The following is a 222,583-nucleotide window of genomic DNA, read 5'->3' on the forward strand; positions in this document are numbered from 1 at the left end:
GCCCCCCCCAAAAGCAAAACCCCAGTGAGGGATGCTCACTGGGGTTTTGGGGGATAAGAGCCTGACGATGACCTACTTTCACACACGGATGTGCACTATCATCGGCGCGAAGGCGTTTCACTGTCCTGTTCGGGATGGGAAGGAGTGGGACCACCTTGCTATGGTCGTCAGGCGTAGCGGGTTGGGCGCAGGCCTGTGGCCGGCGCCCCAATTCGGAAGAAGCACATCGCGCCCGGGATGGGGCGAGGGTTATGAAGTTTGTTTGAACGGCACTTGAATGCTACGCGCTCATACCAGGTCTATAAAACCCGCAGAGTTATAGGATCAAGCCGCACGGGCAATTAGTATCGGTTAGCTCAACGCATTACTGCGCTTCCACACCCGACCTATCAACGTTCTGGTCTCGAACGACCCTTCAGGGGGGTCAAGCCCCCGGGATACCTAATCTTCAGACGAGTTTCCCGCTTAGATGCCTTCAGCGGTTATCTCTTCCGTACTTAGCTACCCGGCAATGCCATTGGCATGACAACCGGTACACCAGAGGTACGTCCACTCCGGTCCTCTCGTACTAGGAGCAGGCTCCGTCAAGTATCCAACGCCCACGGCAGATAGGGACCAAACTGTCTCACGACGTTTTAAACCCAGCTCACGTACCTCTTTAAATGGCGAACAGCCATACCCTTGGGACCGGCTACAGCCCCAGGATGAGATGAGCCGACATCGAGGTGCCAAACACCGCCGTCGATATGAACTCTTGGGCGGTATCAGCCTGTTATCCCCAGAGTACCTTTTATCCGTTGAGCGATGGCCCTTCCATTCAGAACCACCGGATCACTATGTCCTGCTTTCGCACCTGTTCGACTTGTCAGTCTCACAGTCAAGCACGCTTATGCCATTGCACTATCAGCACGATTTCCGACCGTACCTAGCGTACCTTCGAACTCCTCCGTTACGCTTTGGGAGGAGACCGCCCCAGTCAAACTGCCTACCATGCACTGTCCCCGATCCGGATAACGGACCAAGGTTAGAACCGCAAACAAACCAGGGTGGTATTTCAAGGACGGCTCCACCGAATCTGGCGACTCGGTTTCTGCGCCTCCCACCTATCCTACACAGGCCGGTTCACAGTCCAATGCAAAGCTACAGTAAAGGTTCATGGGGTCTTTCCGTCTAGCCGCGGGTAGATTGCATCATCACAAACACTTCAACTTCGCTGAGTCTCAGGAGGAGACAGTGTGGCCATCGTTACGCCATTCGTGCAGGTCGGAACTTACCCGACAAGGAATTTCGCTACCTTAGGACCGTTATAGTTACGGCCGCCGTTTACCGGGGCTTCGATCAAGAGCTTGCACCCCATCACTTAACCTTCCGGCACCGGGCAGGCGTCACACCCTATACGTCGACTTTCGTCTTGGCAGAGTGCTGTGTTTTTAATAAACAGTCGCAGCCACCGATTCTCTGCGACCCCATCGAGCTTGGCGCGCAGGCGCCTCACCCTACCGGGGTATACCTTCTCCCGAAGTTACGGTATCAATTTGCCGAGTTCCTTCTCCTGAGTTCTCTCAAGCGCCTTGGAATATTCATCCCGTCCACCTGTGTCGGTTTGCGGTACGGTCTCGTACAGCTGAAGCTTAGAGGCTTTTCTTGGAACCACTTCCAATCACTTCGATCCACATGGGATCTCGTGCCACACCCTTGAATTACGCGCCCGGATTTGCCTAAAGCGCCTTCTCCAATGCAGCAACAGGGACATCCAACACCCTGATGACCTTCCGCGATCCGTCCCCCCATCGCACTGTACGACGGTGCGGGAATATTAACCCGCTTCCCATCAGCTACGCATCTCTGCCTCGCCTTAGGGGCCGACTCACCCTGCGCCGATGAACGTTGCGCAGGAAACCTTGGACTTACGGCGAGGGGGCTTTTCACCCCCTTTATCGCTACTCATGTCAGCATTCGCACTTCTGATACCTCCAGCAGCCTTTACAAGCCACCTTCGCAGGCTTACAGAACGCTCTCCTACCGCGTGTACAAAGTACACACCCGCAGCTTCGGTTTATCGCTTGAGCCCCGTTACATCTTCCGCGCAGGACGACTCGATCAGTGAGCTATTACGCTTTCTTTAAAGGATGGCTGCTTCTAAGCCAACCTCCTGACTGTCTATGCCTTCCCACTTCGTTTCCCACTTAGCGATAATTTGGGACCTTAGCTGGCGGTCTGGGTTGTTTCCCTCTTGAGTCCGGACGTTAGCACCCGGTGCTCTGTCTCCCAAGCTGGACTTGCGGGTATTCGGAGTTTGCCATGGTTTGGTAAGTCGCCATGACCCCCTAGCCATAACAGTGCTCTACCCCCCGCAGTCATACTTGAGGCACTACCTAAATAGTTTTCGGAGAGAACCAGCTATTTCCAGATTTGTTTAGCCTTTCACCCCTATCCACAGCTCATCCCCTAGTTTTTCAACACTAGTGGGTTCGGTCCTCCAGCACGTGTTACCGTGCCTTCAACCTGGCCATGGGTAGATCATCTGGTTTCGGGTCTACACCCAGCGACTGATTCGCCCTGTTCGGACTCGCTTTCGCTACGCCTTCCCTATCCGGTTAAGCTCGCCACTGAATGTAAGTCGCTGACCCATTATACAAAAGGTACGCCGTCACCCCATTAAGAGGCTCCGACTGTTTGTATGCATACGGTTTCAGGATCTATTTCACTCCCCTTCCGGGGTTCTTTTCGCCTTTCCCTCACGGTACTGGTTCACTATCGGTCGATCACGAGTATTTAGCCTTGGAGGATGGTCCCCCCATCTTCAGACAGGATTTCACGTGTCCCGCCCTACTTCTCTTACGCCTAGTTCCACCAGCCAGATTTCGTCTACAGGGCTATCACCTGCTACGGCCGGGCTTTCCATCCCGTTCGACTATCTGATTGGCTAAATCGTAAAGGCTACTCCGATTTCGCTCGCCACTACTTTCGGAATCTCGGTTGATGTCTGTTCCTCGAGCTACTGAGATGTTTCAGTTCACCCGGTTCGCCTCCACTGGCCTATGTATTCAGCCAGGGATACCGCTTGCGCGGTGGGTTTCCCCATTCGGACATCTGCGGATCAAAGCTTGTTTGCCAGCTCCCCGCAGCTTTTCGCAGGCTACCACGTCCTTCTTCGCCTGTGATCGCCAAGGCATCCACCATATGCACTTAGTCGCTTGATCCTATAACACTACCGTCTTATAGGACGCTGATATGTTTCGCGTTTGTGCCGTTCATAAGTTTCAAAGCTATCCCGATCCAACTGCGACCGGAATCTTGAGACTTGGAACTAAATCTATGCAATCACAACCCGTGCTCATTTTCATCGGCTCGCGCCAACTACTACATGAACACACTTTCGTTGTGCTTCTTCCTAATTGTTAAAGAACGATGTATAGCTTGCATTGGGCAAAACCCAACGCACAGGGCCGACTCGCAACCCTGGGCGTTGAACTCTAGCGCGTGGTGGAGGTGAACGGGATCGAACCGATGACATCCTGCTTGCAAAGCAGGCGCTCTCCCAGCTGAGCTACACCCCCGTATCCCCTCATCCGCGACCACTACCGGCCGCCGCCACAGGAAATACCTGGTGGGTCTGGTTGGATTCGAACCAACGACCCCCGCCTTATCAAGACGGTGCTCTAACCGACTGAGCTACAGACCCAAAAACCCTCTTCGGATCAGCAGTCAGGGTCGCGGCCCAGGGAGGACTCCCCCTCACCCAACGCCCGCAACCGATCCCGGCTACACATGTCAACAACCGATAAGCGTGGACGCTTAATAGTCCGCACTTCAAGCTCTTAAAGGAGGTGATCCAGCCGCACCTTCCGATACGGCTACCTTGTTACGACTTCACCCCAGTCATGAATCCTACCGTGGTAATCGCCCCCCTTGCGGTTAGGCTAACTACTTCTGGTAAAACCCACTCCCATGGTGTGACGGGCGGTGTGTACAAGACCCGGGAACGTATTCACCGCGACATGCTGATCCGCGATTACTAGCGATTCCGACTTCACGCAGTCGAGTTGCAGACTGCGATCCGGACTACGATCGGGTTTCTGGGATTGGCTCCCCCTCGCGGGTTGGCTGCCCTCTGTCCCGACCATTGTATGACGTGTGAAGCCCTACCCATAAGGGCCATGAGGACTTGACGTCATCCCCACCTTCCTCCGGTTTGTCACCGGCAGTCTCATTAGAGTGCCCTTTCGTAGCAACTAATGACAAGGGTTGCGCTCGTTGCGGGACTTAACCCAACATCTCACGACACGAGCTGACGACAGCCATGCAGCACCTGTGTTCCGGTTCTCTTGCGAGCACTGCCAAATCTCTTCGGCATTCCAGACATGTCAAGGGTAGGTAAGGTTTTTCGCGTTGCATCGAATTAATCCACATCATCCACCGCTTGTGCGGGTCCCCGTCAATTCCTTTGAGTTTTAATCTTGCGACCGTACTCCCCAGGCGGTCAACTTCACGCGTTAGCTGCGCTACCAAGGGCCGAAGCCCCCAACAGCTAGTTGACATCGTTTAGGGCGTGGACTACCAGGGTATCTAATCCTGTTTGCTCCCCACGCTTTCGTGCATGAGCGTCAGTGTTATCCCAGGAGGCTGCCTTCGCCATCGGTGTTCCTCCGCATCTCTACGCATTTCACTGCTACACGCGGAATTCCACCTCCCTCTGACACACTCTAGCCCGGTAGTTAAAAATGCAGTTCCAAGGTTAAGCCCTGGGATTTCACATCTTTCTTTCCGAACCGCCTGCGCACGCTTTACGCCCAGTAATTCCGATTAACGCTTGCACCCTACGTATTACCGCGGCTGCTGGCACGTAGTTAGCCGGTGCTTATTCTGCAGGTACCGTCAGTTGCCCCAGGTATTAGCCAGGGCCGTTTCTTTCCTGCCAAAAGTGCTTTACAACCCGAAGGCCTTCATCGCACACGCGGGATGGCTGGATCAGGGTTGCCCCCATTGTCCAAAATTCCCCACTGCTGCCTCCCGTAGGAGTCTGGGCCGTGTCTCAGTCCCAGTGTGGCTGGTCGTCCTCTCAAACCAGCTACGGATCGTCGCCTTGGTAGGCCTTTACCCCACCAACTAGCTAATCCGATATCGGCCGCTCCAATAGTGCGAGGCCCGAAGGTCCCCCGCTTTCCCCCATGGGGCGTATGCGGTATTAGCTACGCTTTCGCGTAGTTATCCCCCGCTACTGGGCACGTTCCGATACATTACTCACCCGTTCGCCACTCGCCGCCAGACCGAAGTCCGCGCTGCCGTTCGACTTGCATGTGTAAAGCATCCCGCTAGCGTTCAATCTGAGCCAGGATCAAACTCTTCAGTTCAATCTCTGTAGTTCGCGCACCGCTACCGAAGCAGCGGCACTTTGCTCAAAGGAAGTGAGGTTCGATGAATATCTTTGACATATTCAAGGTTCTTCACTTCGATGTGAGCACTTGGTTCTCTTTGGCCTGGCAAGCCCGGCTTACGCCAGACTCGCCTCGCGCGGCCCACCAAGCGCCCACACTTATCGGTTGTTTCGTTGTTAAAGAACAGGTACCGCTCACTGCCCGCCAGCTGCTTCGCAACCGGCTTGCTGTCTCAGCAGCACAGAAATGAGATTATGAGGCCTTTTTTAAAACCTGTCAAATCGATCGATGCCTGATTTGCCGCTTCCCGCTGCCCCGCCGAAACCGCCGGCGGCCGAACCGCGAAAAGGCGAGACTATACACGAATTCTTGCGGCTGTTCCAGAAGGGCAAGGAGCGTGCCGCCGATCAGGTCCGCAGCCAGTGGGACTGGCGCTGCAGCTCCAGTTCGCGCCGCACCGCGGTCTCGAGCAGCAGCCAGTCCGGCGCGCCGATATCCCGCAGCACGTGCTCGTCCAGTTCATGCAAAGCCGTGGCGGTGCGCTGGCCGGCGCGGCGGGCCTGGGCGGCCTGCCGCCAGGCCGTCCAGGCGGCGCGCCAGGGCGACGCGTGCAGGGGGTTGGCGGCGCCGCCCGAGACGGGATCGAGTGTCCATTGCGATTCCATGATGGCTCTCCAAGAGGTGTTCGTCCTATTGGTTAGCGTACGAGCCCAAGACGGTGCTGTGAATCGCATTGTTCTACACGAATTGGTCGGCTAAGCTTACCAGCATGAGCCGCCTGCCCCTGAACACCCTGCCCGCTTTCCGGGCCGTCGCCGAACTGCAGAACCTGCGCGCCGCGGCGGACCGCCTGCACCTGACGCACAGCGCCGTCAGCCAGCAGATCCGCGGCCTGGAGGAACAGCTGGGTTTCGCGCTGTTCGACCGGCGCGGCCGCCGCGTGGTGCTGAATCCGGCCGGCGAGGCCCTGCTGTGCAGCGTGCAGTGCGCGCTGGGGGAACTGGACAATGGCGTGCGGCAGGCCGCGTCGCTGGCCCGTGGCGCCAGCCAGCGCCTGCGCGTGTCGGTGCTGCCCTCGTTCGCGCAACGCTGGCTGCTGCCACGCATGGCCCGCTGGCGCGAGCGGCACCCCGACCTGACGCTGGAAATAGAAACCTCGCAGCAGTTGGCCGACCTGCAGCGCGATGGCCTGCACGCGGCCCTGCGTTCCGGCCGCGGGCCCTGGCCCGGCGTCGTGTCAGATCCGCTGTTCGACCTTCCCATGCCGCTGATCGTGCTGGCTTCGCCGGCCACCGCGCGCAAGCTGCCCGACAATACGCCGCAGACGCTGGCGCGCCAGCCGCTGGTCGGCGATAAGGAGCTCTGGCGCCAGTGGTTCGCCGCCGCCGGCCTGGCGGTCGATGTGACGCCGGTGGCCACTTTCAATGACGCGGGCCTGATGCTGCAGGCCGTCGAACAAGACCTGGGCCTGGCGCTGGGCCGCGAGTTGCTGGCCGCCGATGCCCTGTGCGAAGGCCGGCTGGTGAAGATTTCCCCGCTCAGCGTGACTTTCGAGCCGGCCGATACTTATCATCTGGTGTATCCGCCGGGCCTGCGCGACTGGCCGCCGCTGCTGGCGCTGCGTCAATGGATCCGCGACGAGCTCGAGCGCTCGCGCGACAACCTGACATCCCGCGACGCGGCGCCGGCCGACGAAACTGAATCCAAACGTTGAGCGCGTAAACGCGTATGTCCCTGGGGCTTGCCGCACAGGTTTTGTTGCATCCGGGGCACGGCAGGCTTGCTATGCTGCGCCGTCGGAAAGAGGAGCGCGAGGTTCTCCCATCATGATGCTGCTCCAGCGTGTACCACGCATCCACTGGCCCCGCCTGCTGGCGGGCCTGATGCTCTTTTGCCTGCTGGCGAGCGCGGCCGCGCTGGCCGCCAACCAGGCCGAGCGCCCGCCCGATGCGGCGGAAGCCGAGACCGCCTTGGCCGACGCCCGCAAGCAGATCGACGAGATCCGCGCGCGCCTGGAGGACGGCGGCGAAGATGCGCAACTGGTGCGCTGGCGCGCCGACGTGCTGGACATCCAATCGCGCGCCGATGCCCTGGCCGAAGCGCTGGCACCCCAGCTGGCCAGCGTGACGGCGCGGCTGACCGAGCTGGGCCAGCCGCAGCCCGGCACGCGCGAAGCGCCCGATGTGGCGGCCCAGCGCGCCCAGCTCGAAAAAGACAGCCGCGCGCTCGATTCGCAAACCAAGCTGGCGCGGCTGCTGTCGGTCGAGGCGGCGCAGACCGCCGAACAGATCTCCACCCTGCGCCGCAACCAGTTCCAGGCGCGCCTGGGCGAGCGGCGCGACTCCTTCCTGGGCACGCCATTCTGGTCGGAGTTGCGCGGCGACCTGCCGCGCGACCTGCGGCGCCTGAGCGACCAGGCCGCGGAGCTGCGCGAGGCCGCCGGCGCCACTCCGGCCGGCATCTGGATCCTGCTGGCGCTGGCGATCGCCGGCGTGCTGCTGCTGCGCGCGGCCTGCAGCCGCCTGTTGGTCAAGCTGACCGCCACGCGCGTGCCGCCCGGCCGCCTGCGCCGTTCGTTCCTGGCGGTGACGGTGGTGTTCCTGGCGGTCGCCACGCCGGGCCTGATTGCCGAATTGGCGCACATCGGGCTGATGTGGAACGGCATCCCGTCGGACGACACCGCGGACCTGCTGGGCAGCCTGGTGGCCGTGGTCTGCTTCGGCGGCTATGTGGCCGGCCTGGGCCATGCGCTGCTGTCGCCGGACCGCTCGACCTGGCGGCTGCCCGCCATCCACGACGATGTCGCGCAGGGCCTGCGCCGCCTGCCGCTGGCCCTGGGCCTGCTGGTGGTGCTGATCTGGCTGGGAGACCAATTGCCGGTGCTGCTCAATGCCAGCCTCACCACCACGATCACCGTCACGACGCTGGCCGCGCTGCTGCTGGCCGCCACGCTGGCGTGGGGGCTGAAGCGCTGTACCCGCCTGCAGCAACAGGTGCGCCAGGCCGACGAGGATGGCCGCGTGCCGCCCCGCCCCTTCTGGCTGTCGGTGCTGGTGGCCGCCACCTGGGCGGTGCTGATCATCAGCGTGATCAGCCTGCTGGCCGGCTATGTGGCGTTCGGCAGCTTCATCGTCAAGCAACTGCTGTGGACGCTGGCCATCCTGTGCACCGCCTACCTGCTCTCGGTGCTGATCGAGGACGGCTTCAGCACCCTGCTGGCCCCCTCGCAGGGCGACGAAGACAATGCCCGCAACCGGCTGCGCGCCCAGGCCGCGGTGCTGCTGTCGGGCGCCGGTCGCGTCACCGTGGTGCTGCTCGCCGCCACGCTGTTGCTGGCGCCCTTCGGGGAAGGGCCGTCCGACCTGATGCACCGCATGAACCAGTTGCACAGCGGACTGCAGATCGGCGAGGTGCATGTGCGGCCCGGCTCGGTGGTGCAGGCGCTGCTGGTGCTGGCCCTGTGCCTGCTGGGCGTGCGCCTGCTCAAGCGCTGGCTCGCCACCCGCTACCTGCCGACCACCGAACTCGACCCGGGCATGCAGATCTCGGCGGCCACGCTGTTCGGCTACGCCGGTTTCGTCATGGCGGTGGCGCTGGCGCTTTCGGCGCTGGGCATCGGCCTGGAGCGCGTGGCCTGGATCGCCAGCGCGCTGTCGGTGGGCATCGGCTTCGGCCTGCAGGAGGTGGTGCGCAACTTCGTCTCGGGCCTGATCCTGCTGGCCGAGCGGCCGGTCAAGGTGGGCGACTGGGTATCGTTGAGCGGGGTGGAAGGCGACATCCGGCGCATCAACGTGCGCGCCACGGAAATCCAGATGGCCGACCGCTCGACCGTGATCGTGCCGAACTCCGAATTCGTCACCAAGACGGTGCGCAACGTCACCCACGCCAACCCGCTCGGGCTGGTGCAGGTCAAGGTCCCCATGCCGCTGGATACCGAGCCGCGGCGGGCGCGCGAACTGATGCTGGCGGCCTTCGCCGCCCACGAGGGCATCCTGGAAACGCCGGCGCCCGATGTATTCCTGGAAGGCGTGGAGAACAATCACCTGATGTTCAACGCGCGCGGCTATGTCAGTTCGCCGCGCAACGCCTATGAAGTGCGCAGCGCCCTGTGGTTCGACATCCTGCAGCGCATGGCCGACGCCGGGCTGGCGCTGGCCTCGCCCTCGACCCTGGTGCTGGCCCGCCAGCAGGCGCGGCACGGCAGGCCGGACACCGGCGGGGTCGAACCCGCGCCGCCCGCCCCTAGCGCCCCAGGCGACGCTTCATGAACGCCAGGAAGCGCGCGTCGGTTGCATAGGCGATATTGACGCGCAAGGCCGAGGTGGTCTGCCCCCGCTCGGGCATGAAGATGGCCCCCGGGGCCAGGAAGATGCTGGCGTCCGAGGCCTCGCTGGCCAGCGCCAGTTCGTCCTGCCCCGGCTTGAGCCGCGCCCATAGATAGAAGCCGCCGCCCGGCGCATAGGGCAAGGCCAGCCCCACGCCCTTCAGCGCGGCGACGGCCTCGCGCGTGGCGCGCTCGACATGGGCCTTGAGCCGCCGCTGGTGCTTGAGGTACTGGCCGCTGGCGATCAGGTTGAACACCACGCGCTCGACGTAGTCGGACGTGCTGACCAGCGTCAGCATCTTCAGGTCGCACAAGGCATTGGCCAGCGCATTGTTGGCCGCCAGGTAGCCGACCCGCAGGCTGGCCGACAGTGTCTTGGAGAACGTCCCCACGTAGATGACGCGCTCGAGCTGGTCGAGCGTGGCCAGGCGCGGGCTGGCGGCGGGCAGGATGTCGGCGAACGGATCGTCCTCGACGAGGTAGAAACCGTACTGCGCGGCCGCCTGCAATACGCGATGCGCTACCGGCAGGGTCAGCGAACCGCCGGTCGGGTTGTGCGCCAGCGATTGCGTGAAGAACACCTTGGGCTTGAATGCGGCGGCCTTCTGCGCCAGGTCGTCCAGGTCGGGGCCGTCGGCGCGGCGCCGCACGCCGACCAGTTTCACGTTGGAAAACCGCAGCTTGCCGAACAATGGGTAATAGCCGGGACTGTCGACCAGCGCCACGTCGCCCGGCTCGAGCAACTGGCGCGCCACCAGGTCCAGCGCATGATTGGCGCCGTGGGTGAGCAGGACCTGCTCGGCCCCGGCCTGGATGCCGCGCTCCGCCAGCGCCAGGGCGATGCGCTCGCGCAGCGGCTTGTAGCCCCACGGATTGCCGTAGCCATGGCCAATGTCCGTGTCGCGCAGGGCCTTGGCGTTGCCGCCGGAGCGCGCCAGGTCGAAGCGTTCCATCCAGGACGGCGGCGGCCGGCCGTCGCCGACACGCACTTCATAGTGCTGGACCAGTTGCTCGCGCAACAGCGAGACCGTATCGATGGCCTGGGCGACATGACGCGAACGCTGCGCCGAGGACAGCGGCCGGGTGGCCGCCACGTAATAGCCTGACCCGGGACGCGCCTGCAAGTGGCCCATGGCGACCAGGCGGTCGTAGGCGTCGGCCATGGTGTTCTTGGAGACGCCTTGCTCCAGCGCGCCGGCGCGCACCGATGGCAGGCGCTGGCCTGGCTTGAGCGCGCCGCGCGAGATGGCCGCGGCGATTTGTTCGACGATGGCGCCGACACGGCTCATGATTGCTTCCGCATGCGCATGGATCGTACCTATTTTGTGTCTGGGACAGTTTTCTATGCAGCCCGGGAACTGTACCTTGTATTGTCCCGGTTTAGCGCCGATTATCCCATCTGCCCCGCCCCGGGCCAATCCGGGCCGGTACGGCCAGCGCCGCGCATCCAGCCGGCCCCAGAACACAGAACGCATAAGGAGGAGCACATGAAGACCATCGATCGCCGCTCGGCCATCAAGACCCTGGGCCTGGGCGCGCTGGGCGCCGCGGGCCTGTCCGCGGCCCGGCCCGCCCGCGCCCAGGAAACAGTGAACTGGCGCATGCAGGCCCTGTGGGACGGCGGCACCACGCCGCAGAAATTCGAGGAGCACTTCGTCAAGCGCGTGGCGGAGCTGACCGACGGCAAGTTCAAGATCGAATTGTTCTCGGCCGGGCAACTGGTGCCCGCCAACCAGGCTTTCGACGCGGTGCGCGGCGGCGCCTTCCAGATGATGAAGACCTTCGACGGCTACGAAGCCGGCAAGATCCCGGGCCTGGCCTTCACCAGCACCGTGCCGTTCGGCTTTCCGGAGCCCGACCAGTACGAAGCCTGGTTCTACGAGCTGGGCGGGCTGGAGCTCGCCCGCGAGGCCTATGCGCCGGCCGGGCTGTTCTATGTCGCCCCCACTGTCTACGGCCCCGAGCCGATCCATTCCAAGGTGCCGATCAAGTCGATCGCCGACCTGCAGGGCAAGAAAGGCCGTTTCGTGGGACTGGCCTCGACCGTGATGGGCAGCCTGGGGGTGGCGGTGACCCCGCTGCCGACCAGCGAAGTCTATTCCGCGCTGGACAAGGGCGTGATCGACCTGGCCGACCGAGGCGACCTGACCGCCAACCTGGAGGCGGGGCTGGCCGAGGTCGCCAAGTACATCGTCATGCCCGGCCCGCACCAGCCCACCACGGCGACCAGCTACGTCGCCAATCGCGCCGCGTACGAGCGCCTGCCGGCGCCATACAAGGCGGCCCTGGCGGCGGCTGCGCGCGAGACCTCGGCCGCGCTGCGCCAGCATATCCTGGTGGCCGACGGCAAGGCGCTGGAGGCCTTCAAGGCCAAGGGCGTCACGGTGACCGCGCTCGATCCGGGCGAACTGGCGCAGGTGCGCGCGCAAGTCGTCGAGACCTGGAAAAAAGCGGCCGGCAATAACGCCAATGCGGTGAAGATCCTCGACAGCCAGGTGGCATTCCTCAAGCGCCTCGGCCTGCTCGGCTGAGCGCCGCGCTTCCGCCGCCCCGCCCGCGCCGCGGGGCCGTCACTTTCCCATCGAGGTGCTCATGCCACTAGCGATACGCTGGTACGTCACGCTGGTCACCGGCATCAACCGCGCGCTGTTCCTGGCGGCGACCGGCCTGATGCTGATCGTGGTCCCCGTCATGCTGTATGAAGTCGTGTCGCGCTATGTGTTCGGCGCTCCCACCGTGTGGGGGATGGAACTGGCGACGATGCTGTTCGGCCCCTACTTCCTGCTGGGCGGCCCCTATCTGCTGCACCTGCGCGGCCACGTCAACCTGGACCTGGTGCGGCGCCGCCTGGACCCGCGGCGCATACGCCTGCTCGACCTGTTCAACCACCTGGTCATCATGGCGTTCTGCGCGATCCTGGCCAGCTATTCGCTGCCGCTGGCGGTGCAGTCGCTGGCCTTCGGCGAGACCTCGTTCTCGGCCTGGAACCCGCCGGTCTGGCCGGTGAAATTCACGGTGCCGCTGGCGGTGATCCTGCTGGGCGCGCAGAGCCTGGCCGAGTTCCTGCGGCTGCTGCTGCGCGATCCGGGCGCGCTGGAGGGCCAGGCATGAGCCCCAACACCATACTGGCCATCATGTTCGGCGGCCTGACGCTGCTGATGCTGACCGGCCTGCCGATCGCCTTCGTGCTGGGCGGGCTGTCGCTGCTGCTGACCGTGACGCTGTGGAATGCCGACGCGGTCGTGCTGATGGTGCTGCAGATCTTCGACACGATGCGTTCGGAAGCGCTGCTGGGCATCCCGCTGTACATCCTGATGGCCGGCATCCTGCAGCGCTCCGGCGTGATCGAGGACCTGTACCGCGCCATGGAGCTGTGGTTCGGCCGGCTGCGCGGCGGGCTGGCGATCGGCACGGTGGTCATCTGCGTCATCATGGCCGCCATGACCGGCGTGGTGGGCGCGGCGGTGACCGCAATGGCCCTGCTGGCCATGCCCGAGATGCTGCGGCGCGGCTACGACCCCCGGCTGGTCACCGGCACCATCTGCGCCTCGGGCACGCTGGGCATCCTGATCCCGCCGTCGGTGCTGACCATCGTGTACGCCGTGACGGCGCAGGTCTCGATCGGCAAGATGCTGATCGCCGGCATCATGCCGGGGTTGATCCTGGCGCTGCTGTATATCGGCTACATCCTGTTCGTGGCGTATTTCCGTCCGGGCCAGGTGCCGCCGCCGTCGGGCGAACCGGTGCCGCTGCGCGCCAAGCTGCGCAGCCTGCGGGCGGTGATCCTGCCGATGCTGCTGATCGTGATGATCCTGGGCTCGATCTTCTTCGGCATCGCCACGCCGACCGAGGCGGCCGCCGTGGGCGTGCTGGGCGCGCTGCTGGCCAGCGCGGCGCGGCGCCGGCTGAACCGGCGCGGCCTGCAGGAAGCCGCCGTCGAAACACTCAAGGCGACGGCGATGATCCTGTGGATCACCATCGGGGCCAAGGCGTACGTGGCCATTTTCACCGGGCTGGGCGGAGCCAACACGCTGATGGAGTTCATCCGCCACCTGGACGTGCCGCCCTACGCCGTGCTGGCCGCCATGATGCTGATCCTGATCTTCCTCGGCACCGCGCTGGACGAGATCGGCATCATCCTGCTGACCGTGCCGGTGTTCCTGCCCATCGTGCGCCTGCTCGGCTTCGACGAGATCTGGTTCGGGGTGCTGTACGCCATCACGATCCAGACCGGCTACATCAGCCCGCCTTTCGGCTACACGCTGTTCTACATCAAGGGCCCGCTGCCGCCCCACCTCGGCATGGGCACCGTGTACCGCGGCGTTACCCCCTTCATGCTGCTGCAGATAGTGGCGCTGCTGATCTGCGCGGCCTTCCCCGGCCTGGTCACCTGGCTGCCCCGGCTCATGGCCAACTGACTTCCCTTCACGCTGACGACTGGACAATATCGTGAATTCCCCTGCCAAGAACTCCCGCATCCCCGGCTTCCACAAGGACGACATTGCCACCCGCCTGGCGCGCGTGGCGCAATTCGCCGACCTGGACGAAGCGACCACGCGCCACCTGGCCGACATGGGCAACCTCGATCCGCACCTGGCCGACCACCTGATCGAGAACGTGATCGCCACGTTGAACGTGCCGATCGGCATCGCGACCAACATGAAGGTCGACGGCGCAGACGTGCTGGTCCCGATGGCCACGGAAGAGTCGTCGGTGGTGGCGGCGGTATGCAACGCGGCGCGCCAGTGCTATGACCAGGGCGGCTTCACCACCTCGATGTCCGGCTCGCTGATGATCGCGCAGGTGCAATTGGTGGGCGTGCCCGACGCGGCGCACAGCCGCATGCGCATCCTCGAGCACAAGGCCGATATCAAGGCCCTGTGCGACGACTGCGATCCCTTGCTGGTCAAGCTGGGCGGCGGTCTGCAGGATGTGGAGGTGCGCGTGGTGCAATCGGCGGGCGGCCCGATGGTGGTGACCCACCTGATCGTCGACACGCGCGACGCCATGGGCGCGAACGCCGTCAACAGCATGGCCGAGAAGCTGGCGCCGCACATCGAATCGTGGACCGGCGGGCGCGTGTACCTGCGCATTCTGTCGAACCTGGCCGACCGCCGCCTGGCGCGCGCCCGCGCCGTCTGGACCTGCGAGGCGATCGGCGGCGCGGCGGTGCGCGACGGCATCATCAGCGCCTACCAGTTCGCGGCGGCCGACCCTTATCGCGCCGCCACGCACAACAAGGGCATCATGAACGGCGTTTCGGCGGTCGTGCTGGCCACCGGCAACGACACGCGCGCGGTGGAAGCCGGCGCGCATGCCTATGCGGCGCGCAAGGGCTGGTATTCGAGCCTGACGGACTGGGAGGTGACGGCCGAGGGCCACCTGGCCGGCACGCTGGAAATGCCGATGGCGGTGGGCCTGGTGGGCGGCGCCACCAAGCTGCATCCCACCGCGCGGGCCTGCCTGAAGATCCTGGGCGCCACCTCGGCCGACCGGCTGGCGCGCCTGATCGCCGCCGTGGGGCTGGCGCAGAATTTCTCGGCCTTGAAGGCCCTGGCCACCACCGGCATCCAGAAAGGCCACATGTCGCTGCATTCGCAGAACATCGCCATGATGGCCGGCGCGGTGGGCGACGAGATCGACCAGGTGGCCCGCGCGCTGGTGGCGCAGGGCGCCGTGCGGGTCGACGTGGCCGAGCGCGAACTGGCGAAATTGCGTGGCAAGGCCGGTGTCTGACACCGCGAGGGTGTCAGACGCCTCAATGGCGGGAGATGTCAGACACCTCAATGGCGGGGGATATCGGACACTGCGGTGCCATATCACGCGAGCAAGGCGCGCGTCGCCGGGATCAGCAGCCCCAGCCCGGCCAGAAGCAGCAGCACGAACACCATCCGCCTGACCGTGTGCACCGACCCCGCCGATGCGTAGCGGCGCACCAGCCAGGTCAGCCCCAGCACGACCGGCAAGGCCTCCAGGCCGAGCCACAGCGCGGTAGGGCCCAGGCTGCCATGCCCCGCCACCAGCGACAGGCGCACTACGGCATTGGCCGAGAACAGCACCAGCAGGCTGTTGCGCACCAGCGGCAGCGGCAGGGGCTGGCGGTACAGGTGGTAGACCATCGGCGGCCCGGCGCTGGAGAACAGGCCGCCCAGCACCCCCGACAAGCCGCCGTACAGGATGAAGGACAAGCGCGACGAGACGCGGGCCAGCGGCCGCGTGCGCGCCACCAGCAGGAGCGCGCACGCCAGGATGGTCAGGCCCAGCAGCCAGCGCAGCAACATGGCGGTGCTGCCGCTGATCCACTCCAGCGCCGCCACGCCGACGGCCACCCCCACCAGGCTGGAGGCCAGCGGCGGGCGGATGAGGGACCAGCTGAGATGCGAGCGCGCCCGGCCGAGCGCCACCAGTGCGTTGGCCAGCGTGAGCATGCTCACCACATTGGAGACTTCCGGCAGGGGCGCCAGCGAGAACAGGCCAGTCAGACCGAGCAGCACCAGCCCGAATGCGAACCCCGTCATGGTCTGGGCATAGGTGGCCAGCGCCACGCAACCCAGGAACAACATATGATCGACCCACGTCATGCTACGACTACGACAACCGCCACGGGCGCGCGCCGGCGCGCCGCATACTGCTACCGCCTGCCTCCCCTGCGACTCGCATACACATTCAGCGACAGGCCGGCCAGCACCAGGCCCGCCGCACCGAGCTTCCAGAACGGCAGCGGCTCGGCCAGCAGCACCGCCGAAGCCAGGATGCCGAACACCGGCACCAGCAAGGCCAGCGGCGTGACCGTCACGGCTGGATGGCGCGCCAGCAGCCAGCCCCACACGCCGAACGCGAACACCGTGTTGCCTAGCGCCTGCCAGGCCACCGCCAGCCACGCCGCCATGCTGGCATGCGCGACGGCATGCGCCGCGCGCGCCGGCCCCTCGACCGCCAGGCTGATCAATGCCAGCGGCACGATGGCGAACAGGCTGCTCCAGGCGGTGAAGGCCACCATGTTCACCCGCCCCACGCCGCGCATCACCATATTGGCGCAGGCCCACGAGAAACCGGCGGCGAGCACCAGGGCCAGGCCGAACAGCGTCACGGCGGCACCCGGGTCGGTCGCGCTGTGCCATGCCACCACGCCATAGCCCGCCGTGGCCAGCGCCAGCGCCGCAGCCTGCAGCGGCCGCATGCGCTCGCCGCTCAGGATCATGGACATGAGGATGGTGAAGAACACCTGCGACTGGACCACCAGCGAGGCCACACCCGGCGAGATGTCCTGGCGCATGGCCCAGTACAGCAGGCCGAATTGCCCGACGCCCAGCAGGACGCCGACGCGCGCCATGGCGCTCCAGGGCACCGCCGGGCGACGGAACAGGAATACCCACGGCAGCGCCGACAGCACGAAGCGCAGCGTGGCGAACAGGAAAGGCGGAAGCTCCGCCAGGCCCCACTTGATGACGACGAAATTCGTGCCCCAGATGAAGACAACGGACAACGCCAGCAATAGGTGGGACAGCGGCATGAAGGTGGGGCCGGGAGCGGAAGCAAGGCCGCATCATACCTCCGCCCCGCCGCGGCGGCGAACCGCCGGCGGCCGGGCCGGGTCAGGCCGGCACGGGATGTTCGGCCTGGCCGCCCACCACGGTAGTCCATTGGCGCACGCGCCACTGCGTGACCAGGCCCGCGCGCACATAGGGGTCGGCCTCGGCGAAAGCCGCCGCCACCGCCGGCGAGTCGGCCTTGAACAACAGCACCGCCTGGTCGGCCGGATCGGCCAGGGCGCCGCCCAGCACCAGTTCGCCGCGCGCCGCGGCCGCGCGCGCCAGCGCCAGGTGCGCGTCGCGGAATTCGCCGCGGCGCTCGAGGTAGTCGGGGACCAGGTCGTAGAACATCAGATAATGCATGGCGGCTCCTGCGCTAAATTCACGACGACGGCTCGATCATACTTGCCGTCCTGCCAACTCATCCACCAAAGGAATCCCGATGATCCAGGAAATCGCCAGCATTCTCGTGACGGCCGGCCATGAATCCGAATTCGAGGCGGGCGTGGCCCAGGCCAAGCCGCTGTTCCTGCGCGCCCGCGGCTGCCACGGCATCGCGCTGCACCGCTCTATAGAGAACCCGCGGCAATACACGCTGGTGGTCGACTGGGAAACCGTCGATAACCACATGGTGGATTTCCGCGAATCGGCCGATTTCCAGGAATGGCGCAAGCTGGTGGGGCCGCATTTCGCCGAGCCGCCCAAGGTTCACCACGAAGCGCGGGTGCTGTAGGCGCCGCCGCGGCGCTCAGCGCCGCGACCAGCCCTCGTACACCAGGCGCAGGCCGAACGCGGCCAGCCCGGCGCCGGCCAGGCTCTCCAGCAGGCGCCGGCTGCGGGCATAGCCGCGCCGCATGGCGGCGTGCGAGAACAGCTGGCACAGCAGCACGCGCCACAACAGCGACGCGGCCACCAGGCCGAGCCAGGCCGCCGCCTTGGCCCAGGCCGGCGTGTCGGGCCGCAGCGTCACGGAAAAGATACTGGCGAAGAACAGCACCGTCTGCGGATTGGCGAGATCGGTGACCAGGCCGCGCCGGAAATGCCGCCAGGCATCGGCGCGCCCGGTCGCGGACGCCGCTTTCAGGTCCGGCGGGCGGCTGGCGCGCAGCAGCTTCAGGCCATACCACACCAGGTATGCCCCGCCCAGGACCTGGATGATCGAGAACAGCAGGCCGCCGGCGGTGATCAAGGTGGCCATGCCGAACAGCCCCAGGCCGGAATAAATGGCATCGCCCGTGGCCACGCCCAGCCCCGCCATGGCGCCGGCGCCGCGGCCCGACGCCAGGCTGGTCTGCACCACCACCAGCAGGTTCGGCCCCGGGCTCAGGAACGTGAAGGCGAACAGGCCGACGGTCAGCAATACGGTATGCAGGGGATCCATGGGGTTCCTGGCGGTGCAGCGGCGCGGGCGCGCCCAGGCCCCCATTGTGCCAGCCCGCGGCCGCGCGCGGCGCGACGGCCCGCCGCCGTCAGGCAGCCTGGGCGCCGGCCAGTTCCACGGCGAGCCGGATGGCGGCGGCCAAAAAGGGCGAGCGGTCGTCCTTGCGATAGCTGAGGATGACCGGCGAGACGAACGATTCGGCGTCGATGGCGACATGGGCGACATCCTGGCGATGCAGGCGCTGCACCGAGGCGGGCACCACCGTCACGCCCAGGCCGGCCGCCACCAGCCCGATGGCCGTCTGCAGTTCGTTGGCCTCCTGGACCACGCGCGGCGCGTGCCCGGCGGCGCGGAACAGGCCCAGTACGTGGTCGGCATAGTTGGGCCGCGGCCGCGCCGGATACAGCACGAAGGGCTGCGCGGCCAGCTGCGCGATGCCGATGCGGCGCCGCCGCGCCAACGGGTGTCGCAGCGGCAGCGCCGCCACCAGCGGCTCGGCCATCAGTACCCGGCGCTCGATGGCGGGATCGTCGAACAGGATGCGGCCGATGCCCATGTCGATGCGGCCGGCCTTGAGCGCTTCGAGTTGCGGCAGGGTGGTCATTTCGGCCAGGCCGACTTCGACGCGCGGGTCGGCCTCGCGCAGGCGCCGGATCAGCTCGGGCACGAAGCCGTACAGCGACGACGGCACGAAGCCGATGCCGAACCAGCCGCGCTCGGTGTGGCCGAGGCGCCGAGTGCCCTGCACCACTTCGTCCAGGCGGGCGGTCAGTTGCAGCGACTGTTCGAGCAGAAAACGCCCGGCCTCGGTCAGCTTCAGCGAACGCGCGCCACGCTCGAGCAGCGTGACGCCCAGTTCGTCTTCCAGTTGGCGGATCTGCCGGCTGAGCGGCGGCTGGGCAATGTGCAGGCGCGCGGCGGCGCGCGTGAAGCTGCCCTCCTGCGCGACCGCCTGGAAATAACGCAAATGCCGCAGCTCCATGGCAACACCCATACCTGTTAGGTATTGAAAGCAACCAATATAGTCTTGGACCCCAGAAAAATCGAGCGGCATACTAAGGCCCGTTTTGCCTATCATCTATTCAAGGTATGGAAGCCCGCATCGAAACCATCGAGGCCATCCTGGTCGACCTGCCCACCATCCGCGCGCACCAGCTCGCCATGGCCGTCATGCAGCGCCAGACGCTGGTGATCGTGCGGCTGCGCTGCAGCGACGGCATTGAAGGGCTAGGCGAAGCCACCACGATCGGCGGCCTGGCATATGGCGAGGAAAGCCCGGAAGGCATCAAGCTGGCCATCGACACCTACCTGGCGCCCGCGCTGGCGGGGCAAGATGCCACCAATGTGCGCGCCGCGCTGGCACGGCTGGACCAGGTGGCGCGCGGCAACCGGTTCGCCAAGTCGGCCCTGGAAACCGCCCTGCTCGACGCGCAGGGCAAGCGATTGGGCGTGCCGGTCGCCACCCTGGTGGGCGGCGCGGTGCGCACCCGCTTGCCGGTGCTGTGGACGCTCGCCAGCGGCGACACGGCGCGCGACATCGAGGAAGCCGAGGCCCTGCTGCAGGCGCGCCGCCACAACACTTTCAAACTGAAGATCGGCCGCCGCGAAATCGCCGCCGACGTGGCCCACGTGGCCCGCATCAAGCAGGCGCTGGGCGAGCGCGCGCGCGTCACCGTGGACGTCAACCAGGCCTGGAGCGAGGCCGACGCCGCGGGCGCCATCGCGCGCCTGGAAGCGGCGGGCGTCGACTTGATCGAACAGCCGATCCCGCGCGCCAACCTGGCGGGGATGGCGCGCCTGGCGGCGCGCTTCGTGGTGCCCATCATGGCCGACGAGTCGGTATGCACGCCCGAGGATGCGCTGGACATCGCGCGCCAGGGCGCGGCCGATGTGCTGGCGCTGAAAATCGCCAAATCCGGCGGCATCCTGGCAATGGCCCGCACGGCGGCCGTCGGCGACGCGGCCGGCATGGCGCTGTACGGCGGCACCATGCTGGAAGGCTCGATCGGCTCGATCGCGTCGGCGCACGGCTTCGCCGCCCTGCCGCGGCTGGGCTGGGGCACCGAGCTGTTCGGCCCGCTGCTGCTGAAGGACGACATCGTCGCCAACCCGCCGCGCTATGACGACTTCGCCCTGGAACTGCCCGCCGGCCCCGGCCTGGGGCTGGCGCTGGACGAGGACAAACTCCAGTTCTACCGGCGCGACAACGCGCCGGGCGCGCGCTGACGGCGCCCGCCCGGCCGAATCCACACAAGACACACACAGGAGACCCGAACATGCACAAGTCTTTATGCAAACCGCTGGCGGCGATGTGCGCCGCCGCTGCCCTGCTGGGTGCCGCCCCGGCAGCCCTGGCCGGCTATCCGGAACGCCCCGTCACCTGGGTGGTGCCGTTCCCGCCCGGCGGCGCCATGGACAACATCGCCCGCACCCTCGGCGAAGCCATGGGCCGGCAGCTCGACACCTCGTTCGTGGTGGAAAACCGCGCCGGCGCCGGCGGCAACATCGGCGCGGCCATGGTGGCGCGCGCCAAGCCCGACGGCTACACGATCCTGATCGTGGCCAACGGCATGGCCGTCAATCCCGCCCTGTATCCCAGCCTGAACTACGACCCGCAGGCGGATTTCGCGCCGATCTCGCTGCTGGCGGTGGTGCCCAACGTGCTGGTCACCAACCCGCAGCGCACCGGCGCCACCAGCGTCGCCGACGTCATCGCCAAGGCGCGCGCCAAGCCGGGCGCGTACACCTACGCTTCGGCGGGAGTGGGCACGTCGATCCACCTGGCGGGCGAGCTGTTCGTCTCGATGGCGGGCATCGATATGCTGCACGTGCCATACAAGGGCAGCGGCCCGGCCGTCTCCGACCTGCTCGGCGGACAGGTCGATTACATGTTCGACAGCATCACGTCGGCCAAGCCGCATATCCAGTCCGGCAAGCTGACGGCGCTGGCGGTGACCACGGCCAAGCGCTCGGCCGCCCTGCCCGACGTGCCCACGGTGGCCGAGGCCGGCCTGCCCGGTTACGAGCTGACGCCCTGGTTCGCGGCCTTTGCCCCGGCCGGCACGCCGCCCGAGATCATCGCCAAGCTGAATGCGGCGATGCGCCAGGCGCTGGCCGACCCCAAGGTCAAGGACACGCTCGACGCCATTGGCGCCGAACCCATCGGCGGCTCGCCCGAAGAGTTGAAGGCCTACCTGGCCAAGGAAACCGAGCAGGGACGCAAGCTGGTCGAGGAACGCAACATCAAGCTGCAATAAGGCCGCGTGCCGCGCCTGGCTCAGGCCGCGCGGCGTTCCAGCAGGCGCGGCGCGGCGCGCCGCGCCGATGCGGCGGCATTCATGTGGGTGATGTCTTCGGTGATGTCGCCCAGCGTATTCGACTGCGCCAGCGAGACGTCCACCACCTCGGCCATGATGTCGGTGACGCGGCGCGACGAGGCGACGATGTCGCCCATGGTCGTTCCGGCCGACTGCACCAGCTCGGCGCCGCTGCGGATCTGCTCGACCGACGCCGTGATCAGGTCCTTGATTTCCTTGGCGGCTGCCGCGCTGTTCTGCGCCAGGCTGCGCACCTCGGCGGCCACCACGGCGAAACCCTTGCCATGGCTGCCCGCGCGGGCGGCCTCGACCGCCGCGTTGAGCGCCAGGATGTTGGTCTGGAAGGCGATGCCGTCCATCACGCCGATGATCTCGGAAATGCGGCGCGAGCTGGCGGTAATGGCATTCATGGTGCGCACCACGTCCTGCACCGTCTGCCCGCCCTGTTCGGCCACCTGGCAGGCCGCGCGCGCCAGGTCGTTGGCCTGCGCGGCCCGTTCGGCATTCTCCGTCAGCCCCTGGACCGCGGTGCGCAGGGTTTGCGCGGCGGTAAACCGGCGCGTGATGTCGGTGGCGTATTTCACCACCTTGAACGGCCGGCCCTCGGCATCGAGAATGGGGTTGTAGCTGGCCTCGATCCATACCGGGCGCCCGTTCTTGCCCAGGCGCAGATACTGGCCGGTATCGTGCTCGCCGCGGGCCAGCTTGGTCCAGAACTCGGCATAGGCCGCGCTGCCTCGCTCGGCGGGCTGCACGAACATGCTGTGATGGCGCCCGACTATTTCCTCGGCGCTATAGCCCAGCGTATCCAGGAACAGGTCATTGGCGCGGATGATGGTGCCGTCGAGCTCGAACTCGATCACCGCCTGCACCTTGGAGATGGCCTCCAGTTGTCCGGCCACGTCGGCGTTGCGGCGCTCCTGCTCGGTGACATCGGTGGCGTACTTGACGATTTTCAGCGGCCGGCCGTGGCCGTCGAGAATGGGGTTGTAGCTGGCCTGCAGCCACACTTCGCGCCCGCCCTTGGCCAGGCGCCGATAACAGCCGGCGGCGTACTGGCCGGCGCCCAGCTTGCGCCAGAAATCGCGATAGGCGTCCGACTGGCGCTCGTCCGCATCGATGAACAGTGAATGATGACGGCCGTCGATTTCATCCCATCGGTAGCCCATGGCGTCCAGGAAATTCTGGTTGGCCGCCAGCACCCGGCCCTGCAGGTCGAATTCGGCCACCGCCTGGGATTTGTGGATAGCGGCCACCTGGCCCCATAGGTCGACATTGCGCCGCTTGCGATTGCCTGGAAACAGACGGTCCAGTCCCAGCCATGCCATATGCGTCCCCTTTCGACAGCTCGCGAATAGCGATAACAAATGATTCGAATCGAAATTTAATGTATCACTTTACGACGCATTTAAGCCAAGTTTTACAAATGTCTCAATACACGGCCGTCCGCCGGGGCCAATATGTGGAAAATTCTCCACAATCGCCAACTCGACGAGCGCCAGGAGCAGGCTGGCGCGGCGCGGCTCAGTCGCCGTCCAGTTCGGGGTAATAGCGGAAGATGCCGTCGCCGAACGGCAGCCGCCGGCCGCTGGAAAAGTACGGCTGCAACGCGGGCAGGCCGGCCACCCGGGCATGCAGGGCCATGACGCGGGGGAAGCGGCGCGATACCGTCGCCATGCGCTGCGGAAACGCATACAACAAGCCGTCGACCAGATGAAACAGCGACAGGTCGGCATACGACCAGCGCCGTCCGCCCGCCAGCCAGTCGCCGCGCGCCTGCAGCACCTGCTCGAAATAGCCCAGGAACTTCGGGATGCGCTCGTTGCGGAAGCTGGCCGCGCGGCGGATCGCCTCGTCGCGCTGGTCCTCGTAGTATTCGCTGGCGGCGATGGGGTGGTGCGTGTCGTGGGCTTCGGCCACCATGTCGGCAATGGTCAATTGCAGTTGGTTGGTCCAGTAGCGGCCTTCCACCGTCGCTGGCGCCAGGCCGTGCTTGTCGCCCAGATAGAGCAGGATGTTGGCCGTCTGGGCCAGGGTAAGCCGGCCGGCCACCAGGTACGGCGGCGCGAACGGCGGATGCTTGCGCGGCGACTGCATGTCGTCGACCAGCGTGCGCTCGGTGGCGCCTGGCTGCCGGGCGCATTCGCGATAGGCAATGCCGCCTGCTTCCAGGGCCAGGCGGACGAACTCGCCACGGCCCGGAATGCCGTCCCAATACCACAGGTCATAGGTCATGGGTGCTCCTCGGGATGGGCGGGCGCGCCGGCTACGCGCCGCGCCCGGCCTTTCACCTTACCACCCCGCAGGCCTAGCCGCCGGCCAGCCGGCGGCGCGCCGCCAGCGCCACGGCGACCGTGCTGCGCACGTCGGCCAGGGCCCGGTGGGTCGGGTCGGCCGCGCCCACGTGGCGAGCCAGGATCTGCAGCTTGTGCGACGGCAGCTCGGGCCAGGCCTGGCGGGCGAGCTGCAGCGTGCAGTGCGTCGGATTGGCGAACGGCAGCCCGGTATGCGTGGCCGCGGCGTCGAGGAAGCGCCGGTCGAACGAGGCGTTGTGGAAGAACACCGGCGTATCGGCCAGGAATGACCGGAAAGCCGCGAATGCCTCGGCCACCGGGATGCCGTGGTGGTCGACCTCGGCCTGGGTAATGCCTGTCAGCCGCGTAATGAACGGCGGCACCGGCCCGCGCGTGCGCACCACTTGCGAGAACTCGCGCTCGATGGCGCCATCGGGCGCCACGTGGACCGCGGCGAATTCAAGGATTTCGCACGTGGCGGTCGACAGGCCGGTGGTTTCCAGGTCGGCCACCGCGAACGCCCCATCCAGCGCCAGCAGCGCCGCGCGGTGCCGGGACGCACGCGATGGCGCCGCCTGGGCGGGCCGGGGCGGCGCGAAGGGATCGTGGTCCAGATACGGATTGGGCGTCGAGTAGCGGCGGCGGAAATAATGCATGGCGGTGTCGGGCTGTGCGCGCATTGTATGCCCGCGTCCGGCGGGCGGCCTCATGCGCCGCGCGTGCCGCCGCCCGCCGGGCGCGCCATGAAGGCCAGTACGGCGTCGTGGAATTCCGTCATGAGCGGGGACCAGGTGGCCGTGCGACGGGTAATGAAGGCAATGCGGCGCGACAGCGGCCCGGCCAAGGCCACCGGCAGTTCGACCAGCCCGGCGGAGCGCGCACCGGCCAGCGCCGAGCGGGGCATGAGCGCGAGCAGGCCGGCGCGCCCCACCAATTCGAGCATGCCGGGCGAAAAGTGCTCGACTTCCAGCGCCGCGTGGGGCCGCTCCAAGCCCGCTTCAGCGTAATAGGTATCGAATGCCCGGCGCGCCATCGAGGTGGGCCGCGGCAGTACCCAGCGGCAATCCGCCAGATCGCCCAAGGCCAGCCGCTTCCTTGTCGCCAGCCGGTGGCGCCGGCCCGCCGCGATGCACAGCGCGTCGTCCTGCAGCCACTCCTGGCGCAAGGCCGGCGGCAAGTCGGCATAGACAGGCGCCACCAGGATGTCCAGGCCGCCGTTGGCGACGCGCTCGCCCAGTTCGTCGGACAAACCCGCATACAGTTCGACGCGCAACGCGGGACGGCGCGGCAGCAGCGTGGCCAGCACCGGCATGACCACCGCATCCATGGTGGCGCCGGTGGCGCCGACGCGCAGCAGGCCGGCCTGCCCCGCGCGCAGCTCTACCGCATGGCGCACCGCGTCGCGGTATTCGGCCCGCAGTTTCCGTGCATGCTGCAGGAATACCAGCCCGGCCGAGGTCAGCCGGATACTACGGCCGGAACGATCCAGCAGGGCCAGCCCGGACTCAGCCTCCAGGCGCTGCAACGATTTGGACAGCGCGGGCTGGGTGACCGAGCAGGCCGCCGCGGCCCGGCCCAGGTGCCCGTGCTCGACTACCTCGAGGAAATACTCGATATCGCGCAGCGACAAATTCATGAATTTAATTTATATCAAAGATGATGTTTAGGAATGTTATCGCAGGCCTGGGCACCTAGAATTTTTTCGTATAGGGCCGTGGCCCTCCCCTCTTTGATTACTGCCCTATGCCTGCACAACCGAACATCATCCTGATCGTCGCCGACAATCTCGGCTGGGGCGAACTGGGCTGCTACGGCGGCGGCGCCCTGCGCGGCGCCCCCACGCCACATATCGACCAACTGGCCAGCGAAGGCCTGCTGCTGCAGAACTTCAACGTGGAAAGCGACTGCGTGCCCACCCGTTCGGCCCTGATGACGGGGCGCCACCCCATCCGCACCGGCTGCCTGCAATCGGTGCCGCCGGGCCTGCCCCAGGGATTGCGGCGCGACGAGATCACGCTGGCGCAGCAATTGTCGGAACAGGGCTATGCAACGGCCCATTTCGGCAAATGGCACCTTGGCGACATCCCGGGGCGCTATCCGTCCGACCGCGGCTTCGACCTCTGGTACGGCATTCCGCGCACCACCGACGAAAGCCAATTCACCGCGTCGGTGGGCTTCGATCCCACGGTGGCCGAGATCCCGCACATCATGCAGGGCGGGCGCGGCGGGCCCTCCACGCCCGTACAGGTCTACGACCTGGAGGCGCGCCGCGGCATCGACGCCGAGCTGGTGCGGCGTTCGCAGGACTTCATGCGCGCGCGCACCGAGGCCGGCCAGCCGTTCTTCCTGTACCTGCCGCTGGTACACATGCATTTCCCGACCCTGCCGCACCCGGACTTCGCCGGCCGCACCGGGGTGGGCGACTTTGCCGATTCACTGGTCGAGATGGACCACCGGGTCGGCCAGATCATGCAGACCGTCGACGAACTGGGCCTGCGCGAGGACACGGTTTTCGTGTTCTGCAGCGACAACGGCCCGGAATTCCGCAAGCCCTATCGCGGCACGGCCGGCCCCTGGACGGGCACCTACCACACGGCCATGGAAGGCAGCCTGCGGGTGCCCTTCATCATTCGCTGGCCCCGCCGGATCGCCGCCGGACAGGTTTCCAACGAAATGGTCCATGTCACCGATCTGTTCACCACGCTGTCGCGCATCGGCGGCGCGGCCATTCCGGCCGACCGGCCGATCGACGGCCAGGACCAGCTCGATTTCTTCACCGGCGCGCGGGCGACGTCGCCGCGCGAGGGCTTCCTGTTCTACATCAAGAACGACCTGCGGGCCGTCAAGTGGCGCCACTGGAAACTGCATTTCTACTGGGAGCCCGAGGTCAACGAAGGCAAGGGCAAGCTGGAATCGCCCTATCTGTTCAACCTGCAGCAGGACCCCAAGGAAGAAAGCGACGTCCTGATCTTCAATACCTGGGTACTGGGCCCGGTGCTGAAGATGGTGCAGGCCTTCAACCAATCGTGCGCCGCGCATCCCAATACGCCGCCGGGCGCGCCCGACCCGGCGTGACCCGGCCGCGCCGGCGCGCCGTACAACGACAAGGGGAATATCGATGAAACTCGCATCCTGCCTGGCGGCCACTCTGCTGTGCGCCGCCATGCCGGCGGCGGCGCGCGCCGCCGCGCCACTGGACTGGCCCACCGGCACGATCCACTGGATCGTCGGCTTCGTGCCGGGCGGCACCGCGGACACCCTGACGCGCATCGCGGCCCAGGAACTGGCGCGCCAGACGGGCAAGACCGTCGTAGTGGAAAACCGTTCGGGCGCCTCGGGCGCCATCGCGCTGCAATACGTGGCGCGCAGCCAGGCGTCCGACGGCCTGCTGATCACCGTGCCGGGGCCGTTGGTCTACCCCAGCCCGCAGCCGCGCATCGGCCATGAGCTGGCGCCCGTGGCCCTGATGGCCGAAGGCCCGATGGTGATCGTCGGCCCGGCCGGCGGCGCCCAGGACTCGCTGCAGGACGTCGTCGAGGCCGCCCGCCAGCAACCCGAAGCCTGGAGCTACGGCAGTTCCGGTACCGGCACCTCCCAGCACCTGGCGGGCGAACTGCTGAACCGGCAGGCCGGCACGCACATGACGCATATCCCCTACAAGGGTGGCGGGCAGGCGGTGTCCGATGTGGCCGGCGGGCAGATCCCGCTGGCGATCCTGGGCGCCACGCCGGTCATGTCGCAGATCAAGTCCGGCACCCTGAAAGCCTACGCGGTGACCACGGCCTACCGTATCCCCAGCCTGCCCGAGGTGCCGACCATGCGCGAGGCGGGCTTTCGCGACTACGAGGCCAGCCAATGGTTCGCCGTGGCGGCGGTGCGGTCGATGCCCGCCAGTCAGCTGGATACCCTGAACGGCCTGCTGCGGCAGGCGTTCAAGAGCGCCGCCTTCCAGAAGGCGCTGGAGACGGCGGGCATGGTGGCCGGCGACGGCAGCCGCGCCGAACTGCTGGCCTTCCTGCGCGGGGATCAGCGGAAATGGGATGCGCTACTGCAGGGCGGGACGCTGCAGCTGGCGCCCTGAGGCCACCCGCGCGCAGCGGCGAGACACTCCGCCGGCCGGCAAGGGCGGCCGCAAGTCTTATATAAGATATAAGACACTTGCCCCCAGCCCCCTCCTCCCTCTACAATTCCGGCCGACAACCCTTCTCGCAACCCGACTTTACGCAGGCCTGCCATGCTGGAAACGTATCGCCAACACGTCGCCGAGCGCGCCGCGCTGGGTATCCCCCCGCTGCCCCTCTCGGCCCAACAAACCGCCGATCTGATCGAACTGCTGAAAAGCCCGCCCGAGGGCGAGGCGCAGTACCTGCTGGACCTGCTCACCCACCGCGTGCCCGCCGGCGTGGACGACGCCGCCAAGGTCAAGGCCTCGTACCTGGCGGCCGTGGCGCTGGGCAAGGAATCGTGTGCGCTGATCAGCCGGGCCAAGGCGACCGAACTGCTGGGCACCATGCTCGGCGGCTATAACATCGGCCCGCTGATCGAACTGCTGGACGACGCCGATGTCGGCACCATCGCCGCCGACGGCCTGAAGAAAACCCTGCTGATGTTCGACGCCTTCCACGACGTGAAGGACAAGGCCGACAAGGGCAACGCCAATGCGCGCGCCGTGATGCAGAGCTGGGCCGACGCCGAATGGTTCACCAGCCGCCCCGAGCTGCCCGAGAGCCTGACCATCACCGTGTTCAAGGTGCCGGGCGAAACCAACACCGACGACCTCTCGCCCGCGCCCGACGCCACCACGCGCCCCGACATCCCCATGCACGCGCTGGCCATGCTGAAGAACAAGCGCGAAGGCGCGGCGTTCCAGCCGGAAGAAGACGGCAAGCGCGGCCCGGTGAAGTTCATCGAATCGCTCAAGGAAAAAGGCCACCTGGTCGCCTATGTGGGCGACGTGGTCGGCACGGGCTCGTCGCGCAAGTCGGCCACCAATTCGGTGCTGTGGTTCACGGGCGAGGACATCCCCTTCGTACCCAACAAGCGCTACGGCGGCGTCTGCCTGGGCGGCAAGATCGCCCCCATCTTCTACAACACCATGGAAGACGCGGGCGCCCTGCCCATCGAGCTGGACGTCTCCAAGATGGAAATGGGCGACGTGGTCGAGCTGCGTCCGTATGAAGGCCGTGCACTGAAGGACGGCGAAGTCATTTCCGAATTCCAGGTCAAGTCCGACGTGCTGTTCGACGAAGTGCGCGCCGGCGGCCGCATTCCGCTGATCATCGGCCGCGGCCTGACCGCCAAGGCGCGCGAGGCCCTGGGCCTGCCGCCTTCGACGCTGTTCCGCCTGCCCAAGAACCCGGCCGATTCGGGCCGCGGCTACTCGCTGGCGCAGAAGATGGTCGGCCGCGCCTGCGGCCTGCCGGAGGGCCAGGGCGTGCGTCCGGGCACCTATTGCGAACCGCGCATGACCTCCGTGGGCAGCCAGGACACCACCGGCCCCATGACCCGCGACGAGCTGAAGGACCTGGCCTGCCTGGGCTTCTCGGCCGACCTGGTCATGCAGTCGTTCTGCCACACCGCGGCCTACCCCAAGCCGGTGGACGTCAAGACCCACCACACCTTGCCGCAATTCATCAGCACGCGCGGCGGCATCTCGCTGCGCCCGGGCGACGGCGTGATCCACTCGTGGCTGAACCGCATGCTGCTGCCCGACACGGTGGGCACCGGCGGCGACTCGCACACCCGCTTCCCCATCGGCATCTCGTTCCCGGCCGGCTCGGGCCTGGTGGCATTCGCCGCCGCCACCGGCGTGATGCCGCTGGACATGCCTGAATCGGTGCTGGTGCGCTTCAAGGGCAAGATGCAGCCGGGCGTCACGCTGCGCGACCTGGTCAACGCCATTCCGCTGTACGCCATCAAGCAGGGCCTGCTGACCGTCGCCAAGCAGGGCAAGAAGAACGTCTTCTCGGGCCGCATCCTGGAAATCGAGGGCCTGCCCGACCTGAAGGTGGAACAGGCGTTCGAACTGTCCGACGCCTCGGCCGAGCGTTCGGCCGCCGGCTGCACGGTGCGCCTGGACAAGGAACCGATCATCGAGTACATCAACAGCAACATCGTGATGCTGAAGTGGATGATCGCCAACGGCTACGAAGACGAACGCTCGCTGGGCCGCCGCATCAAGGCCATGGAAGCCTGGCTGGCCGACCCCAAGCTGCTGGAGCCCGACGCCGACGCCGAATACGCCGCCGTGATCGAGATCGACCTGGCCGACATCCACGAGCCCATCGTGGCCTGCCCCAACGACCCGGATGACGTCAAGACGCTGTCCGACGTGGCCGGCGCCAAGATCGACGAAGTGTTCATCGGCAGCTGCATGACCAACATCGGCCACTTCCGCGCGGCTTCCAAGCTGCTGGAAGGCAAGCGCGACATCCCGGTCAAGCTGTGGGTGGCGCCGCCCACCAAGATGGACGCGCAGCAACTGACCGAGGAAGGCCACTATGGCGTGTTCGGCACCGCCGGCGCGCGCACCGAAATGCCGGGCTGCTCGCTGTGCATGGGCAACCAGGCCCAGGTGCGCGAAGGGGCCACGGTGATGTCGACCAGCACCCGCAACTTCCCCAACCGCCTGGGCAAGAACACCAACGTGTACCTGGGTTCGGCCGAGCTGGCCGCCATCTGCTCGCGCCTGGGCCGCATCCCGACCAAGGACGAGTACATGGCCGACATGGGCGTCATCAACAAGAGCGGCGACCAGATCTACCAGTACCTGAACTTCGACAAGATCGCCGACTACAAGGACGTAGCCGACGTGATCGAGGTGTAAACGCCGCTGGCATGGCATTGCGGCGGCCGTGGCCCGCCGCAAGACAGAACGGCCCTGGACATGTCCAGGGCCGTTCTGTTTTTTTTGCCGCCAGGCCGCCTCGAGGGCGCGGCATCGACCCGTCAGTCGCGCACCGCCAACGCATCCAGCTGCGCATCGTCCAGGGCCAGCGCCAGGTCGCCCATGGCGCAGGTCACCGCCAGGGCGCGGCGCAGTTCGCTTGCGCGGATGATGTCCGGCGTATCCTCCGCGGACAGGATGCGGTTGACGCGCGAATCGGGCCGGTCGAAACCCGCCACCAGGCGCAGCGCGGGGATGCCGTGGCGGGCGAAATTGGCGTGGTCGGAGTTCGGCATCAGCGGCAGCCAGCTGGCGACCGGCACGCCGGCTGCCTGCGCGGCCCGCGCGACATAGCCGGCCAGCGCCGGGAAGTCGCTGATCAGCGCGGCCAGCGTATCGTCGCCGGCCACGGTGTCCAGGTTGATGTTCAGCTTGAGGCTGGCCCGCTCCGCGGCGGGCAGGTCCGCCAGGTAGCGGGCGGAGCCGGTCAGGGCCCATTCCTCGGCGCAGAACAGGCACACGCGCAAGCCGGCCGTGTGCGCCGACACCCTGGGCGCGAGTGCGCGCGCGGCCGCCAGGGCCACCGCCACGCCGGTGGCGTTGTCGAGCGCGCTCTGGCCCAGGTCATGGCCGTCCAGGTGGGCGCTGATGACGATGCGCGCGGCCCGGCCGCCCGGGATGTCCAGCACCGCCACGCCGGCGCGTGCGTCGGGCACCTCCTCGCCCTGGATCACCAGCCGGACCGGCCCGGCGGCATCGGCGAGCAGCCGCGCGCCGGCCGCGTCGATGTAGGCGGCCGGGATGCCGGCCGCATCGCGCGGGCGGCCCGAAGAGCCCGACAACAGGCCGCCGCCAGGCCGCGGGTTGGCGATCAGGAAGCCGGCGGCGCCCGCCTGCACCGCCATGTCGTACTTGCGGCGGCGATGCACGTGCTGCGGCGTGAACGGATACTCGTGGCGCACCAGCACCAGCTTGCCGCGCACCTGATCGCCGGCGCGCGCGAAATCGTCGGCGCGCCCCGGCCCCAGGTCCAGCACCGGCGCCACCAGGCCTTCCGGCGCGGTCGATGCCGAGCGCAGCAACGGCTTGCATTCCAAGGCGCGTGCCCCGCCCGCGTCGTCGAGCAGCTCCAGGCTGCCCTGCAGGCAGCGCCAGCCATCGTACGACACCTCCAGGCGCCGGACCTGCCCGCCCGTCGCCCGCATGTGCTCCAGCGCCCAGTCCATCGCGCGCGCATCCTGGCCGCTGCCGGACAGGCGGCCGCCGAAGCCGCACAACGCGTGAAAATCCTCCATCAGCTGCGTATCGCGCGCAGCCGCCTGCAACCACTCAGTCATGGGTTTCCTTCCAGGTCATGGCGCGCCCGGCCGGGCGCGCGCCTTTATTCCAGCTTGATGCCGGCCCGCCCGACCACGTCCTGCCAGCGGTCGAAGTCGGCCGACAGCAGGGACTGCAGGGCTTGCGCATCGGTTTGCGCGGGCACGTTGGCGCCGATGCCGGCATAGCGCTGCGCAATGGCGGGCGCCTGCATCACCTTGCCCATCGCCGCGCCGAGCCGGTCCAGCACGGCCTGCGGCGTGCCGGCCGGCGCCATCAGGCCCCACCAGCTTTGCACGGTCAGGTTGGGCAGCCCGCTCTCCTGGAACGTGGGCACGTCAGGCGTGGCGGGCTGGCGCTGCGGCGACGACACCGCCAGCGGCCGCACCTTGCCGGCCTGGAACAGCGCCGCGGCGCTGGGCATGCTGCTGAAGCTGATGTCGATCTGCCCGCCGGCCAGGTCGCTGACCGAGGCCGCGGCGCTCTTGTAGGGCACGTGCACCAGCCGGGTCTGGGTGTTGAGCATGAACAGCTCGGCCAGCAGATGGGTCAGCGAGCCATTGCCGCCCGAGCCGATCGAAACCACGCCGGGACGGGCGCGGGCATCGGCCACCAGTTCGGTAACGCCCTTGCCTGCGTAGCCGGGCCCGGCGAACAGGTACATCGGCGACAGGCCCACCAGGGCGATCGGCGCGAAGGCGCGGCGCGCGTCGTACTTGACGCGGTCGCCGTAAAGCGCCGGCACGATGGTGAACGGCACATCGGCCAGCAACAGGGTATAGCCGTCGGGCGCCTCCGTCGATACGTAGGCCGTGCCTATCATCGAGCCCGCGCCGGCGCGGTTCTCGACCACGACCGGCTGGCCCAGTTCGGCGCCCAGCTGCTCGCCGATCGCCCGGGCGATCAGGTCGGAGCTGCCGCCGGCCGAATACGGCACGACGATCTTGACGGGTTTGTCGGGATACGCGCCCGCGGCCAGCGCGGGCAAGGCGACCAGGGCGGCGGCCGCGATGCCGCGCCAGGCTTTTTTCCACTTGATCATGTTGTTGCGAGAAGCTGTTCTTGTTGGACGGAAAGGCATTCTGGGCCGGCCGCTTCCGCGCCGGCAAGGGACATATGCGCATGCGCCATTCCGTTGCGGAATAGCGGCTCAGCGCCCCAGGTAGTCGCGCACCGCCTGGTTCAGGGCGCCGGCCCGCTCCTGGACCCAGGCGCAGAAGGCCTCGGTATAGGGGCCGCCCACATCCGGCCGCGGCTGCATCAGGTAGTAGCCGAAGCGGCCTTCCACCACTTCGCCCAGCGGCCGGCACAACGCGCCCTCGCGCAACGGCTGCAAGACCGTGCACAGCGGCACGATGGCCGCTCCCAGCCCGTGCAGCACCGCCGGCAGCAGCACCGAGAAGCCCTCGTATTCGGGCGCGGTGGCGGACGGCCCGGGCCACAGCGGGGCCACCTCGGCGCGCCACTCGTCCCAGCCGTAGCCGCGCTGGGCGCGCTTGAGCAGCGGCAGGCCGTCCAGGTCCTCGACCCGGCGCACCGGATGGCGCCGCAGCAAGGCCGGCGCCACCACCAGGGTCATCTCGCGCCCGCACAGATAGCGCGCCGACATGCCGGACACATAGCCCGCATGCAGCTGGATCTCGGCGCCGAAGCGCTCCGCCTCGCCGCGCCCGTACAGCAGGCGCGGCCTGACGTTGACCCGGATGCCGGGATGGCGCTCGAAGAATTCGGCCAGGCCGGGCAGCAGGCAGAACTGCGCGAACGACGGCGACACCGCCACGTTCAGGGCCACCCGCGACCCCGGCTGCGCCACCAGTGCGTCGGCCTCGTCGATCAACCGCAGCGCGGCGCCGATGCGCTCGAAATACAGCGCGCCCGCGTAAGTCAGGCGCAAGCCGGTGGGCAGGCGCTGGAACAGCGCCACGCCCAGGCGCGCCTCGAGCGCGCTGATGTGCTTGCTGACCGCGCTCTGGGTCAGGCTCAGCTCTTCGGCGCTGCGGCTGAAATTCAGGCTGCGCGCGGCGGCCAGGAAAATGCGCAGCGAGGTGACGGAATTGCGTGAACCTTTCATCATGGACCAGGAGCCGGGCGCCCCGGGGGCGCCGAGGCAGGACATTATCCGGCGCGCGCCGCGCGGCGCAATGCGGCACATCCCTAGGCGCCGGCGCGCCGCCTGGCCGGGGTTTTCTTTTACGATGCTGTCATCATCGATTTCCCGCCCGACGGCCTGGTGCATGAACACGGAATATCTGGAGAGTTTCGCGAAGGTGGTGGAATGCCGCTCGCTGGCCGAGGCGGCGCGCCGCCTGCATTTGACGCCGGGCGCGGTGGCGGCGCGCATCCGCATCCTGGAAGGCGAGCTGGCCACCGCCCTGGTGCAGCGCTCGGGCCATACCATCACGCCCACCGAGGCCGGCATGCGCATCTACGACCGCGCCCGGGAACTGATCCAGTCGGCCCGCGACCTGCAGGCCATCGCCGGCTCGGGCTCGGTGGAGGGCGAGCTGCGGCTGGGCGTGTTCCCTTCCGCGCTGACCACGCACCTGCCGGTGCTGATGGAAGGCTTTTGCGCCAAGCACCCCGAATTGTCGACCTACATCGCCTACGCCCCCTCGGCGGAACTGTGCCGCAGCGTGCACATGGGCCAGCTCGACATCGCCATCGCGATCGAGCCGGCCTTCGCCATCCACAAGAACTGCGGCTGGCAGACCTTGCAGGAAGAACCCCTGATCGTGATCGCGCCCTCCCAGATGGCCGGGCGCGACGCGCACGACCTGCTGGTGCGCGAACCCTTCATCCGCTACGACCGGCTGGCGCACAGCGGCAAGCTGGTCGACCGCTACCTGAAAGACCACGCCATCGTGCCGCGCCAGCGCATCGAGGTGGACAGCCTGCTGACCATCGTCTCGCTGGTCGAGCGCGGGGTCGGCGTGTCGCTGGTGCCGGACTCGTTCTCCATCTGGTACAAGGCCGACGGCCTGGTGAAGATCGCCCTGCCGCAGCGCACGCCGATCCGCCGCATCGGCATGATCTGGGCCCGCCACGGCCCGCGCGCCAGCATCGCGCAGGCGCTGCTGGAGCATGCCCGGCAGACCTTCTGAACGGCGGCGCGCCGCCGCCGCCCCAGGCGCGGCACAAATCCTTTGCGTTGAAAACACAAAAAATTTGCGAATCCGGCCCGCGCCGGCCTCGTAGACTCTGGGTCCATCGACCAGGACCATTCAAAGGAGACACGAGGATGATCGGATTCCGCATTGCCGAGCTGCAGCGCCGCGTCGCGGCGCACTGGGTGGAGAAATTCCGCGCCATCCCGGTGGCCAATATCAGCGACGTCATGGCGCGCATGTCGGCCGGCGGAGCGGCGCTGCGCCCGATGCACGCCGGCGGCGCGCTGGCCGGGCCGGCGTTCACGGTCAAGACGCGCCCCGGCGACAACCTGATGGTGCACAAGGCCATCGCCATGGCGCAGCCCGGCGATGTCATCGTGGTGGATGCGGGCGGCGACCTGACCAACGCCATCATCGGCGAAATCATGACCACCACCGCCAAGCGGCGCGGCATCGCCGGCTTCGTCATCAATGGCGCCATCCGCGACCTAGGCACCATCTCGAAAGACAGCTTCCCCGTGTACGCGGCCGGCGTCACCCATCGCGGGCCGTACAAGGATGGCCCGGGCGAGATCAACGCGCCGGTCAGCCTGGGTGGCATGGTCGTGGCGCCGGGCGACCTGGTGCTGGGCGACGAGGACGGGCTGCTGAGCATCCCTTACGCCGAGGTGGAGGCCGTGCATGCGGCCGCCCAGGCCAAGAACGAACTGGAGGCGCGCATGCTGGCCGATATCGCCAATGGCGTGCTGGACACCGCGTGGATCGACCAGGCGCTGGCGCGCCTGCAGTGCGAATTCGTGAAATAGCCTCGGGACCGCCTGCATCATGACGCCTACCCCGAAGAAAGTCGTGCGGTTGAACCTGTGGACCGACCCCAGCTTCGACCGCATCCTGCGCGCCGATCCGAACATCGCGCTGACCGTGCTGGACCTGGCCGACCCGGAACAAGCCCTCTGGGAACAGCTGGGCCAGGCGGACGTCTACCACGTCTCGGCGGCCAAGGATGAAGTGCCGCCCCAATGGCAGGTAACGCGCGCGCTGCTCGAACGCTGCCCGCGCCTGCTGTGCGCCTCGACCTCCGGCGCGGGCTACGACACCGTGGATGTGCAGGCCTGCACCGAGCGCGGCGTGCTGGTGGTCAACCAGGCCGGCGGCAACGCGGCATCCGTGGCCGAGCACGCTTTCGGCCTGATGCTGGCGGTCGCGCGCCGCATCGTCGAATCCGACCAGCGCCTGAAGGCCGGCGGCCGATTCTCGCGCGAGGACCTGATGGGCCACGAACTCAACGGCCAGACGCTGGGCCTGGTCGGCATCGGCCACATCGGCCGGCGCGCGGCGCGGCTGGGACAGGCGTTCGGCATGCGCGTGCTGGCCCACGACCCATACCTGGACGACGCCGAGGTGCGCGCGCGCGGGGCGGAACCGGTGCCGCTGGACGAATTGCTGGCCAGCAGCGACGTCGTGTCGCTGCACTGCCCGCGCACCGCCCAGACCGAGGGCCTGTTCGACGCCGCGGCGTTCCGCGCCATGAAGCGCGGCGCCCTGTTCATTTCCACCGCGCGCGGCGGCATCCACGACGAGGCCGCGCTGCATGACGCACTGGCGGCGGGCCATCTGGGCGGCGCGGGGCTGGACGTCTGGAAGGTCGAGCCGCCGCCGCCCTCGCACCCGCTGCTGGGCCTGTGGAACGTGGTGTCGACCTTCCACACCGGCGGGGTGACGCACGAAGGCCGCCGCAATGTGGCCACCATGGCGGCCGAGCAGATCCGCGCCCTGTGCGCCGGCGACCGGCCCGGCCGCATTGTCAATGACGCCGCCTGGCCCGCGTTCACGGCCCGGCTGCGCGTCTGATTTCCACACACAACAAAGGAGACAAGACCATGCAACTGCAGCACGAATTCAAGCGCAAGCTCGCCGCCCTGGCGGCCGCCGGCGCGGCGCTCGCGACCATGCTGGCCGCCCCCGCGCGGGCGGAGTATCCCGAGCACCCGATCAACCTGATCGTGTCCTACGGCCCGGGCGGCGGCACCGACCTGACGGCCCGCGCGCTGGCGCCGTTCATCGAGAAATACCTGGGCAACGGCGCGCGCATCGTGGTCCTGAACCGGCCCGGCGCGGGCGGCGCCATCGGCTTCGCCGAGATCGCGCGCGCCAAGCCCGACGGCTACACCATCGGCTTCCTGAACACCCCCAACCTGATCACCATCCCGATCGAGCGCAAGGCCCAGTACCACTGGACCGACTTCGACCTGATCGGCAACCTGATCGACGACCCCGACAGCTTCGCCGTCAATACCAGCAGCAACATCAAGACCCTGGCGGACCTGGCCGCCTATGCCAAGGCCAATCCCGGCAAGGTCACGGTGGGCACCACCGGCATCGGCTCGGACGACCACCTGGCCATGCTGCTGTTCGAGAAATCCACCGGCACCAAGATGACCCACGTGCCCTACAAGGGCGCGGGCGAAGTGCGCAGCGCCATCTCCAGCGGCGAGATCTTCATGGCGGCGATGAACATCGGCGAAGCCTGGGCCTACATCCAGGCCGGCTCGCCGATGCGCGACCTGGGCGTCATGAGCCAGGAGCGTTCGGACATCGCCCCCGACCTGCCCACCTTCAAGGAACAGGGGCACGACATCACCATGGCTTCGCTGCGCGGCATCGGCGCGCCCAAGGGCTTGCCGCCGGAAATCAAGGACAAGCTGGTCAAGGCCGTGCGGCAGGCGGTGGAAGACCCCGAATTCCGCGCCAAGGCCAAATCCATGTACGCGCCGCTGCGCTACCTGGCGCCCGCGGAATACCAGGCTGAGCTGCAGGCCAACGAAACCCTGTTCCGCGACTTCTGGAAGGCGACGCCCTGGGCCGAACACTGAGCGTACGGCGGCGGCCGGCGCGGAAAAAGATTGCGTCCCCTGGTCGCGGCCGGGATAATACGACAAATTCTTATTTCCAATCTGTTTCCCTGCCCTCCATGCCTGCCGCCCCGTCTCTCCTGTCCGCTCCCCGCCCCGCCCACCTCACCCCCCTGGCCCTGGCGCTGCATGCCGCCCTGTCGGCCGCGGCGCTGGCCGCCGCGCCGGCCTGGTCGCAGACCGTGCAGGGAGCGGTCACCACCCTGGAAGCCACCACGGTCACCGGCGAGGCCAGCGTCTCCAACCCCACCCCCGTCGAGTACGCGGGCGGACAAGTGGCGCGCGGCGGGCAGTTGGGCGTGCTGGGCAACATCGACAACATGGACGCGCCCTTCGTGGTGACCAGCTACACGTCCAAGCTGATCGAGGACCAGCAGGCCCGCACCCTGGGCGACGTGGTAAAGAACGACGCTTCGGTGCAGGTGGGCAATGGCTTCGGCAACTCGGCCGAAACGTTCTCGATCCGCGGTTTCGCCATGAACAACGACGATCTGTCGTTCAACGGCTTGTACGGCATCCTGCCGCGCCAGGTGCTGCCCACGCAGATGATCGAGCGGGTCGAGATCCTGAAGGGCGCCAATGCCTTCCTGAACGGCGCGGCGCCGGGCGGCTCCGGCCTGGGCGGCGCCATCAACATCCAGCCCAAGCGCGCCGGCGCCGATCCGCTGACTCGCGCCACGGTCGACTACACCAGTGATTCACAGGTGGGCGGCAGCGTCGACATCGGGCGCCGCTGGGGCGACGCGCAGCAGTTCGGCATCCGCGTCAACGCGGCGCATCGCGACGGCGACACGGTAGTGGACGACGCCGGCCAGCGCATGACCGTGGGCACCGTCGGGCTGGACTACCTGGGCGAGCAACTGCGCGTCTCCCTGGACGCGGGCTACCAGAAGTACCGCTACTCGCAGCCGCGCCCCACCATCGTGCCGACTGGCGACGGCGTGCCGTCGCCGCCGTCGAACGACGTCAACTACGGACAACCCTGGACCTACAGCGAGCTGGAAAGCACCTTCGGGGTGCTGCGCGCCGAGTACGATTTTTCGAGCAGCTGGATGGGCTATGCCGCCATCGGCACCAGCCACGACCGCGAGAACGGCGACTATGGCCAGCCCCGGGTCGGCGACGACGGCATCGGCGAAGTGGGGCGCCTGACCGTGCCCTATACCCGCGACTCGGTCAGCGGCGAAATCGGCATGCGCGGGCGCTTCCAGACCGGCGCGGTCGGCCATCTCGTCAATGTCGGCGTATCGCGGCTGCAAACCCGCGTCAGGCAGGCCTGGGAAACCAGCGCGCGCAGCCCGATCGACATCTACGACCCGGTGTACTTCGACCGCCCGGAAACCAACTTCGTGGGCGGCGACCTGGACGACCCGCATGTCAGCAGCCGCACGCACCTGACCAGTGTCGCGCTGTCGGACCAGTTGTCGTTCCTCGACGACCGCGTGCTGCTGACCCTCGGCGCGCGCCACCAGACCATCAAGGACAAGCTCTACACCACCGCGGGCGTGCACGACACCACTTACGACAAATCGGTGTGGACCCCGGCCTACGGCCTGGTGGTGCGGCCATGGGAACAGGTGTCGTTCTACGTCAACCACATCGAGGGCCTCAGCAAGGGCGACACGGCGCCGCAGCAGGCCAGCAACTTCGGCGAGAGCCTGGCGCCCTACCGCACCAAGCAGACCGAGGCCGGCGTCAAGCTGGATTTCGGCAATATCGGCGGCAACATCGGCGTCTTCCAGATCGAAAAGCCCGAAGCCCACGTCAATGCCGCCGGCGTATTCGAGGAAGCCGGCTCGCAGCGCAACCGCGGCCTGGAAGTGAACATCTACGGCGAGCCGGTGCGCGGCGTGCGCCTGCTGGGCGGCGTCACCTTCATGGACCCGGAACTGCGCGGCACCGCGGGCGGCGCGCAGGACGGCAACGACGCCATCGGCGTGCCGCGCTACCAGGCCGTGCTGGGCGCCGAATGGGACGTGCCGGCGTTGACGGGCCTGACGCTGCAGGCCTACGTGCAGCGGCGCGGCTCGCAGTATGTCAATATCGACAACACCGCCAAGATCCCGGCCTGGACCCGCATCGACCTGGGCGCGCGCTATGCCACCAAGATCGACGGCCGCAACGTGGTGTGGCGCGCCGGCGTCGACAACGTGACCGACAAGAAATACTGGGCCACGGCGGGCAACGACTTCGGCCAGGTCACGCAGGGCATGGGCCGCGTGTACAAGCTGTCGATGTCGGTCGATTTCTGATCCACGGCGGCGCGGGCCGGCGGGCCGGCCCGCGCGGTCACACCGCCGGTCAGAACGCCACCTGGTCGCCGCCCTTGAGCTGCAGGATGCGGCGCGCGTCTTCCGGCGTGGCGACCTGCATGCCCAGCCCCTCGATCATCTGGCGCACCGAGCGCACCTGCTCGGCATTGGACTGCGCCAGCCGGCCCTTGCCGGCCCACAGGCTGTCCTCCAGGCCGACCCGCACGTTGCCGCCCATGGCCACCGACTGCGCGGCGATGCGGAACTGGCTGGCGCCGGCGCCCAGCACCGACCAGCGGTAGTCCGCGCCGAACAGCCGGTCGGCGGTGCGGCGCATGTGGATTACATCCTCCGGATGAGTGCCGATGCCGCCCAGCAGCCCGAATACCGACTGCACGAAGAACGGCGCCTTGACCAGGCCGCGGTCGGCGAAGTGCGCCAGGTTGTACAAGTGGGCGATGTCGTAGCACTCGAATTCAAAGCGCGTGCCATTGTCGTAGCAGGTCGACAGGATGTATTCGATGTCCTTGAAGCTGTTGCGGAACACCAGGTCGCGCGTGGCCTCCAGGTGCTCGCGTTCCCAGTCGAACTGGAATTCCTTGTACTTGTTCAGCAGGTGGTACAGCCCGAAGTTGATCGACCCCATGTTCAGCGAAGCCACCTCGGGCTTGAATTGGGCCGCCGGCTTGACGCGTTCCTCGACCCGCATATAGGGGCTGCCGCCGGTGGTGATGTTGATCACCGCGCCGGTGCGGCGCTTGACCTCCGGCAGGAAGCGCGCAAACGCCTCGGGCGTCTGGTCGGGCTTGCCGTTCTGCGGGTCGCGCGCGTGCAGGTGCAGGATGGCGGCGCCCGCCTCCGCCGCCGCTACCGCCTCGCGCGCGATGTGCTCGGGCGTGATGGGCAGGTGCGGCGACATGGACGGCGTGTGGATCGCGCCGGTAATGGCGCAGGTGATGATGACTTTATCCTGGGACATGCTGGGCTCCGTGGTGATGGGCGCGCCGGCCGGCGCGCTCAGGGGGTGTCGTCGTCGCGGCCGGCCTGCTTGTGCGCGGCCAGCGCCATCAACTGGCGGTCGCGCCATAGCTGGCGCGCCGGCAAGCCGGCGGCGGGCAGGCGGGCGCGGCGCTCGGCCTCGACGCGGTCCATGGTCTCGCCGCTCCACGGCACGCGCCGCTGCATCTGCTCGAACAAGTCCGCGTACATGCCTTCGTAGCGCCCGGCGTAATCCCGCACGCCGCCCGGTGCATTCAGGTCGATGGTCTCGAACGGCCCCATGAACGACCAGCGCAGCGCCAGGCCTTCGCGGATGCCGACATCCACGTCCTCGACGCCCGCATAGCCGTCGGCCACCAGCCGGAAGGCCTCCTGCAGCAGCGCGCCCTGCAGGCGGTTCATGACGAAGCCGTCGATCTCGCGGCGCATCATGATGGGCACTTGCCCGGCGTCGGCCAGTATCTGGCGGGCGCGCTCCATGGCCCGCGGCGCGGTCCAGGGCGCGGGCACCAGTTCCACCGCCGGCACCAGGTAGGGCGGATTGATCGGATGCGCGACCAGGCAGCGCTCGCGGCCCGGCAGGTGGTCGGTAAAGCGCGACGGCAGCAGCGCCGATGTCGAACTGGCCAGGATGGCGCCGGCCGGCGCCAGCTGGTCGAGCTCGGCGTACACCGCGCGCTTGCCATCGAGCACTTCGGGCGTGTTCTCCTGCACGTAGTCCGCCTGCGCCAGGGCCGCGCCGAGCTCGGTTTCCACGCGCAGCCGGGCCTGCACGTCGGCCGGCCGCTGGCCGCGCAGCAGGCCGTGCCGGTCCAGGTCCGGCAATACGGTGGCGGCGAACTCCAGCGCGCGCTCGGCCTGGCCGGGCTGCTTGTCCCAAAGCGCGACGCGATGGCCGCCGCGCGCGAACACAACGGCCCAGGCGCGGCCGATCAGGCCGGCGCCGACGATGGCGATACGTAGCATGGCGGTCTCCCTCAGAGTGTCTCGACGTTGCCGTCCACGCTCAGCGACTGGCCGGAAATATTGCGTCCACCTTCCGACAGCAGGAACGCCACCGCCAGCGCAATGTCGTGCTGCGTGACCATGCGGCGCAGCGAAACGCGTTCCAGGTAGGTGGCTTCCATGCGCTCATAAGACACGCCCACCTGTTCGGCGCGCGCGCGGATCACGCCCTCCATGCGCGGGCCCTCGACGATGCCCGGCAGGACCGCGTTGACGCGGATGCCGGCCGGCCCGAGTTCCTTGGCCAGGCTCTGGGTAAAGCCGATGACGCCGAACTTGGCCGAGGAATATGGCGTGCGGAAGGCATAGCCGTGGCGGCCCGCCGCCGATGACATGTTGACGATGGCGCCGCCGCCTGCGGCCTTGAGCAGCGGCACCGCCAGGCGGGTGCAGAGGAACTGGCCGGTCAGGCAGATATCCACGCAACGGCGCCATTCCTGCGGGTCGAGGTCCTCCACTGCGCCGGTGGGCCCCGCGATGCCGGCATTGTTGATGAGCGCGTCGAGCCCGCCCAGTTGTCGCCCGGCTGCCTCGAACAGGCGCGCCACGTCCGCCTCGCTGGAAACGTCGGCGCGGATCGCCCCGACCTCGGGATGGCTTTGCGCCAGTTGCGCCAGCGCGGGCTCCGCGACATCGCAGGTGAACACCCGCGCGCCGCAGGCGGCCAGATGCCGCACGATGGCCAGGCCGATGCCGCCCGCCCCGGCCGTGACCACCACCCGCAACCCTTCCAGGCCGTCCGCTTGTCTGCTCATATGCTCCTCCTGCGGCATGCGCCGCGCGTGATTCGATTGGCCGCCGCGACCCGTCGTGCCCGCTGCGGCCGGATTCGGCTTATAATTTGTATCTGTGATCACAGATCATGATGAAATAGTACGATGGGAATCCCCGTGACGCAACCACCTGCCCTGCCCGCCGCCGACCCGGCGGACCGCCTGCCGCCCACCACCGAACTGGAAGGCAAGATGGAAAAAATTGTCCGGCACACGCTGTCGGACCGGGTCTACGCCGATTTGAAGGAGCTGCTGCAATCGGGCGAGATGGAGCCGGGCCAGCGCTTCACGCTGCGCGGCCTGGCCGCCACCGTGGGCACCAGCGCCATGCCGGTGCGCGAGGCGGTCGGCCGCCTGTCGGCCGAACAGGCGCTCGAAGTCCTGCCCAACCGCGCCATCCGCGTGCCCATCATGACGCGCGAACGGTTCCTGGAATTGCGCACCCTGCGCATCCAGCTCGAGGGCCTCGCCATCGAACAGGCGGCGCAGCACCGCAGCGCCGCCGAGCTGGCCGACATCCGCCGCCATGAACAGGAATTCCGCCAGGCGCGCGAACTGCCCGAGCCCGACGGGCGCCAGGCGGTGCGCGCCAACAAGAACCTGCATTTCGCCATCTATCGCGCCGCGCGCATGCCGGTGCTGCTGCAGATCGTCGAGAGCCTGTGGCTGCAGGTCGGCCCGGTGCTGAACTATGACCTCGCCAGCAGTCCGCGCCGCCTGACGCACGGCGAGGCGCACCAGCATCATGCCGACATGGTGGCGGCCATCGCGCGCCAGGATCCCGCGGCGGCCCGCGCGGCCCTGGTGGCCGACTTGATGAGCGCCAGCGAATTCATCCTGGCGCGCGACGTGCTGCCCTGATGGCCGGCGCGGGTCGGGCAGCCCCTATCGTGACACGCGGAACCGCTTAGAATTGCCGCCATCCCCCGCACAAGGAATCCGGCAATGAGACGTGGGCCGCTGCTGCTGACCCTGCTGACGCTCTTGACGGGCTGCGCCACCACGCCGCCCTCCAACCCCGAGGATCTCTGCGCCATCTTCCGCGAGAAGCCGGACTGGCATGACGCCGCGCTCGACGTGCAGAAAAAATGGGGCGTGCCGGTGCAAGTGCCGTTCGCGATGATGTACCAGGAATCCAGCTTCCGTCACGACGCGCTGCCGCCGCGCTACTACTTCCTGGGCTTCATTCCCTGGGGCCGGGTCAGTTCGGCCTACGGCTATGCCCAGGCCAAGGACGAGACCTGGGCCGACTACAAGCGCGAGGCGGGCAGCTGGACGGCCAGCCGCGACGACCTGGCCGACGCGCTGGACTTCATGGGCTGGTACATGACCAAGACGCAGCGCCTGAATGGCGTATCCAAGTGGGACGCCTACGGCCAGTACCTGAACTACCACGAAGGCTGGACCGGCTATCGCAACCGCAGCTATGACGGCAAGGCGTGGCTCAAGCGCGTGGCCCAGCAGGTGCAGGCGCGCGCCGAACGGTTCGGCGCGCAGTACCGCTCGTGCGAAAAGGACTTGAATCGCGGCGGCCTGTTCGGCCTGTTCTGACACCCTCCCGGCTGCGCTATCCTGTCGGCTACAGGAGAGGGGCAACATGTATTTCGACTCGACACTCTGGGCGATGACGCGCGGCGTGCGGCTGCGCATGCTGGGCTGCGCCCTGCTCGGGCTGCTGGGCCTGGCGGCCGGCATCGCCCGCTTCGTGCTGCTGGGCCAGTTCCTGGCACGGCTGTTCGCCGGCGTGGGCGGCGCCGCGCTATGGTGGCCGCTGGCCGGCGCGGCCCTCGCCATCCTGCTGCGCGGCGCCTGCGAGCATGCGCTGAACCTGGTGGCCAACCGCAACGCGGCGCGCATCCAGGACAACCTGCGCGCGCAGCTCTACGACAAGATCGTCGAGCTGGGCCCGGCCTGGTTCGGCGGCCAGCGCACCGGCGGCGTGATGCTGGCGGTGATCGACGGCGTCGAACAGCTGCAGAGCTTCTTCGGCCGCTATCTGCCGCAACTGTTCATTGCCGCCTGCGCCCCGGTGGTGATCTTCGCTTTCATTGCCTGGTGGGACTGGCCGGTGGCCCTGGTGCTGCTCGCGGCGGCGCTGATCACGCTGATCCTGCCGCTGGCGGCGCACGGCAGCCATCGCGATGCCTCGCGCCGGCGCGCCCAGGCGTTCAAGGCCTTCGGCGAGGAATTCCTGGACGCCATGCAAGGGCTGCCCACCCTCAAGGCGTTCGGCCAGAGCCGCGCCTGGGGCGACCGGCTGGCGGCGCGTGCGCGGGCGCTGTCGGACAACACCTTCAAGGTGCTGGGGCGCGAGGTCTCGGCGCGCTTCGCCACCGACATCGGCATCACCGTCGGCGCGGCCGCCGCGCTGGCGCTGGGCGCCTGGCGCGTGGCCCAGGGCGAGATGACACTGGCCGCGCTGCTGGTGGTGCTGATGGCCGGCACGGAGATCTTCCGCCCCCTGCGCGACATGCGCGCCGTCCTGCACCAGGGCCTGATGGGGCAATCGGCCGCCGCCAGCGTGCGCACCCTGCTGGAAGCCACCAGCTCCGCGCCGTCGGGCGGCGCCGCGACGCTGCCCGACGGCGGCCGCGGTGGCCTGGCGATCGCCTTCCGCGATGTGGCTTTCTCTTATCCGGGCGGACGCAGCATCACGCACCAGGGCATGACGTTCGACGTGCGGCCCGGAGAGCGCGTGGGCATCGTCGGCCCGAGCGGCTCGGGCAAATCCACCCTGGTGCGCCTGCTGCTGCGCCTGCACGATCCCCAGGCGGGCGCCATCGAGCTGGGCGGCCAGGACCTGCGCAGCCTCGATCCCGAAGCCGTGCGCGCGCGCATCTCGCTGGTCGCCCAGGACAGCACGCTGTTCCACGGCAGCGTGGAAGAAAACCTGCTGCTGGCGCGGCCCGACGCCACGCCGGAACAATTGCGCGCCGCCGCCATGGCCGCCAACGCGCACACGTTCATCATGGCGCTGCCGCAGGGCTACCAGACTTTGCTGGGCGAGCGCGGCACCCAGCTTTCCGGCGGCCAGCGCCAGCGCCTGGCGATCGCCCGCGCCCTGTTGCGCGACACGCCGGTGCTGGTCCTGGACGAGGCGCTATCGTCCGTGGATGCCGAGAACGAGGCCGAGATCCAGCAGGCGCTGGACCGGCTCAGCCGCGGCCGCACCACCCTGGTGCTGGCGCACCGGCTGTCCAGCGTGATCAATGCCGACCGCATCCTGGTGCTGGACGGCGGACGCATCGTCGAGACCGGCACGCACGCCACGCTGATGGCCGGCGACACGCTGTACCGGCGCCTGATGGGCGCGCAGCAGGGGCCGGCCGAGACGCTCGACCTGCCGGCCGCGGGCGCGGCCGGCACGCCGGACGCCGACGGCCACGCCGCCGACCGCCCCGCCCCGCTGCCGCTCGAAGACGAGGCGCGCCACATCGGCACGCGCCAAGTGCTGGGCACCCTGCTGGACATCATCCGCCCCTGGAAGCGGCAGTTCGCCATCACCGTGGCCAGCGGCGTCGGGCGGGTGGCGGCCTTCATCGGCGTGTCGGTGCTGGGCGCGCTGGTGATCGCCCGGCTCAAGAACGGCGAGCCATTCGACGGCCTGCTGGCCGCGCTGTTCGTGGCGGCGGTGGCGGCGGCCGCGCTGCACTGGATCGAGTCGTGGCTGGCGCATGCCATCGCCTACCAGTTGCTGGCCGAAATGCGCATCGCGCTGTATCGCAAGCTGGAGGCGCTGGCGCCAGCCTACCTGCTGCGGCGCCGCGCCGGCGACCTGGTCGGCCTGGCCACGCAGGACGTCGAAACGGTCGAATACTTCTTCGCGCACACCGTGGCGCCGGCCTTCGTGGCGGTGCTGGTGCCGGCCTTGGTGGTGGCGATTCTCGGCGCCACCGCCTGGCCGCTGATGGTGGCGCTGCTGCCGTTCCTGCTGTGGGCCGGCGCGTCCCCCTGGCTGAGCCGCGCCCGCGTGGACGCCGAGGGCAGCCGCGCCCGGCAGGCGCTGGGCCTGCTCAGCGCGCACCTGGCCGAGAGTATCCAGGGCCTGTCGGACCTGGTGGCCTTCTCGGCCACCGGGCGGCGCCGCGCCGCCTTCCTGGCCATCGCCCGCGACTACCAGACAGTCCGGCTGGCGCTGCTGGCCGACCTGTCGCGCCAGGGCGCCCTGCTCGAGATCGCCACCGGGCTGGGTGGGCTGGCGGTCGCCGCCACCGGCGCCTGGTGGGTGGCGCAGGGCGGGCTGGCCGCCGGGCTGCTGCCGCTGCTGATCCTGCTATCAGTGTCGGCTTTCCTGCCGGTCTCGGAGATCGCCCAGGTCAGCCGGCAACTGGCCGATACGCTGGCCTCGACCCGCCGCCTGCGCGCCATCCACGATGAGCCGGTGCACATCGCCGACGGGCCGCTCGACCCGCCCATGGCCGTGGCCGGCCTGCCGCTGGCCTTCGAGGACGTGACATTCACCTATCCCGGCCGCGCCCGGCCCGCGCTGAGCGGCGTCTCGCTGGACTTGCCGGCCGGCGCCACGCTGGCGCTGGTGGGCCCGTCCGGGGCGGGCAAGAGCACGCTGGCCAGCCTGCTGCTGCGCTTCTGGGATCCGCAGCGGGGCACCGTGCGCATCGGCGGCGTCGGCCTGCCCGAATTGACGCTGGACGCGCTGTACCGCCGCATCGCGCTGGTGGCCCAGGACACCTGGCTGCTCAACGGCACGCTGGAAGACAACATCCGCCTGGCGCGGCCCGATGCCGGCGCGGCCGAGCTGGCCCTGGCCATCGAGCGCGCGGCCCTGGCGGACTTCGTGGCGGGGCTGCCCGACGGGCTGAACACGCGGGTGGGCGAGCGCGGCGTCGCGCTGTCCGGCGGACAGCGCCAGCGCATCGCCATCGCGCGCGCCTTCCTGCGCGACGCGCCGGTGCTGATCCTGGACGAGGCCACGTCGCACCTGGATGCGATCAGCGAGGCCCAGGTGCACCGGGCGCTGGCCGAGTTGATGCGCCACCGCACCACCCTGATCATCGCGCACCGGCTGTCGACCATCCGGCAGGCCGATACCATCGCGGTGGTGGACGGCGGCCGCATCGTCGAGGCGGGCACGCACGACGCCCTGCTACGGCGCGGGGGCGCCTACGCGCACCTGGTGAACCGGCAGATGACGGCGGCGCGCCAGGTGGCGTGACGCCGCGCCGGCGCCGGGCGGCGCCGGCCGCCGGCTACCATTGGCCGAAGAATATGCCCGCGCGCTTGTGGGCGTTGGTGGACTGCTCGACCGCGCCATCGGACATGGTGGTGCGCCGCTTCGCGCGCAGCGACCATTCCAGCAGCCGCTGGCGCATCTCGGCGCGCACCCCGGCATGCGTGGCGCTGGCGCCCAGGTCTTCGAACTCGTCCGGATCGGCCTGCAGGTCGTACAGCTGCTCGGGTTCGTCCAGCCAGTACACATAGCGCCAGCGCTCGGTGCGCACCGACCAGGCGCGCGCCTGCTGCGGTGTCTTGCCCAGCGCCACGCGCGCCTGCCGGAAGCTGTAGTCGAGTTCCGACACCGCGGCGTCGCGCCATGCCAGGCCGTCATCCGCGCCGTGCAACAGCGGCTGCAGCCCGCGGCCTTCCAGCCGGTGCCCGGGCAGCGGCGCGCCGAGCGCGTTCAGAATGGTCGGCACGATGTCCACGCTTTCCACCAGCCGGCGCTCGACGCGCCCGCGCGTGGCGTCGGCCGCGGCGCCCGGGTCCATCACGATCAGCGGCACGCGCTGCACGGTGTCGTAGAACAGTTCCTTTTCGCCCAGCCAATGGTCGCCCAGGAAATCGCCATGGTCCGAGGTGAAGACGATCAGCGTGTTGCGCATCAGGCCGGCCCCTTCCATGTAGTCGAACAGGCGGCCCAGGTGCGTGTCGAGCTGGCTGACCAGGCCCTGGTAGGCCGGCCGCACGGTGCGCACGCATTCGTCGCGCGCGAAGCTGCGGCTTTCCTCGTGCTGCCGGTACGCCTGCAGCACCGGGTGCGCGCCCGCCAGCTCGCGCTGGTTGCGCACCACCGGCAGGCATTGGTCGCTGCTGTACATGCGGTGATAGGGATCGGGCGCCATGTAAGGCCAGTGCGGCTTGACATAGCTCAGGTGCAGGGCCCAGGGCTGCGCGCCGCGCTGGCGCATGAATTGCAGCGCGCAGTCGGTCGTGTAGGCCGTTTCGGAATGCGCCTCGCGCACGCGCGAGGGCAAGTGGGTATTGCGCATGTGCCAGCCGCTGACGACCTGCCCGTCGCCGTCCACCGCCGCGATGACGTAGTCCGTCCAGGGGTCGGCCGAGTCATAACCATGACGACGCAGGAAGGCGGGATAGCCGCTCTCCTCGCCCGGCTCGTGGTGGCCGTCGTAGCGGTCGGCCTCGCGGAAACTGCCGCGCGCCAGCAAGGCGCCCAGCTCCGAGCCGCCGTCGATGGCCAGGCGCTCCATGCCGGCGCGATCCGGGATGACGTGGCTCTTGCCGATCAGCACCAGGTCGCGCTCGCGGCCGGCCAGGTATTCGCCCAGCGTCACTTCGCCCACCGACAGCGGCACGCGGTTCCACGTAGCGCCGTGGCTGGACGGATAGCGGCCGGTGTAATAGCTCATGCGCGACGGGCCGCACACGCCGGCGTTGACGAACGCCCGCTCGAAACGCACGCCGCGCGCCGCCAGCGCGTCCAGGTTGGGGGTGCGCAGATACGGATGCCCATAGCAGCCCAGGTGATCGGCGCGCAACTGGTCGGCCATGATGAACAGCACATTCTGGATATCGCTCATGAAATGCCACCCTTGCGCTATTGCGTAGCCTTGAAGCCGGAGCGGCGCACGACCGGCTCCCATTGCTGCCGGTAGGCGGCCAGCGCCCGCGCCGTCTGTTGCGCGTCGGCCGATACCGGCACCAGGTTGGCCGCCCGCACCGCCTGCTGCATGGCCGGCTCGCGCATTACGGCCGCGATCTCGCGCGCCAGGCGCTCGGCCTTTTCCTGCGGCATCGCGGCCGGCGCGAAGAAGGCGTTCCAGCCGTCGGCGGCCAGGTCGACCCCTGTCTCGCGGAAGGTGGGAACGTCCGGCAGGGCCGGATCGCGCTGGGCGCCGGAGGTCGCCAGGATGCGCACGCGGCCGCCCTGGTGCTGCGGCAGCAGCGTATCGAGCGTGTCGATGGCCTGCGGCAGGATGCCGCCGATCAGTTCGCTGATCAGCGGCCCGGAACCGCGGTATCCCACCACTTCGGCCGCCAGGCCGATTTCGTCGCCCAGCATCAGCGCGAAGAAATGCGGCAGGCTGCCGGTCGCCGGCACGCCCACGGTGAAGCGCTCGGGGTTGGCCTTGAGCCACTGCCGCAGCGACGGCAGGTCGCGCATGGGGGAATCGGCCGATACCGCCAGCGCGAACTGGTAGCTGCTGACCAGCGACACTGGCCGGAAATCGCGCTGCGCGTCATAGCCCGGATCTTCGTAGACCAGCGGCGCCACCACCATCACCGCCGGGTTGCCGAGCAGCAGCACGTTCTGGCCGGCGCCGGCGCTGCGCAGCGTTTGCGCCGCAATGCGGCCGCCCGCGCCGGTCTTGTTCTCGACGATGACGGCGACGCCGACGCGGTCCTTCAGCCGCTCGGCCACCAGCCGGGCGATGCGGTCGGAACTGCCGCCCGGCGGGTATCCGACCACGATGGTCAAGGGCCCGTCCAGCGGCGCCGCCGCCCAGGCCGGCACGGCCAGCGCACAGGCCGCGAGCGCGGCCAGTATCCGTTTGAACATGTCTTCCTCCTGTGTTTTTGTGTGCGCAAAGACTGTAGCAACGGAGGCTTTTCTTGATCTAATCCAATATCGGCATAACTACAAAACCGCCCCAGGAGAGCCCCCGCATGCCCAGCGCGCCACCGCCGCCCGACCACCTGGCGGACATGCCCATGTATTGCCTGTACCAGGCCTGGTCGCAGGCCAGCCCGGTGTTCGTGCGCCTGTGCGAAGGGCGCTTCGGCATCACCCGCCGCGAATGGCGGCTGCTGGCCGCGACCGTCGAATACGGTCCCCTGACCTCGGCGGAACTGGCGGCCACCGCCCGCCTGGACCTGGTGCGCACCTCGCGGGCACTGGGCTCGCTCAGCGAGAAAGGCTGGGTCGCGCGCGTGCGCGATGCGCGCGACCGGCGCGTCGCCAACGTCATGGCCACCCCGGACGGCGAGGCGCTGTATCGCGCCATGCTGCCGGAAGTCGCCCGCTTGAATGAGCTGCTGATGGCCGACCTGTCGGCCGACGAAGCGCGCCAGTTGCTGCGCCTGCTGCAGATAGTGGCCGAGCGCGGGGCGCGCATGGCTACCGACAACGTGGTGGCCGACAAGGCCAGCCGCCGCCAGGGCGGCACGCGCCGCGCCGCGGCCCGGCGCGCCGGCCCCGCCGAGGACTAGGGCCCGCCCGCGCCGGGAGGGGGGCGGCACAGGCCTGTTGCCTTTGCGCGGCACCCGGCGAGCTTTGCGCAACGCCCGGGATCCTGCCTATAATCCCGTTCGGAATAGAAATCGTTATTATTCCAAGACAAGATACTTCTTCGATTGGGGATCCCCTTTGACAGTCCATACGCGAGCCCGCGTCGCCCGCCAGACGCCCGTATTCGCCCTGACCATGCTGGCCGCCTGCCTGGCCGCGTCCGCCGCCCGGGCCCAGCAGGCCGAGGCCGGCGACGCCGCCACCCTGCCGGCCGTGCAAGTGACCGGCAGCCAGGAAACCGCCACCGGCCCGGTGATCGGCTATGCCGCCCGGCGCAGCGCCACCGGCACCAAGACCGACACCTCGTTGCGCGAAACCCCGCAGGCCATTACGGTGATTCCGCGCGACCAGATCGTCGACCAGGGCGCCCAGAACGTGCAGGACGCCTTGAATTATGCGGCCGGCGTGCGTCCCAACGCCTATGGCGTGGACAACCGCGCCGACTACGTGCGCGTGCGCGGGGTCGAGCCGGTGCAGTACCTGGACGGCCTGCGCCAGTTCTTCAGCTATAACAATCCGCGCACCGACGTCTACGCACTGGAACGCATCGAGCTGCTGCGCGGCCCGTCGTCCATGCTGTATGGCCAGGGCAGCACGGGTGGCGTGCTGAACCTGGTCAGCAAGCGCCCGCAGCCCGAGGCACAGCGCGAAATCGGCGTGGTGCTGGGCAACCACAACCGCAAGGAAGTGCAGGCCGACCTGACCGGCCCGCTGACCGAAGACGGCGAATGGCTGTACCGCGTGGTGGCCGTGGCGCGCGACAGCGACACCCAGGTGCAGCACGCCAACGACGACCGCCTGATGCTGGCGCCGTCGTTGACCTGGCAGCCCAGCGCCGCCACCACGCTGACCCTGCAGGGCTATTTCCAGAAGGACAAGGCGGGCACCACCCAATCGTTCCTGCCGTGGAAAGGCACGGTGCTGGACAACCCCAACGGCCGCATCCCGACCCGTCGCTTCGTCAGCGAGCCGGGTTTCGACGCCTACGATACCGAGCAGTTCAGCGTGGGCTGGCTGTTCGAGCACAAGTTCAACGACCGCTGGACGGTGCGCCAGAACTTCCGCAATACCATCAGCAAGGTCGACTACAAATCGCTGTATCCGGATGTCTACTCGAACCCGGACAACCCGTTCATCGACCCCGAGCAAAGCACGCTGAACCGGATCTTCTACGTCACCAAGCCGCGCATGCGCACGCTGCTGGCCGACCAGCACCTGGAAGGCAAGCTGGACTGGGGCGCCACCGAGCACACCGTGCTGTTCGGCTTCGACTACAGCCGCTACCGCGAAACCGGGCAGACCGCCGGGGGCATGGGCAGCCCGCTGAACGTGTACAACCCCGTCTACGGCAACATCCCCGAATACGAGCTGACCGACACGCCCAAGACCAAGCAGCAGCAAATGGGCTTCTACGCGCAGGACCAGGTCCGCTATGGCAACTGGATCTTCGTGGCGGGTTTGCGCCACGACCGCGCCCGCAGCGACGTGGAAGGCAGCGACCGCGAAACCGACAACGCCACCACCAAGCGTTTCGGCCTGCTGTATGCCTTCGACAACGGCGTGTCGCCTTACCTGAGCTACAGCGAGTCGTTCACGCCCGTGGCCGGCACCGATTTCTACAACAATCGCTACAAGCCGATGCGCGGCAAACAGTGGGAAGCCGGCCTGAAGTACATGCCGCCCGAGCAGGACCTGCAAGTCACCGCGGCGGTGTACGACCTGCGCGAAAAGAATCGCCAGGTGCCGGACCCCGCCAACCCCAACAACCAGATCCAGGCCGGCAAGACCAAGACGCGCGGCGTGGAGCTGGAGTTCCGCGGCCGCGTGACCAAGCAGATGGATGTGATCGCCAACTACATCTACACCGACATCGACCCGGCCCTGGAAGGCGTGCCCAAGCACATGGCGTCGCTCTGGGGCAAGTACCGCTTCGCGGTGGCGGGCGTGTCCGGCTTCTCGGCCGGGGCCGGCGTGCGCTACCTGGGCGCCTTCACCACCGGCAGCGCGCCGGAAACGCCATCGGTGACGCTGTTCGACGCCATGCTGGCCTACGACAGCGGCTCCTGGCGCTACGCGCTGAACGTGAACAACATCGCCGACAAGAGCTATGAAGTCACCTGCCTGGAACGGGGCGACTGCTTCTATGGCCAGCGCCGCACCGTGACGCTGAGCGCGGCGTACCGGTTCTGAAGCGCAGTTCCTGGTGAAGGTGTCAGACACGCAAGGCGTCTGACACCGCCCTCCCCCTCGAACAGGTGTCAGACACCTTGCGTGTCTGACACCTCTCGCTCATTGATCAACGTCCCGCCGCCGCGCCCGGGCTGCCCACCATCCCCGCCGCGTCGTTCGCGGCGTCTTCCGGCGCGGCGTCCTCGATCTCGTTCAGGTCGAGGCCCTTGGTCTCGGGCAGCAGCAAGGCGGCCAGGATCACCATGCCGTAGCCAACGCCGGCCACGACCGCGATCGCCAGGCCGAGCCCCAGGCGGCCGGAGCTGAGCCAGCCGACCGTGAGCGGAAAGAACGAGCCGATCACGCGGCCGACGTTGTACGACACGCCGTAGCCGGTCGCGCGCACGCTGCTGGGATAGGACTCCGAGATCGTCGCGCCGATGCCCGAGAACATGCCCTGCATCAGGATGCCGAGCGGAAAGCCGAGGAACAGCATCGAGGTGTTGGAAATCGGGATCATCATGTAGCACAGCGCCATCGCCAGCGCGCCGACGGCGAACAGCACATAAGTGGCGCGCCGGCCCAGCCGGTCGGTGGCGTAGGCGCCCGCCACGTAGCCGAGGAAGGACCCCAGGATCATCACCACCAGGTAGGAACTGGTGCCGAACACTGACAGCCCGCGCTCGGTCTTCAGGTAGGTGGGCAGCCACGTCGCGATGGCATAGTAGCCGCCCAGCATGCCGCCCGACAGCAGGCTGCACAGCACGGTCTTGCCCAGCAGGGGCATCTTGAACACGCGCGCGAGGTTCTGCTTCGGCGGCACCGCCTGCGCCGTGGCGCGCGCCTTCACGTAGACTTCCGGTTCGACCAGGTTGCGGCGCAGGTAGATGACCACGAACGCCGGCAGCACGCCCAGGAAGAAGCAGGCGCGCCACGCGTATTCGGGCGGCAACACCGAGAACATCAGCGCGTACGCCAGCGCCGCCGCGCCCCAGCCGAACGAATAGCTGCTGGCGGTGAAGCCCGAATACTTGCCGCGATGCGCCGGGTTGCGGATCATCTCGGTCACCAGCACCATGCACAGCGACGATTCGCCGCCGAAACCGAGGCCCTGGATGATCCGGAACACCATCAACTGCTCGGGGCTGGTGGCCAGGCCGCACAGGAAGCAGGCGAACGCGAACACCACGATGGTCCAGCGCAGCACCCGCACGCGGCCGTAGCGGTCGGCCAGCATGCCGGCCACGATGGCGCCCACCAGCGACGACACCAGCGTATACGTGACGATGGCGCCAGCCTCGGACTTGCTCATGTCCCACTGCGCCAGCAGCGTGGAAATCAGGAACGAATAGATCATGAAGTCGAAGACGTCGACTGCATGCCCCAGGAAAGCGCCGTAGAACCCCTTGCGCTCCATGTGCGTCAGGTCTTTGAACCAGCTGAACATCGGTATTCCCCCTCAGTTTCTTGCGGCATGGACAATCGTGCGGGGCGGCCGGCCCCGCGGCGGTTCAAGCGACGCGCGCCGCGGCGGGCGGACGGTAGGCGTAGCCCCGCGCCTCCAGCCATTGCGCCACGCGCAGGGACGTCAGGTCATGCGCCCGGCTGGCGACGATCTGCACGCCCACCGGCAGGCCGGCGGGGTCGCGGCCGGCCGGCGCCACGGTGGAGGGCAGGCCGCACAGGCCGGAGTACCCGGCCCAGAACAACTGGGTGGTCATGGGCTGCGGCTGGCCGTTCACCGTCAACGTCCGCTGCCAGGGTTCGCCCGTCTCGTCGAGCGGGAAAGCGGCGGTGGCGGCGGCCGGGCACAGCAGCACGTCGTGGCGCTCGAAGAAGGCCTCCCAGGCGCGCGCGAAGCGTCGGCGCGCCCGGGCCAGTTGCAGCCAGGCGCGATGATCCAGGGCGGCGCCGCGGTACTGCAGCGCGGCGTAGCTGTCGTCGCGCGGGTCGACGGCCCTTGCGCGGGCCCGCAGGGCGGCATAGGCGGTGTCGTCCGCGTAGAGCGAGGTGGCGGCGCGCAGCATCAGCACGTAGGTGCGCCACAGTTCGGCCGCATCGATGTCCGGCACGGCATTCCAGGCCACCGAGGCGCCGGCGCGCTCCAGGTCGCGGCCCAGCGCCTCGAGGACGCCGGCCACGTCGCCATCGGCCGGGGCGAATGGATGGGTCGGCAGCACCGCGACGCGGCAATCGGCCAGGTGCGCCGGCCGCGGCGCGGGCAGTTGCGCCGCATCGTCGGCCAGCACGCGCAGGATGATTTCCAGGTCGCGCGCCGAGCGCGCCAGCGGGCCGGCCACGTTGATGTCGGGCGCGGGGTCGTCGCCGGCGATGCCATGGCCGGCGAGCGACACCAGGCCGTGCGTGCTCTTGTGCGAAAAAATGCCGCAATAGTGCGCGGGATTGCGCAGCGACGAGCCGATGTCCGACCCCACGTCGAACACGCTCATGCCAGTGCAGACCGCCGCCGCGCTGCCGCCCGAGGAGCCGCCCGGCGTGCGCGACAGGTCGTGGGGGTTGCGGGTGGTGCCGTGCAAGGCGTTATAGCTCTGCCAGTCGCGCAGGTGGCACGGCACGTTGGACTTGCCCACCAGGATGGCGCCGGCCCGCCGCAGGCGGGCCGTCACGGCCGCGTCGCGCGCCGCGATATTGCCGGCGTGCGCGGGGTCGCCGCAGGTGGTGGGCCAGCCCGCCACGTCGAACGACTCCTTGATCGAGAACGGAATGCCATGCAGCACGCCGGACTCGCGCCCGGCGCGGCGCTCGGCGTCCGACCGGCGGGCGGCCTGCCGCGCGGCATCGTAGTCGTGCAGCGGCAGCGCGTTGACCGCGGCATGGTCGCGCCGGAACGCGGCCTCGCAATGATCAACCAGGTCCAGCGCGCAGATCTCGCCGGCCCGCAGCGCCTCGCTCAGGCGCCACAGCGGCCAGTGGCAACACGACAAGCCATCCGGAGCCGCCTGCTCGGCGGCGTCGGCCAGGTATTCGACAGCCACGGGTTCCCTCCCTTGTTTTGTATACTATATACATAAAAACAAGGGAAATATACGGCTAAGAATGCCGGATTCGGGTAAATCCGTATACCAAATAGGGAGTGTGTACAGGCCATGGCCAAGCATGGCCCACGGCGGCGGCGCAGTCTTCGCGGCACCTCGGCATGCCAGGCGGCATGGCCGGCACGCGGCGGGCGGGCAAGGAGGCGCGCAGGCAAAGAAAAGGGCCTGCATATATGCATATGCAGGCCCTTCTTGAATATGGCGCGCCCGGCAGGATTCGAACCCACGACCCCTTGGTTCGTAGCCAAGTACTCTATCCAACTGAGCTACGGGCGCTGGTAAAGAGGCGAAATTATAACGGAGATTTCCTATTTGTCCAGCCTGGTTGCGGCGCCGCCCATTTGCGGGCTCAACGCCAGCCCGGCGGCCTTGGCCTTGCCGCGCTCGATATCCGGCAGCAGGAAGGCGACCAGGCCCAGCAGCGGCAGGTAGGCGCACACCTCGTACACATAGGCGATGCTGGTCATGTCGGCCAGCTTGCCCAGCGCCGCGGCGCCCAGCCCGCCCATGCCGAAGGCGAAGCCGAAGAACAGGCCGGCGATCATGCCCACCTTGCCCGGCACCAGCTCCTGCGCATATACCACGATGGCCGAAAAGGCCGAGGCCAGCACCACGCCGATCACCACCACCAGCACCCCGGTCCAGAACAGGTTGGCATGCGGCAGCATCAGGGTGAACGGCGCCACGCCCAGGATGGACACCCAGATCACGATCTTGCGCCCGATCCGGTCGCCCACCGGGCCGCCGGCCACCGTGCCGAAGGCCACCGCCGCCAGGAACAGGAACAGGTACAGCTGCGCCGAACGCACCGACAGGTCGAACTTGTCGATCAGGTAGAAAGTGAAATAGCTGTTCAGGCTGGCCAGGTAGAAGTACTTGGAGAAAATCAGCACGCCCAGGATCGCCAGCGCCCACAGCACCTTGCCGCGGCCCAGCACGTCGGCGTCGCCGGCCGCGCGGGCGCGCGGCTTGAGCAGCGCGCGGTTGGCGCCGTACCAGCGGCCGATGCCCACCAGGACGACCATGCCGAACAGCGCCGCCAGCGAGAACCAGGCCACGCTGGCCTGCCCGTGCGGGATGATGAACAGGGCCGCCAGCAAGGGGCCGAGGGCCGAGCCCACATTGCCGCCCACCTGGAACAGCGACTGCGCCAGGCCGTGCCGCCCGCCGGAGGCCATGCGCGCCACCCGCGACGATTCCGGGTGGAACACCGACGAGCCGGTCCCGACCAGCGCGGCCGCCACCAGCAGGTAGGGCAACGACGGCGCGAACGCCAGCAGCAGCAGCCCGACCAAAGTGAAGCCCATGCCCACCGGCAGCGAATACGTGGTGGGCCGCTTGTCGGTATAGAGGCCGATGCACGGCTGCAGCAGCGACGCGGCGATCTGGTAGGTGAGCGTGATCAGGCCGATCTGGGCGAAGCTGAGGTTGAACGAATCCTTCAGCATGGGATAGATGGCCAACAGGATCGACTGGATCATGTCGTTCATCATGTGCGCCACGCTGATGGCGCCCAATACCTTGAAGGCGGTCGACGGGGCAGGTGCCGGCGCGGACCCGGCGGCTGGCGGGGGTGTCATGGCTCTCCAGGATGCAAAAACGGCGGCGCCGCAAAAGGCGACGCGGCCGCGAACAAACAGTGTATAAAGTCCCGAATGCGCGGAAGTGCCAACTTTTGTCGCACAAATGACAACCCCATCCTCCGCCATGCCCCGCCGCCTCGCTCCGCCCCTGGACCCTACGCGCAGCCGCGTCGCCGACGACTACCAGCACGTGCCGCGCCTGGTCACGGCCATGGCCAAGGATTTCGTGCCCAGTGCCACCACTGGGCCGCACACCCACCCGCGCGGCCAGCTGATCTACGCCATCGAGGGCGTCATGCGCGTCAGCACGCCCGGCGGCTTCTGGACGCTGCCGCCGCTGCGCGCGCTGTGGGTGCCGCCGGATACCCTGCACGGCGTCCAGATGGTCGACAAGGTGCTGATGCGCACGCTCTACGTGCACGCCGAGGCGGCGCGTTTGCTATGGGACCGCTGCCAGGTAGTGGAGGTATCGCCGCTGCTGCGCGAGCTGGTGCTGGCGCTGGCGGCCGAGCCCATCGAATACGACCTCGACGGCCGCGGCGGCCAGATCGCCGCGCTGCTGCTGACCGAGCTGCGCGCCGCGCCGGTCATCCCCATCCAGATCCCCTGGCCGCAGGATCGCCGCCTGCAGACGGTCTGCCGGGCGATCCTGGCACAGCCCAGCCTGACGCGCACCGTGCACGACTGGGGCGACGAAGTGGGCGCCAGCGGCCGCACGCTGATCCGGCTGTTCCAGGCCGAGCTGGGCCTGAACTACCGGCAATGGGTGCAGCAGGTGCGGCTGGCCGACGCGCTGCGCCGCCTGGCGCTGGGCCAGCCGGTGGCGCGGGTGGCAGCCGAGCTGGGCTACCGCAGCTCGAGCGCGTTCAGCGCCATGTTCCGCCGCGCTCTGGGTGCGCCGCCGCAGCACTACCTGCGCAACGAATGACGCGGCATTCCCGCGCCTTGCCCGGGCCCGGGGGCCGGGCGCCGCCGCCTGTGCATATCTATATATTTGAATATCTAGATTTATAGATCTATAATTCGAAGAAACCCGATATAAACCCAGGCTCGCACATGGACCTCGATCTCATCATCAAGGCGCTCGCCAACCCGGTGCGCCGCGACATCCTGCAATGGCTCAAGGAACCCGAACGGCATTTCGCCGACCAGGAACACCCGCTCGAACTCGGCGTGTGCGCCGGGCAATTCGAGCGCTGCGGCCTGTCGCAGTCCACCATGTCGACGCACCTGGCCACCTTGCAGCGCGCCGGACTGGTCACGACGCGCCGCGTCGGCCAATGGATCTTCTACAAGCGCAACGAGGACACCATCGCGGCGTTCCTGCGCGCGCTCGACCAGGAACTCTGAGGTCCGGTCCCGCCCTCCTTCACTTTCACCTGAACCGACATCACCATGCCCACCCTCTTCGATCCCATCGCCGCCGGCGACCTGCAATTGGCCAACCGCGTCGTCATGGCGCCGCTGACCCGCAACCGCGCACCCGGCGCCGTGCCCACCGAAATGATGGCCACCTACTACGCGCAACGCGCCAGCGCCGGCCTGATCATCACGGAAGCCACCGCCATCTCGCACCAGGGCCAGGGCTACGCCCAGGTGCCCGGCCTTTATTCGGCCGAGCAACTGGCCGGCTGGAAGCGCGTGGTCGACGCCGTGCACGCGGCGGGCGGCAAGATCGTCGTGCAGTTGTGGCACGTCGGCCGCATTTCGCACACGACGCTGCAGCCGGGCAATGGCGCGCCGGTCGCGCCTTCGGCCATCCGCGCCAACGCCAAGACCTACCTGGTGCACGACGACGGCACCGGCGAGTTCGTCGCCACCTCCGAACCGCGCGCGCTGCGCCTGGACGAACTGCCCGGCATCGTCGAAGACTACCGCCGGGCCGCCCGCGCCGCCATCGAGATCGGTTTCGACGGCGTCGAAGTGCATGCCGCCAACGGTTATCTGCTCGACCAGTTCCTGCGCTCGGGCAGCAACCAGCGCACCGACGCGTACGGCGGCGGCATCGAGAACCGCGCGCGCCTGCTGCTGGAAGTGATGGACGCCATCACCGGCGAAATCGGCGCGGGCCGCACCGGCATCCGCCTTTCGCCCGTCACGCCGGCCAACGACGCCAGCGACCCCCGGCCGCAGCCGCTGTTCGACTATGTCGTGCGCAAGCTGGGCGCCTATGGGCTGGCCTATGTGCATGTCATCGAGGGCGCCACCGGCGGCCCGCGCGATTTCCAGCAGGGCGAACAGCCGTTCGATTACGCCGCGCTGCGCCAGGCGTATGAGGCGGCAGGCGGCAAGGGCGCATGGATGGCCAACAACGACTACGATCCGCAACTGGCCGAAAGCGCCGTCGAATCGGGCCGCGCCGATCTGGTCGCCTTCGGCAAGCCGTTCATCGCCAATCCGGACCTGGTGCGGCGGCTGCGCGAGCGGGCGCCGCTGAACACGCCCGACAAGGCCACCTTCTACGGCGGCGGCGCGCAAGGCTATATCGACTATCCGGCGCTGGCCTGAGCCAGCCGGGCGACGGCCGCCTCGGGCGCCGGCGCGCGCCGTCCGCGGCGCGGCCACGGCCTGGCCATATAGTTGCTAAAATCAACGATATCGGCAAGAATGGCGGCCTGTCTTTTCATCCGGCCCGACGCCATGCTCCAGACCCGCCTGACCCGCCTGCTCGGCATCCGCTACCCCATCATCCAGGGCGGCATGAGCTGGGCTTCTTCCAACGCCGCGCTGGCGCTGGCCGTATCGCGCGCCGGCGGCCTGGGCACCATCGCCGCGGGGCCCATGTACCCGCACGACCTGCTGGCGGCCATCCAGGCGGTGCGGGCCGGCACGGAGGCGCCCTTCGCGGTCAACATCCCGCTGTACAACAAACGCGCGCAAGAGCACATGGACATCGCCGTGTCCGAGCGCGTGCCGGTCATTATTGCTTCGCAGGGCGGGCCGCAAAAACACCTGAGGCGCGCGCGCGAGGCCGGCATCAAGTGGCTGCAGGTGGCCGCCAGCCCGGCCCACGCGCACAAGGCGCAGGCGGCCGGCGTGGACGCGGTGATCGCGGTGGGGCTGGAGGCCGGCGGCCACCCCGGCCCCGATGAAATCGGCACGCTGGTGCTGGCGCGCGCCGTGGCCCGCGCCGTCGAGATCCCATTCGCGGTGGCCGGCGGCATCGCCGACGGCGCCGGCATCGCGGCGGCGCTCTGCCTGGGCGCCGACGGCGCGCAACTGGGCACGCGCTTCCTGCTCACGCCCGAGTCGGGCCTGCATGCGGCCTACAAACAGGCGGTGCTGGCCGCCGGGGTGGCCGACACCGCCCTGGTGGGGCGCGGCCGCTCGCCGGTGCGCATGCTGCGCAACGCCTTCGCGCGCGAGTATGCGGCGGCCGAACGCGGCGGCGCGTCCGACGCCGAACTCGATGCCTTGTTCGGCGGCAGCACGCTGAAGCAATCGGCCAAAGATGGCGACGTGGACGGCGGCAAGGTCGAAGCCGGCCAGAGCGCCGGACTGATCGACGCGCTGTGCCCGGCAGGCGAGGTGATGGCGGCGCTGGTGCGCGAAACCCGCCAGGCGCTGGCGCGCGGCGGCGAGCTGCTGGCGGCCTGAGCGCGGCGGGCCGGCGCACCGCCGGCCCGTGGGCGCGCCGCCCTGCCCTGCTACTGCTTGACCAGGCCGGCGCCGCGCACCAGGCCGGCCAGCACCTGCTGGTCGCGGCGCACGAAGGCAGTCGTCTCGGCGGGTGTCATGCTCCACAGCTCCACGCCTTGCGAGCCCATCAGCTTGCGATAGTCCGCGTCCTGGTTCACCGCGTTCACCGCCTGGTTGAGCCGCTCGACGACGGCGTCGGGCGTGCCGCCTGGCGCGGCCAGGCTGTACCAGGAAGCCGACTCGGCGTCGCGGATGCCGGCCTCGGCCAGCGTCGGCACGTCGGGCAGCAGGGGCGACCGTTCCTTGGCGGCATAGGCCAGCGCCACCAGCCGGCCGTCCTTGATGAACGGCAGGCTGGCGGCCAGGTTCAACACCGCCATGTCGACTTGCCCGCCCACCAGGTCGTTGATGGCGGGCGCCGCGCCCTTGTAGGGAATGTGCATCAGCTCGATGCCGGCCTGTTGGCGGAACAATTCGGCTCCCAGGTGCGGCGAACTGCCGGGCCCGGCCGATCCATAGTTGAGCTGGCCCGGCTCCTTGCGCGCCAGCGCGATCAACTCGCCCACCGACTTCACCCCCAGCTTGGGATGCACCACCAGCATATTGGGCTGGTTGCCCACGATGCCGATGAAGCGGAAATCCTTGACCCCGTCATACGGCGTGTGCTGCATCAACGGCGTGACGATATGGGCGGCGGCCGTGCCCAGCAGCAGCGTATAGCCGTCCGGCGCGGCGCGCGCCACCGCGCTGGCGCCGATCGACGCGCCGCCGCCGCCCTTGTTCTCGACCACCACGGGCTGGCCCAGCTGCTTTTCCAGCTCGCGCGCCAGCGCACGGCCGAGGGTATCGGCCGGGCCGCCGGCGGCATAGGGGTTGACCAGCGTGATGGGCTTGGCCGGATACGGCTGCGCGGCCGCGGCGGCGGCGCACACGGCGGCGCCGAGCGCGCCGGCGATGAGGTTCCTGATGAGTCGCATGGCATTGTCTCCTGGTGATGGCTTGTTTTCTGCTTGCCGCTAGATGGCGCCCTGCTCGCGCAGGGCGGCGATGGCCTGGTCGTCCAGCCCGAGGCGCTCGGCCAGCACCTGCCGCGTGTGCTCGCCCAGCAGTGGCGGACGCCCGAGGCCGGGATCGTCGTAGCCGTCGAACTTGAAAGGCACCGGCACCGCGCCGAAGCGCCCCAGTTGCGGGTGCTCGTATTCGCGCACCATGCCGCGCGCCCGCACATGCGGGTCGGCCATGATCTCGTCGACCGACAGGATCGGGCCGGCGGGCACCCCGGCGGCATCGCAGCGTGCGCACAACTCGTCGCGGTCCAGCGTGGCGATGGCGGCGGCCAGGCCACGCATGACCTCGTCGCGCCGCGCCACGCGCTCGGCGTTGCGCGCCAGCGCCGCATCGTCGCGCCAGGCCGAAAGGCCCAGCAGCTCGCACAGCGGCTTCCAATGCTGGTCGCTGCCGGTGATCTGCACCCACTTGCCGTCACGGCATGCGAAGGCCGCCGAGGGCACGCGGCCGGGGTGCTCGGTGCCCAGGCGCGGCGGCACCTCGCCCAAGGCGAAGTAGCGGGCGGCGGCCAGCGACAGCAGGCCGACCTGGCCGTCCAGCATGGAAAAATCCAGGTGGCAGCCCCGCCCGCTGCGTTCGCGCCCGGTCAGCGCCGCCAGGATGCCGATCGCCACCCACAGCCCGGATGTCAGGTCGGCCACCGGCAGGCCCGGCTTGACCGGCCCGCCGCCGCGCTCGCCGGTCAGGCTCATGATGCCGCCCATCGCCTGGAAGACCGTGTCGTAGCCCTTGCGGCCCGCATAGGGGCCGGTCATGCCGAAGCCCGTGCACGAGCAGTACACCAGGTCCGGGTTGCCGGGCGCGATGTGGTCGCGGTCCAGGCCGTACTTGGCCAGCGTGCCGACCGGGAAATTCTCCACCACCACGTCGGCCTGCTCCGCCAGCCGGCGGACCAGGGCCTGGCCCTCGGGGTGGCGGAAGTTCACCGTGATCGACTGCTTGCTGCGGTTGAACGCCAGGTAATAGGCCGACTCGGCGCCGCCCGGTCCCTGCACGCGCGGTTCGAAGCTGCGCGTCTCGTCGCCGCCGTCGGGCTGCTCGACCTTGATCACGGTCGCGCCCAGCTCGGCCAGGATCATCGAGGCGAACGGGCACGCCAGCACGCGCGAGAGGTCCAGGATGGTGATGCCGTCGAGCGGTCTCATTGCCCGCCCCCGCCGCCGAAACTGCGCATGATGGTGTTGGCGTCGCGCCCCACCGCCAACGCTTCGGCCAGCGCCAGATCGGCGGCGCGGTGGAAGGAGCGCTTGGTCAGCTTCATGGCGGCCGGCTCCCAGCCGGCCATGCGGCGCGCCAGTTCGAGCGCCGCGTCCAGCACCTGGCCGGCCGGCGCCACGCGGTTGGCCAGCCCGAGCGCCAGGGCGCGCGCGCCGTCGATCGGCTCGGCCAGCGCCACCAGCTCGAAGGCCTGCTTGCGCCCGAGCTGGCGGACCAGGTTGGCCATGACCACGGCGGCCACGATGCCGTGCCGCAGTTCCGGGTAGCCGAAGCGCACGTCGTCGGCCATCACCGCCAGGTCGCAGGCCAGCGCCAGCCCGGCGCCGCCGCCCAGCGCATTGCCGTGCACCGCCGACACCACCGGCTTGCCGATGCGCGAGAACGCCAGGTGCAGCTCGGTGGTCAGCTCGGCGCGCCGGGCGACGGCGTCGGCATGTTCGGCGGTCAGGCCGGCGAACTCTTTCGTGTCGGCCCCCGCGCAGAACGATCTGCCGTTGCCGGCCAGCACCACCGCGCGTACGCCGGCGCTGCGGTCGGCCTCGTACAGGCCGTCCAGCAGGGCCTGGGTCAGCGCCGAATTCAAGGCATTGTGCTTGTCCGGGCGGTTCATGCGCAGGATGCGCACGCTGTCACGGTCTTCGATCAACAGTTCGTCCATGTCGGTTCCTCGTCGTGGCGCCCGCGACCGGGCGCAAATAATTGTGTAAATCAACTATATGGCCGCGCCGGCGCCCGGCCGGCGCGCATGGTCTAGCGTGGGCCGGCGCTACGGCCGCGCCGTGTCGGGATCTCGGCCCGTGCGTCGTGGAACATTTCCAGCGCGCGCGCGGTGAGCTTGTCCAGGGCGCGCTCCAGCACGTCGCGCTCGGTCGCGGTCAGCACCTGCAACAGCGACTCATTGCGCTCGACCGCCGCCGGGAACATTTCCTGGTACAGGCGCCGGCCGGCGGCGGTCAGGTCCAGGCTGATGCCGCGCCCGTCTTCCGCATCGGCGCTGCGGCGTATCAGTTTCTTGTCGATCAGCTCGGCCACGGTGCGGCTGGCCTGGCTCTTGTCGATGTTGGACTCGCGCGCCAGCGCGTTCAGCGACATGGGCGCCGCCGCGCCCAGCAAGGCCACGATGCGCCATTCGCGCGGGCCCACGCCGTAGCGGCTTTCGTTGAGCCCCGCGGCAATGCGGCTGGAGACATGCGCCAGGCGGTTCAGCCGGTAGGAGAACAGGTCTTTCAGCACGGCCGGCGCGGCGCGCGCGGCGGTAGCGGTCTTGCGTACGGTACGAGTGGCCATGGTGTCAGGATCCGGGCAGGAAAGGCGCGCGCCCCGCGGGCCGCGCGCAAACGGGCACATGATAAACAACCACGGCGGGCCGGCTCATGCGGCGCCCGCGCCAGCCGCCGCGGATGCGCCGATCAGCGGGTTCAACCCGCTGGCGGCGACGCGGCTGTGCAGCGGACGTCCCAGCGTGTCCTCGCACAGCCGCGACACCGCCGGCAGCGCCGCCAGGTCCAGCCCGGTGCGCACGCCCATGGATTCGAACAGGCTGACCAGGTCTTCGGTGGCGACGTTGCCGGTATGGCCGCCGCCGTACTTGACCTTGTCCGGGTGCCCGCCGACGCCGCCGAAGGCGCAGTCGAAATAGCGCACGCCCGCCTCCAGTGCGGCAACATAATTGGCCAGCCCGGTGCCGCGCGTATCGTGGAAATGCGCCACCAGAACCAGGTCCGGGAATTCCTGCCGCAGCCGTCGGTACAGCGCGCGCACGGCCGGCGGCGCGGCCATGCCGGTCGTGTCGCCCAGCGTCACGGCGTCCACGCCCAGCTCGGCGAAACGCCGCGCGTCATCCAGCACCCGGGCGGCATCGACCGCGCCTTCGAATGGGCAGCCGAACGCCACCGAAATCGTGCCCACCAGGCGGAAGCGCCGCGCCGCGCAGCTGGCCATCGCGGCGATGTTGTCCCACTGGTCCTGGCGGGATCGCTTGAGATTGCGCAGCGAATGCGACTCGCTGGCCGACACCAGCAGGCTGATCTCGTTGGCGCCCTGCCCGGCGTCGAGGTCGCGCAGGGCCCGCTCCACCGCCCGCACATTGGCGCAGGTGGCCTTGTACCAGACGCCCGCGCGCCGCTGCAGCGTGGCCAGCACGTCGCTGGCATCGGCGAATTGCGGCACGACGCGGGGATTGGAATACGAGGTGGCCTCGACCCGCTCGAAACCGAGCGCGGCGAAGCGCTCGATGAGGTCGACTTTCACCGGAGTGGCGATGAACCGGGATTCGTGCTGCAGGCCGTCGCGCGCGAAGCACTCGCACAGGATCACGTCGCGCGTCATGACTGCCGCTCCAGGCCGAAGCGCTGCAGCGCGTAGTCGCGCAGCTTGTTCTTCTGCACCTTCGAACTGCCCGTCATGCCGATGTGCTCGAAAGATTCCACCACGTCCAGGTAGCGCGGCACCTTGTAGTTGGCGCAACGCTGCCGGCACCAGTCGATCAGCGCCTCGGGCGGCGCGGCGCGCCCCTCCTTGAGCAGCACGAAGGCGGCCGGCACCTCGCCGAGGCGCGCGTCGGGCACGCCGACCACCTGCGCCAGGCGCACCGCCGGATGCGCGTGCAGCACTTCCTCGACCTCGAGCGGCGCGACGTTCTCGCCGCCCACGCGGAACATGTCCTTCAGGCGGCCGACCATGCGCAGCCGGCCCTCGGCGTCCATCTCGCCCAGGTCGCCGGTGCTGAGCCAGCCGTCCGGGCCGAGCGCCCGCGCGGTCGCTTCCGGCATGTTGTAGTAGCCCTTCATGACGCTCCAGCCCCTGACCTGGATCTCGCCGCGCGCGCCGGCCGGCAGCGGCGCGCCGCCGGCATCGACCACCCGCACCTGCATGCCCGGATGCGGCCGGGCCCACCCCATGGCCCGCAGCGCGAAATCGTCGTCGTGGGCCGACATGATGACGTTGGGCGAGGCCTCCGACTGGCCATAGGCATTGCAGATGGAGGGCACGCCCATCACGTCGCGGATCTTCTGCATGACCTCGGGGCCGGCGGCCGCCCAGCCGCCGCGCAGGTGCAGGCGCCGCGGGTCGAAATCGGGGTGGCCCATCAGCATGAGGAAGATGGTGTCGTTGCCCGAAGTCAGCGTGCAACGCTCCTCGTCGAGGATGCGCAGCGCCTGCGCCACGTCGAAGCGCGGCAGGGTCAGCAGGCAGCAGCCGGTGACCAGGCTCACCAGTATCGATAGCGTGGTGCCGGCCACATGGAAATACGGCCGGATGCTGAAATAGCGATCCTGCGCCGTGACGCCCATGCGCTGCGCGGCGGCCCAGGCATTGGTCAGCATGTTGGCGTGGGTCAGCATCACGCCCTTGGGAAACGAGGTGGTGCCCGAGGTGTACTGGATCAGCAGCACGTCGTCGGGCGCCGTCGCCTCGGCGCGCCGGTCCAGCTCGGACGCCGCCACCGCCGTGCCGGCCTGGAGGAACGCCTGGTAGCCGGTCGTGCCGGCCGGCACGTCGGCGCCGACCACCACCACCTGGCGCAGCAGCGGCAGTTCCCGGCCCGGCAGCGCGCTGTCCACGGCCGGCTCGACCTGGCGCAGCAGGTCGATGAAATCGATGCCCAGGAACTGATCGGCCATGACCAGCAGGCGGATGTCCGCCTGTTTCAGGCAGAAGCGCAGCTCTTCGCTCTTGAAGCGGGTATTGACCGGCACCGTCACCGCCCCCAGGCTGGCGCAGGCGTAGAAGACCTGGATCCACAGGGCGCTGTTGCCCAGCATGACGCCGACATGGTCGCCATGGCACACGCCGCCGGCATGCAGGGCCGCCGCGATGGCGCGCGCGCCGTCGGCCAGCTCCCGCCAGCGATAGCGGCCGTCCGGCCCCACGAAGGCTTCCTGAGCGCCGCGCTCGGCCACGGTGAGCGCCAGGCGGCGTGCCAGCGTCGTCGGTTCAGCGAGCATCGGCCGCCTCCTGGGCGCCGAAGCCGGCCAGCGCGCCCTGCCAATCGGTGCCGCGCAGATTCTCGTCGATGGCCAGCAATTCGACCGCCATGGCCCCTTCGCGGGTGGTGGCCAGGCCCTGGTCGACGCTGCACTTGGTCAGCCGCACCGTCAGGGGCGTGGCGCGCGCGATCGCCGCGGCCATCTCGGCGGCGCGGCCGGGCAGGTCGGCGGCCGGATAGACATGGTTGACCAGGCCGATCTCGCGCGCCTCGCCCGCATCGAACTTGCGGCCGGTGAACAGCAGTTCCTTGGCCATGCGCCGGCCCACCGCCCGGGGCAGGCGCTGGGTCGCGCCGACGGTGCCCCAGCCGACCTCGGGATAGCAGAACTGCGTGCCTTCGGCGGCCAGGATGAAGTCGCAGGCGGCGGCGATTTCGCAGCCCGAGCCGAAGGCGGCGCCATGCACCGCGGCGATGGCCGGCTGCGGCAGCCGCTCGATGGCGGCATAGGCGGCGAAGCCCGCCACGCGGCGCGCCGTCATGTCCTGGTCGGTCATGGTCTTGCGTTCCTTCAGGTCGGCGCCGGCGCAGAACACCGGGCCGGCGCCGCGCACCACCACCGCGCGCACGCGCTCGTCGCCGGCCAGGGCCGCGCACGCGGCCACCAGTTCGTGGCACATGCGCAAGCTCAGCGCATTGCGGCTGTCGGGCCGGTTCAGGGTCAAGGTCGCGACATGCGCGGCGATGTCCAGCGTGAGAGTTTCATACGTGGCGCTCATTCAGGCTCCTGCATAGATGGGATCGCTGGCTGGAACTATACGGCAATTAGTTGATTAAATCTACTATATTGGCATGGCCGCGCGGCGCCAACATGTTGTATAAATCAACTTATATAGTTGCTTATATCAATTAAATAAGCCTGCCCGACCGCCACCGCCGGAGACGCCATGAGACTGCTGCGCCGAATTGCCCTCGCCTTCTGCATCCAGGCCGCCACCGCGCCCCTAGCGGCGGCGCAGGCCTATCCGGACCGGCCGGTGCGGCTGGTGGTGGGTTTCTCGCCCGGCGGCGGCAGCGACCTGGTGGCGCGCATCCTGGCCAAGGCGCTGGGCAAGGCGCTGGGGCAAGCGGTCGTCGTGGAAAACCGCCCGGGCGCGGGCGGCATGATCGCCACCCGCGCCGTGGCCGCGGAAAAGCCGGACGGCTACACCCTGCTGCTGGGCAGCGCGGCGGCCTTCGTCATCAATCCGTACCTGCGCGACGATGTCGGCTACGACCCGGTCCGCGATTTCACGCCGGTCGGCGCGGTATCGCGCTTCGATTATGTCCTGCTGGGGCGCCCGGGCCTGCCCGCCGCCACGCTGGCGGACCTGATCGCCCATGCCCGGGCGCGCCCCGGCGCGCTGACCATCGGTTCGGCCGGCGTGGGCTCCAACACGCACCTGGTGGCGCTGGCGTTCCTGGCGCGCAGCGGCATCGAACTGCGCCATGTGCCGTACAAGGGCACCGCCGGGGCGCTGAATGACCTGCTGGGCGGCAATATCGACCTGCTGTTCGATTCGGTGCCCACCGTCATGCAGCAGGTCAAGGCGCGCGCGGCCGTCAGCTTCGGCACGACGGGCGCCGCGCGCGAAGCGACGCTGCCGGCCGTGCCCACCTTCGCCGAGGCCGGCATGGCCGGGTTCGAGGCCAGCAACTGGTTCGCCGTGTTCGGCCCGCGCGGCCTCGACCCTGCCGTCGTCGAGCGGCTGAACGCCGGCATGGCGCGCGCGCTGCGCGATCCGGAACTGCTGGCCAGCTTCGAGCAAAGCGGCAATATCGCCCTGGGCGGCTCGCCAGCCGACCTGGCGGCCCTGGTCGCCCGGGAAACCCGGCAATACAAGACCCTGATCGACGCCACCGGCGTCCGTCTCGACTGACGCACCCCATGCATACCGCCACCGACCCGGCCGCCGGCCTGCCGCTCGCCGGCTGCCGCATCCTCGACCTGACCTCGGCCGTCGTCGGCCCGTACGCCACGCAGGTGCTGGCCGACTACGGCGCCGAAGTCATCAAGCTGGAACAGCCCTCCGGCGACATCATCCGCTGGATCTCGGGCCGCTCGCCCACGCCCGGCATGTCGGGCAAGTTCATGCACATGAACCGCAACAAGCGCAGCATCGCGCTCGACCTGAAGACCGACGCGGGGCGCCAGGCGGCGCTGCGGCTGGCGGGCAGCTGCGACGTGTTCGTGCACAACATGCGCTCCGCGGCCATCGGCAAGCTCGGCCTGGCCTTCGGCGAGCTGCGCGCCGCCAGGCCGGACATCGTCTATTGCAACATCGTCGGTTTCGGTTCCGCCGGCCCGTATGCCGACCGCCCGGCCTACGACTCCATCCTGCAAGGCGGCACCGGCCTGGCCAGCCTGTTCGCGGCCACGCACGGCGAGCCGCGCTATGTGCCGTATGTCGTGGTGGACCGCAGCGCCGCGCTGATGGTCGCCAATGCCATCCTGGTCGCCCTGCTGGCCCAGGGGCGGGCGCGCCAGGCGCGCGAGATCGAAGTGCCCATGTTCGAAAGCTACGCGGCCCTGTTGCTCAGCGAGCACCTGTACGGCGCGACCTTCGAGCCGCCCATCGGCGGCAGCGGCGACCGGCGCCTGCTCGACCCCAACGCCCGGCCGGTCAAGACCCGCGACGGCCATATCTGCATCACCACCAACACCGATGCCCAGGTGATGGCCTTGTTCGACGCCATGGGCCGTCCGGACCTGAAGGCCGACCCGCGCTTCCGCACCGCCGTCGAGCGCATCGACCACATCGCCGAGTTCTTCCAGATCCGCGCCGACGCGATCGGCCGGCGCGACACCGCGCACTGGCAGCGGGTGCTGGCCGAGCACGACATCCCGGCCATGCCCTGCCACACCATCGACAGCCTGCTCGACGATCCGCACATCGGCGCCGTGGGACTGGTCGAGCGCGTCCACCACCCCACCCAGGGCATGGTGAAGAACCTGCGGGTGCCGGTGGCGATGACCGGCTACGCGCCCTCGCTGCGCCACCATGCCCCGCTGATCGGCGAGCAGACCCGCGAGATCCTGCGCGAAATCGGCTATGACGACGGGCGCATCCAGGCCATGCTGGAGCGCGGCGAGGCGTGCCAGCCGGCCGGCTGACCCGCCACTATGCCGCGGCGCGCCGCAACGTTATAGTGGCCTGGACAGTCGCGCCAGCCGCCATCGCGGCCGGGCGGCCGCTCATGATCACACCACGCGGGAGGTGTCACCATGTCTCATCGATTCCTGGCTGGCGGCCTGCTGGCCGCCGCCAGCCTGCTCATGCCCGGCGCCTGGGCGCATCACGGCTGGTCGTGGGCCGATGCCGAGCAGATCCAGTTGCAAGGCACCGTGAAGAAAGTGCAGATCGCGCCGCCCCACCCCTGGCTGGACGTGCAGACCGACGACGGCCTGTGGCGGGTCGAGCTGGGCAACCCGGCGCAAACCCGGCGCTCCGGCTTCGCCGAAGGCTCGGCCAAGGAAGGCGACAACATCGTCGCCACCGGCAACCGGGCCCAGGATCACGCCGAGAAGCGCATGAAGGCAGTCCAGATCACCGTGGGCGGCAAGACCTACGACATCTACCCCGACCGCATCAAGAAGTAGGCAGCCATGGCGCTGGAATGGCTGTCCGCCCTGCCCCACGCCACCCTGCTGCGCCAGTCGGACACCGCCTACCTGCTGGTCAATGCGGCGCATATCGGCGCCATCGGCCTGCTGTTCGGCGCCATCGCGGCGCTGGACCTGCGCCTGCTCGGCGCGGCGCGGGCCGTGCCGCTAGCCGCCGCCGGCCCGTACCTGGCGCGCCTGGCGGCGGGCGGGCTGTTGCTGGCGCTACTGAGCGGCCTGTGGCTGTTCTCGGTGCAGCCCGGCGAATATCTCGGCAACCGCGCCTTCCTTGCCAAGCTGGGGCTGGTGGCCCTGGGCGTCGCGAATGCCGCATGGCTGCATGCCGGCCCCTACTGGCGCCGGACGCTGGCGGGCGGCCCGGTGCCGGGCGGCGCGCGGCTGCATGCCGCGCTATCGCTGGGCCTATGGACCGGCGCCATCGTGGCGGGCCGCTGGATCGGGTTCCTGTAGCGCCGTCACGCCAGCGCGCCCAGGGCGTCCCGCAACGCGCGCGCGCCCGGCGCCGGCAGGGCGGCCTCGAGTTCGGCGTGCGTGGCGCGCCAGATCGGCAACGCCGCCACCAGCACTGCGTGGCCGCGCGCCGTCAACGCCAGGCGGCGGCCGCGCCGGTCGTCCGGATCGACGGCGACCTGCACCAGGCCGTCGCGCTCGAGCGGCTTGAGCGCCGCCGTCAGGGTCGTGCGGTCCATGGCCAGCAGGCGCGCCACCGGCGCCAGCGCCGGCGGGCGCGGCTGGTTCAGGGCCATCAACAGCGAGAACTGGCCGTTGGTCAGCCCCACCGGCCGCAGCGCGTCGTCGAAGCGCCGCGCCAGCGCGCGCGCGGCGCGCTGCACATGCAGGCACAGGCAGGTATCGCGCACTTCGAGCGTGGTTTCGAGCGGAATTTTCTTTGACATGCCGGCATTATTATGTTGATATCAACTCTAGTCAAACCGGCTGCACCACTCAGGCGGCGGCCCGCCGTCCCAACCCTCCAGGGAGATCGCGATGATGAAGTACGTAGAAGGTTTTGTCGCGGCCGTGCCGGCCGCCAACAAAGAGGCCTATATCAAGCACGCCACCGAAGCGGCGCCGTTGTTCAAGGAGTTCGGCGTGACCCGCATGGTCGAATGCTGGGGCGACGACGTGCCGGACGGCAAGGTCACGGACTTCCGCGGCGCGGTCAAGGCCAAGGACGACGAGGTCGTGGTGTTCTCGTGGTTCGAGTATCCGTCCAAGGAAACGCGCGACGCGGCCATCGAGAAAATGATGACCGATCCGCGCATGAAAGCCATGGGCGAAAGCATGCCGTTCGACGGCAAGCGCATGATCTTCGGCGGCTTCGTGCCCGTCGTCGACGTCTGATGCGCGCGCCGCCCATGGAGCAGGTCGAATCCCCCCTCGAAGGCGGCTGCGCCTGCGGACACGTGCGCTACCGGCTGACCGCCGCTCCCGTCGCGGTACACGCCTGCCATTGCCGCTATTGCCAGCGCATGGGCGGGTCGGGCTACGGCTGGAACGCCATGCTGGAAACCCGCCATGTCGAATCCATCGGCAGCGCCCGGCCTATCGCCGTGCACACGCCCTCGACCCGGCCCGAGGGGCAGGTAGTCATGCGCTGCCCGGATTGCCTGGTGGCCCTGTGGACTCACCACCCGCTGCTGGGCCCCAACATGGCGATGGTGCTGGTGGGCACGCTGGACCAGCCCGAACGCCTGCCGCCCACTGTGCACTGCTTCACCGCCACCCGGCAATCGTGGGTGCGCATCGCCGACGACGTGCCCGCCTACGAGGGCGACTACGATCCGGATGTGGTGTGGGGCCCGCACGGCCAGGCGCGCGTCGCGGCGGCCCTGGCCGGCTGAGCGTCCTGGCGCGACCACCGGGCGCGGCGACGCGGCCGGCGGCGCGCCCGGTGGCCGTGTGCGGGAAATCTCTTATTGCCGCCCGCCGCAGCGCATCCCTATCATGCGGCAACGGTCGACTTTGACCGCCCCGCCGACGGCGAGCCATCCAGGCCCCCGGCGCCCGCAGCAATGATTGCTGCTTGAAAACTCCTTTCTGGCTATGAAAGCCCCCGATATGCGCGCATCGCGCGGTCGGGGGCTTTTTGTTTTTTCACTGGCGCGTTCCGGTATCGAGGAGATCGCATGCAACACCCCGCCCCGCCCCTTCCGCCCGCCGCCGAAATGCGGGTGGCCTGCGTGCAGATGGCCCCGCTGATGGGCGACGTCGCCGCCAACGTGGCCCGATCCGTCGCCCTGGCCGAACAGGCTGCCGCCCGGGGCGCGCGGCTGGTGGTGCTGCCGGAGCTGGCCAACACGGGCTACATGTTCGGCAGCCGGGAAGAAGCCTTTGCGCTGGCCGAGCCGGTGCCCGCGGGGCCGACCTCGTGCGCCTGGATCGCGCTGGCGCGGCGCCTGGGCATCTACCTGGTTGCCGGCATCGCCGAACGCGACGGCAACCGGCTCTACAACTCGGCACTGGTGGCGGGCCCGCAAGGTTATGTCGGCACGTACCGCAAGCTGCACCTGTGGGGCGACGAGAACCTGTACTTCGAGCCGGGCGACCTGGGCCTGCCCGTCTTCCATACCGAGCTGGGCCGCGTCGGCGTGGCGATCTGCTACGACGGCTGGTTTCCCGAAGTCTACCGGCTGCTGGCGATGCGCGGCGCGGACATCGTGGCCGTGCCCACGAACTGGGTGCCCATGCCGGGCCAGACGCCCGAGGGGCCCGCCATGGCGCATGCGCTGGCCATTGCCGGCGCGCACAGCAATGGCCTGACCGTGGCCTGCGCCGACCGCGTGGGCACCGAGCGCGGACAGCCCTTCGTCGGCCGCAGCCTGATCGTCGGCGCGCAGGGCTGGACAGTCGCGGGGCCGGCCAGCGCGGATCAAGAGGAAATCCTGATCGCCGCCGTCGACCTGAAGGCGACGCGCCGCGCGCGCCAGCTCAACACTTTCAACCACGTGCTGCGCGACCGCCGGCACGACGTCTACGACGAAATGCTGGGCGCCGGACAGGCGACGCACTGAACGGCCAGCCATTGCGACCCCCAAGGAGAAAACCATGAAAATCCGGTATCGCAGCCTCTTCCTTCGCCTGTCGGCGCTGGCCATGCTGGGCATGGCAGCAAGCGGCCAGGCCGCAGAACCCGTGCGCATCGGCGTGGCGGTGGGCCTGTCCGGCGCCAATAGCGTGGTGGCGCCGGCCGTGGTGCAGTCATCGCAGCTGGCCATCGAGCAGATCAATGCCGCCGGCGGCATACTCGGCCGCCAGGTAGTGCTGGAGATCGCCGACGACGCCTCTTCGGCGGTGGGCGCGCAGAAAGCCTATGACACGCTGGTATTCCAGAAGAAGGTCGACGCCATCATCGCCATGGAGACCAGCGCGGCGCGCAACGCGGCGTTGCCCATCATCAATCGCGGCAAAGTGCCGTACATCTATACCTCCTTCTATGAAGGCCGCTCGTGCAACCGCTGGATGCACGTCAACGGCTGGGTGCCGGAACAGCAGGTGGCGCCCATCGTCGACCATTTCACGCAGGAGCGCGGCGCCAAGACATTCTTCCTGGTGGGCAGCGACTATGCCTTCGGCCGCGGCATGCTGAAATTCACCCGCGAGTACATCGAGAAACAGGGCGGCAAGGTCGTGGGCGAGGAGTACCTGCCGATCGACGGCACCGACTGGACGCCGATCGTCTCCAAGATCCGCTCCGCGCAGCCCGATGCGCTGATCAGTTCCACCGCGGGCGGCAGCCCCAACGTGGGCCTGGCCAAGCAGATCCGCGCCGCGGGCCTGTCCATGCTGTACGGCAATCTGGCCATTGACGAAGGCACCGCCAAGACCATGGGCGATACCGCGGTAGGCATGTACATGTCGGCTTCCTACCTGACCGGTATCGACAACGAGCAGAACCGCAAATTCCTGGCTGCCCTGAAGACAAAGTTCGGCGACCAGGCCAAGACCGCCAACGACCTGTCGGAGCCCCAGTACGAGGCATTCTTCCTGTACAAGGCGGCGGTCGAGCAAGCCGGCGGCACTGACCCCCAGAAGGTGGTGGCGGCGCTCGGCCAAGTGTCGTTCGACGGGCCGCGCGGCGTGGTGAAAATGGACCGCCAACGCCACGCGGCCCTGACCATGCGGCTGGGCCAGGTACAGCCGGACCATTCGATCAAGATCCTGCAGACCTTCGACAACGTGGATCCGGGCCAGCAGTGCCCCAACCTGAAGTAGGCATGCGCCGGCCGCCCGCGCGCCGGGCGGCCGCCGGAGAAAACGATGGGATTGCTACTGGACATCCTGAGTACCGCGGCCATGCTGTTCATCGTGACCGCCGGGCTGATGATCATCTTCGGCGTCATGAAGATCGTGAATTTCGCCCACGGCGCGATCATCACGCTGGGCTGCTACGCCAGCCTGGTGGTGACCCAGTTGGGACTCAACCCGTGGCTGGCGCTGCCCGCCGCGCTGGCGGCCGGCACGGCGACGGGCATGGTGGTCGAGCGGCTGATCGTGCAGCCGCTGTACCGGCGGCCGCTGGACGCCATCCTCGCCACCTGGGGCCTGGGCATCGTGATCGGCCAGCTGATCACCATGGCCTTCGGCCGCGAAGTGCAGTTCGTGGATTCGCCGCTGCAGGGCGCGGCCGACATCCTGGGAACGGAGTATTCCGCCTATCGCCTGTTCCTCATCCCGGCGGCATTGCTGCTCTATGCCGCGCTGAGCGCGCTGCTGAACCGCACCCGCTTCGGCGTGCGCACGCGCGCCGTCATCATGAACGAGAACCTGGCGCGCGGCCTGGGAATCCGCGCCGAGCGCATCCGCTTCGTGACCTTCGGCCTGGGCGCGGGGCTGGGCGCGCTGGCCGGCGCGCTCATTACGCCGCTCTCCAGCGTCGACCCCAACATGGGCCTGCCCTGGCTGGTCAGCGCGTTCATGCTGGTCATGGTGGCCGGCCATTCGATCGGCGCGCTGCTGCTGACCTGCGTGCTCTATGGCGCGTGCCAGGTGCTGGTCAGCGTCTACGTCAGCCCGATTCTGGGCGGCGTCACCATCGCGGTGCTGGCGGCCCTGACGCTGCGCCTGCGTCCCCGAGGATTCGCCCATGACTGAGACTCTGCTCGCCCGGCGGGCGGCGGCCGCGGCGCCCGCCGACACTGCGCGCCGCGGCCGCCACGGCCGCGACCTGGCCTGGCTGGCGGCGCTGTGCCTGGCGCTGACCGTGGCCGGCCCGTGGCTGTTCGACACCTATCTGCTGAACGTGCTGATCAAGGCGCTGTTCTTCGCCATCGCGGCGGTCACGGTAGATGTACTCTGGGGCTACACCGGCTACCTGACCTTCGGCCAGTCGGCTTTCTTCGGCGTGGGCGCTTACGCAGCCGGACTGGCATTCACGCACTTCGGCTTTTCCCCCGCAGTGGCGGCGCTGGCGGTGCTGGCCGCGGCGGGCGGCGCGGGGCTGCTGGCGCTCGCGGCGGGCTGGCTGTCGTTCTATCGCGGCGCCTCGCCGTTCTTCGCCACGGTCATCTCGCTGGTGCTGCCGATCGTGCTGACGCAGGTCGCGCTGGCCGGCGGCACCTACACCGGGTCGTCCTCCGGGCTGACCGGCTTCGAAACGTTCGACCTGTCGCTCGAGGCCTGGTACGTGGTCGCCGCGGCGTCGCTGTCCGCCGTGGCCCTGCTGGCCTGGACCATCACGCACAGCGACGCCGGCCGCATCCTGGCCGCGCTGCGCGACAACGAAACGCGCTGCGGCTATCTGGGCCTGCATACCGCACGCTGGCGCATTGCCCTGCTGGTGGTGTGCGCCGTCGTGGCCGGCCTGGCGGGCTTCGGCTATGGCGCCTTCAGCGGCGTGGTGGCGCCGGAACTGGGCGGCTTCGTCTTCGGCACCGAGCTGATCATCTGGGTCGCGCTGGGCGGGCGCGGCACCATCTGGGGGCCAGTCCTGGGAGCCGTATTGATCAACGTGGCCGCCTCGTACCTCAGCGGCTACATGCCTTTCGTATGGCAGTTGCTGCTGGGCGTGACGTTCATCGTGGTCATCCTGCTGCTGCCGCGCGGGCTGCTGCCGCTGGTGACCGCTCGGCGCCGCGCCACGACCCCGCCCGCGCCGCGCCTGGTCGCCCGCTCGGCCGCCGGCGCACCGGCGGCCGGCCAGCCGGCGCTGCGTCTGGCCGGCGTGGCCAAGCGCTTCGGCAGCCTGCAGGTGCTGGAAGGCATCGACCTGCGGGCCGACGACGGCGAGCTGCTCGGCCTGATCGGCCCCAATGGCGCCGGCAAGACCACGCTGATGCGCTGCATCGCCGACGGCGCCGAGCGCTCGGCCGGCGAGGTGGCGCTATGCGGCCGGCCAATACACCGGCAAGGACCGGCGCATTGCGTGCGCGCCGGGCTGGGACGCAAGTTCCAGAATGCCAACATCTTCGACAGCATGACGGTGGCTGAAAGCCTGCGCATCGCCACGGCGCTGCGCGAACGTCCTGCGTGGCTGGGCCGCGCGCGGGAGCTGGCGCTGCCACCCTACGCGCTGGAAGTGCTGCGTATGACCGGACTGGACCAATGCCTGGAGCAATCCGTGCGCGACCTCTCTCACGGCCAGCAACAGGCCCTGGAACTGGCCATGGTGCTGGCGCTGGAGCCGCGCGTGGTGCTGCTGGACGAACCCACCGCCGGCCTCAGCAAGACCGAGCGCGCCCGCATCGGCGCAGTGCTGTCGTCGCTGGCGCATACTTATGGCCTGTGCTGCCTGCTGGTCGAGCACGACCTCGACTTCGTGGCCGAGGTGGCCACCCGCATCGTGGTGCTGCACCAGGGGCGCATCGTCATGGACGGCAGTTTCCGGGAAGTGACGGAATCCGAACTGGTGCGCACCATCTATGCGGGCAGCGCGCAGGCCGTGACCGGGGAGACGCGGCCATGAGCGCGACGATGGGCCCGGCGGCGCAGGCGGCGCCCGCCCTGGCCATGGAAGGAGTGTCCAGCGGCTACCAGTCCGCCCTGGTGCTGCGCGAGGTGTCACTGGCCGTCGCGCCGGGCGCCTGCGTGGCGCTGCTGGGCAAGAACGGCATGGGCAAGTCCACTTTGCTCAAGACGGTCATGGGTTACCTGCCCAAGGCGCGCGGCCGGGTGCGGCTGGCCGGCACGGACGCCACCCGCATGCGGCCGCAGGATATCGCCCGGTGCGGCGTGGCCTACGCGGCGCAGGAACAGGCGCTGTTTCCCGACCTGAATATTCGCGACAACCTGCGCCTCGGCCTGCCGTCCGACCGCCTGTTCGACGCGCGCTTCGCCGAAATCGCCGACCTGTTCCCGGTGTTCGCCAGCCGGCTGCGCCAGCATGCCGGCACGCTGTCGGGCGGCGAGCAGAAAATGCTGCTGGTGGCGCGCGCGCTGATGCAGAGGCCGGCCCTGCTGCTGCTGGACGAGATCACCGAGGGCCTGCAGCCGTCGGTGATCGGGCGGCTGGCCCGCGCGCTGGCCTGGGAGCGCCGACAGCGCGGCACCAGCATGTTCATCGTCGAGCAGAATGTGGCATTTGCCCTGGAGGTGGCTGACCGCTACCTGATCCTCAAGCATGGCGCGATCGTGGACCAGGGCGAGACTGGCGCGGCGGCCGCCGCGAGCCATATCATTGACCACCTGAAGGTATGAAGCAGGATCCCACGCCATGACGCAGACTCCCGCCGGCGACGCCGCGGCTCCCTCAACCGCAACCCCGCCGGCCGCCACGCAGGGCCAGGCCGGCTGGCGCATCGGCGTGCTGTATTCGCGCAGCGGCGTGACGGCCACCACCGAGTCCCAGCATTTCTTCGGCACAGTGCTGGCGGTGGAAGAAATCAATGCCCTGGGCGGCGTGCTGGGACGACCGCTGGAACCGGTGGTGTACGACCCGCGCAGCGACAGCGAAGAATACCGCCGGCTGGCCGCGCGGCTGCTGCTGGACGACGAGGTCGGCGTGATCTTCGGCGGCTGCACCTCGCATTGCCGCAAGGCCATGCTGCCCGTGGTGGAACGCAGCAATTCGCTGCTGTGGTATGCCTCCGTCTACGAGGGTTTCGAGTATTCGCCCAACGTCATCTACACGGGCGCCGCGCCCAACCAGGGCAGCATGCAGCTGGCGGCCTACCTGATCCAGCACTGCGGCTCGCGCATCTTCCTGGTGGGCGCCGACTACATCTACCCGCGCGAAACCAACCGCATCATGCGCGAGACGGTCGAACAACGCGGCGGCGAGATCCTGGATGAAACCTACCTGCGCCTGGGCTGCGACCAGGCCGAGATCGCCGACGTGGTGGACGACATCCGGCGCATCCAGCCGGACGTGGTTTTCTCGACCCTGATCGGCTCGGACGCCGAACGCTTCTACCGCTGCTACCACGATGCCGGCCTCTCGGCGGAACGCATTCCCATCGCCAGCCTCACCCTGACCGAGGCCGAGGTAGCGCAGATCGGCCCGGCGCTATGCGCGGGCCACATCACGGCGGCCACCTATTTCAATTCCGTCGACACGCCGGCCAATGGCCCGTTCCTGGAGCGCTGGCGCGCGCGCTTCGGCGCGCGGCCGGCCAGCGTATATTCCGAGGCGTCCTACAGCCAGATGCACTTGTTCGCACGCGCGTTGCAGCGCGTGGGGGGAATGGACACGCGCAGGCTGGTGCAGGCCGTGCACCAAGTGGCGTTCGACGCGCCCGGCGGCCAGCTGGCGGTGCTGTCCGAGAACAATCATTGCGTACTCACGCCGCGCATCGGCGTCTGCCGTGACGATGGCGCCTTCGACGTGGTCTGGCAAAGCCCCGAGGCGATCAGGCCGGACCCGTACCTGACGGCGCTGGGTCTGGACGCGCTCTGGCTGGGCTGAGGACGGCCATGGACCACAGCCTCCGCCGCCTCTACGAAGACTTGCGCAGCGTGGCCGTGGCGGTGGTCTACCCGCCCGGCGAAGACCGCGACCTGCTGGTCGAGCAGCTCAAGCGCATCGGCTGCCGCATCCACCTGCACTGGCCGTTCCCGGACCGCCCGCCGGGCGGCGCCGACGTGATCTTTTTCCAGGCATCGCAATGCGGCCAGAACATCGCCGCCTGGTCCGCCAGCGAAGTCGAGGCCGCCTTGATCGCGCTGTCGGAATACGAGACGCCCACCACGCTGAAACAGCTGCTCAAGATCAACGCGCACGGCGTACTGACCGGGCCATTTCGCTCGGCCGGCATTCTCAGCACGCTGGTGCTGGCGCGCTCGGCCAAGCTGTACCAGAACCGCCTGCAGAACAAGATCGACAAGCTCGAAGGCACCATCAAGTCGCGCCGCGTCATTGAGAAAGCGATCCGGGCCCTGATGGACAACCAGCACGTGGACGAGCGCGAAGCGTACGAACACATGCGTTCGCGCGCCACCCGGTTGCGGGTCAGCGTGGCCGAAGTGGCCGCCATGATCGTCGAGGCCAGCGAGGCCATGGAAAAACTGGGCCTGGGTGCCGCGCACGGGCGGCGGCAATGAGCGCCGGGCAGGAAAAAGGGCTTGCCGCATAAGCGGCAAGCCCTTGATTTTCCAACACATTCTGGCGCGCCCGGCAGGATTCGAACCCACGACCCCTTGGTTCGTAGCCAAGTACTCTATCCAACTGAGCTACGGGCGCTGTAAAGACAGAAACTATAGCACCTTTTCCTGGCTTTCAGCAAATCGCGACGCTATGCCCGCCTGGCGCCCGGCCATCGCCATGTAGTCCACCGCCAGGTTCGACAGCGCCCGCACGCCGTTCACCAGGCCGGACTCGTCCACGTAGAAGCGCGGCGAATGGTTGGGCGCGGCCTGCTGCGGGTCGGTGCCCTTGGGCGTGACGCCCAGGTAGAAGAACAGGCCCGGCACTTTCTCCTGGTAGAAGGAAAAGTCCTCCGAGGCGGTGGCTTTGGGCTGCAGGCCGTAGTTGCCCTCGCCCGCCACGCGGCGCAGGGTCGGCGCCATCTGCTCGGTCAGGGCCGGCGGATTGACGGTGGCGTTGTACAGCTCGACGATCTTGACGTCGGCCCGCGCGCCGGCGCTTTGCGCGATCGAGGTCGCGGTGCGCTCCAGCCGCTGGTGGATGTCCTTCTTCATGCCCTCGTCGTAAGTGCGGATGGTGCCGGTCATGTGGACCTTCTCGGGCACGATGTTCATGCGGTTGCCGCCGTTGAACACCCCCACCGTCACCACGGCCGGCTCCAGCATGCTGTTGATCTGGCGGCTGGGAATCGTCTGGATTCCCATCACGATCTGCGACCCTACCACGATCGGGTCGATGCCCGACCACGGGCGCGCGCCATGGGTCTGCTTGCCGGTGACGTCGATCCAGAACTGGTCCGCGGCAGCCATGGCGGGGCCGCTGCGCCAGGCCAGCCAGCCGGCCGGATAGCTGCTCGATACGTGCAGCCCGAAAATCGCGTCTACCTTCGGGTTGTCCAGCACCCCTTCCTGCACCATCATCTTGGCGCCCCAGGTCTTGACGCCGTCCGGCTCGAAATCGGCCGGGCTTTCCTCAGCGGGCTGGAAGATGAATTTCACGCTGCCGGGCAACTGCTCTTTCATGCCGGCCAGCACTTCGGCGGTGGCCATCAGGATGGCCGTATGCGTATCGTGCCCGCAGGCGTGCATGACATCGACCTCCTTGCCCAGGAAGGTGCCCTTGGCCTTGGAGGCGAACGGCACATCCACCGCTTCCTTGACCGGCAAGGCGTCCATGTCGGCCCGCAAGGCCACCACCGGGCCCGGCTTGCCGCCGCGCAGCACCGCCACCACGCCGGTGCCGGCCACCCCGGTCTGCACGTCCATGCCGAGCGCGCGCAGGTGATCGGCGACCAGCTTGGCGGTGCGGGTTTCCTGGTTGCCCAGTTCCGGATGCTGGTGGATGTCGCGGCGCCAGGCGATCAGCTTGTCCTCGATCTTGCGCGCCGCCTCGTCGATCTGCGTCGCCAATTGCGGCGCGGGCGCAGCCGGCGCGGCGCCGGCGGGCGACTGTGCCGCGGCGGGCGCGCCCAGCGCCAGTTGCACGGCGAGCGCCGCCGCGGTCAGAGAGATGGCGCCCGGCAAGCGGGTAACGCGGTAATGCGGGAATGTCATGCGTGTCTCCATCAGGTGAGTCTGGCCCTGTCCGGCTGAGCCGACGGCTCGACGCGCATGAGAGCCGGCCAGGCCACGCATGATGGTACGCCGTCCCGCGCCGCGACGGCAGGGCCGCCTCAGGCCGTCGCGTCGGCGCGGCCGCCGAGCGCCCCGCGCAGCCAGCCGACGAAGGCCCGCACCTGCGGATCCGCGGCCCTGCCCGGCGCCGGCAGGGCCATCAGGCCGGCGGGAAATTGCACGAAGCCATGCGGCGCCGCCAGGGTCCCGTCGTCCAGTTCCTTGCGCACCAGGCGCTGCTCGACCAGCGCCACCCCCAGGCCCGAGGCCGCCGCCTCGATGCACAGGTGGGTGTGGGGGAAAGTGATCTCCGGCCCCAGCCCCAGCTCGATGCCGGACAAGGCCTGCCATTGGGTCCAGGCGCTGGTGGTGAAGTCATGGGCGATGCGCGCCGGCCTGGCCCCCGCGCGCGGATAGCCGGGAGCGGCCACCGGGCCGAATGCGACCGGGGCGAGTTCGATCGCCGCCGCGCGATCGGCCTGCGGATAGGTGCCCAGGTCCCAGGCGATCAGCAGGTCGGCGCCTTCGCCGCGCAACTCGCGCGCCGAGGTCATCGACAGGCGGATGCGGATGTCGGGGCGTTTGCGATAGAAGTCGCCCAGGTGCGGCACCAGCCAGCGCATGGCAAAGGTGGCGCTGCATGCGACATGCAGGCCGGGATGGCGGGCGCGCCGCACAATGCCCGCGTAGCCGGACTCCAGCCGGTCGAACAGCGGCTGCACCAGCGCGTACAGCGCCGCGCCATGGTCGTTGAGCCGCAAGCCATTGCCCTGCCTGTCGAACAGGGGGATGCCGGCGTGCTCCTGCAACAGCTGCAGCTGCCGGCTGACCGCGCCGTGCGTGCGGTGCAGCTCTTGCGCCGCCGCGGTCACCGAACCAGTGCGGGCGATCGCCTCGAAGACTTTCAGCGCGGACAGCGGCGGTAGCGAGCGCATGCGAACCCATTGTGAAAAAAACTGGCGTAGTCGCCAGATTAACTCGATATCCGGAAACGCGGCGGCTGCGTACCATCGATGCCATCATCAACTCTTCTTTGACCAGGCACGCCATGGACCAGAACCAGTGGAACACCGTAGATGACTACTTCGAGACTGCCCTGCACCTGAGCGATCCGGTGCTGGAACAGGCGCTGGCGCACGCCCGCGCGGCCGGCCTGCCGCCTCACGAGGTGGCGCCCAACCAGGGCCGGCTGCTGCAGATTTTTGCACAGATGGCGCGGGCCCGGCGGATCCTCGAAATCGGCACCCTGGGCGGCTATAGCACCATCTGGCTGGCGCGCGCCCTGCCGCCCGGCGGACGGCTGGTCACGCTGGAACGCGATCCCGCGCGCGCCCGCACCGCGCGCGAGAACCTGACTGCCGCCGGCCTGGCGGCCTGCGTCGAACTCATCGAGGGCGATGCGCGCGATACCTTGCGGCGCATGGTGGCGGAAGGCGCGCCGCCGTTCGACCTGATCTTCCTCGATGCCGACAAGGCCGACAATCCGGCCTACCTGGCCTCGTCGCTGGCCCTGGCGCGCGACGGCACGGTCATCGTCGGCGACAACATCATCCGCGGCGGACGCATCGCCGATCCGGCCGCCACGGGCCAGCCGGATGTGCGCGGCGCGCGGCGCTTCCTGGAAGAGCTGGGCCGCGACCTGCGGCTGACCGCCACGGCCATCCAGACAGTCGGCGGCAAGGGCTGGGACGGCTTCGCGCTGGCCGTGGTGTCGCGCTGAGGCGCGGGCCGCGGCGCCGCCCGCCTGGCGATCAAGCGTCCCGCGCAGGCAAGGCCGGGGCAACGGCAATGAGCGGCGCCACCGGCTTGCTCATGATCACGCTGCGGTAGTTTGCATGCCGCCAGTTGACGTGCTCGATGAACCGGTAGCCGCGGCGGGCATACCACTGCACCAGGTGGGTAGCGGGCTCGGCGGTATCCAGCGCGATCTCGGCCGCCCCGGTCTGCGCCGCGCGCCGCTCGACCAGGTCCATCAGGCGCGTGCCCAGGCCGGCCGATTGCCATGCCGGGTCGACGCCGAACTGCGCCAGCATGGCGACGTCCGGACGGTCGAGCCACGCCGACCCGGCCGCCCGCTCTTTCGGCTTGAAGACAATGGTGCCCACCAGCGCCCCCGCGTGCACCGCCACATAGCATTCGCCCTGCGCGATGCGCTGGCGCGTGACGTCTTCGGATTGATAGGTCGCCTTGTACCGCAGCCCCATGTCCGCCAGCCGGGCATAGGCCCGGTGCAGCAAGCCGGTCAACTCGGCAATCGAATCGTGTTCCGCGACCGGCCGCAGCTCGACGTCGGCCGGGTTGCGGTGCGCGTGCATGGTCATGTCCTGTGGCTCCCGGGATGTGGCGGCGCGCATCGCACTGCCCGCGCCGGGCCTGGGCCCGCCGCCGCCCTGAAAGGCGGCAGCCCGCTCATGCTGGAGCGGCAAGCATAACGCAGTCGGCGGGCCGCGCGCCCGTCAGCCCTGGCCGGCCGGCAAGCCCATGGCCGGATCGCTCACCGTGTGCCTGCCGGTTTCGACCCGGCCAGCGAAGCGGCGATAGTAGGCAGGGTCGCTGTCGCAGGTCACGGCGAAGTCGTACCATTGCCCGCTGTCCTGCAAGGACCAGTGCAGGCTGGCCTGCGCGCCGGGCTCCACGCGCGCCGGCCATGGGCCGTCGGTCCGGTAGGCCAGCGCCGTGACGGTGAACGTGCACGGCTGCCTGCCGCCGTTCATCAGCTCGACGTAGACGTCGCCGTTGGCGATGTCGTAGCACACGCGGATCTCCGGCAGCGCCTGGGCATCGCCAATGCGGCCGGTGTCGCCCTGGAAATGGCGATGGTAGCCGTTCGGCCCCAGCACCCACAGGTCGTAGCGGCCCTGGTTGTCCTGGAACGCATTCCAGCCATCGGCCAGTTGCTTGCCGGGCTGCACCATGTAGCGACGCGGCAGCCGGTCCAGCTTGAGCCGGTCGTAGACATGGAAAACCGCGGCCTGCGCGCCGGTGTTGGCGAACACGAGCTCCACCTGGCCGTCGGCGCCACAGCGCGCGCTGGTGTGCAGCTCGTACGGCAGCGCGCGCGACGGGCGCGTGCCGCTTGCCTGCAGCGGCAGTTGCATGTCGGCGGGCAGCGGCACCGCGGGCAGCCCCTCCTGCGCGTCGCGCAGCCCGTCGGCCGCGTCGCGCGTGGTGCGGCCGGCCAGCGTGGGCAGCGCCTCGGTATTGGGCGTGGCGAAATTGAAGGCGCTGGTCAGGTCGCCGCAGACCGCGCGGCGGAACGGGCTGATGTGCGGCTCCTGCACGCCGAACCGCGCTTCCAGGAAGCGCAATACCGAGGTGTGGTCGAATACCTCCGAATTGACCCAGCCGCCGCGGCTCCAGGGCGAGATCACGTACATCGGCACGCGCGGGCCGGGACCGTACACGCGGCCATCGGCGGCCGGCTGGCTGGTGCTGCCGTCCGGCGCCGGCTGGGTGAAGTACTCGGCCTGCAGTTCCGCCTCGGACAGCGTCGTCTTGCCGGCGGGCGTGCCGTCCGGGTTCAGCGACGGCGCCGAAGGCGACGGCACGTGATCGAAGTAGCCGTCGTTCTCGTCGAAATTGACCAGCAGCACGGTCTTGCTCCAGACCTCCGGCACGGCAGTCAGCGCGTCCAGCACCTCCTGCAGGAACCAGGCGCCCTGCACCGGGCTGGACGGCCCGGGATGCTCGCAGTAGATCGACGGCGCGCTCATCCACGCCACCTGCGGCAGCCGCCCTTCGCGGATGTCGCGCCGGAAGGCGTCCAGGTACTGGTCCGGCCGCGTGCCCGGCAGCGTGTTGGCCACGCCCTTGTACAGCGGGTTGCCGGCGTTGTCGGTGGCGGCGTCATAGGCATGATAGGGCAGCGGCTGCCCGGTATCGGCATACGGCGCATTGGGCGCGCCACCGCTCGAGACCGGATAGCCGGAGGCGATGTTGGCGCGGCGGAACTGCCGGAACGCGCCCAGCATGTTGTCGCCCCACTCGTCCGGCATGTTCTGGTAGCAGATCCAGCTCACGCCGGCCTCTTCCAGGCGTTCGGCGTAAGTCTTCCAGGTATAGCCGGTATTCACCGATTCCGGCCGGCCGTCGATCCAGTCCCATTCGTTGTTCACGAAGGCCACGCCCTGCGCGGTCGGGCCGTTGGTGCCGGTCAGGTGGAAGGCGCGGTTGGCGTCCGTGCCGGTATGCATGGAACAGTGGTACGCGTCGCACAGCGTGAAGGCATTGGCCAGCGCGAACTGGAACGGGATCTCCTGCTCCTTGAAGTATCCCATCGAGGTATCGGTCTTGTGCGCCGCCCAGTGCGCCATGCGGCCGCCGTCCCAGGCGTCCTGGCTGTCGGCCCAGGAATGCGGCGTGCCATCGGCGCGCTGCGCATTGTTGGCGGTGCCGTCCAGGTGATAAGGCGTCAATATGCCGCCGTTGGCGCGCTGCTGCTGCCACACGCTGCGCCCGTTCGGCAGCGGGATCGTGAGACGGTCGCCGAAGCCGCGCACGCCCTTGAGCGTGCCGAAATAATGGTTGAAAGAACGGTTCTCCTGCATCAGGATCACCACGTGCTCCACGTCCTTGATGGTGCCGGTGGCATTATTCGCGGGTATGGCCAGGGCGCGGCGGATGCTGGGCGGAAACGCGGCCAGCGCGGCGGCGGCGAAGCCGGCGCCGGCCGTCGTCTGCAGGAATCTGCGGCGAGTCGTCATGTCGTGCGGCATGTCCCAAAGAGAAAGCGGCCATGCCTTGCTCCGGCGGCCGCGGCGCAGCGAGTCTATAAAGACCAGGTGACATGGCCGTGACTGGGCTGGTCCGCGCCGGGACAGGCCCGCGCCGGCCGGGGCTCGGGCGGCGGGCTACAACGCCAGCGGCTCGCCGCGCAGCCGGATCTCGGCGACCGTCCGGTCGCCGCGCTGGCTCAGGGAAAACGCGTGCCGCTCGGGGTAGCGCAACGCCAGGCGGCGGCACAGGTTGCCCAGCCCGCCGCCGCCCTGCGCCAGGTCGTAGGGGGCCTGCAGTTCACCCGGGTTGTCCACTTCGACGATCAGCTCGTCGCCGTGGCGGCGCGTGCGGATGCTGATCATGAAATTGCCCTGGTCGGCCCGCATGCCGTGCTTGATGGCGTTTTCCACCAGGCCTTGCAGGGTCATGTGCGGCATGTTCATGTCCAGCGTGGCCGGGTCGATCTCGCACTGGTACTGGAACTGCGTGTCGAAGCGCAGCGCCTGGATGCGCATATAGGTCTCGGCCGCCTCGATCTCCTCTTCCAGCGTGCACATGCCGAGCCCGCGCCGGTCAAGCGAATAGCGCAGGTAGTTCGCCAGGCGGCGCGTCATTTCCTCGGCCACGGCCGGGCGCTCGGCGATTTCAGCCATGATGGTGTTGAGCGCGTTGAACAGGAAATGCGGCTCGATCTGCTGCTGCAGGTGTTCGAGCTCGAGCCGCAGCGCGCGGGTCTCGGCCCGCATCTTCGACATGCGCTCGGTGCGCGCCGCCAGTTCGGCGCCGACGCCGAAATAAACCAGCGTCCAGATCGACAAGATGCCCATGTAATACAGGAAGCCGAGCCGGTACTGGTTGCCCGGCAGTATCCGGATCGATTCGGACGGAAACAGCTGGTGGATGCCATAGGCAATGGACGCCAGCAGCGCCGACGCCGCCACGCACAGCAGCACCGCGCAGGCGATCACCAGGATGGGCGCCGTGCGGCGGTTCGCGCGGCGTCCGTGGAACACGGCGGCGGCGCTGGTCAGCGCGAAAGCCAGCGGCTCCAGGCCCAGCGTCAGCCAGAATGCCGCCGAGGCATTGCCGAACACCGCCAGCCGGATGCCGAAGCCTATGATCGCCAGGAAAACCCAGCCCACCACCTGGGCGCGCCAGAACGCCTGGGACGAATCGTCGCGGCCAAGCTCCTGACTGATGGGCGAGAAGATCGTGAACATGTCGCGGTCAATAAAAAATGAGGCGCGGCGCATGGGCCGCCAATGGACGGTACGCTACGCCAATTGCGGCGGCCATGCGGGGGTTTTTCGACGAACACGCCCGTATCTTCGACGAAACCGCTATTTGGGACCGGCGCGGCGCGCGGCAGGCCTGGCCGCCCGCCGCCGGGACGATGCTAGCCGGCCTGGCCGGCCGCCTCGTCGAGCAGGCGCGCGAGCATGTCCGGGCACGGCGCCTCGCTGGAAAACAGCAGCCGGTACATCATCGGCGCGACCACGCGCTCGATGATGCGGTCCGCCGCCAGCGGCGCCTCGCCCCGCGCCACGGCGCGGGCGCGGATAGCCTCGATCTGCTGGCCGGTGAACGCCGCGCACTTGCCCGCGTTCTCGTGCCCCGGGGTGCCCAGCACGTCGCCCAGCATGGCGCGGCCCGGGGTCGACGACATTTCCTCGAAATACTGCTCCAGCCAGGCCAGCAGGTCGCCGCGGAACGAGCCGGTATCGCGCGGCGGCTCGTCCGGCCGCATCTGCTCGACCGCCACGTCGGACAGCAATTGCGCCAGGTCGCCCCAGCGGCGGTAGATGGTCGAGGGCGTCACGCCGGCGCGCGCCGCCACGGCCGGCACGGTGAGTTCGTCGCGGCCCTGTTCCTGCTGCAGCTCCCGCACTGCCCGGTGCACCGCTGCCTGCACGCGGGCGCTGCGGCCGCCCGGGCGTAGTCCTGGCGTGTTGGTCATGTCCTGTTCCTGTTGCCGCCATGGTAGCCGCCCCCACGGAATAAGCTTCCAGCCTGGCGGCATTAACGCAAATTATTTGCTTTAACGCGCAAAGCGGCGTAGCATCGTTAAAGCTGAATATTTGCTTTTATTGTACGAGATTCCCGCATGACCGCCCTCGATCCCGCCCTGGCGCCGCCGGCGCGTTGCCTCGCGCCGCGCCGCGGCGCCCTGGCCATCCATACCGCGATCCTGGTGGCCTTCCTGGCCGCCTCCAGCACGCCCACGCCCCTGTACCGGCTCTACCAGCAGGCCTGGGGCTTCAGCTCCACCATCTTGACGATCATCTTCGCCGCCTATGCGCTGGCGCTGCTGTGCACGCTGCTGCTGGCCGGCTCGCTGTCGGACTACATCGGCCGGCGGCCGGTGATCGCCCTGGCCCTGCTGCTGGAAATGACGGCCATGGCCATTTTCCTGCTGGCCGGCAGCCCCGCCTGGCTGATCGCCGCGCGCATCGTCCAGGGCATCGCCACCGGCCTGGCCGCGGCAGCGGTCGGCGCCGCGCTGCTCGACCTGAACCGCGAGCGCGGCCCCCTGGTCAACAGCATCGCGCCCATGGTCGGCATGGCCATCGGCGCGCTGGGCAGCACCGGCGTGCTGGTCCATGCCGCCGCGCCGCTACGCACCAGTTATCTCATCCTGCTGGTGGTTTTCGCGGCGGCGCTGGCTGCCCTGCGGCTGACGCCCGAGACCGCCGCGCGGCAGCCCGGCGCCTGGGCCAGCCTGAAGCCCAGCATGCACGTGCCACGCCAAGCGCGCGGCGCGTTCTGGTCGGTCACGCCGGTCAATGTGTCGGTGTGGATGCTGGGCGGGCTCTATCTGTCGCAGATGCCCTCGCTGATCGCCCAGACCACGCATTCCACCTCGCCCTGGCTAGGCGGCCTGGCGGTGGCGGCGCTGACGCTCAGCGGCGCGGTGGCGGTGCTGGCCGCGCAGCGCGCGGCGGCCTTCTCGACCCTGGTGGGCGGCGCGGCCGCGCTCACGCTCGGGCTGCTGCTGATCCTGGTCGGCGCGAACAGCGGGTCGGGCATGTGGCTGCTGGGCGGCTCCCTGGTGGCGGGCGCGGGTTTCGGCTCGGCGTTCCTGGGCGCGGTGCGCACGGTGCTGCCGCTGGCGGGCCCGTCGCAGCGCGCCAGCCTGATGGCGACCTTCTACGTGGAGAGCTACCTGGCCCACAGCGTGCCGGCGATCGCCGCGGGCTATTTCGCGCAGCGCCACGGCCTGCTGGCCACCGCCAATTTCTATGGCCTCGCCGTGGCGCTATTGGCGCTGGCCGCCATCGCGCTGGCCCTGGCGCGCAGCCGCGGGCAACGGCGCGCGGCCTGAGGACGCGCGTCGCGCGCCCAACAAAAAACCCCGCAGGCGCTTGCGCTACGGGGTTCTTGCCGGCCCGGGGATGCCCGCGGGGCCTACTTGGCGGAGACGGTGGGATTCGAACCCACGATGCAGTTTTTGGCCACATACTCCCTTAGCAGGGGAGCCCCTTCAGCCTCTCGGGCACGTCTCCGCAGAACTTGCGATTCTAGCATGATTTTCCCGGCCTGCGCTCGCCGCGCCTGCCGGGAAAGGCTGGCGTCAGGCCTTCTCGCCGGGCGCCTGGTCCAGGCCGAACGCCTTGTGCAGGGCGCGCACGGCCAGTTCCATGTACTTGTCGTCGATGATCACCGAGGTCTTGATCTCGCTGGTGCTGATCATCTGGATGTTGATGCCTTCCTGCGACAGGGTCTGGAACATCAGGCTGGCCACGCCCACGTGCGAACGCATGCCGATGCCGACGATCGACACCTTGGCGACCTTGTCGTCGGTGACCAGCTCGCGCGCCTGCACGGCCGGCACGACCTCGCGCTTGAGCAGCTCGATGGTGCGCTGGAATTCGTTGCGGTTGACCGTGAAGGAGAAGTCGGTGGTGCCGGCCACGGACTGGTTCTGCACGATCATGTCGACGTCGATATTGGCGGCGGCGACCGGCCCCAGGATCGACGAGGCGATGCCGGGTTTGTCGGGCACGGCCAGCAAGGTGATCTTGGCTTCGTCGCGGCTGAAGGCGATGCCGGAGACAACGGCGGCTTCCATTTTTTCGTCTTCCTCAAAAGTGATCAGCGTGCCCGAAGTCATTTCTTCTTCGAGCGGAATGAGCGGGTCGGTCAGCGACGACAGCACGCGCACGGGAACCCGGTACTTGCCGGCGAACTCGACCGAGCGGATCTGCAGCACCTTGGAGCCCAGCGAGGCCATTTCGAGCATTTCCTCGAACGACACCACCGCCATGCGGCGCGCCTCGGGCACCACGCGCGGGTCGGTGGTGTAGACGCCGTCGACGTCGGTGTAGATCAGGCATTCGTGGGCGCCCAGCGCGGCCGCCACGGCCACCGCGGAGGTGTCCGAGCCGCCGCGGCCCAGCGTGGTGATGTGGCCGTCCGGGTCGATGCCCTGGAAGCCGGTGACGATGACCACGCGGCCGGCGTCCAAGTCGGCGCGGATGCGGGCGTCGTCGATGGACGAGATGCGCGCCTTGGTGAAGGCGGAGTCGGTGCGCACCGGCACCTGCCAGCCCGCGTAGCTGCGCGCGGCCACGCCCTCGGCTTGCAGCGCCACGGCCAGCAGGCCGCTGCTGGCCTGCTCGCCGGTGGCGGCGATCATGTCGAGCTCGCGCGGATCGGGCTGGGGGGAAATTTCGCGGGCCAGGCCCAGCAGGCGATTGGTTTCGCCCGCCATGGCCGAAGGCACCACCACGACCTGGTGGCCGGCGGCGTGCCACTTGGCGACGCGGCGCGCCACGTTGCGGATGCGCTCGACCGAGCCCATCGAAGTACCGCCATATTTGTGAACGATCAGGGACATCTCGTGCTCTGGCTGGAAACCCGCCTGCGGGGCGGGCAAAGCTCAGCATTGTAACGCGTGGTGAAACTTTGCGCAGGCGGCGCGGCCTCGCGGCGCCCGGCGCAGCCGGTTCAAGCCCGGTCGCGCGGCTCCAGCCACACCCTGCCCCGCTCGCAGCGCACCACGTGGTCCGCGTGGACCACGCGCATCTGGCGGTCGTGGCCCAGGCTGTGCAATTGCCGCAGCTGGCGCAGCAGGTCCGCCAGGCGGGCCTCGGTGGGCATGCGCGCGCCCTGGCCGCGCAGCCAGTGGCGCAGCACGTGCGCCTGCCGGGCCGGCGGCAGCGCGCGCCAGGGGGCCAGCGCAAAACTGCGCAGGTCGGCGGACGGCTCCAGCGCGGCCAGGTCGGCGCGCGCCACCTCGTCCAGGATGCTGGCGGCTTCGCTCATGTGGCGCGCATGGCCGGCCAGCCGCGCGCGCCAGCCCGGCCAGCGCGCGTCCAGCACGGGCGCCAGCAATTCGCGCACGGCGGCGCGCGTGTAGCGCGGATCGGCGTTGGTGGGGTCCTGCACCGGCCGCCAGTCGTGCCGGGCGGCGAATGCCGCGGCGGCGGCCAGGATGGCGGCGCGCTCCTGCGCCAGCCAGGGACGCAGGTAGACGATGCCGTCGCGCGGCATGCGCGGGGCCATGGCGGCCATGCCTTCCAGCCCGGTGCCGCGCAGCAGGCGCAGCAGCACGGTCTCGGCCTGGTCGCCCTGGTGGTGGGCCAGCAGGATGCAGCCGACGCCATGCCGGGCGGCCAGCTCCGCCAGCGCCGCGTAGCGGGCCTCGCGGGCGGCAGCCTCGATGCCCAGCCCGCTGGCGGTCTCGACCCGCGCCTGCGCGGTATGCACGGGCACGCCCAGGATGCGGCCCAGCGCCTGCACGTGGCCGGCCCAGCCGTCGGCGGCGGCTTGCAGGCCGTGGTGCACATGGAACAGCAGCAGTTCGATGCCGAGCTCGCGCGCCAGCGGCGCGGCGTGGGCGGCCAGCATGGCCGAATCGGCGCCCCCGCTGACCGCCACCGCCACCCGGGCGCCGGCGTCCCCGGCCAGGGCGGCGCGCAAGGCGGCGGACAGTGCGGCCGAGGGAAACTCGCCGGGCGGCCGAGCGCCCGCCGCGACGGCGGAAGACGGAGGCGGTTCGGCGCGGGTCATGGCGGACGCAAGCGGACGCGGCGCCGCGGAGCCGGGCACGCGGCCCGGCTCCGCGTCAGGCGCGCACTTCCTGGAATTTGCCGTAGGACAGCAGGCGCTGCATGCGCTGCTCGACGAGCTGGTCCGGGGTCATGCCGCGGAACTGGCGCAGCGCGTCGCCCAGGGCGCGGCGCAGCAGGCGCGCCATGACGCGCGGGTCGCGGTGCGCGCCGCCCACCGGCTCGTTGACGACGCGGTCGATCAGGCCCAGGTCTTTCAGGCGCGGCGCGGTGATGGCCAGCGCCTCGGCCGCGTCGGCGGCCTTGTCGGCGCTGCGCCAGAGGATCGACGCGCAGCCTTCGGGCGAGATCACCGAATACGTGGCGTACTGCAGCATCAGCACGGCGTTGCCCACGGCGATGGCCAATGCCCCGCCCGAGCCGCCCTCGCCGATGACGGTGGCGATGATGGGCACCTTGAGCTCGGCCATGGCGTAGAGATTGTGGCCGATGGCTTCCGATTGGCCGCGTTCCTCGGCGCCGACGCCGGGATAGGCGCCCGGGGTGTCGACGAAGGTGAAGACCGGCAGGTTGAATTTCTCGGCCAGGCGCATCAGGCGCAGGGCCTTGCGGTAGCCTTCGGGGCGCGGCATGCCGAAGTTGCGGGCGGCGCGCTCCTTGGTGTCGCGCCCCTTCTGGTGGCCGATGACCATGCACGACGCGCCGTTGAAGCGCGCCAGGCCGCCCACGATGGACTGGTCGTCGGCGTACATGCGGTCGCCGTGCAGCTCGTGGAAGTCGGTGAACATCTCGCGCACGTAGTCGAGCGTGTAGGGCCGCTGCGGATGGCGCGCCACCAGGGCGGTCTGCCAGGGGGTGAGCTTGCCGTAGATTTCCTTGGCCAGCGTCTGGCTCTTCTGCTGCAGGCGGCTGATCTCGTCGGAGATGTCCACCGCAGAGTCGGCCTGTACATAGCGCAGCTGCTCGATCTTGTTTTCAAGCTCGGCGAGCGGTTGTTCGAATTCCAGGAATGTATTGCGCATGAAGGTTGGTTCCGTTGTTGGGCGCCCGGCGATCAGTTCAGAACCGGCTTGGATTCCAGACTGCGCCACAAATACCAGGTCGCCACGGTACGCCAGGGCTGCCATGCCGACGAGACCTCGCGGGCCTCGAAGCGCGAGACAGGCTCTCCGCTGAAGTAGTGTAACGAGATTGCCTTGAGCAACCCCAGGTCGTCCAGCGGCAGGACGTCCGGCCGCTGCAGATTGAATATCAGGAACATCTCGGCCGTCCAGCGGCCGATGCCGCGGATGGCCAGCAGTTCGGACACGACGCTCTCGTCGTCCATGACCGCCCATTTTTCCGGGCGCACGCGGCGTTCGCCGAAATGCAGGGCCAGGTCCTGCACGTACTCGGCCTTGCGCTGCGACAGGCCCGCCTGGCGCAGCGCGGCGGTGCCGGCTTCCAGCACGGCGGCGGGCGTGGGGCGCCGGCCGACCGTCTCGGTGAAGCGCAGCCACAACGCGTCGGCGGCCTTGGCGGAGATCTGCTGGCCGACGATGGCCTGCGCCAGGGTGACGAACGGCGTGCCGCGCGAGGTCAGCCAGGCTTCGGCGTGCAGGGGGATCAGCTTCTTGAGGATGCGGTCGCGCCGCATCAGGTGGGCGACGGCTTCTTCCCAATAGTGGGGTTTGGCGACGGCGGAGTCGACAGCGGGCATGGTCGCGGCTTCCTCAGACGCGGCGCCATTGGGTCTGGCCGCCCGGCTTGTCGTCGAGCTCGATGCCGGCCTCGCGCAGTTGGGCGCGGATGCGGTCGGCCTCGGCGTAGTCGCGCGCCTGCTTGGCGGCCGCGCGCGCGGCGATGAGGGTTTCGATCCGGGCGGTGTCGAGCGCGGGCGCCGCCGAGCCGGCCTGGGCCAGGCCGGCCGCCGAATAGCGGGTGGCGCATTGGAAATAGCGGGCCGGGTCCTGCTGCAGCAGCCCCAGCACCCCGCCCAGCGCCTTGAGCTGGCCGGCGCTGCGCGCGCTGCGCGTGCGGTTGGCCTCCGAGGCCAGTTCGAACAGCGCGGCCACCGCGCCCGAGGTGTTGAAGTCGTCGTCCATGGCGGCCTTGAAGGCCTGGGCCTGGGGTTCGGCCCAGTCGACCGCGTCGCCGTCGGCGGCGACGTTCTGCAGCGCCTGGTAGAGGCGATCGAGCGCGTTCTGGGCGTCGACCAGGTTGTCGGGCGTGTAGTTCTGCGGGCTGCGATAGTGGTTGCGCACGATGAAGAAGCGCAGCATCTCGGCTTCGCGCGGATTGACCATGTATTCGGCCTGGCCGTCGGGCGGCTCGCCCTGCGCGATGGTCTGGCGGATGGTGCGGAAATTGCCCAGCGACTTGGACATCTTGTCGGCGTCGACCATCAGCGGGCCGCAATGCATCCAGATGTTGGCCAGGTTGCCGCCGAACGCGCCCTCGGTCTGGGCGATCTCGTTTTCGTGGTGCGGGAATTTCAGGTCGGGGCCGCCGCCGTGGATATCCAGCGGCAGGCCCAGCAGCGCGCGGCTCATGGCCGAGCATTCGATGTGCCAGCCCGGCCGGCCCAGGCCGTAGGGGGATTCCCATTTGGTGTCGTCGGGCTCGTCGGCCTTGGCGGCCTTCCAGAGCACGAAATCGAGCGGGTCGCGCTTGGCCGACCCGACCGCCACGCGTTCGCCGGCCCGCAGGTCGTCGAGCGCCTTGCCCGACAGCTTGCCGTAGCCGGCGAACCCGCGCACGGCATAGTTGACGTCGCCGTCCTCGGCCCGGTAGGCCAGGCCGTTCTGCTCGAGCCGGCCGATGATGTCGAGCATGTCGCCCACGTACTGCGTGGCGCGCGGCTCGCGGTCGGGCGGCTGCACGCCCAGCGCGCGTTCGTCGGCGTGCATGGCGGCGATGTAGTATTCGGTGACCTCGCCGATGCGGCGGTTGGTCTCGACCGCGCGGCGGATGATCTTGTCGTCGATGTCGGTGATGTTGCGCACGTAGTCGACCGCCAGGCCGCTGGCGCGCAGCCAGCGCTGCACCACGTCGAACGCCACCAGCATGCGGGCATGGCCCAGGTGGCAGTAGTCGTAGACGGTCATGCCGCACACGTACATGCGCACCTGGCCGGGCCGGGCCGGCTCGAAGGGTTCTTTGGTACGCGACAACGTGTTGTAGATGTGCAGCATGGCGCTATGGCTGGCCTTGAGATGTTCCGTGAGAAAGTGCCGCAGGGCGGCCCGCGTGCCGACCTGGCGGCCGCTTCGGCGCCCGGCCCGGTCGAACGCCGCGGCCATGGAACGCAACACATGGACCGCGGCATCGTGGTTGCACCGTGCCCGCGACAACGGGCCGATGAGCCGCAGACACAACCGGGGCTAAAATGGCGGTCGTCAAGTATAGCAAGCGGCCTCGTCGCGCCGAGCGCGGCCGGCCGATTTTTTAACGGATGCCTCGCAATGATCAACCGGCTCACCCGTGTCACACTGCTGATGTTGGCGCTGGCCGCCCTGCCGGCCGGCGGCGCCATGGCCCAGTCCATGGGCGGCGGCGGCAGCCTGCCGGATACCGGCATCGACACCCGCACCAAGCTCGACCCGCCCCCGCCCGAGGGCGGCTGGAAGGCCCTGGCGAACCTGCTCGAGGCGCTCAAGCCCGGCGTCGATACCCGCCTGGACCCGACCCCGTCGCAGATCACCGACCACATCGAGCGCCTGCTCAACAACGGGCGCAACCAGGAAGCCCTGGAACTGATCGAGAAACGCCTTGCCGAAACCCAGGGGCAGCGCGGCACCGACGTGCAGTTGATGTTCCAGCACGCGCGGGCGCTCGCCGCGCTGGGCCGCACGGCCGAGGCGATCGACCGGTACACCGAGATGACCGTGCGCTTCCCCGAATTGCCCGAACCCTGGAACAACCTGGCCGCGCTGCATGCGCAGCAAGGTGACCTGGACCGGGCGCACGACGCTTTGCAGATGGCGCTGCGCGCCAACCCGGACTACCCGGCGGCACGCGCCAACATGGCCGACATCCAGCTCATGATGGCGCTGCGCACCTATCGCAAGGCTGCGAACGAGGGCGTGCCCGGCATGGATGCCAAGGCACGCGAAATCGAGAAACTGCTGAAGGAAAGCCAACATCCATGATTTCGCGCTACTCTCCGCTTCATCTGCTGCGCCTGATGGCGTGCACGTTCGCGCTGGCTGCCGCGGCGCCGGCAAGCGCCGCCGCCCAGCCGGCCGACCCATCCACCTCCACCACCTCAGAAGGCACGAAACCCATGAGCACCCAACCCCGCGTCAAACTGCAAACCAACCAGGGCGAGATCGTCATCACCCTGGATGCGGAAAAGGCGCCCAAGACCGTGGAGAACTTCCTCGGCTACGTCAAGAGCGGCTTCTATGACGGCACCATCTTTCATCGCGTGATCGACGGCTTCATGATCCAGGGCGGCGGCTTCGAGCCCGGCCTGAAGCAGAAGCCCACGCAGGCCCCGATCGAGAACGAGGCCAACAACGGCCTGAAGAACGACAAGTACACCCTGGCCATGGCCCGCACCAGCGATCCGCACTCGGCCACCGCCCAGTTCTTCATCAACGTGGCCGACAACGACTTCCTGAATTTCACCGCGCCCACGCCGAACGGCTGGGGCTATGCCGTGTTCGGCAAGGTCACCGAGGGCACCGACGTGGTCGACAAGATCAAGGGCGTCAAGACGGGCAACAGCGGGTTCCACCAGAACGTGCCGGCCGAGGACGTGGTCATCGAGAAGGCCCAGGTCCTTGAATAAGATCGCGCTGCAGGGCCCGGTCTGGCTGGCCTCGGACATGCACCTGGGGCCGGCTGCGCCGGCCACCGGCGAAGCATTCCTGGGCTTGCTGGAAGCGGCGGCCGACGAGGCCGCCGCCCTGCTTCTGCCGGGCGACATCTTCGACGCCTGGATCGGCGACGACGTGATCGGCGCCGCGCCGCCCTGGTTGGCGGCCGTGCTGCAAGGCCTGCAGCGCACGGCGGCGCGCATCCCGCTGTGGCTCGGACGCGGCAACCGCGACTTCCTCATGGGGGTCGGCCTGGCCGACGCCTTGAACGCCCGCCTGCTGCCCGAACCCGCGCTGCTGGAAACCGACTACGGCCGCGTGCTGCTGACGCACGGCGACGAATACTGCATCGACGACGCCGCCTACCAGCAGTTCCGCGCCATGGTACGCAACCCGCAATGGCAGGAGCAATTCCTGGCCAAGAGCATCCCGGAACGCCTGGCCCTGGCCCAGCAGGCGCGTGGCGAAAGCCAGGCGGCCAACCAGATGAAGTCCGCCGAGATCATGGACGTCAATGCGCAGGCGGTCGAAGACGCCTTCCGCGCGGCCGACGTCGACATCATCGTGCATGGCCATACCCACCGGCCCGGACGCCACGTGCTGCAAGTGGACGGCCGCCGGCGCGAGCGCTGGGTGCTGCCCGACTGGGACTGCGACCACGCCGACCCGCCGCGCGGCGGCTGGCTGGTCATCGACCGCGACGGGCTCGAACTGTACGACCTGGACACCGCCTGACCATCCTCGCGCGAAAAAAAACCGGGCCCCGCGGCCCGGTTTTTCTTGCGCGGCGAAGGCCAGCGCGGACGTATGCTCGGCTCATGTGACGCCATGGCGGGCGACGGCTCAATGCGTCGCCAGCCAGATGGCCACGACGATGCCCAGCGCGATGCGGTACCACGCGAAGCCCCGGTACGTGTGGTTGGCCACGAAGCGCAGCACCGCGCGCACCACCACCAGCGCGCTCAGGAAGGCCGCCACGAAGCCGACCGCGATGCCGGAGAGGTCCTGGCGGCTGAGCAGGTCGATGTTGCGGTACATGTCGTAGGTGGCGGCGCCCAGCATGGTGGGCATGGCCAGGAAGAACGAGAACTCGGTGGCGGTCTTGCGCTGGATGCCGGCGATCATGCCGCCGATGATGGTGGCGCCGGACCGCGAAGTGCCCGGGATCATGGCCACGCATTGCGCCACGCCCACGCCCAGCGCCTGCTTCCAGGTGATCTGCTCCAGCGTGTGGGCGGAAGCGCGCTCGTCGGACGCGGTGTCGTCGGCCGCGCCCGGCGCGTCGCCCGGCGTATGGTGCGTGCGGCGCTCCACCCACAGCATGATCAGCCCGCCCAGCACCAGCGTCACGGCCACCACGCCCGGGTGATAGAACACCTGCTTGATGGCCTTGATGAAGATCGCGCCGATCACCGCCGCCGGCAGGAAGGCCAGCAGCAGGTTGCGCGTGAAGGCCACCTCGGCGGGCACGCCGGTCAGCGTGCCGTGGATGAGCTGCCACAGCCGCGCGCGAAAGATCCACATCACCGCCAGGATCGAGCCGAACTGGATCACCACCTCGAACACCTTGCCCGAGCTGGAGGCGAAGTCGATCCAGTTGCCGAACAGGATGAGGTGCCCGGTGCTGGAGACCGGGATGAACTCGGTCAGGCCTTCGATAATGCCCAGGAAGAATGCTTTGATCAGGTAGATGGTGCTGTCGGTCACGGTGCGTGGCAGGTGAAAGGGTTATTGGCTGTCGTCGGCGGCGTCGCCTTCGGGCGGAGCGAGCGGCAGGCGCTCGACCCGTACCGAGGCGATACGCCGCCCGTCCAGTTCGAGCACTTCGAAGCGGAAGCGATGATGCGGCCCATCGTACTCGCAGCTGTCGCCCGGCTGGGGCAAATGCCCGAAGCGCGCCAGCAGGTAGCCCGCCAGGGTGGAGTAGTCCTGCGAGTCGTCGATCAGGCCTTCGGTTTCCAGGACCTGCTCGACGTGGTGCAGGTCGGCCGCGCCGTCGATCTTCCAGACATCGTCTTCGACCGCGGTGATGTCGGGCAGTTCGTCCTCGTCCGGGAATTCGCCGGCGATGGCCTCGAACACGTCGATGGGCGTCACCAGGCCCTCGATGGCGCCGAATTCGTCGGCCACCAGCACCAGCTGGCCGCGCGACCGCTTGAGCGTGTCCATGAGGCGCAGGATGCCGATCGACTCGTGCACGATGATGGGGTCGCGCAGCCGGTTGCGACGCACCCGGCCGTCGGTGATCAGGTCGGCCACCAGGTCCTTGGCGCGGCCGATGCCGATCACTTCGTCGAGCGAACCGCGGCACACCGGGAAAAAGCTGTGCGGGGCCTCGGTGATCTGCCGCTGGATGGTTTGCGCGTCGTCGTCGATATTGACCCACGACACCTCGGTGCGCGGCGTCATGATGGACCGGATGGAGCGCTCGGCCAGGGTCAGCACGCCGCTGACCATGTTGCGCTCTTCCACGCCGAAGGCCGGCACGGCAGGCACGGCGGCGTTGGCCACGACCGGCTCTTCGCCGTCGGGCGGACGCTTGCCCAGCATGCGCAGCACCGCGCTGGCGGTGCGCTCGCGCATGGGGCGCGAAGCATCCAGGCGCAGCAGGTTGCGGCGCGCCACCTGGTTCAGGGCCTCGATGGCGACCGAGAAGCCGATGGCGGCGTACAGGTAGCCCTTGGGTACCTTGAAACCGAAGCTCTCGGCCAGCAGCGAGAAGCCGATCATGAGCAGGAAGCCCAGGCACAGCACCACCACGGTGGGATGGGCGTTCACGAAGCGGGTGAGCGGCTTGGACGCCAGCAGCATGATGCCGATGGCGACGGTGACCGCGATCATCATGATGGCCAGGTGGTCGACCATGCCCACGGCGGTGATGACCGAGTCCAGCGAAAACACCGCGTCGAGCACCACGATCTGCGTCACGATGACCCAGAAGCTGGCGTACACGCGCGCGCCCGAGACGTGGTCGCCCGCGCTGCCCTCGAGCCGTTCGTGCAGTTCGAGCGTGCCCTTGAACAGCAGGAACAGGCCGCCCGCCAGGAGGATCAGGTCGCGGCCCGAGAACGACATGGGGCCGATGGAGAACAAGGGAGCGGTCAGGGTGACCAGCCAGGACATCACCGACAGCAAGCCCAGCCGCATCAGCAGGGCCAGGGACAGGCCCACGATACGCGCGCGGTCGCGCTGCGCGGGCGGCAGCTTGTCGGCCAGGATGGCGATGAAGATGAGGTTGTCGATCCCGAGGACGATTTCAAGGACGACCAGGGTAAGCAGGCCGACCCACGCGGCGGGGTCAAGCAGCCACTCCATCAAGTGCTCCAGAAGTTGCGGAACCGCCAATCGTACCTGGAAATCGCCTCACTTGCCGGCGAGATGGGCGCGGATGCGCCAGGAAACATGCTGTTTCGCGGCGCCCGCCCTTAAGGAAATTGCGGTGAGGCATGGGTGTCTGACACCCCATCGCGCACCCGGGGCCGGCGGCTGTTGTCGCGAGGGGTGTCAGACACCTGGGCAGACGGCTACCGGCACCCTTGCGCGGGATCAGCCCTGCTTGGGCTGCAGCGCCGCCAGCATCTGGGTGAAGATCTTGGGGCTGCCCGCCAGCACGTTGCCGGAATCCATCCAGCCCTGCTCGCCGTCGAAGTCGGCCACCAGGCCGCCGGCCTCTTGTACCAGCAGGCTGCCGGCGGCGAGGTCCCAGGCCTTGAGCTTGACGCCGCAGAAGCCGTCCAGGCGGCCGGCGGCCACGTAGGCCAGGTCCAGCACGGTGGAGCCGAGGCGGCGCACGCCGGTGCTGCCCTCGGACATCTGGCGGAAGCGGCCGCCCCCGGCGTCGATGTCGCCCGACTTGGGCCAGTGCGCCCCCAGCAGCGCCTCGCTGTAGCGGGTGCGGCCCGAGACGCGCACGCGGCGGTCGTTCAGGAAGGTGCCGCTGCCGCGGCTGGCGGTGAACAGTTCGTTGCGCGACGGGTCGTAGACCACCGCCTGCGTGACCTGGCCACGCTGCGTCAGCGCGATGGACACGGCGTAGTTGGGCAGCCCGTGGATGAAGTTGGTGGTGCCGTCGAGCGGATCGATGATCCACTGGAACTCGGCCTGTTCCGGGCCTTGCAGGCCGAATTCCTCGCCCAGGACCGCGTGGTCGGGATAGGCGGCCTGCAGGGTCTCGACGATGGACGCCTCGGAAGCGCGGTCGACTTCCGTGACATAATCGCGCGGCCCCTTGCGAGCCACGCTGAGCCGTTCCAAATCGAGGCTGGCACGATTGATGATGGTGCCGGCACGCCGGGCCGCCTTGATGGCGGTATTGAGCATCGGGTGCATAAAATTCCGTACGAATGCGGTGAGGGCTGCCACCCGGGCGGCCTTGCCGGAAAACCTCGGCAACGACCCCAAAAACCAGGAAGGCGCTGAGCCAAACTTGGCATTTTAAATGACTCAAGCATTTTCACGTGTTCAGTTCATCATGGTGCAGCCCAGCCACCCCGGAAACGTGGGTTCGGCGGCGCGCGCCATCAAGACCATGGGCTTCGCCGACCTGATCCTGGTCGAGCCGCGCCAGCCCGACATGGCGGCGCAGCCAGAGGCCCTGGCGCTGGCCAGCGGGGCCGTGGACGTGCTCGAGCGCGCCCGGGTCTGCGCCACCCTGGAGGAAGCGCTGGCGCCAGTCACCCTGGCTTTCGCCCTGACGGCCCGGGTGCGCGACCTGGGCCCTCCGCCCTGCGACATCCGCCAGGCCGCCGAACTGGCGCGGGACCACCTGTCGGCCGACGGCCAGGCCCGCGCCGCGGTGGTGCTGGGCACCGAGCGATCCGGCCTGACCAACGCGCAGATCGCCCTGTGCCACCGCATCTGCCACATCCCGGCCAACCCGCAGTACAGCTCGCTGAACGTCGCGCAGGCCCTGCAACTGGCCGCCTGGGAAATGCGCTACGCCCTGCTGGCGGGCGCGGGCGCTCCCCTGCTGCCGGCCTCGGCCGCGCACGAGGCCGATCCGGGGGCGGCGCCCGCCACCGGGCAGGCCGTGCAGGCCTTCCTGGCGCACTGGGAACAGGCGTTGGTGCATGTGCAATTCCTCGACCCGGCCCATCCCAAGAAGCTGATGCCGCGCATGCGGCACCTTTTCAGCCGCTGCGACCTGAGCCGCGACGAAGTCGATATGCTGCGCGGCGTGTGCACGGCCATGCTGCGCAAAAAATAAGGCGGGCCGTCGGCCCGCCTTGGTCGATGGCGGCGCCGGCCCGGCCGGCGCGCGCCAAAGCTCAGTCTACGCGCGCGCCCGAGGCCTTGACCACGGGAGCCCAGCTCTCGACTTCCGACTTGATGAAAGCGCCGAATTCGGCCGGCGTGGTCTTCTCGCCCACGGCGCCCAGGCCCGCGAACGCCTTCTGCACTTCGGGCTTGTCCTGCGCCTTGACCATCACGGCGTTCAGCTTCTCGATCACCTCGGGCGGCGTGCCGGCCGGCGCGATCAGGCCGAACCACGACGACACGTCGAACTTGTCGAAGCCGGACTCCTGCATGGTGGGCAGGTCCGGGGCGGTGGGCGAGCGCTTGGCGGTGGTGACGGCCAGCGCCTTCAGCTTGCCGCCCTGCACGTGCGGCCACGAGGACGGCATGTTGTCGAACATGAACTGCACCTGGCCGCCGATCAGGTCGGTGACGGCCGGGGCGCTGCCCTTGTACGGCACGTGCAGGACGTCCAGGCCGGCGCGCATCTTGAAGAGCTCGCCCGCCATGTGGATGGACGTGCCGCTGCCCGACGAAGCGAACGCCAGCTTGCCGGGGTTGGCCTTGGCGTAGTCGACCAGTTCCTGCACCGACTTGACCGGCACCTGGGGATTGACCACCAGGATGTTCGGCACCTTGGCGCCCAGCGCCACCGGGGCGAAGTCCTTGGTCAGGTCGAAGGACACGTTCTTGTAGAGCGTCTGGTTGATGGCGCTGGTGACCGCGACGAACAGCAGCGTGTAGCCGTCCGGCTTGGCACGCGCCACGTAGTCGGTGGCGATGTTGCTGCCGGCGCCCGGCTTGTTCTCGACCACGAACGACTGGCCCAGCTCCTGGGTGAGTTCCTTGGCCATGATGCGGGCGATCACGTCGGTGGTGCCGCCGGCGGAAAACCCGACCACGATATGGACGGGTTTGTCCGGGTAGGCGGCCTGGGCGCTGGCGCCGACGGCGAGGGCGCCCAGGGCGCCGGCCAGCAGCGTGACGGCATGGCGGAAGAAGCGGGGTTTCTGACCTTTGGTCATGTAGGTGTCTCCTGTGACTCGTCCGTAGAGCGGACGCTACGGACGTAGAGGGCCCGATTTTCCACTAGCCACGGCCGCTTGGGCAAGGTAGAGTCCACCCCTCGGACAGTGGGGTTTCCCTATAGTCCAAGTCCTACGCATACATGACAGGTTGTTACCAGAGGATTGCATGCCGAGTTCAGAGCATTCCGCCGGTCCGCGCACCCTGCGCCGCGGGCTGACGGTGCTGGCCACGTTGCGCGACCATGGCGCGGCCGGGCTGAGCGTGACCGACATCGCGCGGCTTACCGCCATCCAGCGCCCCACCATCTACCGCCTGCTGGCGGCCCTGCTCGATGCCGGGCTGGTGCTGCCGGTGCCGGGCACCAAGAAATACCGGGCCCAGTGGGCGACCTGCGCGGACCCCTCCACGCCCGATCCGCGCGTCAGCCAGACCCTGCCGATCCTGCGGCGGCTGGCGGAACGCACCGGCGACGCGGTCTTCCTGGTGGTGCGCGAAGGCGATGAGTCGGTCAGCCTGCACCGCGAGATCGGCGGCTATCCGGTGCAGATCCTGGCCACTTATGCCGGCAAGCGCCAGCCGCTGGGAGTAGGCTCGGGCGGCATGGCGCTGCTGGCCGCCCTGCCCGACAACGTGGCCCATGGCATCGTCGAGCGCAATTCCGGCTACCTGGACGAATACGGCGGCATGACGCCGCATGAAATGCGGCGCCTGATCGAGAACACCCGCGCGCGCGGTTATGCGGTGGTGGGCAACCACGCGGTGCGCGGCGCGCTCGGGGTGGGCTGCGCGCTGCTCGACCCGCAAGGCGCGCCGATCCTGGCGATCAGCGTCACGGCGATCATCGACCGCATGCCGGCGCCGCGCCAGCGCGAGATCGCGGGCTGGATCCACGCCGAACTGGCGCGGCTGACGCTGCGCGGCTGATCAGGCGGCCGCCGCGCCGCCGTCTTTGGGCCCCTGGATCTCGCGCACGGGGATGGGCGGCTTGAAGCCAGCCGAGCCGAGGGTCTGGCGGATCTGGTGGAACAGGTCCCAGCGCAGGTCCCAGTATTGGGCGGACGCGCACCACACCCGTACATTGACCACCGTGCCGTTGTCCTTGTATTCGCTGACCTTGATCAGCGGCGCCGGGTCCTTGTTCACCATGGGGTGATCGGCCACCAGCGCGGCCAGGCGCTCCAGCGCCACGTTCAGGTCGTCGCCGTAATGCACGGTGACGGGAATGTCGAGGCGGCGCGTCACATTGCGGCTGTAGTTGGTGATGGTGGCGTTCCACACCACGCTGTTGGGCAGCGAGACATGGATGCCGTCGACCTGCACCAGCCGGCACAGGAACAGCCCGACTTCTTCGACCGTGCCTTCGGCGCCGCTGCTCAGCCCCACGTACTCGCCGGCGCGCAGGGGCCGCAGGATCAGCAGCATGATGCCGGCCGCGATGTTCTGCAGGGTGTTCTGCAGCGCCAGCCCGACCGCCAGGCCGGCGGCGCCCAGCACCGCGATCAGGCTGGCGGTCTGCACGCCGAAGCGCGCCAGCACGGCGATCACCGTGAAAATGCGCACGGCCCAGACCACCACGCTGTAGAACATGGGCACGATGGTGGGGTCGATGCGCGGCGAGCGTTGCGCGGCGCGCCGCACCCAGCGGCCCAGCAGCGACGATATCCACCAGCCGATGATCAATATCACCAAGGCCATGGCGATGTTGACGGCGCCGTCGGCCAGGCGCGGCATCAGCGTTTCCAGGCTTGTCAGGTATTCGTTCATGCGTGCTCCCATGATGCGGCGCGCGCGAGGCGGCCGCGCGCGTGTTTGAACAGCCGGAAACTGTATCAGATGCGCATGGCGTCGCCATGCCGCCAGGCTTACAGCCTGCGGAAGTGATTGTCCCAGGAAAGGCCGGCCGAGGGCGCCAGCACCGGCTGCGGCGCCAGCTCCGGGCCGGCGCGCACCATGGCGCCCAGGCCGCTGCTGACCAGGAAGCGGTCGGGCGCCAGCGGCGCCACCCCGCAGCCATCGGACAACCGGGTCAGGCCCAGGCAGCGACCGGTGGCGGTGTCCCAGTAGACCACCTGCCCGCCGACCGGGCTGCTGGTGGCGACCACGCCGCCGCCGGGGTCGGCCGCCACCGAGCCGACGTAATTGCGAAAACCGCGCAGCACATCGTCGGGGCCCGCGTACAGCTCGGGCTGGCGGCCGCGGCGGTGGCGCCCCACCAGCGGCGGGCGCTCGCCGGCCGGGCCGGTGTGCTGGCAGCCGAACCAGACCGCGCCATCGGCCGCCAGCGCCAGGTGGCGGATCGACAGGCGATGGTACTGCGGCGGCAGCTCGACCTGCTCGAGCAGGCGTCCGTCGGCCGCGTCCAGGTAGGCCAGCGACGGCCGCATGGTGTCCAGGTTCAGCTCCAGCTTGCCGTAGTCCGGATGCGTCAGGATGCCGCCGTTGGCCACGCAGAGGGTCTTGCCGTCGGGCATCAGCACCACTTCGTGCGGGCCGATGCCGCCAGTTTCGAATTCGCCGATGCGCCGGTAGGCGCCGCCATCGGACGCGTCGTAGACGCCCAGCACGCCATGGCCGGCCTCGTAGTCGTTCTCGGTCGCCAGCATGCGCCGGCCATCGGGCAGGAAGACGCCGTGGCCGAAGAAGTGTCGGCCCTCGGCGGCCTGCAGCGCCACCGGCGGCTGCGCGCCGTCGATGCGGAACGCGACCGCGAAGAAACCCGGCTGGCGGCCGAACACCACGGCGCGGCCGCGCGCCGGGTCCAGCGCGAAACTGTGGCCGCGCGCGGGCATGGGCACCACCTGCCGGTCGCGCCCTTGCGCGTCGAGCACCACGGCCTCGTAGCGCCCGCCGGCGCGCCGCGCCGCCAGGTAGAGCGGCGCGTCGGCGGCGGCGCGCAGCGTGGCGGGCGCCAGGCCGGCGGCGGCGGCCAGGGCGAGGAAGCGGCGGCGGTCAATCTCCATCGAGGGCATTGAATCCGATCATGACGCCCAGCGCGGGCGCGAAATTCTGGTCGACGATGTCTTTGGCATTTTTCAGGATCATGCCGGCCAGCGCCAGGCGCTGCCAGGTCGCCGGCGCGGCGACCGCCTGCTCGAGCGGCGCATCGACGGCCTCGAGCGCGGCGGCGGCACGCTCCAGTTCGCCGCGCACGGCCTGGTCGATCCAGGACTCGCCATCCGGGTAGCGATAGCCGCCCGCGTCGTAGAACGCGCGCATGCCGCGCACGCTGGCCGCCAGCGCCGGCAGGCTCAGGTCGCTGCGCCACAGCGCGGCGCGCTTGAAGCGCGCGGCCTCGGCCGAGTCGCCCAGCACCGGCGCCAGCTTGACGTCGCGCGCGAACTGCAGGCCCGTGGACAGCGCCTTGACCGCCTCGGCCGCGACTTCCTGCTGGCTGCGGTACAGATCATTGGCGGGCGCCGGCGCCGTGAACTGGCGGCCGTAGTCGCCCTGCGGGCTCCAGGCCTGCTTCAGCGCGTCGGACACCGCGGCGACATTGGCCGCCACCGCCACGGCATAGCGGCAGGCATAGCCGGCATCGGCCTGGCCGCCCTGCTCCAGCAGCGCGGGTTCGCCGTACAGCACATATTCCAGCGCCGGCAGGCCTTGCAGCGCCACGCTGCGCGCGGCCAGCGCGCCCGGCGCCACGGCCCGCGGGTCGGCCTCGGCCAGCAGCGCGCGCACCTGGCGCTGCATCACGCCGCGCGTATCCGGCCAGAACGCCAGGCGTTCATAGCGATTGCCCTGCACCAGCGGGCCGAAGCGCAGGAACTCCACGCCCGACCAGGCCAGCACCGTATCGCGGAAGGCCTGCCGCACCGGCTCGGCCCGGCCCGCCTGTGGATGCTTGCACCAGGCCGCCAGCGCGTCTTCCAGGCCATGCGCGCGCTCGGCCAGCGCGGCCATGGCGGGACGCGCATAGCCGTCGGCCAGCCGCGCCCCCAGGTCGGCGGGCGCCGCCGCCATGGCCGGCGCGCCGGCCATGGCCAGGCAGGCGGCCGACAGCCACTTCTTGTACTTCAGCATGCTTTCACTCCTTGCCGCGCCGCTCACAGCGACTCCAGGAAACGGATCAGGTCGGCGCGCTCCTGCGGGGTCATCGCCACCACGCGGTCGCGGGCCGCCTGGGCCTCGCCGCCGTGCCACAGGATCGCCTCGAGCAAAGTGCGCGCCCGGCCATCGTGCAGCCAGGTGGCGTTCGGATTGACGGTGCGCGTCAGGCCAATGCCCCACAGCGGCGGCGTGCGCCATTCGCTGCCGCCGGCCTTGCCTTCGGACACCCCGTCGGCCAGCCCTTCACCCATATCGTGCAGCAGCAGGTCGGTATACGGCCAGATGAGCTGGAAGCGATGCTCCGGGCGCTCGGCGTCGCGCCGCGTCACATACTTGGGCACATGGCAGGCCACGCAATTGGCCTGGTAGAACAACTTCTTGCCCGCCAGTACGCGCGCGTCATCGACCTCGCGGCGCTGCGGCACGGCCAGGTTGACCGCATAGGTGGTGACGAAGTCCATCAGCTCGCCAGGCACTTCGTGTTCGCCCAGGCGCGGCTGCGCGCCGTGCGGCATGTCGAAGCAGGCGGCCTGCGCGGCGGTGCATTCCCCGTAGTGGCTGGGGAACATCGGCGTGGACAGGCCCATGTCATTGGAGAACGCCACCGCGCTCTGCTGTTCCACCGTGGGCTGGCTGGCCTTCCAGTTGAAGCGCCCCAGCTCCATCTTGCCGGTGCGCGCGTCGCGCACCCAGTTGGGCCGGCCGCTGATGCCGTCGCCATGGTCGGCCGCGGCGTTGGCCAGGATATCGGCCGGATGGACCGCCTCCAGCAGCCCCAGCCCGATCATCGGCGGCGCCAGCCGCGGCGAGAGCTGCAAGTCGGCGCTCGGCGGCCCGTAGCCCGGGTCCTCGATGCGGTAGGTGGGCTTCATCAGCGTGGCGGTCTCGCCGCCATTGAGCGCCACGCTGACCGGCTCGTAGTCGATCTCCAGGCGGCCCTCGGCCGGCAGGCCGGCCACCGCGAAATTCTGCAACTGCGAGCCATAGACCGGATCGGGCACGAAGTGCCATTCCCCGGAAGCCAGCTTGCGGCGCTGCTCGTCAGTGGTCGGCGGCACCGACAACCGCATCAGCAGCGCCACTGCGTCCGAGCGCTCCAGCGGGTCGAAGCCCGGCACCGTGCCGCGGCCGTCCTTCGTATGACAGGCCTGGCAGGAACGCGCGTTGAACAGCGGCCCCAGGCCGTCCGAAGCCTGGGTGGACGACGGCGCCGACACCCAGTCCTTGCGGAACAGGCCATTGCCGACCTGGAATTCCTGCCGGCCCTCGAATGTCAGGTTGGCGGACGGGTGCGAGAAAATATCCGCGTTGACCAGCTTGCGGGTGGTGGTGGCGCCGCCCGGCAGCGTCTCGAACGTCTCGGCGCGCGAGAAATCGCGGGTCGGCGCGGTGACCTCGGCCACCCGCGCGCGGTCCTTCTCGTCCAGGTCATCGCGCCCGCCGGATGCGGCCGCGGCGCCGGCTCCCGCCAGCGCCGCCAGTACTGCAACTGCGATCTTGCTCACTGGAATACGGCTTCCGGCTTGTCCAGGCTGTCGGAACCTTCCAGCGCGACGTCGCCCAGTTCCAGCACGGCGATGACGCGCTCCAGGCTGCGGGTCTGGTCGATCAGGGCGTCGATGGCCTTCTGCACCACGGCATTGCCCTCGGCATTGCCGCCGGCGATCATCTGGTCGTAGGTCTCGACCTTCTCGGCGCGGTCGCGCATGGCCTGCATGGCGGCCACCGTGGCATCCAGCTTGGCGCGCATCTCGGCGTCCAGCTTGGGATCGCGCGCCTTCACCAGGTCCGACACGCTGGCGCCGGAGACAGCCTTGCCGTCGACCCGTTCATACGCACCCAGGTACACGTTGCGGATGCCGATCTGGTTGTAGTAGTGCGAGTTGTGCGTGTTGTCCGAGAAGCAGTCGTGCTCTTCTTCCGGATCGTGCAGCATCAGGCCGAGCTTCATGCGCTCGCCGGCCAGCTCGCCGTACGACAGGCTGCCCAGCCCGGTCATCATGGCCACCAGCCCCGCCTTGGGATCCTGCCCGACCGCCTTGCGCGCCGCGCCGTCCTGCTGCCAGTTGCCGACCATCTCTTCCAGGTCGGCCACCAGCAGGTCGGTCACGGCGCGCAGGTACTCGACGCGGCGCTCGCAATGGCCGCCGGTGCACTGGGCCGGATCGAAATCGGTATGCGGACGATTGCCGGCATGGCGCTCCTGCGGCGTGCCCTGGCGATCGGCCGGCGCGGGGCCGCTGCCGTTCAGGTCCTGGCCCCACAACAGGAATTCGATGGCATGGTAGCCGGTGGCCACGTTCGCCTCGATGCCGTCGGCCTCGTGCAGCGTCTCGGACAGCAGCTCGGGCGTGATCTTGCTGGCGTCTATGGTCTTGCCGCCCACCGAGATCTTGGAATTGGCAATGATATTGACCGCATAGAATGCGTTCTGGTCGCTCTCGGTGCCGTAGGCGGCGTCGACGTAGTCGATCAGGCCTTCGTCCAGCGGCCAGGCGTTGACCCGGCCTTCCCAGTCGTCCACGATGGGGTTGCCGAAGCGGAATGCTTCGGTCTGCTGGTATGGCACGCGGGCAGCCAGCCAGGCCGCGCGCGCGGCTTGCAGGGTGGCCGCGCTGGGCTTGTCGATCAGCGCGTCGATCGCGGTGCGCAAGGCCTTGGCAGTGGCCAGGGAATCCTCGTAGCCGGCCAGCGCGATATCGGAATACGTCTGCAGTACCGCCTTGGGTTCGGCGGCCGCCTGGGCCGCGCCACCGGTCAGGGCGGCCAGCAGTACCGCGCCGTAGAGCAACTTGCGCATCGAATGATCTCCTGTGTTGGCGATGCGCGCCCCGCGTGGCCGCGCATCATTGATATCGATCACGCAAGTGTAAACAATTTTCGTTCAATGTTCAGTGAAATGTCAGTCAGGTGACTGTCAATGGCGGGTGGCAGGCTGCAGCCAACCGCGCAGCAGGCGGGTGATCAGGGGAATGCAGACGAACGACAGCACCGGCGTCATGCAGGCGGTGGTGGCCAGCACGCGCCAGAACAGCGGCATCGCGCTCAACTGCTCGTTGAGCAACGTGCTGAACAGCAGCAGCATGGGGAAGTAGGCCAGCCAGATGCTCACGGCCTGCTTCCAGCGGGGCGGCGCGCTGCGCGGCGGGCCGAACCAGCTGTCCATGCCGCTGGCCCGGTGCGTGCGGCTGGCCCGCACCAGGCCGGCGCCGCGCTCCAGCCACATGCGGCGCGGCAGCGAATTTTCCCAGCGCGCCAGGTTGGCGGGGCCATCGAAGCGCAGCACGATCTGGTATTGGTCGCCGCCCTCGGGCGGCTGCAGCACGCCTGAACCGAGAAAGCCCGGGAAACCGGCGGCGAGGATTTCGCCCTGGCGCAGCCATGCCAGGAAATCGCCATAGCGGTCGGGAGGAATCTGGCGGGTGACGAGCATCGTCACGGGCGCGGGACAACGAGCGGACATGCGGGACTCCTATGCTGCGCGGGCCGGCCCGGACGGCGCCGGCCCCTCGGTATTTACCCTAGCAAGGCCTGTGCCAATTCGCCGCCGCCCGGCCGCTCCCGCGCGCGCCGCCGGGCCGCCCCGGCGCGCCCGCCGCGGCTGCACCGCGCCAGTCACCGCGATGGGGAGCGCCCTGCCCAGGCGGCACCGCCATGGTGCGTATTGAGCGGGCCAAGTCGCGGGTCTACACTGGGCGATCCCCCAACCCGTGGAGCACGTGCATCATGAGCACCTACAAGATTGCGGTATTCGTCGGCAGCCTGCGCGCCGCGTCCTTCAATCTGCGGCTGGCCCGCGCGCTCGAAAAGCTGGCGCCCGACACGATCGAGTTCGAGTACGCCAGTCTCGGCGACGTGCCGCTGTACAACCAGGACAACGAAATGTCCATGCCGCCGCAAGCGGCCAAAGTGAAGGACCTGATCGCCCGTGCCGACGGCCTGCTGTTCGTGACGCCCGAGCACAACCGCTCCGTTCCGGCGGCGCTGAAGAACGCCATCGACTGGGGGTCGCGCCCGTGGGGCAAGAACTCCTGGACGGGCAAGACGGCCGGCATCGTGGGCACTTCGCCCAGCGCGGCGGGCACGGCCATGGCGCAACAGCACTTGCGCAACATCCTGGCTGCCGAGGGCGTCAATGTGCTGACCACGCCGGAAGTCTTCCTGCAGTACACCGAAGGCCTCATCGACGACGAATACACCATCACCAACGAAGGCACCCGCAAGTTCCTGCAGGGTTGGCTGGACCGCTACCTGGCCTGGGTGGCCAAGCTGGCCGCCTGACGCGCGCCGCCGCCGCGCCCCGCCGCGCCCCGAGCGGCGGCGCGCGGCGCGGCGGTTTATCCCCGCCGGATGTGGATAAACCCCTGAACAGGTTTCGGACAAGCACAAAAAGTGCCTGCGCCACAATGACTTGCGACGCGCGATCAAGGAATGCGCAGCGCCCGCCGGCGCCGTTTATCCACGCACGATGTGGATAAACCCTTGAACAGTTTTCGGACAATCGAAAAAAAGGCTGGCGCCGCAATGACTTGCGACGCGCGCTCAAGGAATGCGCAAGGACGCGGATACGCTATTCGAGCCGCATGCCGATCTTCAGGCCGACCTGCCAGTGGGCCACCTTGCCATCCTTGATGTGGCCACGCACCTCGGTGACTTCGAACCAGTCCAGGTTGCGCAGGGTGTCGGATGCGCGGGCGATGGCTTGCGCAATCGCGTCATCGGACGACGTGGTGGACGACCCCACCAGTTCGATCTGCTTGTAGACATGGCTGTTGGACATGGCTGTTCTCCCGCAAGAATGTGGCGACATGCCAGGGCGCAGAATCGCCAGCCCGGCGCGGCCGGGTCGAATCCATTGTGGCACGATAGCCGCCGCCTGCCTACGCGGCGCGGCGGCCCCGGCCGGCGCGCATTATCATTGGGCATCCCGACTCGCCAGCGGCGTCCCGGCGGCGCCCGGCCACGGCAAGGCACCGCTCCTCCGCGATCATGCGCTATCGACTTCCTCCCCTGAATACCCTGCGCATCTTCGAAGCCATCATGCGGCGCGGCTCGATACGCCAGGCCGCCGAGGAACTGTGCCTGACGCCCCAGGCGGTCAGCCAGCAACTCAAGCAGCTCGAGGCGCACCTGGAGCAGCCGCTGTTCCTGCGCAATATCCGCAGCCTTACGCCCACCCAGGCCGCCAACACCCTGTACGACCATGTGCGCGGCGGCCTGGACCGCTTCGCCGACGGCGTGAACGCGATCCAGACCTCGCGCGCCTCGCAACAGCTATATCTTTATGTCAGCCCGTATTTCGCCACCGAGCTGCTGGTGCCCAGGCTGGGCAATTTCACCGCCGCGCAGCCCGGCATCGACATCCGCATGGCGGTGGGCGTGGACCTGGTCGGGCTGGACGACCGGGCCATGGATGCCGCCATTCACTGGGACTACGGCGGCAACGCCGATTATGTCGAAACGCCGCTGATCGACGACCTCAAAGTGCTGGTCGCCACGCCCGGCCTGCTGCAGCGCATTCCCCTGCACAGCCCGCGCGACCTGCTCAAGCACAGCGTGGTGACTTCGCTGGTGGCGAATTCGCTGTGGGACGACGCCCTCGACCTGCTGGGCGTGCGGGAGCGGGCGCCGCAGCCCTTCATGCTGCTGCACACGCACGCCGCCATGATGGAAGCCATACTCGCCGGCCTGGGCGTGGGCTTCATTTCCTATGCCGACGCAGTGCGGGAAGTGGCGGCGGGCCGGCTGGTGGCGCCCTACGGCATGGACCTGCTGAAACAGCTGCCGGCGGAAAAAACCCCGCGCTTCAGCCTGCTGATCAAGCCCGACCGCAAGAACTCGCCGCTGCTGCGGCAATTCACCCGGTGGCTGCTCGACTACGTCTGCACCGAGGAAGTGGTCGGGTATCCGTCAAAATGCCGCCAGGCGCGCGCGCCGCAACCGGTGCCGGGCCGGCGCCGGCGCGCCGCCCTGCCGTGACGGCCGCTCAGCCCGGCCGCGGCGCGTCGCCGTTCATCGGCTGCCAGGTGCGATCGCGGCTGAACAACAGCGCCACGATGCCGACCGCCGCGCCGAACATCAGGTAATAGGCGGGCATCATCGTGTCGCCCGTACGCTGGATCAGCCAGGCATTCAGCATGGGCGCCGTGCCGGCGAACAGGGCCACCGACACGTTGTAGCTGACCGCCATGCCGGTAAAGCGCACATTGGTGGCGAACAGCGCCGGCACGGCCGAGAAAATACTGCCCAGCATGGCGGCCAGGCACAGGTTCATGACCATCAGCGCCCCGAACTTGGCCAGGTAGCCGCCCGTGGACAAGAGGGTGAAGCACGGCACCGCCAGTACCAGGATCGCCACGCTGCCGGCCAGCATGGCCGCCTTGCGCGTGATGCGGTCGGCCAGCGCGCCCATGACGGGGATCATGGCGATCAGGAACAACTGTGGTCCCACCGACAGCATGAACCCCTGCGACGGGTCCATGGTCAGGGCGCTGATCAGGTAGGTGGGAATGTAGGTCACCACGGTATAGAGCGTGATGTTGGTCACGATGATCAGCCCGCATGACTGCAGCAACGGCCCCATGTGCGTCTGGAACAAGTGCTGCCAGCTCGCGCGCGGATGGGCGTCGCGATTCTCGCGCACCGCCTCGAACGTGGGTGTCTCTTCCAGGTGGTTGCGGATATACAGGCCGATCGCGCCCAGCGGCAGGGCCAGTAGGAACGGCAGGCGCCAGGCCCATTGATGGATCTGCTCGGCAGTGAAGAAATAGGTCAGCAGCGTGGTGACGATGGCGCCGAAAGCGAAGCCGCTGATGCAGCCCACCTGGATCCAGCTGGTGATGGAACTGCGGCGCCGGTCCGGGCAGTATTCAGCCACGAAGATCGCCGCGCCGCTGCCTTCGCCGCCCGCCGAGATGCCTTGCAGCAGGCGCAGCACGACCAGCAGGATGGGCGCCGCGATGCCGATGGTGCCGTGCGACGGGATCAGGCCGATGGCGAACGTGGCGACCGCCATCATCAGGATCGTCGCCGTCAGCACCTGCTTGCGGCCGTAGCGGTCGCCGATCGGGCCGAACAGGAAGCCGCCGAACGGCCGCGCGAAGAAGGCGACCGCGAATGCCGCCAGCGAGGCGACAAGCTGCGTGCCGGGCGCGCTGGCGGGGAAAAAGACCTTGCCCAGGATGCTGGCCAGGTATCCGTAGACGGAGAACTCGAACCATTCCACGAAGCTGCCCACCACCGACGCCAGGACGACGCGGTTCAGTTCTTTCTTGCCGACCTCGCGCGGGCGGACGGCCGTGCCGGCGTCCGGCTGCTCGCGCGCCGGCGCCTGTGCCGGCAGGGCGCCCGCCGTGCGTATTGCGTTCGTGCTCATTGTTTTCCCCAGAACGTGCTTGCGTTGAATGAAGGCGGGCTGCGCCGCGCCGCTGCCGGGCCGCGCGGCATCGGGCGCCGGGCGGATGGTCGTCCGGCGGAGGCCGCGCGGCTGTCCTGCTATTCGAAGACGTGCGGATAATCGCGGCGCGCCTGCGCCTCGCTGATGTATCCGTACTGCAGGTCGCGCCTGACCAGTTCGGCCGGCCGCTGCGCCGCCTGCCCGAAGCCGCCGCCGCCCGGCAGGTCCAGGACCAGGCGCCGCCCTTCCGGAATCAGCTGGCTGCCCTTGGCGCGCAATTCGCTGCCATCGTCCAGGGCCACGCGGCCGGCCGCGCCCGCGCCGCCGCCGGCATGGCCGCGCGCCGGGTGGTCGACGCGGTCGAACATGGCGTTGAGGGTGAACTGGTAGCCCTCGTGCGCGCCGATCTCGATCCGCTGTCCCAGGCCGCCGCGCCACCGGCCGGCGCCGCCCGAATCGGGCCGCAGTTCCTTGCGCCACACCACGATCGGGCCGATGCTCTCGGTCACTTCGGCCGACATGGTATGCACGCCGCTGGGAAATGCCGTGGTGCTCAGCCCGTCGCTGGCCGGACGGGCGCCGGTGCCGCCGGTATTGAAGATCAGCATTTCGTGGCGCGAGTGGCGATTGTCGTCGCGCACGCCCTGGAAGCGCATCTGCAGGTTCCACAACGCGCTGGCGCCCTCGGCCGGGACCAGCTCGGGCAGGTAGGCTTGCAGCGCGCCCAGCACGACATCGGGCAGCAGGTGGCCCAGCACATGGCGCACCGCCACCGGCGCGGGAAACGGCGCATTGAGAATGCAGCCTTCCGGCGCGCTGATCTCGAACGGCCGCAGGGACGCCCAATTGTTGGGAATCTCGGGCGCGATGGCGCACTTCAGGGCATAGCAGGCATAAGCCTTGGTGTAGGTCAGCGGCACGTTGATGCCGTACTTGCTGGGCCCGGAGGTTCCGGCGAAATCCGCGTACATGGTGCCGTCCCGGGCATGCACGCTGACCCGCAGGTCGATGGGGCTCTCGTAGCCGTCGACCCGCATCTCGTAGGCGTGCCGGCCTGCCGGCAACGCGGCGATGTACTCGCGCGTGGCCCGCTCGCTGTGCTCGAAGATGAACGCGGCCAGCCCGGCCAGGTCGGGCAGCTCGAATTCATCCAGCATGGCTTCCAGGCGGCGGCGGCCGGTGTCATTGCAGGCCACCAGCGAATGAAAATCGCCAATCACCTGGTCGCGCTCGCGCACGTTGTGGCGCAGCAGCTCGACCAGGTCGTCGTTCAGCGCGCCGGCCTTGTAGAACTTCATCGGCGGGATGCGGATGCCCTCTTCATACACGTCGCCGGCATCCGGGCCGAAGCCCCGCCCGCCGATATCCACCACGTGCGCGGTCGAGGCGAAGAAACCGATCAGGCGCGGCCCGCCCTGGCCGCCCGGCTTGCGGTAGACCGGAGTGACCATGGTGATGTCGTGCAGGTGGCCGGTGCCCATCCAGGGGTCGTTGGTGACCAGCACGTCGCCGGGCGCCAGGCCGCCGTCGCCGAACCGGGCCACGAAATGCCCCACCGATTCGGCCATGGAATTGACGTGCCCGGGCGTGCCCGTCACTGCCTGCGCGATCATGCGGCCCTGGGCATCGAAGACGCCGGCGGACAGGTCGCCCGCCTCGCGCACGCTGGTGCAGAACGCCGTGCGGACCAGGGTGGCGGCCTGCTCCTCGACCACCGAGATGAGCCGGTTCCACATGATTTGTTCGCGGACTTTGATGCGCGTGTTCATTTCACACCTCTTCCTTCTGCAGACGCTGGATGAGCAGGCAGCCGTCCGGTTGCAGGACCACGCTGTAGCTCGGGCTGATATAGGTGGACGTTTCCTTCTCGGTCACGATCACGGGACCGTCCAGGCGCACATCGGCCGGCAGGCCGGCCCGGTCGTAGATGGCGCAATCGACGAATGCGCCGGACTTGGCATCGAACACCTCGCGGCGGTCGACGGGCGGATGCGCCTGGCGCGTGCCCGCGCGCGCGCCCATGCTCGGCCGCACGCGCTCGGGCGGCGGCGTCTCGGTGCGCAGCGACAGCGCCCAGCTCACCACTTCGATGTCCAGCCCGGCCACCTCATGGCCGAACAGCTGCGTGTAGGCGCGCACGAAATTGGCCCGCAGCGCCTCCAGGCCGGCGGCGTCGAGGGCGCCGGCCGGCGCGTCGACCGGGATCTCCCAGCCCTGCCCCGCGTAGCGCATGTAGGCGCGCAGTTCCCGCACAGCCGGGCCGCCGTGGCCGGTCTCGCGCAGGAATCCGGCCACTTCCTCGTTCATCTCTTCGATCATGCCGTTGACGGTGGCCAGGTCGAACCGGCTCAACCGCATCACGGCGCTGCGCAGCGACTCGTAGCCGAACGGCGCGCGCAGGAAGCCGATCGCCGAGCCGACCCCCGCGCCGGGCGGCACCAGCAGGCGCTCCATGCCGAGCTTCTCGCACAGGCGCGCCGCATGCAGCGGCGCGGCGCCGCCGTAGGCGATCATGGTGTATTCGCCCAGGTCGCGGCCGCTTTCCACGGCATGCATGCGCGCCGCGTTGGACATGTTCTCGTCGACCATTTCAGCCACCGCATACGCTGCCTGCACCGTCTCGCCCTGCAGCGGATCGGCCACATGACGCTGCAGCGCATCGCGCGCGGCCGCGGTGTCCAGCGTGATCGAGCCGCCGGCGAAACGCCGGGCGTCGAGCTTGGCCAGCACCAGGTCGGCGTCGGTCACGGTGGGCTGCCCGCCGCCGCGCCCGTAGCAGGCCGGGCCGGGCTCCGAGCCGGCGCTTTCCGGGCCGACGCGCACCTGCTTCAGGTCGTCCACGTGCGCGATCGAGCCGCCGCCGGCGCCGATCTCCACCATCTCGATCACCGGGATCGAAATGGGCATGCCGCTGCCCTTCTTGAAGCGGTACGTGCGCGCCACTTCGAAGGTGCGCGCGGTCTTGGGGTGCAGGTCCTCGATCAGGCAGATCTTGGCCGTGGTGCCGCCCATATCGAAGGACAGCACCCGCTCCAGGCCGTACCGGGCCGCCACGTGGCTGGCGTAGATCGCCCCGCCGGCCGGCCCGGACTCGAGCAGGCGCACCGGGAATTCCGCCGCGCTTGCCAGCGACATCAGCCCGCCGCCGGAGTGCATCATGTACAGGGGGCAGGCCATGCCCGCGCTCGCCAGCGCGCCGGCCAGGCGGTTCAGGTACGACGACATCAGCGGCTTGACGTACGCATTGGCGCACACCGTATTAAAGCGCTCGAACTCGCGGATCTGCGGCGACACTTCGCACGAGATCGAGACCGACACATCCGGCAACGCGCGCAGCAGCCGCTCGCGCACCTGCCGCTCGTGCGCGCCATTGCGGTAGCTGTGCATCAGGCCCACCGCCACGCTGGTGAATCCGCCGGCGCGGATCGCATCGATGATGCGGTCCAGCCCCGCCATGTCCAGCGGCGCCAGCTCGCGGCCGCCGGCGTCCAGGCGCCCGCCCAGCGCGTACCGGTCGCAGCGCGGGATCAGGGGCGCGGGCAGTTGTATGGTCAGGTCGTATTGCTCGAAGCGCCCTTCATTGCGCATCTCGATCACGTCGCGGAAGCCTTCGCTGGTGATGAAGGCGGTGCGGGCGCCGCGCCGCTCGATCAGCGCATTGGTGGCCAGGGTGGTGCCGTGCACGATGGCGCCGATCGCCGCCGGCGCGATGCCGGCCTCCTCGGTCGCCAGCTTGAGGCCCTGCACGATGGCGCGCTCGGGCCTGGTGTAATCGGTCAGCACCTTGGCGGCGTACAGCCGCCCCTCGTGTTCCAGCGCGACATCGGTGAAAGTGCCCCCGATGTCGACCCCCGCCCTGCAAGCCAGCCTGGTGTCGCTCATGTATTGCCCGTGTCTGGTGAATGGATCCGCGCGGCCGCCGCTTGCGGCGCCGCCCTCGTCCGACCATCATCGGGCACCGGCCGCGATTGTGACAAACAAGTAATAACGAGGTTTAGGGCAAGCCAGGCTAGGCCAGCAATTACCCTTAGACGGCCCGCCGCGGCGCCGGCCGGCCGCCCTCCGCAATGACCGCGTCATACAGGCCACGTAACCTCTGCCCGTTTTGCTGAATGGCAGCTTAACGACCGACCAAAATTCCAAGAGGTTCACATGTCCTACTTGACAGATAAATTGCGTGCTCCCCGCCGTGAAGCACAGGGAGAAGTCACGGTCCCCGGGCAGATGTTCGACGAGATCGTCGCCGCGAACCCGGCCCGCCGCACCATTTTGAGAAACAGCCTCGGCCTGTCGATTCTGTCTGTCTTTGGCGCCACGCTGGCCGGCTGCGGCAGCAGCAGCGACGACGATGACGACAGCCCCGCGCCCGGCGACGGCGATGGCGGCGACAATGGCGGCACTGATCCCACGGGCCCGGACTATTCGGTCAATTTCGAGCCGCTGGGCGACAAGATCATGGCCGACACCGTGACCGTGCCCAAGGGCTATGTCGCCGAAGTACTGTATTCGGCCGGCGACAAGTGCATGATCGGCTCGCTCGGCTATACCGGCATCCCGCAGGCCTATCCCGCCACCGAGACCCAGGCCGGCGGCCAGCACGACGGCATGCACTTCTATCCGTTGGAAGGCGTGGACCCGAACAAGGGCGGCCTGCTGGTCCTGAACCACGAGAACGTCGACGACGCCACGCTCGACCTGGCCACCGACGCCACCCGCACCAATTTGTCGAACGTGGGCGTCTCGGTAATCGAGATTGCCCGCACCGACGACGGCAAGTGGTCGGTCAACCCCAATTCGCGCTACAACAAGCGCTACACCGGCAATACCGTCTACAACGTCGGCGGCCCGGCCGCCGCGGCCGTGGGCGCCACGGTCACCGGCACGCTGAACAACTGTGCCAGCGGCCCCACGCCCTGGGGCACCTACCTGACCTGCGAAGAGACCACCGACAACTACTGGGACCCGACCCAGCCCGAGGAAGGCTACGGCTGGGTGGTCGAGATCGACCCCTACGATCCGAACTCCACCGCCGTCAAGCGCACCGCCATGGGCCGCTTCGACCACGAGAACACCGCGTACATGCTCGACGAGAACAACCGCGTCGCCTTCTACATGGGCGACGACGGCACGCCGGGCTGCATCTACAAGTTCATCCCCAGCAAGCCCTACGACCCGGCCAACCGCGTCAACAACCTCGGCCTACTGGACGAAGGCACCCTGTACGCCGCCCGCTTCAATGACGACGGCACCGGCAACTGGGTCGAGCTGACCGTCGGCAAGAACAACCTGACGGCCGGCGCCGTCGATCCGGGCAACTACACCCAGGTCCCCCCGGGCACCCTGCCGCCGACCTCGCTGATCGATTTCAACAGCCAGGCCGACGTGCTGATCAACACCAAGGCCGCCGCGCGCGTGGCCGGCGCCACCCTGATGGACCGCCCGGAATGGATCACCGTGGGCGTGGACAAGACCATCTATTGCACGCTGACCAACAACAGCCGCCGCCAGCGCACCAGCGCCGCCAACCCGCGCATCAACAACGCGCACGGCCACATCGTGCGCTGGAAGGAGCGCGGCGACTCGCCGCTGGCCACGACCTTCGAATGGGACCTGCTGCTGCTGGCCGGCCACGACCCGGCCGACGGCGCGGCGGAGAACGTCACGGGCAACATCAACGGCGACGATTTCTCCAGCCCCGACGGCATCCGCGTCGACCCGCAAGGCCGCCTGTGGGTGCAGACCGACTCGGGCGCGATCGACGAGTTCGGCCACAATGCGATGTACTACATCGACCAGAAGACCGGCGAATCGAAGCGCTTCCTGGTGGGTCCCACCGGCTGCGAAATCACCGGCATCGCCTATACGCCGGACCTCACCGCCTTCTTCATCAACATCCAGCATCCGGATGGCGCCTGGAACACGGTGCGCGCGGGCGGCGGCGACGCGCGCTCGGCCACGGTCGTGGTGCGCCGCGAGGACGGCAGGCCGGTAGGCGCCTGACCGCCTTGCGGGCCGCCAGCCGACGGCGGCGGCCCGCAGGGCGGCGCAGCCGGCCCGCCTCGCTGCCGCGCATCGGCCGGGCCGGCTGCGCGGCGCTTCAGGTATCGATGACGCGCCGCGTGAACAATTCCAGATAATCCATCAGCCGGTTGGCGCCCACCACCGCCTCGGCGGCCTTGCCGCTGGCAATGGCCTCGGCCATGGCCAGGTGCGCGGCCGCCCCCTCGGCAATCTCGCCTTCGTGCTGGTAGGCATACCAGAAGCGCCGGCATTGCACCACCAGCGGCACCACGGCCTTGACCGCCGACTGGTTGCGGCAGGCCTCGTGGTTGACGTGGTCCAGTTCCTGGTCGGCCGTCATGTAGTCGTCCAGGTTGCCGCGCTCGGCGGCGCGCGCCATCTTGCGGGCACAGGCCAGCAGCGCCTTGCGCTGGACATCGGTGGCGCGGCGCGCCGCGCTGGTCGCGATCAGCTGCTCCAGCACGCGCCGCGTGGCCAGCACGTCCAGGTGTTCCATCACGTCGATGGTGGAGACCCGCAAGCCGCGCCGCGGCTGCTGCACGATCAGCCCGATGGAAACCATGCGCATCAGCGCCTCGCGCACGGGCGTGCGCCCCAGGCCCGTCATTTCGGCCAGCTCGGCTTCGATGACGGGGCTGCCCGGCGCGATCTCGAGCTTGGAGATCAGGGTTTCGATCTTGTCGTACGCAAGGTCGGCGGCCCGCCGCTTGGGCAGGCGGGCCGCCGCGGATGCTTGAGTCTTGTTCATGGACGGTAGCGTACCGGAATGCCGCCGGGCCTGTGCGGCCCGGCGTGCGCCAGAATTTACAAGGTGGCGCCGACCTTGCGCAAATCGGCGATCTGCGGGGCCTTGGGCAGCCAGAGCTTGTCGAAGGCGGCGATGGCCGGCTGCGGGTCGTAGCCCGCGTCGCTCTTGAAGGCGATCGGGGTCTGCTTGAGTTTCTCGATCAGGCCTTGCTCGGTGGTGACGATGTTGTCGATCTGGGCGTCCAAGGCCTGGCCGACCAGGCCACGGATCAACTCCTTGTCCTTGCCGTCCAGGTCCTTCCAGACGCGGCCCGACACCAGCGGCGCGAACGGCATGAACAGCGCATTCATGGGCAGCAGGGTCTTCGAAACCTTGTCGAAGCGCTGGTTCCACGAAAACTCGATATCGGCCTCCAGGCCATCGACCTGGCCGTTGGTCATGGCGTCGAACACCGCCGGCGTGGGGATGGGCGTGGGCGCGGCGCCGAAGAATTGGTAGAAATCGCGGTAGACCGGCGTCGGGTTGATGCGCAGCTTGAGCCCCTTCAAGTCGTCCGGCGTATTGATGTCGCGCGTGGCGAACACCACCCGCATGCCGGTAATGCCCCAGCCCAGGCCGATGGTGCCGGTCTCGCGCGGCAGCGCGTCCAGCAGCTTGAGCGCCTGGGGCGTGCGCACCAGCTTGGCGACGCTGGCGGTCGAGCGCACCAGGTACGGGGCATTGATGGCGGCCACGCTATTTACACGCGAGCCCAGTTCGGCCGCCTGGATCCAGCCCATGTCCAGCGCGCCGGTCTGCAACTGCTGCATCATGGCCGGCTCGTTGCCGAGCTGGCCCGAGTGGAACACCGTGACGCTCAGGCGGCCGCCGGTCTCTTTCTTCAGCGCCTCGCCAAAGGCCAGCGCGGCGTTGTTCCACGAATGCCCGGCGGGCGTGATGACGCCCAGGCGGAACTCGCGCGCCGAAGCGGCGCGTGCCTGGCTCGTCAGGATCAAGGGGGCGGCCGTGGCGGCCAGGGCGGTCTGCATGAAGCGGCGGCGGGAACAAGTGGTCATGACGCGATCCTGTGGTCGAGTGTTATGTAGGGAACAACAGACAGCGTGAAAGGCCCCGCCTACTTGAGCAGGGCCAGCGACAGGGACGGGAAGAACGAGAGCACCACCAGCGCGACGCAGCAGACGATGAAGAATGGCAGCGTCACGATGAACATCTTGCCGGGCTTGGCGCCCGTGACCGCCGCGGCGACGAAGAAGCACAGTCCCACCGGCGGCGACATCAGGCCCAGCACCAGGTTGATCACCACGATCACGCCGAAGTGGATCGGGTCGATGCCGTAGATTCCGGTGGCCACCGGCAGCAGGATGGGCACCGTCATGATCAGGCCTGGAATACCGTCGATGACCGTGCCGATCACCAGCAGGATCAGGTTGGCGATCAGCAGGAACGCCAGCGGCGTGTCCGCCACGGTCTGGATCCAGGCGGCCACCATCTGGGGCACCTTGCCGTAGATCAGCAGCCAGGAAAACACCGCCGCGGCGGCGACCAGGAACAGCACGATCGCGGCATAGATGGCCGAGCGCAGCATGATGTCGGGCAGCATGCGCCAGCGGAACTCGCCGGTGATGTAGCGGCCCACCAGCGCGGCGGCCAGGGCGCCCACGCCGGCCGCCTCGGTCGGATTGGCCAGCCCGGAGGCGATCGAGCCGACGATGATCACCGGGATCGACAGCGTGGGGCTGGCGCGCAGCACGATGGCGGCCCGCTCGCGCAGCGTCTTGCCGGCGCTGCGCGGATACCTGTAGACCACGCCCAGCGCCGCGATGATGATGAAGAACAGCGCCGTCAACAGCAGGCCCGGCAGGATGCCGGCGATCAGCATGTCGCCCACCGCCACCTGCGCCAGCACGCTGTAGACCACGAACATCACCGACGGCGGAATGATGGAGCCCAGCATGCCGCCGTAGACGGTCAGGCCGGCGGCGAAGGTCTTGTCGTAGCCCTGGCGCTCCATCTCGGGCACCATGGTCTGCGACATCACCGCCACCTGCGCGGTGGCCGAGCCGATGATCGACGACACCAGCGCGTTCGCCAGCACGTTCACGTAGGCCAGCCCGCCCTTGACCGAGCCGATGAAGGCCATGGCCAACTCCACCAGGCGCCGCGTGATGCCGCCATTGTTCATGATCTCGCCGATCAGGATGAACAGCGGAATGGCGATCAGCCCGTAGCTGTCGACGCCGGCGAACATCTGCATGGGAAACGACTGCAGCAGCACGGTGTTGCCGGTGCCGAAGATATAGACCAGCCCGGCCAGGCACAAACACACGCCGATCGGCACGCCCACCAGCAGCACGGCCAGGAAGAAGATCGAGGTCAGCATGTCAGTTCACCATGTCCGGGCTGGCCACCGGGAAATCCTTGCGCGACTGGCGCGGCGCCCAGGCGAGGTCCTCGAACAGGTTGCTCAAGGCATGCAGCGTCAGGCACACGGCGAACAGCGGCAGCACCAGCCGCAGCACCCAGGCGGGCCAGTTCAGCGTCTGCGTGCGCTCGGTGTAGAGGAAATTGAACGAGTCGGCCGCGTAGGCATGCGCATCGAAGCCGTGCCGGGCAATGCCCGCCGGATCCATCCAGGTCCAGCACATCCACGCCAGCGCCAGGCCGAAACACAGCACGCACGCGGTGGCCACGATGCGCGCGGCCCGCCTGCCGCGCGGGCCGAGCTGGTCGGTCAGCATGCCGACCGAAAAATCGAGGCGCAGCCGCGTCATGATCGATGCGCCGATGAAGGTCAGCCACACCATGGCGTACACCGAGGCCTCGTCGATCCAGTAGATCGGCACGCCGGCATAGCGCGTGGCCACATTGACCAGCACCAGCCCCACCAGCAGCGCCATGAAACCGCTGAGCAGCCGGCGCTCGATGCGCAGCACGAATTCAGAGGCGTTGACGATCCAGCGCACCGGCGCGGCGATGGCGGCATGGGGAGAGTCGTTATCCGGGAAAGGCATCGGGCTGAACTCTGTGGTGGGGCGGCCCGCCGCTCATCTGGACAGCGGGCCGGCGATGGAAGGAGCCGTTCAGGTATCTTGAACAGATATTTGAAATATATTTAATTCTGTCGCAAGCGCCGGCCTGGCGGCATTGGTTATTTCCCTTAGTCGACGGCCCGCTCCATGCCGGTCCCGGGCGCGGGCGGCTACATGACCGAGCGATACTGTTCCGGACGCTCGGCCAGCGCGCGCTTGACCACGGCCTCGACGTAGGCGCGCTCTTCGCCCACCAGCGGCAGGCGGGGACGGCGCATATGCTCGCTGCCCACCCCCACCAGCGCGTCGATCAACTTGAGGTTCTGCACCAGCTTGGTGGACACATCCAGGTGCAGCAGCGGCGTCATCCAGCGATAGAGGGCCAGCGCCTCGGCGAACTGGCCAGCTTTCATCAAGTCGTACAGCGCCACCGTCTCGCGCGGGAAGGCGCAGCCCACGCCGGCCAGCAAGCCGTCGCAACCCAGCGCCAGGCCTTCGTAGGCCAGGTCGTCCACGCCCATGAAGATCTGGTAGCGATCGCCCAGCGCGTTGCGCAGGTCGGTCACGCGGCGCACGTCGCCGGTGCTTTCCTTGATGGCCGCGATCCACTGGCAATCGGCCAGCTCGACCATGTGCTCGGGCTTGAGGTCGACCCGATAGGCCACCGGGTTGTTGTAGACCATCACCGGTTTCTGGGCCGCCTCGGCCAGGGTGCGCACATTCTGCATGGCCTCGCGCGCATCGGCCACGTAGACCACCGAGGGCATCACCATGAACCCGGCCACGCCCAGCTTGTTGGCGCCCTCGATATACCGCAGCGCTTCGCGCGTGCTGGTCTCGGACACATTGGCCAGCACCGGGATGCGGCCGTCGGCGGCCTCCAGCGCGATGCGGGCCACTTCCAGCTTTTCTTCCAGCGTCAGGGTGCTGGCCTCGCCCAGCGAACCGCAGGTGACCAGGCCATGGATACCGTTGCGGATCTGGAAATCGATGTGCTTGATGGTGCCCGCCGCGTCGATGCGCTCGTCGGCGTGGAACTTGGTGGTGATGGCCGGGAAAATGCCGGTCCAGCGGGTGGCGTTCATGCGCGCTCCTTATGCACGGGGTTGAACCAGGCGGCTCGCCTGTTGATATCCTGTAAATATATTTAAGATATCTTAGGCTACCAGGAAATGCGCCGCGCGCGATTGAGGGTTTTCCATGAGCGGGCGGCGCGGCACGCCGCCAGGCGGCGGCAGCAGGCGCGCAAGGTACAAGGTGTCTGGCACCCCTTCGACCGCCGTGGCCAGCTCCCCGGATTGCCACGGGGTGTCAGACACCCGGACGAGGTTTTCCATGAGAAAGCCATTGCGGCCTCCCCGGTACGGCCTCGCAGCGGCCTGCCCGCCCGATACAATCCTGGCCTATGAGTTCCAAGACAGCATCCGCCCCCGCCGCCGACGCCTACGCCGGCCACACTCCCATGATGCAGCAGTACCTGCGCCTCAAAGCCGAGGCCGGGCCGCTGCTGCTGTTCTATCGCATGGGCGACTTCTATGAAATGTTCTACGAAGACGCCGAGCGCGGCGCCCGCCTGCTGGGCCTGACGCTGACCAAGCGCGGCGCTTCCAACGGCACGCCGATCCCGATGGCGGGCGTGCCGGTGCATGCCATGGAGCAATACCTGGCGCGCCTGGTCGGGCAAGGCGAGTCGGTCGCCATCTGCGAGCAGATCGGCGACCCGGCCGCCGCCAAGGGGCCGGTGGAACGCCGCATCGTGCGCATCGTCACTCCCGGCACCCTGACCGACGAGGCCCTGCTGCCCGCCAAGGCGGACCGCGCCCTGGCGGCGGTCTGCCTGGGCGGCAAGGCGCGCGACCCGCGCGCCGGCCTGGCCTGGCTGAACCTGGCCAGCGGCGAGTTCCGCGTCACCGAATGCGCGCCGGCCCAGATCGAATCCGAACTGCACCGCATCGCCCCGGCCGAGCTGGTGTGCGCCGACAGCGCCGACCTGGCGCTGGCGTTCGAGGGCGCGCGCACCCGCGTGCCCGACTGGCACTTCGAGAGCGACGGCGCGCGGGCGCACCTGCTGGCGCACTTCAGGACCGATACCCTGGCGGGCTTCGACGTCGACGACATGCCGGCCGCCATCTGCGCCGCCGGCGCGCTGCTGCGCTACGCCGCCCGCACCCAGTCGCAGGCGCTGGCGCATGTGCAGAGCATCGCGGTCGAGCGGCCCGGCCAGTATGTGCTGATGGATCCGGTCACGCGCCGCAACCTGGAACTGACCCAGACGCTCAGCGGCGAAGACGCCCCCACCCTGTTCTCGCTGCTGGACGGCTGCCGCACACCGATGGGCAGCCGCCTGTTGCGGCGCTGGCTGCATCACCCGTTGCGCGACAACGCGCCGGCGCTGGCGCGCCAGCAGGCCATCTCGGCGCTGCTGGCCGGCCGCATGGATGTGGCGCAGACCTTCGGCGCCGCCAGCCTGCTGGACAGCCTGCGCGACGCCCTCGACGCCTTCCCCGACGTGGAACGGATCGCCTCGCGCCTGGCGCTGCGCTCGGTGCGGCCGCGCGAGCTGGCCAGCCTGCGCGACGCGCTGGCCGCCCTGCCCGCCCTGCGCGCCCTGGTTGCCCCGCTGGAGTCCTCGCCGCGCCTGGCCGAACTGGCCGCCCACCTGGCGCCGGACCCGGCGGTCGCCGACCTGCTGGGCCGCGCCATTGCACAGGAGCCGGCAGTGGCGATCCGCGACGGCGGCGTGATCGCCAGCGGCTTCGATGCCGAGCTGGACGAACTGCGCGCCCTGGCGGCCGACGGCGGCGACTTCCTGGTGCAGCTCGAGGCGCGCGAGCGCGAGCGCACCGGCATCGGCAACCTGCGGGTCGAATTCAACCGCGTGCATGGCTTCTATATTGAAGTCACCAAGGGCCAGACCGACAAGGTGCCGGAAGACTACCGCCGGCGCCAGACCCTGAAGAACGCCGAGCGCTACATCACGCCCGAGCTCAAGACCTGGGAAGACAAGGTGCTGTCGGCGCAGGACCGCTCGCTGGCGCGCGAAAAATGGCTGTACGAGCAGGTGCTGGATGCGCTGGCCGAGCACGTGCGGCCGCTGTCCGTCTGCGCCGGCGCGCTCGCGGAACTGGACACCCTGGCCGCGCTGGCCGACCATGCCCGCCGCCACGACTGGACCGCGCCCGAGCTGACCGAGCAGGCCGAGATCGACATCGAGGCCGGCCGCCATCCGGTGGTGGAGCGCGCCATCGAGCGTTTCACGCCCAACGGCTGCCGCCTGGACGCCACGCGCCGCATGCTGCTGATCACCGGCCCCAACATGGGCGGTAAATCCACCTACATGCGGCAGGTCGCGCTGATCGCCCTGCTGGCGCGCACCGGCAGCTTCGTGCCGGCGCAGCGCGCCGCGGTGGGCAAGCTGGACCGCATCTTCACCCGCATCGGCGCGGCCGACGACCTGGCCGGCGGGCGCTCGACCTTCATGATGGAAATGACCGAGGCGGCCGCCATCCTGGCGGCCAGCACGCCGCACAGCCTGGTGCTGATGGACGAGATCGGCCGCGGCACCTCGACCTACGACGGCCTGGCGCTGGCCTGGGCCATCGCCCAGCGGCTGGTCACCCACAACCGCGCCCTGACGCTGTTCGCCACCCATTACTTCGAACTGACGCGGCTGCCCGCCGAACAACCCACGGCGGCCAATGTGCACCTGGCCGCGGCCGAATCGGCCGGCGGCATCGTCTTCCTGCACGAAGTGCGCGACGGCCCGGCCAGCCGCAGCTACGGCATCCAGGTCGCCCAGCGCGCCGGCGTGCCGGCCGCGGTGATCCGCCAGGCCTCGCGCGAGCTCGAGCGCCTGGAGGCGCAGGGCGCGCCCACCCCGCAACTGGGCCTGTTCGCCGCCGCCATCGAGGCCGACGCGCAGGCGGGCGCGGCCACCGACCAGTCCGACGAACTCGCCGCGCTGCACGCGCTGCGCGACGAGCTTGCGCAAGTCGACCCGGACAGCCTCACCCCGCGCGAGGCCCTGGACGCGCTGTACCGCCTGAAGGCCTGCCTACCATGAAGACCGACCAGCCCCTGGCCCTGCTGGGCGGCCACAGCCCGGCGCATTTCATGCGGCGCTACTGGCAGCGCCAGCCGCTCTTGATCCGCCAGGCCATTCCCGGCTTCAGGCCGCCGCTGACCATCGCCGCCATCAAGCAGCTGGCGCGCCGCGACGACGTCGAATCGCGCCTGATCTGGCGCGAGGGCAAGGCGTGGCACATGGAACACGGGCCGTTCGCCCGCCTGCCCAAGGCCAGCGAGCCGGGCTGGACCCTGCTGGTGCAGGGCGTCGACGTCCACAGCGACGCCGCCAGCGCTTTGATGCAGCAGTTCCGCTTCATTCCAGACGCCCGGCTCGACGACATCATGATCAGCGTGGCCTCGGACGGCGGCGGCGTCGGCCCGCACTTCGACAGCTACGACGTGTTCCTGCTGCAGGCCGCCGGGCGCCGCCGCTGGCGGTACGGGCGCCAGCACGACCTGTCGCTGCAGCCCGGCCTGCCGCTCAAGATACTCAAGCGCTTCACCCCCGAACACGATGCCGTGCTGGAGCCGGGCGACATGCTGTATCTGCCGCCGCAGGCAGCCCATGATGGCGTGGCCGACGGCGCCGACTGCATGACCATTTCCATCGGTTTTCGCGCCCCCAGCCAGGCGATGCTGGCGCGCGGCCTGCTGGAAGCCGCCGCCGACCAGGCCATGGCGCGCGCCGGCCTGGCGGGCGGCGGCCCATACGGCGAGCCCGCCCTGCCTGGCCCGCGCCTCGACGCGCTGTACCGCGACCCCGGCCAGCCGGCCGTGGCCACGCCGGCCGCCCTGCCCGACGGCCTGGTGCAAGCCACCCTCGATACCCTGGCCAGGATGCGCTTCGACGATGCCCTCGCCTCGCGCTTCCTGGGCTGCTGGCTGACCGAGCCCAACAACCTGAGCGTGTTCGACCCGCCGGCCGATCCGGACATCGACCTGGCGGCCGACTGGCCGCGGGCGGGCATGCTGCTGCTGGACCGCCGCAGCCGCATGCTGTACCGGGGCCGCCAGTTGTTCATCAACGGCGAGACAGCGCCCGTGCCGGCCGGCGCGGCGCTGCGCGCCCTGGCCGATGCGCGCCGACTGGATTGCGCCGACCCGCGCTGCCGGCGCCTCGACACGGCGGCGCGCGCCTGCCTGGCCGATTGGCTCGACGCCGGTTGGCTGCACTACCGCCCAGTGTGACGGATTCGCCACACCAGGCGGCGCGCGGCGGCCCTGGAAAAGCCGATTCTGTACGATCCGGACACCTAAACGTGTCCATCCCGCACAGAACGCTAAGGTCTCTGCCCGGGTAGAAACATATAGAAATGTCCAACACGTATAAGAAAAGATTGTTACGTCCTGGATGCTACCGCTTTAATTTCTACACGCCAGCGCCTGCATGATTCCTGTAGCCTGACTACTGGTTTCCCCTAACGGGATTCTGGTTTCCCCTAACGGGCCGCATGATCGTCACCTAACAGGAGTCTCAACATGATCAGCAAAACCTTGATTCTTGCTTCGGTAGTTGCCGTCGCGCTGACCGCTTGCGACAAGAAAGAAGACACCGCGAGCCCTGGCGGCTCCGAACCCTCTACCACGATGCCGGCGCCCTCGAGCCCCGCGCCCAGCACGCCGGCTCCCACCACCCCGGCTCCGGACAGCTCCACCACGCCCGGCGGCGGCACCGGCGGCACCAGCGGCAGCACCACGCCTTCGTCGTAATCCGGCGACCGCCGCTTTGGCCCTGACGGGCCTGGCCCGCCAAACGAAAAAGGCCGCGACAGCAATGTCGCGGCCTTTTTCGTTTTCGCGGGCGCGGGGCCCGCGGAAGGTCAGATCATCTTGTCCTTCAGGACGCTGAGCAGGCGTTGGGCGGTAGCGCTGCTGTCGCGCTGGCCGTTGCTGTCGAGCACCGTGACCTGGGTCTGCGCCCCGCTTTCCGCCAGGTGGATGCGGTACTGCGCGGCCTGGGCCCGCTTGTCGCCCGAGAACAGGCGGCTGAAGAAGCCGGGCTGGTCCTGCTGCGCGCCGGTATCGGTATCGACATAGCGGACGAAGTATTCGCCGGCCGAACGGTCGCGATCGTCGACCGCGAAGCCGCCGGAATCGAGCGCCACGCCGACCCGGCGCCAGGCGCGGTCGAAGGATTCGTCGACCACCAGCATGGCGCCATTGGCGTGCACGTCCTGTACCGCCGGCGCCTGCGGCGAGGCCTCGGCCTGCGCCACCAGCTTGCGGGCGCTGTCGACGTCGGTGCCCAGGTAGACCATCAGCCGCGCCAGCATGGCGGCGTTCAGGCCGGGATCTTCCTTGCCGTGTTCCCAGTGGACCTGGGCCTCGTCGGGACCCGAGCGCTCTTCGATCATCTGCTGGTGCGAGATGTAGATCTCGGTGTGGCCGTCGACGCGCTCCAGGCGGGTGCGGAATTTCTCGCGCTCGCCGCTATCCCAGGCGGTGTCCAGGATCGACCCGAGCGCCTGGCGCAGCCAGCTTTCGGGGATCTTGGCGCGGTTTTCCGCCCAGTCGGTTTCGATCAGGCCGGCCTGCGGGCTGTTGGTGCTGACCGTGAAGCCGGTTTCGGTCCAGAAGTCGACCACCTTGGGGAAGACTTCTTCGGGCGGACGCTGCACGACCAGCCAGCGCAGGTCGCCGTCGCGCTCGACGCGCATGTCGTCGCGCTGCGGCAGCACGTTGCTGTTCTGCGCGACGCTGGCCACTTGCTGCTGCTGGCCCTGCTGCTGGTACTGCGAATAGGTGGTGCTGCCCGACGCGGGCGCCCGGTAGCGGGGATCGCTGGAGGCCTGGGTCAGGTCGGGCGGGATACTGAGCGGATCGCCGCGCCGCGTGCTTTTGTAGTCGACCGAATCTTCGTTGCCGAGCAACTCGTTGACCTCGCTGCAGCCCGCCAGCAACGTCAGGGCCATCAATGCCGACGCCGCGGCATGACGTTGGTTCATACGCATCCTCACTATATTTAGAGCAGGCCCGTTTCCTGGAGCGCGCGGCGTACCGTGTCGTGGTGCTGCGAGCCGAGCTCCACCAGCGGCAGCCGGTAGCCCAGCGCGGTACGACCCATCTGGGCCAGCGCCCATTTCACAGGAATAGGATTGGCCTCGACGAACAAGGCCTTGTTTAGACGCGCCAGGCGCGCATTAAGTTCGCGCGCCCTGGAGACGTCGCCCGCCAACGCGGCGGCGCACAGCTCGTGCATGAGCCGGGGCGCCACGTTGGCCGTGACGGAGATGTTGCCCCGCGCGCCGAGCAGGATGAGCGCGGTGGCGGTGGGATCGTCGCCGCTGAACACCTGGAAGCCGGCCGGCGCCTCGCGCATCAGCAGCGCGCCGCGGCCGATGTCGCCGGTGGCGTCCTTGATGCCGATGATGCCCGGCACCTGGGCCAGCCGCAGCACCGTTTCGTTGGACATGTCGGCCACGGTGCGGCCCGGCACGTTGTACAGCACGGTCGGCAGGTCGACCGCCTCGGCGATGGCGCGGAAGTGCCGGTACAGGCCTTCCTGGGACGGCTTGTTGTAGTACGGCACGACCGACAGGCCGGCTTGCGCGCCAACCGCCTTGGCATGGCGCGCCAGGTGGATGGCCTCGTCGGTGGAGTTGGCGCCCACCCCGGCAATGACCGGGATGCGGCCCGCGGCGTGCTCGACGGCCACGCGGATCAGTTCGGCGTGCTCTTCCATCGAGACGGTGGGCGATTCGCCCGTGGTGCCGACCACCACCAGCGCGTCGGTGCCTTCGGCGACATGCCAGTCGATCAGCGACCGGTAGGCAGCGTAATCGAGGCTGCCATCGGGTTGCATGGGGGTGACCAGCGCCACCATGCTGCCCTGGAAAATAGGTGTTGCGGCGGAATCGGGGGATGCCATGAAAATGGGCTCCGGGCCAGGACGGGACGCCCTGGGCGATATATCTGAGTCAGTCGAATCGCCGAGTTTAACGGATATTCCGCCAACGCCTACAAGAACCAGGTAACGATGGTTGTCCCCAGTTCCATCACGGGCCGCATCAGCACCCAGAGCACGTCGGTCACCAGCAGCAGCAGCACGATCACCAGGCCATAGGGCTCGATGCGCGAGTACTGCCACGCCATGCGGTTGGGCAGCAGGCTGAAGACCACGCGCCCGCCGTCCAGCGGCGGGATGGGCAGCAGGTTCAGGGCCATCAGGACCAGGTTGACGTTGATGCCGGCCATGGCCATCTGGTACCAGTAGCCTTCGGTGATGCCGCCGGCCAGGTACAGCCGCATGGAGATGACCCACAGGATGGCCATGGCCAGGTTGGCCGCCGGCCCGGCCAGCGCCACCCACAGCATGTCCTTCTTGGGGCGGCGCAGCCGGCCGAAGTCGACCGGCACGGGCTTGGCCCAGCCGAACAGCATGCCCGGCCCGCCCATCAGCTTGGACATCAGCAGGATGGCGACCGGCACCAGCAGCGTGCCGACCGGATCGATGTGGCGCATGGGATTCAGGCTGATGCGCCCGGCCTGCTCGGCCGTGGGGTCGCCCAGCATGCGCGCCACGTAGCCGTGCGCCGCCTCGTGCAGCGTGATGGCGAAGATGACGGGGATCGCGTAGATCGCGAGGGTCTGGATGAGTTCGGACATGGCCTGCGGGATTGTACCCTTGCGGACGGGCCGGCCATGCCGGCCGGCCCGGGTGTTCAGGCCAGGCCCAGGGTCGCCGGGTCGCCCCGCCCGCGCCGCAGCACGGCCGGCTCGCCGCCCGTGAGGTCGATGACCGTGGTGGGCGACTGCGGGCATGCGCCCGCGTCGATGATGGCCGCGAGATCGTGCGTATAGCGCTCGCGGATTTCTTCCGCGTCGTTCAGGGCCGTGTCTTCGCCCTTGGGGATCAGGGTGGTCGACAGCAGCGGCGCGCCGACCTGCTCGAGCAGCGCCAGCGTGACCGCGTGCTGCGGCACGCGGATGCCGATGGTCTTGCGCGACGGATGCGAAACGCGGCGCGGCACTTCGCGCGTGGCCTCCAGGATGAAGGTCCAGGGTCCGGGCGTGGCGGCCTTGAGCAGCCGGTACTGGCGGTTGTCGACCCGCGCGAAATGGCCGATTTCGGCCAGGTCGCGGCACAACAGGGTCAGGTGATGGCGCTCGTCCAGGCCGCGCAGGCGGCGCAGCGCGTCGGCGGCGGCCTTGTCGTCCAGGTGGGCGGCGACGGCATAGCTGGAATCGGTGGGCACCGCGACCAGCCCGCCGTCATCGAGCCACTGCGCAGCCTGCTTCAGCAGCCGCGGCTGGGGATTATCGGGATGGATGGAGAAAAAGAGGGCCATGGGTTTATCCTAGCATCCTCGGCGCCAGCTCAGGAGAAACAACATGCGCATGGATGATTCGCGGGAAAGCCAGAATATCGAAGACCGCCGCTCGCGCGGCCCCCGCCTGGGCAGGCGCGGGTCGGTGGGCATCGGCACCATCGTGCTGGCGCTGGTCGCCATCTATTTCGGCGTCGATCCCTCGGTGGTCCTGCAGATGGCCGAAGGCCCCGCCCCGCTGGAACAGCAGGCCCCCGCGCAGCCGCCCGCCGACGACCCGCAGGCCCGCTTCGTGGCCAAGGTGCTGGGCGAAACCGAAGACACCTGGAGCGCCATTTTCCAGCAGAACCTGAACCGCCAGTACGTGGCGCCCAGGCTGGTGCTGTTCCGCGGGGCCACGCCCACCGCCTGCGGCACCGGCCAGGCCGCCATGGGCCCGTTCTACTGCCCCGCCGACAGCAAGGTCTACATCGACCTGAGCTTCTTCGACGAAATGGAGCGACGCCTGAACGCGCCGGGCGACTTCGCCCAGGCCTATGTCATTGCGCATGAAGTGGGCCACCATGTGCAGCACTTGCTCGGCATCGCCGAGCAAGTGGACCGCCTGCGCCAGCGCAATCCCGGCCAGGCCAACGCGCTGTCGGTGCGCATGGAACTGCAGGCCGACTGTTTCGCCGGCCTGTGGGCGCGCCAGGCCGACCAGGCGCGCAATATCCTGGAGACCGGCGACATCGAGGAAGGCCTCAACGCGGCCACCGCGATCGGCGACGATACGCTGCAGAAGCAGAGCCAGGGCTACGTGGTGCCGGACGCCTTCACGCATGGCTCGTCGGCGCAGCGCGTGCGCTGGTTCAAGCGCGGCCTGGACAGCGGCGACCTGCGCCAGTGCGACACGTTCGGCACCGACACGCTTTGATACCGCGGGCCGGCGCAAGCGCGCCGCCTTCTTGTAAGATTACGCCCCCTCGCGCCGGCCCCCTGGCCGGCGCATCGCATCATACGAGACCACATCAGCGGCCCATGGCCAATACGCAAGCTCCTCTCATCACCGCGGCGGAAGTCCGCGACATCCTGGCGGAAGCCAAGGAGACCGTCAAACCGGTGGCCTGGGCGCCCCGGCCGTCCGCCAGCCACGTCCAGTGGATGGAATTCGCCTCGGCCTGCCGGCTGCGCGGCGAGGCGCGCGACGACATCATTTTTCGCGCCGTCTACCGGCCGGCCCGCACCGCCGTGCACGGACAGGCCGTCATCGCCATGCGCGAGGCCTGTTCGGCCAGCCTGTTCATCGGGCCGCATCGCGTGCTGGGCGTGGACACCGGCGAGGCCTTCCACACCAGCCTGGCGGGCACGGGCCGCCCGCACTACCGGCAGACGCTGACCGAGCGCACTCACCGGCACCTGTGGCACGACGAGGGCGAAGGCTATGCCGAGCCGGTGGAGCCGGCGCTGCACGACATCGCCGCCCTGATCCCGTATTTCCTGCAATGCGCCAACCTGACCCTGGCCGGAGGCTTCGCGCATCCGCTCAAGGGCCGCCAGATCGAATTGCTGCTATGACCTCGTTCCTGCAAGCCGCCGGCTGGACCGTCCTGCCGGCCGGCGAACATGCCGTGCGCGCCGTGACGCCCGTGGCCATGGGCCTCGATGGCCAGCACGCCGCCTTCTTCATCGCCCAGCCCGACGAGCAGTCGTTCTACCTGACCGATGCCGGAGAGGCCGCCATGCATGCGGCCGCCTACGGCGTGGACATGAACCCCAAGCGGCTGGAACTGCTGAACCTGACGCCCGGCGTCTGCCTGGCGCGCTTTGACAAGACCGGCGCCATCGTCGCCTCCGGCCAGGCCAGCCAATTGCAGGAGGCCCTGTGGGACGCCGTCCGGCTGGTGACGGCGCTGTCGTTCCAGTGCGGCCAGTGGATGCCGAAATTCAGCCGGCTGCGCTTTCGCGCCGAGGTCGGCCGCGTGCTGGGCGAAGCGCTGGGCCGCGCGCGCCTGCTGCAGGGCGCCAAGGCGCAGGGCAGCAGCGGCACCACCGCCGATTTCGCCTATGCGGTGCGCAGCGCCAGCGGCGCCTGGCTGACCTACATCGAGCCGATTGCCCTGAAAGCCGGCAAGAAAATGGACTGGACGCAGGTCTACCAGACCCACGGCAAGATGGCCGACGTAAAGATGGCGGACGCCCGCAGCGGCCGCATGGTCATCCTGGAGGATGGCGCGTCGGCCGAGGAATACGCCAAGGCGGTGTCCATACTGGAGCAGTCCGCCGTCGTCCGGCCCCTGGGCAAGACCCGCAACTGGGGCGAGATTTTCGCCGACTGATGCGCCGCCGGAACCGGCCGGCGCTTATCGCTAGTTGACCACCCCGGTCAGGGCATCGACGATGGCGCAGCCGTGGCTGATGGCTTCGTGCACCGCTTCGCGCGGGCTGTAGACGAAGCTGCCGTCGGCAAAACTGGGTACGGTGTATTCGTCGCCGTCTTCCTGGACCGCGTCGGCCTGCACCACGAGCACCGATGCGGTAAAGACGGGGGAGCCCGACTCCGCGGCCACGTTGGCGGGGATGCCGCGGGCGACCTTGGCGGTCAGGCGGTATCCCTTGTAGATCAAGTTGTTTTGATGCACTAGAAGGCCCTCACTAGGGCCAGCATACCGCGCATTTCGTCACACGCTTGATAAGTTTTGTAACGAGCCTGCCCGCGGGCCCGCCAGAAAGTGCAAGGGCCCGCCTGGACGGGCCCTTGCAGGGGGCGGCAGGCTGGATCAGCAATTGCCTTTCTTGGCCTGGCCCGGCGGACAGAAACCACCGCCGCCGCCATGGTAGTAGCCGTCGCCATGAGGGTCGACCACCACCGAGCCGGACGGCGTGTAGACCGCGCAACCGGCCAGCATCGCAGCCAGCGCCAGGCCGGCCATCAAGATCTTCATGGGAATACCTCCTGGTTCAGTCCCGGGCGGATTCTAGAGCGGAACACCATGACCGGATGGCTCATGACGTAACAAAGTCGCGTCCGGCATGCGGATGCCGGCGGCGCCCGCCAGCGTATCCCAGGTCCATCCCCGTCCCAGCAGGACCATGCGCGTGTGCAGGTCATGCAGGACGGTTTCGGCCACTTGCGGCCCGAGGTGCGTCAGCGTCTTGCGCCGCACATCCACATAGCCGGACTCGTAATGCCGCGCCAGCGACTGCCACAGCGCGCGCGCCGCGCCCGACTGGCGCGCCCCGGTGATCAGGCATTGACCCGCCTCCAGCGCCCACCGGTACACCGCCGCCGCGAGGCCGCGGCGCTGGTAAGGCTGGTCGTATTTGGAATGCGGCGCCCGCAGGTATGGGTCGGCGCGCCGGCCGACCTCGACCAGGCGATTGAATACCGTATAGCCGGCCAGCCTGCCGCGCGCCTGATCCACCAGATAGACATAGAACTCGCCGTCCGCCTCGCGGTAGCGGAGCACCAGCCCAGGGATTTCGGTCTTGACCTCCGGCATGTCGTGAAGGCGGTCACCCGGGCGGGTGATGCGGGAATACAGGGAATCCAGTTCGTTATCCAGTTTCCAGGAACCTGGGTCAACGTCGATGCGCAGTTCCATGATGCGGGTCAGCCACCCGGGAAAAGCGCCCAGCGCCAGCGTAGGCACGGCAATCTCCTATAGCGTGTCGTCAGTCAGGGGTCGTCGAAAATGGCCGCCGGATTGAGCCGGACAGCCGGGAAAGTCGGATTCATGCGCGCACTCCGTCGTGCAGGAAAAACAAAAACACAAAAAAACGTGCGGCCCCTCGATCGAGGGGCCGCATGGTGGGGGCCGCGCGCGGCGGCAACATGCCCGTATCCTAGCTTTTTATTTTCCTTTCAACAACTTATCCCGCCCCGCGGACCGCCTCGCGAAGCAAACGGTTGCCACTCGGCGATGGCAATAACATGGATTAGAATTGATAATGGTTTTCATTCATGAATGTTGCCGGAGGTCCGGGTGCCCACTGCCACACACCACGCCGAAGCGGCTCACCGCCAGAATGTCCACAACCTGTACCGCGACCACCACGGATGGCTGGAAGGCGTGCTGCGACGCAAACTGGGCAATCGGGACGATGCCGCCGACCTGGCCCAGGATACGTTCGAACGGGTCATGAAAACCCCCGCGCGCGAGGATCTGCATGAACCCCGCAGCTACCTGAGCGCCATTGCCAACAACCTGATGCGCAACCGGTTCCGCCGCGCCGCGCTGGAACGGGCATACCTGGAGGCGCTGGCCGCCCGGCCCGAACTGACCGCCCCTTCCCCCGAAACCCAGCGACTGTTGATCGAAGCGCTGGAAGCGGTCTATGCCGTGCTGGACGGCATGCCCGCGCGCACGCGCCGCATATTCCTGATGGCCCAGCTGGAGGACATGCCGTACAAGGACATCGCCGCGCAATTGCAGGTCACCGTCAACGTGGTGCAAAAGGCAGTGATCAGCGGGCTGCAGCACTGCTACATGGCTGTCTATGCCTGAGCCGGCCGGCCCGCGGGCCCTGTTCGCGCCGCTGGGCGGCGTAGGCCGCAAACTGCCGCGGCCGGTGGTGCTGCAGGCAGCCCAGTGGGTGGCCCGGCTGCAATGCGACGACACCGCCGCCGTGCGGCTGGCCTGCGATCGATGGCGCGCGGCCGACCCGGACCACGAATGCGCCTGGCAGCGCATGAACGCTCTGGCGCGCGACCTGGCCACCACGCGCGCCTATACCGACCCGCGCATCGCCAGCACCGCCCTGGACCAGGCCGCCGCGCGCGACAGCCGGCGCAATGCCATCAAGCTGGCGCTGCTGGCCGGCGGCCTGGCCACCGTGGGCTGGCGCGCGGCGGGCACGGCGGCGCCGCCCTGGCTGGCCGCCCACCGCACCGGCACGGGCGAGCGGCTGGCGCTCACGCTGGCCGACGGGACCCGGGTCGTGCTGAACACGCGCAGCGCGATCGACGTCGACATGACCGAGACCGTGCGGCAGATCTGGTTGCGCCAGGGCGAAATCCTGGTGACGACCGCCCGCGACGAACACCGGCCGCTGTTCGTGCGCACCGCGAGCGGCAGCCTGCGGCCCATCGGCACGCAGTTCACCGCGCGCCAGTTCGACGACGAAGCAGGCAGCGTGCGCGTCGCGGTCCTGGAAGGCGCGGTCCAGGTCGCCCCCAGCGCCAGTCCTGGCATCGACGCGGTGGTCCATGCCGGGGAATCCCTGTGCTTCGACGCGCGCCAGATACAGGCTGCGCGCGCGCTGGCGGCACCGGCGGCCGAGGCGGCCTGGGACCGCGGCATGATGGTGGCCAGCCGCATGCCGCTGGCGCGCTTCGCGGCGGAACTCGAGCGCTATCGGGCCGGCCTGGTGCGCTGCGAGCCGGCGGCGGCGCGCCTGGCCGTGACCGGCGCTTTTCCCGTGGACGACACCGACGCGGCGCTGCGCATGCTGGAAGAAGTGCTGCCGGTGCGGGTGATCTATCGCACCCGCTACTGGGCCAGCATCCAGGCGGCATGACTTTCGCCAAGAAAATTGTAACGGCCGGGCAGATTCCCGGTTCTCGCGTGTCCTGTGTGTGAAGGCGCCGCGATGCGCGGCGCTCCCTTACCTTAATAAATCACACAGGAAAACAAATATGGCACCAGGCCATCGATGGCACGCGGCCGGCCGGATCCGGCCGCGCGCCCAGGAGACGACCAAGGTTCCCTTGACGCCGCGCGCGCGGCAACGCGCGGCGCTGGCGACGCTGCGGCTGCTGTGCGGCGCCGCCATGCTGGCGTGCGCCGCCCCGCAGGCCGCCGCGCAGGCCACGCAGGCGACAGCGGCACAACAACGGCAATACGCCATTCCGGCGGGCCCGCTCGACAATGCGCTGAGCGCGCTGGGCGCGACGGCGGGAGTCATGGTGGCGGCGGACCCGGCCCTGACGGCCGGGCTGCGCACGCCGGGACTGAATGGCCGCTATAGCGTGTCCGAAGGCCTGGCCCGGCTGCTGGCGGGCACGCCGCTCGAAGCGGTGCCGGCGCGCAACGGCGGCTACGTGCTGCGCCGCCGCCCGGCCGCCTCCGGCCCGGTGACCACGCTGGACGCGGTCACCGTCTCGGCCAGCGCGCAAACCGCCTTGAGCGCCGGCGACAGCCTGGTGGCCACGCGCAGCGCCGCGGGCACCAAGACCGACACGCCGTTGATCGAGACGCCGCAATCGGTCTCGGTCATCACGCGCAAGCAGCTCGACGACCAGAAGCCGCGCAGCGTGTCCGAAGCGCTGAACTACACCCCGGGCGCGTTCACTGCCCTGGTCGGCGCGACCAACCGCTATGACTACGTGGCCCTGCGCGGCTTCAATGACAATAGCGTCGACAACACCCTGCTGGACGGGCTGCGCACACTGAGCGACCAGGGCAGCTACACCGCCACGCAGGTCGACCCGTATTTCCTGGAGCGCGCCGAAGTGCTGCGCGGGCCCGCCTCCGTGCTGTATGGCCGCTCCTCGCCCGGCGGCGTGGTGGCGCTGACGAGCAAGCGGCCGCTCTACGAGCCCTACCGCCAGGTGGAAGTGAGCGCGGGCAACCGCGACCGCTACGAAGCCGGCGTGGACTTGGCCGGCCCGGTCGACGAGGACGGCAAGGTGGCCTACCGCCTGACGGCCATGGGGCGCAAGCTGGACACCCAGTTCGACCATGTGAAGGAGGAACGCTATGGCGTGGCGCCGTCGCTGCACATCAATTTCTCGGACCGCACGCGGCTGCTGTTGCAGGCCTACCTGCAGCACGATCCGGAGGGCAGCTACCACGGCGCCGTGCCGGCCGACGCCAGCGTCACCAACGACCACAACGGCCAGCGCGTGCCGCGCAGTTTCTTCGACGGCGATCCCAGCGCGAACAAGTACGAACGCACCCAGCGCATGCTGGGCTACCAGTTCGAGCATGATTTCAACGACCGGCTGACGTTCCGGCAGAACTTCCGCCACCTGTGGACCGACGTGAAACTGGAGCAGGTGTACGGCTACGGCTGGGCCGGCCCGGACAGCCTGACGCGCTACTACGCCGGGGCGCACGAACAGATGCGCGCCTACACCATCGACAACCAGTTCGAGGGACGCTTCGAGACGGGCGCGCTCAAGCACACGCTGCTGGGCGGGCTGGACTACCAGCGTCGCAAGCTCGACGGCTACTGGGAGTCCGGCGGCGCGGATCCCATCAACGTGCTCGACCCGCAATACGGGCAGCCCAACCTGGTCGGGCTGGCCAGGGACCCGGTAGACCGCCGCCTGGAACAGACCGGCGTGTACCTGCAGGACCAGATCGCCTGGGACAAGTGGCGCTTCACCCTGGGCCTGCGCCAGGACCATGCGCGCGTCACCAACGAGTACGCCGGCGCGGCGGCCAGCTGGAAGGGCTCGAAATTCACCAAGCGGGCGGGCGCGGTCTACCTGTTCGACAACGGCATCGCGCCGTACGTGAGCTACGCCGACGGCTTCAACCCGAGCATCCGTACGGACCAGCAGGGCCAGTTGCTCGAGCCAACCACCAGCGAGCAGTACGAGGCCGGCATCCGCTACCAGCCGCCCGGCAGCGAGAGCTACATCTCGGCCGCGGTGTACCAGCTGACGCAGGACAACGTGGCGTCGCGCGCGCCCACCCAGTCGTTCTACGAGCCCACCGGCAAGGTCCGCTCGCGCGGCCTGGAACTGGAGGTCCGGTCCCAGCTCACCGACAACCTGGCGCTGCTGGCCAGCTACACGCTCAACAACATGACCATCCGGGAATCGGCCGACGGCTACGAGGGCAATACGCCGTACCAGGCGCCCCGCCACATGGCCTCGGCCTGGATGGACTGGCAGTTCACCCCCGGCGTCACCCTGGGCGCCGGCGTGCGCTACGTGGGCACCACCTGGGTGGACAACGCCAATTCGCTCAAGGTCGACCCCTACACGCTGGTCGACATGATGGTGCACGTGGATCTCGGCCGCTTCGCGCCCGCCCTCAAGGGCAGCAGCCTGCGCGTCGCCGCCACCAACCTGTTCGACAAGACGTACGTTGCCTCCTGCATCAGCATGGAGAACTGCTATTGGGGCGAGGCCCGCAATGTCATGGCCACGCTCTCTTACCAGTGGTAGATGCGCGCATGCCGCGCCTGGAATCGCCGGCCGGGGGAAGGTCCTCCGACGGGCATGAGCATTTGGAGACCCGAAGTGAGAAACGAGGATGCTTACGACTTCATTGCCATCGGCCTGGGGCCATTCAATCTCAGCCTGGCCTGCCTGGCCGAGCCCATAGCGGGACTGCGCGGCGTCTTCCTGGAGCGCAACGCGTCGTTCGACTGGCACCCCGGCATGCTAATCGACAACACCACGCTGCAGAACCCGTTCCTGGCGGACCTGGTCAGCCTGGCGGACCCGCAGAGCCCCTTCAGCTTCCTGAACTATTGCAAGCAGGAAGGCAAGATCTACTCGTACTACATCCGCGAGAACTTCTACCTGACCCGCGCGGAATACAACCGCTATTGCAAATGGGCCATCGCCAGGCTCGGCAACATCCGCTTCGGCCACGAAGTGCAGGACATCAGCCACGACGCCCAGCGCGGGGAGTACGTGGTCACCGGCGTCCGGGGCCCCGGCCGGGAGCCGTTCGTCCATCGCTGCCGCAAGCTGGTGCTGGGCGTGGGATCGGTGCCCGCCTTCCCGCCGTGCTGCCGCGATGAGAACCACCGCTACCTGCATTCGGCCGACTACATCGCGCACAAGCACCTGCTGCAGCAGCGCAAATCCATCACCATCGTGGGCAGCGGCCAGAGCGCCGCGGAGATCTACTACGACCTGCTGAAATCCGGCGCCGGCCGCGACTACACGCTGACCTGGATCACCCGCTCGCCGCGCTTTTTCCAGATGGAGAACACCAAGCTCACGCTGGAGATGATCTCGCCCGATTACATCGATTACTTCTTCAACCTGCCGGACGCCACCAAGACGGAGATCATCAGCAAGCAGGACAGCCTGTACAAGGGGGTCAACGCCAGCCTGATCAACCAGATCTACGACCTGCTGGACGACCGCCGTCGCCAGGGCGACCTACGCACCCACCTCATCACCAACTGCGAAGTCCAGGCCTGCCGCTACGACGCCGGGCGCGACGGCTACGAACTGGATTTCGAGCAGATCGACTACCGCGCCCGCTACACGCACCGCACCGACACGGTGCTGTTCGCCACGGGCTACAACCAGAACATCCCGCCCTTCGTATCCGGCATCCGCGAGCGCATACGCTGGGACAGCCATGGCCGCTACCGGCTGTCGCGCAATTACGCGGCCGACCTGAACGGCAACGAGATATTCGTGCAGAACGCGGGCATGCATACCCACGGCCTGACCAACCCCGACCTGGGCATGAGCTGCTACCGCAACTCGTGCATCATCCGCGAGCTGACCGGGGTCGAGCACTACAAGATCGAGCAGCGCATCGCGCTGCAGGATTTCGCCGTGCCCGTCGACGAACAGTTCGTCCCCATCCCGGAGCACGCATGACACTGAAGGCGCACATCATCATCATGACCGCGTTCGCGGTCGTGAGCGACGCGATCCTGATCCCCTTCTACCCGCAGTTCTTCCAGCTGCGCTATGGCATGGACAGCTCGGTGCATGTCGGCGCGTACGTGGCGGCGATTTCCGTCGCGGTCATGTGCACCCTGCCGCTGTGGGCGCGCGTGGCGCGCCGCGTCGAGCCGCTGCACCTGCTGGTATGGACGCAGCTGGCCGCCGGCGCGTTCAGCGTCCTGAGCAACTGGGCGCCGGACGTGGCCTGGTACTGGACACTGTCCATGCTGATGTTCATGTGCAAGAGCAGCTACCTGCTGATGTACCCGTACCTGATGCAGCTGACGCCCAAGGAGGCCCATGCGGGGGTGGTCGGCATCCTGTCGGTGGTGGTCCATTTTGGGGCGATCTTCGGCGCGGTGGTGGGCGGCTTCGTGCTGCAGACCTGGGGGCCGACGGGCAGCATCATGGCCATGGCGGCGGGCGATTTCTTCCAGATGGCGGTATGCGCGCACCTGATCCGCAGCGGCAAGATCGTGCGGGTCAGCGGGCAGGCCGGCAGCCCCCCCGCGCCGGCCGCTCCCGCGCCGCTGCCGGCGGCGTGGCGCACGCGCCTGCCGATCCTGCGCCTGGCGATGGTCATGCTGGTGTTCGACTTCGGCTGCTTTGTCATCCGGCCGTTCTTCTCGGTGCGCTGGCAAGCCATCAGCGACCATGCCTCGGAGCTGGCCTCGGGCATGGTGTTCGCCATACCCGGCGTGCTGGCCATCATCGCGCTGCGCGTGCACGCCCGCATACGCCGGCGCTCCGGCAAGCTGCCCGACCATACCCTCGGCAACCTGGCGCTGGGGATCGTCGGCCTGCTGATGCAGGCGGCGCCGGACCCCGTCCTGGTGGTGATCGGCCGATGCCTCTATGGCTGGGCCATCTTCCAGATCATCGTCAAGCTGGAGGTCAACCTGTTCCGGCTGAGCACGCCCGACCGCTACGCGCAGGACTATGCCGTGACCAATTTCTTCCAGAACCTGGGGGTGCTGCTGTCCTCGTTCGCGGCCGGCGCCATTGTCAGCCGCTACGGCCTGCACATGCCCTTCCTGGCCGGCGCCGCGGCCTTTGTCCTGGCAGCCGTGCTGGACCGGCTGATTCTCAAGGTCCCCAGCGCCGCGCACCAGGACGACAGCGGCCGGCCGGCCTCGGCCAACAAACTGGAGGCGCCCGCCCATGCCAGTTGAACTTCCCGCATCCACCGCGCACCGCCGGGGCGACGGCAACCTGCCCTACCTGGACCAGGAAGGCTTCGTCCTGCGCATGCTGCGCATTCCTCAAGACATCGCCGTGCTGCACGACTGGTTCACGCGCGACTACGCCACGTTCTGGCTGATGCAGGACAAGACGGCGGACGAGATCCAGGCGATCTACCAGGCCCTGATGGACTCCGGACACGCCACCGCCTACCTGGGACTGCGCGACGGCCGGCCGGTCTTCATGGCCGAATGCTACGACCCTTTCCACGACCGCATCCGCCAGCACTATGCGCCGCAGCCCGGCGACCTGGGCATGCACTTCTTCGTCGGGCCGGCCGCGCGCCCGGTGGCCGGCTACACCCGCTCGGTGTTCCGCGCGCTGATGCGCTTCATGTTCCTGCACCTGGGCGCGCGCCGCATCGTGGTCGAGCCCGACGCCGACAACCGCAAGATCCATGTCCTGAACCGGGCCATGGGATTCGTCTATGACCGCAACGTGCCCTTCGAAGAGAAGATCGCCAGCCTAGCCTTCTGCACGCGCGCGCAATTCGAGCATGCCGTGCAGGCCACCCCGGAGGAAGTCCACTCATGAATTCCGCAACCCTGACCCAGATGTCGCAGCAACCCGGCCTGGCCGCCACGCACCTGACGCCCGAGCTGTGGGCCGCCAGCAACCGCCGGCTGGTGCGCAAGGCCCTGTCGGAGTATTCGCATGAACTGATCCTGGAGCCCGTGCTGCAGGGACCGGCCGGCGACGGCCTGGACCGCTACCAGGTGCGCAGCGACGACGAGCGCACCACGTACAGCTTCTCGGCCCGCGTGCTGGCCCTGCGCCACTGGCATATCGCGGCGGACTCGATCGTCCGCGAACGCGACGGCCAGGCGCTGCCCCTGGATGCCCTGCAGTTCATCATCGACGTGCGCAAGCGGCTGGCCATCAAGGAGGAGCTGCTGCCGATCTACCTGGACGAGATCAGCAGCACCCTGTACGGCGCCGCCTACAAGCTGGCCAAGCCCGATGCGCCCGACGTCGCCGAACTGGCCCGGACCGACGATTTCCAGCGCATCGAGGTCGCCATGAGCGAAGGCCATCCCGGCTTCGTGGCCAACAACGGCCGCCTGGGCTTCAATGCGGTGGACTACCAGGCCTATGCGCCGGAAGCCGGCACACCGGTGCGGGTGGTCTGGCTGGCCGTGCACAAGGACAATGCCACCTTCGCCAGCGTGCCCGGCCTGGACTACCAGCGCCTGATGCAGGAAGAACTGGGCACCGCCACGGTGGCGCGCTTCACGGCCATGGTGCGCGACCTGCAATGCGATCCGGGCGACTACTACTTCATGCCCGCGCATCCGTGGCAGTGGTACAACAAGCTGTCGATCGCGTTCGCCTCGTACGTGGCCGCGCGCAAGATCATCTGCCTGGACTACGGCCAGGATGAATACCTGGCCCAGCAATCCATTCGCACCTTCTTCAACACCAGCGACCGCGGCAAGCGCTATGTGAAGACCTCGCTGTCCATCCTCAACATGGGTTTCATGCGCGGCCTGTCGCCTTACTATATGTCCGGCACGCCGGCCATCAACCACTACATCACCGCGCTGATCGACGGCGACGACTACCTACGGGCCAACGGCTTCAGCACGCTGCAGGAAGTCGCCTCGCTGGGATTCCGTAACTATTACTACGAAGACGCGGTCGCGACGGACACGCCCTACAAGAAAATGTTCTCCGCGCTGTGGCGCGAGAACCCGCTGGCGCGCCTGCGCGCCGGCGAGAAGCTGATGACCATGGCCGCGCTGCTGCACACCGACCAGCGCGGCGCCGCGCTGCTGCCGGAGCTGATCCGGCGTTCCGGGCTGACCACGCAGGCGTGGCTGCGCCATTACCTGCAGGCCTACCTGGCGCCGCTGCTGCACTGCTTCTACCGGCACGACCTGGTCTTCATGCCGCATGGCGAGAACCTGATCCTGGTGATGGACGGCTGCGTGCCGGTGCGCGCCATCATGAAGGACATCGCGGAAGAATCGGCCGTGCTCGACATCGGCGCGCGCGAGCGCATGCCCGATATCGTCAAGCGCCTGGCGGTGGATGTGCCGGACAACGTCAAGCTGCTGGCCATCTTCATCGACGTGTTCGACGGCGTGCTGCGCTATGTCAACCAGGTCCTGGTGGAAAACCGCTGCTGCGACGAAGACACCTTCTGGCAGGCGGTCGCGGATTGCGTGTCCGACTACCAGGACGCCCACCCGGACAACGCCGCCAAGTATGCCGCGTACGACATGTTCGCGCCGGAGTTCCTGCATTCTTGCCTGAACCGCCTGCAGCTCGGCAACAACCTGCAGATGGTCAACCTGGCCGACCCGGCCGCCAACCTGAAGATGGCGGGCAACCTGCAGAACCCCATCGCCCGCTTCCGTCGGCGGCCCGCCGCCGCGGCGCGGCCGGACCGGGTCGACGCGGCCGTCGGCGAGCCGGCCTGATGCTGCAGGCCGCGCAAAGCGCTGGAATGGCGGCCACCCGGCCGGCAGCGCGCGACAGGGAAGCCCTGGAGGGCCTGCTCACGCGCGCGGACCAGGCGCTGCCCGGGCTGCGCTGCCGCCCGGCGGCGCCCGGCGAACCGGTGGTGGCGGCCGAATCGGGCCACCCCGGCCTGCCGGCCCTGCGCGATTTCTGGGCGCGCGCCCATCCGGAAGCCGGCCCGCATTACCTGTCCATGCGCTGCTGGGGGCTGGCCATCTGGCAGCCCATCTACCTGTGCGTGCTGGCCGCGCACCTGGACACCTGCGTGCCGCAGCTGGACGGCGCGCAGCAGCCCTGGTCCGCGCGGGACGGCTTCACGCATGGCGTGTGGCTGCCGCCGCATGCGCCAGCCGGCGGCGCGCTGGAACAGCGCATTGCGCGCGGAGCGGCCGAGGTCGCGCGCTTCTGCACCCGGATGCACGCCGCGATGCAGCCGGTGCTGGCCGTGCCGCGCAAAGCCGCCGACGCCACCGTGGCCGAGTGCGTGCTGGCCGCGGTATTGCTGGCGGCTCGCTGCGCGCGGGCCGACGTCGCGCCGACCCGGGCCTGGGCCGACCGCTGGCTGTCCGGCATTGGCGTGGCCGCCGGCTGCGGTCTGCTGGCCTACCAGAATGCCCGGGGCGACCCGGCCCTGATGCTGGACCGGAAGATCTGTTGCCACCACTTCCGTCGCCGCGACGGCGACAAATGCGCGAGCTGCCCCAAGCTCACCCAGGGCGAGCGCATCCGCCGCATGCAGGCCGACGCCAACTGAGCGCGCCTGCCCGCCGGCCGGCCCGTTCCGCAGGAGAGGTTCATGACCGATATCGCCAGCGCGCGGCATGTAGTGCCCGCGCAGACCCAGCTACCCGTCAGCGCCTATTTTGACGAAGCCCGCTTCGCGCGCGAGCAAGAACTCATCTTCAAGCAATCCTCTTTGTACGTCGGCCACCAGAAGCTGGTGCCCGAGGTCGGCGACTGGCGCACCCTGCCCCACGAAGACGGCGGGCGCGTGCTCGTGCGCAACCCCCACGGCGTCGAACTCATCTCCAACGTCTGCCGCCACCGCCAGGCCCTCATGCTCGGCGGCGAAACCGGCAACGTCGCCAGCCCCGCCCACGGCCACGGCAACCTCAGGGACTCCGGCGGCAACATCGTCTGCCCCCTGCACCGCTGGACCTACAACAACCGCGGCGAACTGCTCGGCGCGCCCCAGTTCGACAGCACCCCCTGCATGAACCTGCAGCGCTTTCGCCTGCGCGATTGCCACGGCCTGCTGTTCGAGGGACCGCGCGACCCCGCCGCCGACCTCGCCCCGCTGTTCGCCCGCCCCGAGTTCGACTTCGGCGACTACGTCCTCGACCACGTCGAGGTCCACCAGTGCAACTACAACTGGAAGACCTTCATCGAGGTCTACCTCGAGGACTACCACGTCGGCCCCTTCCACCCGGGCCTGGGACGCTTCGTCACCTGCGACGACCTCGCCTGGGAATTCGCCGACTGGTACAGCCTGCAGCGCGTCGGCGTGCACAAGGCCCTGGCGCAGCCCGGCTCCGACGTCTACAAGCAGTGGCACGACCGCGTGCTCGACTACCGCGCCGGCGACGCCCCTGACTTCGGCGCCGTCTGGGTCACCTACTTCCCCACCCACATGATCGAGCTCTACCCCCACGTCCTGGTGCTCTCCACACTCTACCCCAAGAGCCCCCAGGAAACCCTCAACGTGGTCGAGTTCTACTACCCCGAGGAAATCGTCGCCTTCGAGCGCGACTTCGTCCACGCCCAGCGCGCCGCCTACATGGAGACCGCCGTCGAGGACGACGAGATCGCCGAACGCATGGACGCCGGACGCAAGGCCCTCATGGCCCGCGGCGTCAACGAGGCCGGACCCTACCAGTCGCCCATGGAAGACGGCATGCAGCACTTCCACGAGTGGTACCGTCGCATCATGCAGGAACCGGCCGCGCCGCCCGACCAGGCGCTCGGCCTGCTGGCGGCGCGGCCGCACCGGGCTTGCAGCATGTAGCGCGAACGGCCGCCGCTCAGTCGATCGAAAGCTTGAGCCGGTGGATCAGGTCGCCGAAGCGCTTGATCTCGGATTGATAGAAAGCCTCGAGCTGCTGCGGCGTGCGGTACGTGCCCTCGGCGGCCTGGGCATCCAGGCTCTTCTGCACCGCGGGCAGCGCCAGGGCCGCCTTGTTGGCCAGGTTCAGCTTCTCGACCACGGGAGCGGGCGTGCCGGCCGGCGCGAACAATGCATACCATTGCGAGAACTCCAGGCCCGGGAAACCGGCCTCGGCCATGGTGGGCACGTCCGGCAAGGCGCGCGTGCGGGTCGGATGGGCCACCGCCAGGATCCTGATCTTGCCCGACACCTGCTGGGCGATGGCCGACGCGGTCCCCACGAAGGCCAGGTCCACCTGGCCGCCCATGGCATCGGTCACGGCCGGGCTGTCGCCCTTGTACGGGACATGGATCATGTCCAGCCCGGTGGCCGCCTTGAAGGCTTCGCCGGTCAGGTGGCCGGTGCCGCCGACACCACTGCTGCCGAACGACAGCCGGTGCTGCTTGCCGTACTCCAGCAGTTCCGCGACGCTGTCGACTCCTAGGCCGGCATTGACCGCCATCACGATGGGCACCGATGCCACCATGGCCACCGGCGTGAAATCCCTGGCCGCATCGTAGGGCTGCTTCTTGTACAGCGTGGGGTTGGTGCCGTGCGTGGCGCTGTTGCCCATCAACAGGGTGTAGCCGTCCGGCGCGGCCTTGGCCACCGCGGCCGCGCCGATCATGCCGTTGGCGCCGCTCTTGTTGTCGACCACGATGTTCGCCTTCATTTCCTGGCCCATGTAGCGGGCCATCAGGCGCGTCAGGTAGTCGTTGGCGCCGCCTGCGGCGTAGGGCGAAACGAACTGGACGGGCCGGTCGGGGTATTCGGCCAGGGCCGGCGCGGCCAGGGCCGCCATGGCCAGCGCCGCGGCGAGGCCGCCGGCCAGCCGGGCGCCAATGCAATGCAGGTTCAACATGGACGTGTCTCCTCAGACTGTGCGGATATTCACTGCGAGTCCAGGACACCGCCCTGGCTCGAGTTGTCCGCAGTCTAAGTGCGCCCATCGGCTAGCCAGGCCCGGCGCCAGCGCCGGCGCGCAGATTCAGGTCCACGCTATGGAATTCCTGCGCTGGGCGATCGCGTCGGGCGCGGCCTCCCTGCCGTTGCCGTCCGTATTCTGGACGTCATGGGGCAATACGCCCGCTCAGGAAACCAGCGCCAGCGTCGGCATGGCGTACGGCACGCGGTCGCGATCCACCTGGTTGCGCAACTCGGCCTCGATGGACGACACCGCGTCGCTCAAGCAGCGCACCACCATCTCGAGGCGGTTCTGCGCCAGGCGCGAAGCCAGCGTCGACACGCTCACTCCGGCGGCGGGCGTCCCGTCGGGCGAGCGGATCACCATGCCGACCGAATGCACCGGCGGCTCGTCCATCACCTTGTTGGTGGCGTATCCGCGGCGCCGCGTGCTCTCTATGCTGGCGCGCAGGGCGGCCTCGGTAAAGCGCGGGTTCTTGCGGCGCGTGCGCTCTACATTGATGCGGCAGATGCGGTCGATTTCCTCGTCGGGCAAGGCACTCATCAGGGCCAGGCCGCTGGCGCCCACGTTCAGCGGGCGATGCCGGCCGACGTCATGGACGAACATCTTGATCGGGAACGAGCCGTCGGCGCGCGCCACGCAGATCCCGTCGAACCCGGAGCGGACCGTCAGGAACACCGTGTCGCCCGTGTGCTCGGCGATGGCATCCAGGTACGGCAGGCAGATGTCGCGCAGCGCCACCTTGGGCGCGGCGGCCAGGCCCAGTTCGTACGCCAGGCTACCCAGGTAATAACGCTTGGACGCCGAATCCTGGCGGACCAGCTTTTCCGCCACCATGCCCTGCAATAGGCGATGCACCGTCGGACGTTCCAGGCCGGTGCGCCGGTACAACTCGACCAGCCGGCTGCCGCTGCGGTTGTTCACGGCAATGATGCGCAACAGCGCAATGGCGCGCTGCAGTGACTGGGTGCCGGGGGCCGCCTTGGCGGCGGCCGGGCTGGATGCGGTCATCGATGTCTCCTCCGCGGCGCGCATGAGCCAGCACGCGGCGCCTGGACGTCTGCATATTGGACGTTGGTATTGGACAGATTGTGTGCATTTCCCATGGAAAGGAAAAGCCGGAGTTCATAGTATGGACTGATTTCCGCGCCCGGCCGGCGCACGGGAGCCGTCGCGAGGGCCAAAAGCCCGCAATATACGAACCCTCGCGGCCCGCAACGGAAACGACATGCAGCAGGAATTGATCACCAGGACGGAAGCAGGCGTGCTGTGGCTCACGCTCAACCGTCCCGAACGCCGCAACGCGCTCAGCCCGGACTTGTACGCCGCGCTGCTGCGGGCCCTGGAGGCCGCCGGACGCGACGATGCGGTCGGCGCCGTCGTGCTGGCCGGCGCCGGCCCGGCGTTTTGCGCCGGCGGCGACGTGGCCCGCATGAACCGGCAGGCCGGCGAGCCGCCGGCCCCGCGGCCGGAACGGATCGCCGCCTTGCGGGCGCGCACCCGCGTCGTCGAACACTTGCATTACATGCCCAAGCCCACCATCGCGATGATCCGCGGCGCGGCGGTCGGCGCCGGGCTGTCGCTGGCGCTGGCCTGCGACCTGCGCTATGGCGACCCCACCGCGAAATTGCGCACCGGTTTCGCCAACGTGGGGGCCTCCGGCGACTTCGGCGGCCATTACTTCCTGCCCCGCATCGTCGGGCCGGCCCGGGCGCGCGAGCTCTACCTGCGCTCGCCGCTGGTACCGGCCGGCCAGGCGCTGGCGCTGGGCCTGCTGCACGAGCTGTTCAGCGCCGACCGGCTCGAAACCGAGGTGGCCGCCATCGCGCGGGCGCTCGCCAATGGTCCGCAGCCGGCGCTGGGCCATATCAAGGCGAACCTGAACGACGGCCTGGCGCTCGGCCTGGCCGAGATGCTGGAGCGCGAATGCGCCCGCCATGTCGATTGCGTCGACAGCGCCGACCACAAGGAAGCCGTGCGCGCCTTCATGGAAAAGCGCCCTCCCGTATTCCAGCGTCCGAGCGCGGCCGGCGGCCGCGGCGCGGACTGACCGCCATCCATTCTCAAGGAGACATCATGCCCAGACTATGTGAAGACCGCGTCGTCATCGTGACCGGCGCCGGGCGCGGCATCGGCCGCGAATACGCGCTGCAACTGGCCGCGCAAGGCGCTCGCGTGGTCGTCAACGACCTGAGCGTATCGCGCTCGGGCGAGGACACTGGCGAGAGCACAGCCGAGGCGGTGGCGCGCGAGATCGTCGCCGCGGGCGGCCAGGCCATCGCCAACCACGAGAACGTGGCCGACTTTGCCGGCGCCGCGCGCATGGTGCAGGCGGCGATCGAGCATTTCGGCGCCCTCCACGCGCTGGTCAACAACGCCGGCATCCTGCGCGACCGCACGCTGTGCAACATGAGCGAGCAGGAATGGGACGCCGTCATCAACGTACACCTGAAGGGCACTTTCGCCCCCAGCCGCCACGCCGCCGCCTATTGGCGCGACCTCTACAAGCAGACCGGCGAGCCGGTCAACGCCCGCATCATCAACACGTCCTCGTCATCGGGGCTGTACGGCAATATCGGCCAGGTCAACTATGGCGCGGCCAAGGCCGGCATCGCCGCCATGACCATCATCGCGGCCCGTGAACTGAAGCGCTACGGCGTCACGGTCAACGCCATCAATCCGCACGCCCAGACCCGCATGACCGAGGGCATCCGCGAACGCTCCGCCGAGGAAATCGCCGCGCGCCACCCGCGCTGGATCGCGCCCGGCGTCGTGTGGCTGGCCAGCGCCGACAGCCAGGACGTCACCGGCCGCGTCTTCGAGTTGGGCGGCGGCCACCTGGCGGCGATGGAAGGCTGGCGCCGCGGCCCGGCCGCGGACCCGATAGACGATGTGTCGCGGATCGGCCCGGTCATGCGCGACCTGGCCCACCGGGCCCGGCGCAACGTCGACATGAAAGGCCATGACCTCGACTGACTCCGGAGCCAGCCGTGATTGACAAGCGTGTAGATTCATTGGCCGAAGCGGTGGCCGGGATCAAGGATGACTCCGTCATCCTGGTCGGCGGCTTCGGTTCGTCCGGCCGTCCGGCCGACCTCATGGAGGCGCTGCTCGACGCCGGCGTCCGCGGCCTGACCGTCGTCGCCAACAATGCCACGGTGGGCGACGACATCGTCGCCGAATTGATGAGCGCCGGCCGCATCCGCAAGGTGGTGTGTTCCTTTCCGCGCGGCCTGAAAGGCCGCACGATCTTCGACGAGCTCTACGGCGCGGGCAAGATCGAGCTGGAACTGGTGCCGCAGGGCACGCTGGCCGAGCGCATCCGTGCCGGCGCGGCGGGCATCGGCGGCTTCTACACCCGCACGGCCGCCGGCACCCGTCTGGCCGAAGGCAAGGAGACCCGCGTCATCGACGGACAGGCCTACGTCCTGGAAGCGCCCATCAAGGGCGACGTCGCCCTGCTCAAGGGCCTGCGCGGGGACCGCTGGGGCAACCTGGTGTACCACCGCGGCGCCCGCATCAACAACCCCGTGATGGCCGGCGCGGCCCGGCTGGTGGTCGCGCAGGTGCGCGAGATCGTGCCGCTGGGCGCGCTCGATCCGGAACACATCATCACCCCGGGAGTATTCGTGGACCGTTTAGTGGAGGTGCCCCATGAGCGCCAAGCTTAGCCGCCAGGACATTGCCCGCGTCGCCGCGCACGACATTCCGGACGGCGCCTGCGTGAACCTCGGCATCGGCCTGCCCACGCTGATCGCTGACTACGTGCCGGCCGGCCGCGAGCTGATGCTGCACAGCGAACAAGGCCTGCTGGGCCTGGGTCCGGCGCCCGCGCCGGGCGAAGAAGACTATGACGTCATCAACGCCGGCAAATCCCCCGTCACGCTGCTGCCGGGCGCCTCGGTATTCAGCCACAGCGAATCGTTCCTGATGATCCGCGGCGGGCACATCCAGATCGCCTGCCTGGGCGCTTTCCAGGTAGCGGCCAACGGCGACCTGGCCAACTGGACCGTCGACGCGCCGGACCAGATCCCCGGCGTGGGCGGCGCCATGGACCTGGCCGCCGGCGCCGAGCAGGTGTGGGTGCTGATGGAGCACTGCACCAAGGACGGCCGGCCGCGCATCCTGGAGCAGTGCGCCTACCCCCTGACCGCGCCGGGCTGCGTCGACCGCGTCTACACCGACCTGGCCGTCATCGACGTTACCGCCGCCGGACTGGTCGTGCGGCGCATGGCCGAAGGATGGACCCTGCCGGACCTGCAGGCGGTCACCGGCGCCCCGCTGACCCTGGCCACCGACTGGTCGGTGTACCGCCCCCCCGTCCTAGGAGAATAAGTTGCAAACCGCAGTTACCCGCCTGCTCGGCATCGAGCACCCCATCGTACAGGGCGGCATGCAGTGGGTGGCCCGCGCCGAACTGGTCGCGGCCATCTCCAACGCCGGCGCCCTCGGCATCCTGACGGCGCTGACGCAGCCCAGCCCGGAGGCGCTGCGGCGCGAAATCGCCCGCGTGCGCGGCATGACAGACCGGCCGTTCGGCGTGAACCTCACGTTCCTGCCCACTCTCAAGCCGGTGCCCTATGCCGAGTACCGCGACGCCATCATCGACGCCGGCGTCAAGATCGTCGAAACCGCGGGCAACAACCCGCACGAGCACCTGCCGGCGCTGAAGGCCGCCGGCGTGCGCGTGATCCACAAATGCACCACGCCGCGCCATGCCCGCAAGGCGCAGGAGATCGGCGTCGACATCGTCTCCATCGACGGCTTCGAATGCGCGGGCCATGTCGGCGAGAACGACATTCCCGGCCTGATCCTGATTCCCGCCACCGTGGCGCAGGTGGATATTCCCGTGATCGCCTCGGGCGGCTTCGGCGACGCCCGCGGCCTCGTGGCGGCGCTGGCGCTGGGCGCCGAGGGCATCAACATGGGCACGCGCTTCATGTGCACCCAGGAATCGCCGGTGCATCCGGCCATCAAGGAGGCCATCACGCGCTCGAGCGAGACCGACACCCGGCTGATCCTGCGCAGCCTGCGCAATACCAGCCGCGTCTGGCGCAACGCCCTGTCCGGCCAGGTCGTCGAGCTGGAAGCGGCGGGCGCCGGCATCGACCGCATCGGCCCGCTGGTGGCCGGCGCCAAGGGCCGCGGCGTGTATGAAAGCGGCGACGTCGAAGGCGGCATCTGGACGGTCGGCATGATCCAGGGCCTGATCGACGACGTGCCCACTTGCGGCGAACTGGTGCGCCGCATGATCGACCAGGCGCATGCGCTGGTCGCCGGACGCCTGGCGTCCGTCCTGTAACCCGGCGCGTCCCGCGCAAGGGACGCCCTCTTCTGCAAGGCAAGCCGATGCTGACTCTCGATACCCCCTACGACCTGGAAGCCCATGTGGGCAAGATCCTGGGCCGGACCGACTGGGTGGAAATCACCCAGGAAATGATCGACGACTTCGCCCGCATCTCGGGCGACCACAACTGGATCCATGTGGACGTGGCGCGCGCGCGGCGCGAGCTGCCCGACGGCAAGACCATCGCCCACGGCATGCTGACCTTCTCGCTCATGTCCGGCATGGGCGGCGAGATCGTCCAGGTACGCGAGCGCGGCCGCGGCATCAACTACGGCTCGAACAAGGTGCGCTTCACCGCGCCGGTGCAAGTGGGCGCGCGCATCCGGCTGGAGCGCAGCCTGGTGGCGTTCGAGCGCATGGAGGGCGGCGTGCGCCTGACCTACGGCAACACCATGTACCGCGAGGGCCAGGAGCGCCCCGTGATGGTCGCCGAAACCCTCAACCTGATGTATGAAAAGGGCAAGTGATGCACGCACGACACGATGATGCCCCGGGCGGCGACGCGCCCTATGCGCGCTACGTGCGCCACCTGCGGGCCGGCCAGCTGGCCTATCAGTTCAGCCCGGCGGCCGGGCGCGCGGTGTTCTTCCCGCGCGTGCGCTGCCCCTATTCCGGCCAGGACTGCCTGGAATGGCGCATCAGCGCCGGCCTCGGCACCGTGTACAGCACGTCCGTGGTGTACCCCCGCAAGGGCGACCCCTACAACGTGGCGCTGATCGACCTGGACGAGGGCTTCCGCATGATGAGCCGCGTCGTCCTCGCCGACCCGGCGCGCGTGGCCATCGGCCAGCGCGTGCGCTTCCAGGCTGTCGCCGAGGAAGGGCTGGACGATCCGATTCCCGTGTTCACGCTGCTGGAGCCCGCGCAATGAGTGCTGATTTCAAACCCGGCCGCGCCGTCGTGGCGGGCGCCGCCGAATCCGACCTGGGCGCCGTGGGCGACGCCTGGTCCGCCATCGACCTGATGGCGCAGGGCGTCTACCGCGCCCTCGACGACTGCGGCCTGTCCATCCGCGACGTGGACGGCCTGTTCTGCGCCACCAGCCAGAGCCGCCTGGCGGGCCTGGCGCTGGCCGAATACCTGGCCCTGCCCGAGGCCTACATCGACTCGACCTCGACGGGCGGATCGTCGTTCATGGGCCACCTGGCGCGGGCCGAGGCCGCGATCGCCGCCGGCCTGTGCGAAGTCGCCGTGGTCGCCTACGGCAGCACCCAGCGCTCGCTGGGCCGCAAGAACACCAGCCGCGCCGAATGGAACCCCTACGAATCGCCGTTCAAGCCGTTCCTGCCCCCCACCGCCTACGCCCTGGCGGCCGCCCGCCACATGCACGAATTCGGCACCACCCGCGAACAGCTGGCCGAGGTCGCCGTGGCCGCGCGGCAATGGGCGCTATTGAACCCCGCTGCCTGGGAAAAGACGCCGCTGACAGTCGATGACGTGTTGGCCTCGCGCATGGTGAGCCATCCGCTGACTATCCGCGACTGCTGCCTGGTGTCCGACGGCGGCGGCGCCGTGGTGCTGACCACCCCGGCGCGCGCGCGGGCCCTCGCGCAGCCGCCGGTCTATCTGCTGGGCGCGGGCCACTGCACCACGCACCAGACCATCTCCAACATGCCGGACCTGGTCAATACCGGCGCGCGCGTATCCGGTTCGCTGGCCTACGCGCAGGCCGGCCTGACCTCGTCCGATATCGATGTGGTCGGGCTGTACGACGCCTTCACGATCAACACGATCCTGTTCCTGGAAGACCTGGGCTTTTGCGCCAAGGGGGAAGGCGGCGCCTTCGTCGGCAACGGCCGCATCGCGCCGGGCGGCGCCTTGCCGGTCAACACCAATGGCGGCGGCCTGTCGTACTGCCATCCCGGCATGTACGGCATTTTCCTGCTGATCGAGGCGGTCCGCCAACTGCGCGGCCAGTGCGGCCAGCGCCAGGTCCAGGGCGCGGAAGTCGCGCTGGCGCACGGCAATGGCGGGGTGCTGTCGTCGCAGTACACGGTGATCCTGGGCGGGCCGTCGACCATCTGAGGCGGCCGCTGCCGGCGCCGCGGTTGCCCGGGTGCTTGACCCTCACGTAACGTTACGCCTCACACTTCGGAGTGCGCAATGAACGGAGGCGCCATGCAACTGAAAGTAGGAGAACTGGCCAAGCGTAGCGGACTCACCGTCCGCACGCTGCACCACTATCATGCGATCGGCCTGCTGACACCCTCGGCGCGCGCCGGGAACGGCTATCGGCTGTATGGTCGCGACGACATCGCACGGCTCCACCGGATCCAGGCGCTGCGCCGCTTCGGGCTGTCGCTGGCCGAGATCGGCGCTTACCTGGATGGCCCGAGTCCTCCGCTGGCCGACATCGTCGCCAGGCAGATCAGCCTGCTCGATCGGCAGATCGGGCAGGCCGCGAGGCTGCGCGCGCGCCTTGCCCAGCTGCACGGCCAACTGGTCGAAGGCGCGGAACCGGACTTGGGCGACTGGCTCACCACACTGGAGTTGATGACTGTGTACGACAAGTATTTTTCCCCCGACGAGCTCACGCGCCTGCCCATGTATCGCAGCAGCCCGACGGGCGACGCCGCCTGGATGGCCCTGGCCGGCGAAGCGCGCGAGCTGATGCAGGCCGGCACCGCCCCCGAGGCCGCGCCGGCGCGCGACCTGGCGGTGCGCTGGATGACGCAACTGGTGCGCGACACCGATGGCGATCCGCGCCTGCTCGTCAAGCTGAACCAGATGCACGAGCGCGAGCCGGCCCTGCAGACGCACCTGGGCATTTCGCCGGCCATGCGCGACTATGTGCTGCAAGCCTTCTCGGAAAGCAAGCTGCGCATCTACGAGCAGTACCTGACGCCGGAGGAGTCCCGCTACATGCGCGCCCATTACGGGCAGCGAGCGGCGGAATGGCCGCAACTGATGGCCGACGTGCGCGACGCGCTCGAGGCGGGCACGGCGCCCGGCTCGCCCGAGGGCCAGGCGCTGGCGCGGCGCTGGCTGGATTTGTTCAAGAGCTATGCCGGCGCAGACCCGGCCACGCACGCGAAGTTCCGGCAAGCGCTGCTGAACGAGCCGGAGCTGATGGCGGGCACCTGGGCCAGCGACAGCCTGCTGGGTTTCGTGCGGGCGGCAATGGCCGGGCTGGCGCCGGCGCATTGAATGACGGCATGCGGCGGGCCCGCGACCATGCGGTCCGCCGCGATCGGCGCTCCCGGCGCCGGCCGTCAGGGCAGCTTGCGCGAGCCGTCGGGATAGTACTCTACCGTCGCCGCCGCGGCCGCGCCGCCATCGAAAGTCTTGCTGGAGCGCTGCACGCCGTCGGGCCCGTAGGTGACCTCGCGCGCCAGCTTGCCCGCCTCGTCGTAATACCGGTGCACCCCGACGTGACGGAACTGCCCCTGGAACACGCCCGCCGACTGCAGCACGCCCATGTCCGAAAACCGTTCCACGTAGGTGCCCGGCGTGCCGCGCGGGGCATGGATGGATTGGTCGACCCGCTTTTCCTTGACCTTGCCGTTCATGTACCACAGGGTGCCGCGCATTTCCCGGCCCGCCAGGAACTCCTGTTCGCGCACGGGTGTGCCGTCGTCCTGCCACTCGCGCTCGATGGCCTGGGTCATCTTGGTCCCGTCGCGCCGCACCTCACGCTCGATCACCTCGTAGATCAGGGTGCCATTGCGCGCGTATTCGCGCGTCTGCTGGCCGCCGTCGATCTCGCGGGTCACGCTCTGGCCGGCCAGGGCCGGATCGGACTCCGCGCGCGCCAACACCGGCAACGCGGCGATGGCGAGCGCCAGCAGGCAGGACAACATGCGCATCATGGTCAGTCTCTCCTCTATCAGGCCGGGCATGCCTGGGCAGCGGTAAATTGGAACGCCTGCGCCGCAACACGACACGGCGCCTACTTGGCGGGATGGTCGCGGCGATACAGCTCCCACTCCTCGATCCGCGTGCCGTCGGGCAGCGTGCAGATGCCCACCTGGCCGCCCGCGCGGTCCTCGATGGCCAGCTTGCCGCCGCGCTCGACACAATAGGCCGAGGCCGGGTTCGGCATGCCGATCGGCTGGGGGGAGTCCCCCGACGAATTCGCGCACCCCGTGGCCAGCAGCGCCGTGGCGGCGATAGCGATCTTGTTCATAGGCCCTCCGTATCGGTGAAGGCCCAGTTTACCCGTCCTGCCCGCACGCGTTCATGCGGCGCCCGCGCGCGGCGCGCCGGAATCGGCCAGCACATCGCGCTCGCGCACGGCGAAGACCGTGATCTCGGCCAGGAAGGTCCGGGCATGGGCCATGGTGCGCCGCCCCCGGTCGCCGCGGAACGCCGCTTCAAGCCTGGCTGCGTCTTCGAACCACAACTCGACGATGCCGTCGATCGGCAGGCCGGCATAGTCGCATGCCTGGCCCTTGACCCGTTCGCGCGCCAGCACGACGTTCTGCCGATAACCCGCCACGCCCGGCATTTCGCATACATGTTCCGCATGCGCGCGCCATTCGCGCCGGAACGCGGCTTCGTCCATGTCGTCGCGCCGGCGCAGCAGCGACATCCGCTTCAGCAGGCCGGCGCGCGCGGGCGCGGACGGCGGCGCGACCACCTCGGTCGGCTGCACGGTGAGGATATGCAGGTCGCCCAGGAAATGCCGCTCGTCGGCCGCCAGTGCGCCGGCCGGCGCACCATCGGGCAAGGCCGCCCCGCCGCCGTCGAAACGCAGCTGCGAAAAACCGTCGAAGTCCCAGGGGCCGCGCGCATAATCGATGCCGCGCTGCGCGCGCTCGGTGACCACGTTCTGCCAATAGGAACACAGGCCCGGCAAGGCGCGCGCCAGCGGCCCGTGCACGTCCCGCCAATGCCGCTCGAACGCCACCTGCGTCCAATCAGGCCGCTTGCGGATCAAGCCCATCCGGAAAACCATCGCAAATCTCCTCGTCGATGAATCACGCGCCGGTGGCCGGGGAGCGCGCCTGCGCCAGGGCCGGCGCGCGCTTGCGCAGCCAGATGCCATGGCGCAGCGGCCACAGCCGGAAATCGGGGTCCGCGCCCAGCGCGCGGGCGGCATGGCGCGGCCAGTAGGGGTCGAACAAGGCCTCGCGGCCGATCGCCACCAGATCTGCGCGGCCCCGCGCGATGATGTCCTCGGCCTGCGCGGCGTCGACGATCATGCCCACGGCCTGGGTCATGACGCCGGCCTGCGCGCGGATGTGTTCGGCGAACGGCACCTGGAACCCAAGCCCGCGCGGCACCGGCAGCGCCCGGGTTTCCTCGGTCAGGCCGCCCGACGAACAATCGATGACATCGACTCCCAGCGCGGCCAGCTCGCGCGCCAGCAGCACGGAGTCGTCCAGGCCCCACCCACCCACGCTGCCGTCCACGGCGGACAGCCGGGCGAACAGCGGCTTGCCGGCCGGCCAGGCGGCGCGCACGCGCGCGGCGATGGCCAGCGCCAGGCGCATGCGGTTCTGGATCGGCCCGCCCCAGCGGTCCGCGCGCCGGTTGGCGTGCGGCGACAGGAACGCCGCAACCAGGTAGCCATGCCCGAAATGCAGCTCGATCACATCCACGCCGGCGCGGTCGGCGCGCGCCGCGGCAGCGCCGAAAGCCTCGATGATCGCCTCGATGCCGGCTTCGTCCAGGGCGTCGGGCACGGACCAGCCCGGCCCGGCGGCGCGCGCGCTCGGCCCGAGCCGCCGCCAGGGCAGGCCGTCGCGCGCCATCTCTTGCGGGGTCAGCGCCGCGCCGCCCTCCCACAGCGGCTGGCTGCCCGCCTTGCGGCCGGCATGCGCCAATTGCACGCCGAACGCGCTGCCCTGCTCGTGCACGAACTCCACCACGGGCCGCAGCGCCTCCACCTGGCTGTCTTGCCACAAGCCCAGGTCGGCGCTGCCGATGCGCCCGCGGGGATCGACCGCGGTGCTTTCGGTCAGGATGAGTCCCGCGCCGCCCAGCGCGAACTTGCCCAGGTGCACCAGGTGCCAGGGGGTCGCGTGCCCGCCGGTGGCGGCGTGCTGGCACATCGGCGAAATGACGATGCGGTTGGGCAGTCCCAGGCCGCGGATGCGCAACGGGGAAAACAGGCGGGAAGCGGCGGTCATCGGCGCCCTCCTTCAGTGCGCGCCCAGATAGGCGGCCCGGACCTTGGGGTCGTCCAGGAGCTGGCGGCCCGAACCGGCCAGGGTGATCAGGCCGGTCTCGAGCACATAGGCGCGATCCGCCACGCCCAGCGCCTGCTTGGCCATCTGCTCCACCAGCAGGATGGTCAGGCCGCTTTCGCGCAGTTGCCTGATGGCGGCGAAGATGTCCTTGATGACCAGCGGCGCCAGGCCCAGCGACGGCTCGTCCAGCAGCAGCATGCGCGGCTCGCTCATCAGCGCCCGCGAAATGGCGAGCATCTGCTGCTCGCCGCCCGACAGCGTGCCGGCCAGCTGATCCCGCCGTTCGCGCAGGCGCGGGAAACGCGCGAACTCGCGCTCGATTGCCGCGGCCACCGCCTGCTTGCGGTCGCGCAGGCCATAGGCGCCGAGCATGAGGTTTTCCAGCACGGTCTGGTCGGCGAACACCCCCCGCCCTTCGGGCGACATGGCGATCCCCAGCGCGACGCGCTTGTGCGGCGCCAGCCGCGTGCAGTCCCGTTCCTGGAACAGCACGCGCCCGCCGGCCAGCGGCTCCAGGCCGCAGATCGCCTTCAACAGCGTGCTCTTGCCGGCGCCATTGGCGCCGATGATGGTCACCACCTCGCCCGCGCGCACTTCCAGGTCCACGCCCTTGACGGCCTCGATGGCGCCATAGCGCACCCGGACGGATTCAAGTTTCAGCATCGTCGTCTCCATCAGGCGGGCGCGCCGGCCGGCAGTGGCGCGCCGCCGGCGGGGTCGGCCTCGTCGTCCACGCCCAGATATGCCGTGACCACGCGCGGGTCCGCCTGCACCTGGGCCGGCTTGCCCTCGGCGATCTTCACGCCGTAATCCAGCACGATCACATGGTCGGACACCGACATCACGAGGTCCATGTGGTGCTCCACCATGAGGATGGTCACGCCGCAGCGGCAGATGCGCGCGAGCAGCTCGCCCAGCTCGGCGGTTTCCTGGGGGTTCAGGCCGGCCGCCGGCTCGTCCAGCAACAGCAGGTGCGGCTCGGTGGCCAGCGCGCGCGCCAGTTCCACGCGGCGTTGCAGGCCGTATGGCAGGCTGCCGGCGGGCTGCCCGGCCAGCTCCGCCAGGCCGACGAAGCGCAGCAACTGGTACGCGCGCCGGCGCGTCGCCTGCTCCTGGCGGCGGGCGTCGGGCAAGGCCGCCAGCGAGCTGAAGAAGCCATTGCGCATGCGGCTGTGGTGGCCCAGCATGACGTTGTCCAGCACCGACAGCTCGCCGAACAGCCGCAGGTTCTGGAAGGTCCGGCCCATGCCGAGCTGGCAGATGCGGTGGACCGGCAGCCCGGCCAACTCGCGCCCCATGAACTGGATGGATCCCTGGTCGGGCACCACCACGCCGCTGAGCATGTTGATCATGGTGCTCTTGCCGGCGCCGTTGGGGCCGATCAGCGCATGAATATGCCCGCGCTGCAGTTGGAAGGACACCTTGTTGGCGGGCTTGACGCCGCCATAGGCCTTGCTGACCTCCGTGACGGTGAGCAGCGGCCCGGCGCCCGGCTCGCGCAGGGGCGGCGCGGCATCGACCGGCGGCGCGCCTGCGGGGCGCGCGCGGCGGGGCCGCCAGCGCGCCGCCATGCCCACCACGCCGCCCGGCATGACATACAGGGCGAACAGCAGCAGGAAGCCATAGAGGAAGTGCTGCACCGACGGCCAGCGCGCCAGCATGGCGTCGGTCACCGTCAGGATCACCGCGCCCACCAGGGGTCCGGCCTGTGTGCCCGAGCCGCCGAACAGCACCAGCAGCAGGATGAAGATCGACAGGTGAAAGGTAATGAAGTCGGAATTGATGTACTGGTTCTGCTGCGCCACCATGGCGCCGGCGATGCCGCAGGTAACGGCCGCAATCACGAAGGCGATGACCTTGGCCCGGTACACGCGCACGCCCACCGAGGCCGCGGCGATCTCGTCGGCCTGCAGCGAGTGCAGCGCGCGCCCGAAGCGCCCGCACAGCAAGTTGCGCAGCAGCAGGTGCGTGACGGCGCACATCACGATGCCGAACCAGACCCATTGGCGCATGTCGAACGGTTCGCCGTTCCAGGTCAGCGGCTGGATGCCGTAGATGCCCTGCGCGCCCCCGAAGACGTCGGTCCATTCCGCCACCAGTTTCTCGACCACGATGCCGAAGGCGAGCGTCACCATGGCGAGATAGGGCCCCTTCACCCGCAACGACGGCAGCGCGATCAGCACGCCGCACAAGCCGGCCACCACGGCGGCCAGCGCCAGCGCCAGCCAGGGGTCGAGTTCGTACCAGGTGGTCAGCAGCGCCACGGCATACGCGCCGGCCGCGAACAGCCCCGCCTGGCCCAGCGATTTCTGTCCGGCATAGCCCACCAGCACATTCATGCCGGCCGCGCACAGGTAGTACACGCAGATCATGAAGGCGATCCGCAGGTAGTAGTCATTGGCCAGCAGCGCGGCCAGCCCGCTCAGCACGGCGGCGGCGAGCGCCACCGCGGCCAGATGGCGTCCTCGCGTCATACCTTCTCCACCAGTTTGCGGCCGAACAGGCCCGTGGGACGGAAGGCAAGCACCAGGATCACCAGCGCGAACACCGCCACTTCGCGCCATTGGGCATGCCACAGGTTCACCAGCGACTCGAACACGCCCAGCACGAAACCGCCGATTACGCAGCCGCGCGGGTTGCCCAGCCCGCCGATCATGGCGCCCGAAAAACCCTTCAGGCCCACCGCCAGCCCCATGAACAGCGAGGCCTGCGCAATCGGCGCGAGCAGGAAACCCGACAGGCCGGCCAGGGCCGAGCTGACCACGAAGGCGCCGATCATCATGGCCTGGGTATTGATGCCCATGAGGCTGGCCACGTTGCCGTTGGCCGCCACCGCGCGCATCGCCTTGCCCACCATGGTGTGGTTCATGACCCGCTCGAACAGGATCATCACCGCGATCGCCACGCCCAGCGTCAGCAGTTCCTGAGGCCGCACGCCCACGCCCAGGTAGCGGATGACCGTATCGCCCACCGGCGAGGGCACGACCACGGGCTTGGGCCCCCAGATCGCCAGCCCGATGCTCTGCAGGACCACCCCGAATCCCAGCGTGCTCATCACCCAGGCCATGCCCGGCCGGCCCGCGAATGGCCGGACCCCGACCAGGTAGAGCAGCCAGCCCAGGGCGCCCATCGCCGCCAGCACGCCCGCCAGCGCCAGCAGTTGCGCCGTGGCCGACGGCAGCGCGCCGCCGAAGCTGGTGGCCGTGACGGGGATGCCCAGCATCAGGAAGAGCGCGCTCATGCCGGCGAAGGCGCCGATCGACACGAACTCCCCGTGCGAGAAATTGAGAGTCTTGGTGGTGGTGAAGGTGATGCTGAAGCCCAGCGCCACCAGGGCGTAGGCGCCGCCCACGGCCAGGCCGCTGATGATCGCCTGCAAGAGCGCTTCTGCCATGATGATGTCTCCGCTCGCGGCGCGCGCCCCGGGGTGCGCGCCGCGTTTATCGTTCGTGCGCCGCGCCGGCCTACTGCTTGAAGTCGGCCGGGGTCAGCGATTCGGTCAGCGCGTCGCTGTAGGGCGCCAGCTTGCCGTCCTTCCAGCGTATCCAGACCAGGTCCTTGGCAGTGAGCGCCTCGTGGTTGGTCTTGCTGAACGGCTTGTCGTAGTTCTTCAGCAGCCCGTCGACCGGCTCCTCGAGGTCCTCCAGGGCCGTGCGCACGGCCGGGCCGTCGGTGCCGCCGGCCTGCCGGATGGCGGCGGCCACCAGCAGCACCGAGTCATAGCCGTGCAGCGCAAACGAGAACGAGCTGGGCGCGCGCAGCTTGGCGCCGATGCGGTCATAGAGCTTCTGCTGTTCCGCCGTGCGCTTGTCGCTCACCGTGCGCATGAATATCGGCTTCTCCGACAACTCCTTGCCGGCCGCGTCGTAGAAAGTGATGTTGTCCGAAGCCCAGGAGGTCAGCGTGAGCGGGAAATAGTTGATCTTCTCCATGCTGCGGATGAGCTGGGCGTTGGGCGTGCCCTGGGCCCACACCACCAGCGTATCCACCCCGGCGGCCTTCATCTTGTTCAGTTGCGAAGTCATGTCGGTGTCGCCCACGCCGAAATGCTCGGTCGCCGCGATCTCGATGTCTTGCAGCTTGGCGATCTCCTGCATGTCCTTCATGCCGCCCTGGCCGTAGCCGGTGGTCTCGGCCATCAGGCCGACCACTTTGGACTTCTCGCCGTTTTTCTTCACGTAGGCCATCAACGCAGCCACTTGCTCCCGGTCCACCATGGAAACGCGGAACATGTAGTTGTCGGCGTTCGGCCGCATCGGCTTGGTGATGTCGGTGCCCGACCCCACGTTGCCCATGACCGGGATTTTCTTGCGGTTGGCGATGTGCTTCCAGGCCATGGCGTTGCCCGAATTGGTCGGGCCGAATACCGCCACCACGCCCTCGTTGTCGATCAGGTCGCTCATGTTCTGGATGGACTTCGGCGGCGCCGAGACATCGTCGCGCGTGACCAGCGTGATCTTGCGGCCCAGCAGGCCGCCCGCGGCGTTGATGTCCTCGATGGCGGCCGCCATGCCCAGCACGGCGGCCTGGCCGCTCTGCGCCGAGGGCGACGCCGATAGGTCGCCGTTGTAGCCGAACTTGATGTCCTGCGCGCAGGCGCCGGCCCCGGCCAGCGCCATCGTGGCCGCGAAGGCCAGATACAGATGTTTAAGCCTCATGTTGTCTCCTGGTGATTATGGCTATGCGGGCGATTGCGGGCGGACGGCTCAGACCGCCAGGAAGCCTCCATCCACCGGCAGCGTCACGCCCGTCACATAACGCGCCATGTCGGAGGCAAGGAAAATCAACGGCCCGACCAGGTCGTCGGTCTGGCCGACCCGTCCCATCGGAATGCGCGTCATGAACGCGGCCAGCCGGTCCGGGTCTTCGCGGGTGGCCGCCGTCATGGGCGTGGCGATCACGCCCGGCGCCAGCGCATTGACCCGTACGCCCTGCGGCGCCAGCTCGGCCGCCAGCGACTGCGTGAACATCTTGATGGCGCCCTTGGAAGGCGAATAGCCCAGGCTGCCCGCCTGTCCCGCATAGGCCGCGATCGACGCCAGGTTGACGATGCAGCCGCGCGTGGCGCGCAGGGCGGGCAGCCAGGCGTGGGTCACATTGAAGGTGCCGTGCACGTTGACGTCCAGCGTCGCTTTCCAGTTCGCGCTGGCCCGGGGGCTGCTGGTGTTCTCGCGGATGATGATGCCGGCGTTGTTGACCAGCAGGTCCACCGCGCCGATCTCGGCGCCCACCCGCGCGGCGAGCGTCCGGCATGCCTCGGCCGAAGTCACGTCCAGGGGGAACGCCCAGGCCGCGCCATCCTCGGCGCGCACCTGCGCGGCGGTTTCTTCCACGGCGGCGGCATTGATATCGGTCACGATGACGCGGGCGCCGGCTTGCGCCAGCCCCAGGGCAATGGCGCGGCCATTGCCCTGGCCCGCGCCGGTCACCAGGGCCAGCCTGCCTGGCAAGAGCGGCGGCGCGATGGTGTCGGGATAATGCATGCAGTCCTCCTGGTGATGTGCGCGTCTGGCAGCGGTATTCACGCCATTGCGGCCGCGGTCGCGGCCATCGCGGGTTCGCCCTGCGCGGCGCGCGCCCGGGCGGCGGCCGCCAGCTGCATGCCGGCGATATAGCCGAAGGTCAGCGCCGGCCCCAGCGTGATGCCCGCGCCCGGATAATTGCCGCCCATCACGCTGGCGGCGTCGTTGCCCACCGCGTGCAGCCCCGGGATCGGCTGGCGCTGCGCGTCGAGCACGCGCGTGCGCGCATCCGTCACCAGGCCCGCGAAGGTGCCGATGTCGCCCACCACCAGCTTGATCGCGTAGTAAGGCCCGCGCTCCAGCGGCGCCAGGCAGGGATTGGGCGTCACGCTGGCGTCGCCCTGGTACCGGTTGTAGGCCTTGCTGCCCTTGCCGAACGCCGGGTCCTCGCCGCGCCGGGCCCCGGCGTTGAATTCCTCGATAGTCGCTTGCAGGGTGGCGGCATCTACGCCGATCTTGTCCGCCAGTTCCGCCACGCTGTCGCCGCGCTTCAGATAGCCGGACTTCAGGTGGCGGCCGATCGGCATCGGGAATGGCGCCACGCAACCGAGGCCGTAGTTGCGCAGGGCCCTGTGGTCGCACAGCAGCCAGGCCGTTACCTCCGGCTTGCCGCGGCACGCGGCGACCATCGCCTGCACGAAGTCGTGATAGGAATTGCCTTCGTTGGTAAAGCGACGGCCCTCGGTCGTCACAGCGATGACGCCGGGCTTGGCGCGGTCGATGAAATGCGGCATGACGCCCGCGCTGCCATCCGGGCGCGCGGTGACCGAGGTGGGCACCCAGGCCGCGGCATGCGGGATGGTGCCGTCCACCACGCCGCCGACCGACTCGGCCAGGCGCAAGCCGTCGCCGGTGTTGGTCGCGGGTGACGGCGAGAAGTGCTCCTGGCCGGTCGGCGCATGCGGGAACAATGTGCGGCGCCGTTCGATGTCGTAGGGAAAACCGCCGCAAGCCAGCACCACGCCGGCCGAGGCGCGCACCTGCTGCTCGCGGCCCTCGCGCCGCACGATCGCGCCGGTCACGCGGCCATCCTCGAACAGCAGGCGCGTGACCGGCGCGGACAGCCATACCGGAATATCCAGGTCCATGCCGGCCTTGGCCAGGCGGCCCGCCAGCGCATTGCCATTGGTGAGCGTCATGCCGCGGCCGTAGCACAGCACGTCCAGGAAGTGCCGCGCCAGGCGCCTGGCCACATAGCCAAACGACGTGGGCGACTTGAAGGCCCGCATGAAATGCTTGATCTCGGCCCCCGAGCCCAGCATCATGCCGAACACCGTCAGCTCCGGCAGCGCCGGCGCCAGCTGCTTGACGCGCGGCCCGAGCTCGCGCCCGTCGAACGGGCGCGTCACCATCGAGCGCCCGCCGGGCTGTCCGCCCACCGCTTCCGCGTGATAGTCGGGAAACACCGCCGGCATGTCGAATTGCACGCAGGTGTTGCGCGTGAAGAACTCGATGGCCCTGGGCCCGTTCTCCAGGAAGGCGTCGACCCGCGCCTCGTCGAAATGCGTGGTCGCCTCGTGCCGCAAATACTCCTTGGCCGCGCCGGCGGGCTCATGGATGCCCTGCTCGGTGGCCAGGTGCGTGCCGGGAATCCACAGCCAGCCGCCGGAGCGCGCCGTCGTCCCGCCGTAGCGGCTCTCCTTCTCCACCACCAGCACCTTCAGCCCCTGCGAGGCCGCGGTGACCGCCGCCGCCATGCCGGATGCGCCGGTGCCCACCACCAGCACGTCTACCGCAACGTCCTCTTGCGCCATGCCATGCCTCCGCCTTTTTTTGATGTGCCGGATCATTCTGAACCGATCATCTGATAATTGTCAATGCGTATGATAGTATCGAATCGTACGTATTAGACGAATGCATCCGTTAATGTCGTGGTTTACCCTATGCCGATGACTCTCGAAAAACAGGCTGTAGACTCGCCCATGGAAAAAAACCGGCGCGGCATCCAATCCGTAGAAATAGGCAGCGCCTTATTGCTGCAGTTGGCGCGCCATGTGCCCCCCATCGCGCTGAAAGACCTGGCTCGCGCCGCCGGCATGACGACCGGCAAGGCGCACCCCTACATGGTGAGTTTCCTGAAGGTGGGCTTCGTCACGCAGAACGATGCCGGACACTACGAGCTCGGGCCGCTCGCCCTGCAGTTGGGGTTCGCGCGCCTGCAGCGCCTGGACCCGGTCAAGGAAGCCACGCAGTTCATCGAGCCCCTGGCCGCCGAGACCCGCCAGAGCGTGGCGCTGGCCGTCTGGGGCAACCTGGGCCCCACCATCGTGCGCCTGGAAGAGCCGATCGAGCCCATGCACGTGAACCTGCGCACGGGCACCGTGATGGCATTGACGACGACGGCGACCGGCCGGCTGTTCGCGGCCTATTTGCCGCACAAGATCGTCGAGCGCGCCCTGCAGGAAGACCGCGCCTATCCCGGCGCGCGCAGCGGCGCGCGGGTGAGCATCAGTACCGAAGCCTTCGAGGCCGCCCTGGCGGAAACGCGCCGCCACGGCATGTCGCGCTCGCTGAGCCAGCCCATCCCCGGCATCGACGCCCTGTGCGCGCCGGTGTTCGACTCGGCCGGCCACTTGGCGCTGGGCATTCTCGTCATGGGACCGTCGGCAACTTTCGACAGCGACTTCGACGGCGCCGTGGCGCGGCCGCTGCGCGCCTGTGCGCTGGAAGTCTCGCGCCGGCTGGGGTATCGGGGGGAGTGAGGCGGCTATGGCCAAATTGCGTGCCCGCACTTACGACACCGCAGAACGTGCGCACGCCAGAAGCAATGGCGCTCTATCTTGATGCAAGCTGAGCCGCCGTCTACGACGCCGGATATCGCACCGGCGTGACGTGCGATTTTCGGCCAATCTCAAACCGCCAAGAAAAACGCCGCTCGAATGAGCGGCGTAAGTCTTTGATTTCGAAGCAGTTTAGTGGGGTGGCTGATGGGACTCGAACCCACGACAACCGGAATCACAATCCGGGACTCTACCAACTGAGCTACAGCCACCGTTGCTACTGCAAAGAGGCCGCATTCTAGCATATTTTTTCCGGCCTGCCGCCTCGCCGGCCAGCCGCGGAGAACCGTTCCCCAGCGGGCCGCGCCTTGCTATCCTGGCGCATCCGCCGCCGCGTGCTGGGGCGCGGCCGGCGCGACTCATACGGGCTTCTATAAATAAATATGGATCGCTTCCACGAGCTTCTGAACGAATATTGGCCGCACCTGGTCTTCGGCGTCAGCGTGGTGGCCGGCACCGGCGCGGCGGTGCATGCGGCGATGACCAAGCAGGACGTGCGCGCGGCCATCGGCTGGGTCGGGGTCGCGCTGTTCTCGCCGCTGTTCGGCGCCCTGTTCTATTTCGTGGCGGGCGTGAACCGCATCCATCACACCCGCGTATCGCAGCAGCGTGACGAGGCCATGCTGACCTACGCCGGCCATGCGCAGGCGCCGGTCGACGACGTGGTGCCCTATTCCGCCGTCCAGTTCGCCTCGCTGAAGACGTTGGGCGACCGGGTCAGCCGGTTTCCGCTGCTGGGCGGCAACATCGTGCGGCCGCTGGCCGGCGGCGACGAAACCTACCCGGCCATGATCCAGGCCATCCGCGCGGCGCGCCATTGCATCGCGATGCAGAGCTACATCTTCGACAGCGATGCGATCGGCCGCGAAGTGGCGCAGGCGCTGATCGAGGCGCACGAGCGCGGCGTCCAGGTGCGCGTGCTGATCGACGCCATCGGCAGCAAGTATTCGCGCCCCTCCATCATCCGCCGGCTGCAGCGCGGCGGCGTGCGCACCGCGCGTTTCATGACCAACCCGCTGGGCATCATGCGCATGCCGTACGCCAACCTGCGCAGCCACCGCAAGATCCTGGTGGTGGACGGCCGCATCGGTTTCACCGGCGGCATGAACGTGCGCGCGGCCTTCGTGCGCGCGCTGGCCGGCGACGACACCAATGGCGACGTCCACTTCCAGCTCGAGGGCCCGATCGTGGCGCAGCTGATGTCGGTGTTCGCGCACGACTGGAATTTCACCACGCACGAGACCCTGGACGGCGCGCTGTGGTTTCCCCCGCCGGTGCCGGCGCCCGGCACCGTCCCGATGCGCTGCGTGCCTTCCGGCCCCGACCGGGCCGTGGTCAGCACCCGCAACATGCTGCTGGGCGCGCTGGCCGTGGCGCAGCGCCACGTGCGCATCCAATCGCCCTACTTCCTGCCCGACCAGCCGCTGATCGGCGCCCTGGCGACGGCGGCGCGACGCGGCATCACGGTCGACATCGTGATCCCGGGCCGCAACAACCTGCGGCTGGTCAACTACGCCATGAACGCGCAGCTGGACCAGATCGTGCGCACCGGCTGCCGCGTGTGGCGGGCGTCCGGCCCGTTCGACCATTCCAAGCTGATGACCATCGACGGGGCCTGGTCGTACGTCGGCTCATCGAACCTGGATCCGCGCAGCCTGCGCCTGAATTTCGAGCTGGACACGGAGGTCTACGACCGCGCGCTGGCCGACTGGATCGCGGCGCGCATCGACGGCCACATCGCCAATGCGCGGCTGGTGACGCTGGAACATCTATACAGCCAGCCGTTCGCCAAGCGCCTGCGCAACAAGATCATCTGGCTGGCGTCGCCGTACCTGTAGGCGGCAGCGGCATCTACCAGCCCGGCCGCCGTCCGTCAGTTATGGCTGGCCTTCCACTGGCCCGAAGGCTGCCGGCAGAACAGGAACGACCAGTCTTCCGAGCCGGCGCCACTGCTGACCAGGGCGTCGAGCTGGCGGCATTTGCTGGCCTTCTGGGTCTCGACGGTGTGGTCGACGGTCATCTTCACGCTGACCGGCTGGCCGCGCCGCGGCGCGGAGCTGGTCCAGGTGGAGCTGGCGCCGTCGGGCTGGTTTTCCAGCACGTTGTGGACCGTGGTGCGGAAATCGGCGAGGTCCTGCTTGGGGATGCTGGTCAGGATGGTGTGATTCATGAAGGCCATGCTGGCCGCCTGCACCGAGACGGAACATGCCAGGAGCACGCCGCCAGCCAATAACGCACTTTGCTTTCTCATGGTTTTCGCCTTCTGGGTGGACCGGAATCCGCGGTGGTGGCCCGCCCTACACGATTCGAACGTGTGACCGCTCGCTTAGAAGGCGAGTGCTCTATCCAACTGAGCTAAGGGCGGGTTACGGGCCTGCGCGTATGATAACGCGCGGCAATTGTACCGTGCCGGATTGCCCGGATTGCCCTCACTCCCCGTCCAGCTCGGCGGCGGTCGACACCCACAGCACCATGGCGTCTTCCGCGCTGACGCTGATCACCCGGTGCCCCATGCGGCTATCTATATAGAAGCTCTCGCCGGCCGCCAGGCGAGCCGGCTGGTAGTACTCGGTGTGCAACTCGATCTCGCCGCTCAGCACATAGACGAATTCCTCGCCGCGGTGCCGGCTCCAGTCGTGGAACTCGCCGAACGAGCGCGCCTTGACCCGCGTGTAGAACGGCATCATGCGCTTGTGCGACAGCGCGTTGCACAGCAGCCGATGGTCGTAGTACGGCGTTTCGTAGGAACGCCCCTCGCCGCGCAGGCTGATGGAGCGGCGGCCGGTCCCCATGTGCTCGTGCGACGGCATGAACAGCTCGGCCACGTCCAGCTCCAGCCCGGCGGCGATCTTCAGCAAGTTGTCGTAGGTGGGCGACAGCAGGCCGTTCTCGATCTTGGACAGCGTCGAGGCGGCAACGCCAGTGGCCTGGGCAGCCTGCTTCAGGGTCCAGTCGCGCGCCTTGCGCAGGTCGCGCAGCCGTTGCGCCAGGACGCCTTGCTTGGTGCCTTGCATGGGCGTTCCCCTATCATGCGCGTGAACGGCGTTCGCGCAGCCAGTCGCGGGCCTGGTACGACCAGTATGTCATTTGCACCGCCGCGGTGCCGAGCGGGCCGCCGTTCCAGTCCAGCCCGAACGGTGCGAACTGGCGATAGCGCTCGCTCTCGCCGCAAATGCCTTCCGCCACCACCCGGCCGCCGATGGCCGTGGTGTTCATGCCGTGCCCGCCGAACGCGGTGCAGTACCAGACGCCGGGCTGCAGCCTGCCGATCTGCGGCATCAGGTGCCGAGCGTAGGCCATGCGGCCCGACCAGGCGACTTCGACGCGCACCCCGGCCAGTTGCGGATATACCGACAGCAGCTCGGCGCGCAGGGACTCGGCCAGGTCGGGCGGATCATCGATGCGGGTGGTGATGTGGCTGCCCCAGCTGATGCGCCCGCCCTCCACCACCCGGTAGTAGTTGCCGGCGCGGCGCGTATCGCCGATGGCCGCATCGGTGCGGATGGCGTCGCGCACCCGTTCGCCCAGCGGCTCGGTCAGCATGATGTAGGTCGCGATGGGCAGCATGGCGCGGCGCAACGCCGGGACCAGCCCGTCGGTATAGCCGCCGGTGGCCAGGACCACCGTCTGGGCTTCGAGGGTGGCCTCCGGCGTGGCCAGGCGCTTGACGGCGCCCGCCAGGTCGGCCGAGCGCACCGGGGAATCCTCGTGGATGCGCACGCCGAGGCGCGCGCATTCGCGCGCCAGCGCGCGCGCATAGTTGAGCGGATGGAAATGGAACGAAGCCGGGTCGTAGACGCCCTGGAAATAGGCCTTGGAGCGCAGCAGCTCGCGCACTTCGTCGCGCGCCAGCAGGCGCACATCGCGCCCGAACTGGCGCTGCTCGTCGCAATAGCGGCGCAGCGCATCGGTGTCGTCGTAGCGCAGCACGCGCAGCCGGCCGTCGACCTGGCGCGCGTCGCCGATGGCCAGGTCGCGGATATTGGCGCGGATGATTTCCACGCCCTCGATGGACAAGCGGTACAGCGCCTCGTAGCCGCGCTGGCCGACGCGCTTGCGGATCAGGTCGGCGCCAGCCGAAAACGCCGGCGATACGGACCCGCCGTTGCGGCCCGATGCGCCCCAGCCGACGCGACGCGCCTCGAGCAGGGTCACCTGGCGGCCGCGGCGCGCCAGCTCCAGCGCGGCCGTCAGGCCGGCCAGGCCGCCCCCCACCACGCAGACTTCGGTGTCGGCCAGCCCGGCCAGCGCGCCGTAGCGCGTATGCGCATCGCCCAGCGTGCGCCTGTAGAAGGTGTCGATGTAGTCGGAAACCATGGTGGCTCGGCGTGCGGACCGGCTTGGGATGCGGGCGGCGGGACGGGCTCAGGCCAGCGAGGCCGGGGCCAGCGATCCGGCGACCCGCTTTTCGACCCAGTTGGCCAGGCGCAGCAAGGGATAGCAGTATATGAAATAGATCAGCGCGATCAGGGCGTAGATGAACAGCGATTTGCTAGGGTAAGTGATCATGAAGACTTCGCCCTGGCGCGTCAGTTCGGTAATGCCGACCACCGACAGGATGGCGGTGCTCTTGATCAGCATGACGTATACGCCGCTCATCGGCTGCACGATCAGCCGCATGGCCTGCGGCAGCACCACCAGCCGCAGGATCTGCAGCGGCTTGAGGCCCAGCGTCATGGCGCCCTCGGTCTGCCCGCGCGGCACCGCCTGGATGGCGCCCATGACGATCTCGGCCACATAGCTGGACGTATACACCGACAGCGACACGAAGGCCGCCGTATCGGAATCCCATTCCAGCCAGGCCACGCCGCTGCTGGGCAGCACGAAATAGAACACGTACAGCTGCACCAGGAACGGCGTGCCGCGCAGCACGTGGATGTACAGGCCCAGCAACTGGTGCAGCACGCGGATCCGGTAGCTGCGCAGCACGCCGATGACAAACCCCAGCGCCGAGCCGGCGATGATGGCCACGAACGACACCTTCAGCGTTTCCAGGAAGCCCTTGAGCAGGAAGGGCATCACCGTCACGGCGGTCGACAGGTACTCTTGCAGCATGCGTTACCTCGCGTTCCAGGCGGGACCGGCCAGCCACAGGCCAACCAGCCGCGACAGCCCCAGCATGAAGGCGTAGATCAGCAGGTATCCGGCCGCGATGGTCAGGAAGCTCTCGTTGGGCACGATGCGCTCGCTGTTCATCAACACGCCGGCGGCCACCAGTTCGAACACCGCGATCAGCGACAGCAGCGAGGTGTCCTTGATGAGCACGGCGGTCTGGCCCAGCAGCGGCGGCAGGGTGTTGGCGAACGCCTGGGGCAGCACCACGTAGCGCAGGCGCTGGCCGAAACTCATGCCCACCGCCTTGGCGCCCTCGATCTGGCCGCGCGGCACCGACTGGATGCCGACGCGCACGATCTCGCTCATGTAGGCCGTATGGTGCAGGGTGAGCGCGACGATGCCGAGGATCATCTCGCTCCAGCCCTTGGCGGCTGGTATGAAAGCCGGCAGCGCGTAGTACACCAGGTAGATCTGCACCAACAGCGGGGTCGCGCGGATGAACTGGATATAGCCCGCCGCCGGACGCCAGGCCAGGCCCCGGCGCGCCATGCGCGCCAGCGCCACCGGCACGCCCAGCGCCACCGACAACACCAGGCTGGCGCCGGCCGCGATCAGCGTATTGGCCAGCCCGGCGATGAACTGGTCGGTGTACTGGCCGACGATGCGCCAGTTGTAGTAGTCGATCAGCCAGTTCATGGGCTATGACCTGCCGGCACGCAAGCGGACCATGCGCCGGGCCGCCATCAGTGCTCCTTCTTCCAGTCGGTGGAGTACCAGTACTTGACGGTCTCGGGCAGCGAGTTGTCGGCGGTGCGCAGCTCGCGCCAGTTATCCAGCCAGAATTTCAGGCGATAGGCATCGGGCGCCACCGCGAACGCCAGGGGTTCGCGCACCATGACGCCTTCCAGCACGCGCAGATTCTTGAAGTCGGCCACGAACTGGTTGGCCGTGCTCAGCGCCATCACCCCCGCATCCAGCCGGTTGCTCGACAAGGCCTGGCCCACCGGCGCGCTGCCGCCGGAGAATTCCTTGAGCTTGGCCTGCGGCAGCAGCTTGCGCGTGGCTTCCGCATACGTGCTGGCGCCCAGCGCGCCGATAGTGACGTCCGCCTTGTTGAGCTCGTTGAAGTGCTTGTAGGGCGAATCGGTCGGCACCACGGCCACCGTCTCGGCGTAGAACATCGGCGCCGAGAACAGGATCTGCGCGGCGCGCTGCGGCGTCGGCGTCATGTCGGCGGCGATCATGTCGGCCTTGCCGGCCAGCAGCGCGGGGATCAGGCCTTTCCATTCGTAGTCCTGCAGCACCAGCTTGACGCCCAGGTCGTCGGCCATGCGGCGCGCCAGCTCGACCGCCAGGCCGGTGCGCTTGCCGGATTTGTCCATGAAGCTCATCAGCGGGCCGGACGTCTGCACCGCCACGCGGAATTCGCCGCGCTTGAGGATATCGTCCAGCGCATCGGCGCGCGCCGCCGAGGCGGCGCAGGCCGCGGTCAGGGCCAGTGTCGCGATGCCCAGCCATTGTTTGATTTTCTGCATGTCAAGACCCTCTTTGGTGGTATGGGCCGCCGGGCGCGGAACACGCCGGGCGGTACTGCAGTGGTTGCCGCGCCGGCCGCGCACCCTGCGGCGGCCGGCGCGGGTGCTACAGAATCTTGTCCAGGAACGCCCGCGTGCGCGGGTGGCTGGGCGCGCGGAACAGCATCTCGGGCACGCCCTCTTCGACGATGCGGCCGCCGTCCATGAACAGCGCGCGGTCGGCCACGTCGCGGGCGAAGCCCATTTCGTGAGTGACCACGGCCATGGTCATGCCGTCGCGGGCCAGCTCGCGCATCAAGTCGAGAATGCCGCCCACGGTTTCGGGGTCGAGCGCCGAGGTCGCTTCGTCGAACAGCATCAGCTTCGGGTCCATGGCCAGCGCCCGGGCGATCGCCACCCGCTGCTGCTGCCCGCCGGACAGCTGGCTGGGATAGCGGGCGCCGAACTCGGCCATGCCGACCCGCTCCAGCAGCCCGCGCGCATAGCGCTCGGCCTCGGCGCGGCCGCGCTTGCGCACCACGCATTGCGGCAGCGCCACGTTGTCCAGGGCAGTGCGATGCTGGAACAGGTTGAAATGCTGGAACACCATGCCCACTTCGGTGCGCCAGCGGTTCAGGTCGGTGGCGGCATCCGAGATCGACACGCCGTCGATGCGGATATCGCCCGCGTCGATCGACTCCAGCCCGTTGAGCGTGCGCAGCAAGGTGCTCTTGCCGGAGCCCGACGGCCCCACCACCACCAGCACTTCGCCGCGCTCGATGCGGCAGTGGATGTCGGTGAGCGCCGCATGCGGCGGCTGTCCTTCGCGATGAAAGGTCTTGTGTACTGCTTCGACCACGACCAATGGATCCGGCACGGGCTGCCATCCCAAAAAAAGGTTTCGCATTCGACGTCAGAGTTTCGTATAGTAAATTTTTCTGCCGCGATTCCACTTAGGCATTTCCCTAACGCTGCCGCCCCAAGGAGACATGCGATGACCACGCCCCAAGAGATCCTGCGCGCCCTCGGCCTGAACGACACCGTCCTGCAAGGCGGCACGCTGGCGGCGCACAGCCCCATCGACGGCGCGCGCCTGGCGCAAGTGCAGGAGCACACCGTGGCGCAGGCCCACGCCGCCATCACGCGGGCGCGCCAGGCCAGCCAGGCCTGGCGGCTGGTGCCCGCGCCGCGCCGCGGCGAGCTGGTGCGCCTGTTCGGCGACGTGCTGCGCCGCCACAAGCGCGACCTGGGCCGGCTGGTCTCGCTGGAAGCCGGCAAGATCCTGGCCGAGGGCGAAGGCGAGGTCCAGGAAATGATCGATATCTGCGACTTCGCCCTCGGCCTGTCGCGGCAACTGTACGGCCTGACCATCGCCTCGGAACGCCCCGGCCACCGCATGATGGAAACCTGGCATCCGCTCGGCGTGGTCGGCGTGATCAGTGCATTCAATTTCCCGGTCGCGGTGTGGTCATGGAACACCGCGCTGGCGCTGGTGTGCGGCAACGCCGTGGTATGGAAGCCGTCCGAAAAAACGCCGCTGACCGCCCTGGCCTGCCAGGCGCTGTTCGCACAGGCGCTGCAGCAGTTCGGCGACGCGCCGGCGGGCCTGCTGGAAGTGCTGATCGGCGGCCGCCAGGTGGGCGAGGCGCTGGTCGACTCGCACGACGTGGCGCTGGTGTCGGCCACCGGCTCCACGCGCATGGGGCGCCAGGTGGCGCCGCGCGTGGCGCAGCGCTTCGGCCGGGTGCTGCTGGAGCTGGGCGGCAACAACGCGATCATCGTGGCGCCCTCGGCCGACCTCGACATGGCGGCGCGCGGCATCGTATTCGGCGCCATCGGCACGGCCGGGCAGCGCTGCACCACCACGCGCCGCCTGATCGTGCACGAGAGCATCGCCGACGACCTGCTGGCGCGCCTGCGCGCCGCGTATGCCAGCGCGCCGATCGGCAATCCGCTCGAGGCCGGCACGCTGGTGGGCCCCCTGATCGACCGCGCCGCCTTCGACGCCATGCAGCAGGCCCTGGTAGCGGCGCGCGAACAGGGCGGCGCCGTGACCGGCGGCGAACGCGTGCTGGCCGACACCTATCCGGACGCCTGGTACGTGCGGCCGGCCATCGTCGAGATGCCGGGGCAGACCGACGTGGTATGCCACGAGACTTTCGCGCCGATCCTGTACGTGATGCGCTACAGCGGCTTCGACCAGGCGCTGGCCATGCACAACGGCGTGCCGCAGGGCCTGTCGTCGGCGATCTTCACCAACGACCTGCGCGAAGCCGAGGCCTTCCTGTCGGCCGCCGGCTCGGACTGCGGCATCGCCAACGTCAACATCGGCACCTCGGGCGCCGAGATCGGCGGCGCGTTCGGCGGCGAGAAAGAAACCGGCGGCGGCCGCGAGTCCGGCTCGGACGCCTGGAAGAACTACATGCGGCGCGCCACCAACACCATCAATTATTCGCGCGAACTGCCGCTCGCGCAGGGCATCAAGTTCGGCGCATAGCGGGCTCCGCGCGGGGCTTCGCAATCGTTTGCTTACATGCGGTTGCAGGAGCCCCCTGATGCGGTGCTACAGTGCGTCGTCATCTTATTTCCCTGCTTCATCATGTTTTCGGACACCGCTACCCCTTCCCCGCTGCGCGCGCCGGTCCTGGCGGCGCTGCTGGGGCTCGCGACGCCGGCCATGGCCGGCATCACCTACCAGCTCGAGCGCCCGGCCGCCTCGCCCGGCGAGACGGTGCAGATCCAGGCCGTTTATTTCAACGACGGCGAGACCGGCGCGCAATGGCAGCCGCCGGCGCAACTGGTGGTGCAATGGCGCGGCGCCGACGGCGCCATCGTGCGCAGCATGGCCTCGCTCGCCAGCCCGCAGGCGCCGCTGAACATCCCGGTGAACAACTTCGCCCGCGTGGCCTGGAGCACGGTGGTGCCCCGCCAGGCGCAGGGCCTGCAGGCCCTGTCGATCGAAGGCGAACCCACCATGATGGCGCTGGACGTGTCCGGCCGTGAAAGCGGCACGCTGGCCAGCGCGCCGGCCCAAGGACCGGTGGTCGACGCAAGCACCGGCGAACCCGTGCCGGTGGCCGCCGTGACCGCCACCGGCGCCCAGCCGGATGCCGGGCCGGCGCCCGCCGACGCGGCGCGCAGCCAGTTCCATGCCCAGCCCACCGCGTTCGACGCCTTCCGTGGCGCGATCTCCGAATACCAGCCCATGTACTTCGACATCGGTACGCGGGACCGCACCACGGCCCGCTTCCAGATCAGCGCCAAGTACCGCCTTTTCACACCGCCCGGCGGCCGCCCGGCCACCTTCGGCGAGAACTTCTACCTGGGCTATACGCAGACCTCGCTGTGGGACCTGCAGGGCGATTCGATGCCATTCATCGACACGACCTTCAATCCCAGCGTGTTCTGGCTGTCCGACAACCTCTGGACTTCGCCCAGCCAGCACTGGCGGCTGGGCCTGAACACCGGTATCGAGCACATGTCCAACGGCAAGAGCGGCGACGATTCGCGTTCGCTCAATGACGCCTATGTGCAGCCCGCGATCAACTACCGTTTCGATGGCGGCAGCACCCTGACCTTCGCGCCCAAGATCAAGGCGTACGTCGGCGTGGCGGACGAGAACTCCGACTACCGCGACTACGCCGGCTTCGTCGACTGGAACCTGCGCTGGGCCCAGGACAACGGCGCCGTCATATCGGCCATGTACCGCCAGGGCGCCAGCCGCCATCGCACCACCCAGCTCGACTTCGCCTGGCCGTTGCGCCGCACCTGGCTGGACATGAACGGCTACCTGCACCTCCAGTATTTCAACGGCTACGGCGAAACGCTACTGGGCTATAACCAGCGCAACGAATCGCAATTCCGCATCGGCCTGTCCATCGTGCCGTAGGAGGCTTCCCGCCATGTATTTCGACTTGTCCGCCATCGATCGCCGCAACGCCTACAAGCTGATGACCTCGACGATCGTGCCGCGCCCGATCGCCTGGGTGGTCAGCCAGGACGAGCAAGGGCGCAACAACGCCGCGCCGTTCTCGTTCTTCGGCGCCATGTCGGGCGACCCGCCGATCGTCTGCATCGGCGTGGGCTCGCGGCCGGACGGCCCCAAGGATACGGGCGCCAACTTGCGCATCGATTCGGGTTTCGTGGTCAACATGGTGTCGGCCGCGCTGCTCAAGCGCATGAATGTGACGGCCATCGACTTCGCTCCCGGCGTCGACGAGCTGCAGGCCGCCGGGCTGGCGGTCGCCGCCTCGCACAAGGTGGCGCCGCCGCGCATTGCCGACAGCCCGGTCGCCATGGAGTGCGTGGTGCGCCAGATCCTGGACATGGGCCCCGAGCGGCGCATCGTGGTGGCCGAGATCCTGGCCTTTCATGTGCGCGACGACGCGGTGCTGGATGCGGACCGCTGCTATATCGACACCCCGAACCTCGACCTGGTGGGCCGCATGCATGGCGGCGGCTGGTACACCTACCAGGGCGAACTGGTCGAAGTGCCGCGCTGGAGCGAGGCCGACTGGCGCGCCAGCGGCGAGCCGCGCGACTGACGCCACGACCCGCCCAGGCAAAGGCCGCATGCCCACACATACGCTGCTTGTCGAACGCACGCGCGGCGGCCCCGATGCCGCCGGCGACGCCGTCGAATGCCAGCACTACGGCTCGATTGCCGTGGTGGACGCCGACGGCCGCCTGGTGGCCAGCGCCGGCGACCCCGATGCCCCGACTTTCGCGCGGTCGGCGCTCAAGCCCTTCCAGGCCCTGCCGTTCGTGCGCGCCGGCGGCGCGCAATATTTCGGCCTGCAGTCCCGCCACCTGGCGCTGCTGTGCGCCAGCCATTCCGGCGAGGCCGAGCACGTGGCCGGCGTATCCGCCATCCTGGAGCGCGCCGGCTGCGCGCCCGCCGAATTGCAGTGCGGCTGCCACGCGCCGATTGCTTTCGAGATGCCCGGCGCCAGCGCGCCGGCGGACTTCCAGCCGACCCCGCTGCACCACAATTGCTCGGGCAAGCATGCCGGGTTCCTGGCGTATTGCGCGCAGCACCGGCTGGGCCGGCACGATTACCTGGCCGCCGGCCACCCTTTGCAGGCCGCCGTGCGCGCCGCCATCGCGCAGGCCTGCGGCGCGCCGGACGAGGCATTGCGCGCGGCAGTGGACGGCTGTTCGGCGCCGACCTACGCCCTGCCCCTGTCCGCGCTGGCGCGCGGCTATGCCGGGCTGGCGGCGCCAAGTCCCGGGCATGGTGACACGGCGGCGGCCCTGCGCATGCTGTACGACGCCATGGTGAGCCATCCGTTCCTGGTGTCCGGCTCCCGGCGCTCGGACCTGGCGTTCATGAGCGCGGCGCCGGGCGACTGGGTCGCCAAGGTCGGCGCCGACGGCGTGCAAGGCCTCGGGCTGCGCAGCCAGGGGCTGGGCATCGCGGTGAAAGTCTCCGACGGCAACATGGCCGCGGTCTATGCCGCCGCTATCGAGGCGCTCCGGCAGCTCGGCCTGGCCGCCGGCGCGCCCGGTTCGGCCCTGCACGCGCTGGCGCAGCCCGAACTTCGCAATGCTGCCGGGCTGCGTACCGGACAGGTGCGCCCGGCGTTCACGCTGCGCCGCCACTGAAGCGGTTTCAGGCCACGCCCCACAACAGCACGGCCGCCACGGTGGCCAGCACCAGCCCGCACACCACCGGGATCAACAGGGCCCGCGCCACTTCCAGCACCGGCACGCGGGCGAACCCCGCCACCGCGATCAGCGACGACCAGGCGATCAGCGTGCCGCCGCCAGTCCAGACCGCCCCCATCTGGCCGATGGCGGCCAGCGCGGCGGGCTCGACGCCCGCCGCCGGCCCGAGCGCACCCGCCACCGTGCCCGTCAGCGGCAGGCCCGAAAAGCCCGATCCGTCGATGCCGGTAATCATGCCCATCGCCAGCACGCCCAGCCCCACCAGCAACTGGCTGTCCGGGATCAGGTGCTGGCCCGCCTGCACCAGTTCGAACAGCAGGTTGGGCACGTGCTGGCCGGCCGGAATGCCCAGGATGCTGCCCGCCGTGCTGTCCGAGCCGATGAAGAAAAAGCCGGCGATCGGCAGCACCGACCCCATGGCCTTGAAGGCGAACACGAAGCCGTCGGTCAGGTGGTCGGCGGCCAGGTCGAGCATCTTGCGACAGCCCTCGGCCGCCATGGTGGCCCATATCATCAAGAGCGCCGCGACGCCGCCGATCAGCATGGCGGCATCGCCGCCCTTCAACTCGGGCGCGCCGCTGATGAACTTGGGCGCGACCATCACCAGCACGACCAGCAGGAAAGCCAGCGGCGTGAGGATGGCGAACATGCGGGAGGCCCCGGCGTGGTCGTCGCGCCGCAGCTCGGCTTCGATCTCGGCGTCCGTGGCCAGGTCGTGCTCGTGCGCCGTGCCGCGGGCGATCTCGGCCTTGTCGTAGGGCCCCGCGCCCTGCACGGGCTGCAGTCCCAGGCCGGTGGGCGTGAGCTCCCAGCGCTCCAGCAGCGCGTTGCTGCCCGGCTGGATGAACCTGCGGATTTTCCAGTACGACAGCGACAGCGCCACCGCGCCCACGATCAGCGACAGGACCAGCGCGCGGTCGCCCACCAGCGCCGCGCTGATGCCGCCGGCCGCCTTGGCGCTGATGCCCGGCGCGACCCCGATGACGTAGTCCGACGACAACGCCATGCCCTGCCCCGCGATGGCGATCGCCATCGCGCCCGCCAGCGGTGGCAGGCCCGCGGCGATGGCGGCCGGCAGCAATACGGCGGCCACCAGCGGCACCGCCGGCGTGGGCCAGAAGAACAGCGAGATCAGATAAGTGACCAGGGCCAGGATGAAGAACGCGGTGTGCCCGTTGGTCATCACGGCGCGAAAGGGCCGCACCATGCGTATGTCCGAACCAATGTGCTTGAGCGAGTTCAACAGCGCCGTCATCAGGGCGATGATCAGGAAGATGTTGAACAGCTCCCGCGCGGCGGTCATGCTGGCGCTGAAGATGCTGCCGATGCCGGTGACCAGGCTGCCGGACCAGGCAAACGCCACCACGGCGGTGGCGATGATCGACGGCACGACCACGTTCGCGCGGAATGCCATCGTGACGATGATCACCAGCACGCCGGCCAGATAAGCCCAGTGCGCTGGCCCGATGGCCAACGAAGTGTCCATGGCTGCTTCTCCCCAATATTCAAGTAAAGAAAGCTACTCCGTATACAATATACACATGCAACAGCAAAATCCCCTAGTATTTACCCGGAAAAATGGCCGTTGCGCACGCCATTCCGGCTAATCCTCGTGCCAATCCCTGGCAAAGATTACAAAACGGTATACAAATATGCACCGAAGTGGTGCAAATCATCCAGGGCGCGCCGCCCTGGACCATGTCGGCGCCCCTGGCGGGTGCGCACAGCCGGGCGGAATCGTCGTTTTTGTGCAGTGACCGGCCTCAGTGAATACGATATCCGTAGAAACCCTTATAATGGAGGGACTCGCACTACAGGCGGCGCGATCATCCGTCGCGGCCCGCCCCTTCAGGCCACAGGTCTTACCATGACTGATTCCGTATTCGAATTCACCGACCAGCCCCACGAATCCGCCCGTCTCACCACCGGCTGGAACACCCTGCGCGGCGCCCGTCGCCCCAGCCTCGCGGCCCGCATTGAACGGGCCTTCGTGGCCTGGCAGGCGGCGCGCCTGCGTACTCTCTCGCCCGAGCGCCTGTGGGCGCCCGCCATGCAGGACACCCGCTCGTTCGCCGAGATCCGCCGCGCCCGGCGCGAGGCCGCGCAAACCTGATATTGCGCAATGACAGGCGCGGCAGCGTAGCCGTATCGGCTCGACACAAGAATCCATCTCCGTATACATTAGCCAGGCAGCATGCTGGCTTGCGAGCGCCCGCGCTGTCGCCCACGCGCACGCACGATAGATGGAATAAACGGATGGACACAATGCAGACCACGGCCCCCGCCACCGGAGACAACCGCATCGGGCTCAATCATTCTCCGCTGACACAATTGGTCGTCGACGCGCTGCGGGAGAAGATCCTCAGCGGCGCCATCGCTCCCGGCGAGCGCCTGGTCGAAGGCCGGCTGTCGGAAGAATTCTCGGTGTCGCGCATGCCCGTGCGCGAAGCGTTGCGGCAGCTGGCGGCATGCGGGCTGGTGACCATCGAGCCGCGCCGCGGCGCCTCGGTCACCCAGTTCGAGCGCGGCCAGTTGCGCGAACTGGTCGAAGTGCGCGCCACCCTCGAGGCCCTCAACGCCAAGCTGGCGGCGCAACGCCACGACCCGGCCCAGATCGCCGACCTGGAGGCCCTGCTGGCCGAAGGCACGCGCCTGGCCGCCGACGCCGACCTGGACACGCTCACCCAGTTGAACCGGCGCTTTCACGGGGCGCTGGGGCGCGTGGCCGCCAATTCGGTGCTACAGGAAGTCATGCTATCGCTGCGCGACCGCACCGCGGTGCTGTTCGCGCCTTTCAGCAGCGCGCGCGCGCAACAGAACTGGGAAGAGCACGCCGCCATCCTGCGCGCGGTGATCAAGGGCGACGCCGAGCTGGCCAGCCTGCTGGCCGCCCGCCATGTCTATAACGCCGCCCAGATGGAACCCTGACGCCGCCGGCCGTCAGGCCGCGGCGCGGCCTCCGCGCAGGCGCTGGTAGGCCAGGCCCGCCAGCGCCACGTCTTCCAACCCCACTCCCACCGCCTTGTACAAGGTGATTTCCTGCGCGTCCCGCCGCCCCGGGTGCGCGCCGGTGACCAGCGCGCCGAGCTCGACCAGGCGCTCGCCGAGGTCCAGCGCCGGATCGGCCAGCACCAGGTCGCCCGCCTCCCGCAGGCTCTGCGGCAACCATTCCACGGCGACCAGCCCGGCGCGCTCCAGCGCGCGGTCGTCCAGCTCGCGCGTGTCCGGCAGGCTGGAGCCGATAGCGGCCACGAAGGCGCCGGGCGCCAGGCGGGCGCCTTCGAACAGCGGCTGCCGCGCCCGCGTGGCGGTCACCACGATGTCGGACTCCTCGACCGGCGCGCGCGCCGGGCTGCGCCGCACCTCGACCTGGCAATCGCGCTCCATGGCGCGCAGCAGCGCGTCGCTGGCGCCCGGGTCCGACACGGTGATGCGTTCCAGGGGATAGGCGCGCGCCAACTGGCGGGCGTGCGCCTGGCCCTGCACGCCGGCGCCGTACAGCATCATGCGGCGGCAATCCGGGCGGGCCAGGTGCGCGCCCGCCACCACCGTGCTCGCGGCGGTGCGCAGACGCGTGATGGCGTTGGCCTCGAGCGTGGCCAGCGGCCGGCCGTCGGTTGTGGAAAACAGCAGGATGACGAAGTCGAAACGGCCGGCGATGGTGGTGTAGACCTTGGCGCCGGCCACCTGTTGCCCGGGGATTACCGCGCCCAGCGTCGACAGCTTGACGCCGCCGGCCTCGGTGCGCTCGCGCTGCTGCATGGCGGCCTCGCCCCGCCCGAATCGCGCGAAGGCGTCCCGCACCACTTGCTGGGCGGCGGCGGCGTCGACCAGTTCGTCGACCATGGCATCGTTGATATGTAGCATCGTGTCTCCATTAAGCATGCGGACGCGGATCAGCCGCCCAGCGCCACGCGCGCCAGCACGCCCGCCGCGCCCAGCGTGGCGACCGCCAACAGGTAGCGGCGGATCTTCTGCTGGGAAAAGCGCCGCGCCATGGGCGTGGACAGCCAGAACCCGGCGCACATCCAGGGCAGCAGGGCGGCGCTGATCCACCATTGGGCGGCATTCATGCGGCCCGCCCAGCTCAGCGCCGCCAGCGAAACGACGGTGCCGACCAGGAACACCATGCCCAGCGTGGCGCGCACCGTGGCGGGACGCAGGCTCTGCATGGCCACCGCGTAGGGCGGGCCGCCGGCGGCAGTGATAGTGCCCATCAATCCCGAGGCCACGCCGGCCGCGGCCAGGTTCGGCAAGCTGGGGCGCGCGCGCCAGCCGATGAGGCTGAGCGCCACGCCCGCCAGGATCAGCAGCGCGAACAGCAGCGACAGCGTGCGGGCGCTGAACCACACCAGGAAAACCGCCGCCAGCATGGTGCCGGCCACGCGGCCCGCCACCGTCGCGCCGGCCACGCGCCAGTCCATCGCCGGGCGCTCGCGCAGGTATGCCAGCAGCGCCAGCGGCCCGCCGATGGCCAGCAGCGGGCCGGGCACCAGCACGGGGAAAAGCAGCGCCGCGATGGGCGCGCAGAACATGGCGTAGCCCAGGCCGCCGATGCCTTGCAGCCAGGCTCCCGCCGCCACCATCACGCCCATGCCCAGGTACGCCGGCCAGCTCAGGTCCGGGCCGAACTGCATGAGGCTCTGCGCGAATGCCATGGGGCGCTACCAGGACACTGAAATGTCGCCGTGCACGAATGTCTGGCACGCCAGGCGGCGGCCGTGCGCCAGCTGTTCCTCGGTCAGGTGCTTGCGTTCCTTGGGCTTGATCTCGTCGACGTTTTCGCGGCCGCTCTCGATCGTGCACTTGCAGGTGCCGCACAGCCCCCCGCCGCACTTGAACGGAATGCCGCCCTGCGCGCGCAGCGAGGCGCGCAGCAAGTTGGTTTTCTCGGCAATCTCGGCGGTCTTGCCTTGGTTGGTGATGAAAGTGATGCGGATCATGGATCTAGGGCCGGTTGATAGCGGAAGGCGCCGCCGCGACGGCGGCGGCCTGCAGGCAGGCGTCCAGCCCGCCGAATGCGCATAGCTGGTCCAGCTCGCGGCGCGCCGCGTCATAACTGTCGAAGCGTTCCAGGAATTTCGACGGCACCCAGTTGACCGTGCCGCTGCCGTCCTCTTCGACGACCCGCACGCGCGTCTCCCGGTGCAGGCGGCCGATCTCGAAATGCGCGCGCACGCGCCCGCACAGGATGTAGTCCCATGCCTCCAGCAGCGCGATATCGGCGCCGGCCTCGGTGCGGTACTGGCCGGGCTTGGAAGTCAGGATGACATACATATGCGCCTCTCCTTCAGGCCGCTTCCTGGCGCAGTTCGATGTCGTGCTCGAGCCAGAGCTGGCAGACCAGCCGGTAGCCTTGTTCCAGGCGCTCGCCGAGCTGCTTCTTTTCCTTCCAGTTGGGCGGCGGCAGGTGCTCGCCGCCCGCCACCACTTTGCAGGCGCAGCGCGCGCACTTGCCCATGCCGCACTCATAGCTCAGGTGCGGGAACGGGAACTGCTTGATCCCGGCCCGCACGACCAGGTTCGAGCCCGCCTTGACCTCATCCGCGTAGGTCTGGCCGTTCTTGTGGAATATGACTCGGGGCATGACACATCTCCTGCGCGGCGCATTACCGCAGTACAGGTATACTGTATACGATTTGGCAAATCACCGCCAATAGGCGTAAATCCCTATCCCGCCCGTCGTTGAGTGTTTCATAGGGAAAACACGTCACTTTACCGGCGCCTACAGCGTGATTTGCGGGTTATCCCTGATGCGAATTCATTGACTTGCAGCCAATCTGGTATACAGTATTCTACATCGTCGCATTCCAGGATGACTGCGAGACTTGCGGCGGCCCACCCACTACCGAGGTAATAGCCATGACTGAACTGATGAATCGCGACGACTTCCGCTCCGCGCTCGAGAACGCCATCAAGGGCAAGAGCGCCAACAAGGCGCCCTTCAGCGTCGCCTGGGCCGAAGGCAAGCTCAGCCGCGCCCACCTGGCGCGCTGGGCGGAAAACCACTACCACTATGTCGGCCCGTTCGCCGACTACCTCGGCTACTTGTATGCGCGCACGCCCGACCACATGACCGAGGCGAAGGACTTCCTGCTGGCCAATATGTACGAGGAAGAGATCGGCGGCGACCGCCATACCGATCTGCTGATCCGCTTCGCCGAAGCCTGCGGCACGACGCGCGAGCGCGTGGTCGACCCCGACAACATGTCGCCCACCACGCGCGGCCTGCAGGCCTGGTGCTACACCGTCGCCATGCGCGAGGACCCGGTGGTCGCGGTGGCCGGCCTGGTGGTCGGCCTGGAGTCGCAGGTGCCTTCCATCTACCGCAAGCAGACGCCCACGCTGCGCGAGAAGTACGGTTTCACCGACGAGGAAGTGGAGTTCTTCGACCTGCACATCGTGTCCGACGAGATCCACGGCGAGCGCGGCTACCAGATCGTGCTGGAGCATGCCAACACGCCGGAGCTGCAGGCCAAGTGTCTGCGCATCTGCGAAATCGGCGCGCAGATGCGGCTGCTGTACACCACCGCGCTGTACTACGACTACGTGGCCAACGACGTGCCGCGCGAGGAGCTCGCGCTGGCCTGAGCCGCCGGGGCGCCGTTGCGCGGCGCCCCGCCCACCACCGAACCATCACCCGAGCAGCGGCATGACCGACTCCATCACGCATTACCAGAACTACATCGACGGCCAGTGGCAGCCCTGCCAGTCCGGCCGGACGTTCGACAACATCAACCCGGCGGATACCGGAATGGTGGTCGGGCGCTTCCAGGCATCCGGCGCGGCCGATGCCGAGGCGGCGGTGAGCGCCGCCGCGCGCGCTTTCCATGCCTGGCGCGCCACCCCCATCGGCAAGCGCGCCAAGATCCTGAACGAGGCCGCCAGCTACCTGGAAGCCAATGCGGCCCGTTTCGCCGAGGACCTGACCCTGGAGGAAGGCAAGGCGCTGGCGCAGGCGCGCGACGAGATCCTGCGCAGCGCGCAGACCCTGCGCTTCTACGCGGTGGAAGGCCAGACCTTCGGCGGCGAGACTTACCCGCAGGATGATCCGCTGCAGTACGTATACAGCCATCGCGAGCCGCTTGGCGTGGTCACCGTCATTTCGCCGTGGAACTTCCCGGCCTCCATACCGGCGCGCAAGCTGGCGCCGGCGTTGATCACCGGCAACACCGTGGTGTTCAAGCCGTCGTCGGACGCGCCGCTGAGCGGCCTGCACCTGGTCGAGGCGCTGGCCCATGCCGGCATACCGGCCGGTGTGGTCAACTGCGTCACCGGGCGCGCCGCCGACGTGGGCCCGGTCATCACCACTTCGCGCGCCGTGCGGGCCATTTCGTTCACCGGCTCGACCCAGGCCGGCGCCCACATCCACCGCAGCGTGCACCTGACCACCCGCCTGCAAATGGAGCTGGGCGGCAAGAACCCGCTGATCGTCATGGAAGACGCCGACCTGGATGCCGCCGTCGACCTCGCCATCAAGGGGGGGTTCTCGCTGACCGGGCAGGCCTGCACCGGCACCAGCCGCATCGTCGCCATCGCCGAGATCAAGCAGCGCTTCACCGAGAAGCTGCTGGCCCGCATCCGCGCCCTGAAGATCGGCCCCGGCATGGCGGCCGGCATGGACCTGGGGCCGCTGGCCACCGCCAAGCAGCTCGATACGGTCCTGCAGTACATCGAGATCGGCCGCGCCGAGGCGACCCACCTGTGCGGCGGCGAACGCCTCAGCGGCGGCGACTACGAGCGCGGCTACTACGTCGCGCCCGCCGTATTCACCGACGTGACGCAGGACATGCGCATTGCGCGCGAAGAGATTTTCGGGCCGGTGCTGGCCATCATCGAGGCGCGCGACTTCCAGGACGCCCTGGCCAAGGCCAACGACACCGAATACGGGCTGTCGGCCGCCATTGCTACCCGCAATCCGCACTACATGCACGTGTTCGCGCACGACATCGAGGCGGGAACCGTGAAGATCAACCGCACCACCACCGGCAACCTGGTCAACGCGCCGTTCGGCGGGCTGAAGCATTCCAGCACGTCGACCTTCCGCGAGTCGGGCCGCGCCGGCCTGGACTTCTTCACCCAGATCAAGACCATCTACCGCGGCATCTGAGCCGTCGCCACGCCCACTCACTAACTACGGATCGAACCATGAAGAACGCATTGAAACTTGAACTGGCCGAAGCCCGCGCCATGGCCGCCGCGGCGCTGGAAAAGGCGCGCGAGATCGGCGTGACCGAGACCGTCTGCATCACCGACGAGGGCGGCTTCCCGATCGTCATGGAACGCATGGACGGCGCGCGCGTCACCGGCCCGCAGATCGCCTGGAACAAGGCTTTCACCGCCGCCGGCCACAAGCGCTCCACCCACTTGTTCAATACGCCCCCCAATGGCCCCGCCTTGCCGGGCAACGAAGCGTTCGGCATCCAGTGGAGCTTCGACGGCAAGTTCGCGGTGTTCGTGGGCGGGTACCCCATCGTGGTCAACGGCGAGGTTATCGGCGGCGTCGGGCTGTCCGGCGGCAACGGCGAACAGGACACGGCCTGCGGCGTCGCCGCGCTGCAGGCGCTGCGCGACCTGCTGCAAGGCAAGGCCGAGGTCGTGGTCCAGGCCGACATCAAGAAATAACGCCGCAGCGCGACAGGAAACCGACATGGCACACCGCGTCCTGTGGTTGCAAAGCCAGCAACAATTCGATGTCGCCGACGGCGAGACCATCCTGGCGGCGGCCGCCCGCCAGGGCGTCGAGCTGCCGCACGAATGCACCTTCGGCGGCTGCGGCACTTGCCGTATCCAGGTGCTGGAAGGCCGGGTCGACTACGAAGAGCTGCCCCTGGCCCTGAGCGAAGAGGAACACGCGCAAGGCCAGGGGCTGGCCTGCCAGGCGCGGGCCCTGTCGGACCTGGTCATCAGCGTGGAACGGCCCGGCGGCTATTCCGAGCCGACGCTGGTCGACGCCGAGGTCGCCGAACTGCGCCTGCTGAGTCCCGACATCTATCACCTGCAGCTGCAGTTGCCGGCCGATCACGGCATTGTCTACCGCCCGGGGCAGTACCTGAACGTCCATCTGGACGACGCCGGCCATCGCAGTTTCTCGATGGCCAACCCGCCCGACGCCGGCCGGGTGGACCTGCAGATCCGCCGCATCGCCGGCGGCTACTTCACCGACCGCCTGCTGGGCGGCATGCAGGCCGGCCAGCGCCTGCGCGTCGAGATGCCGCACGGCGCCTTCCACTATCACGCGCAGGACTACCGGCCCATGGTGTTCGCCGCCACCGGCACCGGCATCGCGCCGATCAAGGCGATCCTGGAATCGCTGCTGGACGACGACGATTGCCCGCCGGTCAGCCTTTACTGGGGCATGCGCGGCGAGCAGGACCTGTACCTGGCCGACCAGATCGCCAGCTGGCGCGACCGGCTCTACGAATTCGATTTCGTGCCGGTGCTGTCGCGCCCCTCGGGCGCGTGGCGCGGCCGCGCCGGCTACGTGCAGGATGCCATCCTGCAAGACCTGCCCGACCTGTCCGAGCATTCGCTGTACTTGTGCGGCTCGCCCGCCATGATCCAGGACGCCAAGACCCGCTTCGTGCGCGCCGGCGCCGACGCGGCGCATTTGTACGCCGACAGCTTCGTGTTCCAATCGCACTGATTCTTCACAACCCTCGACAGCAGGAACAGCCATGGAACTCGGAATCAGCGGACGCTCGGCACTGGTCTTCGGCGGCAGCCAGGGCATGGGGCGCGCCACCGCCCGCCGCCTGGCCCAAGAGGGCGCGCGGGTGGTGATCGCCGCCCGCACACTGCAAACCCTGCGCGCCGCGGCCGAGGAGCTGTCCGCCGAAACCGGCCAGCGCGTCGACTGCGTGGTGGCCGACATCACCACCGCGGCCGGCCACGATGCCGCCCTGGCCGCCTGCCCGGCGCCCGACATCCTGGTGACCAACGCCGACGGCTTCCCGCCCGGCGATTTCCGCGACTGGGACAAGGCCACCTGGCACGCCGCGCTGGACGCCATGATGCTGGGCCCCATCGAACTGATCCGCCGCGTGGTGGACGACATGCAGCAGCGCGGCTATGGCCGCATCGTCAACATCGTGTCGCGCAGCGTCAAGGCGCCGCACGCCGAACTGGGGCTGTCCAACGGCGCGCGCGCCGGCCTGGTCGGTTTCGTGGGCGGCCTGGCGCGCCAGACCATCCGCCACAATGTCACCATCAACAATGTGCTGCCGGGCGCCTTCGACACCGGCGCGCAGCAGCGCCACATCGAAAAGCTGTCCCAGACCACCGGGCGCCCGTACGAGGAAATCCGCCAGGCCCGCATGGCGGCCAACCCCGCCGGCCGCTTCGGCCGCGCCGACGAGGTCGGCGCGCTGGTCGCCTACCTGGCCTCCGACCTGGCCGGCTACATCACCGGCCAGAGCTGGCTGATCGACGGCGGCGAATACCCCGGCACCTACTGACCCGGTCCCCCGGCCCCGGTCCCCGCCGAAAGTTCGTTGATCGAACGTCGCGCCAGCGCGCCCGCCCAAAAAGGCGCACAATCGCGCCTAGGCCGCGGCACCGGCGGCCACGCAAACAAGATTCAGGAGACCAAGGTGGCTGGGACACGTATTGGCGGCTGGTATTTCGGGTGGAACATCGTAGCGGCGGCCACCCTCCTCACCCTGCTGACCGTGGGCATGCGCATGGGGGTCGGCCCGTTCTTCCTGCCCATGGCGCAGGACCTCGGCTTCAGCCGCAGCCTGCTGTCGAGCATCGTGGCCATCGGCATGCTGTGCTACGGCCTGGGCATGCCGCTGGCCGGCGTGCTGGTCGCGCGGCATGGCACGCGCTTCGTGCTGCTGCTCGGCACCATCATCGTCGTAGCCTCGATCGTCTGGACAGTCCGGGCGCGCGACCCGTTCAGCTTTTTCCTCGCCTTCGGAGTGCTGATGTCATTGGGCCTGGCCTTCACCAGCCCGGTGGCGCTCACGCCCGTGCTGACCCGCTGGTTCACGCGGCGGCGCGGCATGGCGCTGTTCTTCCTGTCCACTGGCTCGATGGCCGGCATCGCCATCATGACGCCCGCCCTGACCTACGCCGTCGAATCCACCAGCTGGCAAACCGCGCTGCTGGGCTTCGCCGTGGTGTTCACCGTGCTGACCGTGCCGATGGCGCTGTTCGTGATCCGCGATCATGCGCCGCCGCACGCCGACCTGACGCCTGAGCAGATCGCCGCCCGGCCCGCCGGCGCGGGCGCGGGCCTGCCGGAAAGCCTGAAGTTCCGCGAGGCCACGCGCACCGCGCCGTTCTGGAAGATCACGCTGGGCCTGTTCGCCTGTGGCTTCAGCATGAACCTGCTGGGCACGCACGGCATTCCCATGCTGATGGACCATGGCTTCGACGCCACCACCAGCTCGCTGGGCATCGGCCTGATCGGCCTGGTGGCCATCTTCAGCACCCTGGTGCTGGGCCGCGTTTCCGACGCCCTGCCGCGCCGCAAGATCCTGGCCACCATCTACCTGATCCGCGGCCTGGGCTTTTTCGCGCTGATGGTGGTGGGCACGCACTGGGAACTGTACGTGGCGGCCGCGATCGGCGGCGTGGTGTGGTCTGGCAGCATCGCCATGTCCTCGGCCATCCTGGCCGACGTATACGGCGTGCGCCTGGTCGGCGTGCTGTACGGCTGCGCCTACCTGGGGCACCAGGTGGGCGCGATGATCAGCTCGTGGCTGGGCGGCTGGGGCTACGAGACTTTCGGCACCCACTGGGTGGCGTTCGGCAGCGCCGGCGCCCTGCTGCTTGCCGCCGCGCTCATCGCGCTGCGCCTGCCGGCGCAGGGCTACACCCTGATGGCGACGCCGCGCATGGCGCACTGACGCCCCCTGCCCGGCTTCTTACACCGCCCCCAGCACCCGCACGCCATCGGCAGTGCGGATGCGCGCCCGCAGAGATGGCGCGGCGCCGGCCGGCAGGCCGCGCACTGTCACCTGGCCGGCAAACGCCACGGCGTCGAGCACGGCGCGCACGCGCGCCGGATCGGGATGCCAGACCTCCAGCGACTCCAGCGCGCAGCCGGCGTCGGGCAGCGCGGCAGCCGGGTGCGGCTCGGCATCCCATTGGATCAGCGTGGGCGCCGCGCCCTGGCACGGCAGGCTGCCGTCGGGGGGAATGGTGATGCGCCACGATAACGCGCCGCGCGTCATGGGCTCGATCTCGCCGATCCAGTCGCCGCCGGCCGCGCGCGCCGCGCCGATGTCATCGGTGCGCGCCACCCAGGCCGCCAGCCGCGCCGGCGAATCGGCGCCGAGCCGGTCCAGCTCGAACCAGCGCGGCCGCGCCGGCCGCGGCGCGGCGGGGTCCGGCGCGATCACTTCCAGATAGACGTCATCCCCCAGCCGCAGCAGCAAATTGTGGGTGCCCATGCGCGGATGCGCGCCACCGGGCCCCGGCCGCACGCCCAGCGCGCGCTCGACGAAATCGGCGCCGGTGGCCAGGTCGGGGGCCGCCACGGCAATATGGTCCAGCAGGGTCTGCATGCGAACTCCTGGTGTGCCGGGCGGCGGCGCGCCGCCGGCTCGTTATGCGAACTCCACCTGCGCCGCGGGCACGGCGGCGATGCGCGGCCCGAAGCTCGAAATGGCCGGCAGCGTCATGTTGTGGTGCAGGCGTATCGCCGCGGCGTCGGCGTGCGGCTTGTCGTGCGTGGTATGTGCATCGGCCGCCAGCACGACGTCATAGCCGCGCGCGGCCGCCTGGCGCACCGTGGTATCGACGCAGAACTCGGACGCATAGCCGCACACCACCAGGCGCGACACGGCGTGCTGCTGCAGCAGGGCCGCCAGCCCGGTGCGCAGGAAGGCATCGGCCGTGGTCTTGCCCACGACCGGGTCGCCGGCTTGCCGGTCCAGCGCGCCCAGCAGCCGCCAGGCGGCCGAGCCATGCGCCAGGCTGGCGTCGGCGGACTCGTGCTGGATGTAGATCACCGGCGCGCCCTGCCGACGGGCGCGCGCGGCCAGGTCGTTGATGCGCGCCACGGTGGCGTCCGCGTCGCCCGGGCGCGGCGCGGGGCCGAACAGGCCCTCTTGTACGTCGATGACCAGCAAAGCGCACGACATGGCGGACTCCATGCGGAAAGGAGCCAGTCTACCGCGCCGCGCCGGCCGCGCAAACCGGCCCTAGCCCACCTTGCGCTCGTGGCCTTCCCAGTAGGCGTCGCGCAGCGGCTTGCGCGCCAGCTTGCCGTTGGCGTTCTTCGGCAGCTCGGCCACGATGTCGATGCTGCGCGGCTTCTTGAAGTCCGCCAGGTGCGCGCGGCAATGCGCCATCAGCGCGGCCTCGTCCGCCCGCGCCCCGGGCTTGAGCACCAGCACGGCCTTGACCGCCTCGCCCCATTTGTCGTCGGGAATGCCGAACACGCAGGCCTCGTACACCTCGGGATGCTGGTAGAGCGCCTGTTCCACTTCAGTGGGATACACGTTGAAGCCGCCGGTGATGATCATGTCTTTCTTGCGGTCGACGATGTAGACGAAGCCTTCGTCGTCCATGCGGGCCAGGTCGCCGGTGTGCAGCCAGCCGTCGCGCAGCGCCTGCGCCGACAATTCCGGTTCGCCCCAGTACCCGGCGAACACGTCGGGCCCGCGCACGGTGATTTCGCCGACTTCGCCGCAGCCCACCGGCTGCCCCTGCTCGTCGAGCAGGCGCAGCTCGCCCTCGCCGAACAAGCGGCCGCAGGAGGACAGCCGCTCGGGACGCGCGGCCAGCGCATGCGCATGGTCGGCCGTGCTCAGCAGGGCCAGGCCGCCGGTGGTCTCGCCCGTGCCATAGCCCTGGCTGAGCTTGGGCCCCAGGGCTTCCCAGGCTTCGCGCACGCGCGCCGGCGCCATGGGCGCGCCGCCATAGGAAATCTGCCGCAACGCGCTGAGGTCGCGGCGCCGCAGGCTGGGCTCGGCAATCAGCATGTTGATCATGGTCGGCACCATGAAGCTGAACGCCGCGCGGTGGCGCTCGGCCGATGCAAGGAAGGCCTCCGGGTTGAAGCGGTCGTGCAGCAGGATGGTGCCGCCCTGGAACAGGAACGGCTGCATGAACATGCCGCTGGCATGCGTGATGGGCCCGGCCAGCGCCAGCACCTCGCCGGGGTTGGCCCGCATGCGGCCCATCACCACCTTGCGCAGCGAGGCCATGCGATTGCCTACCGTCTGCATGGCGGCCTTCAGCTTGCCGGTGGACCCCGAGGTGAAATGCAGCACCGCCAGGTCGTGCTCGGCCATCTCCACATCCGGATTGCGGTCCGCGCCCGCCGCGATGAAGGACTCATAGGGCCGCCAGCCGGCCACGTAGTCGACGCCGGTGACGATCATGTGACGGACGCTGTCCAGCTCCTGCCGCACGGCGGCCACCTCCTCGCTATGGGCAGGGTCGACGATGAACACGCGGGCCTGCGCGTTGTTCACCGTATCGACCACTTCGCGGCTGGACAGGCGCGCGTTCAGCGCGACCTTGACCAGCCCCGCCTTGTACAGGGCGCACTCCAGCTCGATGATCTCCGGGCAGTTCCAGGCCTGCACGGCCACCCGGTCGCCCTTGGCCAGGCCAAGCCCCAGCAAGGCGTTGGCCAGCCGGTTCGAGCGCGTATCCAGCTCACCGAAGCTGACCGTGCGGTCGCCGAAGATGATGGCGGGACGGTCGCGCCAGTAAGCCGCGTTGCGGCTGGTATATCGTCCTTGGTTCATGCGGATGCCTCCATCGTTTCCGTAGCGCGATGGTGGCGGCTGAGCGGCGCCCGCCGGATAACCCCGGCGCGAATCTCCATGCCGCCGCGTTATCGGGGCGCGCCATACCGGACGGTTATCGAGATCGACGCGCGCGGCATCGCCGCAAGCCGCGCGACGGGTTAAATCTAGCCGGCAGCAGGTTCGCAAGCCTGCCTATCAATATCCAGGAGACATCTGTGCGACTATCCAACTTCCGCCCCTGGCTGGCCATGGCCGCCCTGGCCGGCGGCCTGGCGGCCCTGTTGCCCGCGGGCGCGCGAGCCGGCGCCTATCCCGACCGCCCGATCCGCCTGGTGGTGCCGTTCACCGCCGGCGGCCAGTTCGACTACATTGCCCGCCTGGTGGCCGACCCGCTCGGCCGCGAGCTGGGGCAGAACGTCATCGTCGAGAATGTCGGCGGCGGCGGGGGCAGCATCGGCGGCGCCAAGGTGGCAAACGCGCCGCCGGACGGCTACACCCTGCTGGAATACGGCGGCAATTTCGCCATCGCCAAGCACCTGTCGCCCAAGCTGACCTTCGATCCCATCGCCGACCTTGTCCCGGTGGCCGGCATCAGCCTGTCGCCGCACGTCATCCTGGTCAATAGCAGCCTGCCCATCCATACCCTGGCGGACCTGGCGGCATACGCCAAGGCGCATCCCGGCCAGCTCAGCTACGGCAGCCCCGGCGTGGGCTCGTCCATGCACCTCACCTTCGAGGCGGTCAAGCAGCATTTCGACATCGACGCCCTGCACGTGCCCTATCGCGGCGGCAGCAATATGATCAACGACCTGGCGGGCGGCCAGGTCGGCGTCGGCATCATCGCGGTCGCGCCCGCCATGCCGTTCATCGAGGGCGGCAAGGTGCGGGCCATCGCCGTCACCAGCCGCGAGCGCGCCGGCTCCCTGCCCGACGTGCCCACGGTTGCCGAAGCCGGCTACGCCGGCTTCGAAAGCGGCAGCTGGGGCGGCATCGCCGTGCCCAGGGGCACCCCGCAGGCGATCGTGGACCGGCTCAACCAGGCCTTGGTGAAAGTGGTGGCGCAGCCCGAGGTCCAGCGGGCGCTGGAATCCCAGTCGTTCAAACCCATCGCGGGATCGCAGCAACAGTTCCGCGAACTGATCGCGGCCGAGGCGGACCGCTACGGCCCGCTCATCGAGCAGCTCGGCCTGCGCAACCAATAGCCGCCCACAGGCTCTCAGTCACGCAACCGGGCGGCGCTGGCTCGCTCGCGCAGGATCTCGATCAGCCGCTGCGCCAGCGGCGATCGATAGCCGCCCCGGCGTGTCATGATGCCGACCTCGCGATGCCAGGTGACGTCGTCCAGCGGCACCGCGGCCAGGCCCTGGCCGGCTTCCGAGCGCAGCGTGATCTCGCTGATGACGGTCAGCAGGTCGGTGTTGTGCAGGATGCTGACCAGGCTCGCCACCGAGGAATTCGACTCGATGACGATCTCGGGCCGGGGCGCGCCGCGCTGCTCGAAGCGCGTTTCGAGCCAGCGGCGCGAGGCGACCTGCAAGCCCGGCAGCATCCAGCCATGGCCGGCCAGGTGTTCGAAGCGGATCCTGGCCCGGTCGAACAAAGGGTGTCCGCGGCGCGCCGCTACGAACAGGCGGTCGCGCAACAGCGGAATGCGGTCGAACTCGGCCGGCGCGGCCGAGTCGTGCAGCGAGCTGATGGAGAAATCCAGTTCGCCCTGGCGCAGCGCCGGGATCAGCGCATCGTTGAGCGACACCATCACGTTGACCTTGGCGGCCGGCCGCTGCGCCAGCAGCTCGACGCAGGCCCCGTTGAACACCGGTTCGACCAACAGCGGCGTGACACCCACCCGCACCAGCCCGATGCTGCCGCGATGCAGGTCGCCCGCCTCGCGCAGCGCCTCGTCCAATTCGCGGCGCGCCTGCATGCTGCGCTGGTAGAACGCCTTGCCCGGCATGGTCAGCTCCATGCCCTTGGGCGTGCGCACGAACAGCTGCAGCTTGAGCTCTTCTTCCAGGCGGCGTATGCCCTTGGTCAGGGCCGGCTGGCTGATGCCCATGCCGTCGGCCGCGCGCCCCACGTGCCCGGCGCGGGCCACCGCCAGGAAATAGTCCAGATCTTCGAGTCGCACGATTCCGCCTGGTTATCAAGAACAGGAAAAAGATAATCGCGAACCAGCACGAGGCTGTCAAGCTGCGTGGATATCCGAAGGAGACACGCACCATGGCACAGGACACCCCGACACTGGCGGATTTGCGCGAGCGCCTGCACCGCTACCTGCACGACGAGCTGCTTCCCATGGAACGCTCGCAAGGCCTGGGCTACGAAGACGAATTCCCGCGCGCGCTGGTCCGCTCGATCTGGCGGCGCTCGCGCGCTCTCGGCCTGTACGGCCTGCAATTGCCCCGCGAGCTGGGCGGCCAGGGCCTGTCCTACCGCGACCTGTGCGTGCTGAAGGATGATGCGGCGGCCTCGGGCGCCATTCTGTTCCCGCACGTGCTGGGCGACTGGGGCGGCCCGTCGCGCGTGGGCAACCTGGTGCGCTACGCCACGCCCTACCAGCTCGAGCGCTACATCATGCCGGTGATCAACGCGGAACGCGGCGCCTGTTTCGCCATGACCGAGCCGCAATCGGGCTCGGACGCCACCAGCCTGCGCACCCTGGCGGTGGCGGACGGCGACGACTACATCGTGACCGGCGTGAAGCATTTCATCACGGCGTCGATGTTCGCCGACTTCGCCGTGACAATGTGCGTGACCGACCCGGACAAGGGCGTGGACGGCATCTCGGCCATCTTGATCGACCTGGACCAGCCCGGCGTGCGGCTGGTGCACGACTGCGTGCCGATGACCGGCCAGTATGTGGATGCCGATATCGTGCTGGAGCAGGTACGCGTGCCGAAGCAGAACCTGATCGGCGAGCCCGGCGCGGGTTTTCGCATTGCCATGAACCGCGTCAGCGTCAACCGGCTGCTGCACTGCCCCACCATGATCGGCCTGGCGCGCCAGGCCTTCCGCATGGCGGTGGACTACGCCCGCACGCGCCAGCAGTTCGGCGGCCCCATCAGCCGCTTCCAGGCCATCCAGCACATGCTGGCCGACATGGCCACGGCCCTGTATGCCTGCGAACAGATGGTGCTGGCGGCCGCCGAGCGCGCCGACGCCGGCGAGGACGTGCGCGAACTGGCCGCCATGTGCAAGCTGTTCGTGTCCGAGCGCTGCTTCGAGATCGCCGACAAGGCCATGCAGATCCACGGCAACGTCGGCGTGACCAAGAACCACCCGGTCGAATTCATCTTCCGCCGGCTGCGGCTGTACCGCATCGTCACGGGCACCAGCGAGATCCAGCGCAACACCATCGCCAAGGGAATACTGGCGGCGGCCGAACGCCAGCCGGGCTGACGCCCGGCCGGCGCTCAGATGTGCAGCGCGTGTCCCAGCGCCCGCAGGGCCGCCTCCTGCACCGCCTCGCCCAGCGTGGGGTGCGCATGGATGGTGCCCGCCACGTCTTCCAGCCGCGCGCCCATTTCCAGGGACTGCGAGAACGCCGCGGCCAGCTCGGACACCCCGCGCCCCACCGCCTGCCAGCCAACGATCAGGTGATTGTCGCGCCGCGCCACCACGCGCACGAAGCCGTCGGTGGCCTCGAGCGTCATGGCCCGCCCATTGGCGGCGAACGGGAATGTCGCCGCCAGGCAGTCGAGCCCGGCGGCCTGGGCCTGCGACGGCGCCAGGCCGGCCGTGACGATTTCCGGATCCGTGAAGCAGACCGCGGGAATCGCCGCGGGCGCGAAGCGGCGCCGCTGGCCGGCCACCAGCTCGGCCACCATCTCGCCCTGCGCCATGGCGCGATGCGCCAGCATGGGCTCGCCGGCGATATCGCCGATGGCCCACACATTGCGCATCGAAGTGCGGCACTGGTCGTCGATGCGCAGCGCATTGCCGGCGCGGTCCAGCTGCAGCGCCTCGAGCCCCCAGCCCTGGGTGCGGGGCCGCCGCCCGATGGCCAGCAATACCTGGTCGGCCGGCAGCGCGGTTTCGGCGCCGGAAGCGTCTTGCACCCGCACGGCGTCGCCCGCCGCATTCATGCCCAGCACCTTGCGCCCCAGGCACAGCTGCACGCCCATGCGCGCCAGGGCGGCCGCCACCGGCTTGGTCAGCTCGGCGTCGTAGGTTGGCAGGATGCGGTCCTGCGCCTCTACCACGGCCACTTCGGCGCCCAGCTTGCGGTACACGGTGCCCAGCTCCAGGCCGATATAGCCGCCGCCCACTACCACCAGGCGTCCCGGTATGGCCGTGGGCGACAAGGCCTCGGTCGACGAAATGACCTTGCCGCCGAACGGCATCGAGGGCAGCGGCATGGGCTCGGAGCCGGCCGCCAGCAGCAGGTGCTCGCACTGGATGCGTTGCGCGCCCTGGGCGGTATCGACCTCGACCGTCTTGCCGTCGAGCACGCGCGCCCAGCCGCGCACCAATTGCACGCCGTTCTTCTTCAGCAGCGCCTCGACGCCGCCGGTCAGGCGGCTGACGATGCCGTCCTTCCAGGCCACCGTGCGGGCGATATCGATGGCGGGCGCCTGCACCGAGATGCCCAGCGGCGACGCGCCGGCATACTCGCGGGCCCGCTCATATTCCTGGGCCGCGTGGATCAGCGCCTTGGACGGGATGCAGCCGATGTTCAGGCAGGTGCCGCCGGGTTGCCGGCCTTCCACCACGATGGTGGGCACGCCCAGTTGCCCGGCGCGGATGGCCGCCACATAGCCGCCAGGCCCGCCGCCGATCACCAGCAGGGTTGTGGTTCGGGTCTCGCTCATGGCGCCTCCACGAAAAGCAGCGCGGGCTGTTCCAGCAGCGCGCGCACCGCCTGGATGAATTGCGCCGCGTCCATGCCGTCGACCACGCGATGGTCGAACGACGAGGACAGGTTCATCAATTTGCGCGCCACGACCGCGCCCTGCCGGATCGCCGGCCGCTCGACGATGCGGTTGACTCCGACGATGCCGACTTCTGGATGATTGATCACCGGCGTGCTGACGATGCCGCCCAGCGCGCCCAGGCTGGTGAGCGTGATGGTGGAGCCCGTCAGCGCGTCGCGCTCGGCCTTGCCGCTGCGCACGGCCTGCGCCAATCGGGCGATCTCCTCGCCCAGCGACCAGATGTCGCGCGCCTCGGCGTGGCGCAGGACCGGCACGATCAGGCCGCCGTCGGTCTGCGTGGCCACGCCCAGGTGCACCGCGCCGTAGCGCGTCACCACGCCGGCCTCGTCGTCATAGCGGGCGTTGATCTGCGGGAAATCGCGCAGCGCGATCACCATGGCGCGCGCCAGCAGCGGCAGCAGCGTCAGCTTGCCGCGCGACTCGCCGTACTTGCGGTTCAATTGCGCGCGCAGTTCTTCCAGCTCGGTGACGTCGATTTCCTCGACATAGCTGAAGTGCGGAATGCGGCGTTTCGACTCCTGCATCTTCTGGGCGATCTTGCGGCGCAGGCCGACTACCGGCACCTGCTGCTCGTCGTGCCGCTCGGCATAGCCGGAACGGGCGGCCGGCGCCGCCGCCCGCTGTCCTTGCAGGTAGGCGTCCAGGTCCTCGTGCAGGATGCGCCCGGCCGGACCGGAGCCATGCACGAAGCGCAGTTCGATGCCCATGTCCCAGGCGCGCTTGCGCACCGCCGGCGAGGCCAGCGGCCGCTCGCCCGGCTGGCGGGCGCGCGCGGGCGGCCGGGCCGGCGCTTGCGCCGGCGCGGTATCCGCCGGCAGCGCCGCCCCCGGGGCGGCGGCCGCGCCACTGGCCATGTCCGCGGCGATCCTTCCGGCGATCCCGCCGGGCTGCCGCGCCGGCGCTTGCGCGACGGCCTGGCCGGGTGCGTCGGCAGCGCGCGCGGCCGTCGGCGCGTCGGCCGCCTCGACCGGGGCCGGCGGTTGCGCCGGACCGGCCGGCGCGGCCTCGGCCCGGGCATTGCCGGCGCCCTCGACTTCCAGGCGGATCAATTCGCTGCCCACGGCCATGGTATCGCCGACCGTGCCGCCCAGCGCCACCACCTTGCCCACCACCGGCGACGGAATCTCGACGGTGGCCTTGTCGGTCATCACGTCGGCCAGCGGCTGGTCTTCGGCGACCGTGTCGCCCACGCTGACGTGCCAGCCCACCAGTTCCACTTCGGCGATGCCTTCGCCGATGTCGGGCATCTTGATGATGTGAATTCCCATGTCAGGCCTCCATCACGCGTTGCAGCGCCGCGCCCACGCGGGCCGGCCCGGGGAAATACGCCCATTCCTGCGCGTGCGGGTACGGCGTGTCCCAGCCGGTGACGCGCTCGATGGGCGCTTCCAGGTGGTGGAAGCAATGTTCCTGCACCAGCGACACCAGCTCGGCGCCAAAGCCGCAGGTGCGGGTGGCCTCGTGCACCACCACGCAGCGGCCGGTCTTGCGCACCGATTCGACAATGGTGTCCAGGTCCAGCGGCCACAGGCTGCGCAGGTCGATGATCTCGGCATCCAGGCCGGTTTCCTCGGCGGCGGCCAGCGACACGTGCACGGTGGTGCCATAGGTCAGCACCGTCAGAGCGCTGCCCGGCCGCACAATGGCGGCCGACTCCAGCGGCACGGTGTAGTAGCCGGTCGGCACCTGGCTGGCGGGATGCTTGCTCCACGGCGTCACCGGCCGGTCGTGGTGGCCGTCGAACGGGCCGTTGTACAAGCGCTTGGGTTCCAGGAAGATCACCGGGTCGTCGCTCTCGATGGCGGCGATCAGCAGGCCCTTGGCGTCGTACGGGTTGGACGGCAGCACGGTGCGCAGGCCGCACACCTGCGTGAACATGGCTTCGGGGCTCTGGCTGTGCGTCTGCCCGCCGTAGATGCCGCCGCCGCACGGCATGCGGATGGTCATGGGCGCGATGAATTCGCCCGCCGAGCGGTAGCGCAGCCGCGCGGCTTCCGACACGATCTGGTCGGAAGCCGGATAGAAATAATCGGCGAACTGGATCTCGCATACCGGCCGCAGGCCGTAGGCGCCCATGCCCACCGCCACGCCGACGATGCCACCCTCGGAAATGGGCGCATCGAACACGCGCGAGGTGCCGTACTTGGCCTGCAGGCCCTCGGTGCAGCGGAACACGCCGCCGAAATAGCCGACGTCCTGGCCGAACACCACCACATTGCTGTCGCGTTCCAGCATGACATCCATGGCCGAACGCAAAGCCTGGATCATGGTCATCGACGTGGTCGCCGGACCCATATTCTTGTCGCTCGCCATGCTCAGACCCCCAGCTCTTGGCGCTGCCGGCGCAGATGCTCCGGCATGTCCTTGTACACGTCCTCGAAAATGCTGGCGGCGCTGGGCACGTGCCCATCCACCAGCGTGCCGTAGCCCTCGGCCTCTTTCTGGGCGGCCAGGATCTCGGCCTCGAGCTCGGCCTTGAGCTCATCGTGCTGGCGGTCCGACCAGATTCCCAGGCCGACCAGGTGCTGCTTGAAGCGCGCGATCGGGTCGCCCAGCGGGAAATGGCTCCAGTCGTCGCCGGGACGGTACTTGGACGGGTCGTCGGAAGTGGAATGCGGGCCCGCCCGGTAGGTGACCCATTCGATCAGCGTCGGGCCCAGGTTGCGGCGGGCGCGCTCGGCGGCCCACTGCGAGGCGGCGTACACCGCCAGGAAATCATTGCCGTCCACCCGCAGCGACGCGATGCCGCAACCCACGCCGCGGCCTGCAAAGGTCGTGCCCTCGCCGCCAGCGATGGCCTGGAAGGTCGAGATGGCCCATTGGTTGTTGACCACGTTCAGGATGACGGGCGCGCGGTACACATGGGCGAAGGTCAGCGCCGTGTGGAAATCGGCTTCCGCCGTGGCGCCGTCGCCGATCCAGGCCGAGGCGATGCGGGTGTCGCCCTTGATGGCCGAGGCCATGCCCCAGCCCACCGCCTGGATGAACTGGGTGGCCAGGTTGCCCGAAATGGTGAAGAAGCCCGCTTCGCGCTTCGAATACATGACCGGCAGCTGGCGGCCCTTGAGCGGGTCGCGCTCGTTGGACATGAGCTGGCACATCATTTCGACCAGCGACACGTCGCGGGTCAGCAGGATGCTCTGCTGCCGGTACGTGGGAAAGCACATGTCGCCCGGCTCCAGCGCCAGCGCGTGGGCCGAGCCGATCGCCTCTTCGCCCAGGCTCTGCATATAGAATGAGATCTTCTTCTGGCGCTGGGCGGTGAGCATGCGCGCGTCGAAGATACGCGTCTTGAGCATGGCGCGCATGCCGGCCCGCAGCATCTCGGGGGCCAGGTCCGGCGCCCAGGGTCCGACGGCGCGGCCGTCGTCGTCGATCACGCGCACCAGCCGATAGGCCAGCTCGCCGGTGTCGACCGCGGCAACGTCAATGGGAGGCTTGGGAATCTCGCCGGCCGGCGAGAGGTGCAGATAAGAGAAATCGGTCTTGCAACCCGGCCGTCCAGTGGGCTCGGGGACGTGCAATTTCAATGGCCCGTATTGGCTCATGTATTGTCTCCACGCTTGATTGTGTCATGCGTTGTTTATTGCAAAGGCCTGGTGCGGGAGGTAACCGCGCAGTCGGCCGCGGCCGGATCGCGAGCGGGGTAACCGCGGCGCGTCCGGCATGAAACAGATTAGCACAAGCCCGGGGCGACGAGCGGGCGGCCGCCCCGGCCACGATGTCGATTCCGGGCCGCGCCGTTCGTCGTCTGTCAGGGCGAACCCGCCCCTTCCCAACCAGGAGACTGCGAACATGGCGCTGCAACTGTTTTTCCACCCCTTTTCCTCGTACTGCCAGAAGGCGCTCATCGCCTTCTATGAAAACGCCATCCCGTTCGAGCCGCAGTTGCTCGAAGGCCCCGACAGTCCGGCCATGCGGCGGCTGGCCGAACTGTGGCCGATGAAGCGCTTCCCGCTGCTGGTGGACGGCGCGCACACCGTCATGGAGGCGACCTGCATCATCGAACACCTGGCCGTGCACCACCCCGGGCCGGCGCGGCTGATTCCGGCCGACCCGGCCGCCGCCCTGCAAGTGCGCATGCTGGACCGGTTCTTCGACAACTACGTCGCCACGCCGCAGCAGAAGATCGTGTTCGACGCCCTGCGCCCGCCCGAGGCGCGCGACCCCCACGGCGTGCGGCAGGCGCGCGACATGCTGGAAACCTCCTATGCCTGGCTGGAACGCACGCTGCAGGGCCGGAGCTGGGCCGCCGGGCCGGACTTCACCCTGGCCGACTGCGCCGCGGCGCCGTTCCTGTTCTACGCCGACTGGACCCACCCCATCGGCGACGCCCATCCTACCGTCGTCGCCTACCGCCGCCGGCTGCTGCAGCGGCCATCGTTCGCGCGGGCAGTCGACGAGGCCCGGCCGTACCGGGCGTTCTTCCCGCTGGGCGCGCCGGACCGCGATTGAGCGGCGGGCGGCCGCTAGAATGGCGCCTATGGCAGACAAAATGCGACTCGACAAATGGCTGTGGGCGGCCCGCTTCTACAAGACCCGCAGCCTGGCCGCGCAGGAAATCGGCAAGGGCCGGGTGCTGGTCAATGACCAGCCCGCCAAGCCCGCGCGCGAAATCACCGTCGGCGACCTGGTCAGCGTGCGCAAGGAAGACCCCGCCATCCAGGCGCGGGTGCGCGCGCTGAGCGCCGTGCGCGGGCCGGCGCCGGTGGCGCGCCAACTGTATGAAGAAACCCCCGACAGCATCGCCGCGCGTGAACGGGCCGCGGAACTGCGGCGCCTGGCCCCGGAACCCGCGCACGGTATCGCCGCGGGACGGCCGACCAAGCGCGACCGCCGCCTGATCGACCTGGTGCGGGGCAAGTGACCGCGCCGCGCGCCGCTGCATGCGGCGGCGCGCGGTGCCCGGCCGGTCAGGTTGCGGCCAGCCAGCGGTTCAGCTGCTCGCGGGTCACACCCACGCCGCCGCACACCACCACGGCGACGCGGCGCGCCTCCGGATACTGCGCGCCCACCGCCTGCAGGCCGGCGATCGAGGCGCCGCAGGCCGGTTCGGTCAGCAAGCGATGCGCATCCAGCAGGTCGGCGCTGCCGCGTATGGCCGCCGCGTCGCTGACCACCTGGCTCTTGATGGTCAGTTCGTCTGCCAGCGCCAGCGCCTGCGGGCACACGCGCCGCGCCCCCAGCGACGTGGCCACCGTGCTGATCGCGTCGATTTCCACTGGCCGGCCGGCAGCCAGGGCCGCGGCATACGAAGCGGCGCCGGCCGTTTCCACGGCCAGGATTCCGACGCCCTCCCAGCCATTGCGCCGCAGGCCGGCCGCCACGCCGGCCAGCAGGCCGCCGCCGCCCACCGAGCAGATGATCACGTCCGGCCGGTCCATTTGCGCGGCCAGCTCGTCAACCAGGGTGCCGTGCCCTTCCCAGAGCAGCGGATCGTCGAACGGGTGGATGAACGCCGAATCCGGCGTCAGCAAGGACAGCGCGTGTTCGTTGGCTTCCTGCCAACTGCGGCCATGCACGATGACGTGCGCGCCTTCCTGGCCGATCAGGTTCTTGGCGCGCTCCGAAGTCGTGGCGGGCACCACGACGACGACCTCGGCCCCCAGCCGCCGGCCGGCATAGGCAACCGCATAGCCGGCGTTGCCGCCGGATGACGATATAAAGCGCCGCGCGCCCTCCGCCATCTTGCGCTCGCAGGCATGGCCCACGCCGCGTATCTTGAACGAGCCGCCGGGCTGGACGCATTCCAGCTTCAACGTGACATCGAGCGCGGCGGCCGCGCCGAGCTCGATCGACTGGAGGACAGGGGTCAGGACGTGTAATGACATGGGCACACCTATTGCCGGCCACGGCCGGCTTTGGCGGCCTTCTCGCCGGCGACCACCATGCAGGTATTGCCGGGCTGTACGCGGCCGAATTGCCGGATCGCGTACACGACGCCGGAATCGCGGAACAACAACTCGGCCGGCGCCTTATGCGGCGCGGTGAGGAAATGGATCCGCCCGGCCAGGTCGCCGGCCCGGACCGCCTGGCCCAGGCGGGCGGCGGGCTCGAAGATTCCCTGCTCCGAGGCGATCACGTAGGCCTGCGCGCCGCTGATCTCGCTGTAGGCCCGCTCCGGGGCAGCCGCGGCCGCCTGGCGCGCATCCGCCAGCACGCCCCACAGGTCCAGCACCCGCCGCGTCCCGGCCCGGCACAATTCGGCGGCCTCCGGGTTGACCAGGCCGCCGCCCGCCATTTCGGTGCTGACGCAGGTCAGCCCCGCCGCCATGGCCGCAGTCACGCAGAGCCGCCGGTCGCCCAGGTTGTCCATCACCACGCACATCGGCGCCCCGAACGCCGCCGCGGCATCCAGGCAGCGCCGGAACTGGGCCGGGTCGGCGCTGGGCATGACAATGGTGCTGGGCACGATGTTCAAGGAAGACCCGCCCGAATGCAGGCTGAGAAAGGCGTCCGCGCGCGGAATCAGCTCGTCGTTGACGAACGCGGCGATCTGGTCGGTCAGGGTGCCGGCGTGGTCGCCGGGAAACACCCGGTTCATGTTCTTGCCGTCGACCGGCGAGGTGCGCCGGCCCGCATCGACCGCGGGCGCATTGATCGCTGGAATGATGATCAGGCGGCCTTGCACCTGGTCCGCCCGCAGCGCGCGGATGAGCTCGCCAAGCACGATCGGCCCTTCATATTCATCGCCATGGTTGCCGCCCTCGAGCAGCACGGTGGGGCCGGCCCCGTTGGCCACCACGGCGATCGGCACCCGCACCGTGCCCCATGCGTCGTCGTGCGGCGAATGCGGAAAGTACACATAGCCGGCCTGCTTGCCGGGCCGGTCCAGTTCGACGTCGCTGAAGTACGTGGCCAGTTCCCGATTCGCGGCCGGCCTATGCTGGCCCGACATAGATCGGAGCTCGCGAGACACGGCAGCTTGACCGTTCATCGTCATACCCCTTGGTTTTCCCGGTGATATGAATGATGCTAGGACCGGCGCAAGCGAAGCCGCAAATGCTACTTTGCTATAGAGCCTATACTTTTTAGGCATATGCCGGCACACGGGGCGGACGTGGAACTCAAGCAGCTACGGTATTTTCTGCAAGTATGCGATGCGGGCAGCATCGCCGGGGCCGCGCGCACCCTGCACATTGCGCAACCCGCCCTGTCCCGCCACATCGCCTCGCTGGAGCACCAGCTCGGCACCAGGCTGCTGGTGCGCCTGCCCGGCGGCGTCGTGCCGACCCGGCCCGGACAGGAACTGCAAGCGCTCGCGCGCGATATCCTGGCGCGCACGCTGGCGCTCGGCGAACAACTCAAGATCGCCTCGCACGGCGTGACCGGCCGCATCCGCGTCGGCATCATGCCCGGATACAGCGCCATGCCGCAGCTCGCCGCCACCGTCGCGCGGCTGCGCCAGCAGGCGCCGGAGCTGGAAATACACGTCGAGGCGTTCCGCTCCAGCGAACTGCTGAGCCTGCTCAAGCGGCGCAAGATCGACATCTGCCTGGCCGCCTGGCGCTCGCCGTTCGACGCCAGCTTCCTGGGCACCGGCGTATGCGAGGAAACCATGGGCATCGCCCTGCCCGGCCATTGGCCGCAGGCGCGCCAGCGCAGGGCGCTGACGATGCGCGACCTGGCGCGGCAGCCGATGATCATGTTCCCCAGGGAAGCCTCGCCCGTACACTACGACAAAGTGGTCGACGCCTGCCTGTCCGCCGGCTTCGATCCGCGCCATTGCCGCCTCTCGGCGGCCGACATCCAGGCCATGCTGGGCATGGTATGCGCGGGACTGGGCTACGCCATCGCGCCCATGTCCTTCAGCCGGCAATGGGGCCCCGACGTCGCCTTTTGCGCCGCCAAAGACTTGAAGATCAGCTTCACGCTGGAACTGGTGCGCATGGCCGACGACCACGATCCATTGATCGACCGCTTCCTGGCCGCCTGGTGGATGCCCGCGCCGGCCGGCGCATGAACCGGCCCTAGAAGCCCAGCAGGATCGCCGCCCCGGCCGCCGCCAGCCCCGTCGCGACCACGCCCAGCACCAGCGCCGCCAGCTCCGCCGCGCGGAACGAGCGCGCCACCATGGCCAGCGATGGCAGGCTGATGGGCGGCAGCGTCATCAACAGCGCGGCCGCCGGGCCGGCGGCCATGCCCAGCGACAGCATGGCCTGGACAATCGGCACTTCGCCGGCGGTGGGAATGACGAACAGCGTCCCGGCCACCGCCAGCCCGAGGACCCACCCGATATGGTTGTCGACGTCCGGTCCGATCTGCGGAAACAGCCAGGCCCGGGCGGCGCCCAGCAGCAGCACCAGCACGATGTACTCGGGCACCAGCCGCAGCGCCATGCGCGCGCACAGCGACAGCCAGCGCCTGAAGGGATGGGGCTCGTCGAGCCCGGCGGCCTGCGCCTGGGCCTGCAAAGCGGCCATCTGCCCGGCGTCGAAGCCGCGCTGGCCGCCGCGGCTCATGCGGTTCAGCAGCCAGCCCAGGCCGAACACCAGCACCAGGCCCAGCGCCAGGCGCAGCCCCATCCACTGCCAGCCCAGCACGAATCCCATGAAGACCAGCGTGGCGGGATTGAGCATGGTGTTGCCGAGCCAGAACGCCACCGCGCTGCCCGGCGCCGCCTGGCATTTGCGCAACCCGGCGACCACCGGCGCGGCGCAGCAGGTGCACATCATGGCCGGCACGGACAACAGGCCGCCGGCCACCACGCTGCCCAGGCCCGTGCCGCCCAGCGCGCGGGTGATCCAGCGGCGCGGCAGCAACGCCTGCACCGCCGAACCCAGCAGCAGGCCCAGCACCATGGCCTGCCAGATCGCCTTGCCGTAGGCCAGCGCATACTGCAGCGCCGCGTCCAGCGAGGCCGCCGGCGGCTGCGCCGCGGCGCCCGTCAGGATGGACGAACCGATGGAATGGGTTTCGGCGGCCACGAAGGCGCGGTGATAGTACGGCGACCACTTCACGTAGTAGAGGCCGATGGCGGCGAGCGCCAGGAAAACGACGATGCCCAGCGCGGGATGCGCCAGGCGCCGCGGCTCGGAAGCTGGGGTCATGGATATGCGCGGGAAAACAAGCGGGCGTCGGGATTGTAGACCCGGCCCGCCCCCCTTGCCGCCTTCAGGCGGCCGGCCGGCGCGCCGCCGCCAGGAACGCCAGCGCGGCGCGATAAGACCCGGCGTTGCCGGCGGCATTGGCCGCCGGGGTGCCGCCGGCGTCCAGCAGCAGCCCCGACATGGCGTGCGGCTTGCTGATCAAGGTGGCCGGCAGGTGCGGATAGTGCACATGGTGCCCGGCCCCGGCGCAGACGAAATGCTCGGTGGGCAGGCCTTCGGCCTGGCGCCGCCGCATGACCAGTTCCGCGTAGGCGGTGCTGGGCCAGAAGCCGTCGTCGGACGCGCTGACCAGCAGCATGGGGCCGCCGAAGCGCTCCACCGGGATGCGCGCGCGCTCGAACGCCGTCCGGTCGCGCGTGGCCGACAGGAACGCGCGGCTCTGCCGGTATGGCGGGTCGCACGCATAGGCGGCGTCCCAGTCGCCCAGCGCATTGTCCTGCCACAGGTGCGGCAGGGGCTCGCCCCGCAGCGTCCAGACCTGGGCGTTGCGCCCGCTGCCCGGCTCGCCCGCGCTGACCACGCCATGCATGACCGGCGACGGCACGTAGGCCAGTACCGCGGAGACCAGTTCCGGATACTGCGAGGCCACCAGCAGCGCGGCCTCGCCGCCGCGGCTGATGCCGGACAGCGCCACGAAACCGTCGCGCGGGCGCAGTTGTTCGCGGCTCCATAGCAAGGCCTGCTCGAAATATTCCAGTGGCATGCAGTTGAGATACCGGGGCCGCCCTTCGTAATTGAAAATGGCCAGGGCCAGGCATTGGTAGCCGTGCGCGGCGAACAGCGCGGCGCGCGGCGCATTGACGCCGCCGGAAGAGCCGTTCATGTAGATCACCAGGGGATGCGGGCCGGCCCCGGCGGGCGTGTACAGCTCGCCGGACAGGGACATGCCGCCCCGTTGCGCGCGCACGGCCTCGTGCCGCACGCCGGGCGCGAGGAATTCCTGCACCAGCGTCGCCCCCGCCCGGCGCTCGCCGTCGCTGGCTTCGATGTGGATCTCCAGCGCGTCGGTGCGATCGGGCGGGAATACCACGCGGTTCACGTCGTCGCAACGCATGGACCAGACGATGCCCATGGCGGACGGCTCGGCATAGTCGCCTTCGACCGGGCTGGCGCGGCGCAGGTCCAGGCTGCCGTCGTGGTCGGCCAGGAACGCCGCGCGCGAACGCCATGCCATGCCGCACATCTGCATGGCGGCCGTCACCGTCACCAGGCTGTGCGCCGGGAACCCCGCGATGCGGATCTCGCGCTCGACATCGATCAGCGCCCGCGCGGGCGCCACGCTTATGCTGGGTGGCATGGGCCGGCTCTCCTCAAGTCTTCAGGTCGATCCGGGGCAGCTTGTTGGCCTCGATGACCTTGGCCCACATGGCCGACTCCTGCGCGATCACCTTGTCCAGTTCCGCCCCTGGCGTATACACCACCGTGACGCCCTGCTCCGCGAACTGGCGCACCAGCCCGGGATCGCGCGCGCCCTCGCCAACGGCTTTTTCGAGGGTGCGCACCACATCGTCGGGCATGCCGGCGGGGCCGGAGATCATCATGCGCGTATACAGCTCGAAATCGTCCAGCCCGGCTTCCCGCATGGTCGGCACATCCGGCAGGCTGCTCAGCCGCTGGTCCGCCGTCACGGCCAATGCCTTCAGCTTGCCGGCGCGGATATGCGCCAGCGCCGACGTCGGGAAGTCGAACGTGCTCTGCACCGTGCCCGCCATCAGGTCCAGCAGGGCCGGCCCGCTGCCTTTGTAGGGCACGTCCTGGAATTGCGTGCCGGTGCGCGACTGGAAGTGCAGCAGCGCCAGGTGATTGATGATGCCGCGCCCGGCATGGGCGCAAGTGATCGCGCCGGGCTTCTGCTTCGCCAGCGCAATGAACTGCTGGACATCGTCCACGCCCAGGTCGGGATGGACGATCAACAGCATTGGCGACCGGCCCATCGACCCCAACTGGCGAAAATCCGCCTGCCGGTACGGCAGGTTGTTGTACAGCAAGGGGTTGAGGATCATGCCGTTGGTGCCGGCGAACGCCAGTGTGTAGCCGTCGGGGGCGGCGCGCGCCACCGCGACGGTCGCGATGATGGCTTGCCCGCCGGGGCGGTTCTCGACCACCACCGGGTTGTCCAGCGCCTTGGCCATGCGTTCGGCCAGGGCGCGGGCGGCGGTATCCGTCAGGCCGCCCGGGGCGAACCCCACCACCAGCCGCACCGGCCGTGACGGAAAACCAGTTTGCGCGCGGGCGGGGCGCGCCAGCAGGGGCAGCGCGGCAAAAGCGCCGAGCAAGCGGCGGCGAGAGCAGGACATGGCTTCTCCGGACGAGATATCGCGCCTGCGCGATCCCGCAGGCAGGAACTGCCTTGCAATGAATGCACTACGTTCAGCGACGGTCGACTGCGCATGCCGTGCGAGATTGATTTGTATTCTATATACAATTCTCGCCCGAAAGCCTAGTGATTACCCTTGCTTTTCCTGCACAAAGCAAGACCTCACGACTTTCGGTATACGAAGAGGGCTGAGGCTGGCGGCCCGCTTCCTGCAGCCGCCCTCACCCCGCTTCTTTTTCTTCGATCCGCTTCTCGACCCTGCGCAGCACGCCCAGGACGAACAGCGCGATCAAGGTGCTGACCACCGCGGTGGCTTCGCGCCCCATGCCGGCGGCCACGCCGATGGCCGCCGTCATCCAGATGCTGGCCGAGGTGGTCAGGCCGCGGATCTCGCGTTCGCCGCTGAGCTTGATGATGGCACCCGCCCCCAGGAAGCCGATGCCGGCGACCACGCCCTGCAGCACCCGGCTCAGGTCGCCCACCTGCATGCCGGCCTGCAGCGGCACCAGCACGAACAGCGCCGCTCCCAGCGCCACCAGCATGTGGGTGCGCAGGCCGGCGGCCTTGCCGCTGCGCTCACGCTCGTAGCCCAGCAGCCCGCCCAGCAGGAACGCCATGCCCAGGCGCAGCACGATGCGGGTGGCCTCGCCGATATCGGGAATGTCGCTGAATTCAGCGTAGACGGTGGCCCAAATCTCCTGCCAGATCGTCATGGTCGCGTCTCCTGGTTGCGGTCTTGCCCCGCGGCGGCGTGCCGGCAGGCCGTCAACTTGATTCGTACCATAGAAGGAACAGTTTGTTCCAGGGAAAGCCGGTGACCGGGACAGGATGCCACAGTTAGAATGCCTGCACCTGTCTATCTACCAGTTGGAAGATTACCCATGAACAATGCTTACCTGGACGCGCTGAAGAAGCGCCGCACCCAATACGCCCTGGGCCGCAACCTGTCCGCCTCCAAGGAGGAACTGCTGTCCCTGATCCAGGACGCGATCAAGCACAGCCCGTCGTCGTTCAATTCGCAGAGCTCGCGCGCGCTGGTGCTGTTCGGCGCCGAAAGCGAAAAACTCTGGGACATCGCCATCGAGGAAGTCCGCAAGGTCGCGCCGGCCGAAGGTTTCGACAAGACCGAAGCCAAGCTCAAGAGCTTCGCGGCCGGCGTGGGCACGGTGCTGTTCTTCGAAGACCAGGACGTGGTGCGCGGCCTGCAGGAGAAATTCGCCCTGTACGCCGACAACTTCCCGGTCTGGTCCGAACAGGCGGGCGGCATGGCCCAGTTGTCGGTGTGGTCGGCCCTGGCCAACGCCGACGTGGGCGCCAGCCTGCAGCACTACAACCCGCTGATCGACGCCGCCGTGGCGCGCGAATGGAACATTCCCGCCTGGTGGAAACTGCGCGCGCAAATGCCGTTCGGCTCCAATGAAGCCGGGTTCGGCGAAAAAGCCTTCATGGACGACGCCGAGCGCTTCCGCGTGGCGGGCTGACCGGCCGGCCGTGCCGGCGCGGCGCGCCAGGCGCCATGGCGGCACGGCCGGTTGCTCAATTGGTTTCGACCAGCCGGTTGATCTTCAAGGCCACCAGCGTGCAGACCGCGCCCGAAATCAGGTACGTGCTGGCCGCGATCAGGCCGAATTCGGTCGACAACCCCAGCGCCACCAGCGGCGCGAACGCGGCGCCGAACAGCCAGGCCATGTCGGCCGTGAGCGCCGCGCCGGTGTAGCGGAAATGCATCGAGAAATTCGATGTCACGGTGCCCGAGGCCTGGCCGTATGACAAGCCCAGCAGGGCGAAGCCGCACAGGATGAACACGTTCTCGCCCGCCGCGCCGCTGCCCAGCAGCCACGGGGCCGACAGCGCGAACAGGCCGATCAGCACCGCCAGCGTGCCCAGCGTCCTGCGGCGGCCGGCGCGGTCGGCGATCCAGCCGGAAACGAGGGTGCCGACAAAACTGATGGCGGCGCCGACGATCTGCACGCCCAGCACGCTGGCCAGCGACCGCTCGCCGCGCAGGCTGATCCACGACAGCGGAAAAATCGTCACCAGGTGGAACAAGGCGTAGCTCGCCAAGGCCGCGAAGGCGCCGATGAAGACGTTGTAGGCCTGCTCGTCGATGACCTCGGAAACCCGGATGGGCGAGAGCTCGCGCTCTTCGAGCAGGCGCGTGTACTCTTCGGTGAGCACCAGCCGCAACCGCGCGAACAGCGCCACCACGTTGATCGCGAACGCCACGAAGAACGGGTAGCGCCAGCCCCAGTCGACCAGGTCCTGGCGGCTGAGCGTGCTGAACAGGTACAGGAAAATCGCGCCGGCCAGCATGAAGCCCACCGGCGCGCCGAGCTGGCCGATCATCGCATACCAGCCGCGCCGGTCGGGCGGCGCGTTCAGCGCCAGCAGCGACGGCAGGCCGTCCCACGAGCCGCCCAGCGCGATGCCCTGCAGGCAGCGGAACAGGGCCAGCAGCACGATCGCCATCGGCCCGAGCGTCTCGTAGCCGGGCAGGAACGCCATGCCCGCCGTGGCCGTGCCCAGCATGAACAACGCCAGTGTCAGCTTCGGCCCGCGGCCCCAGCGGCGCTGCACCGCCATGAAAATCGCGGTGCCGAACGGCCGGCAGATGAACGCGAAGGAAAAGATCACGAACGACCACAGGGTGCCGTACAGCGGGGTCTCGAAAGGGAAGAAAATCTGTGGGAAGACGGCAACACAGGCGATGCCGAAGACGAAGAAATCGAAGTATTCGGATGCGCGGCCGATGACCACGCCGACCGCGATTTCCCCGGGCGCGACGTTGGAATGGCCGGCTTCGTGGGCGCCCGCCGGGTATTGCGACACGGTGCTGGACATACGTTGGCTCGCTCCGTCTGGGGTGGAAAACAGCCTTGTCGCCCGCGCGAACGCCGGCGCCCTGCAAACCGGTGCCTTCCTTTTTACTCTAGATTTTTCACATCTTCCAGAGTAGGGTTGCGAATATCCATCGTCCGGGCTGAGCTTATCTCTCAGGGGGGCTGCATGTTCGTGCCGTTCTTCAGAAAGCTGCGAGGCGCACTCATTCTTGCCGTGGCCGGCGCACTCGGCGGCTGCAGCAAGGCCGTGCTGTTGTCGCCTTCCGGCGACGTGGCGTGGCAGTTGCGCGACATCATTCTCGTGTCCACCGGCCTGATGCTGCTGATCATCGTGCCGGTCATCGCCGCCACGCTGTGGTTCGCCTGGCGCTACCGCGAAAGCAACACCGACGCCCCCTACTCGCCCGACTGGGACCACTCCACCATCCTGGAACTGCTGATCTGGGCGGCGCCGCTGCTGATCATCATCGCGCTGAGCGCGCTGACCTGGGTCAGCACCCACCAGCTCGACCCCTACCGCCCGCTGGCGCGCCTGGATGCCCAGCGTCCCATCCCGGCCGATACCCGGCCGCTCGAAGTACAGGTGGTGGCGCTCGACTGGAAATGGCTGTTCCTCTATCCCGAGCAGGGCATCGCCACGGTCAACGAACTGGCCGCCCCGGTCGACCGGCCCATCGAGTTCAAGATCACCTCGTCGACAGTGATGAACTCGTTCTTCATCCCCGCGCTGGCCGGCCAGATCTACGCCATGCCGGGCATGCAGACGCGCCTGCACGCGGTCATCAACCATCCCGGCGTCTACGACGGCTTCTCGGCCAACTACAGCGGCGCCGGCTTCTCGCAAATGCGCTTCAAGTTCCACGGCCTGTCGCAGGCGGAATTCGACCAGTGGGTGCAGGCCGGCAAGGCTTCCGGCAGCACGCTGGACCGCGCCGCCTACCTGCGCCTCGAGCAGCCCAGCGTGGCCGCGCCGGTACAGCGCTACGGCACGGTCGACCCCGGCTTGTACGGCGCCATCGTGGACCGCTGCGTGGAGCCAGGCAGCCGCTGCGTGCGCGACATGGCCGAGGCGATCTGCCGCGCGCCCAGGCAGGCCGCGCTGGAAGCACCGCCGCCCGGGCCCGCGCGCGCCATGTAGGGCCGGCCGCGCGCTCGCCCAGTTGATGCTCGACGAACGAACCTTGCGGGAACACCAAATGTCCGATCATCCAGCCACCGAGAGCCTCTTGTTCGGGCGCCTGACCTGGGACGCGATCCCGCTCCACGAGCCGATCCTGCTGGTGACCTTCGTGGTCGTCGCGCTGGGGGCCATCGCCATCCTCGGCGCCATCACCTATTACCGCCTGTGGGGCTACCTGTGGCGGGAATGGTTCACCAGCATCGACCACAAGAAAATCGGCATCATGTACGTGGTGCTGGGCCTGGTCATGCTGCTGCGCGGCTTTGCCGACGCCCTGATGATGCGGGCGCAGCAGGCCATCGCGTTCGGCGACAACCTGGGCTACCTGCCGCCGCACCACTACGACCAGATCTTCACCGCCCACGGCGTGATCATGATCTTCTTCGTCGCCATGCCGCTGGTGACCGGCCTGATGAACTACATCGTGCCGCTGCAGATCGGCGCGCGCGACGTGGCCTTTCCGTTCCTGAACAACTTCAGCTTCTGGATGACCGTCACCGGCGCCGTGCTGGTGATGATGTCCTTGTTCGTGGGCGAATTCGCGCGCACCGGCTGGCTGGCCTATCCGCCGTTGTCGGGCATCCTGCACAGTCCGGACGTGGGCGTCGACTACTACATCTGGGCATTGCAGATAGCCGGGGTGGGCACGCTGCTATCGGGGGTCAACCTGCTGGTGACCATCGTCAAGATGCGCGCGCCGGGCATGAACATGATGCGCATGCCGATCTTCACCTGGACCTCGCTGTGCACCAACATCCTGATCGTCGCCGCCTTCCCCGTGCTGACGGCCGTGCTGGCGCTGCTGGCGATGGATCGCTATGTCGGCACCAACTTCTTCACGGCCGACGGCGGCGGCAACGCGATGATGTACGTGAACCTGGTGTGGATCTGGGGCCATCCCGAGGTGTACATCCTGATCCTGCCGGCCTTCGGCATCTTCTCGGAAGTCGTGCCGACCTTCTGCCGCAAGCGGCTGTTCGGCTACGCGTCGATGGTCTATGCCACGGTTGTCATCACCGTGCTGTCCTACCTGGTCTGGCTGCACCACTTCTTCACCATGGGCTCGGGCGCCAGCGTCAACTCGTTCTTCGGCATCACCACGATGATCATCTCGATCCCCACGGGGGCCAAGGTGTTCAACTGGCTGTTCACCATGTACCGCGGCCGCATCCGCTTCGAGGTGCCGATGCTGTGGACCGTCGGCTTCATGGTCACCTTCGTGATCGGCGGCATGACCGGCGTGCTGCTGGCGGTGCCGCCGGCCGACTTCGCCCTGCACAACAGCCTGTTCCTGATCGCGCACTTCCACAACGTGATCATCGGCGGCGTGCTGTTCGGCCTGCTGGCCGGCATCACCTACTGGTTCCCCAAGGCCTTCGGCTACCGCCTCGACCCGTACTGGGGCAAGTGGTCGTTCTGGCTCTGGCTGGTGGGCTTCTACCTGGCGTTCATGCCGCTGTATGTACTCGGCCTGCTGGGCGTCACGCGCCGCATGAGCCATTTCCAGGACGCCTCGCTGCAGATCTGGTTCCAGCTCGCCGCGCTGGGCGCGCTGCTGATCGCCGGCGGCATCGCCTGCTTCATCATCCAGCTGGTGGTCAGCTTCCGGCGCCGCGAGGCCCTGCGCGACCGCACCGGCGACCCGTGGGACGGCCGCACCCTGGAATGGTCCACTGCCTCGCCGCCGCCGGTCTACAACTTCGCCTTCACGCCGCTGGTGCACGACCGCGACGCCTGGTGGCAGATGAAGCAGCTGGGCTATGCGCGGCCGGTGGACGGCTTCATTCCCATCCACATGCCGGCCAACACCTGGGCCGGCATCGTGCTGGCCGGGCTCTCGCTGGTGCTGGGCTTCGCGCTGATCTGGCACATGTGGCCGGTCGCCGCCCTCGCCTTCGCGGCGCTGATCGGCGTCACGATATTCCATACCTTCAACTACAACCGCGATTACTACGTGCCGGCCGACTACGTCGCCCGCTGCGAGGACGATCGCACCCGCTTGCTGGCTGCCCATGTCTGAACTCTCCGCTTCCGTACAGGCCGACTCCGGCCGGCAGTTCTACCTGAAGGGCGAACACCACGCGAAGAACGGCACCCTGCTGGGCTTCTGGGTGTACCTGATGAGCGACTGCCTCGTCTTCGCTTGCCTGTTCGCCACCTACGGCGTGCTGGGCCGCAACTATGACGGCGGCCCGACCGGCGCCGACCTGTTCGACTTGCCGCTGGTGGCGATCAACACCGCGCTGCTGCTGCTTTCCTCCATCACCTACGGTTTCGCGCTGCTGCAGGGCCGCAAGGGCCGGGCCGGCTCGCTGCTCGGCTGGCTGGCCGTCACCGGCCTGCTCGGCGCCGGCTTCCTGGGCCTGGAGCTCTACGAGTTCTCCCACCTGATCCACATCGGCGCCGGCCCGCAGCGCAGCGCCTTCCTGTCGTCGTTCTTCACCCTGGTCGGCACGCACGGGCTGCACGTCACCTTCGGCATCATCTGGCTGGTGGTGCTGATGGTGCAGATCCGCCTGCACGGCCTGACCATCCCCAACAAGCGCCGCCTGATGTGCCTGTCGATGTTCTGGCACTTCCTCGACGTGATCTGGATCGGCGTCTTCACCGTGGTCTACCTGATGGGAGTACTGCCATGAGCGCCCCGACGACTTCCGGCCATCAACCCCACCACGAAGAAGAAGACCCGCTGGCCCATGCCTCGCTGCACGGCTACCTGCTGGGCTTCGCACTGGCCGCGATCCTCACCGCCATTCCGTTCTTCATCGTCATGGGCGGGCTGTTCTCCAGCTCGCGGGTGACCAGCATGGTGATCCTGGCCATCGCCGCGGTCCAGGTGGTGGTGCATGTCATATACTTCCTGCACGTAGACTTCCAGGCCGAAGGCGGCTGGAACATGCTTTCCATCGTCTTCACGCTGGTGCTGCTGGTCATCACCCTCAGCGGCTCGATCTGGATCATGTACCACCTGGACCACAACATGATGCCCATGTCGCCGCAAGACATGCGAAAAATTCCTTGAACGCCCCCCACCCGACGCATTCCCCAAGCCGGCCGCGCCGCGCGGCCAAACTGATTTTCCTGGTCCTGCTGGCCGCCATCCTGTTCGTCGGGTTCTGCTCGCTGGGCGTCTGGCAGGTGCAGCGCCGCGCCTGGAAGCTGGAACTGATCTCGCAGGTCGAGCAGCGCGCCCACCTGCCCGCGGTCGAGGCGCCCGGCCCGGCGCAATGGCCGGCCCTCAGCCGCGGCGGCGACGAATACCGCCCCGTCCGCGCCACCGGCACCCTGCGCCACGACCGCGCAACCCTGGTCCAGGCCACCACCGACTAC

At 68.7% G+C, this 222,583-nt stretch carries 206 protein-coding genes, 7 tRNA genes and 3 rRNA genes (1 of these 216 cut by a window edge); 98 read left to right on the top strand and 118 right to left on the bottom strand.

All coding sequences use genetic code 11. The annotated features are described in order from the left end of the window. Positions 1-59: 59 nt before the first annotated feature. From rrf to ACKTT0_RS00030, 6 genes are all read right to left on the bottom strand, one after another. Positions 60-172, bottom strand: a 5S ribosomal RNA gene (gene rrf / locus ACKTT0_RS00005). A gap of 148 nt (positions 173-320) precedes the next feature. Beyond that, positions 321-3,203 (bottom strand): 23S ribosomal RNA (locus ACKTT0_RS00010). 281 nt (positions 3,204-3,484) lie between these two features. After that, positions 3,485-3,560 (bottom strand) — tRNA-Ala (locus ACKTT0_RS00015). A gap of 48 nt (positions 3,561-3,608) precedes the next feature. Continuing rightward, positions 3,609-3,685: transfer RNA gene (locus ACKTT0_RS00020), tRNA-Ile, on the bottom strand. A 138-nt stretch (positions 3,686-3,823) separates the two neighbouring features. Further along, positions 3,824-5,354, bottom strand: a 16S ribosomal RNA gene (locus ACKTT0_RS00025). Together the 16S, 23S and 5S rRNA genes with 2 tRNA genes alongside form the textbook arrangement of a ribosomal RNA operon. Before the next feature lie 431 nt (positions 5,355-5,785). Next, the gene (locus ACKTT0_RS00030; protein WP_407847086.1) at positions 5,786-6,043 is read right to left on the bottom strand and encodes a hypothetical protein; all 258 of its coding nucleotides are present in this window, start codon (positions 6,041-6,043) and stop codon (positions 5,786-5,788) included. A gap of 104 nt (positions 6,044-6,147) precedes the next feature. Here ACKTT0_RS00030 and ACKTT0_RS00035 point away from each other — a divergent pair, with 104 nt between their 5' ends. Next, a complete protein-coding gene (locus ACKTT0_RS00035) occupies positions 6,148-7,092 on the top strand; it encodes a LysR substrate-binding domain-containing protein (RefSeq protein ID WP_407847088.1) in 945 nt (314 codons plus the stop codon). Between the two features lie 112 nt (positions 7,093-7,204). Beyond that, positions 7,205-9,646: a DUF3772 domain-containing protein gene (locus tag ACKTT0_RS00040; protein WP_407847090.1), complete on the top strand. Its 2,442-nt coding sequence runs from the start codon at positions 7,205-7,207 to the stop codon at positions 9,644-9,646. Here the strand turns inward: ACKTT0_RS00040 and ACKTT0_RS00045 are convergent. Continuing rightward, complete coding sequence (locus ACKTT0_RS00045) at positions 9,621-10,991, bottom strand: aminotransferase-like domain-containing protein (protein WP_407847092.1); 1,371 nt, start codon at positions 10,989-10,991, stop codon at positions 9,621-9,623. The genes ACKTT0_RS00040 and ACKTT0_RS00045 overlap by 26 nt on opposite strands. Before the next feature lie 198 nt (positions 10,992-11,189). Between ACKTT0_RS00045 and dctP the strand changes: the two genes are divergently transcribed. From dctP to ACKTT0_RS00065, 4 genes are all read left to right on the top strand, one after another. Next, complete coding sequence (gene dctP / locus ACKTT0_RS00050) at positions 11,190-12,233, top strand: TRAP transporter substrate-binding protein DctP (protein WP_407847094.1); 1,044 nt, start codon at positions 11,190-11,192, stop codon at positions 12,231-12,233. Positions 12,234-12,294: 61 nt separating this feature from the next. Beyond that, positions 12,295-12,813, top strand: coding sequence for a TRAP transporter small permease subunit (locus ACKTT0_RS00055; protein ID WP_407847096.1), 519 nt, complete (start codon positions 12,295-12,297; stop codon positions 12,811-12,813). Then, the gene (locus tag ACKTT0_RS00060; RefSeq protein WP_407847098.1) at positions 12,810-14,120 is read left to right on the top strand and encodes a TRAP transporter large permease; all 1,311 of its coding nucleotides are present in this window, start codon (positions 12,810-12,812) and stop codon (positions 14,118-14,120) included. Before ACKTT0_RS00055 ends, ACKTT0_RS00060 begins: the two co-directional genes overlap by 4 nt. Before the next feature lie 31 nt (positions 14,121-14,151). Further along, positions 14,152-15,438: a hydroxymethylglutaryl-CoA reductase, degradative gene (locus ACKTT0_RS00065; protein WP_407847100.1), complete on the top strand. Its 1,287-nt coding sequence runs from the start codon at positions 14,152-14,154 to the stop codon at positions 15,436-15,438. 83 nt (positions 15,439-15,521) lie between these two features. Here the strand turns inward: ACKTT0_RS00065 and ACKTT0_RS00070 are convergent, their stop codons facing one another. The 3 genes from ACKTT0_RS00070 to ACKTT0_RS00080 all read right to left on the bottom strand — a co-directional run bounded on the left by ACKTT0_RS00070 (position 15,522) and on the right by ACKTT0_RS00080 (position 17,597). Beyond that, the gene (locus ACKTT0_RS00070; protein WP_407847101.1) at positions 15,522-16,283 is read right to left on the bottom strand and encodes a TSUP family transporter; all 762 of its coding nucleotides are present in this window, start codon (positions 16,281-16,283) and stop codon (positions 15,522-15,524) included. Between the two features lie 50 nt (positions 16,284-16,333). After that, positions 16,334-17,215, bottom strand: coding sequence for an EamA family transporter (locus tag ACKTT0_RS00075; RefSeq protein WP_407847102.1), 882 nt, complete (start codon positions 17,213-17,215; stop codon positions 16,334-16,336). Positions 17,216-17,297: 82 nt separating this feature from the next. After that, positions 17,298-17,597, bottom strand: coding sequence for a YciI-like protein (locus tag ACKTT0_RS00080; RefSeq protein WP_407847103.1), 300 nt, complete (start codon positions 17,595-17,597; stop codon positions 17,298-17,300). A 79-nt stretch (positions 17,598-17,676) separates the two neighbouring features. Here ACKTT0_RS00080 and ACKTT0_RS00085 point away from each other — a divergent pair, with 79 nt between their 5' ends. After that, entirely contained in the window at positions 17,677-17,967 is a 291-nt protein-coding gene (locus ACKTT0_RS00085; RefSeq protein WP_407847105.1) for an antibiotic biosynthesis monooxygenase family protein, read from the top strand. A 15-nt stretch (positions 17,968-17,982) separates the two neighbouring features. Here ACKTT0_RS00085 and ACKTT0_RS00090 read toward each other — a convergent pair whose 3' ends face one another. Together ACKTT0_RS00090 and ACKTT0_RS00095 are read right to left on the bottom strand one after the other, a co-directional pair. After that, complete coding sequence (locus ACKTT0_RS00090; RefSeq protein WP_407847106.1) at positions 17,983-18,615, bottom strand: homoserine/threonine efflux transporter; 633 nt, start codon at positions 18,613-18,615, stop codon at positions 17,983-17,985. An 88-nt stretch (positions 18,616-18,703) separates the two neighbouring features. Continuing rightward, positions 18,704-19,597 carry a LysR family transcriptional regulator gene (locus ACKTT0_RS00095; protein WP_407847108.1) on the bottom strand — a complete coding sequence of 298 codons (894 nt, stop codon included), beginning with the start codon at positions 19,595-19,597 and terminating at the stop codon, positions 18,704-18,706. 107 nt (positions 19,598-19,704) lie between these two features. On the opposite strand from ACKTT0_RS00095, the gene ACKTT0_RS00100 reads away from it, so the two are divergent. Then, a complete protein-coding gene (locus ACKTT0_RS00100) occupies positions 19,705-20,841 on the top strand; it encodes a muconate/chloromuconate family cycloisomerase (protein WP_407847110.1) in 1,137 nt (378 codons plus the stop codon). 50 nt (positions 20,842-20,891) lie between these two features. Beyond that, positions 20,892-21,872, top strand: coding sequence for a tripartite tricarboxylate transporter substrate binding protein (locus ACKTT0_RS00105; protein ID WP_407847112.1), 981 nt, complete (start codon positions 20,892-20,894; stop codon positions 21,870-21,872). Between the two features lie 20 nt (positions 21,873-21,892). On the opposite strand, the gene ACKTT0_RS00110 is transcribed toward ACKTT0_RS00105, so the two are convergent. The 4 genes from ACKTT0_RS00110 to ACKTT0_RS00125 form a co-directional block, all read right to left on the bottom strand. After that, a complete protein-coding gene (locus ACKTT0_RS00110) occupies positions 21,893-23,260 on the bottom strand; it encodes a methyl-accepting chemotaxis protein (RefSeq protein ID WP_407847113.1) in 1,368 nt (455 codons plus the stop codon). Between the two features lie 196 nt (positions 23,261-23,456). Next, positions 23,457-24,167 (bottom strand): glutathione S-transferase, encoded by a 711-nt coding sequence (locus ACKTT0_RS00115; protein ID WP_407847115.1) that lies wholly within the window; start codon positions 24,165-24,167, stop codon positions 23,457-23,459. Positions 24,168-24,240: 73 nt separating this feature from the next. After that, the gene (locus ACKTT0_RS00120) at positions 24,241-24,906 is read right to left on the bottom strand and encodes a 3'-5' exonuclease (protein WP_407847117.1); all 666 of its coding nucleotides are present in this window, start codon (positions 24,904-24,906) and stop codon (positions 24,241-24,243) included. A gap of 26 nt (positions 24,907-24,932) precedes the next feature. Next, positions 24,933-25,862, bottom strand: a complete 930-nt coding sequence (locus ACKTT0_RS00125) for a LysR family transcriptional regulator (RefSeq protein WP_407847119.1) — start codon at positions 25,860-25,862, stop codon at positions 24,933-24,935. Positions 25,863-25,969: 107 nt separating this feature from the next. On the opposite strand from ACKTT0_RS00125, the gene ACKTT0_RS00130 reads away from it, so the two are divergent. The 3 genes from ACKTT0_RS00130 (at position 25,970) to acnB (ending at position 31,052) form a co-directional block, all read left to right on the top strand. Beyond that, positions 25,970-27,301, top strand: a complete 1,332-nt coding sequence (locus ACKTT0_RS00130) for an arylsulfatase (protein WP_407847121.1) — start codon at positions 25,970-25,972, stop codon at positions 27,299-27,301. 43 nt (positions 27,302-27,344) lie between these two features. Then, entirely contained in the window at positions 27,345-28,307 is a 963-nt protein-coding gene (locus ACKTT0_RS00135; RefSeq protein WP_407847122.1) for a tripartite tricarboxylate transporter substrate binding protein, read from the top strand. Positions 28,308-28,460: 153 nt separating this feature from the next. Further along, positions 28,461-31,052: a bifunctional aconitate hydratase 2/2-methylisocitrate dehydratase gene (gene acnB, locus ACKTT0_RS00140; protein ID WP_407847124.1), complete on the top strand. Its 2,592-nt coding sequence runs from the start codon at positions 28,461-28,463 to the stop codon at positions 31,050-31,052. Between the two features lie 122 nt (positions 31,053-31,174). On the opposite strand, the gene ACKTT0_RS00145 is transcribed toward acnB, so the two are convergent. The 3 genes from ACKTT0_RS00145 to ACKTT0_RS00155 all read right to left on the bottom strand — a co-directional run bounded on the left by ACKTT0_RS00145 (position 31,175) and on the right by ACKTT0_RS00155 (position 34,503). Continuing rightward, a complete protein-coding gene (locus ACKTT0_RS00145) occupies positions 31,175-32,449 on the bottom strand; it encodes a M28 family peptidase (protein WP_407847125.1) in 1,275 nt (424 codons plus the stop codon). Between the two features lie 44 nt (positions 32,450-32,493). Further along, entirely contained in the window at positions 32,494-33,471 is a 978-nt protein-coding gene (locus tag ACKTT0_RS00150) for a tripartite tricarboxylate transporter substrate binding protein (RefSeq protein ID WP_407847127.1), read from the bottom strand. 108 nt (positions 33,472-33,579) lie between these two features. After that, entirely contained in the window at positions 33,580-34,503 is a 924-nt protein-coding gene (locus tag ACKTT0_RS00155) for a LysR substrate-binding domain-containing protein (RefSeq protein WP_407847129.1), read from the bottom strand. 160 nt (positions 34,504-34,663) lie between these two features. Here ACKTT0_RS00155 and ACKTT0_RS00160 point away from each other — a divergent pair, with 160 nt between their 5' ends. The 5 genes from ACKTT0_RS00160 (at position 34,664) to ACKTT0_RS00180 (ending at position 40,700) form a co-directional block, all read left to right on the top strand. After that, positions 34,664-35,530 (top strand): LysR family transcriptional regulator, encoded by an 867-nt coding sequence (locus tag ACKTT0_RS00160; protein WP_407847130.1) that lies wholly within the window; start codon positions 34,664-34,666, stop codon positions 35,528-35,530. 137 nt (positions 35,531-35,667) lie between these two features. After that, a complete protein-coding gene (locus ACKTT0_RS00165) occupies positions 35,668-36,342 on the top strand; it encodes an RraA family protein (protein WP_407847131.1) in 675 nt (224 codons plus the stop codon). Positions 36,343-36,361: 19 nt separating this feature from the next. Further along, the gene (locus tag ACKTT0_RS00170) at positions 36,362-37,387 is read left to right on the top strand and encodes a hydroxyacid dehydrogenase (RefSeq protein WP_407847133.1); all 1,026 of its coding nucleotides are present in this window, start codon (positions 36,362-36,364) and stop codon (positions 37,385-37,387) included. Positions 37,388-37,416: 29 nt separating this feature from the next. Beyond that, on the top strand, positions 37,417-38,409 hold the full coding sequence (locus ACKTT0_RS00175; RefSeq protein WP_407847135.1) for a tripartite tricarboxylate transporter substrate binding protein: 993 nt from the start codon (positions 37,417-37,419) through the stop codon (positions 38,407-38,409). Positions 38,410-38,507: 98 nt separating this feature from the next. Further along, the gene (locus ACKTT0_RS00180; protein WP_407847136.1) at positions 38,508-40,700 is read left to right on the top strand and encodes a TonB-dependent receptor; all 2,193 of its coding nucleotides are present in this window, start codon (positions 38,508-38,510) and stop codon (positions 40,698-40,700) included. Positions 40,701-40,749: 49 nt separating this feature from the next. Here ACKTT0_RS00180 and kce read toward each other — a convergent pair whose 3' ends face one another. The 3 genes from kce to ACKTT0_RS00195 are packed head-to-tail and all read right to left on the bottom strand — an operon-like array spanning position 40,750 to position 43,459. Next, positions 40,750-41,679 (bottom strand): 3,5-dioxohexanoate:acetyl-CoA acetone transferase, encoded by a 930-nt coding sequence (kce, locus tag ACKTT0_RS00185; RefSeq protein ID WP_407847138.1) that lies wholly within the window; start codon positions 41,677-41,679, stop codon positions 40,750-40,752. A 38-nt stretch (positions 41,680-41,717) separates the two neighbouring features. Next, positions 41,718-42,665 carry a 3-hydroxyacyl-CoA dehydrogenase gene (locus ACKTT0_RS00190; RefSeq protein WP_407847139.1) on the bottom strand — a complete coding sequence of 316 codons (948 nt, stop codon included), beginning with the start codon at positions 42,663-42,665 and terminating at the stop codon, positions 41,718-41,720. Between the two features lie 11 nt (positions 42,666-42,676). Then, complete coding sequence (locus ACKTT0_RS00195) at positions 42,677-43,459, bottom strand: SDR family oxidoreductase (protein ID WP_407847141.1); 783 nt, start codon at positions 43,457-43,459, stop codon at positions 42,677-42,679. Between the two features lie 135 nt (positions 43,460-43,594). On the opposite strand from ACKTT0_RS00195, the gene ACKTT0_RS00200 reads away from it, so the two are divergent. The 3 genes from ACKTT0_RS00200 to ACKTT0_RS00210 all read left to right on the top strand — a co-directional run bounded on the left by ACKTT0_RS00200 (position 43,595) and on the right by ACKTT0_RS00210 (position 48,650). Then, positions 43,595-44,338 carry a GntR family transcriptional regulator gene (locus tag ACKTT0_RS00200; RefSeq protein WP_407847143.1) on the top strand — a complete coding sequence of 248 codons (744 nt, stop codon included), beginning with the start codon at positions 43,595-43,597 and terminating at the stop codon, positions 44,336-44,338. Positions 44,339-44,422: 84 nt separating this feature from the next. Next, positions 44,423-45,028: a transglycosylase SLT domain-containing protein gene (locus ACKTT0_RS00205; protein ID WP_028354688.1), complete on the top strand. Its 606-nt coding sequence runs from the start codon at positions 44,423-44,425 to the stop codon at positions 45,026-45,028. Positions 45,029-45,074: 46 nt separating this feature from the next. After that, positions 45,075-48,650, top strand: a complete 3,576-nt coding sequence (locus ACKTT0_RS00210; protein ID WP_407847145.1) for an ABC transporter ATP-binding protein/permease — start codon at positions 45,075-45,077, stop codon at positions 48,648-48,650. A gap of 34 nt (positions 48,651-48,684) precedes the next feature. On the opposite strand, the gene ACKTT0_RS00215 is transcribed toward ACKTT0_RS00210, so the two are convergent. Together ACKTT0_RS00215 and ACKTT0_RS00220 are read right to left on the bottom strand one after the other, a co-directional pair. Then, positions 48,685-50,253 carry a sulfatase-like hydrolase/transferase gene (locus tag ACKTT0_RS00215; protein WP_407847147.1) on the bottom strand — a complete coding sequence of 523 codons (1,569 nt, stop codon included), beginning with the start codon at positions 50,251-50,253 and terminating at the stop codon, positions 48,685-48,687. 17 nt (positions 50,254-50,270) lie between these two features. Continuing rightward, positions 50,271-51,233, bottom strand: coding sequence for a Bug family tripartite tricarboxylate transporter substrate binding protein (locus ACKTT0_RS00220; RefSeq protein ID WP_407847149.1), 963 nt, complete (start codon positions 51,231-51,233; stop codon positions 50,271-50,273). 107 nt (positions 51,234-51,340) lie between these two features. Between ACKTT0_RS00220 and ACKTT0_RS00225 the strand changes: the two genes are divergently transcribed. Beyond that, positions 51,341-51,883 (top strand): MarR family winged helix-turn-helix transcriptional regulator, encoded by a 543-nt coding sequence (locus ACKTT0_RS00225; RefSeq protein ID WP_407847151.1) that lies wholly within the window; start codon positions 51,341-51,343, stop codon positions 51,881-51,883. A gap of 214 nt (positions 51,884-52,097) precedes the next feature. Next, positions 52,098-54,152 carry a TonB-dependent siderophore receptor gene (locus tag ACKTT0_RS00230; protein ID WP_407852353.1) on the top strand — a complete coding sequence of 685 codons (2,055 nt, stop codon included), beginning with the start codon at positions 52,098-52,100 and terminating at the stop codon, positions 54,150-54,152. A gap of 106 nt (positions 54,153-54,258) precedes the next feature. Here the strand turns inward: ACKTT0_RS00230 and ACKTT0_RS00235 are convergent, their stop codons facing one another. The 4 genes from ACKTT0_RS00235 to ACKTT0_RS00250 all read right to left on the bottom strand — a co-directional run bounded on the left by ACKTT0_RS00235 (position 54,259) and on the right by ACKTT0_RS00250 (position 58,767). Further along, a complete protein-coding gene (locus ACKTT0_RS00235) occupies positions 54,259-55,578 on the bottom strand; it encodes an MFS transporter (RefSeq protein WP_407847152.1) in 1,320 nt (439 codons plus the stop codon). Between the two features lie 64 nt (positions 55,579-55,642). Then, positions 55,643-57,112, bottom strand: a complete 1,470-nt coding sequence (locus tag ACKTT0_RS00240) for an amidase (RefSeq protein WP_407852354.1) — start codon at positions 57,110-57,112, stop codon at positions 55,643-55,645. A 274-nt stretch (positions 57,113-57,386) separates the two neighbouring features. After that, positions 57,387-57,463, bottom strand: a tRNA-Arg gene (locus ACKTT0_RS00245). A 32-nt stretch (positions 57,464-57,495) separates the two neighbouring features. Continuing rightward, positions 57,496-58,767, bottom strand: a complete 1,272-nt coding sequence (locus ACKTT0_RS00250) for an MFS transporter (RefSeq protein ID WP_407847154.1) — start codon at positions 58,765-58,767, stop codon at positions 57,496-57,498. Positions 58,768-58,894: 127 nt separating this feature from the next. Between ACKTT0_RS00250 and ACKTT0_RS00255 the strand changes: the two genes are divergently transcribed. From ACKTT0_RS00255 to ACKTT0_RS00270, 4 genes are all read left to right on the top strand, one after another. Continuing rightward, the gene (locus tag ACKTT0_RS00255) at positions 58,895-59,698 is read left to right on the top strand and encodes an AraC family transcriptional regulator (protein WP_407847156.1); all 804 of its coding nucleotides are present in this window, start codon (positions 58,895-58,897) and stop codon (positions 59,696-59,698) included. 128 nt (positions 59,699-59,826) lie between these two features. Next, on the top strand, positions 59,827-60,120 hold the full coding sequence (locus ACKTT0_RS00260; RefSeq protein WP_407847158.1) for an ArsR/SmtB family transcription factor: 294 nt from the start codon (positions 59,827-59,829) through the stop codon (positions 60,118-60,120). Between the two features lie 45 nt (positions 60,121-60,165). Beyond that, the gene (locus tag ACKTT0_RS00265) at positions 60,166-61,278 is read left to right on the top strand and encodes an alkene reductase (protein WP_407847160.1); all 1,113 of its coding nucleotides are present in this window, start codon (positions 60,166-60,168) and stop codon (positions 61,276-61,278) included. 132 nt (positions 61,279-61,410) lie between these two features. Then, positions 61,411-62,367: an NAD(P)H-dependent flavin oxidoreductase gene (locus ACKTT0_RS00270; protein ID WP_407847162.1), complete on the top strand. Its 957-nt coding sequence runs from the start codon at positions 61,411-61,413 to the stop codon at positions 62,365-62,367. A 50-nt stretch (positions 62,368-62,417) separates the two neighbouring features. On the opposite strand, the gene ACKTT0_RS00275 is transcribed toward ACKTT0_RS00270, so the two are convergent. The 7 genes from ACKTT0_RS00275 to ACKTT0_RS00305 all read right to left on the bottom strand — a co-directional run bounded on the left by ACKTT0_RS00275 (position 62,418) and on the right by ACKTT0_RS00305 (position 69,402). Next, positions 62,418-63,386: a tripartite tricarboxylate transporter substrate binding protein gene (locus ACKTT0_RS00275; RefSeq protein WP_407847164.1), complete on the bottom strand. Its 969-nt coding sequence runs from the start codon at positions 63,384-63,386 to the stop codon at positions 62,418-62,420. A gap of 39 nt (positions 63,387-63,425) precedes the next feature. Then, on the bottom strand, positions 63,426-64,622 hold the full coding sequence (locus ACKTT0_RS00280) for a CaiB/BaiF CoA transferase family protein (protein ID WP_407847166.1): 1,197 nt from the start codon (positions 64,620-64,622) through the stop codon (positions 63,426-63,428). Beyond that, positions 64,619-65,353 (bottom strand): enoyl-CoA hydratase/isomerase family protein, encoded by a 735-nt coding sequence (locus ACKTT0_RS00285; protein ID WP_407847168.1) that lies wholly within the window; start codon positions 65,351-65,353, stop codon positions 64,619-64,621. Before ACKTT0_RS00285 ends, ACKTT0_RS00280 begins: the two co-directional genes overlap by 4 nt. Before the next feature lie 92 nt (positions 65,354-65,445). Then, on the bottom strand, positions 65,446-65,982 hold the full coding sequence (locus ACKTT0_RS00290; RefSeq protein WP_407847170.1) for a MarR family winged helix-turn-helix transcriptional regulator: 537 nt from the start codon (positions 65,980-65,982) through the stop codon (positions 65,446-65,448). Positions 65,983-66,066: 84 nt separating this feature from the next. Then, positions 66,067-67,023, bottom strand: a complete 957-nt coding sequence (locus ACKTT0_RS00295; protein WP_407847171.1) for a hydroxymethylglutaryl-CoA lyase — start codon at positions 67,021-67,023, stop codon at positions 66,067-66,069. Continuing rightward, entirely contained in the window at positions 67,020-68,642 is a 1,623-nt protein-coding gene (locus ACKTT0_RS00300) for an AMP-binding protein (RefSeq protein ID WP_407847173.1), read from the bottom strand. Before ACKTT0_RS00300 ends, ACKTT0_RS00295 begins: the two co-directional genes overlap by 4 nt. After that, entirely contained in the window at positions 68,632-69,402 is a 771-nt protein-coding gene (locus tag ACKTT0_RS00305) for an enoyl-CoA hydratase/isomerase family protein (RefSeq protein ID WP_407847175.1), read from the bottom strand. The genes ACKTT0_RS00300 and ACKTT0_RS00305 overlap by 11 nt, the downstream gene beginning before the upstream one ends. A 168-nt stretch (positions 69,403-69,570) precedes the next feature. Between ACKTT0_RS00305 and ACKTT0_RS00310 the strand changes: the two genes are divergently transcribed. From ACKTT0_RS00310 to ACKTT0_RS00325, 4 genes are all read left to right on the top strand, one after another. After that, positions 69,571-70,542 carry a Bug family tripartite tricarboxylate transporter substrate binding protein gene (locus tag ACKTT0_RS00310; protein WP_407847176.1) on the top strand — a complete coding sequence of 324 codons (972 nt, stop codon included), beginning with the start codon at positions 69,571-69,573 and terminating at the stop codon, positions 70,540-70,542. A gap of 8 nt (positions 70,543-70,550) precedes the next feature. Next, complete coding sequence (locus tag ACKTT0_RS00315; RefSeq protein ID WP_407847177.1) at positions 70,551-71,777, top strand: CaiB/BaiF CoA transferase family protein; 1,227 nt, start codon at positions 70,551-70,553, stop codon at positions 71,775-71,777. Between the two features lie 111 nt (positions 71,778-71,888). Continuing rightward, the gene (locus ACKTT0_RS00320; protein WP_407847178.1) at positions 71,889-72,263 is read left to right on the top strand and encodes a DUF6152 family protein; all 375 of its coding nucleotides are present in this window, start codon (positions 71,889-71,891) and stop codon (positions 72,261-72,263) included. 6 nt (positions 72,264-72,269) lie between these two features. After that, positions 72,270-72,737 carry a DUF2214 domain-containing protein gene (locus ACKTT0_RS00325; protein WP_407847179.1) on the top strand — a complete coding sequence of 156 codons (468 nt, stop codon included), beginning with the start codon at positions 72,270-72,272 and terminating at the stop codon, positions 72,735-72,737. 5 nt (positions 72,738-72,742) lie between these two features. Here the strand turns inward: ACKTT0_RS00325 and ACKTT0_RS00330 are convergent, their stop codons facing one another. Beyond that, the gene (locus ACKTT0_RS00330) at positions 72,743-73,183 is read right to left on the bottom strand and encodes a MarR family winged helix-turn-helix transcriptional regulator (RefSeq protein ID WP_407847181.1); all 441 of its coding nucleotides are present in this window, start codon (positions 73,181-73,183) and stop codon (positions 72,743-72,745) included. 94 nt (positions 73,184-73,277) lie between these two features. Here ACKTT0_RS00330 and ACKTT0_RS00335 point away from each other — a divergent pair, with 94 nt between their 5' ends. The 9 genes from ACKTT0_RS00335 (at position 73,278) to ACKTT0_RS00375 (ending at position 81,764) form a co-directional block, all read left to right on the top strand. Next, entirely contained in the window at positions 73,278-73,631 is a 354-nt protein-coding gene (locus tag ACKTT0_RS00335) for a DUF1428 domain-containing protein (protein ID WP_407852355.1), read from the top strand. Continuing rightward, entirely contained in the window at positions 73,631-74,131 is a 501-nt protein-coding gene (locus ACKTT0_RS00340) for a GFA family protein (protein WP_407847182.1), read from the top strand. Before ACKTT0_RS00335 ends, ACKTT0_RS00340 begins: the two co-directional genes overlap by 1 nt. A 285-nt stretch (positions 74,132-74,416) precedes the next feature. After that, positions 74,417-75,301 (top strand): nitrilase family protein, encoded by an 885-nt coding sequence (locus ACKTT0_RS00345; protein WP_407847184.1) that lies wholly within the window; start codon positions 74,417-74,419, stop codon positions 75,299-75,301. 34 nt (positions 75,302-75,335) lie between these two features. Beyond that, entirely contained in the window at positions 75,336-76,502 is a 1,167-nt protein-coding gene (locus ACKTT0_RS00350; protein ID WP_407847186.1) for a substrate-binding protein, read from the top strand. A 45-nt stretch (positions 76,503-76,547) separates the two neighbouring features. After that, positions 76,548-77,381 carry a branched-chain amino acid ABC transporter permease gene (locus tag ACKTT0_RS00355; RefSeq protein WP_407847188.1) on the top strand — a complete coding sequence of 278 codons (834 nt, stop codon included), beginning with the start codon at positions 76,548-76,550 and terminating at the stop codon, positions 77,379-77,381. Beyond that, positions 77,374-79,191 carry a branched-chain amino acid ABC transporter ATP-binding protein/permease gene (locus ACKTT0_RS00360; protein WP_407847190.1) on the top strand — a complete coding sequence of 606 codons (1,818 nt, stop codon included), beginning with the start codon at positions 77,374-77,376 and terminating at the stop codon, positions 79,189-79,191. Before ACKTT0_RS00355 ends, ACKTT0_RS00360 begins: the two co-directional genes overlap by 8 nt. Further along, a complete protein-coding gene (locus ACKTT0_RS00365; RefSeq protein WP_407847192.1) occupies positions 79,188-79,922 on the top strand; it encodes an ABC transporter ATP-binding protein in 735 nt (244 codons plus the stop codon). The genes ACKTT0_RS00360 and ACKTT0_RS00365 overlap by 4 nt, the downstream gene beginning before the upstream one ends. A gap of 16 nt (positions 79,923-79,938) precedes the next feature. Continuing rightward, positions 79,939-81,129 (top strand): transporter substrate-binding domain-containing protein, encoded by a 1,191-nt coding sequence (locus ACKTT0_RS00370; protein ID WP_407847193.1) that lies wholly within the window; start codon positions 79,939-79,941, stop codon positions 81,127-81,129. Positions 81,130-81,137: 8 nt separating this feature from the next. Next, positions 81,138-81,764 carry an ANTAR domain-containing response regulator gene (locus ACKTT0_RS00375; protein ID WP_407847195.1) on the top strand — a complete coding sequence of 209 codons (627 nt, stop codon included), beginning with the start codon at positions 81,138-81,140 and terminating at the stop codon, positions 81,762-81,764. A gap of 62 nt (positions 81,765-81,826) precedes the next feature. Here ACKTT0_RS00375 and ACKTT0_RS00380 read toward each other — a convergent pair. The 3 genes from ACKTT0_RS00380 to ACKTT0_RS00390 all read right to left on the bottom strand — a co-directional run bounded on the left by ACKTT0_RS00380 (position 81,827) and on the right by ACKTT0_RS00390 (position 84,355). Then, positions 81,827-81,903, bottom strand: a tRNA-Arg gene (locus tag ACKTT0_RS00380). Positions 81,904-81,917: 14 nt separating this feature from the next. Further along, positions 81,918-83,360, bottom strand: a complete 1,443-nt coding sequence (locus ACKTT0_RS00385) for an amidohydrolase (protein ID WP_407847196.1) — start codon at positions 83,358-83,360, stop codon at positions 81,918-81,920. 119 nt (positions 83,361-83,479) lie between these two features. Beyond that, a complete protein-coding gene (locus ACKTT0_RS00390; protein ID WP_407847198.1) occupies positions 83,480-84,355 on the bottom strand; it encodes a LysR substrate-binding domain-containing protein in 876 nt (291 codons plus the stop codon). Between the two features lie 113 nt (positions 84,356-84,468). Here ACKTT0_RS00390 and ACKTT0_RS00395 point away from each other — a divergent pair, with 113 nt between their 5' ends. Next, complete coding sequence (locus ACKTT0_RS00395) at positions 84,469-85,140, top strand: O-methyltransferase (protein WP_407847199.1); 672 nt, start codon at positions 84,469-84,471, stop codon at positions 85,138-85,140. Positions 85,141-85,171: 31 nt separating this feature from the next. On the opposite strand, the gene ACKTT0_RS00400 is transcribed toward ACKTT0_RS00395, so the two are convergent. From ACKTT0_RS00400 to ACKTT0_RS00415, 4 genes are all read right to left on the bottom strand, one after another. Next, complete coding sequence (locus tag ACKTT0_RS00400) at positions 85,172-85,741, bottom strand: GNAT family N-acetyltransferase (protein ID WP_407847200.1); 570 nt, start codon at positions 85,739-85,741, stop codon at positions 85,172-85,174. A 135-nt stretch (positions 85,742-85,876) separates the two neighbouring features. Next, positions 85,877-88,123, bottom strand: coding sequence for a phosphocholine-specific phospholipase C (locus tag ACKTT0_RS00405; protein WP_407847202.1), 2,247 nt, complete (start codon positions 88,121-88,123; stop codon positions 85,877-85,879). A 147-nt stretch (positions 88,124-88,270) separates the two neighbouring features. Further along, positions 88,271-89,356 (bottom strand): sensor histidine kinase, encoded by a 1,086-nt coding sequence (locus ACKTT0_RS00410; protein ID WP_407847204.1) that lies wholly within the window; start codon positions 89,354-89,356, stop codon positions 88,271-88,273. A 176-nt stretch (positions 89,357-89,532) separates the two neighbouring features. Continuing rightward, positions 89,533-90,093: a TetR/AcrR family transcriptional regulator gene (locus ACKTT0_RS00415; protein WP_407847205.1), complete on the bottom strand. Its 561-nt coding sequence runs from the start codon at positions 90,091-90,093 to the stop codon at positions 89,533-89,535. Between the two features lie 147 nt (positions 90,094-90,240). On the opposite strand from ACKTT0_RS00415, the gene ACKTT0_RS00420 reads away from it, so the two are divergent. Further along, positions 90,241-91,458, top strand: a complete 1,218-nt coding sequence (locus ACKTT0_RS00420) for an MFS transporter (protein WP_407847206.1) — start codon at positions 90,241-90,243, stop codon at positions 91,456-91,458. Between the two features lie 88 nt (positions 91,459-91,546). On the opposite strand, the gene ACKTT0_RS00425 is transcribed toward ACKTT0_RS00420, so the two are convergent. The 6 genes from ACKTT0_RS00425 to cysS form a co-directional block, all read right to left on the bottom strand. Continuing rightward, positions 91,547-91,639, bottom strand: a tRNA-Ser gene (locus ACKTT0_RS00425). Between the two features lie 68 nt (positions 91,640-91,707). Then, positions 91,708-92,973, bottom strand: coding sequence for an aspartate kinase (locus tag ACKTT0_RS00430; RefSeq protein ID WP_407847208.1), 1,266 nt, complete (start codon positions 92,971-92,973; stop codon positions 91,708-91,710). Between the two features lie 110 nt (positions 92,974-93,083). After that, on the bottom strand, positions 93,084-94,070 hold the full coding sequence (gene tilS, locus ACKTT0_RS00435) for a tRNA lysidine(34) synthetase TilS (protein WP_407852356.1): 987 nt from the start codon (positions 94,068-94,070) through the stop codon (positions 93,084-93,086). Between the two features lie 133 nt (positions 94,071-94,203). Continuing rightward, complete coding sequence (locus ACKTT0_RS00440) at positions 94,204-95,169, bottom strand: acetyl-CoA carboxylase carboxyltransferase subunit alpha (protein ID WP_407847210.1); 966 nt, start codon at positions 95,167-95,169, stop codon at positions 94,204-94,206. 32 nt (positions 95,170-95,201) lie between these two features. Further along, entirely contained in the window at positions 95,202-95,846 is a 645-nt protein-coding gene (locus ACKTT0_RS00445) for a DNA-3-methyladenine glycosylase family protein (protein WP_407847212.1), read from the bottom strand. Positions 95,847-95,859: 13 nt separating this feature from the next. Further along, positions 95,860-97,320: a cysteine--tRNA ligase gene (gene cysS, locus ACKTT0_RS00450; protein ID WP_407852357.1), complete on the bottom strand. Its 1,461-nt coding sequence runs from the start codon at positions 97,318-97,320 to the stop codon at positions 95,860-95,862. A 270-nt stretch (positions 97,321-97,590) separates the two neighbouring features. Here cysS and ACKTT0_RS00455 point away from each other — a divergent pair, with 270 nt between their 5' ends. The 3 genes from ACKTT0_RS00455 to ACKTT0_RS00465 all read left to right on the top strand — a co-directional run bounded on the left by ACKTT0_RS00455 (position 97,591) and on the right by ACKTT0_RS00465 (position 99,684). Beyond that, complete coding sequence (locus ACKTT0_RS00455) at positions 97,591-98,277, top strand: tetratricopeptide repeat protein (RefSeq protein WP_407847214.1); 687 nt, start codon at positions 97,591-97,593, stop codon at positions 98,275-98,277. A 134-nt stretch (positions 98,278-98,411) separates the two neighbouring features. After that, entirely contained in the window at positions 98,412-98,921 is a 510-nt protein-coding gene (locus ACKTT0_RS00460) for a peptidylprolyl isomerase (RefSeq protein ID WP_407847216.1), read from the top strand. After that, positions 98,914-99,684 carry a UDP-2,3-diacylglucosamine diphosphatase gene (locus tag ACKTT0_RS00465; RefSeq protein ID WP_407847217.1) on the top strand — a complete coding sequence of 257 codons (771 nt, stop codon included), beginning with the start codon at positions 98,914-98,916 and terminating at the stop codon, positions 99,682-99,684. The genes ACKTT0_RS00460 and ACKTT0_RS00465 overlap by 8 nt, the downstream gene beginning before the upstream one ends. Positions 99,685-99,792: 108 nt before the next feature. Here ACKTT0_RS00465 and ACKTT0_RS00470 read toward each other — a convergent pair whose 3' ends face one another. The 3 genes from ACKTT0_RS00470 to ACKTT0_RS00480 all read right to left on the bottom strand — a co-directional run bounded on the left by ACKTT0_RS00470 (position 99,793) and on the right by ACKTT0_RS00480 (position 103,278). Continuing rightward, positions 99,793-100,656: an undecaprenyl-diphosphate phosphatase gene (locus ACKTT0_RS00470; protein WP_407847218.1), complete on the bottom strand. Its 864-nt coding sequence runs from the start codon at positions 100,654-100,656 to the stop codon at positions 99,793-99,795. Positions 100,657-100,677: 21 nt separating this feature from the next. Next, complete coding sequence (locus tag ACKTT0_RS00475; protein WP_407847219.1) at positions 100,678-102,264, bottom strand: TerC family protein; 1,587 nt, start codon at positions 102,262-102,264, stop codon at positions 100,678-100,680. A gap of 231 nt (positions 102,265-102,495) precedes the next feature. After that, positions 102,496-103,278: an inositol monophosphatase family protein gene (locus tag ACKTT0_RS00480; protein ID WP_407847221.1), complete on the bottom strand. Its 783-nt coding sequence runs from the start codon at positions 103,276-103,278 to the stop codon at positions 102,496-102,498. 109 nt (positions 103,279-103,387) lie between these two features. On the opposite strand from ACKTT0_RS00480, the gene ACKTT0_RS00485 reads away from it, so the two are divergent. After that, on the top strand, positions 103,388-104,155 hold the full coding sequence (locus ACKTT0_RS00485; protein ID WP_407847223.1) for an RNA methyltransferase: 768 nt from the start codon (positions 103,388-103,390) through the stop codon (positions 104,153-104,155). Positions 104,156-104,216: 61 nt separating this feature from the next. Here ACKTT0_RS00485 and ACKTT0_RS00490 read toward each other — a convergent pair whose 3' ends face one another. Continuing rightward, complete coding sequence (locus ACKTT0_RS00490) at positions 104,217-105,209, bottom strand: Bug family tripartite tricarboxylate transporter substrate binding protein (protein ID WP_407847225.1); 993 nt, start codon at positions 105,207-105,209, stop codon at positions 104,217-104,219. A gap of 169 nt (positions 105,210-105,378) precedes the next feature. On the opposite strand from ACKTT0_RS00490, the gene ACKTT0_RS00495 reads away from it, so the two are divergent. Then, positions 105,379-106,137 (top strand): IclR family transcriptional regulator, encoded by a 759-nt coding sequence (locus ACKTT0_RS00495; protein WP_407847226.1) that lies wholly within the window; start codon positions 105,379-105,381, stop codon positions 106,135-106,137. Here ACKTT0_RS00495 and ACKTT0_RS00500 read toward each other — a convergent pair whose 3' ends face one another. The 6 genes from ACKTT0_RS00500 to ACKTT0_RS00525 form a co-directional block, all read right to left on the bottom strand. Then, positions 106,138-106,977, bottom strand: a complete 840-nt coding sequence (locus ACKTT0_RS00500) for a mechanosensitive ion channel family protein (protein ID WP_407847227.1) — start codon at positions 106,975-106,977, stop codon at positions 106,138-106,140. A 98-nt stretch (positions 106,978-107,075) separates the two neighbouring features. Further along, positions 107,076-108,173 (bottom strand): DUF1513 domain-containing protein, encoded by a 1,098-nt coding sequence (locus ACKTT0_RS00505; RefSeq protein ID WP_407847229.1) that lies wholly within the window; start codon positions 108,171-108,173, stop codon positions 107,076-107,078. Then, positions 108,163-109,236 carry an imelysin family protein gene (locus tag ACKTT0_RS00510; RefSeq protein WP_407847230.1) on the bottom strand — a complete coding sequence of 358 codons (1,074 nt, stop codon included), beginning with the start codon at positions 109,234-109,236 and terminating at the stop codon, positions 108,163-108,165. Before ACKTT0_RS00510 ends, ACKTT0_RS00505 begins: the two co-directional genes overlap by 11 nt. 23 nt (positions 109,237-109,259) lie before the next feature. After that, positions 109,260-110,768: a di-heme oxidoreductase family protein gene (locus ACKTT0_RS00515; protein WP_407847231.1), complete on the bottom strand. Its 1,509-nt coding sequence runs from the start codon at positions 110,766-110,768 to the stop codon at positions 109,260-109,262. Beyond that, complete coding sequence (locus ACKTT0_RS00520) at positions 110,765-112,063, bottom strand: imelysin family protein (RefSeq protein WP_407847232.1); 1,299 nt, start codon at positions 112,061-112,063, stop codon at positions 110,765-110,767. The genes ACKTT0_RS00515 and ACKTT0_RS00520 overlap by 4 nt, the downstream gene beginning before the upstream one ends. Before the next feature lie 117 nt (positions 112,064-112,180). Further along, positions 112,181-112,726: a putative antibiotic biosynthesis monooxygenase gene (locus ACKTT0_RS00525; protein WP_407847234.1), complete on the bottom strand. Its 546-nt coding sequence runs from the start codon at positions 112,724-112,726 to the stop codon at positions 112,181-112,183. A 263-nt stretch (positions 112,727-112,989) separates the two neighbouring features. On the opposite strand from ACKTT0_RS00525, the gene ACKTT0_RS00530 reads away from it, so the two are divergent. After that, the gene (locus tag ACKTT0_RS00530) at positions 112,990-113,544 is read left to right on the top strand and encodes an NADPH-dependent FMN reductase (RefSeq protein ID WP_407847235.1); all 555 of its coding nucleotides are present in this window, start codon (positions 112,990-112,992) and stop codon (positions 113,542-113,544) included. A 289-nt stretch (positions 113,545-113,833) separates the two neighbouring features. On the opposite strand, the gene ACKTT0_RS00535 is transcribed toward ACKTT0_RS00530, so the two are convergent. Then, complete coding sequence (locus ACKTT0_RS00535; protein ID WP_407847237.1) at positions 113,834-114,043, bottom strand: dodecin; 210 nt, start codon at positions 114,041-114,043, stop codon at positions 113,834-113,836. A 209-nt stretch (positions 114,044-114,252) separates the two neighbouring features. Between ACKTT0_RS00535 and ACKTT0_RS00540 the strand changes: the two genes are divergently transcribed. Then, positions 114,253-115,242 carry a LysR substrate-binding domain-containing protein gene (locus ACKTT0_RS00540; protein WP_407847238.1) on the top strand — a complete coding sequence of 330 codons (990 nt, stop codon included), beginning with the start codon at positions 114,253-114,255 and terminating at the stop codon, positions 115,240-115,242. Positions 115,243-115,249: 7 nt separating this feature from the next. Here ACKTT0_RS00540 and ACKTT0_RS00545 read toward each other — a convergent pair whose 3' ends face one another. From ACKTT0_RS00545 to ACKTT0_RS00555, 3 genes are all read right to left on the bottom strand, one after another. Beyond that, positions 115,250-116,638, bottom strand: coding sequence for an MFS transporter (locus tag ACKTT0_RS00545; protein WP_407847239.1), 1,389 nt, complete (start codon positions 116,636-116,638; stop codon positions 115,250-115,252). A gap of 119 nt (positions 116,639-116,757) precedes the next feature. Then, positions 116,758-118,428, bottom strand: a complete 1,671-nt coding sequence (locus ACKTT0_RS00550; protein WP_407847241.1) for a hydantoinase B/oxoprolinase family protein — start codon at positions 118,426-118,428, stop codon at positions 116,758-116,760. Position 118,429: 1 nt separating this feature from the next. Then, positions 118,430-120,541, bottom strand: coding sequence for a hydantoinase/oxoprolinase family protein (locus ACKTT0_RS00555; RefSeq protein WP_407847243.1), 2,112 nt, complete (start codon positions 120,539-120,541; stop codon positions 118,430-118,432). A 270-nt stretch (positions 120,542-120,811) separates the two neighbouring features. On the opposite strand from ACKTT0_RS00555, the gene ACKTT0_RS00560 reads away from it, so the two are divergent. Beyond that, positions 120,812-122,659, top strand: coding sequence for a PhoX family protein (locus ACKTT0_RS00560; RefSeq protein ID WP_407847245.1), 1,848 nt, complete (start codon positions 120,812-120,814; stop codon positions 122,657-122,659). A 97-nt stretch (positions 122,660-122,756) separates the two neighbouring features. Here the strand turns inward: ACKTT0_RS00560 and ACKTT0_RS00565 are convergent, their stop codons facing one another. The 6 genes from ACKTT0_RS00565 to ACKTT0_RS00590 all read right to left on the bottom strand — a co-directional run bounded on the left by ACKTT0_RS00565 (position 122,757) and on the right by ACKTT0_RS00590 (position 127,794). Then, on the bottom strand, positions 122,757-123,428 hold the full coding sequence (locus ACKTT0_RS00565; protein ID WP_407847246.1) for a GntR family transcriptional regulator: 672 nt from the start codon (positions 123,426-123,428) through the stop codon (positions 122,757-122,759). A 56-nt stretch (positions 123,429-123,484) separates the two neighbouring features. After that, entirely contained in the window at positions 123,485-124,483 is a 999-nt protein-coding gene (locus tag ACKTT0_RS00570; protein WP_407847248.1) for a TRAP transporter substrate-binding protein, read from the bottom strand. 59 nt (positions 124,484-124,542) lie between these two features. Continuing rightward, entirely contained in the window at positions 124,543-125,808 is a 1,266-nt protein-coding gene (locus ACKTT0_RS00575; protein ID WP_407847250.1) for a TRAP transporter large permease, read from the bottom strand. Position 125,809: 1 nt separating this feature from the next. Further along, on the bottom strand, positions 125,810-126,439 hold the full coding sequence (locus ACKTT0_RS00580; RefSeq protein WP_407847252.1) for a TRAP transporter small permease: 630 nt from the start codon (positions 126,437-126,439) through the stop codon (positions 125,810-125,812). Positions 126,440-126,627: 188 nt separating this feature from the next. Further along, positions 126,628-127,542, bottom strand: a complete 915-nt coding sequence (locus ACKTT0_RS00585; protein WP_407847254.1) for a dihydrodipicolinate synthase family protein — start codon at positions 127,540-127,542, stop codon at positions 126,628-126,630. 72 nt (positions 127,543-127,614) lie between these two features. Beyond that, positions 127,615-127,794: a hypothetical protein gene (locus tag ACKTT0_RS00590; RefSeq protein WP_407847256.1), complete on the bottom strand. Its 180-nt coding sequence runs from the start codon at positions 127,792-127,794 to the stop codon at positions 127,615-127,617. A 68-nt stretch (positions 127,795-127,862) separates the two neighbouring features. Here ACKTT0_RS00590 and mutS point away from each other — a divergent pair, with 68 nt between their 5' ends. The 3 genes from mutS (at position 127,863) to ACKTT0_RS00605 (ending at position 132,235) form a co-directional block, all read left to right on the top strand. Then, positions 127,863-130,520 carry a DNA mismatch repair protein MutS gene (mutS, locus tag ACKTT0_RS00595; protein WP_407847258.1) on the top strand — a complete coding sequence of 886 codons (2,658 nt, stop codon included), beginning with the start codon at positions 127,863-127,865 and terminating at the stop codon, positions 130,518-130,520. Next, on the top strand, positions 130,517-131,713 hold the full coding sequence (locus ACKTT0_RS00600) for a JmjC domain-containing protein (protein WP_407847260.1): 1,197 nt from the start codon (positions 130,517-130,519) through the stop codon (positions 131,711-131,713). Before mutS ends, ACKTT0_RS00600 begins: the two co-directional genes overlap by 4 nt. Positions 131,714-132,004: 291 nt before the next feature. Then, entirely contained in the window at positions 132,005-132,235 is a 231-nt protein-coding gene (locus ACKTT0_RS00605) for an endopeptidase (RefSeq protein WP_081760436.1), read from the top strand. Positions 132,236-132,345: 110 nt separating this feature from the next. On the opposite strand, the gene bamC is transcribed toward ACKTT0_RS00605, so the two are convergent. The 4 genes from bamC to ACKTT0_RS00625 form a co-directional block, all read right to left on the bottom strand. Continuing rightward, entirely contained in the window at positions 132,346-133,476 is a 1,131-nt protein-coding gene (gene bamC, locus ACKTT0_RS00610; protein ID WP_407847262.1) for an outer membrane protein assembly factor BamC, read from the bottom strand. A gap of 11 nt (positions 133,477-133,487) precedes the next feature. Then, positions 133,488-134,393, bottom strand: coding sequence for a 4-hydroxy-tetrahydrodipicolinate synthase (dapA, locus tag ACKTT0_RS00615; RefSeq protein ID WP_407847264.1), 906 nt, complete (start codon positions 134,391-134,393; stop codon positions 133,488-133,490). Between the two features lie 89 nt (positions 134,394-134,482). Then, positions 134,483-135,130, bottom strand: coding sequence for a site-2 protease family protein (locus tag ACKTT0_RS00620; protein WP_407847265.1), 648 nt, complete (start codon positions 135,128-135,130; stop codon positions 134,483-134,485). A gap of 56 nt (positions 135,131-135,186) precedes the next feature. Beyond that, positions 135,187-135,813: an L-threonylcarbamoyladenylate synthase gene (locus tag ACKTT0_RS00625; protein ID WP_407847267.1), complete on the bottom strand. Its 627-nt coding sequence runs from the start codon at positions 135,811-135,813 to the stop codon at positions 135,187-135,189. Positions 135,814-135,856: 43 nt separating this feature from the next. On the opposite strand from ACKTT0_RS00625, the gene ypfJ reads away from it, so the two are divergent. From ypfJ to ACKTT0_RS00640, 3 genes are all read left to right on the top strand, one after another. Beyond that, the gene (gene ypfJ, locus ACKTT0_RS00630; RefSeq protein WP_407847269.1) at positions 135,857-136,708 is read left to right on the top strand and encodes a KPN_02809 family neutral zinc metallopeptidase; all 852 of its coding nucleotides are present in this window, start codon (positions 135,857-135,859) and stop codon (positions 136,706-136,708) included. 104 nt (positions 136,709-136,812) lie between these two features. Continuing rightward, positions 136,813-137,349, top strand: a complete 537-nt coding sequence (locus ACKTT0_RS00635) for a hypothetical protein (RefSeq protein WP_407847271.1) — start codon at positions 136,813-136,815, stop codon at positions 137,347-137,349. Then, positions 137,346-138,110, top strand: a complete 765-nt coding sequence (locus ACKTT0_RS00640; RefSeq protein WP_407847273.1) for a DUF1828 domain-containing protein — start codon at positions 137,346-137,348, stop codon at positions 138,108-138,110. Before ACKTT0_RS00635 ends, ACKTT0_RS00640 begins: the two co-directional genes overlap by 4 nt. A gap of 30 nt (positions 138,111-138,140) precedes the next feature. On the opposite strand, the gene ACKTT0_RS00645 is transcribed toward ACKTT0_RS00640, so the two are convergent. The 3 genes from ACKTT0_RS00645 to ACKTT0_RS00655 form a co-directional block, all read right to left on the bottom strand. Beyond that, the gene (locus ACKTT0_RS00645; RefSeq protein ID WP_407847274.1) at positions 138,141-138,413 is read right to left on the bottom strand and encodes a hypothetical protein; all 273 of its coding nucleotides are present in this window, start codon (positions 138,411-138,413) and stop codon (positions 138,141-138,143) included. A gap of 138 nt (positions 138,414-138,551) precedes the next feature. After that, on the bottom strand, positions 138,552-138,716 hold the full coding sequence (locus ACKTT0_RS00650; RefSeq protein WP_407847276.1) for a hypothetical protein: 165 nt from the start codon (positions 138,714-138,716) through the stop codon (positions 138,552-138,554). 33 nt (positions 138,717-138,749) lie between these two features. Next, positions 138,750-139,376 (bottom strand): N-acetyltransferase, encoded by a 627-nt coding sequence (locus tag ACKTT0_RS00655; protein ID WP_407847278.1) that lies wholly within the window; start codon positions 139,374-139,376, stop codon positions 138,750-138,752. A 381-nt stretch (positions 139,377-139,757) separates the two neighbouring features. Here ACKTT0_RS00655 and ACKTT0_RS00660 point away from each other — a divergent pair, with 381 nt between their 5' ends. From ACKTT0_RS00660 to ACKTT0_RS00700, 9 genes are all read left to right on the top strand, one after another. Continuing rightward, positions 139,758-140,279, top strand: coding sequence for a sigma-70 family RNA polymerase sigma factor (locus ACKTT0_RS00660; RefSeq protein WP_407847279.1), 522 nt, complete (start codon positions 139,758-139,760; stop codon positions 140,277-140,279). Then, the gene (locus ACKTT0_RS00665; protein WP_407847280.1) at positions 140,272-141,291 is read left to right on the top strand and encodes a FecR domain-containing protein; all 1,020 of its coding nucleotides are present in this window, start codon (positions 140,272-140,274) and stop codon (positions 141,289-141,291) included. The genes ACKTT0_RS00660 and ACKTT0_RS00665 overlap by 8 nt, the downstream gene beginning before the upstream one ends. Before the next feature lie 118 nt (positions 141,292-141,409). Further along, positions 141,410-143,893 carry a TonB-dependent siderophore receptor gene (locus tag ACKTT0_RS00670; protein WP_407847281.1) on the top strand — a complete coding sequence of 828 codons (2,484 nt, stop codon included), beginning with the start codon at positions 141,410-141,412 and terminating at the stop codon, positions 143,891-143,893. A gap of 75 nt (positions 143,894-143,968) precedes the next feature. Continuing rightward, positions 143,969-145,297 carry a lysine N(6)-hydroxylase/L-ornithine N(5)-oxygenase family protein gene (locus tag ACKTT0_RS00675; RefSeq protein WP_407847283.1) on the top strand — a complete coding sequence of 443 codons (1,329 nt, stop codon included), beginning with the start codon at positions 143,969-143,971 and terminating at the stop codon, positions 145,295-145,297. Next, entirely contained in the window at positions 145,294-146,538 is a 1,245-nt protein-coding gene (locus tag ACKTT0_RS00680) for an MFS transporter (RefSeq protein WP_407847285.1), read from the top strand. The genes ACKTT0_RS00675 and ACKTT0_RS00680 overlap by 4 nt, the downstream gene beginning before the upstream one ends. Next, positions 146,528-147,142, top strand: a complete 615-nt coding sequence (locus ACKTT0_RS00685) for a GNAT family N-acetyltransferase (RefSeq protein WP_407847286.1) — start codon at positions 146,528-146,530, stop codon at positions 147,140-147,142. The genes ACKTT0_RS00680 and ACKTT0_RS00685 overlap by 11 nt, the downstream gene beginning before the upstream one ends. Continuing rightward, on the top strand, positions 147,139-149,031 hold the full coding sequence (locus tag ACKTT0_RS00690) for an IucA/IucC family protein (RefSeq protein WP_407847287.1): 1,893 nt from the start codon (positions 147,139-147,141) through the stop codon (positions 149,029-149,031). Before ACKTT0_RS00685 ends, ACKTT0_RS00690 begins: the two co-directional genes overlap by 4 nt. A gap of 26 nt (positions 149,032-149,057) precedes the next feature. Continuing rightward, the gene (locus ACKTT0_RS00695; protein WP_407847288.1) at positions 149,058-149,825 is read left to right on the top strand and encodes a siderophore ferric iron reductase; all 768 of its coding nucleotides are present in this window, start codon (positions 149,058-149,060) and stop codon (positions 149,823-149,825) included. A gap of 42 nt (positions 149,826-149,867) precedes the next feature. Next, on the top strand, positions 149,868-151,076 hold the full coding sequence (locus ACKTT0_RS00700; protein ID WP_407847289.1) for an aromatic ring-hydroxylating oxygenase subunit alpha: 1,209 nt from the start codon (positions 149,868-149,870) through the stop codon (positions 151,074-151,076). Positions 151,077-151,092: 16 nt separating this feature from the next. On the opposite strand, the gene ACKTT0_RS00705 is transcribed toward ACKTT0_RS00700, so the two are convergent. Both ACKTT0_RS00705 and ACKTT0_RS00710 read right to left on the bottom strand, forming a co-directional pair. Continuing rightward, on the bottom strand, positions 151,093-152,076 hold the full coding sequence (locus tag ACKTT0_RS00705; protein ID WP_407847290.1) for a Bug family tripartite tricarboxylate transporter substrate binding protein: 984 nt from the start codon (positions 152,074-152,076) through the stop codon (positions 151,093-151,095). Positions 152,077-152,304: 228 nt separating this feature from the next. Next, the gene (locus ACKTT0_RS00710) at positions 152,305-153,150 is read right to left on the bottom strand and encodes an IclR family transcriptional regulator (protein WP_407847291.1); all 846 of its coding nucleotides are present in this window, start codon (positions 153,148-153,150) and stop codon (positions 152,305-152,307) included. A 217-nt stretch (positions 153,151-153,367) separates the two neighbouring features. Between ACKTT0_RS00710 and ACKTT0_RS00715 the strand changes: the two genes are divergently transcribed. From ACKTT0_RS00715 to ACKTT0_RS00755, 9 genes are all read left to right on the top strand, one after another. Next, entirely contained in the window at positions 153,368-154,189 is an 822-nt protein-coding gene (locus ACKTT0_RS00715) for an enoyl-CoA hydratase (protein ID WP_407847292.1), read from the top strand. Between the two features lie 26 nt (positions 154,190-154,215). Further along, the gene (locus ACKTT0_RS00720) at positions 154,216-155,115 is read left to right on the top strand and encodes an SDR family oxidoreductase (RefSeq protein WP_407847293.1); all 900 of its coding nucleotides are present in this window, start codon (positions 154,216-154,218) and stop codon (positions 155,113-155,115) included. 14 nt (positions 155,116-155,129) lie between these two features. Then, positions 155,130-155,810 (top strand): 3-oxoacid CoA-transferase subunit A, encoded by a 681-nt coding sequence (locus tag ACKTT0_RS00725; protein ID WP_407847295.1) that lies wholly within the window; start codon positions 155,130-155,132, stop codon positions 155,808-155,810. Next, a complete protein-coding gene (locus ACKTT0_RS00730) occupies positions 155,794-156,474 on the top strand; it encodes a 3-oxoacid CoA-transferase subunit B (RefSeq protein WP_407847296.1) in 681 nt (226 codons plus the stop codon). The genes ACKTT0_RS00725 and ACKTT0_RS00730 overlap by 17 nt, the downstream gene beginning before the upstream one ends. A gap of 1 nt (position 156,475) precedes the next feature. Continuing rightward, positions 156,476-157,441 carry an NAD(P)H-dependent flavin oxidoreductase gene (locus tag ACKTT0_RS00735; protein WP_407847297.1) on the top strand — a complete coding sequence of 322 codons (966 nt, stop codon included), beginning with the start codon at positions 156,476-156,478 and terminating at the stop codon, positions 157,439-157,441. A 47-nt stretch (positions 157,442-157,488) separates the two neighbouring features. Beyond that, positions 157,489-157,953, top strand: coding sequence for a MaoC family dehydratase (locus tag ACKTT0_RS00740; RefSeq protein ID WP_407847299.1), 465 nt, complete (start codon positions 157,489-157,491; stop codon positions 157,951-157,953). Further along, the gene (locus ACKTT0_RS00745; protein ID WP_407852358.1) at positions 157,953-158,357 is read left to right on the top strand and encodes a Zn-ribbon domain-containing OB-fold protein; all 405 of its coding nucleotides are present in this window, start codon (positions 157,953-157,955) and stop codon (positions 158,355-158,357) included. Before ACKTT0_RS00740 ends, ACKTT0_RS00745 begins: the two co-directional genes overlap by 1 nt. Then, entirely contained in the window at positions 158,354-159,511 is a 1,158-nt protein-coding gene (locus ACKTT0_RS00750; RefSeq protein WP_407847301.1) for a thiolase, read from the top strand. Before ACKTT0_RS00745 ends, ACKTT0_RS00750 begins: the two co-directional genes overlap by 4 nt. 93 nt (positions 159,512-159,604) lie before the next feature. Next, on the top strand, positions 159,605-160,633 hold the full coding sequence (locus tag ACKTT0_RS00755) for a MerR family transcriptional regulator (protein ID WP_407847302.1): 1,029 nt from the start codon (positions 159,605-159,607) through the stop codon (positions 160,631-160,633). Positions 160,634-160,698: 65 nt separating this feature from the next. On the opposite strand, the gene ACKTT0_RS00760 is transcribed toward ACKTT0_RS00755, so the two are convergent. From ACKTT0_RS00760 to ACKTT0_RS00805, 10 genes are all read right to left on the bottom strand, one after another. Continuing rightward, the gene (locus ACKTT0_RS00760) at positions 160,699-161,295 is read right to left on the bottom strand and encodes a toxin-antitoxin system YwqK family antitoxin (RefSeq protein ID WP_407847304.1); all 597 of its coding nucleotides are present in this window, start codon (positions 161,293-161,295) and stop codon (positions 160,699-160,701) included. A gap of 80 nt (positions 161,296-161,375) precedes the next feature. Next, complete coding sequence (locus tag ACKTT0_RS00765) at positions 161,376-161,612, bottom strand: putative hemolysin (RefSeq protein WP_407847306.1); 237 nt, start codon at positions 161,610-161,612, stop codon at positions 161,376-161,378. A 51-nt stretch (positions 161,613-161,663) separates the two neighbouring features. After that, positions 161,664-162,383, bottom strand: coding sequence for an EthD domain-containing protein (locus tag ACKTT0_RS00770; RefSeq protein ID WP_407847307.1), 720 nt, complete (start codon positions 162,381-162,383; stop codon positions 161,664-161,666). Positions 162,384-162,405: 22 nt separating this feature from the next. Then, positions 162,406-163,560: an NADH:flavin oxidoreductase/NADH oxidase gene (locus tag ACKTT0_RS00775; RefSeq protein ID WP_407847308.1), complete on the bottom strand. Its 1,155-nt coding sequence runs from the start codon at positions 163,558-163,560 to the stop codon at positions 162,406-162,408. 12 nt (positions 163,561-163,572) lie between these two features. Further along, positions 163,573-164,283, bottom strand: coding sequence for an ABC transporter ATP-binding protein (locus ACKTT0_RS00780; protein WP_407847309.1), 711 nt, complete (start codon positions 164,281-164,283; stop codon positions 163,573-163,575). An 11-nt stretch (positions 164,284-164,294) separates the two neighbouring features. Continuing rightward, positions 164,295-166,094: a branched-chain amino acid ABC transporter ATP-binding protein/permease gene (locus ACKTT0_RS00785; protein WP_407847311.1), complete on the bottom strand. Its 1,800-nt coding sequence runs from the start codon at positions 166,092-166,094 to the stop codon at positions 164,295-164,297. Continuing rightward, the gene (locus ACKTT0_RS00790; protein WP_407847312.1) at positions 166,091-167,014 is read right to left on the bottom strand and encodes a branched-chain amino acid ABC transporter permease; all 924 of its coding nucleotides are present in this window, start codon (positions 167,012-167,014) and stop codon (positions 166,091-166,093) included. Before ACKTT0_RS00790 ends, ACKTT0_RS00785 begins: the two co-directional genes overlap by 4 nt. Positions 167,015-167,084: 70 nt before the next feature. Further along, a complete protein-coding gene (locus ACKTT0_RS00795) occupies positions 167,085-168,278 on the bottom strand; it encodes an ABC transporter substrate-binding protein (protein ID WP_407847314.1) in 1,194 nt (397 codons plus the stop codon). A 48-nt stretch (positions 168,279-168,326) separates the two neighbouring features. Beyond that, complete coding sequence (locus ACKTT0_RS00800) at positions 168,327-169,103, bottom strand: SDR family NAD(P)-dependent oxidoreductase (protein WP_407847316.1); 777 nt, start codon at positions 169,101-169,103, stop codon at positions 168,327-168,329. A gap of 38 nt (positions 169,104-169,141) precedes the next feature. Continuing rightward, positions 169,142-170,896 (bottom strand): FAD-dependent oxidoreductase, encoded by a 1,755-nt coding sequence (locus ACKTT0_RS00805; RefSeq protein WP_407847318.1) that lies wholly within the window; start codon positions 170,894-170,896, stop codon positions 169,142-169,144. Positions 170,897-171,064: 168 nt separating this feature from the next. On the opposite strand from ACKTT0_RS00805, the gene ACKTT0_RS00810 reads away from it, so the two are divergent. After that, a complete protein-coding gene (locus tag ACKTT0_RS00810) occupies positions 171,065-171,844 on the top strand; it encodes an IclR family transcriptional regulator (protein WP_407847320.1) in 780 nt (259 codons plus the stop codon). 214 nt (positions 171,845-172,058) lie between these two features. On the opposite strand, the gene ACKTT0_RS00815 is transcribed toward ACKTT0_RS00810, so the two are convergent. Continuing rightward, a tRNA-His gene (locus tag ACKTT0_RS00815) sits at positions 172,059-172,134 on the bottom strand. Positions 172,135-172,305: 171 nt separating this feature from the next. On the opposite strand from ACKTT0_RS00815, the gene ACKTT0_RS00820 reads away from it, so the two are divergent. Further along, positions 172,306-173,760, top strand: coding sequence for a phospholipase D-like domain-containing protein (locus tag ACKTT0_RS00820; protein WP_407847322.1), 1,455 nt, complete (start codon positions 172,306-172,308; stop codon positions 173,758-173,760). Positions 173,761-173,795: 35 nt separating this feature from the next. Here ACKTT0_RS00820 and ACKTT0_RS00825 read toward each other — a convergent pair whose 3' ends face one another. The 8 genes from ACKTT0_RS00825 to ACKTT0_RS00860 all read right to left on the bottom strand — a co-directional run bounded on the left by ACKTT0_RS00825 (position 173,796) and on the right by ACKTT0_RS00860 (position 179,398). After that, positions 173,796-174,173 (bottom strand): hypothetical protein, encoded by a 378-nt coding sequence (locus ACKTT0_RS00825; protein ID WP_407847324.1) that lies wholly within the window; start codon positions 174,171-174,173, stop codon positions 173,796-173,798. 37 nt (positions 174,174-174,210) lie between these two features. Beyond that, a tRNA-Arg gene (locus tag ACKTT0_RS00830) sits at positions 174,211-174,287 on the bottom strand. 64 nt (positions 174,288-174,351) lie between these two features. Then, positions 174,352-174,936, bottom strand: coding sequence for a helix-turn-helix domain-containing protein (locus ACKTT0_RS00835; RefSeq protein ID WP_407847326.1), 585 nt, complete (start codon positions 174,934-174,936; stop codon positions 174,352-174,354). Positions 174,937-174,949: 13 nt separating this feature from the next. Next, on the bottom strand, positions 174,950-176,239 hold the full coding sequence (locus ACKTT0_RS00840) for an NAD(P)/FAD-dependent oxidoreductase (RefSeq protein ID WP_407847328.1): 1,290 nt from the start codon (positions 176,237-176,239) through the stop codon (positions 174,950-174,952). A 48-nt stretch (positions 176,240-176,287) separates the two neighbouring features. Then, positions 176,288-176,977 (bottom strand): amino acid ABC transporter permease, encoded by a 690-nt coding sequence (locus ACKTT0_RS00845; protein ID WP_094807208.1) that lies wholly within the window; start codon positions 176,975-176,977, stop codon positions 176,288-176,290. 3 nt (positions 176,978-176,980) lie between these two features. Beyond that, positions 176,981-177,673 (bottom strand): amino acid ABC transporter permease, encoded by a 693-nt coding sequence (locus ACKTT0_RS00850; protein WP_407847330.1) that lies wholly within the window; start codon positions 177,671-177,673, stop codon positions 176,981-176,983. A 47-nt stretch (positions 177,674-177,720) separates the two neighbouring features. Continuing rightward, entirely contained in the window at positions 177,721-178,512 is a 792-nt protein-coding gene (locus ACKTT0_RS00855; protein WP_407847332.1) for an ABC transporter substrate-binding protein, read from the bottom strand. A gap of 106 nt (positions 178,513-178,618) precedes the next feature. Then, the gene (locus ACKTT0_RS00860) at positions 178,619-179,398 is read right to left on the bottom strand and encodes an amino acid ABC transporter ATP-binding protein (RefSeq protein ID WP_407847334.1); all 780 of its coding nucleotides are present in this window, start codon (positions 179,396-179,398) and stop codon (positions 178,619-178,621) included. Positions 179,399-179,485: 87 nt separating this feature from the next. Between ACKTT0_RS00860 and amaB the strand changes: the two genes are divergently transcribed. The 4 genes from amaB (at position 179,486) to ACKTT0_RS00880 (ending at position 184,095) form a co-directional block, all read left to right on the top strand. Next, positions 179,486-180,988, top strand: coding sequence for an L-piperidine-6-carboxylate dehydrogenase (gene amaB / locus ACKTT0_RS00865; protein ID WP_407847336.1), 1,503 nt, complete (start codon positions 179,486-179,488; stop codon positions 180,986-180,988). A 102-nt stretch (positions 180,989-181,090) separates the two neighbouring features. Next, complete coding sequence (locus ACKTT0_RS00870) at positions 181,091-182,380, top strand: phospholipase A (RefSeq protein ID WP_407847337.1); 1,290 nt, start codon at positions 181,091-181,093, stop codon at positions 182,378-182,380. A gap of 13 nt (positions 182,381-182,393) precedes the next feature. Further along, entirely contained in the window at positions 182,394-183,035 is a 642-nt protein-coding gene (locus ACKTT0_RS00875; RefSeq protein WP_407847339.1) for a flavin reductase family protein, read from the top strand. Between the two features lie 28 nt (positions 183,036-183,063). After that, the gene (locus ACKTT0_RS00880; RefSeq protein WP_407847341.1) at positions 183,064-184,095 is read left to right on the top strand and encodes an asparaginase; all 1,032 of its coding nucleotides are present in this window, start codon (positions 183,064-183,066) and stop codon (positions 184,093-184,095) included. 7 nt (positions 184,096-184,102) lie between these two features. Here ACKTT0_RS00880 and ACKTT0_RS00885 read toward each other — a convergent pair whose 3' ends face one another. Next, positions 184,103-185,644: a hypothetical protein gene (locus tag ACKTT0_RS00885; RefSeq protein ID WP_407847343.1), complete on the bottom strand. Its 1,542-nt coding sequence runs from the start codon at positions 185,642-185,644 to the stop codon at positions 184,103-184,105. Positions 185,645-186,025: 381 nt separating this feature from the next. On the opposite strand from ACKTT0_RS00885, the gene ACKTT0_RS00890 reads away from it, so the two are divergent. Further along, entirely contained in the window at positions 186,026-186,271 is a 246-nt protein-coding gene (locus ACKTT0_RS00890) for a hypothetical protein (RefSeq protein ID WP_407847345.1), read from the top strand. Between the two features lie 152 nt (positions 186,272-186,423). Beyond that, on the top strand, positions 186,424-187,086 hold the full coding sequence (locus tag ACKTT0_RS00895) for a GntR family transcriptional regulator (RefSeq protein WP_407847347.1): 663 nt from the start codon (positions 186,424-186,426) through the stop codon (positions 187,084-187,086). A 12-nt stretch (positions 187,087-187,098) separates the two neighbouring features. Here the strand turns inward: ACKTT0_RS00895 and ACKTT0_RS00900 are convergent, their stop codons facing one another. Genes ACKTT0_RS00900 through ACKTT0_RS00920 form a run of 5 tightly spaced genes read right to left on the bottom strand, consistent with a single transcriptional unit; the run spans position 187,099 to position 189,745 of the window. Beyond that, the gene (locus ACKTT0_RS00900) at positions 187,099-188,025 is read right to left on the bottom strand and encodes an ornithine cyclodeaminase family protein (protein ID WP_407847349.1); all 927 of its coding nucleotides are present in this window, start codon (positions 188,023-188,025) and stop codon (positions 187,099-187,101) included. Positions 188,026-188,054: 29 nt separating this feature from the next. After that, on the bottom strand, positions 188,055-188,816 hold the full coding sequence (locus ACKTT0_RS00905) for a sulfite exporter TauE/SafE family protein (protein ID WP_407847351.1): 762 nt from the start codon (positions 188,814-188,816) through the stop codon (positions 188,055-188,057). Between the two features lie 6 nt (positions 188,817-188,822). Further along, entirely contained in the window at positions 188,823-189,101 is a 279-nt protein-coding gene (locus ACKTT0_RS00910; protein WP_407847353.1) for a 2Fe-2S iron-sulfur cluster-binding protein, read from the bottom strand. Positions 189,102-189,105: 4 nt separating this feature from the next. After that, positions 189,106-189,435 (bottom strand): ferredoxin, encoded by a 330-nt coding sequence (locus ACKTT0_RS00915; RefSeq protein WP_407847355.1) that lies wholly within the window; start codon positions 189,433-189,435, stop codon positions 189,106-189,108. A gap of 13 nt (positions 189,436-189,448) precedes the next feature. Further along, on the bottom strand, positions 189,449-189,745 hold the full coding sequence (locus tag ACKTT0_RS00920; RefSeq protein WP_407847357.1) for a 2Fe-2S iron-sulfur cluster-binding protein: 297 nt from the start codon (positions 189,743-189,745) through the stop codon (positions 189,449-189,451). 275 nt (positions 189,746-190,020) lie between these two features. Between ACKTT0_RS00920 and ACKTT0_RS00925 the strand changes: the two genes are divergently transcribed. The 6 genes from ACKTT0_RS00925 (at position 190,021) to ACKTT0_RS00950 (ending at position 196,013) form a co-directional block, all read left to right on the top strand. Further along, positions 190,021-190,749 carry an iron-containing redox enzyme family protein gene (locus tag ACKTT0_RS00925; protein WP_028353265.1) on the top strand — a complete coding sequence of 243 codons (729 nt, stop codon included), beginning with the start codon at positions 190,021-190,023 and terminating at the stop codon, positions 190,747-190,749. Between the two features lie 61 nt (positions 190,750-190,810). After that, positions 190,811-192,268 (top strand): aldehyde dehydrogenase family protein, encoded by a 1,458-nt coding sequence (locus tag ACKTT0_RS00930; RefSeq protein ID WP_407847360.1) that lies wholly within the window; start codon positions 190,811-190,813, stop codon positions 192,266-192,268. 38 nt (positions 192,269-192,306) lie between these two features. Next, a complete protein-coding gene (locus tag ACKTT0_RS00935; RefSeq protein ID WP_407847362.1) occupies positions 192,307-192,783 on the top strand; it encodes a GlcG/HbpS family heme-binding protein in 477 nt (158 codons plus the stop codon). A gap of 25 nt (positions 192,784-192,808) precedes the next feature. Next, on the top strand, positions 192,809-193,804 hold the full coding sequence (locus ACKTT0_RS00940) for a 2Fe-2S iron-sulfur cluster-binding protein (RefSeq protein WP_407847364.1): 996 nt from the start codon (positions 192,809-192,811) through the stop codon (positions 193,802-193,804). 31 nt (positions 193,805-193,835) lie between these two features. Then, positions 193,836-194,615, top strand: coding sequence for an SDR family oxidoreductase (locus ACKTT0_RS00945; protein WP_407847366.1), 780 nt, complete (start codon positions 193,836-193,838; stop codon positions 194,613-194,615). 135 nt (positions 194,616-194,750) lie between these two features. Continuing rightward, positions 194,751-196,013 (top strand): MFS transporter, encoded by a 1,263-nt coding sequence (locus ACKTT0_RS00950; RefSeq protein ID WP_407847368.1) that lies wholly within the window; start codon positions 194,751-194,753, stop codon positions 196,011-196,013. A gap of 18 nt (positions 196,014-196,031) precedes the next feature. Here the strand turns inward: ACKTT0_RS00950 and ACKTT0_RS00955 are convergent, their stop codons facing one another. The 3 genes from ACKTT0_RS00955 to ACKTT0_RS00965 are packed head-to-tail and all read right to left on the bottom strand — an operon-like array spanning position 196,032 to position 198,869. After that, the gene (locus ACKTT0_RS00955) at positions 196,032-196,673 is read right to left on the bottom strand and encodes a VOC family protein (RefSeq protein WP_407847370.1); all 642 of its coding nucleotides are present in this window, start codon (positions 196,671-196,673) and stop codon (positions 196,032-196,034) included. 42 nt (positions 196,674-196,715) lie between these two features. Next, a complete protein-coding gene (locus ACKTT0_RS00960) occupies positions 196,716-197,252 on the bottom strand; it encodes a cysteine hydrolase family protein (RefSeq protein WP_407847372.1) in 537 nt (178 codons plus the stop codon). Positions 197,253-197,312: 60 nt separating this feature from the next. Further along, positions 197,313-198,869: an AMP-binding protein gene (locus tag ACKTT0_RS00965; protein ID WP_407847373.1), complete on the bottom strand. Its 1,557-nt coding sequence runs from the start codon at positions 198,867-198,869 to the stop codon at positions 197,313-197,315. Positions 198,870-199,087: 218 nt separating this feature from the next. Here ACKTT0_RS00965 and ACKTT0_RS00970 point away from each other — a divergent pair, with 218 nt between their 5' ends. Further along, positions 199,088-200,074, top strand: coding sequence for a Bug family tripartite tricarboxylate transporter substrate binding protein (locus tag ACKTT0_RS00970; RefSeq protein ID WP_407847374.1), 987 nt, complete (start codon positions 199,088-199,090; stop codon positions 200,072-200,074). A gap of 14 nt (positions 200,075-200,088) precedes the next feature. Here ACKTT0_RS00970 and ACKTT0_RS00975 read toward each other — a convergent pair whose 3' ends face one another. Beyond that, positions 200,089-201,000, bottom strand: coding sequence for a LysR family transcriptional regulator (locus ACKTT0_RS00975; protein WP_407847376.1), 912 nt, complete (start codon positions 200,998-201,000; stop codon positions 200,089-200,091). A 92-nt stretch (positions 201,001-201,092) separates the two neighbouring features. Between ACKTT0_RS00975 and ACKTT0_RS00980 the strand changes: the two genes are divergently transcribed. Continuing rightward, positions 201,093-202,271, top strand: coding sequence for an acyl-CoA dehydrogenase family protein (locus tag ACKTT0_RS00980; RefSeq protein ID WP_407847377.1), 1,179 nt, complete (start codon positions 201,093-201,095; stop codon positions 202,269-202,271). A 14-nt stretch (positions 202,272-202,285) separates the two neighbouring features. On the opposite strand, the gene lpdA is transcribed toward ACKTT0_RS00980, so the two are convergent. The 4 genes from lpdA to ACKTT0_RS01000 are packed head-to-tail and all read right to left on the bottom strand — an operon-like array spanning position 202,286 to position 207,354. Next, the gene (lpdA, locus tag ACKTT0_RS00985) at positions 202,286-203,683 is read right to left on the bottom strand and encodes a dihydrolipoyl dehydrogenase (protein WP_407847379.1); all 1,398 of its coding nucleotides are present in this window, start codon (positions 203,681-203,683) and stop codon (positions 202,286-202,288) included. Further along, positions 203,680-205,074: a dihydrolipoamide acetyltransferase family protein gene (locus ACKTT0_RS00990; RefSeq protein ID WP_407847381.1), complete on the bottom strand. Its 1,395-nt coding sequence runs from the start codon at positions 205,072-205,074 to the stop codon at positions 203,680-203,682. The genes lpdA and ACKTT0_RS00990 overlap by 4 nt, the downstream gene beginning before the upstream one ends. Before the next feature lies 1 nt (position 205,075). Then, on the bottom strand, positions 205,076-206,119 hold the full coding sequence (locus ACKTT0_RS00995) for an alpha-ketoacid dehydrogenase subunit beta (RefSeq protein ID WP_407847383.1): 1,044 nt from the start codon (positions 206,117-206,119) through the stop codon (positions 205,076-205,078). A gap of 2 nt (positions 206,120-206,121) precedes the next feature. Continuing rightward, positions 206,122-207,354, bottom strand: coding sequence for a 3-methyl-2-oxobutanoate dehydrogenase (2-methylpropanoyl-transferring) subunit alpha (locus tag ACKTT0_RS01000; protein ID WP_407847385.1), 1,233 nt, complete (start codon positions 207,352-207,354; stop codon positions 206,122-206,124). Between the two features lie 247 nt (positions 207,355-207,601). On the opposite strand from ACKTT0_RS01000, the gene ACKTT0_RS01005 reads away from it, so the two are divergent. After that, positions 207,602-208,261 (top strand): glutathione S-transferase family protein, encoded by a 660-nt coding sequence (locus tag ACKTT0_RS01005; protein WP_407847386.1) that lies wholly within the window; start codon positions 207,602-207,604, stop codon positions 208,259-208,261. A 28-nt stretch (positions 208,262-208,289) separates the two neighbouring features. Then, on the top strand, positions 208,290-208,673 hold the full coding sequence (locus tag ACKTT0_RS01010; RefSeq protein ID WP_407847387.1) for an RNA-binding S4 domain-containing protein: 384 nt from the start codon (positions 208,290-208,292) through the stop codon (positions 208,671-208,673). 46 nt (positions 208,674-208,719) lie between these two features. Here the strand turns inward: ACKTT0_RS01010 and ACKTT0_RS01015 are convergent, their stop codons facing one another. Continuing rightward, the gene (locus ACKTT0_RS01015) at positions 208,720-209,637 is read right to left on the bottom strand and encodes a pyridoxal-phosphate dependent enzyme (RefSeq protein ID WP_407847389.1); all 918 of its coding nucleotides are present in this window, start codon (positions 209,635-209,637) and stop codon (positions 208,720-208,722) included. Between the two features lie 8 nt (positions 209,638-209,645). Next, entirely contained in the window at positions 209,646-210,704 is a 1,059-nt protein-coding gene (locus ACKTT0_RS01020; protein WP_407847391.1) for a succinylglutamate desuccinylase/aspartoacylase family protein, read from the bottom strand. Positions 210,705-210,866: 162 nt separating this feature from the next. Between ACKTT0_RS01020 and ACKTT0_RS01025 the strand changes: the two genes are divergently transcribed. Continuing rightward, positions 210,867-211,769, top strand: a complete 903-nt coding sequence (locus tag ACKTT0_RS01025) for a LysR family transcriptional regulator (protein ID WP_407847392.1) — start codon at positions 210,867-210,869, stop codon at positions 211,767-211,769. Between the two features lie 7 nt (positions 211,770-211,776). Here the strand turns inward: ACKTT0_RS01025 and ACKTT0_RS01030 are convergent, their stop codons facing one another. From ACKTT0_RS01030 to ACKTT0_RS01045, 4 genes are all read right to left on the bottom strand, one after another. After that, complete coding sequence (locus ACKTT0_RS01030) at positions 211,777-212,856, bottom strand: permease (protein WP_407847393.1); 1,080 nt, start codon at positions 212,854-212,856, stop codon at positions 211,777-211,779. Between the two features lie 64 nt (positions 212,857-212,920). Further along, the gene (locus tag ACKTT0_RS01035) at positions 212,921-214,213 is read right to left on the bottom strand and encodes an acyl-CoA thioesterase/BAAT N-terminal domain-containing protein (RefSeq protein WP_407847394.1); all 1,293 of its coding nucleotides are present in this window, start codon (positions 214,211-214,213) and stop codon (positions 212,921-212,923) included. Positions 214,214-214,226: 13 nt separating this feature from the next. Beyond that, a complete protein-coding gene (locus tag ACKTT0_RS01040; RefSeq protein ID WP_407847396.1) occupies positions 214,227-215,213 on the bottom strand; it encodes a Bug family tripartite tricarboxylate transporter substrate binding protein in 987 nt (328 codons plus the stop codon). 241 nt (positions 215,214-215,454) lie between these two features. Then, positions 215,455-215,946: an MgtC/SapB family protein gene (locus ACKTT0_RS01045; RefSeq protein WP_407847397.1), complete on the bottom strand. Its 492-nt coding sequence runs from the start codon at positions 215,944-215,946 to the stop codon at positions 215,455-215,457. A gap of 168 nt (positions 215,947-216,114) precedes the next feature. Between ACKTT0_RS01045 and ACKTT0_RS01050 the strand changes: the two genes are divergently transcribed. Continuing rightward, the gene (locus ACKTT0_RS01050; RefSeq protein WP_407847399.1) at positions 216,115-216,714 is read left to right on the top strand and encodes a nitroreductase family protein; all 600 of its coding nucleotides are present in this window, start codon (positions 216,115-216,117) and stop codon (positions 216,712-216,714) included. A 55-nt stretch (positions 216,715-216,769) separates the two neighbouring features. On the opposite strand, the gene ACKTT0_RS01055 is transcribed toward ACKTT0_RS01050, so the two are convergent. Then, positions 216,770-218,074, bottom strand: coding sequence for an MFS transporter (locus ACKTT0_RS01055; protein ID WP_407847401.1), 1,305 nt, complete (start codon positions 218,072-218,074; stop codon positions 216,770-216,772). A gap of 165 nt (positions 218,075-218,239) precedes the next feature. On the opposite strand from ACKTT0_RS01055, the gene cyoA reads away from it, so the two are divergent. The 5 genes in view from cyoA to ACKTT0_RS01080 are tightly spaced (at most 58 nt apart) and all read left to right on the top strand, a layout consistent with a single transcriptional unit that may run on beyond the window. Further along, positions 218,240-219,211, top strand: a complete 972-nt coding sequence (cyoA, locus tag ACKTT0_RS01060) for a ubiquinol oxidase subunit II (protein ID WP_407847402.1) — start codon at positions 218,240-218,242, stop codon at positions 219,209-219,211. Positions 219,212-219,269: 58 nt separating this feature from the next. Then, positions 219,270-221,273 carry a cytochrome o ubiquinol oxidase subunit I gene (cyoB, locus tag ACKTT0_RS01065; RefSeq protein ID WP_407847403.1) on the top strand — a complete coding sequence of 668 codons (2,004 nt, stop codon included), beginning with the start codon at positions 219,270-219,272 and terminating at the stop codon, positions 221,271-221,273. After that, on the top strand, positions 221,266-221,892 hold the full coding sequence (gene cyoC / locus ACKTT0_RS01070; RefSeq protein WP_407847404.1) for a cytochrome o ubiquinol oxidase subunit III: 627 nt from the start codon (positions 221,266-221,268) through the stop codon (positions 221,890-221,892). Before cyoB ends, cyoC begins: the two co-directional genes overlap by 8 nt. Further along, positions 221,889-222,275 (top strand): cytochrome o ubiquinol oxidase subunit IV, encoded by a 387-nt coding sequence (gene cyoD, locus ACKTT0_RS01075; RefSeq protein ID WP_407847406.1) that lies wholly within the window; start codon positions 221,889-221,891, stop codon positions 222,273-222,275. The genes cyoC and cyoD overlap by 4 nt, the downstream gene beginning before the upstream one ends. After that, a protein-coding gene (locus ACKTT0_RS01080; protein ID WP_407847408.1) for an SURF1 family protein crosses the window boundary here: on the top strand, positions 222,272-222,583 show its start. It continues 456 nt past the right edge of the window; the window shows 312 of its 768 coding nt (coding positions 1-312); it begins with the start codon at positions 222,272-222,274; its stop codon lies off the right edge, out of view. The genes cyoD and ACKTT0_RS01080 overlap by 4 nt, the downstream gene beginning before the upstream one ends.

This window comes from Bordetella saccharivorans (assembly GCF_045862855.1).
Taxonomy (GTDB): domain Bacteria; phylum Pseudomonadota; class Gammaproteobacteria; order Burkholderiales; family Burkholderiaceae_B; genus Bordetella_A; species Bordetella_A petrii_F.

Bases quoted from the DNA above. Each gene is read 5' to 3' on its own strand.
- ACKTT0_RS00030 (WP_407847086.1), bottom strand. From the start codon at position 6,043: ATGGAATCGCAATGGACACTCGATCCCGTCTCGGGCGGCGCCGCCAAC.
- ACKTT0_RS00035 (WP_407847088.1), top strand. From the start codon at position 6,148: ATGAGCCGCCTGCCCCTGAACACCCTGCCCGCTTTCCGGGCCGTCGCC.
- ACKTT0_RS00040 (WP_407847090.1), top strand. From the start codon at position 7,205: ATGATGCTGCTCCAGCGTGTACCACGCATCCACTGGCCCCGCCTGCTG.
- ACKTT0_RS00045 (WP_407847092.1), bottom strand. From the start codon at position 10,991: ATGAGCCGTGTCGGCGCCATCGTCGAACAAATCGCCGCGGCCATCTCG.
- dctP (WP_407847094.1), top strand. From the start codon at position 11,190: ATGAAGACCATCGATCGCCGCTCGGCCATCAAGACCCTGGGCCTGGGC.
- ACKTT0_RS00055 (WP_407847096.1), top strand. From the start codon at position 12,295: ATGCCACTAGCGATACGCTGGTACGTCACGCTGGTCACCGGCATCAAC.
- ACKTT0_RS00060 (WP_407847098.1), top strand. From the start codon at position 12,810: ATGAGCCCCAACACCATACTGGCCATCATGTTCGGCGGCCTGACGCTG.
- ACKTT0_RS00070 (WP_407847101.1), bottom strand. From the start codon at position 16,283: ATGACGTGGGTCGATCATATGTTGTTCCTGGGTTGCGTGGCGCTGGCC.
- ACKTT0_RS00075 (WP_407847102.1), bottom strand. From the start codon at position 17,215: ATGCCGCTGTCCCACCTATTGCTGGCGTTGTCCGTTGTCTTCATCTGG.
- ACKTT0_RS00080 (WP_407847103.1), bottom strand. From the start codon at position 17,597: ATGCATTATCTGATGTTCTACGACCTGGTCCCCGACTACCTCGAGCGC.
- ACKTT0_RS00085 (WP_407847105.1), top strand. From the start codon at position 17,677: ATGATCCAGGAAATCGCCAGCATTCTCGTGACGGCCGGCCATGAATCC.
- ACKTT0_RS00090 (WP_407847106.1), bottom strand. From the start codon at position 18,615: ATGGATCCCCTGCATACCGTATTGCTGACCGTCGGCCTGTTCGCCTTC.
- ACKTT0_RS00095 (WP_407847108.1), bottom strand. From the start codon at position 19,597: ATGGAGCTGCGGCATTTGCGTTATTTCCAGGCGGTCGCGCAGGAGGGC.
- ACKTT0_RS00100 (WP_407847110.1), top strand. From the start codon at position 19,705: ATGGAAGCCCGCATCGAAACCATCGAGGCCATCCTGGTCGACCTGCCC.
- ACKTT0_RS00105 (WP_407847112.1), top strand. From the start codon at position 20,892: ATGCACAAGTCTTTATGCAAACCGCTGGCGGCGATGTGCGCCGCCGCT.
- ACKTT0_RS00110 (WP_407847113.1), bottom strand. From the start codon at position 23,260: ATGGCATGGCTGGGACTGGACCGTCTGTTTCCAGGCAATCGCAAGCGG.
- ACKTT0_RS00115 (WP_407847115.1), bottom strand. From the start codon at position 24,167: ATGACCTATGACCTGTGGTATTGGGACGGCATTCCGGGCCGTGGCGAG.
- ACKTT0_RS00120 (WP_407847117.1), bottom strand. From the start codon at position 24,906: ATGCGCGCACAGCCCGACACCGCCATGCATTATTTCCGCCGCCGCTAC.
- ACKTT0_RS00125 (WP_407847119.1), bottom strand. From the start codon at position 25,862: ATGAATTTGTCGCTGCGCGATATCGAGTATTTCCTCGAGGTAGTCGAG.
- ACKTT0_RS00130 (WP_407847121.1), top strand. From the start codon at position 25,970: ATGCCTGCACAACCGAACATCATCCTGATCGTCGCCGACAATCTCGGC.
- ACKTT0_RS00135 (WP_407847122.1), top strand. From the start codon at position 27,345: ATGAAACTCGCATCCTGCCTGGCGGCCACTCTGCTGTGCGCCGCCATG.
- acnB (WP_407847124.1), top strand. From the start codon at position 28,461: ATGCTGGAAACGTATCGCCAACACGTCGCCGAGCGCGCCGCGCTGGGT.
- ACKTT0_RS00145 (WP_407847125.1), bottom strand. From the start codon at position 32,449: ATGACTGAGTGGTTGCAGGCGGCTGCGCGCGATACGCAGCTGATGGAG.
- ACKTT0_RS00150 (WP_407847127.1), bottom strand. From the start codon at position 33,471: ATGATCAAGTGGAAAAAAGCCTGGCGCGGCATCGCGGCCGCCGCCCTG.
- ACKTT0_RS00155 (WP_407847129.1), bottom strand. From the start codon at position 34,503: ATGATGAAAGGTTCACGCAATTCCGTCACCTCGCTGCGCATTTTCCTG.
- ACKTT0_RS00160 (WP_407847130.1), top strand. From the start codon at position 34,664: ATGAACACGGAATATCTGGAGAGTTTCGCGAAGGTGGTGGAATGCCGC.
- ACKTT0_RS00165 (WP_407847131.1), top strand. From the start codon at position 35,668: ATGATCGGATTCCGCATTGCCGAGCTGCAGCGCCGCGTCGCGGCGCAC.
- ACKTT0_RS00170 (WP_407847133.1), top strand. From the start codon at position 36,362: ATGACGCCTACCCCGAAGAAAGTCGTGCGGTTGAACCTGTGGACCGAC.
- ACKTT0_RS00175 (WP_407847135.1), top strand. From the start codon at position 37,417: ATGCAACTGCAGCACGAATTCAAGCGCAAGCTCGCCGCCCTGGCGGCC.
- ACKTT0_RS00180 (WP_407847136.1), top strand. From the start codon at position 38,508: ATGCCTGCCGCCCCGTCTCTCCTGTCCGCTCCCCGCCCCGCCCACCTC.
- kce (WP_407847138.1), bottom strand. From the start codon at position 41,679: ATGTCCCAGGATAAAGTCATCATCACCTGCGCCATTACCGGCGCGATC.
- ACKTT0_RS00190 (WP_407847139.1), bottom strand. From the start codon at position 42,665: ATGCTACGTATCGCCATCGTCGGCGCCGGCCTGATCGGCCGCGCCTGG.
- ACKTT0_RS00195 (WP_407847141.1), bottom strand. From the start codon at position 43,459: ATGAGCAGACAAGCGGACGGCCTGGAAGGGTTGCGGGTGGTGGTCACG.
- ACKTT0_RS00205 (WP_028354688.1), top strand. From the start codon at position 44,423: ATGAGACGTGGGCCGCTGCTGCTGACCCTGCTGACGCTCTTGACGGGC.
- ACKTT0_RS00210 (WP_407847145.1), top strand. From the start codon at position 45,075: ATGTATTTCGACTCGACACTCTGGGCGATGACGCGCGGCGTGCGGCTG.
- ACKTT0_RS00215 (WP_407847147.1), bottom strand. From the start codon at position 50,253: ATGAGCGATATCCAGAATGTGCTGTTCATCATGGCCGACCAGTTGCGC.
- ACKTT0_RS00220 (WP_407847149.1), bottom strand. From the start codon at position 51,233: ATGTTCAAACGGATACTGGCCGCGCTCGCGGCCTGTGCGCTGGCCGTG.
- ACKTT0_RS00225 (WP_407847151.1), top strand. From the start codon at position 51,341: ATGCCCAGCGCGCCACCGCCGCCCGACCACCTGGCGGACATGCCCATG.
- ACKTT0_RS00230 (WP_407852353.1), top strand. From the start codon at position 52,098: ATGCTGGCCGCCTGCCTGGCCGCGTCCGCCGCCCGGGCCCAGCAGGCC.
- ACKTT0_RS00235 (WP_407847152.1), bottom strand. From the start codon at position 55,578: ATGTTCAGCTGGTTCAAAGACCTGACGCACATGGAGCGCAAGGGGTTC.
- ACKTT0_RS00250 (WP_407847154.1), bottom strand. From the start codon at position 58,767: ATGACACCCCCGCCAGCCGCCGGGTCCGCGCCGGCACCTGCCCCGTCG.
- ACKTT0_RS00255 (WP_407847156.1), top strand. From the start codon at position 58,895: ATGCCCCGCCGCCTCGCTCCGCCCCTGGACCCTACGCGCAGCCGCGTC.
- ACKTT0_RS00260 (WP_407847158.1), top strand. From the start codon at position 59,827: ATGGACCTCGATCTCATCATCAAGGCGCTCGCCAACCCGGTGCGCCGC.
- ACKTT0_RS00265 (WP_407847160.1), top strand. From the start codon at position 60,166: ATGCCCACCCTCTTCGATCCCATCGCCGCCGGCGACCTGCAATTGGCC.
- ACKTT0_RS00270 (WP_407847162.1), top strand. From the start codon at position 61,411: ATGCTCCAGACCCGCCTGACCCGCCTGCTCGGCATCCGCTACCCCATC.
- ACKTT0_RS00275 (WP_407847164.1), bottom strand. From the start codon at position 63,386: ATGCGACTCATCAGGAACCTCATCGCCGGCGCGCTCGGCGCCGCCGTG.
- ACKTT0_RS00280 (WP_407847166.1), bottom strand. From the start codon at position 64,622: ATGAGACCGCTCGACGGCATCACCATCCTGGACCTCTCGCGCGTGCTG.
- ACKTT0_RS00285 (WP_407847168.1), bottom strand. From the start codon at position 65,353: ATGGACGAACTGTTGATCGAAGACCGTGACAGCGTGCGCATCCTGCGC.
- ACKTT0_RS00290 (WP_407847170.1), bottom strand. From the start codon at position 65,982: ATGGCCACTCGTACCGTACGCAAGACCGCTACCGCCGCGCGCGCCGCG.
- ACKTT0_RS00295 (WP_407847171.1), bottom strand. From the start codon at position 67,023: ATGACGCGCGACGTGATCCTGTGCGAGTGCTTCGCGCGCGACGGCCTG.
- ACKTT0_RS00300 (WP_407847173.1), bottom strand. From the start codon at position 68,642: ATGCTCGCTGAACCGACGACGCTGGCACGCCGCCTGGCGCTCACCGTG.
- ACKTT0_RS00305 (WP_407847175.1), bottom strand. From the start codon at position 69,402: ATGAGCGCCACGTATGAAACTCTCACGCTGGACATCGCCGCGCATGTC.
- ACKTT0_RS00310 (WP_407847176.1), top strand. From the start codon at position 69,571: ATGAGACTGCTGCGCCGAATTGCCCTCGCCTTCTGCATCCAGGCCGCC.
- ACKTT0_RS00315 (WP_407847177.1), top strand. From the start codon at position 70,551: ATGCATACCGCCACCGACCCGGCCGCCGGCCTGCCGCTCGCCGGCTGC.
- ACKTT0_RS00320 (WP_407847178.1), top strand. From the start codon at position 71,889: ATGTCTCATCGATTCCTGGCTGGCGGCCTGCTGGCCGCCGCCAGCCTG.
- ACKTT0_RS00325 (WP_407847179.1), top strand. From the start codon at position 72,270: ATGGCGCTGGAATGGCTGTCCGCCCTGCCCCACGCCACCCTGCTGCGC.
- ACKTT0_RS00330 (WP_407847181.1), bottom strand. From the start codon at position 73,183: ATGTCAAAGAAAATTCCGCTCGAAACCACGCTCGAAGTGCGCGATACC.
- ACKTT0_RS00335 (WP_407852355.1), top strand. From the start codon at position 73,278: ATGAAGTACGTAGAAGGTTTTGTCGCGGCCGTGCCGGCCGCCAACAAA.
- ACKTT0_RS00340 (WP_407847182.1), top strand. From the start codon at position 73,631: ATGCGCGCGCCGCCCATGGAGCAGGTCGAATCCCCCCTCGAAGGCGGC.
- ACKTT0_RS00345 (WP_407847184.1), top strand. From the start codon at position 74,417: ATGCAACACCCCGCCCCGCCCCTTCCGCCCGCCGCCGAAATGCGGGTG.
- ACKTT0_RS00350 (WP_407847186.1), top strand. From the start codon at position 75,336: ATGAAAATCCGGTATCGCAGCCTCTTCCTTCGCCTGTCGGCGCTGGCC.
- ACKTT0_RS00355 (WP_407847188.1), top strand. From the start codon at position 76,548: ATGGGATTGCTACTGGACATCCTGAGTACCGCGGCCATGCTGTTCATC.
- ACKTT0_RS00360 (WP_407847190.1), top strand. From the start codon at position 77,374: ATGACTGAGACTCTGCTCGCCCGGCGGGCGGCGGCCGCGGCGCCCGCC.
- ACKTT0_RS00365 (WP_407847192.1), top strand. From the start codon at position 79,188: ATGAGCGCGACGATGGGCCCGGCGGCGCAGGCGGCGCCCGCCCTGGCC.
- ACKTT0_RS00370 (WP_407847193.1), top strand. From the start codon at position 79,939: ATGACGCAGACTCCCGCCGGCGACGCCGCGGCTCCCTCAACCGCAACC.
- ACKTT0_RS00375 (WP_407847195.1), top strand. From the start codon at position 81,138: ATGGACCACAGCCTCCGCCGCCTCTACGAAGACTTGCGCAGCGTGGCC.
- ACKTT0_RS00385 (WP_407847196.1), bottom strand. From the start codon at position 83,360: ATGACATTCCCGCATTACCGCGTTACCCGCTTGCCGGGCGCCATCTCT.
- ACKTT0_RS00390 (WP_407847198.1), bottom strand. From the start codon at position 84,355: ATGCGCTCGCTACCGCCGCTGTCCGCGCTGAAAGTCTTCGAGGCGATC.
- ACKTT0_RS00395 (WP_407847199.1), top strand. From the start codon at position 84,469: ATGGACCAGAACCAGTGGAACACCGTAGATGACTACTTCGAGACTGCC.
- ACKTT0_RS00400 (WP_407847200.1), bottom strand. From the start codon at position 85,741: ATGACCATGCACGCGCACCGCAACCCGGCCGACGTCGAGCTGCGGCCG.
- ACKTT0_RS00405 (WP_407847202.1), bottom strand. From the start codon at position 88,123: ATGACGACTCGCCGCAGATTCCTGCAGACGACGGCCGGCGCCGGCTTC.
- ACKTT0_RS00410 (WP_407847204.1), bottom strand. From the start codon at position 89,356: ATGTTCACGATCTTCTCGCCCATCAGTCAGGAGCTTGGCCGCGACGAT.
- ACKTT0_RS00415 (WP_407847205.1), bottom strand. From the start codon at position 90,093: ATGACCAACACGCCAGGACTACGCCCGGGCGGCCGCAGCGCCCGCGTG.
- ACKTT0_RS00420 (WP_407847206.1), top strand. From the start codon at position 90,241: ATGACCGCCCTCGATCCCGCCCTGGCGCCGCCGGCGCGTTGCCTCGCG.
- ACKTT0_RS00430 (WP_407847208.1), bottom strand. From the start codon at position 92,973: ATGTCCCTGATCGTTCACAAATATGGCGGTACTTCGATGGGCTCGGTC.
- ACKTT0_RS00440 (WP_407847210.1), bottom strand. From the start codon at position 95,169: ATGCGCAATACATTCCTGGAATTCGAACAACCGCTCGCCGAGCTTGAA.
- ACKTT0_RS00445 (WP_407847212.1), bottom strand. From the start codon at position 95,846: ATGCCCGCTGTCGACTCCGCCGTCGCCAAACCCCACTATTGGGAAGAA.
- cysS (WP_407852357.1), bottom strand. From the start codon at position 97,320: ATGCTGCACATCTACAACACGTTGTCGCGTACCAAAGAACCCTTCGAG.
- ACKTT0_RS00455 (WP_407847214.1), top strand. From the start codon at position 97,591: ATGATCAACCGGCTCACCCGTGTCACACTGCTGATGTTGGCGCTGGCC.
- ACKTT0_RS00460 (WP_407847216.1), top strand. From the start codon at position 98,412: ATGAGCACCCAACCCCGCGTCAAACTGCAAACCAACCAGGGCGAGATC.
- ACKTT0_RS00475 (WP_407847219.1), bottom strand. From the start codon at position 102,264: ATGGAGTGGCTGCTTGACCCCGCCGCGTGGGTCGGCCTGCTTACCCTG.
- ACKTT0_RS00480 (WP_407847221.1), bottom strand. From the start codon at position 103,278: ATGCACCCGATGCTCAATACCGCCATCAAGGCGGCCCGGCGTGCCGGC.
- ACKTT0_RS00485 (WP_407847223.1), top strand. From the start codon at position 103,388: ATGACTCAAGCATTTTCACGTGTTCAGTTCATCATGGTGCAGCCCAGC.
- ACKTT0_RS00490 (WP_407847225.1), bottom strand. From the start codon at position 105,209: ATGACCAAAGGTCAGAAACCCCGCTTCTTCCGCCATGCCGTCACGCTG.
- ACKTT0_RS00495 (WP_407847226.1), top strand. From the start codon at position 105,379: ATGCCGAGTTCAGAGCATTCCGCCGGTCCGCGCACCCTGCGCCGCGGG.
- ACKTT0_RS00500 (WP_407847227.1), bottom strand. From the start codon at position 106,977: ATGAACGAATACCTGACAAGCCTGGAAACGCTGATGCCGCGCCTGGCC.
- ACKTT0_RS00505 (WP_407847229.1), bottom strand. From the start codon at position 108,173: ATGGAGATTGACCGCCGCCGCTTCCTCGCCCTGGCCGCCGCCGCCGGC.
- ACKTT0_RS00510 (WP_407847230.1), bottom strand. From the start codon at position 109,236: ATGCTGAAGTACAAGAAGTGGCTGTCGGCCGCCTGCCTGGCCATGGCC.
- ACKTT0_RS00520 (WP_407847232.1), bottom strand. From the start codon at position 112,063: ATGCGCAAGTTGCTCTACGGCGCGGTACTGCTGGCCGCCCTGACCGGT.
- ACKTT0_RS00525 (WP_407847234.1), bottom strand. From the start codon at position 112,726: ATGTCCGCTCGTTGTCCCGCGCCCGTGACGATGCTCGTCACCCGCCAG.
- ACKTT0_RS00530 (WP_407847235.1), top strand. From the start codon at position 112,990: ATGAGCACCTACAAGATTGCGGTATTCGTCGGCAGCCTGCGCGCCGCG.
- ACKTT0_RS00535 (WP_407847237.1), bottom strand. From the start codon at position 114,043: ATGTCCAACAGCCATGTCTACAAGCAGATCGAACTGGTGGGGTCGTCC.
- ACKTT0_RS00540 (WP_407847238.1), top strand. From the start codon at position 114,253: ATGCGCTATCGACTTCCTCCCCTGAATACCCTGCGCATCTTCGAAGCC.
- ACKTT0_RS00545 (WP_407847239.1), bottom strand. From the start codon at position 116,638: ATGAGCACGAACGCAATACGCACGGCGGGCGCCCTGCCGGCACAGGCG.
- ACKTT0_RS00550 (WP_407847241.1), bottom strand. From the start codon at position 118,428: ATGAACACGCGCATCAAAGTCCGCGAACAAATCATGTGGAACCGGCTC.
- ACKTT0_RS00555 (WP_407847243.1), bottom strand. From the start codon at position 120,541: ATGAGCGACACCAGGCTGGCTTGCAGGGCGGGGGTCGACATCGGGGGC.
- ACKTT0_RS00560 (WP_407847245.1), top strand. From the start codon at position 120,812: ATGTCCTACTTGACAGATAAATTGCGTGCTCCCCGCCGTGAAGCACAG.
- ACKTT0_RS00565 (WP_407847246.1), bottom strand. From the start codon at position 123,428: ATGAACAAGACTCAAGCATCCGCGGCGGCCCGCCTGCCCAAGCGGCGG.
- ACKTT0_RS00570 (WP_407847248.1), bottom strand. From the start codon at position 124,483: ATGACCACTTGTTCCCGCCGCCGCTTCATGCAGACCGCCCTGGCCGCC.
- ACKTT0_RS00575 (WP_407847250.1), bottom strand. From the start codon at position 125,808: ATGCTGACCTCGATCTTCTTCCTGGCCGTGCTGCTGGTGGGCGTGCCG.
- ACKTT0_RS00580 (WP_407847252.1), bottom strand. From the start codon at position 126,439: ATGCCTTTCCCGGATAACGACTCTCCCCATGCCGCCATCGCCGCGCCG.
- ACKTT0_RS00585 (WP_407847254.1), bottom strand. From the start codon at position 127,542: ATGAACGCCACCCGCTGGACCGGCATTTTCCCGGCCATCACCACCAAG.
- ACKTT0_RS00590 (WP_407847256.1), bottom strand. From the start codon at position 127,794: ATGGAAAACCTCGTCCGGGTGTCTGACACCCCGTGGCAATCCGGGGAG.
- mutS (WP_407847258.1), top strand. From the start codon at position 127,863: ATGAGTTCCAAGACAGCATCCGCCCCCGCCGCCGACGCCTACGCCGGC.
- ACKTT0_RS00600 (WP_407847260.1), top strand. From the start codon at position 130,517: ATGAAGACCGACCAGCCCCTGGCCCTGCTGGGCGGCCACAGCCCGGCG.
- ACKTT0_RS00605 (WP_081760436.1), top strand. From the start codon at position 132,005: ATGATCAGCAAAACCTTGATTCTTGCTTCGGTAGTTGCCGTCGCGCTG.
- bamC (WP_407847262.1), bottom strand. From the start codon at position 133,476: ATGCGTATGAACCAACGTCATGCCGCGGCGTCGGCATTGATGGCCCTG.
- dapA (WP_407847264.1), bottom strand. From the start codon at position 134,393: ATGGCATCCCCCGATTCCGCCGCAACACCTATTTTCCAGGGCAGCATG.
- ACKTT0_RS00620 (WP_407847265.1), bottom strand. From the start codon at position 135,130: ATGTCCGAACTCATCCAGACCCTCGCGATCTACGCGATCCCCGTCATC.
- ACKTT0_RS00625 (WP_407847267.1), bottom strand. From the start codon at position 135,813: ATGGCCCTCTTTTTCTCCATCCATCCCGATAATCCCCAGCCGCGGCTG.
- ypfJ (WP_407847269.1), top strand. From the start codon at position 135,857: ATGCGCATGGATGATTCGCGGGAAAGCCAGAATATCGAAGACCGCCGC.
- ACKTT0_RS00635 (WP_407847271.1), top strand. From the start codon at position 136,813: ATGGCCAATACGCAAGCTCCTCTCATCACCGCGGCGGAAGTCCGCGAC.
- ACKTT0_RS00640 (WP_407847273.1), top strand. From the start codon at position 137,346: ATGACCTCGTTCCTGCAAGCCGCCGGCTGGACCGTCCTGCCGGCCGGC.
- ACKTT0_RS00650 (WP_407847276.1), bottom strand. From the start codon at position 138,716: ATGAAGATCTTGATGGCCGGCCTGGCGCTGGCTGCGATGCTGGCCGGT.
- ACKTT0_RS00655 (WP_407847278.1), bottom strand. From the start codon at position 139,376: ATGGAACTGCGCATCGACGTTGACCCAGGTTCCTGGAAACTGGATAAC.
- ACKTT0_RS00665 (WP_407847280.1), top strand. From the start codon at position 140,272: ATGCCTGAGCCGGCCGGCCCGCGGGCCCTGTTCGCGCCGCTGGGCGGC.
- ACKTT0_RS00670 (WP_407847281.1), top strand. From the start codon at position 141,410: ATGGCACCAGGCCATCGATGGCACGCGGCCGGCCGGATCCGGCCGCGC.
- ACKTT0_RS00680 (WP_407847285.1), top strand. From the start codon at position 145,294: ATGACACTGAAGGCGCACATCATCATCATGACCGCGTTCGCGGTCGTG.
- ACKTT0_RS00685 (WP_407847286.1), top strand. From the start codon at position 146,528: ATGCCAGTTGAACTTCCCGCATCCACCGCGCACCGCCGGGGCGACGGC.
- ACKTT0_RS00690 (WP_407847287.1), top strand. From the start codon at position 147,139: ATGAATTCCGCAACCCTGACCCAGATGTCGCAGCAACCCGGCCTGGCC.
- ACKTT0_RS00695 (WP_407847288.1), top strand. From the start codon at position 149,058: ATGGCGGCCACCCGGCCGGCAGCGCGCGACAGGGAAGCCCTGGAGGGC.
- ACKTT0_RS00700 (WP_407847289.1), top strand. From the start codon at position 149,868: ATGACCGATATCGCCAGCGCGCGGCATGTAGTGCCCGCGCAGACCCAG.
- ACKTT0_RS00705 (WP_407847290.1), bottom strand. From the start codon at position 152,076: ATGTTGAACCTGCATTGCATTGGCGCCCGGCTGGCCGGCGGCCTCGCC.
- ACKTT0_RS00710 (WP_407847291.1), bottom strand. From the start codon at position 153,150: ATGACCGCATCCAGCCCGGCCGCCGCCAAGGCGGCCCCCGGCACCCAG.
- ACKTT0_RS00715 (WP_407847292.1), top strand. From the start codon at position 153,368: ATGCAGCAGGAATTGATCACCAGGACGGAAGCAGGCGTGCTGTGGCTC.
- ACKTT0_RS00720 (WP_407847293.1), top strand. From the start codon at position 154,216: ATGCCCAGACTATGTGAAGACCGCGTCGTCATCGTGACCGGCGCCGGG.
- ACKTT0_RS00730 (WP_407847296.1), top strand. From the start codon at position 155,794: ATGAGCGCCAAGCTTAGCCGCCAGGACATTGCCCGCGTCGCCGCGCAC.
- ACKTT0_RS00740 (WP_407847299.1), top strand. From the start codon at position 157,489: ATGCTGACTCTCGATACCCCCTACGACCTGGAAGCCCATGTGGGCAAG.
- ACKTT0_RS00745 (WP_407852358.1), top strand. From the start codon at position 157,953: ATGCACGCACGACACGATGATGCCCCGGGCGGCGACGCGCCCTATGCG.
- ACKTT0_RS00750 (WP_407847301.1), top strand. From the start codon at position 158,354: ATGAGTGCTGATTTCAAACCCGGCCGCGCCGTCGTGGCGGGCGCCGCC.
- ACKTT0_RS00755 (WP_407847302.1), top strand. From the start codon at position 159,605: ATGCAACTGAAAGTAGGAGAACTGGCCAAGCGTAGCGGACTCACCGTC.
- ACKTT0_RS00760 (WP_407847304.1), bottom strand. From the start codon at position 161,295: ATGATGCGCATGTTGTCCTGCCTGCTGGCGCTCGCCATCGCCGCGTTG.
- ACKTT0_RS00765 (WP_407847306.1), bottom strand. From the start codon at position 161,612: ATGAACAAGATCGCTATCGCCGCCACGGCGCTGCTGGCCACGGGGTGC.
- ACKTT0_RS00770 (WP_407847307.1), bottom strand. From the start codon at position 162,383: ATGGTTTTCCGGATGGGCTTGATCCGCAAGCGGCCTGATTGGACGCAG.
- ACKTT0_RS00775 (WP_407847308.1), bottom strand. From the start codon at position 163,560: ATGACCGCCGCTTCCCGCCTGTTTTCCCCGTTGCGCATCCGCGGCCTG.
- ACKTT0_RS00780 (WP_407847309.1), bottom strand. From the start codon at position 164,283: ATGCTGAAACTTGAATCCGTCCGGGTGCGCTATGGCGCCATCGAGGCC.
- ACKTT0_RS00785 (WP_407847311.1), bottom strand. From the start codon at position 166,094: ATGACGCGAGGACGCCATCTGGCCGCGGTGGCGCTCGCCGCCGCCGTG.
- ACKTT0_RS00790 (WP_407847312.1), bottom strand. From the start codon at position 167,014: ATGGCAGAAGCGCTCTTGCAGGCGATCATCAGCGGCCTGGCCGTGGGC.
- ACKTT0_RS00795 (WP_407847314.1), bottom strand. From the start codon at position 168,278: ATGAGGCTTAAACATCTGTATCTGGCCTTCGCGGCCACGATGGCGCTG.
- ACKTT0_RS00800 (WP_407847316.1), bottom strand. From the start codon at position 169,103: ATGCATTATCCCGACACCATCGCGCCGCCGCTCTTGCCAGGCAGGCTG.
- ACKTT0_RS00805 (WP_407847318.1), bottom strand. From the start codon at position 170,896: ATGGCGCAAGAGGACGTTGCGGTAGACGTGCTGGTGGTGGGCACCGGC.
- ACKTT0_RS00810 (WP_407847320.1), top strand. From the start codon at position 171,065: ATGGAAAAAAACCGGCGCGGCATCCAATCCGTAGAAATAGGCAGCGCC.
- ACKTT0_RS00820 (WP_407847322.1), top strand. From the start codon at position 172,306: ATGGATCGCTTCCACGAGCTTCTGAACGAATATTGGCCGCACCTGGTC.
- ACKTT0_RS00825 (WP_407847324.1), bottom strand. From the start codon at position 174,173: ATGAGAAAGCAAAGTGCGTTATTGGCTGGCGGCGTGCTCCTGGCATGT.
- ACKTT0_RS00835 (WP_407847326.1), bottom strand. From the start codon at position 174,936: ATGCAAGGCACCAAGCAAGGCGTCCTGGCGCAACGGCTGCGCGACCTG.
- ACKTT0_RS00840 (WP_407847328.1), bottom strand. From the start codon at position 176,239: ATGGTTTCCGACTACATCGACACCTTCTACAGGCGCACGCTGGGCGAT.
- ACKTT0_RS00845 (WP_094807208.1), bottom strand. From the start codon at position 176,977: ATGCTGCAAGAGTACCTGTCGACCGCCGTGACGGTGATGCCCTTCCTG.
- ACKTT0_RS00850 (WP_407847330.1), bottom strand. From the start codon at position 177,673: ATGAACTGGCTGATCGACTACTACAACTGGCGCATCGTCGGCCAGTAC.
- ACKTT0_RS00855 (WP_407847332.1), bottom strand. From the start codon at position 178,512: ATGCAGAAAATCAAACAATGGCTGGGCATCGCGACACTGGCCCTGACC.
- ACKTT0_RS00860 (WP_407847334.1), bottom strand. From the start codon at position 179,398: ATGCGAAACCTTTTTTTGGGATGGCAGCCCGTGCCGGATCCATTGGTC.
- amaB (WP_407847336.1), top strand. From the start codon at position 179,486: ATGACCACGCCCCAAGAGATCCTGCGCGCCCTCGGCCTGAACGACACC.
- ACKTT0_RS00870 (WP_407847337.1), top strand. From the start codon at position 181,091: ATGTTTTCGGACACCGCTACCCCTTCCCCGCTGCGCGCGCCGGTCCTG.
- ACKTT0_RS00875 (WP_407847339.1), top strand. From the start codon at position 182,394: ATGTATTTCGACTTGTCCGCCATCGATCGCCGCAACGCCTACAAGCTG.
- ACKTT0_RS00880 (WP_407847341.1), top strand. From the start codon at position 183,064: ATGCCCACACATACGCTGCTTGTCGAACGCACGCGCGGCGGCCCCGAT.
- ACKTT0_RS00885 (WP_407847343.1), bottom strand. From the start codon at position 185,644: ATGGACACTTCGTTGGCCATCGGGCCAGCGCACTGGGCTTATCTGGCC.
- ACKTT0_RS00890 (WP_407847345.1), top strand. From the start codon at position 186,026: ATGACTGATTCCGTATTCGAATTCACCGACCAGCCCCACGAATCCGCC.
- ACKTT0_RS00895 (WP_407847347.1), top strand. From the start codon at position 186,424: ATGCAGACCACGGCCCCCGCCACCGGAGACAACCGCATCGGGCTCAAT.
- ACKTT0_RS00900 (WP_407847349.1), bottom strand. From the start codon at position 188,025: ATGCTACATATCAACGATGCCATGGTCGACGAACTGGTCGACGCCGCC.
- ACKTT0_RS00905 (WP_407847351.1), bottom strand. From the start codon at position 188,816: ATGGCATTCGCGCAGAGCCTCATGCAGTTCGGCCCGGACCTGAGCTGG.
- ACKTT0_RS00910 (WP_407847353.1), bottom strand. From the start codon at position 189,101: ATGATCCGCATCACTTTCATCACCAACCAAGGCAAGACCGCCGAGATT.
- ACKTT0_RS00915 (WP_407847355.1), bottom strand. From the start codon at position 189,435: ATGTATGTCATCCTGACTTCCAAGCCCGGCCAGTACCGCACCGAGGCC.
- ACKTT0_RS00920 (WP_407847357.1), bottom strand. From the start codon at position 189,745: ATGCCCCGAGTCATATTCCACAAGAACGGCCAGACCTACGCGGATGAG.
- ACKTT0_RS00925 (WP_028353265.1), top strand. From the start codon at position 190,021: ATGACTGAACTGATGAATCGCGACGACTTCCGCTCCGCGCTCGAGAAC.
- ACKTT0_RS00930 (WP_407847360.1), top strand. From the start codon at position 190,811: ATGACCGACTCCATCACGCATTACCAGAACTACATCGACGGCCAGTGG.
- ACKTT0_RS00935 (WP_407847362.1), top strand. From the start codon at position 192,307: ATGAAGAACGCATTGAAACTTGAACTGGCCGAAGCCCGCGCCATGGCC.
- ACKTT0_RS00940 (WP_407847364.1), top strand. From the start codon at position 192,809: ATGGCACACCGCGTCCTGTGGTTGCAAAGCCAGCAACAATTCGATGTC.
- ACKTT0_RS00945 (WP_407847366.1), top strand. From the start codon at position 193,836: ATGGAACTCGGAATCAGCGGACGCTCGGCACTGGTCTTCGGCGGCAGC.
- ACKTT0_RS00955 (WP_407847370.1), bottom strand. From the start codon at position 196,673: ATGCAGACCCTGCTGGACCATATTGCCGTGGCGGCCCCCGACCTGGCC.
- ACKTT0_RS00960 (WP_407847372.1), bottom strand. From the start codon at position 197,252: ATGTCGTGCGCTTTGCTGGTCATCGACGTACAAGAGGGCCTGTTCGGC.
- ACKTT0_RS00965 (WP_407847373.1), bottom strand. From the start codon at position 198,869: ATGAACCAAGGACGATATACCAGCCGCAACGCGGCTTACTGGCGCGAC.
- ACKTT0_RS00980 (WP_407847377.1), top strand. From the start codon at position 201,093: ATGGCACAGGACACCCCGACACTGGCGGATTTGCGCGAGCGCCTGCAC.
- lpdA (WP_407847379.1), bottom strand. From the start codon at position 203,683: ATGAGCGAGACCCGAACCACAACCCTGCTGGTGATCGGCGGCGGGCCT.
- ACKTT0_RS00990 (WP_407847381.1), bottom strand. From the start codon at position 205,074: ATGGGAATTCACATCATCAAGATGCCCGACATCGGCGAAGGCATCGCC.
- ACKTT0_RS00995 (WP_407847383.1), bottom strand. From the start codon at position 206,119: ATGGCGAGCGACAAGAATATGGGTCCGGCGACCACGTCGATGACCATG.
- ACKTT0_RS01000 (WP_407847385.1), bottom strand. From the start codon at position 207,354: ATGAGCCAATACGGGCCATTGAAATTGCACGTCCCCGAGCCCACTGGA.
- ACKTT0_RS01005 (WP_407847386.1), top strand. From the start codon at position 207,602: ATGGCGCTGCAACTGTTTTTCCACCCCTTTTCCTCGTACTGCCAGAAG.
- ACKTT0_RS01010 (WP_407847387.1), top strand. From the start codon at position 208,290: ATGGCAGACAAAATGCGACTCGACAAATGGCTGTGGGCGGCCCGCTTC.
- ACKTT0_RS01015 (WP_407847389.1), bottom strand. From the start codon at position 209,637: ATGTCATTACACGTCCTGACCCCTGTCCTCCAGTCGATCGAGCTCGGC.
- ACKTT0_RS01020 (WP_407847391.1), bottom strand. From the start codon at position 210,704: ATGTCGGGCCAGCATAGGCCGGCCGCGAATCGGGAACTGGCCACGTAC.
- ACKTT0_RS01030 (WP_407847393.1), bottom strand. From the start codon at position 212,856: ATGACCCCAGCTTCCGAGCCGCGGCGCCTGGCGCATCCCGCGCTGGGC.
- ACKTT0_RS01035 (WP_407847394.1), bottom strand. From the start codon at position 214,213: ATGCCACCCAGCATAAGCGTGGCGCCCGCGCGGGCGCTGATCGATGTC.
- ACKTT0_RS01040 (WP_407847396.1), bottom strand. From the start codon at position 215,213: ATGTCCTGCTCTCGCCGCCGCTTGCTCGGCGCTTTTGCCGCGCTGCCC.
- ACKTT0_RS01045 (WP_407847397.1), bottom strand. From the start codon at position 215,946: ATGACGATCTGGCAGGAGATTTGGGCCACCGTCTACGCTGAATTCAGC.
- ACKTT0_RS01050 (WP_407847399.1), top strand. From the start codon at position 216,115: ATGAACAATGCTTACCTGGACGCGCTGAAGAAGCGCCGCACCCAATAC.
- ACKTT0_RS01055 (WP_407847401.1), bottom strand. From the start codon at position 218,074: ATGTCCAGCACCGTGTCGCAATACCCGGCGGGCGCCCACGAAGCCGGC.
- cyoA (WP_407847402.1), top strand. From the start codon at position 218,240: ATGTTCGTGCCGTTCTTCAGAAAGCTGCGAGGCGCACTCATTCTTGCC.
- cyoB (WP_407847403.1), top strand. From the start codon at position 219,270: ATGTCCGATCATCCAGCCACCGAGAGCCTCTTGTTCGGGCGCCTGACC.
- cyoC (WP_407847404.1), top strand. From the start codon at position 221,266: ATGTCTGAACTCTCCGCTTCCGTACAGGCCGACTCCGGCCGGCAGTTC.
- cyoD (WP_407847406.1), top strand. From the start codon at position 221,889: ATGAGCGCCCCGACGACTTCCGGCCATCAACCCCACCACGAAGAAGAA.